Annotated in this window: 229 protein-coding genes, 5 tRNA genes, 1 other RNA gene and 5 pseudogenes (1 of these 240 running past the window's edge); 132 read left to right on the top strand and 108 right to left on the bottom strand. The window is 72.4% G+C overall.

Annotation, left to right across the window (positions count from 1 at the left end; genetic code table 11):
* The first annotated feature begins 371 nt into the window (after positions 1-371).
* A complete protein-coding gene (locus ABIH81_RS02820) occupies positions 372-1451 on the top strand; it encodes an IS110 family transposase (RefSeq protein WP_349878880.1) in 1080 nt (359 codons plus the stop codon).
* Between the two features lie 335 nt (positions 1452-1786).
* Here the strand turns inward: ABIH81_RS02820 and ABIH81_RS02815 are convergent, their stop codons facing one another.
* Positions 1787-2365 carry an Rv3235 family protein gene (locus ABIH81_RS02815; RefSeq protein ID WP_349878879.1) on the bottom strand — a complete coding sequence of 193 codons (579 nt, stop codon included), beginning with the start codon at positions 2363-2365 and terminating at the stop codon, positions 1787-1789.
* A 95-nt stretch (positions 2366-2460) separates the two neighbouring features.
* Positions 2461-2688: a helix-turn-helix domain-containing protein gene (locus ABIH81_RS02810; RefSeq protein ID WP_013474124.1), complete on the bottom strand. Its 228-nt coding sequence runs from the start codon at positions 2686-2688 to the stop codon at positions 2461-2463.
* Between the two features lie 197 nt (positions 2689-2885).
* On the opposite strand from ABIH81_RS02810, the gene ABIH81_RS02805 reads away from it, so the two are divergent.
* Positions 2886-3395, top strand: coding sequence for a hypothetical protein (locus ABIH81_RS02805; RefSeq protein WP_349878878.1), 510 nt, complete (start codon positions 2886-2888; stop codon positions 3393-3395).
* Between the two features lie 8 nt (positions 3396-3403).
* On the opposite strand, the gene ABIH81_RS02800 is transcribed toward ABIH81_RS02805, so the two are convergent.
* A complete protein-coding gene (locus ABIH81_RS02800) occupies positions 3404-4411 on the bottom strand; it encodes a hypothetical protein (RefSeq protein WP_349880986.1) in 1008 nt (335 codons plus the stop codon).
* 374 nt (positions 4412-4785) lie between these two features.
* On the opposite strand from ABIH81_RS02800, the gene pruA reads away from it, so the two are divergent.
* The 9 genes from pruA (at position 4786) to ABIH81_RS02755 (ending at position 12781) form a co-directional block, all read left to right on the top strand.
* A complete protein-coding gene (gene pruA, locus ABIH81_RS02795) occupies positions 4786-6414 on the top strand; it encodes an L-glutamate gamma-semialdehyde dehydrogenase (RefSeq protein ID WP_349878877.1) in 1629 nt (542 codons plus the stop codon).
* A 135-nt stretch (positions 6415-6549) separates the two neighbouring features.
* A complete protein-coding gene (locus ABIH81_RS02790; RefSeq protein WP_349878876.1) occupies positions 6550-7065 on the top strand; it encodes a helix-turn-helix transcriptional regulator in 516 nt (171 codons plus the stop codon).
* A 147-nt stretch (positions 7066-7212) separates the two neighbouring features.
* On the top strand, positions 7213-8334 hold the full coding sequence (prfB, locus tag ABIH81_RS02785) for a peptide chain release factor 2 (RefSeq protein ID WP_349878875.1): 1122 nt from the start codon (positions 7213-7215) through the stop codon (positions 8332-8334).
* A 118-nt stretch (positions 8335-8452) separates the two neighbouring features.
* Positions 8453-9133 (top strand): cell division ATP-binding protein FtsE, encoded by a 681-nt coding sequence (gene ftsE, locus ABIH81_RS02780; RefSeq protein WP_013284225.1) that lies wholly within the window; start codon positions 8453-8455, stop codon positions 9131-9133.
* Positions 9134-9198: 65 nt separating this feature from the next.
* Positions 9199-10074: a permease-like cell division protein FtsX gene (ftsX, locus tag ABIH81_RS02775; protein WP_349878874.1), complete on the top strand. Its 876-nt coding sequence runs from the start codon at positions 9199-9201 to the stop codon at positions 10072-10074.
* 133 nt (positions 10075-10207) lie between these two features.
* On the top strand, positions 10208-10687 hold the full coding sequence (gene smpB / locus ABIH81_RS02770) for an SsrA-binding protein SmpB (protein ID WP_030271124.1): 480 nt from the start codon (positions 10208-10210) through the stop codon (positions 10685-10687).
* Positions 10688-10790: 103 nt separating this feature from the next.
* Positions 10791-11166, top strand: a transfer-messenger RNA (tmRNA) gene (gene ssrA / locus ABIH81_RS02765).
* 204 nt (positions 11167-11370) lie between these two features.
* Positions 11371-11796: a hypothetical protein gene (locus ABIH81_RS02760; protein WP_349878873.1), complete on the top strand. Its 426-nt coding sequence runs from the start codon at positions 11371-11373 to the stop codon at positions 11794-11796.
* 40 nt (positions 11797-11836) lie between these two features.
* Complete coding sequence (locus ABIH81_RS02755) at positions 11837-12781, top strand: hypothetical protein (RefSeq protein WP_349878872.1); 945 nt, start codon at positions 11837-11839, stop codon at positions 12779-12781.
* Between the two features lie 3 nt (positions 12782-12784).
* On the opposite strand, the gene mdlC is transcribed toward ABIH81_RS02755, so the two are convergent.
* Positions 12785-14377, bottom strand: coding sequence for a benzoylformate decarboxylase (mdlC, locus tag ABIH81_RS02750; RefSeq protein WP_349878871.1), 1593 nt, complete (start codon positions 14375-14377; stop codon positions 12785-12787).
* Positions 14378-14486: 109 nt separating this feature from the next.
* Positions 14487-15287, bottom strand: coding sequence for an S-methyl-5'-thioadenosine phosphorylase (locus ABIH81_RS02745; RefSeq protein WP_349878870.1), 801 nt, complete (start codon positions 15285-15287; stop codon positions 14487-14489).
* Between the two features lie 149 nt (positions 15288-15436).
* Here ABIH81_RS02745 and ABIH81_RS02740 point away from each other — a divergent pair, with 149 nt between their 5' ends.
* The 5 genes from ABIH81_RS02740 (at position 15437) to ABIH81_RS02720 (ending at position 17649) form a co-directional block, all read left to right on the top strand.
* Positions 15437-16027, top strand: a complete 591-nt coding sequence (locus ABIH81_RS02740; protein ID WP_349881278.1) for a YqgE/AlgH family protein — start codon at positions 15437-15439, stop codon at positions 16025-16027.
* An 89-nt stretch (positions 16028-16116) separates the two neighbouring features.
* Positions 16117-16189 (top strand) — tRNA-Ala (locus tag ABIH81_RS02735).
* A 185-nt stretch (positions 16190-16374) separates the two neighbouring features.
* Positions 16375-16830, top strand: a complete 456-nt coding sequence (locus ABIH81_RS02730; RefSeq protein WP_349878869.1) for a DUF3592 domain-containing protein — start codon at positions 16375-16377, stop codon at positions 16828-16830.
* Positions 16831-16898: 68 nt separating this feature from the next.
* On the top strand, positions 16899-17078 hold the full coding sequence (locus ABIH81_RS02725; RefSeq protein WP_349878868.1) for a hypothetical protein: 180 nt from the start codon (positions 16899-16901) through the stop codon (positions 17076-17078).
* 91 nt (positions 17079-17169) lie between these two features.
* On the top strand, positions 17170-17649 hold the full coding sequence (locus tag ABIH81_RS02720; protein WP_349878867.1) for a GNAT family N-acetyltransferase: 480 nt from the start codon (positions 17170-17172) through the stop codon (positions 17647-17649).
* 51 nt (positions 17650-17700) lie between these two features.
* Here ABIH81_RS02720 and ABIH81_RS02715 read toward each other — a convergent pair whose 3' ends face one another.
* Positions 17701-18180 carry an anthrone oxygenase family protein gene (locus tag ABIH81_RS02715; protein ID WP_349878866.1) on the bottom strand — a complete coding sequence of 160 codons (480 nt, stop codon included), beginning with the start codon at positions 18178-18180 and terminating at the stop codon, positions 17701-17703.
* Positions 18181-18251: 71 nt separating this feature from the next.
* Between ABIH81_RS02715 and ABIH81_RS02710 the strand changes: the two genes are divergently transcribed.
* Positions 18252-19196 carry an AraC family transcriptional regulator gene (locus ABIH81_RS02710; protein ID WP_349878865.1) on the top strand — a complete coding sequence of 315 codons (945 nt, stop codon included), beginning with the start codon at positions 18252-18254 and terminating at the stop codon, positions 19194-19196.
* Positions 19193-19534, top strand: a complete 342-nt coding sequence (locus ABIH81_RS02705; protein WP_349878864.1) for a VOC family protein — start codon at positions 19193-19195, stop codon at positions 19532-19534. The genes ABIH81_RS02710 and ABIH81_RS02705 overlap by 4 nt, the downstream gene beginning before the upstream one ends.
* A 43-nt stretch (positions 19535-19577) precedes the next feature.
* Here ABIH81_RS02705 and ABIH81_RS02700 read toward each other — a convergent pair whose 3' ends face one another.
* Entirely contained in the window at positions 19578-21968 is a 2391-nt protein-coding gene (locus ABIH81_RS02700) for a DUF4153 domain-containing protein (RefSeq protein ID WP_349878863.1), read from the bottom strand.
* Between the two features lie 155 nt (positions 21969-22123).
* On the opposite strand from ABIH81_RS02700, the gene ABIH81_RS02695 reads away from it, so the two are divergent.
* Positions 22124-23020 (top strand): lytic polysaccharide monooxygenase, encoded by an 897-nt coding sequence (locus tag ABIH81_RS02695; RefSeq protein WP_349878862.1) that lies wholly within the window; start codon positions 22124-22126, stop codon positions 23018-23020.
* 1 nt (position 23021) lies between these two features.
* On the opposite strand, the gene mgrA is transcribed toward ABIH81_RS02695, so the two are convergent.
* The gene (gene mgrA / locus ABIH81_RS02690) at positions 23022-24011 is read right to left on the bottom strand and encodes an L-glyceraldehyde 3-phosphate reductase (protein WP_349878861.1); all 990 of its coding nucleotides are present in this window, start codon (positions 24009-24011) and stop codon (positions 23022-23024) included.
* Positions 24012-24068: 57 nt separating this feature from the next.
* Here mgrA and ABIH81_RS02685 point away from each other — a divergent pair, with 57 nt between their 5' ends.
* The 5 genes from ABIH81_RS02685 to ABIH81_RS02665 all read left to right on the top strand — a co-directional run bounded on the left by ABIH81_RS02685 (position 24069) and on the right by ABIH81_RS02665 (position 30630).
* Positions 24069-25037 (top strand): aldo/keto reductase, encoded by a 969-nt coding sequence (locus tag ABIH81_RS02685; protein ID WP_349878860.1) that lies wholly within the window; start codon positions 24069-24071, stop codon positions 25035-25037.
* A gap of 70 nt (positions 25038-25107) precedes the next feature.
* Complete coding sequence (locus tag ABIH81_RS02680; RefSeq protein WP_349878859.1) at positions 25108-26598, top strand: magnesium chelatase; 1491 nt, start codon at positions 25108-25110, stop codon at positions 26596-26598.
* A gap of 2 nt (positions 26599-26600) precedes the next feature.
* Positions 26601-28556, top strand: a complete 1956-nt coding sequence (locus ABIH81_RS02675) for a VWA domain-containing protein (protein WP_349878858.1) — start codon at positions 26601-26603, stop codon at positions 28554-28556.
* Positions 28557-29457: 901 nt separating this feature from the next.
* Complete coding sequence (locus tag ABIH81_RS02670; protein WP_349878857.1) at positions 29458-30033, top strand: hypothetical protein; 576 nt, start codon at positions 29458-29460, stop codon at positions 30031-30033.
* A 120-nt stretch (positions 30034-30153) separates the two neighbouring features.
* Complete coding sequence (locus ABIH81_RS02665; RefSeq protein ID WP_349881277.1) at positions 30154-30630, top strand: hypothetical protein; 477 nt, start codon at positions 30154-30156, stop codon at positions 30628-30630.
* 19 nt (positions 30631-30649) lie between these two features.
* Here the strand turns inward: ABIH81_RS02665 and ABIH81_RS02660 are convergent, their stop codons facing one another.
* The gene (locus ABIH81_RS02660; protein ID WP_349878856.1) at positions 30650-31735 is read right to left on the bottom strand and encodes a helix-turn-helix domain-containing protein; all 1086 of its coding nucleotides are present in this window, start codon (positions 31733-31735) and stop codon (positions 30650-30652) included.
* Positions 31736-31805: 70 nt separating this feature from the next.
* Between ABIH81_RS02660 and ABIH81_RS02655 the strand changes: the two genes are divergently transcribed.
* Positions 31806-33104, top strand: a complete 1299-nt coding sequence (locus ABIH81_RS02655; protein WP_349878855.1) for an MFS transporter — start codon at positions 31806-31808, stop codon at positions 33102-33104.
* Between the two features lie 27 nt (positions 33105-33131).
* On the opposite strand, the gene ABIH81_RS02650 is transcribed toward ABIH81_RS02655, so the two are convergent.
* The 3 genes from ABIH81_RS02650 to ABIH81_RS02640 are packed head-to-tail and all read right to left on the bottom strand — an operon-like array spanning position 33132 to position 34708.
* Positions 33132-33854 carry an RICIN domain-containing protein gene (locus tag ABIH81_RS02650; RefSeq protein ID WP_349878854.1) on the bottom strand — a complete coding sequence of 241 codons (723 nt, stop codon included), beginning with the start codon at positions 33852-33854 and terminating at the stop codon, positions 33132-33134.
* Positions 33855-33912: 58 nt separating this feature from the next.
* Positions 33913-34197 carry a DUF427 domain-containing protein gene (locus ABIH81_RS02645; protein WP_120573956.1) on the bottom strand — a complete coding sequence of 95 codons (285 nt, stop codon included), beginning with the start codon at positions 34195-34197 and terminating at the stop codon, positions 33913-33915.
* Positions 34198-34207: 10 nt separating this feature from the next.
* Complete coding sequence (locus ABIH81_RS02640) at positions 34208-34708, bottom strand: YbaK/EbsC family protein (RefSeq protein ID WP_349878853.1); 501 nt, start codon at positions 34706-34708, stop codon at positions 34208-34210.
* A gap of 94 nt (positions 34709-34802) precedes the next feature.
* On the opposite strand from ABIH81_RS02640, the gene ABIH81_RS02635 reads away from it, so the two are divergent.
* From ABIH81_RS02635 to ABIH81_RS02585, 11 genes are all read left to right on the top strand, one after another.
* Positions 34803-36188: an FAD-binding oxidoreductase gene (locus ABIH81_RS02635; RefSeq protein WP_349878852.1), complete on the top strand. Its 1386-nt coding sequence runs from the start codon at positions 34803-34805 to the stop codon at positions 36186-36188.
* A complete protein-coding gene (locus ABIH81_RS02630) occupies positions 36185-37528 on the top strand; it encodes a class I SAM-dependent methyltransferase (protein WP_349878851.1) in 1344 nt (447 codons plus the stop codon). The genes ABIH81_RS02635 and ABIH81_RS02630 overlap by 4 nt, the downstream gene beginning before the upstream one ends.
* Before the next feature lie 91 nt (positions 37529-37619).
* Entirely contained in the window at positions 37620-38180 is a 561-nt protein-coding gene (locus tag ABIH81_RS02625; RefSeq protein ID WP_349878850.1) for a helix-turn-helix domain-containing protein, read from the top strand.
* Positions 38173-39000: an SRPBCC family protein gene (locus ABIH81_RS02620; protein ID WP_349878849.1), complete on the top strand. Its 828-nt coding sequence runs from the start codon at positions 38173-38175 to the stop codon at positions 38998-39000. Before ABIH81_RS02625 ends, ABIH81_RS02620 begins: the two co-directional genes overlap by 8 nt.
* A gap of 78 nt (positions 39001-39078) precedes the next feature.
* Positions 39079-39312: a zinc-ribbon domain-containing protein gene (locus ABIH81_RS02615; protein ID WP_349878848.1), complete on the top strand. Its 234-nt coding sequence runs from the start codon at positions 39079-39081 to the stop codon at positions 39310-39312.
* Between the two features lie 252 nt (positions 39313-39564).
* On the top strand, positions 39565-40635 hold the full coding sequence (locus ABIH81_RS02610) for a hypothetical protein (protein WP_349878847.1): 1071 nt from the start codon (positions 39565-39567) through the stop codon (positions 40633-40635).
* The gene (locus tag ABIH81_RS02605; RefSeq protein WP_349878846.1) at positions 40632-42137 is read left to right on the top strand and encodes a hypothetical protein; all 1506 of its coding nucleotides are present in this window, start codon (positions 40632-40634) and stop codon (positions 42135-42137) included. Before ABIH81_RS02610 ends, ABIH81_RS02605 begins: the two co-directional genes overlap by 4 nt.
* Positions 42138-42394: 257 nt before the next feature.
* Positions 42395-44587 (top strand): bifunctional diguanylate cyclase/phosphodiesterase, encoded by a 2193-nt coding sequence (locus ABIH81_RS02600; protein WP_349881276.1) that lies wholly within the window; start codon positions 42395-42397, stop codon positions 44585-44587.
* 133 nt (positions 44588-44720) lie between these two features.
* Positions 44721-45353, top strand: coding sequence for a hypothetical protein (locus ABIH81_RS02595; RefSeq protein ID WP_349878845.1), 633 nt, complete (start codon positions 44721-44723; stop codon positions 45351-45353).
* Between the two features lie 108 nt (positions 45354-45461).
* Positions 45462-46220 carry a MerR family transcriptional regulator gene (locus tag ABIH81_RS02590; protein WP_349878844.1) on the top strand — a complete coding sequence of 253 codons (759 nt, stop codon included), beginning with the start codon at positions 45462-45464 and terminating at the stop codon, positions 46218-46220.
* Positions 46221-46247: 27 nt separating this feature from the next.
* A complete protein-coding gene (locus tag ABIH81_RS02585; protein WP_334466205.1) occupies positions 46248-46532 on the top strand; it encodes an antibiotic biosynthesis monooxygenase family protein in 285 nt (94 codons plus the stop codon).
* Positions 46533-46538: 6 nt separating this feature from the next.
* On the opposite strand, the gene ABIH81_RS02580 is transcribed toward ABIH81_RS02585, so the two are convergent.
* Both ABIH81_RS02580 and ABIH81_RS02575 read right to left on the bottom strand, forming a co-directional pair.
* Positions 46539-48050 carry an SLC13 family permease gene (locus ABIH81_RS02580; RefSeq protein WP_349878843.1) on the bottom strand — a complete coding sequence of 504 codons (1512 nt, stop codon included), beginning with the start codon at positions 48048-48050 and terminating at the stop codon, positions 46539-46541.
* A gap of 21 nt (positions 48051-48071) precedes the next feature.
* Entirely contained in the window at positions 48072-49613 is a 1542-nt protein-coding gene (locus ABIH81_RS02575) for a gluconokinase (RefSeq protein ID WP_349878842.1), read from the bottom strand.
* Between the two features lie 266 nt (positions 49614-49879).
* Between ABIH81_RS02575 and ABIH81_RS02570 the strand changes: the two genes are divergently transcribed.
* Positions 49880-51034 carry a hypothetical protein gene (locus tag ABIH81_RS02570; protein WP_349878841.1) on the top strand — a complete coding sequence of 385 codons (1155 nt, stop codon included), beginning with the start codon at positions 49880-49882 and terminating at the stop codon, positions 51032-51034.
* Between the two features lie 6 nt (positions 51035-51040).
* On the opposite strand, the gene ABIH81_RS02565 is transcribed toward ABIH81_RS02570, so the two are convergent.
* Positions 51041-51613: a hypothetical protein gene (locus tag ABIH81_RS02565; protein ID WP_349878840.1), complete on the bottom strand. Its 573-nt coding sequence runs from the start codon at positions 51611-51613 to the stop codon at positions 51041-51043.
* A gap of 107 nt (positions 51614-51720) precedes the next feature.
* Here ABIH81_RS02565 and ABIH81_RS02560 point away from each other — a divergent pair, with 107 nt between their 5' ends.
* Positions 51721-52929 (top strand): phosphotransferase, encoded by a 1209-nt coding sequence (locus ABIH81_RS02560; protein WP_349878839.1) that lies wholly within the window; start codon positions 51721-51723, stop codon positions 52927-52929.
* On the opposite strand, the gene ABIH81_RS02555 is transcribed toward ABIH81_RS02560, so the two are convergent.
* Entirely contained in the window at positions 52926-53786 is an 861-nt protein-coding gene (locus ABIH81_RS02555) for an AraC family transcriptional regulator (protein ID WP_349878838.1), read from the bottom strand. The two genes, ABIH81_RS02560 and ABIH81_RS02555, sit on opposite strands and share 4 nt — an antisense overlap.
* A 120-nt stretch (positions 53787-53906) precedes the next feature.
* On the opposite strand from ABIH81_RS02555, the gene yidD reads away from it, so the two are divergent.
* Positions 53907-54278 carry a membrane protein insertion efficiency factor YidD gene (gene yidD, locus ABIH81_RS02550; protein ID WP_349878837.1) on the top strand — a complete coding sequence of 124 codons (372 nt, stop codon included), beginning with the start codon at positions 53907-53909 and terminating at the stop codon, positions 54276-54278.
* Between the two features lie 91 nt (positions 54279-54369).
* Here yidD and ABIH81_RS02545 read toward each other — a convergent pair whose 3' ends face one another.
* Both ABIH81_RS02545 and ABIH81_RS02540 read right to left on the bottom strand, forming a co-directional pair.
* Positions 54370-55104: a DUF2071 domain-containing protein gene (locus tag ABIH81_RS02545; RefSeq protein WP_349878836.1), complete on the bottom strand. Its 735-nt coding sequence runs from the start codon at positions 55102-55104 to the stop codon at positions 54370-54372.
* A 5-nt stretch (positions 55105-55109) separates the two neighbouring features.
* Positions 55110-55475, bottom strand: coding sequence for a VOC family protein (locus ABIH81_RS02540; protein ID WP_349878835.1), 366 nt, complete (start codon positions 55473-55475; stop codon positions 55110-55112).
* A gap of 237 nt (positions 55476-55712) precedes the next feature.
* Between ABIH81_RS02540 and ABIH81_RS02535 the strand changes: the two genes are divergently transcribed.
* Positions 55713-56801, top strand: a complete 1089-nt coding sequence (locus ABIH81_RS02535; RefSeq protein ID WP_349878834.1) for a hypothetical protein — start codon at positions 55713-55715, stop codon at positions 56799-56801.
* 8 nt (positions 56802-56809) lie between these two features.
* On the opposite strand, the gene ABIH81_RS02530 is transcribed toward ABIH81_RS02535, so the two are convergent.
* Entirely contained in the window at positions 56810-57751 is a 942-nt protein-coding gene (locus tag ABIH81_RS02530; RefSeq protein ID WP_349878833.1) for a hypothetical protein, read from the bottom strand.
* A gap of 112 nt (positions 57752-57863) precedes the next feature.
* Here ABIH81_RS02530 and ABIH81_RS02525 point away from each other — a divergent pair, with 112 nt between their 5' ends.
* Complete coding sequence (locus ABIH81_RS02525; RefSeq protein ID WP_349878832.1) at positions 57864-60023, top strand: MMPL family transporter; 2160 nt, start codon at positions 57864-57866, stop codon at positions 60021-60023.
* Positions 60024-60287: 264 nt separating this feature from the next.
* On the opposite strand, the gene ABIH81_RS02520 is transcribed toward ABIH81_RS02525, so the two are convergent.
* Positions 60288-61070 (bottom strand): transposase family protein, encoded by a 783-nt coding sequence (locus ABIH81_RS02520; protein WP_349878831.1) that lies wholly within the window; start codon positions 61068-61070, stop codon positions 60288-60290.
* A gap of 633 nt (positions 61071-61703) precedes the next feature.
* A complete protein-coding gene (locus ABIH81_RS02515; protein ID WP_349878830.1) occupies positions 61704-62039 on the bottom strand; it encodes a hypothetical protein in 336 nt (111 codons plus the stop codon).
* Between the two features lie 114 nt (positions 62040-62153).
* Here ABIH81_RS02515 and ABIH81_RS02510 point away from each other — a divergent pair.
* Positions 62154-63068: pseudogene (locus ABIH81_RS02510) on the top strand (IS5 family transposase).
* A 147-nt stretch (positions 63069-63215) separates the two neighbouring features.
* Here the strand turns inward: ABIH81_RS02510 and ABIH81_RS02505 are convergent.
* Complete coding sequence (locus tag ABIH81_RS02505) at positions 63216-64613, bottom strand: IS1380 family transposase (RefSeq protein ID WP_047894859.1); 1398 nt, start codon at positions 64611-64613, stop codon at positions 63216-63218.
* A gap of 246 nt (positions 64614-64859) precedes the next feature.
* Between ABIH81_RS02505 and ABIH81_RS02500 the strand changes: the two genes are divergently transcribed.
* Positions 64860-65684 carry a transposase family protein gene (locus tag ABIH81_RS02500; RefSeq protein WP_349881014.1) on the top strand — a complete coding sequence of 275 codons (825 nt, stop codon included), beginning with the start codon at positions 64860-64862 and terminating at the stop codon, positions 65682-65684.
* Between the two features lie 43 nt (positions 65685-65727).
* Here the strand turns inward: ABIH81_RS02500 and ABIH81_RS02495 are convergent, their stop codons facing one another.
* Positions 65728-66585 carry a YDG/SRA domain-containing protein gene (locus ABIH81_RS02495; protein WP_349878829.1) on the bottom strand — a complete coding sequence of 286 codons (858 nt, stop codon included), beginning with the start codon at positions 66583-66585 and terminating at the stop codon, positions 65728-65730.
* 680 nt (positions 66586-67265) lie between these two features.
* On the opposite strand from ABIH81_RS02495, the gene ABIH81_RS02490 reads away from it, so the two are divergent.
* The 8 genes and pseudogenes from ABIH81_RS02490 (at position 67266) to ABIH81_RS02455 (ending at position 77167) form a co-directional block, all read left to right on the top strand.
* The gene (locus ABIH81_RS02490; protein ID WP_349878828.1) at positions 67266-69302 is read left to right on the top strand and encodes a DEAD/DEAH box helicase family protein; all 2037 of its coding nucleotides are present in this window, start codon (positions 67266-67268) and stop codon (positions 69300-69302) included.
* Positions 69295-69552 carry a hypothetical protein gene (locus ABIH81_RS02485; protein ID WP_349878827.1) on the top strand — a complete coding sequence of 86 codons (258 nt, stop codon included), beginning with the start codon at positions 69295-69297 and terminating at the stop codon, positions 69550-69552. The genes ABIH81_RS02490 and ABIH81_RS02485 overlap by 8 nt, the downstream gene beginning before the upstream one ends.
* The gene (locus tag ABIH81_RS02480; RefSeq protein WP_349878826.1) at positions 69549-71519 is read left to right on the top strand and encodes an AAA family ATPase; all 1971 of its coding nucleotides are present in this window, start codon (positions 69549-69551) and stop codon (positions 71517-71519) included. Before ABIH81_RS02485 ends, ABIH81_RS02480 begins: the two co-directional genes overlap by 4 nt.
* A 4-nt stretch (positions 71520-71523) precedes the next feature.
* The gene (locus tag ABIH81_RS02475) at positions 71524-71895 is read left to right on the top strand and encodes a hypothetical protein (protein WP_349878825.1); all 372 of its coding nucleotides are present in this window, start codon (positions 71524-71526) and stop codon (positions 71893-71895) included.
* 451 nt (positions 71896-72346) lie between these two features.
* Entirely contained in the window at positions 72347-73198 is an 852-nt protein-coding gene (locus tag ABIH81_RS02470; protein ID WP_349878824.1) for a ParB/RepB/Spo0J family partition protein, read from the top strand.
* Positions 73195-74118 (top strand): ParB/RepB/Spo0J family partition protein, encoded by a 924-nt coding sequence (locus ABIH81_RS02465; protein ID WP_349878823.1) that lies wholly within the window; start codon positions 73195-73197, stop codon positions 74116-74118. Before ABIH81_RS02470 ends, ABIH81_RS02465 begins: the two co-directional genes overlap by 4 nt.
* A complete protein-coding gene (locus tag ABIH81_RS02460; protein WP_349878822.1) occupies positions 74115-75497 on the top strand; it encodes a DNA methyltransferase in 1383 nt (460 codons plus the stop codon). The genes ABIH81_RS02465 and ABIH81_RS02460 overlap by 4 nt, the downstream gene beginning before the upstream one ends.
* Positions 75498-75961: 464 nt before the next feature.
* Positions 75962-77167: pseudogene (locus ABIH81_RS02455) on the top strand (IS256 family transposase).
* A 108-nt stretch (positions 77168-77275) separates the two neighbouring features.
* Here ABIH81_RS02455 and ABIH81_RS02450 read toward each other — a convergent pair.
* Together ABIH81_RS02450 and ABIH81_RS02445 are read right to left on the bottom strand one after the other, a co-directional pair.
* Positions 77276-77842, bottom strand: coding sequence for a GNAT family N-acetyltransferase (locus tag ABIH81_RS02450; RefSeq protein ID WP_349878821.1), 567 nt, complete (start codon positions 77840-77842; stop codon positions 77276-77278).
* Positions 77842-79155 carry a helix-turn-helix transcriptional regulator gene (locus tag ABIH81_RS02445; RefSeq protein ID WP_349878820.1) on the bottom strand — a complete coding sequence of 438 codons (1314 nt, stop codon included), beginning with the start codon at positions 79153-79155 and terminating at the stop codon, positions 77842-77844. The genes ABIH81_RS02450 and ABIH81_RS02445 overlap by 1 nt, the downstream gene beginning before the upstream one ends.
* Positions 79156-79581: 426 nt before the next feature.
* On the opposite strand from ABIH81_RS02445, the gene ABIH81_RS02440 reads away from it, so the two are divergent.
* Genes ABIH81_RS02440 through ABIH81_RS02425 form a run of 4 tightly spaced genes read left to right on the top strand, consistent with a single transcriptional unit; the run spans position 79582 to position 80680 of the window.
* On the top strand, positions 79582-79794 hold the full coding sequence (locus tag ABIH81_RS02440) for a hypothetical protein (protein WP_349878819.1): 213 nt from the start codon (positions 79582-79584) through the stop codon (positions 79792-79794).
* A complete protein-coding gene (locus ABIH81_RS02435) occupies positions 79791-80033 on the top strand; it encodes a DivIVA domain-containing protein (protein WP_349878818.1) in 243 nt (80 codons plus the stop codon). The genes ABIH81_RS02440 and ABIH81_RS02435 overlap by 4 nt, the downstream gene beginning before the upstream one ends.
* Positions 80026-80289 carry a hypothetical protein gene (locus tag ABIH81_RS02430; protein WP_349878817.1) on the top strand — a complete coding sequence of 88 codons (264 nt, stop codon included), beginning with the start codon at positions 80026-80028 and terminating at the stop codon, positions 80287-80289. Before ABIH81_RS02435 ends, ABIH81_RS02430 begins: the two co-directional genes overlap by 8 nt.
* 10 nt (positions 80290-80299) lie before the next feature.
* Complete coding sequence (locus tag ABIH81_RS02425; RefSeq protein WP_349878816.1) at positions 80300-80680, top strand: hypothetical protein; 381 nt, start codon at positions 80300-80302, stop codon at positions 80678-80680.
* Between the two features lie 15 nt (positions 80681-80695).
* Here ABIH81_RS02425 and ABIH81_RS02420 read toward each other — a convergent pair whose 3' ends face one another.
* A complete protein-coding gene (locus ABIH81_RS02420) occupies positions 80696-82273 on the bottom strand; it encodes a DEAD/DEAH box helicase (protein ID WP_349878815.1) in 1578 nt (525 codons plus the stop codon).
* A 244-nt stretch (positions 82274-82517) separates the two neighbouring features.
* Here ABIH81_RS02420 and ABIH81_RS02415 point away from each other — a divergent pair, with 244 nt between their 5' ends.
* Complete coding sequence (locus ABIH81_RS02415; RefSeq protein WP_349878814.1) at positions 82518-82934, top strand: hypothetical protein; 417 nt, start codon at positions 82518-82520, stop codon at positions 82932-82934.
* Here the strand turns inward: ABIH81_RS02415 and ABIH81_RS02410 are convergent.
* Together ABIH81_RS02410 and ABIH81_RS02405 are read right to left on the bottom strand one after the other, a co-directional pair.
* On the bottom strand, positions 82909-83097 hold the full coding sequence (locus ABIH81_RS02410; RefSeq protein WP_349881283.1) for a hypothetical protein: 189 nt from the start codon (positions 83095-83097) through the stop codon (positions 82909-82911). The genes ABIH81_RS02415 and ABIH81_RS02410 overlap by 26 nt on opposite strands.
* A 136-nt stretch (positions 83098-83233) precedes the next feature.
* Positions 83234-83374, bottom strand: a pseudogene (locus ABIH81_RS02405) (flavoprotein); the annotation flags it as partial.
* A 327-nt stretch (positions 83375-83701) separates the two neighbouring features.
* Here ABIH81_RS02405 and ABIH81_RS02400 point away from each other — a divergent pair.
* Positions 83702-84529: an SAM-dependent methyltransferase gene (locus ABIH81_RS02400; RefSeq protein WP_349878813.1), complete on the top strand. Its 828-nt coding sequence runs from the start codon at positions 83702-83704 to the stop codon at positions 84527-84529.
* A gap of 32 nt (positions 84530-84561) precedes the next feature.
* Here ABIH81_RS02400 and ABIH81_RS02395 read toward each other — a convergent pair whose 3' ends face one another.
* A complete protein-coding gene (locus ABIH81_RS02395; RefSeq protein ID WP_349878812.1) occupies positions 84562-85266 on the bottom strand; it encodes a hypothetical protein in 705 nt (234 codons plus the stop codon).
* Between the two features lie 233 nt (positions 85267-85499).
* On the opposite strand from ABIH81_RS02395, the gene ABIH81_RS02390 reads away from it, so the two are divergent.
* The 5 genes from ABIH81_RS02390 to ABIH81_RS02370 all read left to right on the top strand — a co-directional run bounded on the left by ABIH81_RS02390 (position 85500) and on the right by ABIH81_RS02370 (position 89837).
* On the top strand, positions 85500-86792 hold the full coding sequence (locus tag ABIH81_RS02390; RefSeq protein ID WP_349878811.1) for an AAA family ATPase: 1293 nt from the start codon (positions 85500-85502) through the stop codon (positions 86790-86792).
* 75 nt (positions 86793-86867) lie between these two features.
* Positions 86868-87137, top strand: coding sequence for a hypothetical protein (locus ABIH81_RS02385; RefSeq protein WP_349878810.1), 270 nt, complete (start codon positions 86868-86870; stop codon positions 87135-87137).
* Positions 87138-87205: 68 nt separating this feature from the next.
* Positions 87206-87511, top strand: a complete 306-nt coding sequence (locus ABIH81_RS02380) for a DUF6403 family protein (RefSeq protein ID WP_349878809.1) — start codon at positions 87206-87208, stop codon at positions 87509-87511.
* Positions 87508-88857: a hypothetical protein gene (locus ABIH81_RS02375; RefSeq protein ID WP_349878808.1), complete on the top strand. Its 1350-nt coding sequence runs from the start codon at positions 87508-87510 to the stop codon at positions 88855-88857. The genes ABIH81_RS02380 and ABIH81_RS02375 overlap by 4 nt, the downstream gene beginning before the upstream one ends.
* Positions 88854-89837 carry a hypothetical protein gene (locus tag ABIH81_RS02370; RefSeq protein WP_349878807.1) on the top strand — a complete coding sequence of 328 codons (984 nt, stop codon included), beginning with the start codon at positions 88854-88856 and terminating at the stop codon, positions 89835-89837. Before ABIH81_RS02375 ends, ABIH81_RS02370 begins: the two co-directional genes overlap by 4 nt.
* Before the next feature lie 27 nt (positions 89838-89864).
* Here ABIH81_RS02370 and ABIH81_RS02365 read toward each other — a convergent pair whose 3' ends face one another.
* Positions 89865-90431: a snapalysin family zinc-dependent metalloprotease gene (locus ABIH81_RS02365; RefSeq protein ID WP_349878806.1), complete on the bottom strand. Its 567-nt coding sequence runs from the start codon at positions 90429-90431 to the stop codon at positions 89865-89867.
* Between the two features lie 118 nt (positions 90432-90549).
* On the opposite strand from ABIH81_RS02365, the gene ABIH81_RS02360 reads away from it, so the two are divergent.
* The 5 genes from ABIH81_RS02360 to ABIH81_RS02340 all read left to right on the top strand — a co-directional run bounded on the left by ABIH81_RS02360 (position 90550) and on the right by ABIH81_RS02340 (position 95908).
* Positions 90550-90939, top strand: coding sequence for a globin (locus ABIH81_RS02360; RefSeq protein WP_349878805.1), 390 nt, complete (start codon positions 90550-90552; stop codon positions 90937-90939).
* Positions 90940-91091: 152 nt separating this feature from the next.
* The gene (locus ABIH81_RS02355) at positions 91092-91805 is read left to right on the top strand and encodes a hypothetical protein (protein ID WP_349878804.1); all 714 of its coding nucleotides are present in this window, start codon (positions 91092-91094) and stop codon (positions 91803-91805) included.
* A gap of 13 nt (positions 91806-91818) precedes the next feature.
* Positions 91819-92079, top strand: coding sequence for a hypothetical protein (locus ABIH81_RS02350; RefSeq protein WP_013284305.1), 261 nt, complete (start codon positions 91819-91821; stop codon positions 92077-92079).
* Entirely contained in the window at positions 92076-92483 is a 408-nt protein-coding gene (locus ABIH81_RS02345) for a hypothetical protein (RefSeq protein ID WP_091418959.1), read from the top strand. The genes ABIH81_RS02350 and ABIH81_RS02345 overlap by 4 nt, the downstream gene beginning before the upstream one ends.
* Before the next feature lie 44 nt (positions 92484-92527).
* The gene (locus tag ABIH81_RS02340; protein WP_349878803.1) at positions 92528-95908 is read left to right on the top strand and encodes an AAA family ATPase; all 3381 of its coding nucleotides are present in this window, start codon (positions 92528-92530) and stop codon (positions 95906-95908) included.
* 45 nt (positions 95909-95953) lie between these two features.
* Here the strand turns inward: ABIH81_RS02340 and ABIH81_RS02335 are convergent, their stop codons facing one another.
* The 10 genes from ABIH81_RS02335 to ABIH81_RS02290 all read right to left on the bottom strand — a co-directional run bounded on the left by ABIH81_RS02335 (position 95954) and on the right by ABIH81_RS02290 (position 106050).
* Positions 95954-96808: an ABC transporter permease gene (locus ABIH81_RS02335; RefSeq protein WP_349878802.1), complete on the bottom strand. Its 855-nt coding sequence runs from the start codon at positions 96806-96808 to the stop codon at positions 95954-95956.
* Positions 96805-97818, bottom strand: a complete 1014-nt coding sequence (locus ABIH81_RS02330; RefSeq protein WP_349878801.1) for an ATP-binding cassette domain-containing protein — start codon at positions 97816-97818, stop codon at positions 96805-96807. Before ABIH81_RS02330 ends, ABIH81_RS02335 begins: the two co-directional genes overlap by 4 nt.
* A gap of 274 nt (positions 97819-98092) precedes the next feature.
* Positions 98093-99076 (bottom strand): aldo/keto reductase, encoded by a 984-nt coding sequence (locus tag ABIH81_RS02325; protein ID WP_349878800.1) that lies wholly within the window; start codon positions 99074-99076, stop codon positions 98093-98095.
* Positions 99077-99185: 109 nt separating this feature from the next.
* Complete coding sequence (locus ABIH81_RS02320; protein WP_349878799.1) at positions 99186-100040, bottom strand: aldo/keto reductase; 855 nt, start codon at positions 100038-100040, stop codon at positions 99186-99188.
* A gap of 116 nt (positions 100041-100156) precedes the next feature.
* Positions 100157-100912, bottom strand: coding sequence for an FkbM family methyltransferase (locus ABIH81_RS02315; protein ID WP_349881275.1), 756 nt, complete (start codon positions 100910-100912; stop codon positions 100157-100159).
* A gap of 13 nt (positions 100913-100925) precedes the next feature.
* Positions 100926-102728, bottom strand: coding sequence for a sulfatase (locus ABIH81_RS02310; protein ID WP_349878798.1), 1803 nt, complete (start codon positions 102726-102728; stop codon positions 100926-100928).
* Positions 102725-103540, bottom strand: coding sequence for a CDP-alcohol phosphatidyltransferase family protein (locus tag ABIH81_RS02305; protein WP_349878797.1), 816 nt, complete (start codon positions 103538-103540; stop codon positions 102725-102727). Before ABIH81_RS02305 ends, ABIH81_RS02310 begins: the two co-directional genes overlap by 4 nt.
* Positions 103541-103664: 124 nt before the next feature.
* A complete protein-coding gene (locus tag ABIH81_RS02300; RefSeq protein WP_349878796.1) occupies positions 103665-104366 on the bottom strand; it encodes a hypothetical protein in 702 nt (233 codons plus the stop codon).
* Between the two features lie 2 nt (positions 104367-104368).
* Complete coding sequence (locus tag ABIH81_RS02295) at positions 104369-105154, bottom strand: ABC transporter permease (RefSeq protein WP_349878795.1); 786 nt, start codon at positions 105152-105154, stop codon at positions 104369-104371.
* Entirely contained in the window at positions 105151-106050 is a 900-nt protein-coding gene (locus ABIH81_RS02290) for an ATP-binding cassette domain-containing protein (protein ID WP_091419001.1), read from the bottom strand. The genes ABIH81_RS02295 and ABIH81_RS02290 overlap by 4 nt, the downstream gene beginning before the upstream one ends.
* Positions 106051-106182: 132 nt before the next feature.
* Here ABIH81_RS02290 and ABIH81_RS02285 point away from each other — a divergent pair, with 132 nt between their 5' ends.
* The 3 genes from ABIH81_RS02285 to ABIH81_RS02275 all read left to right on the top strand — a co-directional run bounded on the left by ABIH81_RS02285 (position 106183) and on the right by ABIH81_RS02275 (position 108775).
* Positions 106183-107418: a histidine kinase gene (locus ABIH81_RS02285; RefSeq protein WP_349878794.1), complete on the top strand. Its 1236-nt coding sequence runs from the start codon at positions 106183-106185 to the stop codon at positions 107416-107418.
* Positions 107415-108086 (top strand): response regulator transcription factor, encoded by a 672-nt coding sequence (locus ABIH81_RS02280; protein WP_349878793.1) that lies wholly within the window; start codon positions 107415-107417, stop codon positions 108084-108086. The genes ABIH81_RS02285 and ABIH81_RS02280 overlap by 4 nt, the downstream gene beginning before the upstream one ends.
* Before the next feature lie 170 nt (positions 108087-108256).
* On the top strand, positions 108257-108775 hold the full coding sequence (locus tag ABIH81_RS02275) for a hypothetical protein (RefSeq protein ID WP_349878792.1): 519 nt from the start codon (positions 108257-108259) through the stop codon (positions 108773-108775).
* Between the two features lie 182 nt (positions 108776-108957).
* Here the strand turns inward: ABIH81_RS02275 and ABIH81_RS02270 are convergent, their stop codons facing one another.
* Positions 108958-109737 carry a D-Ala-D-Ala carboxypeptidase family metallohydrolase gene (locus ABIH81_RS02270; RefSeq protein WP_349878791.1) on the bottom strand — a complete coding sequence of 260 codons (780 nt, stop codon included), beginning with the start codon at positions 109735-109737 and terminating at the stop codon, positions 108958-108960.
* A gap of 256 nt (positions 109738-109993) precedes the next feature.
* Here ABIH81_RS02270 and ABIH81_RS02265 point away from each other — a divergent pair, with 256 nt between their 5' ends.
* The gene (locus tag ABIH81_RS02265; RefSeq protein ID WP_091419014.1) at positions 109994-110635 is read left to right on the top strand and encodes a hypothetical protein; all 642 of its coding nucleotides are present in this window, start codon (positions 109994-109996) and stop codon (positions 110633-110635) included.
* 32 nt (positions 110636-110667) lie between these two features.
* Positions 110668-111132: a PPOX class F420-dependent oxidoreductase gene (locus tag ABIH81_RS02260; RefSeq protein ID WP_349878790.1), complete on the top strand. Its 465-nt coding sequence runs from the start codon at positions 110668-110670 to the stop codon at positions 111130-111132.
* A gap of 16 nt (positions 111133-111148) precedes the next feature.
* Here the strand turns inward: ABIH81_RS02260 and ABIH81_RS02255 are convergent, their stop codons facing one another.
* Together ABIH81_RS02255 and ABIH81_RS02250 are read right to left on the bottom strand one after the other, a co-directional pair.
* Entirely contained in the window at positions 111149-111790 is a 642-nt protein-coding gene (locus ABIH81_RS02255) for an NAD(P)H-binding protein (protein ID WP_349878789.1), read from the bottom strand.
* Positions 111791-111844: 54 nt separating this feature from the next.
* Positions 111845-113077, bottom strand: a complete 1233-nt coding sequence (locus ABIH81_RS02250; RefSeq protein ID WP_349878788.1) for a serine hydrolase domain-containing protein — start codon at positions 113075-113077, stop codon at positions 111845-111847.
* 65 nt (positions 113078-113142) lie between these two features.
* On the opposite strand from ABIH81_RS02250, the gene ABIH81_RS02245 reads away from it, so the two are divergent.
* The 4 genes from ABIH81_RS02245 to ABIH81_RS02230 all read left to right on the top strand — a co-directional run bounded on the left by ABIH81_RS02245 (position 113143) and on the right by ABIH81_RS02230 (position 117024).
* Positions 113143-113736 (top strand): pentapeptide repeat-containing protein, encoded by a 594-nt coding sequence (locus ABIH81_RS02245; protein ID WP_349878787.1) that lies wholly within the window; start codon positions 113143-113145, stop codon positions 113734-113736.
* Between the two features lie 1009 nt (positions 113737-114745).
* The gene (locus ABIH81_RS02240; protein WP_349878786.1) at positions 114746-115591 is read left to right on the top strand and encodes a hypothetical protein; all 846 of its coding nucleotides are present in this window, start codon (positions 114746-114748) and stop codon (positions 115589-115591) included.
* Positions 115592-115725: 134 nt separating this feature from the next.
* Positions 115726-116625: a hypothetical protein gene (locus ABIH81_RS02235; RefSeq protein WP_349878785.1), complete on the top strand. Its 900-nt coding sequence runs from the start codon at positions 115726-115728 to the stop codon at positions 116623-116625.
* A gap of 87 nt (positions 116626-116712) precedes the next feature.
* A complete protein-coding gene (locus ABIH81_RS02230; protein ID WP_349878784.1) occupies positions 116713-117024 on the top strand; it encodes a hypothetical protein in 312 nt (103 codons plus the stop codon).
* 21 nt (positions 117025-117045) lie between these two features.
* Here the strand turns inward: ABIH81_RS02230 and dacB are convergent, their stop codons facing one another.
* Entirely contained in the window at positions 117046-118629 is a 1584-nt protein-coding gene (gene dacB, locus ABIH81_RS02225; protein WP_349878783.1) for a D-alanyl-D-alanine carboxypeptidase/D-alanyl-D-alanine-endopeptidase, read from the bottom strand.
* A 316-nt stretch (positions 118630-118945) separates the two neighbouring features.
* Here dacB and ABIH81_RS02220 point away from each other — a divergent pair, with 316 nt between their 5' ends.
* The gene (locus tag ABIH81_RS02220) at positions 118946-119227 is read left to right on the top strand and encodes an iron-sulfur cluster biosynthesis family protein (protein ID WP_047894073.1); all 282 of its coding nucleotides are present in this window, start codon (positions 118946-118948) and stop codon (positions 119225-119227) included.
* Positions 119228-119229: 2 nt separating this feature from the next.
* On the opposite strand, the gene ABIH81_RS02215 is transcribed toward ABIH81_RS02220, so the two are convergent.
* Positions 119230-120243: a hypothetical protein gene (locus tag ABIH81_RS02215; RefSeq protein ID WP_349878782.1), complete on the bottom strand. Its 1014-nt coding sequence runs from the start codon at positions 120241-120243 to the stop codon at positions 119230-119232.
* Between the two features lie 281 nt (positions 120244-120524).
* Between ABIH81_RS02215 and ABIH81_RS02210 the strand changes: the two genes are divergently transcribed.
* Entirely contained in the window at positions 120525-120929 is a 405-nt protein-coding gene (locus tag ABIH81_RS02210) for a hypothetical protein (RefSeq protein WP_349878781.1), read from the top strand.
* Positions 120930-121178: 249 nt separating this feature from the next.
* The gene (locus ABIH81_RS02205; protein ID WP_174535537.1) at positions 121179-121571 is read left to right on the top strand and encodes a cupin domain-containing protein; all 393 of its coding nucleotides are present in this window, start codon (positions 121179-121181) and stop codon (positions 121569-121571) included.
* 36 nt (positions 121572-121607) lie between these two features.
* Here the strand turns inward: ABIH81_RS02205 and ABIH81_RS02200 are convergent, their stop codons facing one another.
* Positions 121608-122789, bottom strand: coding sequence for a threonine synthase (locus tag ABIH81_RS02200; RefSeq protein ID WP_349878780.1), 1182 nt, complete (start codon positions 122787-122789; stop codon positions 121608-121610).
* Between the two features lie 8 nt (positions 122790-122797).
* A pseudogene (locus ABIH81_RS02195) lies at positions 122798-123379 on the bottom strand (ATP-dependent DNA ligase); the annotation flags it as partial.
* A 47-nt stretch (positions 123380-123426) separates the two neighbouring features.
* Between ABIH81_RS02195 and ABIH81_RS02190 the strand changes: the two are divergent.
* The 4 genes from ABIH81_RS02190 to ABIH81_RS02175 are packed head-to-tail and all read left to right on the top strand — an operon-like array spanning position 123427 to position 124584.
* Positions 123427-123636 carry a hypothetical protein gene (locus ABIH81_RS02190; RefSeq protein WP_349878779.1) on the top strand — a complete coding sequence of 70 codons (210 nt, stop codon included), beginning with the start codon at positions 123427-123429 and terminating at the stop codon, positions 123634-123636.
* Entirely contained in the window at positions 123633-123935 is a 303-nt protein-coding gene (locus ABIH81_RS02185) for a hypothetical protein (protein ID WP_349878778.1), read from the top strand. Before ABIH81_RS02190 ends, ABIH81_RS02185 begins: the two co-directional genes overlap by 4 nt.
* A 41-nt stretch (positions 123936-123976) precedes the next feature.
* Positions 123977-124384, top strand: coding sequence for a hypothetical protein (locus ABIH81_RS02180; RefSeq protein ID WP_349878777.1), 408 nt, complete (start codon positions 123977-123979; stop codon positions 124382-124384).
* On the top strand, positions 124381-124584 hold the full coding sequence (locus tag ABIH81_RS02175; RefSeq protein ID WP_349878776.1) for a hypothetical protein: 204 nt from the start codon (positions 124381-124383) through the stop codon (positions 124582-124584). The genes ABIH81_RS02180 and ABIH81_RS02175 overlap by 4 nt, the downstream gene beginning before the upstream one ends.
* A gap of 25 nt (positions 124585-124609) precedes the next feature.
* Here the strand turns inward: ABIH81_RS02175 and ABIH81_RS02170 are convergent, their stop codons facing one another.
* The 4 genes and pseudogenes from ABIH81_RS02170 to ABIH81_RS02155 form a co-directional block, all read right to left on the bottom strand.
* Positions 124610-124807, bottom strand: coding sequence for a hypothetical protein (locus tag ABIH81_RS02170; RefSeq protein ID WP_349878775.1), 198 nt, complete (start codon positions 124805-124807; stop codon positions 124610-124612).
* Positions 124808-124990: 183 nt separating this feature from the next.
* Entirely contained in the window at positions 124991-126052 is a 1062-nt protein-coding gene (locus ABIH81_RS02165; RefSeq protein WP_349878774.1) for an AAA family ATPase, read from the bottom strand.
* A gap of 434 nt (positions 126053-126486) precedes the next feature.
* Positions 126487-127923, bottom strand: a complete 1437-nt coding sequence (locus ABIH81_RS02160; protein WP_349878773.1) for a recombinase family protein — start codon at positions 127921-127923, stop codon at positions 126487-126489.
* 19 nt (positions 127924-127942) lie between these two features.
* Positions 127943-128202 (bottom strand): annotated as a pseudogene (locus ABIH81_RS02155) (DNA polymerase ligase N-terminal domain-containing protein); the annotation flags it as partial.
* A gap of 78 nt (positions 128203-128280) precedes the next feature.
* Between ABIH81_RS02155 and ABIH81_RS02150 the strand changes: the two are divergent.
* Entirely contained in the window at positions 128281-129063 is a 783-nt protein-coding gene (locus tag ABIH81_RS02150) for an aldo/keto reductase (RefSeq protein ID WP_349878772.1), read from the top strand.
* 60 nt (positions 129064-129123) lie between these two features.
* On the opposite strand, the gene ABIH81_RS02145 is transcribed toward ABIH81_RS02150, so the two are convergent.
* Positions 129124-130272, bottom strand: a complete 1149-nt coding sequence (locus tag ABIH81_RS02145) for a cellulose binding domain-containing protein (RefSeq protein ID WP_349878771.1) — start codon at positions 130270-130272, stop codon at positions 129124-129126.
* A gap of 328 nt (positions 130273-130600) precedes the next feature.
* On the opposite strand from ABIH81_RS02145, the gene ABIH81_RS02140 reads away from it, so the two are divergent.
* A complete protein-coding gene (locus ABIH81_RS02140; RefSeq protein WP_349878770.1) occupies positions 130601-131707 on the top strand; it encodes an FAD-dependent monooxygenase in 1107 nt (368 codons plus the stop codon).
* A gap of 127 nt (positions 131708-131834) precedes the next feature.
* Positions 131835-133592, top strand: a complete 1758-nt coding sequence (gene ctaD / locus ABIH81_RS02135; protein ID WP_349878769.1) for a cytochrome c oxidase subunit I — start codon at positions 131835-131837, stop codon at positions 133590-133592.
* A 443-nt stretch (positions 133593-134035) separates the two neighbouring features.
* Here ctaD and ABIH81_RS02130 read toward each other — a convergent pair whose 3' ends face one another.
* From ABIH81_RS02130 to ABIH81_RS02115, 4 genes are read right to left on the bottom strand one after another with little or no spacing between them, the layout of a single operon-like run.
* Positions 134036-135277: an MFS transporter gene (locus tag ABIH81_RS02130; RefSeq protein ID WP_349878768.1), complete on the bottom strand. Its 1242-nt coding sequence runs from the start codon at positions 135275-135277 to the stop codon at positions 134036-134038.
* 39 nt (positions 135278-135316) lie between these two features.
* Positions 135317-135898 (bottom strand): isochorismatase family protein, encoded by a 582-nt coding sequence (locus ABIH81_RS02125; protein WP_349878767.1) that lies wholly within the window; start codon positions 135896-135898, stop codon positions 135317-135319.
* Between the two features lie 15 nt (positions 135899-135913).
* On the bottom strand, positions 135914-137200 hold the full coding sequence (locus ABIH81_RS02120) for a nicotinate phosphoribosyltransferase (protein WP_013284352.1): 1287 nt from the start codon (positions 137198-137200) through the stop codon (positions 135914-135916).
* A 16-nt stretch (positions 137201-137216) separates the two neighbouring features.
* The gene (locus tag ABIH81_RS02115) at positions 137217-139889 is read right to left on the bottom strand and encodes a LuxR C-terminal-related transcriptional regulator (protein WP_349878766.1); all 2673 of its coding nucleotides are present in this window, start codon (positions 139887-139889) and stop codon (positions 137217-137219) included.
* A gap of 223 nt (positions 139890-140112) precedes the next feature.
* Here ABIH81_RS02115 and ABIH81_RS02110 point away from each other — a divergent pair, with 223 nt between their 5' ends.
* From ABIH81_RS02110 to rdgB, 9 genes are all read left to right on the top strand, one after another.
* Positions 140113-141624 (top strand): hypothetical protein, encoded by a 1512-nt coding sequence (locus ABIH81_RS02110; protein ID WP_349878765.1) that lies wholly within the window; start codon positions 140113-140115, stop codon positions 141622-141624.
* Positions 141625-141739: 115 nt separating this feature from the next.
* On the top strand, positions 141740-142030 hold the full coding sequence (gene clpS / locus ABIH81_RS02105; protein WP_018786685.1) for an ATP-dependent Clp protease adapter ClpS: 291 nt from the start codon (positions 141740-141742) through the stop codon (positions 142028-142030).
* Entirely contained in the window at positions 142027-142530 is a 504-nt protein-coding gene (locus ABIH81_RS02100; protein ID WP_349878764.1) for a DUF2017 domain-containing protein, read from the top strand. Before clpS ends, ABIH81_RS02100 begins: the two co-directional genes overlap by 4 nt.
* A 55-nt stretch (positions 142531-142585) precedes the next feature.
* Positions 142586-143074: a M67 family metallopeptidase gene (locus ABIH81_RS02095; RefSeq protein WP_018786683.1), complete on the top strand. Its 489-nt coding sequence runs from the start codon at positions 142586-142588 to the stop codon at positions 143072-143074.
* Positions 143075-143141: 67 nt separating this feature from the next.
* Positions 143142-143480 carry a MoaD family protein gene (locus ABIH81_RS02090; RefSeq protein ID WP_349878763.1) on the top strand — a complete coding sequence of 113 codons (339 nt, stop codon included), beginning with the start codon at positions 143142-143144 and terminating at the stop codon, positions 143478-143480.
* 11 nt (positions 143481-143491) lie between these two features.
* Positions 143492-144457, top strand: a complete 966-nt coding sequence (locus ABIH81_RS02085; protein ID WP_349878762.1) for a cysteine synthase — start codon at positions 143492-143494, stop codon at positions 144455-144457.
* Positions 144458-144682: 225 nt separating this feature from the next.
* Positions 144683-145429: an MBL fold metallo-hydrolase gene (locus ABIH81_RS02080; protein WP_349878761.1), complete on the top strand. Its 747-nt coding sequence runs from the start codon at positions 144683-144685 to the stop codon at positions 145427-145429.
* Positions 145430-145502: 73 nt separating this feature from the next.
* Positions 145503-146228 carry a ribonuclease PH gene (gene rph, locus ABIH81_RS02075; protein ID WP_349878760.1) on the top strand — a complete coding sequence of 242 codons (726 nt, stop codon included), beginning with the start codon at positions 145503-145505 and terminating at the stop codon, positions 146226-146228.
* Positions 146225-146842 (top strand): RdgB/HAM1 family non-canonical purine NTP pyrophosphatase, encoded by a 618-nt coding sequence (gene rdgB / locus ABIH81_RS02070; protein ID WP_349878759.1) that lies wholly within the window; start codon positions 146225-146227, stop codon positions 146840-146842. Before rph ends, rdgB begins: the two co-directional genes overlap by 4 nt.
* 2 nt (positions 146843-146844) lie before the next feature.
* On the opposite strand, the gene hutH is transcribed toward rdgB, so the two are convergent.
* The 6 genes from hutH to ABIH81_RS02040 are packed head-to-tail and all read right to left on the bottom strand — an operon-like array spanning position 146845 to position 154646.
* Positions 146845-148383 carry a histidine ammonia-lyase gene (gene hutH / locus ABIH81_RS02065; RefSeq protein WP_349878758.1) on the bottom strand — a complete coding sequence of 513 codons (1539 nt, stop codon included), beginning with the start codon at positions 148381-148383 and terminating at the stop codon, positions 146845-146847.
* Positions 148380-149549: an imidazolonepropionase gene (hutI, locus tag ABIH81_RS02060; RefSeq protein WP_349878757.1), complete on the bottom strand. Its 1170-nt coding sequence runs from the start codon at positions 149547-149549 to the stop codon at positions 148380-148382. The genes hutH and hutI overlap by 4 nt, the downstream gene beginning before the upstream one ends.
* Positions 149546-150910, bottom strand: a complete 1365-nt coding sequence (locus tag ABIH81_RS02055) for a formimidoylglutamate deiminase (RefSeq protein ID WP_349881274.1) — start codon at positions 150908-150910, stop codon at positions 149546-149548. Before ABIH81_RS02055 ends, hutI begins: the two co-directional genes overlap by 4 nt.
* The gene (locus ABIH81_RS02050; protein ID WP_349878756.1) at positions 150907-152127 is read right to left on the bottom strand and encodes an allantoate amidohydrolase; all 1221 of its coding nucleotides are present in this window, start codon (positions 152125-152127) and stop codon (positions 150907-150909) included. Before ABIH81_RS02050 ends, ABIH81_RS02055 begins: the two co-directional genes overlap by 4 nt.
* Positions 152128-152138: 11 nt before the next feature.
* A complete protein-coding gene (hutU, locus tag ABIH81_RS02045) occupies positions 152139-153788 on the bottom strand; it encodes a urocanate hydratase (protein WP_349878755.1) in 1650 nt (549 codons plus the stop codon).
* A 12-nt stretch (positions 153789-153800) separates the two neighbouring features.
* A complete protein-coding gene (locus tag ABIH81_RS02040) occupies positions 153801-154646 on the bottom strand; it encodes a MurR/RpiR family transcriptional regulator (RefSeq protein ID WP_349878754.1) in 846 nt (281 codons plus the stop codon).
* A 95-nt stretch (positions 154647-154741) separates the two neighbouring features.
* On the opposite strand from ABIH81_RS02040, the gene ABIH81_RS02035 reads away from it, so the two are divergent.
* Positions 154742-156373, top strand: a complete 1632-nt coding sequence (locus tag ABIH81_RS02035; RefSeq protein WP_349878753.1) for a hypothetical protein — start codon at positions 154742-154744, stop codon at positions 156371-156373.
* A gap of 261 nt (positions 156374-156634) precedes the next feature.
* Positions 156635-157837 (top strand): hypothetical protein, encoded by a 1203-nt coding sequence (locus ABIH81_RS02030; protein WP_349878752.1) that lies wholly within the window; start codon positions 156635-156637, stop codon positions 157835-157837.
* Here ABIH81_RS02030 and ABIH81_RS02025 read toward each other — a convergent pair.
* From ABIH81_RS02025 to ABIH81_RS01995, 7 genes are read right to left on the bottom strand one after another with little or no spacing between them, the layout of a single operon-like run.
* Positions 157834-159519: a glycosyltransferase family 39 protein gene (locus ABIH81_RS02025; RefSeq protein WP_349878751.1), complete on the bottom strand. Its 1686-nt coding sequence runs from the start codon at positions 159517-159519 to the stop codon at positions 157834-157836. The two genes, ABIH81_RS02030 and ABIH81_RS02025, sit on opposite strands and share 4 nt — an antisense overlap.
* 54 nt (positions 159520-159573) lie before the next feature.
* On the bottom strand, positions 159574-160413 hold the full coding sequence (locus tag ABIH81_RS02020) for a glycosyltransferase (RefSeq protein WP_349878750.1): 840 nt from the start codon (positions 160411-160413) through the stop codon (positions 159574-159576).
* Positions 160413-161330: a glycosyltransferase gene (locus ABIH81_RS02015; RefSeq protein WP_349878749.1), complete on the bottom strand. Its 918-nt coding sequence runs from the start codon at positions 161328-161330 to the stop codon at positions 160413-160415. The genes ABIH81_RS02020 and ABIH81_RS02015 overlap by 1 nt, the downstream gene beginning before the upstream one ends.
* Positions 161327-162658 (bottom strand): hypothetical protein, encoded by a 1332-nt coding sequence (locus ABIH81_RS02010; RefSeq protein WP_349878748.1) that lies wholly within the window; start codon positions 162656-162658, stop codon positions 161327-161329. The genes ABIH81_RS02015 and ABIH81_RS02010 overlap by 4 nt, the downstream gene beginning before the upstream one ends.
* Positions 162645-163739 carry a glycosyltransferase family 4 protein gene (locus ABIH81_RS02005; protein ID WP_349878747.1) on the bottom strand — a complete coding sequence of 365 codons (1095 nt, stop codon included), beginning with the start codon at positions 163737-163739 and terminating at the stop codon, positions 162645-162647. Before ABIH81_RS02005 ends, ABIH81_RS02010 begins: the two co-directional genes overlap by 14 nt.
* Positions 163736-164569 carry a glycosyltransferase family 2 protein gene (locus ABIH81_RS02000; protein WP_236619431.1) on the bottom strand — a complete coding sequence of 278 codons (834 nt, stop codon included), beginning with the start codon at positions 164567-164569 and terminating at the stop codon, positions 163736-163738. The genes ABIH81_RS02005 and ABIH81_RS02000 overlap by 4 nt, the downstream gene beginning before the upstream one ends.
* 20 nt (positions 164570-164589) lie before the next feature.
* A complete protein-coding gene (locus tag ABIH81_RS01995; protein WP_349878746.1) occupies positions 164590-165786 on the bottom strand; it encodes a hypothetical protein in 1197 nt (398 codons plus the stop codon).
* Positions 165787-165959: 173 nt separating this feature from the next.
* Here ABIH81_RS01995 and ABIH81_RS01990 point away from each other — a divergent pair, with 173 nt between their 5' ends.
* Positions 165960-166829 (top strand): lipopolysaccharide biosynthesis protein, encoded by an 870-nt coding sequence (locus tag ABIH81_RS01990; RefSeq protein WP_349878745.1) that lies wholly within the window; start codon positions 165960-165962, stop codon positions 166827-166829.
* Here the strand turns inward: ABIH81_RS01990 and rfbC are convergent.
* Positions 166775-167383 (bottom strand): dTDP-4-dehydrorhamnose 3,5-epimerase, encoded by a 609-nt coding sequence (rfbC, locus tag ABIH81_RS01985; RefSeq protein ID WP_349878744.1) that lies wholly within the window; start codon positions 167381-167383, stop codon positions 166775-166777. The two genes, ABIH81_RS01990 and rfbC, sit on opposite strands and share 55 nt — an antisense overlap.
* Positions 167380-168267, bottom strand: a complete 888-nt coding sequence (gene rfbA / locus ABIH81_RS01980) for a glucose-1-phosphate thymidylyltransferase RfbA (protein WP_128138170.1) — start codon at positions 168265-168267, stop codon at positions 167380-167382. The genes rfbC and rfbA overlap by 4 nt, the downstream gene beginning before the upstream one ends.
* Positions 168268-168353: 86 nt before the next feature.
* On the opposite strand from rfbA, the gene rfbB reads away from it, so the two are divergent.
* Positions 168354-169355 carry a dTDP-glucose 4,6-dehydratase gene (rfbB, locus tag ABIH81_RS01975; RefSeq protein ID WP_349878743.1) on the top strand — a complete coding sequence of 334 codons (1002 nt, stop codon included), beginning with the start codon at positions 168354-168356 and terminating at the stop codon, positions 169353-169355.
* Complete coding sequence (rfbD, locus tag ABIH81_RS01970; protein ID WP_349881273.1) at positions 169352-170218, top strand: dTDP-4-dehydrorhamnose reductase; 867 nt, start codon at positions 169352-169354, stop codon at positions 170216-170218. The genes rfbB and rfbD overlap by 4 nt, the downstream gene beginning before the upstream one ends.
* Here the strand turns inward: rfbD and ABIH81_RS01965 are convergent.
* Both ABIH81_RS01965 and ABIH81_RS01960 read right to left on the bottom strand, forming a co-directional pair.
* Positions 170215-171669 (bottom strand): sugar transferase, encoded by a 1455-nt coding sequence (locus ABIH81_RS01965; RefSeq protein ID WP_349878742.1) that lies wholly within the window; start codon positions 171667-171669, stop codon positions 170215-170217. The two genes, rfbD and ABIH81_RS01965, sit on opposite strands and share 4 nt — an antisense overlap.
* Before the next feature lie 109 nt (positions 171670-171778).
* Positions 171779-172846, bottom strand: coding sequence for an LCP family protein (locus tag ABIH81_RS01960; protein WP_349878741.1), 1068 nt, complete (start codon positions 172844-172846; stop codon positions 171779-171781).
* A gap of 164 nt (positions 172847-173010) precedes the next feature.
* Here ABIH81_RS01960 and ABIH81_RS01955 point away from each other — a divergent pair, with 164 nt between their 5' ends.
* Together ABIH81_RS01955 and ABIH81_RS01950 are read left to right on the top strand one after the other, a co-directional pair.
* Positions 173011-173310, top strand: coding sequence for a hypothetical protein (locus ABIH81_RS01955; RefSeq protein ID WP_349878740.1), 300 nt, complete (start codon positions 173011-173013; stop codon positions 173308-173310).
* A gap of 53 nt (positions 173311-173363) precedes the next feature.
* Positions 173364-174407 carry an expansin EXLX1 family cellulose-binding protein gene (locus tag ABIH81_RS01950; RefSeq protein ID WP_349878739.1) on the top strand — a complete coding sequence of 348 codons (1044 nt, stop codon included), beginning with the start codon at positions 173364-173366 and terminating at the stop codon, positions 174405-174407.
* Between the two features lie 265 nt (positions 174408-174672).
* On the opposite strand, the gene ABIH81_RS01945 is transcribed toward ABIH81_RS01950, so the two are convergent.
* The 3 genes from ABIH81_RS01945 to bcp form a co-directional block, all read right to left on the bottom strand.
* Positions 174673-175194, bottom strand: coding sequence for a GNAT family N-acetyltransferase (locus ABIH81_RS01945; protein WP_349878738.1), 522 nt, complete (start codon positions 175192-175194; stop codon positions 174673-174675).
* Between the two features lie 64 nt (positions 175195-175258).
* Positions 175259-175344: transfer RNA gene (locus ABIH81_RS01940), tRNA-Leu, on the bottom strand.
* Positions 175345-175422: 78 nt separating this feature from the next.
* Positions 175423-175893 (bottom strand): thioredoxin-dependent thiol peroxidase, encoded by a 471-nt coding sequence (bcp, locus tag ABIH81_RS01935; protein WP_349878737.1) that lies wholly within the window; start codon positions 175891-175893, stop codon positions 175423-175425.
* A 123-nt stretch (positions 175894-176016) separates the two neighbouring features.
* Here bcp and ABIH81_RS01930 point away from each other — a divergent pair, with 123 nt between their 5' ends.
* From ABIH81_RS01930 to ABIH81_RS01915, 4 genes are read left to right on the top strand one after another with little or no spacing between them, the layout of a single operon-like run.
* Entirely contained in the window at positions 176017-176736 is a 720-nt protein-coding gene (locus ABIH81_RS01930; RefSeq protein ID WP_091419138.1) for an energy-coupling factor ABC transporter permease, read from the top strand.
* Complete coding sequence (locus ABIH81_RS01925; RefSeq protein ID WP_349878736.1) at positions 176733-177170, top strand: PDGLE domain-containing protein; 438 nt, start codon at positions 176733-176735, stop codon at positions 177168-177170. Before ABIH81_RS01930 ends, ABIH81_RS01925 begins: the two co-directional genes overlap by 4 nt.
* Positions 177171-177172: 2 nt before the next feature.
* On the top strand, positions 177173-177943 hold the full coding sequence (gene cbiQ / locus ABIH81_RS01920) for a cobalt ECF transporter T component CbiQ (RefSeq protein ID WP_349878735.1): 771 nt from the start codon (positions 177173-177175) through the stop codon (positions 177941-177943).
* On the top strand, positions 177940-178701 hold the full coding sequence (locus ABIH81_RS01915) for an ABC transporter ATP-binding protein (RefSeq protein WP_349878734.1): 762 nt from the start codon (positions 177940-177942) through the stop codon (positions 178699-178701). Before cbiQ ends, ABIH81_RS01915 begins: the two co-directional genes overlap by 4 nt.
* Before the next feature lie 543 nt (positions 178702-179244).
* Here the strand turns inward: ABIH81_RS01915 and ABIH81_RS01910 are convergent.
* From ABIH81_RS01910 to ABIH81_RS01895, 4 genes are read right to left on the bottom strand one after another with little or no spacing between them, the layout of a single operon-like run.
* Positions 179245-180333 carry a hypothetical protein gene (locus tag ABIH81_RS01910; RefSeq protein WP_349878733.1) on the bottom strand — a complete coding sequence of 363 codons (1089 nt, stop codon included), beginning with the start codon at positions 180331-180333 and terminating at the stop codon, positions 179245-179247.
* A complete protein-coding gene (locus ABIH81_RS01905) occupies positions 180330-181046 on the bottom strand; it encodes a thioredoxin domain-containing protein (RefSeq protein ID WP_349878732.1) in 717 nt (238 codons plus the stop codon). The genes ABIH81_RS01910 and ABIH81_RS01905 overlap by 4 nt, the downstream gene beginning before the upstream one ends.
* A complete protein-coding gene (locus ABIH81_RS01900) occupies positions 181039-181563 on the bottom strand; it encodes a MauE/DoxX family redox-associated membrane protein (RefSeq protein WP_349878731.1) in 525 nt (174 codons plus the stop codon). The genes ABIH81_RS01905 and ABIH81_RS01900 overlap by 8 nt, the downstream gene beginning before the upstream one ends.
* A gap of 30 nt (positions 181564-181593) precedes the next feature.
* Positions 181594-182181, bottom strand: a complete 588-nt coding sequence (locus ABIH81_RS01895) for a sigma-70 family RNA polymerase sigma factor (protein ID WP_349878730.1) — start codon at positions 182179-182181, stop codon at positions 181594-181596.
* Positions 182182-182394: 213 nt separating this feature from the next.
* Between ABIH81_RS01895 and ABIH81_RS01890 the strand changes: the two genes are divergently transcribed.
* The 3 genes from ABIH81_RS01890 to ABIH81_RS01880 all read left to right on the top strand — a co-directional run bounded on the left by ABIH81_RS01890 (position 182395) and on the right by ABIH81_RS01880 (position 185804).
* Positions 182395-184071, top strand: a complete 1677-nt coding sequence (locus ABIH81_RS01890; RefSeq protein WP_349878729.1) for a copper resistance protein CopC — start codon at positions 182395-182397, stop codon at positions 184069-184071.
* A gap of 15 nt (positions 184072-184086) precedes the next feature.
* Complete coding sequence (locus ABIH81_RS01885) at positions 184087-184812, top strand: YcnI family protein (RefSeq protein ID WP_151500923.1); 726 nt, start codon at positions 184087-184089, stop codon at positions 184810-184812.
* Between the two features lie 140 nt (positions 184813-184952).
* Positions 184953-185804, top strand: coding sequence for a hypothetical protein (locus tag ABIH81_RS01880; RefSeq protein WP_349878728.1), 852 nt, complete (start codon positions 184953-184955; stop codon positions 185802-185804).
* A gap of 103 nt (positions 185805-185907) precedes the next feature.
* Here ABIH81_RS01880 and ABIH81_RS01875 read toward each other — a convergent pair whose 3' ends face one another.
* Positions 185908-187203, bottom strand: coding sequence for a glycosyltransferase family 87 protein (locus tag ABIH81_RS01875; RefSeq protein ID WP_349878727.1), 1296 nt, complete (start codon positions 187201-187203; stop codon positions 185908-185910).
* 107 nt (positions 187204-187310) lie between these two features.
* Between ABIH81_RS01875 and orn the strand changes: the two genes are divergently transcribed.
* Complete coding sequence (gene orn / locus ABIH81_RS01870; protein ID WP_349881272.1) at positions 187311-187868, top strand: oligoribonuclease; 558 nt, start codon at positions 187311-187313, stop codon at positions 187866-187868.
* Positions 187869-187958: 90 nt separating this feature from the next.
* Positions 187959-188031, top strand: a tRNA-His gene (locus ABIH81_RS01865).
* A 270-nt stretch (positions 188032-188301) separates the two neighbouring features.
* Here ABIH81_RS01865 and ABIH81_RS01860 read toward each other — a convergent pair.
* The 3 genes from ABIH81_RS01860 to ABIH81_RS01850 form a co-directional block, all read right to left on the bottom strand.
* Positions 188302-188892, bottom strand: a complete 591-nt coding sequence (locus tag ABIH81_RS01860; protein WP_349878726.1) for a hypothetical protein — start codon at positions 188890-188892, stop codon at positions 188302-188304.
* Positions 188893-189168: 276 nt separating this feature from the next.
* Positions 189169-190464 (bottom strand): Ig-like domain-containing protein, encoded by a 1296-nt coding sequence (locus tag ABIH81_RS01855; protein WP_349878725.1) that lies wholly within the window; start codon positions 190462-190464, stop codon positions 189169-189171.
* 162 nt (positions 190465-190626) lie between these two features.
* Complete coding sequence (locus ABIH81_RS01850; protein WP_349878724.1) at positions 190627-191901, bottom strand: Ig-like domain-containing protein; 1275 nt, start codon at positions 191899-191901, stop codon at positions 190627-190629.
* A gap of 187 nt (positions 191902-192088) precedes the next feature.
* Here ABIH81_RS01850 and ABIH81_RS01845 point away from each other — a divergent pair.
* The 3 genes from ABIH81_RS01845 (at position 192089) to ABIH81_RS01835 (ending at position 193613) form a co-directional block, all read left to right on the top strand.
* Positions 192089-192164, top strand: a tRNA-Lys gene (locus tag ABIH81_RS01845).
* Positions 192165-192302: 138 nt separating this feature from the next.
* Entirely contained in the window at positions 192303-193049 is a 747-nt protein-coding gene (locus tag ABIH81_RS01840; protein WP_349878723.1) for a phosphotransferase, read from the top strand.
* Positions 193050-193061: 12 nt separating this feature from the next.
* Positions 193062-193613, top strand: coding sequence for a kinase (locus tag ABIH81_RS01835; RefSeq protein WP_349878722.1), 552 nt, complete (start codon positions 193062-193064; stop codon positions 193611-193613).
* Positions 193614-193625: 12 nt separating this feature from the next.
* Here ABIH81_RS01835 and ABIH81_RS01830 read toward each other — a convergent pair whose 3' ends face one another.
* The 3 genes from ABIH81_RS01830 to ABIH81_RS01820 form a co-directional block, all read right to left on the bottom strand.
* Positions 193626-194567: a helix-turn-helix domain-containing protein gene (locus ABIH81_RS01830; protein ID WP_349878721.1), complete on the bottom strand. Its 942-nt coding sequence runs from the start codon at positions 194565-194567 to the stop codon at positions 193626-193628.
* An 8-nt stretch (positions 194568-194575) separates the two neighbouring features.
* Entirely contained in the window at positions 194576-195007 is a 432-nt protein-coding gene (locus tag ABIH81_RS01825; protein WP_349878720.1) for a DUF6010 family protein, read from the bottom strand.
* A gap of 124 nt (positions 195008-195131) precedes the next feature.
* Positions 195132-195860, bottom strand: coding sequence for a methyltransferase domain-containing protein (locus ABIH81_RS01820; RefSeq protein WP_349878719.1), 729 nt, complete (start codon positions 195858-195860; stop codon positions 195132-195134).
* Positions 195861-196085: 225 nt separating this feature from the next.
* Here ABIH81_RS01820 and ABIH81_RS01815 point away from each other — a divergent pair, with 225 nt between their 5' ends.
* The 3 genes from ABIH81_RS01815 (at position 196086) to ABIH81_RS01805 (ending at position 196837) form a co-directional block, all read left to right on the top strand.
* Positions 196086-196265, top strand: coding sequence for a hypothetical protein (locus ABIH81_RS01815; protein ID WP_349878718.1), 180 nt, complete (start codon positions 196086-196088; stop codon positions 196263-196265).
* On the top strand, positions 196262-196585 hold the full coding sequence (locus tag ABIH81_RS01810; RefSeq protein WP_349878717.1) for a hypothetical protein: 324 nt from the start codon (positions 196262-196264) through the stop codon (positions 196583-196585). Before ABIH81_RS01815 ends, ABIH81_RS01810 begins: the two co-directional genes overlap by 4 nt.
* Before the next feature lie 176 nt (positions 196586-196761).
* Positions 196762-196837, top strand: a tRNA-Lys gene (locus ABIH81_RS01805).
* A 260-nt stretch (positions 196838-197097) separates the two neighbouring features.
* Here the strand turns inward: ABIH81_RS01805 and ABIH81_RS01800 are convergent.
* The gene (locus ABIH81_RS01800) at positions 197098-197673 is read right to left on the bottom strand and encodes a flavoprotein (RefSeq protein WP_349878716.1); all 576 of its coding nucleotides are present in this window, start codon (positions 197671-197673) and stop codon (positions 197098-197100) included.
* Positions 197670-199016, bottom strand: coding sequence for a hypothetical protein (locus ABIH81_RS01795; protein ID WP_349878715.1), 1347 nt, complete (start codon positions 199014-199016; stop codon positions 197670-197672). The genes ABIH81_RS01800 and ABIH81_RS01795 overlap by 4 nt, the downstream gene beginning before the upstream one ends.
* A gap of 416 nt (positions 199017-199432) precedes the next feature.
* On the opposite strand from ABIH81_RS01795, the gene amcA reads away from it, so the two are divergent.
* The 3 genes from amcA (at position 199433) to ABIH81_RS01780 (ending at position 200755) form a co-directional block, all read left to right on the top strand.
* Complete coding sequence (amcA, locus tag ABIH81_RS01790; RefSeq protein WP_349878714.1) at positions 199433-199597, top strand: multiple cyclophane-containing RiPP AmcA; 165 nt, start codon at positions 199433-199435, stop codon at positions 199595-199597.
* On the top strand, positions 199594-199926 hold the full coding sequence (locus tag ABIH81_RS01785) for a hypothetical protein (protein ID WP_349878713.1): 333 nt from the start codon (positions 199594-199596) through the stop codon (positions 199924-199926). Before amcA ends, ABIH81_RS01785 begins: the two co-directional genes overlap by 4 nt.
* 166 nt (positions 199927-200092) lie before the next feature.
* Complete coding sequence (locus ABIH81_RS01780; RefSeq protein ID WP_349878712.1) at positions 200093-200755, top strand: pentapeptide repeat-containing protein; 663 nt, start codon at positions 200093-200095, stop codon at positions 200753-200755.
* Positions 200756-200786: 31 nt separating this feature from the next.
* Here ABIH81_RS01780 and ABIH81_RS01775 read toward each other — a convergent pair whose 3' ends face one another.
* Entirely contained in the window at positions 200787-201002 is a 216-nt protein-coding gene (locus tag ABIH81_RS01775) for a CAP domain-containing protein (protein WP_349878711.1), read from the bottom strand.
* A gap of 140 nt (positions 201003-201142) precedes the next feature.
* Here ABIH81_RS01775 and ABIH81_RS01770 point away from each other — a divergent pair, with 140 nt between their 5' ends.
* Positions 201143-201880 (top strand): Clp protease N-terminal domain-containing protein, encoded by a 738-nt coding sequence (locus tag ABIH81_RS01770; protein ID WP_349878710.1) that lies wholly within the window; start codon positions 201143-201145, stop codon positions 201878-201880.
* 49 nt (positions 201881-201929) lie between these two features.
* On the opposite strand, the gene ABIH81_RS01765 is transcribed toward ABIH81_RS01770, so the two are convergent.
* The 4 genes from ABIH81_RS01765 to ABIH81_RS01750 form a co-directional block, all read right to left on the bottom strand.
* Positions 201930-202448 (bottom strand): hypothetical protein, encoded by a 519-nt coding sequence (locus ABIH81_RS01765; protein WP_349878709.1) that lies wholly within the window; start codon positions 202446-202448, stop codon positions 201930-201932.
* 108 nt (positions 202449-202556) lie between these two features.
* Entirely contained in the window at positions 202557-202976 is a 420-nt protein-coding gene (locus ABIH81_RS01760; RefSeq protein ID WP_349878708.1) for a PIN domain nuclease, read from the bottom strand.
* Complete coding sequence (locus ABIH81_RS01755) at positions 202976-203233, bottom strand: type II toxin-antitoxin system VapB family antitoxin (RefSeq protein WP_349878707.1); 258 nt, start codon at positions 203231-203233, stop codon at positions 202976-202978. Before ABIH81_RS01755 ends, ABIH81_RS01760 begins: the two co-directional genes overlap by 1 nt.
* Positions 203234-203296: 63 nt before the next feature.
* Positions 203297-203479, bottom strand: coding sequence for a DNA repair protein (locus tag ABIH81_RS01750; protein ID WP_349878706.1), 183 nt, complete (start codon positions 203477-203479; stop codon positions 203297-203299).
* Between the two features lie 229 nt (positions 203480-203708).
* On the opposite strand from ABIH81_RS01750, the gene ABIH81_RS01745 reads away from it, so the two are divergent.
* Positions 203709-204374: a GNAT family N-acetyltransferase gene (locus ABIH81_RS01745; RefSeq protein ID WP_349878705.1), complete on the top strand. Its 666-nt coding sequence runs from the start codon at positions 203709-203711 to the stop codon at positions 204372-204374.
* Positions 204375-204568: 194 nt separating this feature from the next.
* On the opposite strand, the gene ABIH81_RS01740 is transcribed toward ABIH81_RS01745, so the two are convergent.
* From ABIH81_RS01740 to ABIH81_RS01725, 4 genes are all read right to left on the bottom strand, one after another.
* Positions 204569-205270 (bottom strand): TetR family transcriptional regulator, encoded by a 702-nt coding sequence (locus ABIH81_RS01740; protein WP_349878704.1) that lies wholly within the window; start codon positions 205268-205270, stop codon positions 204569-204571.
* Positions 205209-205691 carry a DCC1-like thiol-disulfide oxidoreductase family protein gene (locus tag ABIH81_RS01735; protein ID WP_349878703.1) on the bottom strand — a complete coding sequence of 161 codons (483 nt, stop codon included), beginning with the start codon at positions 205689-205691 and terminating at the stop codon, positions 205209-205211. Before ABIH81_RS01735 ends, ABIH81_RS01740 begins: the two co-directional genes overlap by 62 nt.
* Entirely contained in the window at positions 205688-206125 is a 438-nt protein-coding gene (locus ABIH81_RS01730; protein WP_349878702.1) for a hypothetical protein, read from the bottom strand. The genes ABIH81_RS01735 and ABIH81_RS01730 overlap by 4 nt, the downstream gene beginning before the upstream one ends.
* A gap of 118 nt (positions 206126-206243) precedes the next feature.
* Complete coding sequence (locus ABIH81_RS01725; RefSeq protein WP_349878701.1) at positions 206244-207698, bottom strand: glycoside hydrolase family 3 N-terminal domain-containing protein; 1455 nt, start codon at positions 207696-207698, stop codon at positions 206244-206246.
* A gap of 124 nt (positions 207699-207822) precedes the next feature.
* Here ABIH81_RS01725 and ABIH81_RS01720 point away from each other — a divergent pair, with 124 nt between their 5' ends.
* Positions 207823-209028 carry an ROK family transcriptional regulator gene (locus ABIH81_RS01720; protein ID WP_349878700.1) on the top strand — a complete coding sequence of 402 codons (1206 nt, stop codon included), beginning with the start codon at positions 207823-207825 and terminating at the stop codon, positions 209026-209028.
* A gap of 85 nt (positions 209029-209113) precedes the next feature.
* On the opposite strand, the gene ABIH81_RS01715 is transcribed toward ABIH81_RS01720, so the two are convergent.
* Positions 209114-210124, bottom strand: coding sequence for an ABC transporter permease subunit (locus ABIH81_RS01715; protein WP_349878699.1), 1011 nt, complete (start codon positions 210122-210124; stop codon positions 209114-209116).
* Entirely contained in the window at positions 210121-211125 is a 1005-nt protein-coding gene (locus ABIH81_RS01710) for an ATP-binding cassette domain-containing protein (protein WP_349878698.1), read from the bottom strand. Before ABIH81_RS01710 ends, ABIH81_RS01715 begins: the two co-directional genes overlap by 4 nt.
* A 120-nt stretch (positions 211126-211245) precedes the next feature.
* On the opposite strand from ABIH81_RS01710, the gene ABIH81_RS01705 reads away from it, so the two are divergent.
* The gene (locus ABIH81_RS01705) at positions 211246-212097 is read left to right on the top strand and encodes an ABC transporter ATP-binding protein (protein ID WP_349878697.1); all 852 of its coding nucleotides are present in this window, start codon (positions 211246-211248) and stop codon (positions 212095-212097) included.
* A gap of 17 nt (positions 212098-212114) precedes the next feature.
* A complete protein-coding gene (locus ABIH81_RS01700; protein WP_349878696.1) occupies positions 212115-213008 on the top strand; it encodes a ribokinase in 894 nt (297 codons plus the stop codon).
* A gap of 45 nt (positions 213009-213053) precedes the next feature.
* On the opposite strand, the gene ABIH81_RS01695 is transcribed toward ABIH81_RS01700, so the two are convergent.
* The 3 genes from ABIH81_RS01695 to ABIH81_RS01685 all read right to left on the bottom strand — a co-directional run bounded on the left by ABIH81_RS01695 (position 213054) and on the right by ABIH81_RS01685 (position 214989).
* Entirely contained in the window at positions 213054-213818 is a 765-nt protein-coding gene (locus ABIH81_RS01695) for a hypothetical protein (RefSeq protein ID WP_349878695.1), read from the bottom strand.
* A 66-nt stretch (positions 213819-213884) separates the two neighbouring features.
* Positions 213885-214364 (bottom strand): DUF6232 family protein, encoded by a 480-nt coding sequence (locus ABIH81_RS01690; RefSeq protein ID WP_349878694.1) that lies wholly within the window; start codon positions 214362-214364, stop codon positions 213885-213887.
* Positions 214365-214470: 106 nt separating this feature from the next.
* Positions 214471-214989 (bottom strand): DUF6232 family protein, encoded by a 519-nt coding sequence (locus ABIH81_RS01685; protein ID WP_349878693.1) that lies wholly within the window; start codon positions 214987-214989, stop codon positions 214471-214473.
* Between the two features lie 132 nt (positions 214990-215121).
* Here ABIH81_RS01685 and ABIH81_RS01680 point away from each other — a divergent pair, with 132 nt between their 5' ends.
* Both ABIH81_RS01680 and ABIH81_RS01675 read left to right on the top strand, forming a co-directional pair.
* Positions 215122-215895: an enoyl-CoA hydratase-related protein gene (locus ABIH81_RS01680; protein WP_349878692.1), complete on the top strand. Its 774-nt coding sequence runs from the start codon at positions 215122-215124 to the stop codon at positions 215893-215895.
* Between the two features lie 70 nt (positions 215896-215965).
* Positions 215966-217588, top strand: coding sequence for an acetolactate synthase (locus ABIH81_RS01675; RefSeq protein WP_349878691.1), 1623 nt, complete (start codon positions 215966-215968; stop codon positions 217586-217588).
* Between the two features lie 55 nt (positions 217589-217643).
* Here the strand turns inward: ABIH81_RS01675 and ABIH81_RS01670 are convergent, their stop codons facing one another.
* From ABIH81_RS01670 to ABIH81_RS01660, 3 genes are read right to left on the bottom strand one after another with little or no spacing between them, the layout of a single operon-like run.
* Entirely contained in the window at positions 217644-218042 is a 399-nt protein-coding gene (locus ABIH81_RS01670) for a PLD nuclease N-terminal domain-containing protein (protein ID WP_349878690.1), read from the bottom strand.
* A gap of 26 nt (positions 218043-218068) precedes the next feature.
* The gene (locus ABIH81_RS01665) at positions 218069-218368 is read right to left on the bottom strand and encodes a DUF202 domain-containing protein (protein ID WP_349878689.1); all 300 of its coding nucleotides are present in this window, start codon (positions 218366-218368) and stop codon (positions 218069-218071) included.
* Positions 218365-218751 (bottom strand): DUF202 domain-containing protein, encoded by a 387-nt coding sequence (locus ABIH81_RS01660; RefSeq protein ID WP_349878688.1) that lies wholly within the window; start codon positions 218749-218751, stop codon positions 218365-218367. The genes ABIH81_RS01665 and ABIH81_RS01660 overlap by 4 nt, the downstream gene beginning before the upstream one ends.
* A gap of 41 nt (positions 218752-218792) precedes the next feature.
* Between ABIH81_RS01660 and ABIH81_RS01655 the strand changes: the two genes are divergently transcribed.
* The 4 genes from ABIH81_RS01655 to ABIH81_RS01640 all read left to right on the top strand — a co-directional run bounded on the left by ABIH81_RS01655 (position 218793) and on the right by ABIH81_RS01640 (position 221926).
* Complete coding sequence (locus ABIH81_RS01655; RefSeq protein ID WP_349878687.1) at positions 218793-219590, top strand: GNAT family N-acetyltransferase; 798 nt, start codon at positions 218793-218795, stop codon at positions 219588-219590.
* 2 nt (positions 219591-219592) lie between these two features.
* Positions 219593-219997, top strand: coding sequence for a hypothetical protein (locus tag ABIH81_RS01650; protein ID WP_349878686.1), 405 nt, complete (start codon positions 219593-219595; stop codon positions 219995-219997).
* Between the two features lie 177 nt (positions 219998-220174).
* A complete protein-coding gene (locus tag ABIH81_RS01645; protein WP_349878685.1) occupies positions 220175-220954 on the top strand; it encodes an electron transfer flavoprotein subunit beta/FixA family protein in 780 nt (259 codons plus the stop codon).
* A gap of 12 nt (positions 220955-220966) precedes the next feature.
* Positions 220967-221926, top strand: coding sequence for an electron transfer flavoprotein subunit alpha/FixB family protein (locus ABIH81_RS01640; protein ID WP_349878684.1), 960 nt, complete (start codon positions 220967-220969; stop codon positions 221924-221926).
* Between the two features lie 100 nt (positions 221927-222026).
* Here the strand turns inward: ABIH81_RS01640 and ABIH81_RS01635 are convergent, their stop codons facing one another.
* Entirely contained in the window at positions 222027-222800 is a 774-nt protein-coding gene (locus ABIH81_RS01635; protein ID WP_349881271.1) for an anti-sigma factor, read from the bottom strand.
* Positions 222754-223362, bottom strand: coding sequence for a sigma-70 family RNA polymerase sigma factor (locus ABIH81_RS01630; protein WP_349878683.1), 609 nt, complete (start codon positions 223360-223362; stop codon positions 222754-222756). Before ABIH81_RS01630 ends, ABIH81_RS01635 begins: the two co-directional genes overlap by 47 nt.
* A gap of 240 nt (positions 223363-223602) precedes the next feature.
* Here ABIH81_RS01630 and ABIH81_RS01625 point away from each other — a divergent pair, with 240 nt between their 5' ends.
* A protein-coding gene (locus ABIH81_RS01625) for a DUF4397 domain-containing protein (protein WP_349878682.1) crosses the window boundary here: on the top strand, positions 223603-224014 show its start. It continues 422 nt past the right edge of the window; 412 of the gene's 834 nt are visible here — the first part of the coding sequence; the start codon lies at positions 223603-223605; the stop codon falls past the right edge of the window.

Raw genomic sequence — 224014 nt, 5'->3', positions numbered from 1 at the left:
TCCCTCGCTCCCTCGCCGATCTTGCAGTTGCGGCCCCTGTTGTGACCGATTCATGCCGGAATCGGGGGTCCGAAAGTGCAAGACGCTTCTATGTGTGTGGTGATCGGTTCGGCTGGTTGCCGTTAGGGTTCGGCGTTGATGATCACTTGGGTGACTCTCTGGCGATCCGGCCGCTCGGGTTGCGGGTGTGCCTTGTGCAAGACCTGTCCCCGGGTGGTCGTCGGCGCCGGCCCGGCCCACCCTGCTGGCCTGATCAGAAGCCTGCCCGTGCGAGCACACGTGGCCCATCACAGATCTGCCGCCGTGGTGACTGCTTCCCGAGCCGACGCCGACTGTCCCGGTCGTCGCTGGTTAAGGAGCAACAATCCGAGATGGCAAGGATCGTAGAGCGGGTCGCGGATCGCTATGACGTGGTGGTGGGGGTGGATACCCACACCGATACGCATACCGCGGTCGTGGTGGACCGGCTCGGTGGGGTGTTGGCGCAGGTCACCGTGTCCACCGACCCGGACGGGTTGGCCCGGTTGCTGGACTTCGCCGTCGCGCAGACCCCGCCGCAGGGGCGGCGGTTGTGGGCGGTGGAGGGCACCCGGGCGCACGGTCAGGGGCTGTGCCGGCTGCTGACCGCTGCCGGTGAACCGGTCTGTGAGGCACCCAAACCCGCCGCCGCGTCCCGCCGTCGGGGCGGCAAGTCCGACCAGCTGGACGCGGTCGCTGCCGCCCACGCTGTGCTCGCCGCGCCCGCCGGACGCGTCACCGTGCCCCGCAGCGACGGGCCACGCGAGGCACTACGCCTGCTGCTGATCTGCCGCCGCCATCACACCGACGCCCGCACCGCCACGATCAACCTGGTCAAAGCGTTGATCCTGACCGCCGACGACACCCTGCGCCACACACTGCGCGGGCTGTCCACCACCACCCAGATCGCCCGCCTGGCCGCCCTCGACCTGCCCGAAACCACCGACCTGCCCCTCGAAGAGCACACCCGCCGCCGTGAACTGGCCACCCTCGCCCGGCAGATCCACATCCTCGACGCCGCGCTGGCCGACAACCACCGGCGCCTACGCACCCTCGTCAGCGAACTCTGCCCACCCCTGCTCGACCAACCCGGAGTCGGACCCGTCACCGCCGCGATCGCCCTGACCGCCTGGTCCCACCCCGGCCGCGTCCGCTCAGAAGCCGCCTACGCCACCCTCGCCGGCGCGGCCCCCATCCCCGTGGCCAGCGGCCGCACCGACCGACACCGCCTCAACCGCGGCGGCGACAGAACCCTCAACAGCGCCCTGCACACCATCGCCCTGACCCGCCGCCGCATCCACCCCGAAACCCGCGACTACATCACCCGACGCCGCGCCGAAGGCCGCACCACCAGAGAAATCACCCGCTGCCTCAAGCGCTACATCGCCCGACAGCTCTACCGCACCATCACCACCCACCACCGAACCCCTTGACAACTCCCACTCACAGATCGCGGGGTTTAGTGGGGTGGCGTTGGCGGAGATCCTCGTTCGGCTGGTTGCTGCGCGAGCCTCCCGTTAGGCGAGATTGGCGTTCTGCCTGGTGGGAGCGGTGGAGATCTTGGTAGGGAAGTGCCCCTATGGGGGCCGTTTGGTACCAAGATCTCGCCCGGCGCCCGGCGCCCGGCGTCCGGCGCCCGGCGTCCGGCGCCCGGCGTCCGGCGCCCGGCGTCCGGCGCCCGGCGCCCGGCGCCGGGTGACTACGCCGCTCACAGATCGGCGCGGGTGGCGGCGGCGCGTCGAGCCACGTCGGGGGGCGATGGCCGGGCTCAGAGGACGTCGAGGACGAGGCACAGCCAGGTGCCTCGGCGGCGTTCCAGGCGTACCGCGACCGCCCAGCTCGCGCCTCCGGCGCCGGCGAACACGGCGGTGGCCTCGACCGCGCCCGCCCGGGGCTCGCACACCCGCAGGCGCCGCAGCAGCAGCGCAGGCCGGGCGGTACGGCGGCGGACCGGGGTCACCCGGCGGGCCGCGCGGGTCAGCTCGGCCGTCACCGGGCCGGCCGACTCGGGCAGGCAGAGCGGCCGGAGCTGCCCCGGTGGCCGGAAGCCGTTGACGATCTCCAGGAAGGTGCGCACGAACCGGTGCGCCGCCCGCGCTCCCTCGGGTGTGGCGGAGGCGAGGGCTGATGCCTGCGCGCCGGACCAGCGGGGCCAGGCGGGTGCCGGGTCCGGGGCGCGGCCGGCGGGGCGTGCGGCGGCGCGGTGACGCGGGCCGGCCAGGTCGAGCGTGAGCTGACCGGCGGGACTCCAGAGCGGTTCCTCGTCGGTGCACGGCGGGTCGAGCGGCGGGGCGGGCCGGAGACGGACCGGCGGGCGGGGTGCTCGGGGACGGCGGGTGTCGACCATCTCGAATCCTTGCGTTTGCCTTCGTTTGCCTCCGACAGGCTCTCATCTTCCCGGACGCGCGTGACCGCCGTCAATGGCAGACGGTCCGCGGGTGGTCACTCCTCGTCGCGCTCGCCGAGCGGGTTGCCGCGTACCCACTCGGCGGTCTCGGCGTACTTGCGCTCGATGTATTCCTCCAGCCGGGCGCGCTCGACCCGCCACTGGCCCCGGCCGCCGATCTTGATCGCGGGCAGTTCGCCGCTGCGGACCATGTGGTAGACCTGCGAGTCCGAGACGTTCAGCTCGGCGGCGACGTCGGACAGCAGCAGGAACCTCGACTCCACGGTGCGACTCCCGGGGTTGGTTGCGTTTGCTTCAGTTTGCCATCACCTGGTGACATCGCCGCGCGCCCGTTCGGGAGACACACCGGCGGGACGCTTCACCCGCGCGGGTGCCGGGTGTATGACGGTCTCGGCGTACGGCATGATCGGCGCCCGGAGTCGGCGTCCGCCGACGATCGGCCTGAGTGTGGGAGTGACCCGTGACCGACGAGCTTGTCCGGGTGTACCTGCCGGCGACCGTCCCCATGCTCGCCCGGCTGCGCGAGGAGGGGCTGAGCGCCGAGGCGGCGCACGCCGTGACCCCGGAGCTGCGCGAGTGGTACGCCGAGGGCGACGAGGAGGAACTGGAGTACGTGGCCTTCACCCGGGCCGCCCAGGACGCGTTGCTCCTGCTCCGGCACGACCCCACCGCGCCCCGGCGACGGGTGGTGGTCTCGGCCGACCTGCCGGCCCGTGCGGTCGGCCGGGTCGACGGCGAGCTGGGTTCGAGCGTGGTCCGGCCGGCCGGGCCGGTGCCGGTGAAGTCGGTCGCCGCGCTGCACGTGGACGGCGCGGACGCGGTCGAGGACGTGGCCGCCGCCGTCGACGTGGTGGTGGAGGCCCAGGCCGGCGACCCGGACGCCCAGTTCACAGTCGACGGCGCCGAGGACCACGAACTGGAGTGGTACGACGTGACCGAGCTGGACCTGCTGCTGCGCGAAGCGGGCTGACGGCCGGTTCAGGCCGCCGGCTCGTCCTCGTCGTCGTCCACCGGGCGCGGGCCGAGCGTGCGCCCGAAGACGATGAGCGTGGTCAGCGCGCCCACGAAGAGAACCCAGATCCCGTTGTCCACCCGTGAGGTGCCCAGCGCGGTCTGCGCCACCTCGTCGGCCTCGCTGAGCGCGGCGGCCAGGTCGAGCAGCCCGCGCCCACCGATCCGGATGATCACCTCGGTGAGCAGCAGGAGCAGGCCCGCGCCCGCCCCGGCGACCAGGTACGTCGGCCAGCGCAGCGGCGACGCCACGCCGTCGCGGCGCTCCGCCCGGCGGCGGGACCAGGTGAGATAGAGGTACGCGGCCAGGCCGGCGAGCAGCCCCGCGAGCAACGACTCGGTACGCGAGACCCATTTCGCGGCGTCGAGCACCGACTGCTGGGTCTCCCCGGCGCCGAACAGGTCGGAGAGCGGGTCGCGGGCGCGGCTGAACAGCACCACGAAGATCTGCGCGGTGAGCGTGGCGAGGGTGATCGCCCCCACCACCCGGGCCTGGCGCGCGCCCGCCATCGCCCCGCCGATGATCGCTGCCGCCGCCGCGGTGCCGGCGATGGTGTTCGTGGTGGCGTTGTCCGCGTACGTCAGGTTGATCGCCACCGCGGCGACGAGCCCGACCAGCAGGCCGGTGCCGACGGCGGCCAGGAAGCGCAGCGTGGCGCGGCCCAGCCGGTTGGTCGCGAGCAGGGCGACAGTGGCGCCGGTGACCAGCGCCGCGGTGATGACGCCGGGCAGCGCGTACGCGGAGAGGCTGATCGCGGTGACGCCCGCCGCCGTCGAGTGGATCGCCTCGCGGGTGGACCAGAGCATGGCGGCCAGCCACCCGATCGAGAGCAGGGCGAGCACGAGCGCGCCCGGGGCGAACTCCGGGCGACCGGTCGCGACGGTCTCGTCCGTGCTCGCCTCGCCGGCCGACGGCTCGACGGCCTCGGGCTCGTCCGTCTCCGCGGCCGTGGAGCTGCCGGGCTGGTTGCTCATCGTCTCCCCTTCGACGGTCGCCGGATCGCCCCGCGCCGGGCCGGGCAGGTCACCGGTCATCCAGCGTACGCGGCGTGCCGCCGCCGCTCGGGTGGGCCGGGCACGGCAGGCGCCGGAACCGGGAGCGCCGAAGGATCGACGACGCGTCATCCCGTACCCCGATGTTTCGTCGGTTGTGGGTGGGCTGCGGCCGAAGGTCCGGAGACGGCCGGGCTGTCCGGTGTACCGGGGAGGCGAGGCCCGCGGGGGCGTCTCGTGACAGAATCGGGCCAGGTCCCGCCGCCGCTGACCCCGCGGTGTCCGGCGTCCGGCCGCCGGCCGGCGCCCGCGGGTCCGGTTTCGCCGTCGCCGTCGAGATCGCCAGGAGCCTTGTGATGGACGCCGTGTTCTCCGTACCCGAGCCGATCAACGAGCCGGTACACACCTACGAGCCCGGCAGCGCCGACCGGGAACGGCTCCAGCGGCGGCTGGCCGAACTGGCCGCCGAGCGGATCGAGCTGCCGATGACGATCGCCGGCGAGCGCCGGATGGCCGGCGGCGCGTCGATCGACGTGGTGCAGCCGCACAAGCACGCGCACGTCCTCGGCGTGACCGGGCACGCCACCCACGACGACGCCCGCGCCGCCGTCCGGGCCGCCAAGGACGCCGCGCCGATGTGGCGCGCGCTGCCGTTCGAGGAGCGGGCCGCGATCTTCCTGCGCGCCGCCGACCTGCTCGCCGGCCCCTGGCGGGACACGCTCAACGCGGCCACCATGCTCGGCCAGTCCAAGACCGCCGTCCAGGCCGAGATCGACTCGGCGTGCGAGCTGATCGACTTCCTCCGGTTCAACGTGCACTTCGCCCGGCGGCTCCTCGCCGAGCAGCCGCTGTCCTCGCCCGGGGTCTGGAACCGCCTCGACCACCGGCCGCTGGAGGGGTTCGTCTACGCGATCACCCCGTTCAACTTCACCGCGATCGCCGGCAACCTGCCGTCCGCGCCGGCCATGCTCGGCAACACGGTGGTCTGGAAGCCGTCCCCGACGCAGCAGTTCGCGGCGCACTTCACCATGCGCCTGTTCGAGGCCGCCGGCCTGCCGCCCGGTGTGATCAACATGGTCACCGGGCGCGGTGAGGAGGTCTCCGAGGTGGTGCTGGCCGACCCGGACCTGGCCGGCATCCACTTCACCGGCTCGACCAAGGTGTTCCAGTACCTGTGGAAGACCGTCGGCGACAACATCGCCCGCTACCGGGGCTACCCCCGGCTGGTCGGCGAGACCGGCGGCAAGGACTTCGTGGTCGCGCACACCAGCGCCGACGTGGACGCGCTGCACACCGCGCTGATCCGGGGCGCCTACGAGTACCAGGGCCAGAAGTGCTCGGCTGCCTCGCGGGCGTACGTCCCGCGGTCGATCTGGGAGGGTGGGCTGCGCGACCGGCTCGCCGCCACCGCCGACTCGCTGACCTACGGCGACGTGACCGACTTCAGTAACTTCGGCGGCGCGGTGATCGACGACAAGGCGTTCGGCCGGCACACCGCCGCGCTGGAACTGATCAAGGGTGACGACTCCTGCCGGATCCTGGCCGGGGGCACCGCCGACGACTCGGTCGGCTACTTCGTCCGGCCGACGCTGTTCGAGTGCTCCGACGCCGCGCACGAGACGTTCACCACCGAGTACTTCGGGCCGATCCTCGGCGTGCACGTCTTCGACGACGCCCGCTTCGACGAGGTGGTCGCGCAGGCCGAGGCGATCGCGCCGTACGCGCTGACCGGGTCGATCTTCGCGACCGACCGCCGGGTGGTCGACCAGGTGGCGGAGAAGATGCGGTACGCGGCGGGCAACTTCTACATCAACGACAAGCCGACCGGCGCGGTGGTCGGGCAGCAGCCGTTCGGCGGCGCCCGGGCCAGCGGCACCAACGACAAGGCGGGTTCCTGGCACAACCTGGTCCGCTGGATGTCGCCCCGGACGATCAAGGAGACGTTCGTCCCGCCGACCGATCACACCTACCCGCACATGGGCTGAGGCGCTCGCGCGAGGGCCCGTCCCGGCCGGGGCGGGCCCTCTTCCTCATCCGACAGTGCACATCGGACCGGTCATCGGGTGCCGAAATGAGCAAATCCTGGACGCCAGAGCCGACAAAGTGGCAGCTTAGAGGGCATGGCGGAATCCGGAGTCAACCCGACGGCAGCAGCTCTGCTCGGTCTGCTGCACGACGGCCCGATGACTGGCGGCCAGTTGATGGCCGCCGCTGAGCGCCGGCTGGCGCCGTACTGGTCGATGACCCGCAGTCAGGTCTACCGGGAGCTGCCGGTCCTGGCCGAGAAGGGTCTGGTGCGGCTCGGCAAGCCCGGGCCGCGGATGAGCCAGCCGTACGCGCTGACGGCGGCCGGTAAACGGACATTCTCCCGCTGGCTGGCGGAGAATCCCGGCAAGGACACCATCCGTAACCCGGTAGCGCTACGGATCGCGTTCGGCGACCTGCACTCGTCGAGCCAGCTCAAGAACCTGTACGCCACGGCGAACGAGTACCACACCGAGGCGCTGGCGGCGGTGCGGGAGCAGGTCAAGAACGCCAAGAAGGAAGGCGACAGCTACGACGCCAGCGCGCTGGAGTTCGCCGTCGCCTACCACAAGGCGGCGCTGTCCTGGCTGAAGAGCGCGCCCGTCGGCTGACCACCTGTGTCGACCAGGCAGTGCTGACTTTTCGCGCGTGACTGCGGGGCTCGCAAGCTCACTCCTCGCACGCGCCGGGCTGACTTTTCGCGGTGACTGCGGGGCTCGCAAGCTCACTCCTCGCACGCGCCGGTAGTCTTGTCTGTCGTGACCGCTGCCGATTACGCCGAACAGCTCAAGGAACTCGACGCCACGCTGCGCAACATCGAGGCTGTGCTCGACCTCGACAAGCTGCGCGAGCAGAAGGCCCGGCTGGAGCAGGAGGCCTCCGCGCCCGACCTCTGGGACGACCAGGCCAAGGCGCAGCAGGTGACGTCGCAGCTGTCGTACGTCAACGGCGAGATCACCAAGCTCGGTGAGCTGCGTTCCCGGCTCGACGACGCCGGCGTGCTGCTGGAGCTGGCCCAGGCCGAGTCCGACCCGGGCGCGCTGACCGAGGTCGAGACGGAGATCGCCGGGCTTACCAAGGCCATCCAGGAGATGGAGGTCCGCACGCTGCTCTCCGGCGAGTACGACTCGCGGGAGGCGCTCGTCGCGATCCGGGCCGGCGCCGGTGGCGTGGACGCCGCCGACTTCGCCGAGATGCTGCTGCGGATGTACCTGCGCTGGGCCGAGCGGCACGGCTACCCGACCGAGGTCTACGAGACCTCGTACGCCGAGGAGGCGGGCCTGAAGTCGGCCACCTTCACGGTGAAGGTGCCCTACGCCTACGGCACGCTGAGCGTGGAGTCCGGCACGCACCGGCTGGTGCGGATCAGCCCGTTCGACAACCAGGGCCGCAGGCAGACCAGCTTCGCCGGCGTCGAGGTGCTGCCGGTCACCGAGCAGACCGACCACATCGACATCCCGGAGAACGAGGTCCGGGTGGACGTCTACCGGTCGTCCGGGCCGGGTGGGCAGAGCGTCAACACCACCGACTCGGCGGTGCGGCTGACCCATATCCCCACCGGCATCGTGGTCACCTGCCAGAACGAGAAGTCCCAGCTGCAGAACAAGGCCTCCGCGATGCGGGTGCTCCAGGCCCGCCTGCTGGAGCGCAAGCGGCAGGAGGAGGAGGAGAAGCTCGCCGGCCTCAAGACCGGCGGCACCAGCTCCTGGGGCGACCAGATGCGCTCGTACGTCCTGCACCCGTATCAGATGGTGAAGGATCTGCGTACCGAACAGGAGACGGGCAATCCGTCCTCGGTCTTCGACGGTGACCTGGACAGCTTCATCGAGGCGGGAATCCGCTGGCGGAAGCAGCAGCAGCTCACCGCTGACGGTGCGTGATCACGGTCGGACGCAGCGCGTCATCGATCTCGGTCTGACCGGGTAAATCGATGACGCGCACCGCTTTGGCGGGGCGTGGGGCTTGGCTCTGCGGTTACACCGCGTAGACTACCGACCCGTGATTCAGCTTGAGCAAGTGACGAAGACGTACCCGAAGGCGTCCCGGCCTTCGCTCGACAACGTGTCCGTCTCGATCGAGAAGGGCGAGTTCGTCTTCTTCATCGGTCCATCCGGCTCCGGCAAGTCCACCATCATCAAGTTGCTGCTGCACGAGGTCACGCCCAACAAGGGCCGGGTCGTCGTCAACGGCAAGGACGTCACGTCGATGCGTTCCTGGAAGCGACCCCACTTCCGGCGTTCCATCGGCTGCGTCTTCCAGGACTTCCGGTTGCTGCCGAACCGCACCGCGTACGAGAACGTGGCGTTCGCGCTGGAGGTGATCGGCAAGACGAAGGCGGTCGCCCGCCGGGTCGTGCCGGAGGTGCTGGAGCTGGTCGGTCTCGGTGGCAAGGAGCACCGCTACCCGCACGAGCTCTCCGGTGGTGAGCAGCAGCGTGTCGCGGTGGCCCGGGCGTTCGTCAACCGGCCGCTGATCCTGCTGGCCGACGAGCCGACCGGAAACCTGGACCCGGACACCTCGATCGAGATCATGCGCCTGCTGGACCGGATCAACCGCACCGGTACGACCGTCGTGATGGTCACGCACGACTCCAACATCGTGAACCAGATGCGGCGCCGGGTCATCGAGATCGAGAGCGGCCGCATCGTGCGCGACCAGGCCCGCGGCGTCTACGGCTGAGCCGGACGACGTTCCGTAGACCCTGACGACGAAACCTCACGCCGGAGAGCCGGAGGAATATCCCGATGCGGATGAAGTACGTCCTGTCCGAAGTACTGGTCGGGCTGTGGCGCAACGTCACCATGACCATCGCCATGATCATCACAATGGCGGTGTCGCTGTTCATGCTCGGCGGCAGCGGCCTTCTCTACCAGAAGGTCGGCGACATGAAGGACCTCTACTACGAGAACGTCGAGGTCTCGATCTTCCTGAAGACCGACGCCACCAAGGAACAGGTCGACGCGCTGGGCCAGCAGCTCGGCCAGGATCCGCTGGTCAAGGACTCGACGTACGTCAACAAGGAGCAGGCGTACGAGCGCTTCCAGCAGATGTACGCCGACGCCCCGGACCTGGTCAGCGCCGTCAAGCCGGATCAGCTTCCCGAGTCGTACCGGGTCAAGCTGAACGATCCGGAGCAGTACAAGGCGATCTACGACAAGTACAAGGCCACCGAGGGCATCGACACGATCGTCGACCAGAGCAAGCTGCTCGACAAGGTCTTCGGCGTGCTCAGCGGCTTCCAGAACGGCGCGCTCGCGATCGCCATCGTGATGGCCGTCGCCGCCCTGCTGCTCGTCGCGAACACCATCCAGGTCGCCGCGTACAGCAAGCGGCGTGAGGTCGCGGTCATGAAGCTCGTCGGCGCGTCGAACTGGTTCATCCAGGCGCCGTTCGTGCTGGAGGCGGTGGTGGCCGGTCTGTTCGGTTCCCTCCTGGGCCTGCTCGCGTTGATCGCGGTGAAGCTGCTGGCGGCGGGCAGCTCGATGGCGGCCCTGGAGGGCCTCATCACCCCGATCTCCTGGTCCGAGATCTTCCTGACCTTCCCGCTGATGGCCGCCGTCGGTGGCGTGGTCAGCGCGGTCACCGCCTGGGTCACGCTCCGCTTCTACCTGCGGGTCTAGTCACCCGTACGGCTCTCCCAAGGGCCCTTCCGCGCCGGAATAAACGGCGCGGGAGGGCCCTTGTGGTTCCGGTAGCATGATCTCCGCTCGCCGGCCGGTGGCCGGTGAGTCGATCAGGAAGGGGGTGGCGCCGATGCCACGGGAAAAGGGTCGCAAGGTGGTCGCCTCCAACAAGAAGGCGCGCCACGACTACGCCATCCTCGACACGTACGAGGCGGGCATGGCGCTGACCGGCACCGAGGTCAAGTCGCTGCGGGCCGGGCGGGCGTCGCTCGTCGACGCGTTCGCCCAGGAGCGCGACGGCGAGATCTACCTGCACGCCATGCACATCCCGGAGTACGCCCAGGGCACCTGGACCAACCACGAGCCCCGGCGGACCCGCAAGCTGCTGCTCAACCGGCTGGAGATCGACCGGCTGCTGGGCAAGCTCAAGGAGAGCGGCCTGACGCTGGTGCCGTTGCAGGTCTACTTCTCCGACGGCTGGGCCAAGGTGGAGATCGGCCTGGCCCGGGGTAAGAAGTCGTACGACAAGCGCCAGGACCTCGCCAAGCGGGACGCCGACCGGGAGATCGCCCGGGCGGTGGGCCGGCGCGGCAAGGGCATGGGTGAGTGATACGTCCGGTTCGTCCGGTAGCCCGCGTCGAACGGGCCTCGGGATGAATCCGGTTGCGCCAGGCGTTAGGCTTGGTGTGCTGCCGACAGGGGCAGCGCCACGAGGGGGTGACTGGTTTCGACTTCGTACGCAGCGACAGGGGAAGCGAGCCGAGGAAGCCGACGTCGTCTCGAGAATCGGTCGTCGGAAACCAATAAGCGCCAAGAACAATCGCGCTGACTTCGCTCTCGCCGCCTGAGGCGAGTAGCAAGTCTGTCGGCCTGGGAGCGCCTTCGACCCAGTCTGCCGGCATCAGCTAGAAGGCTGGCCAACCGGACCCGGTCGCGGGGTCCGTGCGGCGAGATCAATCAGCGACTGGGCCCGTCACACCAACTTGCTCGCGTGAGCGGTGGGGCCGAGTAGAGGCATAGCGAGCTGCGCTCGGAGAAGCCCTGACAAACCGGCGAAGGACCCGGGTTCGATTCCCGGCACCTCCACCACACGACCTGTGCGCCCCGGTCCACCCGGACCGGGGCGCACAGTCGTCTCTGGGGCCGTGAGAACTCGCGTCTCTGGGGCCCGTGAGAACTCGCCGGGCCGCTGATACGGACGGGGCAGATGAGGCGACGCCGGCGGCTGGACAGCGCCGGGAACCAGGTCCACCATCGCCATACGGGTTCGCACCCAGCAGCGGGAGGTGTCCCATGGTCACCAGTCCGATCCAGCAGCCGACCGCCGTGCTCCCGAGCACCGCCGGTGACCTTCGCGCCCTCCGGCGGGCGCCGGCCACCGGGCCGCGCTGGCGGGAGCGACTCCTCATCGATCTCGACCCCGTCCGGCGGGGCTTCACCGAACACGTCCGCGTCACCGAGGGAGCGGGCGGCCACTACGCCGACCTGGTGCGCGTCGCGCCCCGGCTGGACCGGGGCGTACGCCTGCTCGTCGGCGAGCACGCCGCGATCAGCGCGGCGCTCGCGGCGCTCCAGCAGGCCGTACACCTGCCCGGGGTGTCCGCCGCGGAGGTGCGGGCCCGCACCCGCGACCTGCTGCGCGCGCTCGACCGGCACCGGCGCCACGGCGCCGACCTGCTCTGGGAGGCGTACCAGGCCGACCTCGGCGGCGAGGACTGAGCCGGGGGAACCGGCCGGGACGGGCAGGCGTCCAACCCGTATGCGTCGCGTGCTCGCCCTGCTCGGGATCCCGTTGCTGGCCCTCTCCGCCTGCGCCACGCCCGCCGCCGAACCGGGGGTGGCGCCGCCCACCGGCCCGGACCAGCGGCCCGCGTTCAGCGAACGGGCCGAGGAGGTGGCCGCGGGCTGGCGTCCCGGGCCGGGCTGGCGCGACGGGTACGTGCCGCTCCAGGACGCCACTGTGCTCACCGGCGACCCGGGCTTCACCGAGGAGACGAAGACGGCGTTCGGCGCCGGCTGGTACCGGGACCAGATCCCGATCCCGGCAGACGTGCCGAAGGACGGCACGATCCGGTTCCCCGACGGCACGCTGCGGGTGCCGCTGGTGAGCGCCGCCGACGCGTACGCCCAGCTCCATCAGGGCGACCCGCCGCCCTGCGACGGGCGACCGGCCGCACCGGACCCGGCACCGACCGGCCGGCCCGGCCCGGACGACCCGGTGTCGACCTCGGCGCCGACCCCGTGCGTCGCGCTGACCGTGACCGAGGTACGGCTGGGCAGCGCGCCGGTGTGGACCAGCCGGGGCCGTGCCGAGGTGCCCGCCTGGCTGTTCACCGCGGAGGAGCTGGCCGTACCCGTGGCGCGGATCGCCGTCGCACCGCGCGTGACCGGCCGGGCCCCCGGCGGCACGGTGCCCGGCAAGCCGCTGCCCAACGGTCTGGTGTCCGCGCAGCAGCTGCGGGCGGTCGAGGGCAACCGCATCGACTACCTGCTCGGCGTCGGCGCCTGCGACGGCCCGCCCACACCGCTGGTGCTGGAACGGCCGGACGTGGTGGTGATCGGCGGCGCCGTGGTCTCGCCGACAGGCCCCTGCACCTTGCAGCTCGTGCTGAAGCCGGTGAGCGTCACGCTCAGCGCGCCGGTGGGCGGCCGGGCCGTGCTGGACGCCGCCAGCGGTGCCCCGCTGACCGTACGGCCCGGCTGAGGCTCACAGGATCCGTGGCACCTCGGTGCTGATCGCCACCGGCAGCACGGTCGGCCGGTCCGCGGCGAGCGCGGCCGCCAGCGCCGCACCGAGCCCGTCCAGCGTGATCACCTCACCGGCGCAGCCGTAGCCGTGCGCCACCGCTGTCACGTCCAACCCGGGCAGGTCCAGCGCCGGCACGCCCGGGGTGTGTTTCAGCTCGGCGAACGCCTTGAGGATCGCGTACTGCTGATTCACCGGGACCACGACGGCGAGCGGCAGCCGCAGCCGCGCCGCCGTCCACAACGCCTGGACCGAGTAGTGGAACGAGCCGTCGCCGACCACCGCGACCACCGGGCGGCCACGCCCGGTGTCGCGTTCGGCGAGCGCCATGCCGACCGCCGCCGGCAGCCCGAAGCCGAGACCGCCGCTGGCCATCGTCAGGTACGAGCGCGGCCGCTCGATCGGCAGCCGGCGGCGCAGCGCGGCCAGGTTGGACGGCGACTCCTGCACCAGCACCCCGTCCGCCGGCCACGCGTCGGCCAGCGCGGCGAACAGCGCGTCGGCGCTCGGCGGGTCGGCCGGCTCGGGCGGGGCCGGCTGCGGGCGCGGTGACGGCGCCGGCCGGTCGGTCGCCGGCAGCAGCTCCCGCAGCGCGGCCATGGTCAGCCCGGCGTCGCCGAGCAGGCTCTCCCCGACCGGAGCACGCGCCGCCTCGTCCGGGTCGTCGGTGACGTGCAGCAGCCGCGTGTCGCCGGGCAGGTAGTCGCCCGGCACGTGCGGGTAGTAGCGGAACACCGGCGCGCCCACCACCAGCACCACGTCGTGCCCGCGCAGCGCCTCCGACAGCGGCCCGATCGCGTACGGCAGCACACCCCGGAAGTGCGGGTGCCGCTCCGGGAACACGGCCCGCTCCGGCGCCGGGGCGGCCCAGACCGGGGCGGCCAGGCGCTCGGCCAGCGCGACCGCGTCCGGCCAGGCGTCCGACCGGTCCACCGCCGCGCCGAGCACCAGCGCCGGGGCGCGGGCGGCGGCCAGCGCCTCGGCGAAACTCCCCAGCCGGTCCGGGTCCGGCGCGATCCGGGTGGCGACGGTACGCACCTGCGGCGGCGGGTCGGCCGGGCGGTCCCAGTCGTCCATCGGCAGGGAGAGGAAGACCGGGCCGGCCGGTGGCTGCACCGCCGAGGCGTACGCCCGCATGAAGGCCGCCGGGATGTCCTGCGCGCGGGCCGGCTCGTGGGCCCACTTGACGTACGGCTGGGCCAGCTCGACCGCCCGGGGGCTGGCCAGGCGCGGCTCGATCAGCAGCATCTCGCGGGTCTGCTGACCGGCGCTGACGATGAGCGGGGTCCGGTTGTGCCAGGCGGTGACCAGGTTGCCCATGCCGTTGCCGGTGCCCGGCGCGGTGTGCAGGTTGACGTGCGCGGGCCGGCCGGTGCCCTGGGCGTAGCCGTCCGCCATGGCGACCGCCGACGCCTCCTGGAGCGCGTGCACGTAGTGGAAGTCGGCCGGGAACTCCTTGAGGAACGGCTCCTCGGTCGAGCCGGGGTTGCCGAAGACGGTGGTCAGGCCGAGCGCGCGCAGCAGCTCGTAGGTCGCCTCCCGCACCGTCGCCATCGCCGGCTGCCTCCGTTCCGTACGCGGATGCCGGAGCTGGCCCGGTGCCCAGTCTCCCGACCAGCCGAATCTATCGGGCCGAAGGTGAATTTTCGGGCGCTTCCCGCGCTCAGGGCAGCGGGAACGGCAGCTTGATCCCGTCCAGCGCGCTCCCGCACCCGCACTCCCGCTCGGCAGGCAGCGCCGCGACGGCGTCCAGCAGCAGCCCGCGCAGCCGGTCGGTGTTCTCCGCGAAGACCCGGAACACCTCCTCGTGGGTGACCGACTCGCCCGCCTCGACGCCCGCGTCCAGGTCCGTGACCAGCGCGATGGACGTGTAGCAGAGCGCCAGCTCGCGGGCCAGCACCGCCTCCGGGTGGCCGGTCATGTTGACGATCGTGCCGCCGATCGAGGCGAACCAGCGCGACTCCGCCCGGGTCGAGAAGCGCGGACCCTCGACCACGACGACGGTCCCGCCGTCCACCGCCGGCACGCCGCGCCCGGCCGCCGTGTCCAGCAGCGTGCGCCGCCCGGCAGGGCAGTACGGGTCGGCGAACGACACGTGCACCGCGCCCCGGTCGTAGTAGGTCTGCGCCCGCCCGCTGGTGCGGTCGATCAACTGATCCGGCACCACGAACGTCCCCGGCCCCAGCTCCGGCCGCAGGCCGCCCACCGCGCAGGGCGCCAGCACCTGGCGTACGCCCAGCGACCGCAGCGCCCACAGGTTCGCCCGGTAGGGGATCAGGTGCGGCGGGTACCGGTGATCGCGCCCGTGCCGGGGCAGGAACGCCACCCGGCGACCGCCCACCTCCGCGACGGTGATCGGGCCCGACGGCTCGCCGTACGGGGTGTCCACCACGTGCTCCACCCCGTCGAGCAGGGCGTAGAGCCCCGACCCGCCGATCACCGCCAGTTCGGCCTGCACCGCCATCCGGCCCTCCCTCGATCCGTCGTGATCACCCGCCCGTCAGACCTTAACCAGCGGGCCGGGCGCAGGCTATGGTGCGTGACATGGCGTTGACAGGGTGGACGGTCGACGGCCTCGGGCCCGTACGGGCGCACGGCTGACGGGTGTCGGACATGCAGGGTGAGGGGCAGGCGATCGGTGGCCGAGCCATGGAGTCGATGACCGGACGACTGCTGGTCGCGACACCGGGGCTCAAGGATCCGAACTTCGACCGCACGGTCGTGCTGCTCGTCGCCCACGAACCCGGCGGCGCCCTCGGGGTGGTGCTGAACCGGGCCACCGAGGTCTCCGTGGCCGACGTGCTCGGCGACTGGAGCGACCTGGCCCGCGATCCGGCCGTGCTGTTCGAGGGCGGCCCGGTGCAGCCCGACTCGGCCATCTGCCTGGCCCGGATGCGGCACCCGGTCCGGCCGGTCAAGGGCTTCCACCGCGTCGCCGGGGCGGTCGGCACCATCGACCTCTCGGTCGACCCCGCGAAGCTGCGCGAGGCAGTCGGCGGGATCCGCGTCTTCGCCGGCTACTCCGGCTGGGGCGCCGGGCAGGTGGAGCGCGAGATCGAGGAGGGCTCCTGGTTCGTGTTCGACGCGCTGCCCGGTGACGCCTTCGTCGACCGGCCGGATGATTTCTGGCCGATGGTGCTGCGCCGGCAGGGCGGCATGATGGCCGCGGTGGCTCACTTCCCGCCGGACGTGGCACTGAACTGAGCCGGGTGCGGGGGACCCCCGCGAGATGACCATGCCGGGCGGCGTGTGTATAGTTCTCTCCGTGCCCGGGCGACCGGGGACGACCGCAAGGGGCCGTGGCGCAGCTGGTAGCGCACCACACTGGCAGTGTGGGGGTCAGGGGTTCGAGTCCCCTCGGCTCCACCTTGTTTTTGTGCAGGTCAAGCGGCATTTCTCGTCGAGAGATGCCGCTTTTTGCCATTTGGTCACAGCTGCGCCCTACCCGCCAACCCGGGCGACAAGATCGGCAATCAGGTCCGGACCCCGTCCTGCTCGCGAGAGAGCCCGCCGGGCGACTGACCGATGCGAACCGAGCACGAGGAGGGCCGGTGGAGAGCCCGTTCGGCCGGCGAGAGTTGAAGCTGGTCCTCGCGGTCGTGCTGGGCACCCTTCTGGTCGGCGGAGGGATGCTGCTCACCGTTCGGCTGGACGAGGCGATCGACGAGCGGGTTCGCGTCGGCGCCGAGACGACAGGCGAGGTGGTCCACGTCGAACGGTTCAGGATCAGCCGGTCGTTCGCCGCCACGAGGTTGACCGTGGACTACACGTTCGACGGTGTGCGGTACCGGGAGCGGTTCTCCAGCGAACTCGACGAGAGCGAGTTCCGCGTCGGGGAGTTACTCGACGTACGCGTCGACAGGGCGGATCCGACCCGGGCTGCCACGCCCGACGGGTACGCGACGGAGGATCTGCTCCTGCAGGCGCCGACCGTCCTGGCTGGCGTCGGCATCGTCGTGATCGTGATCTCGCTCGCGCTGATCAGAACGGGCCCTCGGCGCGATTAGGCAGGCTGGCGAGATCTTCAGGAGGGTGTGTTCTCCTCCGGCCTCCTCGATGCAGGCATAGTGAATGCGTGCAGATGCAGGTTCGGCGGCGGCGCAACACAGTCGCCCTTGCCCGCTTCGCCGGCCGATCGGACGGCACGCGCTCCCTACCCGGCGAGAGTGCCGCCGAGCTGGACGACCAGCGGGAACAGCACGGATCGAACGGGAGCGCGTATTCCGTGGATGCGCCGTACCGGCCGACGCCCTGATCGAGGACGGCCCGAAAATCGGTTCATGGGGTGACGCCTTCCGGGGATGATCCTGAGCGTCCGCCGAGATCCGACCGTGAGGGAGAGCACCGTGAACGACGCCATCCGCATCCGACAGGCCGGTCCGGACGACGCGACCGCGGTGGACGCCCTGGTCCGGGAGATCGCGGCCCACGAGGGGGAGAGCGAGCACGTCGGCGCGACCCCCGACCGGTGGCGTGAGGTGCTCGGCCGCGCCGATGTGACGGTCCTGCTCGCCGAGCGGGACGGTGAGACGCTCGGCTACGTCTCCGCGCAGCGGCGGCTGCACATGTGGAGCGGTGAGGACATCCTCGCGCTCGACGACCTGTTCGTCCGTGCCGAGGCTCGGAACGGTGGCGTGGGCCTGCGGTTGATGACCGCCTTGGCCGAGCGGGCCGCCGCCGACCGGCTCGTCATCCGGTGGGAGGTGAAGCCGGAGAACGAGGCGGCGCAACGCTTCTACCGGCGGATCGGCGGCACGCTCTTCCCGAAGGTGGTCGTCCGCTGGCTGCCGGAGAGCTACCTGCCGCTGATCGAAGACCGGTCATAGGGGCGTCAAGCCCGACCCGTCGGCCGAGCCGCGGTCGCAGGGCGGAACAACTCAACCGGTCGCCCGGCCCGCAAGCACCAGCGCCCAGCACAGCGCGCCGAACCCGGCAGTGCTCGCCAGCGTCCGGACCACGTTCCAGGTGACCCAGGCGGACTCGAAGCGCTCCCGTGCCGCAGCGAGATCGGCCGTGCCGGCCGCGGCGAGCGCGTCGTTGAGCGGCACGTTCACCGCCACGGTGACGGCGAACATCACCAGGTACAGGGCGAGCCCGGCGACGATCCACGGCAGGGCCGTCCCGCGCCACGCCAGCACCGCCGCGAGCGCCGCCAGCACCGGCGTACCAAGGAAGGCCAGCAGGAACCAGCCGTTGACGATGGTGACGTTGATCCGCTGCATCGCGTCCACGAACGTGCGGTCGTCCGCGCCGCGCAGCGCCGGCATCACGGCGTACGCGAACGCGGCGAACAGGCCCGCCATGAGCCCGGCCCCGACGGTGGCGCCGAGCAGCGTCAGTTGTTGAACGAGTCGCATGTCCTCATCGAACCGCCGCGTGGTGAGACGGCACATGGTCAGGACGCGCGATCCTGTGTTCAATCGTCTCCGTGGACGCCGTTTCCGGTCTGCTCGACAGTCCCCGGGCGCGGGGCGCCTTCCTGCTGCGCTCGATCCTCACCCCGCCCTGGTCGATGCTGATCCGGGACGAGGCGCCGCTCACGCTGGTCGCCGTGGTGCGCGGGGACGCCTGGATCGTGCCCGAGGAGGGCGAGGCCGCGCGGCTGACCGACGGTGACGTGGTGATCGTGCGCGGCCCGGCCCCGTACACGGTCGCGGACGACCCGACCACGGCACCGCAGGTGGTGGTGCACCCGGGCCAGACCTGCACCACACCGGACGGGCGCGAGCTGTTCGCGATGACGCGGTGGGGCGTACGCACCTGGGGCAACGGACCGGGCGGCCGGACCGTGCTGCTCACCGGCACGTACCCGGTGCGGGGCACTGTCGGGCGGCGGCTGCTGGACGCACTGCCGCCGCTCGCGGTGGTGCGGCGCGAGTCGTGGGACACGCCGCTGGTGCCGCTGCTGGCCGCCGAGATCGTCAAGGACGACCCCGGCCAGGAGGCGGTGCTCGACCGCCTGCTCGACCTGCTGCTCATCGCCGCGCTGCGCGAGTGGTTCGCCCGGCCGGGCGCCGCCGCACCCGCCTGGTACCTGGCGTACGCCGATCCGGTGGTCGGCCGCGCACTGCGCATGCTGCACCACGATCCGGCCCGGCCGTGGACCGTGGCGTCGCTCGCCGCCGAGGTGGGGATGTCCCGGGCGGCGCTGGCCCGGCGCTTCACCGCGCTGGTCGGCGAGCCGCCCATGTCGTACCTGACGGGCTGGCGGCTGGCGCTCGCGGCCGACCTGCTCCGCGAGCCCGGCGCCACCGTCGGCGCGGTGGCCCGGCGGGTCGGCTACGGCAGCTCGTTCGCCCTGAGTACGGCGTTCAAACGCCGGTACGGCGTGAGCCCGCGCCGGCCCGCCGACCCGGCTAGATTGGCCGGGTGACTGTCGATCTGTTCGCCGGCGTCCCGGTGCGCGATCTCGCGGTGGCGACGGCCTGGTACGAGCGGCTGTTCGGCGGCCCGCCGCAGTTCCGGCCCGACGACAGCGAGGCGGTGTGGGAGCTGGCCGAGCACCGTTACCTCTACGTCGACGTGCGGCCCGAGCACGCCGGTCACGCCATGCACACGGTCTTCGTCGACGACCTCGACTCCCGCGTCGCCGCGATCGCCGCCCGTGGTCTGACACCGGCCGGGCGGGAGACCTACGACAACGGCGTCCGTAAGGTGATCTTCCACGACCCGGACGGCAACGAGATCGGCTTCGGCGGCGGCCCGGCCTGACGGTCCGGCCGGGCCGCGTGGATTCGCGGCCCGGCCTGCGACGTCAGCGGGGGCGCCGGGTCTTCGGCAGGTCGAACTGGTCCGCCCGGCGGCAGTCCTTCGGGCCGCCGACCGCCTTCGGGCCGACCTCCTCCAAGGCCTTACGGGCGCGCTGGCGGCCCAGGTTCCAGGCGTACCAGGGGTCGGGTTCGGCGAGGTCGTCGGCGATCCAGCTCAGCGTGCACCGGCGCACCGGGTCGGGGAGCTTGGCGAGCGCCGGGGTGGCGTCGGCGGACAGCGCCCGCAGATACCAGGCGTCGATCTTGCCGGTCTGCTCGTACCGCAGCGTGTTGCGGCGGGCGACGTAGTCCTCCGGGTTGAGCACGGCCAGGCCGAGCAGCATCGCCACCGCCAGCGCGACCGTGGTGCCGGGAATCCACCGGCCCTTCCACTTGACGCCGGCCGCGATGATCATCAGGAAGACCGTGCCGAGCAGCATCTCGAACGCCATCACGAAGATCCGCTCGCCGGTGAAGCTGTAGACCTTCTGGTACGTCCACATCCGGGACAGCGCCGACGCCACGATCACCACGCTCAGTGCGCTGATCAGCCCGAGCAGCACACGGAGCAGGATGCGCTCGACCGGCTGCTCCCGGCGTGCCCAGCGGCTCACCCCGGCGAGCACCGCCACCGTCAGCAGCGTGACGAAGAGGAGCTGCCAGAAGCCGCTGCGCGCGTACTCGGCGTAGCTGAGCCCGGCGACCCGCTGCACGTGCCGCTGGCCGCCGAACAGCGTGGTGAACTGCACCACCACGAACCCGGCGAACAGCAGCGTGAGCGCGCCGATGGCCGGGGCCCACTCCAGCAGGCCGAGACGACGCTCACCGGCCCGATCCACCGTGGACAGGTCCGGCGGCGCGGCCAGCGTGTAGAGCGCGGCGACGGCGATCAGACCGCCCACCACGGCCAGGAACAGCCAGCCGAACACCGTACCGATGTTGATCTCGGGGACGAGCGAGCCGAGCGCCTCGGAGAACGCCGCGTCGGCCGACGCGAGCAGGCTGCCGAAGACGACGAGCACCACGACCGTGGCGACGACCGAGACGGTCACCTTGCGCACCGTCGCCTCCTGCGGTGAGGCGGTGATGTGCCGGCGCACCCAGGGCAGGCCCCGCAACGCCGCGAACGGCGTGGCCACCAGGCCGAACAGGATCGAGCGCACCAGCCGCCCGCCGATGATCGCGAGGGTGGCGCAGCCGAGCGCGCCGAGCACGCAGAACGTCACCAGCCACCAGGCGTTGCGGAACGCCGGAACGGCGATCAGGGCCAGGGCGGCCACCGCCCACCCGGCCCGGATGAGCTTGTCGGCGGGCGGCAGATCCGCGGTCCTGGACCGGACCGCCAGCACCACCGCGAGCGTGAGCGTGAGCCACCCCAGGAACCAGCCCACGCCGACGCGACCGAGCGGCACGAAGGCCGCGCTGCCGACCGCGGCGGCCAGCACCGCGAGCGGCGCCGCCCGCCCGGTCGCCGCCTTCGGGCCGGGCCACCGCGCGCCGAGGAACGAGGTCCGCGGCACCGGAGGTCGCGGTGTCCAGCCCGGCGCCTGCGGGTGGCCACCCCAACCCATGCCGGGGTACGGCGGCGCGGCCACCGGGCCACCGCCGTGCGGAGGCGGCGTGCCGGGAGCGCGCTGAGTACCCGGCGCAGCCCACGGCCCGGAGGCCGGTGGCGTGCCCGGGGAGGTGACAGGCGTCTGCGGGCCGGAGGTCGGTGGCGTGCCCGGGGAGGTGACAGGCGTCTGCGAAGCCGGCGACGGGCCGGAAGCCGCGGAAGCGGCCGTCTGCGGAGCGCCGTCGCCGGTGCGCGCGCCGGTCCCGGCTCCACCGGAGTCGGCCGTGGCCCCTCCCGGGGCGGTCGGCTCCGAGCCGACCGCCTCGGCCGTGGCCGCGTCCGCCGGGGCGGCATCCGGGGTGGAGGCTGCGGCGTCGCCGGTGGCCGAGGACGTTCCGCCCGCCTGCTCTCGGCGAGCCGCCGGAACGGCGTCCGGCGGGGCGGCGACAGGCTCTCCGCCCGCCGGGCGGTCGGAGACGGGCTTCCCACCCTCGGCCGGCGTGGACCCGGCCGCGGCGGTCGGGCCGCCCGCGGCGCTCTCCACCGGGGAGCGCTCGGCGGCGGGCGCCGTCGCCTGGGCGGGCACCGTCGCCGCCGGCTGGCCGGGCGCGGGGACCAGTGGGAGGAACAGCGCGTACCCCTGGGTGCCGGGCGGCACGGTGACCGGAATCGCCCAGCCGGGCTGCCCCTCGGCGCCCGGCCAGGGCACCGGCGTGGGAGCGCCCTCCATGGTGGGCAGCACCAGCAGGTACGGCTGCGCGGGGGCGGGGACGTCGCCCGGTGCGGGCCCGGCCGCCGGGGCGGCGCGGGACGGCTCGGGGGACGGGGCCGGCTCGGACAAGGCACGCTCCTCGATCACAGGGTTTGGTCACTGTAGGGCCCCTCCGGCGTCCGTCGCCGCCCCGGTTGTCCGTTCGGTCATGTCGGCTCGGCCGATCGGCGCGGATCGAACCTTTGGCGGCTCGCGGCCGTACCACTGCGCGGGAGGTCGATCACATGGCCGCACGTCGCGCGCTCGCCGCGCTCGCTGCCGTCGCCGCGACGGTGCCGCTGGGCGCCGCGCCCGCCGCGGCGCACGGTGCGCCGACCAGCCCGCTGAGCCGGGCCGCCGCGTGCGGACCCGAGGGTGGCCGGGCGCAGACACCCGCCTGCCGGGCCGCGATCGCCGCCGGAGCGGCGGTACGCGAGTGGGACAACATCCGGGTGGCCCGGATCGACGGGCGGGACCGGGAACGCATCCCGGACGGGGAGCTGTGCAGCGGCGGGCTGTCCGCGTACCGGGGACTGGACCTGCCGCGCGCCGACTGGCCCGCCACCACGCTCACAGCCGGTGCCCGGCACACGTTCCGCTACCGCACCACCATCCCGCACCGGGGCACGTTCCGGTACTACGTCACCACCGGCTCGTACTCGCCGAAGCGCGTGCTGACCTGGGCGGATCTGGAGGAGAAGCCGTTCCTGGAGGTCACCGACCCGCCGATCCGCGCGGGCGCGTACGAGATGCGGGGGAAGCTGCCCGCCGGGCGTACCGGCCGGCACATCGTCTACGTCATCTGGCAGAACTCGGACACCCAGGACACGTACTACTCCTGCTCGGACGTGATCTTCCGGGCGGCGCGCGGTGAGCCGGATCCGCCGCCGGCAGCGCCGAAGGCGAGCGCGTCGCCTCCGCGTACCCTCGCCGGGGCGGCGACCGACGAGGAGCCGGCGGTGCCGGTCGCGACGGTGACCGACGGCGGACCCTTCTCCCGGCCGCTCGTCGTCGGCGCGGCGGCGCTCGTCACCGCGCTGCTCGCGGCGGCGGTGGTCGGACTGCGGCGGGCCGGCGGGCCGCCGCCCGGGCGGCCGTGCGGTGTCCGCAACCACCGCGCCGGGCGGCGCCGCGTCTGGTGAGTCAGCCGAGCAGATCCTCGATCTCGGCCAGGTCCTCCCCGGCGAGGTCGAGGTTGTCCAGCGCGGCCACGTTGCCCTCCAGTTGCGCCACGCTGCTCGCGCCGATGATGAGGCTGGTCATGCGCGGGTCGCGCAGCGCCCAGGCCAGGGCGAGCTGAGCCAGCGTCTGCCCGCGCCGCTCGGCCACCGCGGCGAGCCCCCGGACCGTCGTCATCGTCTGGTCGTCGAGGTCGCTCTCGTTGAGGAAGACGCTCGTGCGCACCCGGGAGTCGGCCGGGATGCCCTTGAGGTAACGGTCGGTGAGCAGGCCCTGGGCGAGCGGGCTGTACGCGATGCAGCCGGCGCCGACGCGCTCCAGCGTGTCCAGCAGCCCGTCGCGCTCCGTCCAGCGGTTCACCATCGAGTACGACGGCTGGTTGATCACTAGCGGCGTACCCAGGTCGCGGAGGATCTCGGCGGCCCGCTCGGTCTGCTCCGAGTCGTAGTTGGAGACGCCCACGTAGAGCGCCTTGCCGGAGCGGACGATCGCGTCGAGCGCGCCCATCGTCTCCTCCAGCGGGGTCTCCGGGTCGAACCGGTGCGAGTAGAAGATGTCGACGTAGTCCAGCCCGAGGCGGCGCAGCGACTGGTCCAGCGACGAGATCAGGTACTTGCGCGAGCCCCACTCGCCGTACGGGCCGGGCCACATCAGGTACCCGGCCTTGCTGGAGATCACCAGCTCGTCCCGGTACGGCTTCAGGTCGCCGGCGAGCAGCCGGCCGAAGTTCTCCTCCGCCGAACCGGGCGGCGGGCCGTAGTTGTTGGCCAGGTCGAAGTGGGTGATGCCGAGGTCGAAGGCGCGGCGGACGATGTCGCGCTGCCGCTCGAACGGGCGGTCCGGTCCGAAGTTGTGCCACAGGCCGAGGGAGATGACAGGCAGCTTCAGCCCGCTCCGGCCACTGCGCCGGTAGATCATCTCGTGGTAACGGTCGTCGCTGGCGAGGTATGTCACCAGGCCATTCTGTCCGCACCGGAGTGCGCACGCAGCGGCGCGGGTACGTTCGGCCTCATGCGTTACGTGCGGCTCGACACCCCCAAGCCCATCTCCAAGATCGGCCTCGGCACCTGGCAGTTCGGCTCGCGGGAGTGGGGCTACGGCCCCGAGTACGAGCGCCGGGCCGCCGAGATCGTCCGGCGGGCGCTCGACCTGGGCGTCACCCTGTTCGACACCGCCGAGCTGTACGGCTTCGGCCGCAGCGAGCGCATCCTCGGCGCGGCGCTGGGCGACGACCGCGCCAAGGTCGTGGTCGCCAGCAAGATCTTCCCGCTGCTGCCGGTCGCGCCGGTGGTGCAGCAGCGCGCGGTCGCCTCCGCCGCCCGGCTCGGCGTCGACGGCATCGACCTCTACCAGGTGCACCAGGCCAACCCGGTGGTCGCCGACACCACCACCATGCGCGGCATGCGCTCGTTGCAGGACGTCGGGCTGGTCGGCGAGGTCGGCGTCAGCAACTACGGCCTGCGCCGGTGGCGGTTCGCCGAGGTCGCGCTGGGCCGACGGGTGCTGAGCAACCAGGTCCGCTACAGCATGATCGACCGCGGCCCCGAGGAAGACCTCATCCCGTACGCGGAGCAGGCCGGCCGCATCGTCATCGCGTACTCGCCGCTGGCACAGGGTTTCCTCTCCGGCCGATACGACGCCACGAACCCGCCCGCCGGGGCGGTACGCCGGGCCAACCCGTACTTCCTGCCGGAGAACCTGGAACGCGGCACCCAGCTCATCGCCACGCTGCGCGAGGTCGCCGACGCGCACGACGCCACGCCGAGCCAGATCGCGCTCGCGTACGTGCTGCGGCACCCGAACGTGGTGGCCATCCCGGGCGCCTCCGGGGTCGAGCAGATGGAACGCAACGCCGCAGCCGCCGAGATCGACCTGGCCGACGACGAGTACGCCGCACTGGTGGCCGCCGCGCACGCGTTCCGCCCGGTCACCGGGCTGGCCGCCGTACCCCGGATGGTCCGCGCCCGGCTCGGGAAGTGAGCGGCGCTCCGGTGGCGTCAGCGGCCGGCAGAGTGACGACCGGCGCCGCCGGTCACCGGACCGCGCTAGCGTGGGTCGGGTGACCGCTCCCAACCAGGTTTCCCCGGTCCCGCCCGCCGACCTGCCGAGCACGCTCGGCGAGCTGCGCGCGACCGGCCACCGTTACCGCACGGTCAAACAGGAACTCCGAGACAACCTCCTCGCCCGGATGGGCTCCGGCGAGGACCGCTTCCCCGGCATCGTGGGCTACGAGGACACGGTGCTGCCCGAGGTCGAGCGCGCGCTGCTCGCCGGGCACGACATGGTGCTGCTCGGCGAGCGCGGGCAGGGCAAGACCCGGCTGATCCGCTCGCTCGGCGCGCTGCTGGACGAGTGGACCCCGGTGATCCCCGGCTCGGTGCTCAACGAGCACCCGATGCACCCGCTCACCCCGGCCTCCCGCGCGCTGGCAGACTCGGCCGGCGACGACCTGCCGATCGGCTGGCTGCACCGCTCGATGCGGTACGGCGAGAAGCTCGCCACGCCGGACACCAGCGTCGGCGACCTGATCGGCGACGTCGACCCGGTCCGCCTCGCCCAGGGGCGCACGCTCGGCGACCCGGAGACCATCCACTTCGGGCTCGTACCGCGTACCAACCGGGGCGTCTTCGCCGTCAACGAGCTGCCCGACCTGGCCGAACGCATCCAGGTGGCGTTGCTCAACGTGCTCGAGGAACGCGACATCCAGGTCCGCGGCTACCAGCTGCGGCTGCCGCTGGACCTGCTGCTGGTGGCGAGCGCCAACCCGGAGGACTACACCAACCGGGGCCGGATCATCACGCCGCTGAAGGACCGGTTCGGCGCGGAGATCCGTACCCACTACCCGCTCGACCTCGACCTTGAGCTGGCGCTGATCCGGCAGGAGGCCGACCTGGTCGCCGTCGTGCCGGAGCACGTGCTGGAGGTGCTCGCCCGGTTCGCCCGCGACGTGCGGGAGTCGCCGTCGGTGGACCCGCGCTCCGGTGTGTCCGCCCGGTTCGCCATCGCCGCCGCGGAGACGGTCGCCGCCGCCGCGTTGCGCCGTTCGGGCCTGCTGGCGGGTGCCTCTGCGGGTGCCGCGGGTTCCGGCGGCGGTGCCGGGTCGGCGTCCCGTCCGGAGGCGCCGGTGGCCCGGATCGGGGACACCGTGTCGGTGACCTCCACGCTGCGCGGCAAGGTCGAGTTCGAGAGCGGCGAGGAGGGACGCGAGATCGAGGTGCTCGCGCACCTGCTGCGTACCGCCACCGCCGAGACGTTCCGCGCCCGGCTCGCCGGGCTCGACCTGTCCGGCTTCACCGCGCTCGTCGCCGAGGGCGGCGCCGTCGAGACCGGGGAACTGGTCTCCTCGTCCGAGCTGCTGCGTCAGGTCGGCACCGTACCGGGGCTGGCCAAGGTGCTCGAGAGGCTCGGGCTCGGCGACGCGCCCAGCCCGGAGGAGGCGGCCGCCGGCATCGAGTTCGTGCTGGAAGGGCTGCACCTGACCCGCCGGCTCGGCAAGGACGTCACCGACTCCGGGCGCACCGTCTACGGGGACCGGGACTGACAATGGCCGGCGGCAACCGCTTCCGGTACGGGCAGTGGCGCGGCGGACCCGACCCGCTCGCCCCGCCGTACGACGTGCGCGCCGCGGTGGACGCGGTCGGCGCGGACGTGCTGGCCGGCGGCAGCCTGCGCGAGTCACTGCGTGAGCTGCTGCGACGTGGACCGCAGGGGCGGGGCGGGCTGGACGACCTGGCCGCCCGCGCGCGTCGCCTGCGCCGGGAGGCGCTGCGCCGGGGCGACCTGGACGGCGCGGTCACCCGGGCCCGGGCACTGCTCGACCAGGCGCTCGCCGCCGAACGCGACGAGCTGCGAGGCCGCGACGGCGACGACGCCCGGTTCGCCGAGGCCGTGCTCGACAACCTGCCCCGCTCCACCGCGCGTGCGGTGTCGGAGCTTTCCGGGTACGACTGGGCCAGCGCCGAGGCGCGGCAGACGTACCAGCGGATCCTCGACGGGCTGCGCGGCGACGTGCTGGAGCAGCGCTTCGCCGGGCTGCGCGACGCGGCCCGGGCCACCGCCGACCCGGCCGTCCAGCGGCAGCTCGCCGAGATGATGCGCGACCTCAACGATCTGCTCGCCCGGCACGCCCGCTCCGAGGACACCACCGACGCGTTCGCCGAGTTCATGCGCCGGCACGGGGAGTTCTTCCCGGAACGGCCCAAGGACGTCGACGAGCTGATCGACGTGCTGGCCCGGCGGGCGGCCGCCGGTGAGCGTCTCATGCGGTCGATGTCGGACCGGCAGCGCGAGGAACTGGCCGGGCTGATGCGCCAGTCGCTCGGCGACCGGCTGGCCGGTGAGCTGTCCCAGCTCGACTCCCACCTGCGGTCGCTGCGGCCGGACCTGAACTGGCAGCGCGGCGAGCGGGTCCGCGGTGACCAGCCGCTCGGCTACGGCGAGGCCACCGGCGCGCTCGACGAGATCGCCGAACTCGACGAGCTGCTGGACTCCCTCGACCAGGACCAGCCCGGCGCCACGCTCGACGACGTCGACGTGGAGGCGGTCGCCCGGACGCTGGGCCGGGACGCCGCCGACGACGTACGCCGGTTGCAGGAACTGGAACGCGAACTGCGCCGCCAGGGCTGGGTCAGCCGGGACGCGGAGGGGCTGACGCTCAGCCCGAAGGCGCTGCGCCGGCTCGCCGGGACCGCGCTGCGCCGCGTCTTCGCCGACCTGACGGCCGGCCCGCGCGGCCAGCACGACCTCCGCTCGGCCGGCGCGGCCGGCGAGGTGAGCGGGGCGTCCCGCCCCTGGGAGTACGGAGACGAGCAGCCGCTGGACGTGGTGCGCACGCTCACCCGGGCGGTCCGCCGGGCCGGTCCCGGAGTGCCGGTGCCGCTCGCGGTCGAGGACTTCGAAGTGATGGAGACCGAACGGCGGGCGTCGGCGGCTGTGGTGCTCTGCGTCGACCTGTCGTACTCGATGATCTCGCAGGGGCGCTGGGGCCCGATGAAGCAGACCGCGCTGGCCCTGTCGCACCTGATGGCGACCCGGTTCCCGCAGGACGCGTTGCAGATCGTCGGCTTCGGCCGGGAGGCGATGCCGCTGACCCAGCAGGAGCTGGCGGCGGTGGAGCCGGACATGCAGCAGGGCACCAACCTCCAGCACGCGCTGCGGATCGCCGGCCGCCACCTGCGCCGCCACCCGGGTGCCGAGCCGGTGGTGCTGGTGGTCACCGACGGCGAGCCGACCGCGCACCTGGACCCGGAGGACGGTGAGGCGTACTTCCACTGGCCGCCGCTGCCGGAGACCATCTCGGCGACAATCCGGGAGGTGGACCGCCTGACCCGGTACGGTGCCACGCTCAACCTGTTCATGCTCGGCGACGACCCGGGGCTGCGCCGGTTCGTGGACGCGGTGGCGCGACGCTCGGGTGGCCGCATGTTCACCCCGGACCTGGACGACCTGGGCGAGTACGTGGTCTCCGACTACTTACGCTCCCGCCACGGCCGCCGCTGAGGTCGCTCCCGTCCTCCTTGCCGATCGTGGAGTTGTGGCGCCCAGGATGCCCGGTTCGCGGCGTTCGCGAGGTGCCACCACTCCAAGATCAACGGGGCCCTGCCGCAAGGCCGGCCGAGGCGCGGGGGCGGGGCGAGGGCGGGGGCGGGGCCACCCCGCCCGATCTTGCAGGTCGAGCCCTCCGGGTGTCCCATTCGCGAGGTTTGCGGGGTACCGAAGTGCAAGATCGCGGGGCACCTAGGGAGATCCGGGGCAGCTCTTGTTCGAGGGCTGACGAGAACTCACCAAGACCTCCCCGGGTCGGGTCGATCATGAGGTTGACGGCGTGTGGTGTCTGTTTTGTCGCCGCTAACCTCATGATCGACGCTCTGGGTGGGTGCCGGGGGAGGGCTTCGTCGGCAGTGATCAAGGAGTTTGTGTCCTCGCCCGCGCCGGACGTTGAACGCAAACTCCTTGATCAGCGGGGTGTAGAGCGTGTTGGCCCTGGCTGGGCCGGGTTGGGGGGGTCTGGGTGCGTGGGGTCGGGGTGTCGGGTTCGGGGGTGGTGGGCGGCACCCTGGCGGCGGAATGGCTGGGGGGTGGGTGGCGTTGTAACCGGGTGAACGACCGAGCATCAGCCGAGCCCCTGGAACGGGGGTCGCGCTGCCTGTGGGAATCAGCCCGGGCCGCCGGTCGTTGAACATGGTTCCGGCGACGTGAAACCCCGCGCGCCGCTCTCTGGTGGCGTGCACCGCCTCGGGAATGGTGGCGGGTGGCGGGTCGTTGGACATGCTTCCGGCGCCGCGAAGCGGCACCCCCCGGGTGCCCCGCGAGCAGCCGGACCCCCCAAGACTTTGAGCGCCTGACGGTGCCCGCGCATCCCGTCCCCCGGGTGCGTCGACCCCCGAATGGAGCATTTCTGATGAACACGATTCTGCGTAAGAGCATCCTGGGTATCGCTGGTCTGGCTTTCACCGGTGGTGTGTTCGCCGGTCCGGTCGCCGCCCACGCCGCGGAGACCACCCACGCGGCTAAGCCGGTGAGTGTGAGCGTGCAGGGTGACAAGCTGATCCCGCACGGCGTGCAGGGCGCGCAGTCGCGTATCGATCTGAACGACGAGCAGATCGCGAATGTGAAGGCGATCATCGCCGCGACGAAGAAGGCCGGCATGGACGAGCGTGCCGCGGTCGTGGCGATCGCCACCGCGTTGCAGGAGTCGAAGCTGGAGAACCTCGGCCACCTCGGTGACCGTAACGACCACGACTCGCAGGGCCTGTTCCAGCAGCGCCCGTCCAGCGGGTGGGGCACGGTGGAGCAGATCACCGACCCCGAGTACTCCACCATGGCGTTCCTGAAGGGTCTGAAGCAGGTTGACGGCTGGCAGGACATGCCGCTGACCAAGGCCGCCCAGACCGTCCAGGTGTCCGCCTACCCGGACCACTACGCCCAGTGGGAACAGCAGGCCGCCGACCTGGTAGCCGAACACTGGAACAAGTAACACCCGCAGTGAAGGCCGGCACCCCGTAGAGGGTGCCGGCCTTCACGCGTCCGGGTGAACCGGGCGCGGTAGCAGGGGTGGCCCCAGCCGCGCCGAGGGTTGGATGCGGGCATGGACGAGGTGGACGCACCTGCACTGCGGCAGGCGTACGAGGAGTTGTTCGCGGAGATCGACGCGGGCGGGTTCGGGCCGCCGCCGGAAGGACAGTTGAGCGCCGAGCAGATCGTCGCGCACCTCGCCGCCAACGACGAGCTGATGAGCGAGGCGACCGAGGCGGTGCTGGCCGGCTCGCCGTTCGCGTACTACGACCTGGACACCATTCACCGCCCGCAACTCGATGCGCTGGTCTCCGAGTGCGGCGGGCTGGACGGTCTGGCCGCGTTGTTCCGAGCCACCAGCCAGAAGCTGTGCGCGTTGGCCGAGCGGCTCGGCCCGGCGGCGGAGACACCTGTGGACACGGTGCTACGCGAGGGCTTCGACCTGGACGTGGACGACTCGCTGCCCTGGGGCCGAGCCCTGGACCTGCACATCCGCGTGCACCTGCCGCTGCACCTCGCGCAGCTCCGCGCCATGCGCCGCCAGCCCCACCTCGCGTGACAGACCGTCGGATCGTCGATCACGCAGTTGTGGCAGTGGACAACTCCGACACGTCCGGCCTTCCGGGAGCCACACCTCCAAGATCGACGGAAGCGGAGCGCGCGGAAGCGGAGCGCGGGGCGGCGGAGCGCGGGGCAGGAGACCGGCGGAACGTGCGGCGGTAGGCGGTAGGAGCTACGCCCACCCGGGTGTGGAAGTGCTGGCGCAGCGCGGCAGTGGTGCCGAAACCCGCGTCCCGGGCGATCCGGTCGACGCTCAGATCCGTCGTCTCCAGCAGCACCCGGGCGTGCTCGGTGCGCTGCTGGAGCAGCCACTGCGCCGGGCTGAGCCCGGTCTCGGAGCGGAAGTGCCGGGTGAACGTACGGACACTCATCCGCGCGTGCGCCGCCATCTCGCGTAGCGCCACCGGCTCGTGCAGCCGCCGCCGCGCCCACTCGCGGGTGGCCGCGGTGCCGTTCTCAGCGCCGCGGGGCACCGGCCGTTCGATGTACTGGGCCTGCCCGCCGTCGCGCCACGGCGGCACCACACAGCGCCGGGCCGCCCGGTTGGCCACCGCGCTGCCGTGGTCGGTACGGATCACGTGCAGGCACAGGTCGATGCCGGCGGCCACCCCGGCCGAGGTGAGCACGCGACCGTCGTCGACGAAGAGCACGTCGGGGTCGAGCCGTACGCCGGGGTGCAGGCGGCGGAAGCGCGACGCGTACGCCCAGTGGGTGGTGGCCCGGCGGCCGTCGAGCAGGCCGGCGGCGGCGAGCACGAACGCGCCGGTGCAGATGGACATGATGCGCGCGCCCCTGTCGTACGCCGCCCGCAAAGCGTCGGCCACCTCGGCGGCAACCGTGCCGTCGGAAAGCGGCGAGCCGGAGTGGATGCCGGGAACGATCACCGTGTCGGCGCTGTCCAGCAGCTCCAAGCCGTGGTCGGGGAGGATCTGGAAGCCGGCGCTGCTGCGTATCGGCAGGCCACCGGGAGTGCAGGCCGCCACCGCGTACAGCGGGGTGCGGTCGTCGGCGCGGGCGGCACCGAGAACCTGAGCCGGGGTGCCGAGGTCGAGCGCGACCACGCCGTCGAGGGCGAGGACGGCGACCCGGTGCGGTACGGACATGGCCCGATTATTGCGCACGATGGCTTTCCGGCCACTCGTCGGAGGAACCGCCCGGCCCGAGACTCGGTTGGTGACCCGATCCCGCCTGCACCCGGCCTGGCTCGTCGCCGCCGTCGCCTTCGTCGCGCTCGTCGGCGCGGCCGGTTTCCGGGCCACGCCCGGCGTGCTGCTGCACCCGCTGCACGCCGAGTTCGGCTGGCCGCTGGCGACCATCTCCGCCGCCGTCTCGGTCAACCTGCTGCTGTACGGCCTCACCGCGCCGTTCGCCGCCGCGCTGATGGACCGGTTCGGCATCCGCCGCGTGGTGGCCGGCGCGCTGGTGCTGGTGGCCGCCGGCAGCGGCCTGACCGTGGGGATGACGGAGAGCTGGCAGCTCATCCTGTGCTGGGGCGTCCTCGTCGGGCTGGGCACCGGCTCGATGGCGCTGGCGTTCGTGGCGACTGTGACCGGGCGCTGGTTCGTCAAGCGCCGCGGCCTGGTGACCGGCGTCCTCACCGCGGGCGGCGCGGCCGGGCAGCTCGTCTTCCTTCCGCTGCTCGCGGTGCTGGTGCGCGACCACGGCTGGCGCACGGCGGCACTCGTCGTCGCCGGGGCCGCGCTGGCGGTCGTACCCCTTGTGGTGTGGTTGTTGCGGGAGCACCCGGCGGACCTGGGGCGGCCCGCTTACGGCGCGACCGAGGTCGTGCCGCCGGCCCGGCCGGAGGGCGGCGCGGCGGCGCGGGCGGTCGGCGCGCTCGCCGCCGCCGCGCGGACGCGGCCGTTCTGGCTGCTCGCCGGCGGGTTCGCGATCTGCGGCGCGACCACGAACGGCCTGGTGGGTACGCACTTCGTGCCCGCCGCGCACGACCACGGCATGCCGGAGACCACTGCGGCCGGGCTGCTCGCCGTGGTCGGGCTCTTCGACATCGCCGGCTCGATCGCCTCCGGCTGGCTCACCGACCGGGTCGACGCCCGGCTGCTGCTCGGCGCCTACTACGCGTTGCGCGGGGCGTCGCTGCTGGTGCTGCCGAGCCTGTTCGCCGGTACGGCCGAGCCGAGCATGCTCGTCTTCATCGTCTTCTACGGGCTGGACTGGGTGGCGACGGTCCCGCCGACCGTGGCGCTGTGCCGGGAGTGGTTCGGCGCGTCCGGTGCCGTGGTGTTCGGCTGGGTGTTCGCCGCGCACCAGTTCGGCGCCGCGCTGGCGGCCACCGGCGCCGGTCTGGTCCGGGACCGGCTCGGTGACTACGCGCTGGCCTGGTACGTGGCCGGCGCGCTGTCGATCGGCGCGGCCGGGCTGTCGCTGCTGATGCGGCGCCGTGCCGCCGACGAGCCCGCGTTCGCGTTGCCCGTGGCGGCGGGCCGGCGGGCCTGGAGCTACCGGGGCTGAGCGGTCAGGGCTACCGGGGCGGACCGGTCAGCCGGCCGCCCACTGCTGCTCGGCGGCGCCAGTGCACGGCGCCTGTTCCAGCTCGCGCCCGGCCTCGGTGCCCGCGTCGTCGACCTGCGCGCACTTGCCGCTGTGCACGGCGACCAGCAGCGCCGCGCCGTTCCCGGCCGACTGGAACCGCCACTGCTGGTTGGCCTGCCCGTTGCAGGACCACTGCTGCACGTCCGCGCCGTCGTCGGTCTTCGCCTCGTTGACGTCCAGGCACTTGCCGCTCGCCGCGTTGACGAGCAGATAGGTGTTGTCGGCGACCGGCGTGACCACCCACTGCTGCTCCGGGCCGCCGGTGCAGTCGGCGAGCGCGGCCTGCGCGCCCTCGGCCTCGTCGCCCGTGACGCCGAGGCAGCGCCCGGACGGCACGCCCCGGATCACCTTCGGCGTGGCCACCGGCGCGGCGGGTGTGCTCGGCGCCGCGCTCGGCTTGGGCGACGCCGACGGTGTGGGCTCCGCTGTCGGTTCCGCGCTCGGCTCGCTCGGCTCCGCCCTGGGCGCTGCCGCCGCCGGCACCACCGGCCGGTCGTCACCGCCGCCGAGCACGCCGGTGGCGAAGAAGGCCCCGAGGAGTACGCCCGCCACGCCGACGCCCAGCGCGACCCGCATCAGCGGATCCTGGGGCAGCCGGACGCCACGGGCGCGGCGCGTGCCACGGGCGCCGTAGACGGTGCCGGACGGGTCGGAGTGCGGGTCGGCCATGTGGGCATCCTGACCCACCGGGGCCGCCGGGTGCCAGTCGCCCCGGCGGCACGGTGACTCAGTCGACGACCCGGACGTCCTTCCAGAACGCCACCCGGTCGCGGACCATCTCCGCCTCCGGCTTGGGGTCGGGGTAGTACCAGACGGCGTCCGGGCTGGTGGCGCCGCCGTGTTCGAGCGTGTAGTAGGAGGCCGTGCCCTTCCACGGGCAGACCGTGTGGGTGTCGGACTCCCGGATCAGGTCGTCGCGCAGCGCGGTACGGGGGAAGTAGTGGTTGCCCTCGACCACCACGGTGTCGTCGCTCTCGGCGACGACGAGGTCGTTCCAGACGGCTTTCGGCATGTCCTCCACGCTATGCCGGTGGTCGCGTACCGGCCACCGCTGCGCGTGTCGGCTCCTCGTCGGTCACGTCGGCGACCGTCGCGCCGAGCGCGGCCAGCACGGTGTCCGCGTCGACCGCGACGGCCAGGCCGTGCTCGCCCGCACCGAGCGTGATCTCCCGGCCGCGCAGCCGCTCGTCGGCGACCACCGGCCAGGCGGTGGTGGAGCCGAACGGCGTGATGGTGCCGCGCGCGTACCCGGTGGCGGCCTTCGCCGCCTCGGCGTCGGGCATCGACAGCCGGCTCACCCCGAGCAGGGCGCGCAGCTTCGGCCAGGAGATCACCCGGCCGCCGGGCGTCAGCACGAACAGCAGGTCGCCCTCGCCCCGGCGGACCACGATCGTCTTGACCACGTCCGGCACCTCGACGCCGCGCGCGGCGGCCGCCTCGGCGAGGCTCGCGACCGGGCCGTGGCGGATCACCCGGTACGGCAGGCCGGCGTCGTCGAGTGCGGTGAGCGCGGGATTCGGCATGGCGGTCACGGTAACGCGCGCGTCGTCGGCGAGTCGCCGAAAGGCCACCGTGGACATCCCACGAACTTGTCGTACCCGAGCGTAAGGTGATCTCATGCACGCTGTCCGTGATCATGAACGGGCGGTGGACACGCTGCGGCGCTCCTACGCCGCGGTGCCCGCCGGGGAACCCGTACGGCTGGCCAAACAGACCTCGAACCTCTTCCGGCCCCGCTCCGCGCCGCGTACGCCCGGCCTGGACGTGAGCGGCCTGACCGGGGTGCTCGCCGTGGACCCGGCGGCCCGCACCGCCGACGTGCAGGGCATGTGCACCTACGAGGATCTGGTCGACGCGACGCTGCCGCACGGACTGATGCCACTGGTCGTGCCGCAGTTGCGCACCATCACGCTGGGCGGCGCGGTGACCGGGCTGGGCATCGAGTCCACCTCCTTCCGCAACGGTCTGCCGCACGAGTCGGTGCTGGAGATGGACGTGCTCACCGGCGCGGGGGAGATCGTCACGACCCGGCCCCGGGGCGAGCACGCCGACCTGCACCGGGCCTTCCCCAACTCGCTCGGCAGCCTCGGCTACGCGACCCGGCTGCGCATCGAGCTGCAACCGATCCGCCGCCACGTGGCGCTGCGCAACATCCGGTTCGCCCGGCTGGAGGAGCTGGTCGACGCGATCGGCGAGGTGGTCGCCAAGGGCGCCTGGGGCGGTGAGCCGGTCGACGCCATGGACGGGGTGGTGTTCAGCCCCGGCGAGGCGTACCTGGTGCTCGGCACGTTCACCGACGAGGCCGACGAGCGTCCGTCCGACTACACCGGCCAGGAGATCTACTACCGCTCGCTGCGCCGGCGCACCCGGGACACGCTCACCGCGTACGACTATCTCTGGCGCTGGGACACCGACTGGTTCTGGTGTTCGGCGGCGTTCGGGGTGCAGCACCCGGTGGTGCGGCGGCTGTGGCCGCGGCGCTACCGGCGCAGCGACGTCTACCACCGCATCGTCCGGCTGGAGCACCGGCACCAGGTGGCCGCCCGGGTCGACAGGTGGCGGGGCCGCCCGGCCCGCGAGCGGGTGGTGCAGGACGTCGAGATCCCGCTCGACCGCACGCCCGAGTTCCTGCGCTGGTTCGCCCCGAACGTGGGCATGACGCCGGTGTGGCTGTGCCCGCTGCGGCTGCGGGAGCCGTCCGGTCCCGGGTCGGCGAAGGCGTGGCCGCTATATCCGCTCCGACCGGGCGAAACGTATGTGAACATCGGCTTCTGGGGAAGCGTGCCCGTCGCGGCGGGCGCCGCCGACGGCGACGTCAACCGCCAGATCGAGCGCATGGTGTCGGAGGTGGGCGGTCACAAGTCGCTCTACTCCGACGCGTACTACGACCGGGGCGAGTTCGACCGGCTCTACGGCGGGGACACCTGGCGTGCCGTGAAGGACCGCTACGACCCGGACCACCGACTCACCGGACTGTACGAGAAGGCGGTATCCCGAGCATGAGTCTGACCGACCGAACACCGGGGGCGGCGAGCACCCCGGCCGGCCCGCCGGCGGGCGGGCGGCGTACCGGGCCCACAGTCGCGGACGTGGTCCGCGCGGTGACCACCGGTGACCTGCCCGTCCGGGTCACCGGCTACGACGGCAGCGCGCTGGGCCCGGCCGACGCCGGGATCACCCTGGCGATCCGCACCGAGCGAGGGCTGTCCTACCTGCTCACCGCGCCGGGTGACCTGGGCATGGCCCGGGCCTACGTCAGCGGCGACCTGGGGCTGGAGGGGGTGCACCCGGGCGACCCGTACGAGGCGCTACGGGTGATCAAGGACGAGGTGCCGCTGCGGATCCCGGCGATGAGCGAGGCGCTCGCGTTGGTCCGGGGCCTGGGCTGGGAACGGCTGCGTCCGCCGCCGCCCCCGCCGCAGGAGGCGGCGCCGCGCTGGCGGCGGCTGATGACCGGCCTGCGTCACTCGCGTACCCGGGACAGCAGCGCGATCTCGCACCACTACGACGTTTCGAACGCCTTCTACGAGAAGGTGCTCGGGCCGTCCATGACGTACACCTGCGCGGTCTTCCGCAGCCCCGGCGACACCCTCGAAGAGGCGCAGCGGGCCAAGTACGACCTGGTCGCCGGCAAGCTGGCGCTCAAGCCGGGGATGCGGCTGCTGGACGTCGGCTGCGGCTGGGGCGGCATGGTCCGGCACGCGGCCCGGGAGTACGGCGTCAAGGCGCTCGGTGTGACGCTGTCGAAGGCGCAGGCCGACTGGGCGCGGGCCGCGATCGAGCGGGAGGGGCTGAGCGAACTGGCCGAGGTGCGCCACCTGGACTACCGGGACGCGCCGCGCGAGCAGTTCGACGCGATCTCCTCGATCGGGCTGACCGAGCACATCGGGGTGCGCAACTACCCGGCCTACTTCGGCGCGCTGCGCTCCCGGCTCAAGCCGGGCGGGCGGCTGCTCAACCACTGCATCACCCGGGCCGACAACCGCGCGCCGCACCGCTCCGGCGCGTTCATCGACAGGTACGTCTTCCCCGACGGCGAGCTGGCCGGGCCGGGCCGGTTGATCAGCGAGATCCACGACGCCGGGTTCGAGGTGCACCACGAGGAGAACCTGCGCCGGCACTACGCGCTGACGCTCGCCGGCTGGTGCCGCAACCTGGTCGAGCACTGGGACTTCTGCGTGGGCGAGGTCGGGCCGGGCACCGCGAAGGTGTGGGGGCTCTACATGGCCGGCTCCCGGCTGGCGTTCGAGCGAAACGGCATCCAGTTGCACCACGTGCTCGCCACGCACAACGGCCCGGAAGGGGTGAACGGGTACCCGCTGCGTCCGGACTGGACGCCCTGACGCGACGTACCGACGAAAGGCCGCGCGGACCGCGCGGCCTTTCGTCAAAGCCATTGACAAAGAAGTTTTGTACGTACAAACTGATTTTGCCATGAGAGACGTCCTGTATCTGGAACAGCGCGAGCAGGCCGAAGCCCTGCTCAAGCCGCAGCGCATCGAGGTGCTGCGGCAACTGGCCGAGCCCCGCACCTGCACCGAGGTCGCGGCCCGGCTGGAGCAGACGCCGCAGCGCGTCTACTACCACGTCAAGCAGCTCGTCGCGGCCGGGCTGGCCGAGCAGGTGGCGCAGCGGCAGGTGCGCGGCATCACCGAGGGCATCTACCAGGCCGTCGCCCGGTCGTACTGGCTGTCGCCCCGTCTGGTCGGCCGCATCGGCGGCACCCGCCGGGCCCGCGACGAGCTGAGCCTGGGCTACCTGCTCGACCTCATGGAGGAGGTCCAGGCCGACATCGCCGCGCTGGACCGCACCGCCCCCGAACTGCCGTCCGTCGGCGTCTCCGGCGAGATCCGGGTGCCGGCCGAGCGGCGGCAGGAGTTCCTGCGCGACCTGCAGACGACGTTGCAGGACCTGTTCACGCGCTACGGCGGCGCCGAAGGAGACGCCTTCAAACTCGCCGTGGCCTGCTACCCGAAAGGCGACAAGCATGACTGAGCCGATGACCATCCGCGCCCGCCTCGCCGCGCCGGTGGCGACCGTCCGCCGGGCGCTGACCGATCCCGCCGAGCTGCGCGTCTGGCTGGCCGAGCACGCCGAGGTCGAGCTTCCCCGGCGGTACGAGTTCTGGGGCCGCTACACGCCCGAGGGTGACTCGCCACACCAGCGGCTGCTGCACGCCGACGACCGGACGCTGCGCTTCGCGTGGACGCTCGACGGGGTGGAGACCACCACCGAGTTCGAGCTGGAGCCCGACGGTGACGGCACCGTACTCACGCTGCGGCAGAGCCACTTCAGCTTCGAGGAGGCGATGAGCGGCAGCAGCATCCGCGGCGTGCTCCAGACGTACTGGTACCTGGCGCTGGCCAACCTCAACGACCACCTGGACGGCCGGCCGCTGCTGCCGCGTACCGACTTCACCTCTGCCGACCTGCGCGGCGAGCTGCTGATCGACGCGCCGATGGACAAGGTGTGGACGTCGCTCACCGACTCGGAGCAGGCCGCCGCCTGGTTCGGCTACCCGATCGGCATCGAGCCCTGGGAGGGCGGCCGGTACGCGATGGGCGGCTTCGACGCCGGTCAGGCCGCGAAGGTGTTCGACGTGACGCCGGGACGGGGGCTCTCCATCGACTGGGGACCGACCGGCGTGACCTCCTGGGAGCTGGACGACTCCGAGGGCCGGACGAAGCTGACGTTCGTGCAGTCCGGCTTCGACGAGGGCAACCCACCGTACGGCGCCTGGACCGGCATCGTCTCCGGGTTCGCCGAGCTGCGGCGCTTCCACGAGGTGCCGGACTGGAAGCCCATCTGGCTGTAAGGAAGGGCCCCCTCTTAACGCCTCCGGTAGAGGAGGGGGCCCCTTTTAACACGGGCCCCGGATGGGTAATGCCGGGCGATGTTCTTCATCTTCGGGCTGCGCACCAAGGTCGACCGGTCCGGCGTCGTCACCCAGGTCTGCCGCAACTGCGGCAACCCGGCCGCCCAGGTGATCACCCGCCGGGTCACCAGGTTCAGCCTCTTCTTCATCCCGCTGATCCCGCTGCGCACCCGGTACGCGCAGCAGTGCACGTTCTGTGGCGCCCAGTACGACATCTCGCGCGCCGAGGCGCAGCGCCTCCCGGTCGGCTGACCGGTGACCCGCTTCCTCTGCTGGCTGATCGGCCGGCAGCCGGTCACGCCACCCGCCGTACCGGTGCACACCGCCGCCCGCCCGCCCTGCACGCCCGGTCGCCGGCACCGTCGCCGGCGTCGTCGCGTCGCGGGCGCGCAGTCCCCGCGCTCGCCCTGGAACCGTTCCGCCGACCGCTGACGCGCCGTGTTAACAAGGGGCCCTTCCGCTACCGGAGGCGTTAACAAGGGGCCCTTCCTTACACTTCATCGGGTGGAAGATCGGCTGGCACGGATCAGGGGTGGTGGGCCGCCCCGGCGGCACAACGCCCGCACCATCGCCGCGCTGACCGGCAACCCCGGCTGCACCCGGCGCGCCGTGCTGGACAGCGCGGGCGCGGACAAGCCGGCGCTCGCCGAGCAACTCGGCTTCCCGGCCCGCTTCGGCCAGTCCCGCTTCGCGATCACCCGGGGCAACGCGTTCGAGGCCCAGGTCAAGGCCGACGGCGGGGCGGAACTGCTGCGTCTGGTCGCGGAGCGGCTCGGCGTACCGGTCCCGGCTGATGCCACCTGGACCGACCTCGGCGCCGACGACGACCGGCCGGAGCGGTCCCGGGCGGCACTCACCGCGAGCGGCGACGGCCCGGCGCTGTTCGACCACCCGCTGCTCGGCCTGGACGTGGCGGGCACCCGGGTGCACCTGGAACCGGACCTGGTCGCCGCCCGGCTGGCCGGCCGGTTCCACGTCGTGGAGATCAAATCGTTCCCGGTGATCGACGGGCAGGCCGACCCGGGCAAGGTAGCCGCCGCCGCGATCCAGTCCGCCGTCTACGTGCTGGCGCTGCGCGAGCTGCTCGCCGCCGAGGGACGCGACCCGGAGCTGGTGTCGCACGAGGTGGTGCTGGTCTGCCCGCGCGACTTCGCCAACCAGCCGGTGGCCAGCCTGCTCGACGTGCGCCGGCAACTGCTGGTGCTGCGCCGCCAGCTGGCCCGGATGGCCCGGGTCGAGGAGCTGCTCGCCGCCGTACCGGCCGGGTTCACAGTCGACCCGGCGGCCGATCCGGCCACGCTCGCCGCCGCGCTGCACCAGGTGCCCGCACGCTACGCGCCGGACTGCCTGGCCGCCTGCGAGCTGGCGTACTTCTGCCGGCACGAGGCGCGCGGGCAGACCGGCGCGCTGGGCCGGCCGGTCCGCGAGGCGCTGGGCGGGGTCGAGGACGTCGCGGACGTGCTGGCGCTCGCCGAGGGCGTGGCCGCGCCCGAGCCGGAGCAGGCGGAGGCCGCCGCGCTGCTGCGGGCCGCCGCGCGCCTGCGCGCCGACGCCCTCGCCGGACACCCCGCGTGAGTACGCTTCGCGCGCTCGCCCGGGCGCAGGCGGCCGCCACCGGGCGGGCCCAGCCGTTGGCCACCGTCCGCCACCTGCACCTGTCCGACCGGCCGCTGGTGCTGGTGCCGCTCGCGCTGGCCGGTGAGGCGAACGCCCCGCTGGCCGCGATGGTCGGCGCCGCGCCCGACGAGGTCCGGCTGCTGGTGGTGCCGCAGCCGCGCAACCGGGACCAGCGGTTCGCGTTCGCCGCCGAGCTGGCCGCGATCGTGCTGCCGTACCTGGACGAGTTCCGTGACCTGACCGAGGCGGTGCCGGTGGACCGGGGCCGCGACGTCCGCCACCGGTACGCCGACGCGCCGCAACTGCTGGTGCCGAACCCGGCCGGGATCACGTTCCTGCGGCTGTTCGGCCGTTCCACCCGGTTCCGCCGGACCGACGGCGACTATCCGGTGCACCCGTCGGTGCCGCTGCTCGGCCGCTGGCTGACGTTCTTCGCCGAGCGCGCCGAGCAGCCCGGCTCGTCGGCGCTGCTGGCGCTCACCGACGCGCTGACGCTGCACTGGGCGACCGGGCAGAGCGTGGTGGAGGATCTGCACCTGCCGGCGGTGCTGGGCTGGCTCGACCCGCCGGCCGGGCTGACCGGCGCCGAGGCGGCGGCCCGCGCCGAGGATCCGGCCCGCTGCCCGCCGGCCGGGCCGGCCACCGACCCGGACTTCGACAACCGCCGGCTCGCCCCGGCGATCGAGGCGTACACCCGGGCCGGGGACGACCCGGCCGCCCGCGCGGCCGCGTACGACGAGCTCGCCGGCCTGTTGCGCGACCAGCTCGCGCCCACGTGGGAGCTGATGTGGCGCGGCGTCGGGATGCTGCGGACGCTGCCGGCCGGCGCGCGGGTGACCGGCCGGTGGGCCGGTGACCGGGACGCGTTCACCGCGCACGCCGAGCACGTCGACGCCGGGGGCGGCCCGCAGCCGCGCCGCGACGGCGCGGTGGCGGCGGCGCTGCGGTTGCAGCGGCTGGAACGGGCGTCGACCGCGTGGGCGGTGCAGCGCGCCTACGACGATCCGCTGGTGATGGCCGAGCACCGGCTGTCCGGGGAGGCGTTCGTCGGCGAGGTGACGCTCGCCGACCCGGCGCGGGTGGACGACTCCGGTAAACGGCCGGTGCTGCGCCCGCGCATCCAGGTGGTCACCACCGAGCCGGTGCCGATGCCGGTGGGCGCGACGCTGTACTCCCCGGCCCGCCCGGCGCAGAAGGCGAAGGTCGTGTTCGTGACGCCCGGTGGCGACGGCAAGACCGAGGTGGTGCTGGAACTGTCCGGCGGGATGGGCCGGGGGCTGACCGCGCCGCCCGGCAGCGTGCCCGAGGTGGGCGAGCGGATCTGCCTGACCAGCCTGTCCGACGGTTTCCTGCCGGGCGGCGCGTTCCCCGCGCCGGAGGAGACACCGTGGACGCACGGCGGGCCGCCCGGCACGGCCGCCGCACCGCCTGACCCGGCCCCGGCGGAGGACTGGTCCTGACCCTGGTCTCCCTCTACCGGCACCTCTCTGCGGTCCGCTGACCGACAGTCTTCGACTCTGGCGGCCGTCCCCGGCGCTGACTAGGCTTGCGCCGTCCGTCGTCCGGTCCTCGTCGTCGAGGGTGCACGTGTGGAAGAGAGCCGGAGCGCATCGTTGTATCCCAGCACGACGTGAGCCTCGCCGCCGCGGCGCCGGCCCGTCATCCGCTCGTCGGCCGTGTCGGACTCGTCGCGGCCGCTGTCGTCGTACTCGGGGAGATGGCCTGGCTGGCCGCCCGGCTGCCCGGCGCGGCGCTGGTGAGCGACCTCGGCGCGATGGCGGTGTCGAGCTGGGCGGCGGTGCTCTGCGCCGGTGCGGCGCGACGTCAGCCGGCCGTGTTGCGCCGGTTCTGGGAACTGCTCGCCGCCACCATGGCCCTCGCCGCGCTCGGCCGTGCGGTGTGGACGACGGAACGCCTCGGTGGGCTCGGCCTGCCCCACACGCCGCTGGTGGCGGGCCTGTTCGCCGCCGGCATCGTCACCGGTACCGCCGCGCTGCTCTGCTCCCGCACCGGCCCGCGCAGCCTGATCGGCCGGGCCCGCACCCTGCTCGACGGGGTGATCGTCGGGCTGGCCCTCATCCCGATCGGGTGGGTGGTGGTGTTCCACCGGATCACCGACGCCGAGCTGGCCGACCCCGTGCGGACGTTCGGGCTGCTCTACCCGATGTTCGACCTGATGCAACTCACCATCCTGGTGGCGGTCGCCGGTCCGGGCCGGCCGATGTGGCGGGCGCTCACCGTGATCGGGGCGGGCCTGGCGATCCGGTCCGGCGCGGACGCCGTCTACGTCTCGCTGGTCGCGCGCGGCGACTACGCGCCCGGTCATCCGGTCGACGTGTGCTGGCCGCTGAGCTACCTGCTGGTCGGCCTGGCCACCCGCTACCCGCCCCCGACCGACGGTGACGGCGAGGACGACCTGGTCGACTCGCCGCTGCCGCCGTGGTGGCGGGTCGCGCTGCCGTACCTGCCGGTGGGCGGCGCGATCGTCGCGGTCCTGCTGTCGCGGCAGCCCAGCGGACAGACCCCGCAGGTGGTCTTCGTCGGCATGATGGGCCTGCTCGGGGTGCTGGCGCTGCGCCAGGGGCTGGCCGCGAACGAGAACCTGCGGCTGGTCGGCCGGCTGCGCCGGCTCGCGTACTCCGACCAGCTCACCGGCCTGCCCAACCGGCTGACGTTCGTACGGCGGCTGCGGCGCGCGTTGCGCGCGGGCGGCCCGGTCGCCGTGGTGCTGCTCGACCTCGACGGCTTCAAGCAGGTGAACGACAGGTTCGGGCACGCCGCGGGGGACCGGCTGCTGACCGCCACCGCGGAGCGCATGCGGGACGCGGTCGGCGCGGACGGGATGATCGCCCGGCTCGGCGGCGACGAGTTCGCCGTGCTGGTCGCCGGGGACCGTCCGGTGTCACCGGAAGGGCTCGCGGTCCGGCTGCTGGCCGCCCTGGAACCACTACCGGGCGAGGAGGATCTCGGCGTCCACCCGTCGGCGAGCATCGGCATCGCCGAGTACGGGCCGCAGCACACCTCGCACACCGACCTGCTCCGCGACGCCGACATCGCCATGTACGCGGCGAAGGCGGCCGGCAAGGCCGCGTACCGCACGTGCACGCCGGAGCTGCGCGAGTCGGCGGTCAGCCGGGCCGAACTGATCGCCGACCTGCGCCGCGCGGTGGACGAGGGTCAGCTGCTGATGGAGTTCCAGCCCATCGTCGACCTGGACACCGGCACGGTACGCAGCGCCGAGGCGCTGGTGCGCTGGCGGCATCCCCGGCTGGGTGTGCTGACCCCGGCGCGGTTCCTGCCGCTGGCCGAGGAGACCGGGCTGATCGTCGCCATCGACAGGTGGGTCATCCACGAGGCGTGCCGGGCCGCGGCCACCTGGCGGGAGCACGCGCCGGACGTGACTGTCGCGGTGAACATCGCCGCCGCCCACCTGTGCCGGCCGGACCTGATCGCCACTGTCACCGGCGCGGTCGGCGCGGCCGGTCTACCGCCCCGCGCGCTCACCCTGGAACTGACCGAGTCGGCGCTGATCGAGGGCAGCGAGTCGGTGCTCGACCGGCTGTCCCAGCTACGTGACCTCGGCATCCGCATCGCCATCGACGATTTCGGCACCGGGTACTCCTCGCTGAGTTACCTGCACCGCATCCCGGCCACTGAGCTGAAGATCGACAGGTCGTTCGTGTCCCGGCTGGACGCCGGTGACGCACGCGCGTACGCCACGGTCGAGATGGTGAACCGGCTGGCCGGCGCGTTCGACCTGGCGGTGGTCGCCGAGGGCGTGGAGACGGTCGCGCAGCACGCGGCGGTCACCGCGATCGGCTGCCGGCAGGGCCAGGGCTGGCGGTACGGCCGTCCGGCCGCCCTGCCGGACCTGCTCCCCGCGTTGTCCGGGGCCGGCGCCGAGCGCTGACCGGCCCGGGTCCACGGGGGCCGAAGGTCCCGGACGGGACAGGGGATTCGACCCTGCTCACCGGCGGTCCGCCACCGCAGGATGGTTCTCGTCAACACGTCACGGAAACACATCCTCCACACGGGAGCCTGATATGAAGCGACGGACGCTCGATCTGCTGTTCAGCATCGGTGGGCTGGGGCTGGCGGTCCTGCTGCTCGTCGTCGGCGTCGTCCTGACGACGAACGCCAACTTCGCCAACGACTACGTACGCGACCAGCTCGGCGCGCAGCACATCACCTTCACCCCGGCCGACGAGCTCTCCGACGAGGAGAAGAAGTCGGACTGCCTGCGCGAGTACGCCGGCCAGAAGATGACCACCGGCAAGCAGGCCGAGTGCTACGCCAACGAGTACATCGGCCTGCACCTGAAGAACATGGCCGGTGGCAAGACCTACGCCGACCTGGGCGAGCCGCAGAGCGCGCTGCGTGAGCAGGTGGCCCAGGCCGAGCAGAGCAACGCCGCCAACCTGGCCGACCTGCAGAAGCAGCTCGCCGAGGTGACCGCCCAGCGGGAGACCGTGTTCAAGGGCGAGACGCTGCGCGGCCTGCTGCTCACCTCGTACGGCTTCAGCGAGTTCGGCCGCAAGGCCGAGCAGGGCGCCCTGGCCATGTACCTCGGCGCGGGCCTGCTCCTGCTGCTCTCGATCGCCGGCCTGGTGCACGCCTTCCGCACCCCGGCCAACGCGACCTTCGCCGCCCCGGAGAAGGAGAAGGTCACCAACTGACCGCTCCGGCGACGCCCCCGGCCGATCCTGGTCGGGGGCGTCGTGCTTTTCCGGCTTGACCCTCACGCAGCGGGAGGCGGGAGTCTTGGTCGCGGAAGGGAGGGAACCATGGCGTACACGGTGGGGCAGGTGGCGCGGGCGGCCCGGGTGACGGTCCGGACGCTGCACCACTACGACGAGATCGGGCTGCTGCGGCCCAGCGGGCGCACGCCGGCGGGCTACCGCCGCTACGACGAGGCCGACCTGGACCGGTTGCAGCTCATCCGGTACTACCGCGAGCTGGGGTTCCCGCTGGAGGAGATCGCCGAGATCCTGGACGACCCGGACGCCGACCCGGTGGCGCACCTGCGCCGGCAGCATGAGCTGCTGTCCGGGCGGATCGGGAAGCTCCAGGAGATGGTCGCGGCGATCGAACACGCGATGGAGGCGAGAAAGTTGGGGATCCAGTTGACACCGGAGGAGCGGTTCGAGGTGTTCGGGGACTTCGACCCGGACGAGCACGCCGACGAGGTCGAGCGGCGCTGGGGCGGCACCGAGGCGTACCGGCAGTCGCAGGAGCGCGCGGGCCGCTACTCGAAGGAGGACTGGCTGCGCAACAAGGAGGTGAACGAGGACTGGGGCCGGCGGTTCGCCGCGCTCATGGACTCGGGCGCGCCGGCCGACGGCCCGGAGGCGATGGCGCTGGCCGAGGAGCACCGCCAGCTCATCACCGAGTGGTGGTACGACTGCCCGCTGGAGCTCCACACCGGGCTGGCCGACATGTACGTGGCCGACCCGCGGTTCACCGCGTACTTCGAGACGATCCGGCCCGGGATGGCCGCGTACCTGAACGAGGCCATCCACGCCAACGCGATCGCCCGCGCCTGACGCGGAGCCGGTGGCAGGATGGCCGGCATGCTCATCGTCGCCGGCACCCTCTACGTCGATCCGGCCCGGCGGGACGCCTACCTGGCGTCCTGCGAGGCCGCCGTCCGGGCGGCCCGCGCCGCGCCCGGCTGCGTCGACTTCGCGGTCAGCGCGGACCTGGTCGAGCCGGGCCGGATCAACGTCTACGAGCGGTGGGAGTCCGACGAGCAGTTGCTGGCGTTCCGGGGCTCCGGCCCGGAGGCCGAGCAGGTGACGGAGATCCTCGGCGCCGAGGTGCACAGGTTCCGCATCTCCGGCGTCGAGGCTCCCTGACCGCGGCTAGAGGAAGACGTCGAGCAGCAGGACGCCGAGGAAGCCGACCACCGAGATGATGGTCTCCATCACCGACCAGCTCTTGATGGTCTGCCCGACGGTCAACCCGAAGTACTCCTTCACCAGCCAGAAGCCGGCGTCGTTGACGTGGGAGAAGAACAGCGACCCACAGCCGATGGCCAGCGCCAGCAGCGCCACCTCGGGGCCCTGGAGCGTGGCGGCCAGCGGCGCGACGATGCCGGCGGCGGTGATGGTGGCGACAGTGGCCGAGCCGGTGGCGACCCGGATGCCGACCGCGACCAGCCAGCCGAGCAGCAGCGGGGAGATGTTCGCGCCCTCGGCGGCGTCCGCGACCAGGTTGCCCACACCGGCGTCCACGAGCACCTGCTTGAAGCCGCCGCCGGCGGCGACGATCAGCAGGATGCCGGCGATCGGCGGCAGTGAGCCGCCGAGGAAACCGGAGACCTGGGTACGGCTGAAGCCGGACCGGTAGCCCAGGAAGATCATGGCGAAGACGACGCCGGCGAGCAGGGCGATGATCGGGGTGCCGACGATGTCCAGCGCCTTGCGGCCGGCGGTGTCCTCGCCCAGCGTCAGCTCGCCGATGGCCCGCAGCAGCATCAGCACCACCGGCAGCAGCACCGTGACCACTGCCGCCCAGAGCGCCGGGGGCCGGCGGGAGCGCCGCCCGGCCGGCTCGTCGATCGCGCCACCGGGCCGTCCGGTGCCCGGGTTGACCAGGTCGTCCTCGGTGACCAGGTCGCCGTCGGCGTCGAGCCGGCCGTCACCGGGCCGGGTCGGGCTGCGGTCGTCGGCGGCGTCGCGCCGGGTCGGCAGCAGCGCGGCGGGGGCGGTGGCCGGCACGTACCGGGCGATGAAGTTGCCGAAGACCGGGCCGGCGATGATCACCGTGGGGATCGCCACCAGCAGGCCCAGGGCGAGCGTCTGACCGAGGTTGGCGCCGAGCGCGTCGATCGCCACCAGCGGGCCGGGGTGCGGCGGCACCAGGCCGTGCAGCACCGACAGGCCGGCGAGCGCGGGAATGCCGATCTTCATCAGCGGTACGTTCACCCGCAGCGAGACCAGCAGCACGATCGGCACCAGCAGCACCACGCCGACCTCGAAGAACAGCGGCAGGCCGATGAGCGCGGCCACACCGGCCATCGCCCAGGGCAGTGCGGTTCCGGAGACCCGGCCGACCACCCGTTCCACGATGCCGTCCGCCCCGCCGGACTCGGCCAGCAGGCCGCCGATCATCGCGCCGAGCGCGATCAGCAGGCCCACGCCGCCGACTGTGGAGCCGACGCCGCCGCTGAACGACGTGACGATCTTGTCGACGGGTACGGCGGCGACCACGCCGAGCACCGCGGCGCCGAGGATCAGCGCCAGGAACGGGTGCACCTTGCCCCACGCGATGAGCAGCACCACCGCGGCGATGCCCAGCAGGGCCGCGAGGACGAGCTGGGTGTCACCGGCGTTCGTCAGCGGTTCCGCGGGTGCGGCGAGCAGTGTGACCACGGCTATCACGCCCTTCGGTCGTCAGCGGGGTGGTGCGGTGGGTGGTCGTTCCGGCGGCAGGCTCGGGGCCATCCGCCGCAGGGACGCGAACGTGGGTACGAGCGCGTCGTACAGCTCGGAGAAGAGAGGGAGCAGCGCGGCGTACGTGGCGGCGGAGGCGGGATCCGGGCGGACCGTCTCCTCGATCCGGACCAGGTCGGCGGCGACCTCGATCGAGGAGATCAGGCCGAGCGCCTGCATGCCGAGCAGCGCGGCGCCGAAGCCGGACCCCTCGTGCCCGGCGGGAAACCGCACCGGCATGCCGAGCGCGTCGGCGAGGATCTGCCGCCACAGCGCACTACGGGCGAAACCACCGCTGGCGCGGATCTCGTGTACCTCGTTCCCGGCCGCCCGGACCGAGGCGAGGACCAGGGCGAGCTGCTGACAGACGCCCTCCAGCGCGGCCCGGACCAGGTGCGGCCGGCCGTGGCCGTGGGTCAGCCCGACGTACGCGCCGCGGGGCAGCGCGCTCCAGTGCGGCGCCCGCTCGCTCAGCAGGTACGGCAGCATGATCAGCCCGCCGGAGCCGACCGGCGCCGTGGCGGCCAGGTCGAGCAGCTCCTCCTCGGCGTGCTCGCCCAACTCCGGGGCGAGCGCGTCGCCTGCCCACTGGAGGACGATTCCGCCGTTGTTGATCGCGCCGCCGACCACCCAGCGGTCCTCGGTGAGCGCGTAGCAGAACACGCCGCCGAGCGGGTCCACGCCGGGGCGTTCCACCATCACCCGCATCGCGCCGCTGGTGCCGATCGAGCAGGCCACCATGCCGGGCCGTACCGCGCCGAGCCCCAGGTTCGCCAGCGGTCCGTCACCGGCGCCCACCACGAGCGGGGTGTCCGCCGGCAGCCCGGTGGCCCGCGCCGCCTCGGCGGTGAGCCCTGGGAGCACGTGGGTGGTGGGTACGAGCTGGGGAAGCTGCTCCTCGGTGATGCCGGCGACGCGGAGCGCCCCGGTGTCCCAGGCCAGCCGGTGGATGTCCATCAGGCCGGTGGCGGAGGCGACCGAGTGGTCGGTGACGAGCGCCTCGGCGAGCCGCCGCAGCACGAGATCCTTGATGCCGACCCAGTGCGCGACCCGCTCGTGCAGTTTCGGTTCCTGCTCGGCGAACCAGACCAGCTTGGGCAGCGGCGCCATCGGGTGGACCGGGGTGCCGGTGCGCCGGTGCAGGGCGAGCCCGGACGGCGCGGCGCGCAGGCGTTCGGCCTGCGCGCTGGCCCGCGAGTCGGCCCAGGTGATCGACGGGGTCAGCGGGGTGCCGTCGGCGTCCAGGCCGATCAGGCTGTGCATGGCGGTGCTGAACGACAGGCCCGCCACCGGTACGCGCAGCTCGTCCACCACCGCGCGGATCACGCCGATCACCGCTTCGTAGATGAGGTCCGGGTCCTGCTCGGCCCAGCCCGGGTTCGGCTCCTCCAGGGGGTAGCCGATCGAGTGGCTGGCCAGTTGCCGGCCGGTGGTGTCGAACGCGACGGCCTTGGAGCTGGTGGTGCCGATGTCCACTCCCACCACCACGGCCGGGTCGCCCACCGGTGCACCTCCTCGCCGCCCGGGGGCCGCGTTCCGCCCCGCCGTTGCGGCTGACGTTACCGATGTGTCCACCCGCGCGCAGGACGAAGCGGGACCGCCGGGAGCCGGTGGCACGGAAGGTGAATCGACGCAGGAGTTTCCGCCGATTGTGTCAGTCAATCAGCCGATCGGTCTAATTGGCGAATTTCGCGTGTCTTCGTACCCCTGCCGCACCGTTGACATGAATGACACCCCGATTGGTGGGCTCGCGCGGCGGAGGAGTCGGCGTGGCGAAGACTGATTCGACGGGTTCCACATGGCGGTACCGGTGGGCGCACCGGCAGAACGAACGGCGGCAGCGGGCCTTCCGTGCGGCCGACGAGGCGTGGCGACGCCGCGACGACGAGCTGCGCCGCCTGCGTACGCTCGCGGTGTCCTTCCACGGTTCGGCCCAGGCGGGCGTCGGCCTGCCGATGGAGCTGGCCCCCGGCGAGGTGGTCTTCTGGACGCTCCCGGCCGCGCAACTGGTGGAGGTGCGGCACACCGCCGTGCTGCCCGCCCCCGAACTGACAGTCGACCCCGACCCGCCCGTGTTGCGCCCGCGCCGCCCCGAGGGGGTCAAGGTGGTCGACGCCGGGCTGGCCGTGCTCACCAACCGGCGTCTGGTGCTGCTCGGCGGACGCGGCCGGCGTGACTGGGCGTACGGCCGGATGACCGGCCTGTCCCACGACCCCGGCGCCCCGGTCACCCTGATCCAGGTGCTGGACCGGCGGCGTACCTCCGGGTTGCTGCTGCCCACCGGCGCGGCGGCCGACTTCCGGTTCACGCTCACGCTGGCGTTCGCCGACGCGATCGAGCAGCGCGCCGCGGTCGTGGCCGAGCTGGACGAGCTGATCGCGGAGCACACCGCCGCGCGACCCGAACGACCGGCCGTGCTCACCCCCGCCCAGGCCCGCGTCACCGCGCTGGTGCCCGGCGGCCGGCGGACGGTGGCGGTCGGCGCGGCGCTCGCGCTGATCGTGCCGGCGATGCTCATCGAGTCCAACCCGCCCACCCGGGCCGGCTCGGAGCGCGCCGCCGCCGCGACCCCGGGAGCCAGCGGCACCCCCGCGCCGCCGCACGTCGCGCCGGCCGTCCAGGTCCGGCCCAGCACGAGCCCGGAGCCGTCCCGCGCCCGTCCCGCCCCGCCGCGCGGCACGCCGCAGCCGCCGCCCGAGCGCCGCTGCGGCGCCCCGGCGAACCCCTTCGGGTACGACTTCTGCGGCGGCCAGCGGATCCGCAGGCCGGCCGCCGGTGTCTGCGACTGGTTCGAGTGCGTGCCCGGGTTCTGGTCCGACCGCGGCTGGCTGGTGCAGTGCCGCGACGGCTCGGTCAGCCGCACCGGCGGCCAGCGCGACGTGTGCGCCGGTCACAAGGGGTTCCGCCGTACCGTCTGGCGGTGACGGTGGTCAGGCCACCGGGCGGGGTGTGACGCGCAGCGGCAGCAGCCCGGCCAGCACCAGCGCGGCGCCCACCGGCAGCAGGTTCAGGTTCACCGCGATCGCCAGGAACCCGGCGAGCACCAGCACCGGCGCCCACACCGGCAGCAGCCGTGCCGCCGCCGCCCGGTACAGCAGCACCAGCAGGCCCACCTCGAACAGCAGCGGCCCGCCGTACAGCACCAGGCCGGGCGTGCGCACCGCTTCGGCGAAGCTCGGGAACAGGTCACCGAGGATCACCCAGACGAAGGCGGCGGCGCCGACCAGGCCGGCCGGCGCGGCCACGTCGTCGAGCGTCCGCAACCGCGACGACCGGGTACGCAGCAGGCCGTGCAGCCCGACGATCAGCGCGGCGAAGCCGAGGACGCCGAGCAGGAACAGGGTGTGGCCGGTGTTCCACGCCCAGGCGCCCTTGTCGCTGTGCCCGTCCAGGCGGTCGAGCAGGCGCAGCAGACCGTAGCCGAGCAGCAGCGCCGCCGACGTCACGGCGACCGGGCGTAACCACTGGTACGCGGGACGAGCGCGGGAATCGAGAAGGCTCATCGCCTCAGCGTTCCGGGCGACCGCGCGGGGGACATCGGGGAGCGGTCCCGAACCGGACCCGATCAATCCGCTCGCCTCCCGTAGGGGTGCCCGGATACCGTCCCGCCGTGTCCCGCACCGTCACGCTCGTCCTGCTCGACTCCGCCGGCCGCCCGCTCGGCGCGCTGCCGCCGTTCGGCGTACCGGAGCCGTGGTGGCAGGAGGTCCACTCGATCGTCGCCGCCGTCCGGCAGCGCCACGGTCTGGAGGTCGCCGTGCTGCGGCTGCTCGACGCCGACCGTCCCGCGCCGCCCGGCGGGCACGTCCGCTACCTGGCGCAGGCTGCCGACACGCCCGCCGTACCCCTGGAATCGGTGACAGTGGACCTTACGCCGCATCCGCTGCGTCAGCAGTGGGCGGAGGCGGGCGGACCGGCCCGCAGCATCGCGTGGGCGACCGGCGAGCTGAGCCGGCTCGGCCACCGGGTGACGGCGGTGGCGCAGCAGCGCACCTGGAACCTCTCCGCCATCTGGCGCCTGGACACCGACCAGGGCCCGGTGTGGCTGAAACAGCTCCCCCCGTTCGCCCACCACGAGCCCACGGTCCTGACCTTCCCCGATGATCAAGGAGTTGGTGCCGGTGTCGATCTCCCTGGTGACCCGAACTCCTTGATCAACGGGCCAGTGGTGCTCGCCTCCGACGGGGAGGGGCGGATGCTGCTGGCGGACGTGCCGGGGGAGGACCGGTACGGGGCCGGGGAAGGGGAACGGGGCGCGATCGCGGCCGGGCACCATCTGGTGCAACTGCGGGCGTGCGGGGTCGTCGGTGAGCTGGTCGCGGCGGGGGTGCCCGATCTGCGCGGGGCCGGGCCGGCGGGCTGGATCCGCGAGCGGCTCGCCGGGCACGACGTGTCGGCCGCCGCCGGTCTGCTCGACGGGCTCGACCACCGGTTGCGGCAGGTCGTCGACTGCGGCCTGCCCGACACGCTCGTGCACGGCGACCTGCACCCCGGCAACGTGCGCGGCGACGGCGGGCGGCGGACGGTGATCGACTGGGCGGACTCGTTCGTCGGCCACCCCGCCTTCGACATCCTGCGCCTCACCGAGGACGTCGACGCGGACGCCGCCGCCCGGCTGATCGACGCGTGGGCGCGGCGGTGGCGGACCGACGTGCCGGGCAGCGACCCGCACCGGGCCGTCGACCTGCTCCGGCCGGTCGCGCCGCTGCGGCAGGCCGCCGTGTACGCGATGTTCCTCGCCGCGATCGAGCCGAGCGAGCACCCGTACCACGTGCACGACGTCCCGGCCGCGCTGGCGCGAGCGGCGGCTACGTCCTAGACCCGGCGCACCGGGATCCACAGCTCCGCGTCGGCGGTGCCGCCGTCCTCGGCGACCCGCACCTGCGAGATCTCCGGCCCCGGCCGGGCCTCGTACGGGTTGGACGGGAACCAGGACGTGAACACGGCCCGCCACAGATGCTGCACCGCCACCGGGAACGCGCCCGAGCTGCGGAACACCGCCCAGTCACCGGCCTCGACCGGGAGACTGCGCAGGCCGTCCGGCACGTCCGCGCCGGTCACCGCCGCGTACCAGTAGTCCAGCTCGGCGCCCTCGTCGCGGGAACCGGCCAGCTCGGCGCTGACGTTGACGATCCCGTGCGGCTCCTGGTCGGACAGCGCCTCGATCCGGCGTACGGTGGCCGGGTCGAGGCCCCTGACGAACGCCACGATGTGCGGGTTCATCCCCTCGTGCACGAGCGGCACCCGGGCCGTCAACCCGGCGAGCCGGAAGGCGTCCTTGGCCACGATCCGGTAGTCCATGCTGGTGTTCCCTTCGACGACGAGCCGGAAGGACATCCGGGGCTGGGACCGCAGCACCGCGCCGGCCTGCCGGGCCTGCGTCGGCCCGACGCCGTGCACGGCCCGGAACGCGCGGGCGAACGCCTCGTTCGAGCCGTACCCCCAGCGGACCGCCACGTCGAGCAGCGACTCCCGGCCGGCGAGCACGTCGGCGCCGGCCAGCGTCATCCGGCGGCGGCGCACGTACTCCGACAGCGGCAGCCCGGCCAGCGCCGAGAACAGCCGGCCGAAGTGGTGTTCCGACACACCGGCGATCCGGGCCAGCGCGGCCACGTCGAGCGGCCGGTCGAGCCGCTGTTCGAGGTGGTCAAGCGCGGCGTTGAGCCGATCCAGCACCCGATCTTCCTTCCTGGTGACGCCGTCGACGCTAGGTTCCCGGCCGTCCGCCGACCCGATCACACCGGGCCTGATCCGGTCGCCTCGTCGACAGTGGCGGGCGTGTCGCATCATGGCGTCGTGATCTTCCGGAAGCGGCACCACAAGAAAAAGAAGAGCCGGGACTGGTGCAACTGCGACGTGCCCACCTGTGACGGTCCGGGCTGCTGCGACCTGGGCCTCTTCTCGATGCTGCTCACCCTCGGCTCGGTGACCGCGGGCGTCGTCCGGCGACCCGCCGTGGACCGGGCCGGCCGGGCCGCCATCCTCGGTTACCGGCGCTGGCTGTCGCACCGCTGGCCGGCGACCTGTCGCTACACGCCCACGTGCAGCGCGTACGGGCTCGCCGCGGTCGAGCGGTACGGGCTGGCGGTGGGCGGCCGGATGGCCGCCGACCGGGTACGCCGCTGCCGCCCCGACGTGCCGCACGGCACCCACGACCCGGTGCGCTGACGCCGGCTCGCCCTGCCGGTGCGCCTCGCGTGCCGGCGGGGTCATCCGACCGGCATGCCTCCGCCGGTCCGCCTCGCGTGCCGGCCGGCGCTCACCCGACCGGCGTGGGGCCGCCGAAGACGACCGGTACGCCGGGGGAGTAGAGCACGCTCACCGGTGGCCCGTCCGGTGCGGGCAGTCCGGCGGCGGTGACCAACTCGTCGTCCAGGTGCAGCAGCTCGGCGCGGTGCAGCGGCCACCGCGGATGCCAGTTCGGCAGGTGCCGGGTACGGCCGTACGCGCGGGTGTGCAGACCCCAGCGCGCGGTGAGGAAGTGTTCGAGCGGCGTCGGATCGGGGATCGGCGCGCCGACGCGTACCGTCATCCGGCTGGTCGCGCCCGCCGGACCGGGCCAGCGACGGCGGCAGCGGTAGGTGAGCGTGTCACCGGACCGCTCCAGCCGCATCGCCGACCACTTGTACGGCAGGCGCAGGCTCACCTGCGCCACCAGCACCGGCACCAGCCGGGACGCGTCCAGCGAGCGGAACACGACAGCGCGCCGCCCCGAACCGTCGACCGAGTAGAGCCGGACGTTCGTCTCCCAGAACGTGCCGAAGTAGGGCACGCCCGGCCCCCGGCCGAGCCCCAGCCCGACCATCCGGAAACCGATCAGCCCGACGTAGGTGAGCCCGCCGAGCGTGTCGGGCCGGGTGCCGGCGGGCAGCAGCGGCGCGACCCGCTCCGGCGGGACCGCCCAGTGCAGGAAGGTGAGATCGTGCCAGCGCTGGGCCAGCCAGGCCCGGCGGATGGCGCGTGCGGGCGAGTGCGCGACCGGCTCGACCTCCACCGCCCTCACTCCGGCCGGTGGCAGACCGCCTCGACGTTGTTGCCGTCCGGGTCGCGGACGAACGCGCCGTAGTAGGCCGCGTGGTATTCCGGCCACTCCTTCGGCGCGTGCAGCACCTCGGCGCCGGCGGCCACCGCCGCGTCGTGGAACGCCCGCACGGCGGCCCGGTCGGACGCGGTGAACGCGATGTGCACCGGCACCGGCGTGGCCTCGGACGGCGCGGGCTCGACCCAGAAGTCGGGCGCGTCGACGCCGTAGCCGATCGGGCCGGGCTCCATCAGCCGCCGCCCGCCCAGCGGGGCGAGCACCGCGTCGTAGAAGGCGCCGGCCGCCCCCAGGTCGCGCACCGCTACGGAGAAGTGGTCGAGCACGTCGCCTCCCTGCGATCGTCGATGACCGCCCCAGGCTACGAGCCGCCTACGACACTTCTCTCCGCCTCCGCCTCCGCACCCGCCGGTGCGGAGGCGGAGGCGCGAGCGCCGAAGGGTCGATTCCGGTCGTCCGCGCCGCGCAGAACTGCTACGTTCGGAGCATCCTAATTATGGCACTTTGTCCATTTGACCCCGGGGGGATCGATGCTTGGAGGGCAGTATTCCAGCCAGTACCACATGTCCTTCGACCTCGATACGCCGGAAGCCGATCGACGCGCTGCGGAGGAAGCCGCCGAGGACTACGACCGGCGCCGGCGCAGCGCGGCAGAGGTCCGCGACGTGCGGCTGGCGGACGTCGTCGAACGCGGCAACCACCGCATTCGGGAACTTCTCGGCGCGGAGAACTGGCTGTCGCTGCGGAAGCGGATGCACGGTGAACGGACGAGGTTCCGTGACCTCCTCCAGCCCCCGGCCGGTCTGGAAGCCGACTACGACTCCCTCGACGCCCAGCGCAGGGCGAACGTCCAGGCGTACTTCGACAGTCTGGGCGGCGACCGCGCGCAGGTGCGGCGCATCGTCGAGGAGACGAGGTCGGCCACGCAGGAGTTGCTGCCGCGCACGGAGGCGACCGCCGGATACGCCTCGTGGCTGCACGACGACGAGCGACCGGCACCGCCGGATCAGGGCGCGGGCCGGGACGACCCACACGCCTGGACGCCGTTCCGTCCGCCGTTCCCGGGAACCCAGCGGGGCTTCGATCCGCACAACCTCGGCGGCTTCCGGATCTCGCGGACGCGCTTCCTCGACCAGTTCACCGGACTGACCGGCAACGAGCTGAGGCTCGACAACAACGACGCGGACGACTTCGACAACGGCTGGGCCGTCGTGGACACCCAGATCGGGTTCAACTTCCGCGCGCCCGCGACGGGCGCGGTGGAGATCTTCATCGAGGCGCGCTGCGGCAGTGCCCTGCACGAACTGCGGGTGGTGGACGAGTTCGGTGTCTCGGATTCCTCCACCTCGCAGGAGAACTTCCTGATGATGCACGTGCTGCACAACAACGTCACCGCACCGTCGTTCGCCTCGATGTCCCGCTTCAAGTGGGTCACCGACCGCACGGGTGTGATCGTCCGGGAATTCCTGACCCCGGGCGGCCTGTTCACGGCACGCCTGTTCAGCAACGGCCCGATCCAAAGGGGCCAGACCGTCCACATCCGAGCCGGCACCCGCACCAGCGACGGCTCGATCACCAATGACATGGAGATCAACAGCAAGTCGACCATGAGGTGGAGCCTCGGCACGGTGTGGGCACGGATCGCGCCCTGACGGTGCGGTCATCCGGTGGTCCCCGGCGTGCCCCTCGACCTGGCCCGCCGCCGCGCGGTGTCTGCGACCGTCAGCAGGCCGGGAACCGCGCCCGCCAGCCAGATCACGCCCACCGGCCAGTGGATCAGCGAGCCCACCGCGCCGCGGATCGCCGGCACGTCACCCACCACGTAGGACGCCTCCGGGTCGGCCGTGCGGCAGTCGAGCGTCCACGTACCGGGCGACGGCACCCGCACGGTCGCCACCCAGGCATAGGTGGCGGCGTCGCCGCCGTAGTCGCCCGGCTGCACGGAGACCGGCTCGGCCGTCCGGATCTCCGAGCCGCCGCCGGTGACCCGGCAGTCCGGGTCCGCCGGGGAGAAGCCCACCGAGAAGATCGCGTACGCCCCGGCGACCGGCGCCGTGAACCGGCCCGCCGACGTCGCGTAGGGACCGGCTCCGCCGTACTCCCGAGGGGGTTGCCCGATCGTGCTGTCCTCGGCGCCGAGCCGTACCGCGGACTGCGCCAGCAGGGCGCCGAACACCACGGTGAGCCCGCCGACGAGATAGCCACGACGCGACGCCGGGCGGGCCCGGCGGGGCAGGCGCCCGCCCACGGCGTAACCGATCAGCGCGCCGGCCACCGCGAGCGCCGCGCCACCGAGCAGAGCCCGCCCCCAGCGGGCCTCGCCGGTCAGCGGCACGATCCACCGGAAGAACGCCAGCGACACCGCGAGAAGCGCCGTGGCGACCAGCGTGGACACGCCGACGGCCGCCGCGGCGCGCCGGGGTTGCCGGGCCGCCAGCACGGCGGCGAGCAGCGGCGACGCGAGTACGGGCCACCACAGCGCGGTGGAGAGCGGCTGATCCTCCTCCCACCTGTGCGTCCACTCGTAGACGACGAGCGGCGCCGGCACGGTCGCGGCCAACCAGGCCGTCAGCACTCCGGGACCGGGCAGCCGCACGCTCATCAACCGATCCTCGACCACCCGGTTCATCGACGGAAGTCCGCGAGGCGTCCGAAAGGGATTGCTCACACAGCGTAGGATCGCGTGCGACACAGCCGAACACACGGGGGAAACGATGTTCGAGCGCCTGGGCAGATTCGTCGTCGGCAAGGCCTGGTGGGTGATCGGCGGCTGGGTCGTCGCCGCTATCGCGATCATCGCCGCCAGCCCGTCGCTGAGCGACATCACCTCCGCCGACCAGGAGAGCTTCCTGCCGCGCTCCTACGAGTCGGTGCAGGCCACCGAGCTGGCCACCAAGTCGTTCCCGCAGGCGGCGACCGCCACCGCCACGATCGTGGTCAAGCGGAGCGACGGCAAGCCCCTCACCCCGGCCGACGAGGCGCGCGTCGGGCAGCTCGCCCAGACGCTCAAGGGGCGGAACATCCCGCAGACCACCGGCTACCTGACCGGCCCGCAGGCCGTCGCGCCGGACAAGTCGGTGCAGATCATCTCCGTCGGCCTCGACGCCGACACCCCCGACGACCCGAAGCTGCTCGACGCCGTCCGCGACCTGCGCGCCGGCCTCGGCGCGGACCTGGCCGGCAGCGGCCTGACCGCCGGGGTGGCAGGCGACGTGGCGAGCTTCGTCGACAACGAGGACACGTTCAACGACGCGTTCGCCGTCGTCGGTGTCGCCACCATCGTCCTCATCATCGGGCTGATCCTGATCATCTTCCGCAGCCCGATCGCCGCGCTGCTGCCGGTGGTGGTCATCAGCGTGGTCATGTCCGTCACCACCGGGCTGGTCGCCGCCGCCGGCAAGGCGTTCGACCTCAACGTCAGCCAGGATTTGCAGACCATCCTGCTGATCGTGCTGTTCGGCATCGGCACCGACTACATCCTGTTCCTGCTGTTCCGCTACCGGGAGCGGCTGCGCGCCGGCGACGACAAGCGCACCGCGATGATCGTCTCGGTGCAGCGGGTCGGCGAGGTCATCACCTCGGCCGCCGGCGCGGTCATCGTGGCGTTCCTGGTGCTGCTGCTCGCCTCACTCGGATTCTTCGGCTCGCTCGGCCCGGCGCTCGCCATCGCCGTCGGCGTCATGCTCGTCACCTCGCTGACCCTGATCCCGGCGCTCGTCTCGCTGCTCGGCCGGTGGGTGTTCTGGCCGTCGAAGGCGTGGCAGCGCCCACCCAAGGCGACCCTGTCCCGGCGGCTCGGCGACGTCGTCGGCCGCCGCCCGGCCGTCGTGGCCGCGGCCTCCGGCGCGCTGCTCGTCGCGCTCGCCGCCGGGGTGCTCGGCTACAAGGCCGACTACGACTTCAGCGCCGGCTTCCCGCAGGACACCGAGTCGGCGCGGGCCGCCCAGGACCTCCAGCGCGGGTTCGCCGCCGGGGCGCTCGCGCCCACCGAGGTCTACCTGACCACCGGCAACGGCACCCCGCTCACCGAGCAGCAGGTGAACGACTTCGCCGCCGCGGCGGCCCGGGCGCCCGGCGTGGGGCAGGCGCAACCGCCGGAGCGCAGCGCCACCGACCCGAGCGTCGTCCGGATCAACCTGCTGCTGAACGAGAACCCGATGTCCAACGAGGCGATCACGCTCGTACGCGACGACCTGCGGAAGTCCCTGCACGAGGCGGCTCCGCCGGGCACCAAGGCGCTGGTCGGCGGTGCCACGGCGATCTTCGCGGACATCAACTCGGCGAACAACCGGGACCTGTCGGTGATCCTCCCGGTCGCCGCCCTTCTGATCGCGATCATCCTCGCGCTGCTGCTGCGCAGCCTCGTCGCGCCGATCTACCTGGTGATCGCGGTGCTGCTCAACTTCGCCGCCACGCTCGGCGCGACGGTCTACGTGTTCCAGGGGCTCCAGGGCAACCCGGGCGTGACGTTCCAGTTGCCGATCATCCTCTACCTGTTCGTGGTGGCGATCGGCACCGACTACAACATCCTGATGATCGCCCGGCTACGCGAGGAGGCGCGCGAGGGCCACGAGCCGCACCAGGCCGCCGCGATCGGCGTCGAACACGCCGGCCCGACAGTCGCCGCCGCCGGGCTGATCCTGGCCGGCACGTTCGGGGTGCTGATGCTCGCGCCGATCTCGTTCCTCCAGCAGATGGGCTTCGCGGTGGCGATCGGGATCGTGCTGTCCGCGTTCGTCATGTCGATGTTCTTCGTACCGGCGCTGACCGGGCTGATCGGCCACAAGGCGTGGTGGCCGGGGCACGGCGACGAACGGCGCAACGGCGGCGGCCGGCACACGGCGCCGGAGCCGGTGAGCGCGTCCGAGGTCTGAGGGCGGTCCGTGCGGGTCTCAGTTCCGCAATGAGGGGCTTCCTGTCGCCAGCGGCGCTACGAGAACGCGCACGGTGACGGCATCGGGCTCGAATCCCGCGAGTGTGCGCGCCGTGTGCGACGGCAGGTGCAGGAGGGTTATGGCTGCCTGTAGTTGGCCGGTGGGGGAGATTGCGTTGCCGTATGACATGACGAGGGCTTCATCGACCGAGTCACGGATTTCATCGAGATGCGCGTTGTCCCATTTGCTCTCAATGAGCCATTTTCATCTTGGGTAGCGGTCGGCTTCGAGGTGGTACAGGACGAGGATGGCCTGCACGATGGCGGTCGCTCGGTGTGGGCAGCAGCGCAGCTTGGTCAGGATTTTCCAGGTCTTGAGGGTGGCGATCGCGCGTTCGCCGCGGGCGCGGATCTTCGCGTGGGCCCGGTTGACGGCCTTTTGCCGGCGTGACAGCTTCGGCCGGAAGCGGCGCCGCTTGAACGGGGTGCGCACGCTGCCGCTGGCGCCTTGGTAGCCCTTGTCCGTGAAGGTCATCACGTCGGCGCTGGTCAGGGCGTCGATGATGGCGTGGGTGCGGGCGGCGGTCAGGTCGTGCGTCGAGCCGGGCAGCGCGGCCGAGGCCCAGACGAGACGCCCGGCCGCGTCGGCGATGACCTGCACGTTCACTCCGTGACGCTTGTGCTTCCCGGAGTAGTACGGCTTCTGGTTGGCGACCCGGTCGATCGGGATCAGGGTGCCGTCGAGGATTGCGTAGGCGAGCAGCCGGATCCTGGTCATGGCCGTGGCCAGGTCGTCGGTGGTCGCGGCGAGGAGGTCGATGGCCTCGCGGACATAACGCCAGGCCGTCGTGACGCCGATCTCGAATCCGGCGGCCAGGCGGGTCAGGGTGTCGCCATTGCGCAGGTGGGCCAGGGCGAGCAGGGCTTGCCGGCCGGGGTCGAGGCGTCGCCACCGGGACCGTCGCTGCTGGCGGCGGGTTCGGATGAGGGCAGCGAGGTGGTTCAGGCTGCGGGTGGACAACGGAATCGCGGCAGGGTAAGACAGCACAGCGAGGCTCCCGGTTGGGGCATCTGATCTTGGTCGATTGCTGTCTTACCGGGAGCCTCGTCCTACATGGACACCGGCCTCCCGCGCCGCCCGTGACCTGCACCGTCACGATGAAAATGGCTCAATGATGGTGTAGGCCTGCGCGTAGTGGCGCTCGAGCAGTGGACACCGCAGTGACATCCACGGCAAGAGCGATTCGCCGACCGGCCCGGGGATCTTCCCAAGCGTCGAGTAGAGCGCCCTGCTCCATGAGCTTGGCCTCGACCTTCGATCGCAGTTCACGCCGGCTTGAGTCGCGCCGTTCGGAAAGGTCGGGTGTTTCCTCATGCGGTCGAGCAGCGAGGGACTCCAGATTCAGTTGGTGCCCCTGCAAGGTGCCGGTGGCTACCACTTGGCGTCCCTCGTATTCAACAGGGTCGTCAGCCGTGGATGCGTCGACGTGCAGGGGGATGGCCATCGTCATGCCATGTTGGTGCCGCCGGAGTTCACCAACGATCCGCTGTCGCCGATGATGAACGGTCGGCCGTGAACAACGACGAGGAGGCCCTCAATTCGCGCGGGTTGCCCCTCATTCAGGACGAGGGACAACCATGGCGCGTCAGGCATGTCGGGAGAGTGGTCATTCGACACGGTTCAGCATAGCGCCAGAGCGGGCCGGTCAGCCGGGTGGACAGCTGCGGTTGTCCGAGCTGCGAAGGAATCGGCGTTGACCGTGAGGATCCACCGATAGACCGGGCACGGCGGCAGTCCGACGTCTTTGCGGTCGCAGCGAAGGTTGCTGAGCTTGATGTTGTAAGTCTTCGCGATGTACTGGCGACGGCTCTCGCACTTCGCAAGAGCCGAGATCTCATTGCCGTCCCACGGCACCCAGGTGGCGAACGTCGTTACCGACGTGCTCGGGCGCGAAACGGCGGCATTGTTCGCTGCGACAGCTTGTGGAGCTGGGCCGAAAATGACGGTAGCGGCCACGCCCGCGGCTAGGCAGTGTCTCGAAGTCGGGTGCGGCGTGTCGGTGATCGATGGATAGCGAGGTCTCCGGTAGAGGGTTCATCGACCAAGAAGAACCTGAATACCGGAGACCTCGTGGACACCATAGCGGTGACGAGGCGGCACGACCTGACCGACGCCCAGTGGAGGGTGTTGGAGTCGCTGCTGCCTGCGGGTAAGCGGCCGGGCCGACCGTCGCAGTGGAGTAAACGGCAGCTCATTGACGGCATCCGGTGGCGGGTGCGCGTCGGTGCGCCGTGGCGGGATGTGCCGGCGTGTTACGGGTCCTGGTAGGCGATCTACGCGCTGTTCCGGCGCTGGCAGCGGGCCGGGGTCTGGCAGCAGATCGTGACCGGCTTGCAGGCCCGCGCGGACGCGGCCGGGTTGATCACCTGGGATGTCAGCGTCGATTCCACCATCGCTCGGGCTCACCAGCATGCCGCGGGCGCGCGTCGGCACCCGCAGCAGCAGATCGAGCCGCCCGGCGGATTCCGTGCCGAGCCGGGCGACCACGCTCTCGGCCGGTCCCGTGGCGGGTGGACCACCAAGCTGCACCTGGCCTGTGAGCAGGGCGGCAAACCGCTGTCGATGCTGCTGACCGCCGGGCACCGCGGTGACAGCCCGCAATTCGCCGGCGTGCTGGCCGGCATCAGAGTGCCCCGCCTCGGTGTCGGTCGTCCCCGGGTGCGACCCGACCGGGTCATCGCCGACCGGGCCTACACCTCCCGCGCCAACCGGACCTACCTACGCCGCCGAGGGATCAAGGCCTGCATCCCCAGCAAGGTCGACCAGGACGCCCACCGGCGGGCCAAGGGCTCCGCCGGCGGCCGGCCACCTGCGTTCGACGCCGAGGTCTACCGGCAGCGCCACGCCGTCGAGTGCGGCATCAACCGCCTCAATCGTCACCGAGGGCTGGCCACCCGATACGAAAAGCTGGCCGTCCGCTACGAAGCCACCGTCCACGTCACCGTGATCAACGAGTGGCTACACGCACTTCGAGACACTGCCTAGCCTCGGTCTTTCACTAACTGTTGATCAAGGCCGCGTGGCGGGTTGTTGATCTTGATCAGTCGGTCGATCGACGTCAGGGCGTGGTGGTAGCCCGACGCGGGGTCGGGTTCCTCCAGAAGCTGTCCGTCGGGATCGGGATCGTGGTGTTCAGGTGACCGGCTGTGGCAGTGCCGCGAGGCGGGTGAACGCGGTGACCAGTTGCTCGGCCCAGGGCCAGCCTTCGGCGACGCGTAGCTTCGTGCGTCGTGCCGAGCGGGTGATCCGCGCCGGGACGTGCAGCAGTCGGTACCGCAGCTTCTTGGGTTCGGCTGTGGCGAGGTCGCCGTCGAGTAGCAGATGCTGGGTCCAGGCGAGCAGGTCGATACCGGTGAGGGCGAGTTCCAGCCAGGCGGCGTTGATCGCGAAGACCCGTGAGGGGAAGCGGCCGAAGCCGGTGTCCTTGCCGGTGCGGATGCGGTCTTCCACGCGGGCGTGGGCGCGGTGTCGGGCCTCCAGGAACTGGATGCTGCCGCGGCCTGGCGGGGTGTCGGTGGCCGTGACCTGGTGGCGGAACCCTTCGATGGTGTCGAACAGCGACAGTTGCGCGCCGGGGTGGGGGCGTTCGCGGCGCACGATGAACCGGGTGCCTTCGGGGTAGCCGTCGTCGGGTACCAGACCCGTGATCTCGCAGACTTGCGCCCCGTCACGCGGCTCGCCGTCGGCGTCGATGGCGGGGATCCAGCCGGTAGCGGCTCGGATCGCGTCGCGGATCGGTTCGGTGATGGCCACACCCACGGAGAAGAAGGTGTTGATGCCGTGCTCGCGCAGGCTGCGAATGTGGGCCAGGAATCCTTGGGTGCAGCCGGCCGAGTCGCAGCGGATGAGGATCTCGGTGCCGTAGCGGTGGGCGTCCGGGATCTGTTCCAACGCCGAGTTCAGGACGGTGATGTGGTCGGCGGTGGTGTTCGACCCGGCCCGACCCTCGCGCAGCAGCCCCGACAGCGCCTCACGGGTGTTGTCCAGGAAGCAGAACAGCGGGTGATAGCCGAAGGTCTTCTTCCAGGTACGGGTGGCCGATTCCTTCTCCGAGTGGCAGATCACGATCGAGGCGTCCAGGTCCAGGACGAGACCGGGGACCGGCTGGCCAGCGGCGGTCGCGGCCGGTATGCCGTCGCGGGTCTCGCCCATCTGCGCCCAGGCGACCTCCCGTGCCCGTGCGCGAGCCATCCGCAGCGACACCAACGCTTCGCTGTCCAACCCGGACAACACCCGCCACGCGGTGGCATCCGAGGCCACCGCGCCGAACAGACCGCTCTGGTCCCGCAGCACCGCCAGGTCACCGATCGCCTCACCGCCATCGGCGATCGTCACCGCCAGATCCACCGCGACCCGCCCCGGATCGTGACCGCCCCGCCGCTGCCGTAACCCCGACAGGGCTTCGCTGAACGCCCCGGTCAACCCCGCCGCGTCAGCGACGTCAGTCAACAGACGAGCACCAGCGTGGCCGACCACGCCACGTCCGTCGCCGCTGACGATGATCTTCGGGCGTGTTCCGGTAGCCTTCACCTGACAGGTGCCTTCCGTCCGGGATAGATGAGACCCTCAGCAAGTCCTATCTTCCCAGGCCGGAAGGCATCTTCCTTTCAAGATCCACTGAGCTGATCTCAGCAACGCGAATGTGTTGATTGGTGCGACACGGATGAAGGCGCTCAGACCGGACAGCGCTGGAAGTGGACGTGAGGTCCTCGGTAGGTAGTTCTCACCACAAGATCACCCACACGGTGAGGACCCCACGTGATCGCATATCGTGCCATGGTCGACGTCCCGAGGGAACTCGTGCAGTACCTCGGCCGGCTGCTCGCCGCGGAACGCCGAGCCAAGGGGACACGGCGCGGCACCCGCGCGTTGACCTGCTTCTACCAGGCACTGCTGGTGCTGGTCTGGTTCCGCAAGGCCGAGGACATCACCCTGCTCGGTGCCGGGTTCGGCATCTCCCGGGCGACCGCGTACCGCTACCGCGACGAGGGCATCGCCGTGCTCGCCGCGCAGGCGCAGGACCTGCACACCGCGCTGCGCCGAGTCGCCGACGACGGCTGGTCCCATGTGATCCTCGACGGCAAGCTGTTCGACTGCGACCGGCTCACCGAGACCACCCTGTCGGTCAAGGGCGAGACCATCGACGCCTGGTACTCCGGAAAGCACCGAGACTTCGGCGCGAACATCCAAGCGATCATCCGTCCGGACGGACTGCCGATCTGGACATCGACGGCGATGCCCGGGCACCTGCACGACACCAGCTGTGCCCGCGAACTTGGGGTGACCGCTGCGCTGAACTGGTCCGCCGCCGAACTGGACCTGCCCGCCCTGGCCGACTCCGGCTACGAAAGCGCAGGTCATGGCATCAAGACTCCGGTCAAGCAGCCTGCTGACGGCAGCCGTCTCGCACCCGACAACCGCGCCTACAACCGGCTGCTGCGCGGGCTGCGCTGGCAAGGCGAACGCGGCTTCGCCATCCTGATCGGACGCTGGAAAACGCTACGCCACACCACCGCCAGCCCACGCCGGATCGGCGACATCGTCGCAGCCGCGCTGCACCTGACTCATTTCGAATACAAATACCTACCGCAAAGTCGCTGAGATTACTTCACTATATGGACCCGCCCTTAATGAAGGGCTGAGGCTAGGCGTGCAGCGAGGCGCGGTAGGCGAGATGGCCCCAGGCGATCCCATGGTCCGCAGCCATTCGCACCGTGCCAATTTGCCGTCCTGCCGCTGTATCAAACACTTCCAGATGCTCACCGATCCAGATGCCCCCTGCGTCGAAGAGGACGTAGTGGTTGGGGCAGAGACAAAGGATGTTATTGATCGAATCGGGACCGTTGTGAGGGCGACCTAGGGGGCGGACGTATGCAGCCTCCGCGTAGGGGCCGGCAGGGGTTTCTAGCCTGGTGTCGCAGATCTGACACCGGTATTCGTAGATCTGCTTGACCTTCACTGCGAGTGCGGTGCTGTGCACGAGACGCTGGATCACCGCCGGGACATGGGGTGCTGTCCCGGTCTCTTCCCGGGCCGGTGCCCGGTCGACGTTGTCGAGGCTGACAAGTCGAAATCTCCAGATGCGGAAGCCGTCTTTGCCGTCCGCGCGCCAGTGATCGACTACTCGAAAGAGCCCGTCATAGCGGAAGCCCGTGGATGGCGAGAAGGATAGGTCGCCACCGGCGCCGCGGATGACACGTACGGGGTTGCCCTCAACCTGGTTACGGGCTAGGCCGGCGTTGCCGAGGGTGAGATCCTGGTGAGCGACCTGTCGTTTGCTGGAGGGATCGTTGCCTCCTTGACCGGTGTAAATAATCTCGTCGCCGTAGTCGTCATCGTCAACGTAGCCCCCTGACACGACGATGGACTCGGCGCCGTCCTTGCCGCCGCAGATCCCGCCCTGAAGCGGCCGGTGGACCTTCGAGGCGGCCAGCTTTGCTCGATTTGGAAACGTCGACCCAACAGGAAACCCCGAGATCTCCCCGTACGTCCGCCCACTCATGTCGGCACCGTAAACCATACGGCCAACAACCTCTCGCCGCCTACCGGGAGACGTGGTCCGCTGGCGGGACAGGCCCGCCCGAACGTGGCGCGGATTCCGGCTATGTTGGTCGTACACCCGTGCGCCCGACTTCCTCCGCGCCGTGAACCGGCTCGAGGCGGGGATTCGTAGATGCCCATGAAGGGGTTCACGTCGCAGAAGTGGAGCGTTGTGCCGAGCGAGGGCGGAGAGTCGCCGAAACCTAGGTGGGAGTGTCGGATTCCGGACAAAATGCGCCAGCCGGAGTGAGAGCAAACCCCTGCACCGGTTGCGCAGCGACACTCGGGTGACAGGGCGGGTCGCGGCTCGCCAAGGCTCCCCTTTCGGGATCGTCTCGCGAGAGCGCGGGCCGGCTGACCTGCCAGAAGCGGCAGTGCCGAGGCCGCAGTTGCCCTACGGCAATATCAACTTCGTAGGTTATTGACACCGCAGAGAGGTGATCCGGGACCGGCTGAAGGGTTGAGGCATCGGGGTCCCGTCGACCCGAGCCGTACGGGTAGTGTCCCCGGCACACCTTGTGGGGAGGTGGGGGCGGGCTTGCTGGGTTGTAGGTGCCGCCAGGACTGGCAACGCCATGAATCGCTTAGCAGCACAGCGAGCCTCGCCGTCCCTGCGCTCGGCGGACTGGAGGATCAAGGCTGGTGCTGCGCGATCTCGACCTGCGGCCCGACTACCGCTCCGGCCGCGACGCACTGCTCGACGAGTTCTATGTGCCGTGCCTCCAGGAGTCGGTGCTTTACGACCGGGCTGTCGGATTCTTTAGTAGCACATTGTTTCACGTTGTTGCCCTGGCCTACTCGGACTTCGTACGGCGCGGTGGCCGAATGCGGCTGATCTGCTCACCAGCCCTTAAGCCCGAGGACTTCGAGGCGATGAAGCAGGCAGATGCAATCAGCCGGTGGGCCCAAGAGACAATTCGCGCCGAGCTGCAGGAGTTGCTTGACCGGCCGGAGACTATGCCTGCCACAAGGTTGTTGGGTACGTTGGTCGCCAACGACATCGTAGAAGTTCGAATCGCCTTTGCGGATAATCCAGGTGGGATCTTTCATGACAAGCTGGGCGTCTTCGAAGACGCTGAGGGGCGACGCGTATCATTCGTCGGTAGCGCCAACGAGACGTGGGCGGCGTGGGGGCTAAACCACGAATCATTTGAGGTGTTCCGCAGTTGGCATGGAGAGTCGGAGCTGCTGAGAACGCGTAACCACGCGGACACCTTTCTGCGTCTTTGGCATGGTCAAGAGACCGGAGTTCGAGTCGAACCCCTCGAGAACGTAACACGCGCGCAGCTACTGGCGGTCGCAGACGAAGATCTTGAACGGGCGCTCGATACCGCACGAGTGCGCCCACGACGTCAAGCCACTGGCCGAACCCTCATGGATCACCAGATTCAGGTGATACAAGATTGGGTAACGAACAATTATCGAGGAATTGTCAACTTCGCGACCGGAGCAGGCAAGACTCTCGCTGCGCTCGAAGCCATCCGTTTGTGGACTCGGCGCGGCAATCCAGCCATTGTGATCGTGCCTGGGCGTGATCTTCACGTGCAATGGACGAGGGAGATCGAAGAAGAACTCCCAGATTGCCAGCTTCTTCTTGCCGGCGCTGGATCGGACAAGGCCGATTGGCACCGCTTGCTGTCAATCTTCACCTCTCCTGGAGCGCCGGGGTCGGTGCCTAGGGTCGTCCTGGCCACCAACGCAACATTCGCGTCCGAGGACTTTCGGCGACGCGTTCGCATGGGAGACCATCTTCTACTCGTCGCCGATGAGATGCATCGGACTGGCAGTGCTCGTGTGTCGGCCGCCCTGGAGTCGTTTCGCTGCGGCGGTACGCTTGGGCTGAGCGCCACATACCGACGCCAGTTTGATGAACCAGGGACGGCTCGGCTTCTAGCGTTCTACGGCCCGATCTTGCAGCCGGTGATCGGGCTAGGAGAAGCCCTCATCCTCGGTCAGCTTGTGCCATATGACTACCGGCTGCACACCTTGTGCCCAGACGATGACGAGATGGAGCAGTACGCTCAACTCACGGAACAGATCAGTCGGGCGGTCGCGCAAAGCGGTGTAGGCAACGAGATTACTGACTACCTTAAGATGCTGCTCATCAAGCGTGGACGTATCTTGAAGCAGGCGCGCGGCAAGGTGCCAATGGCCGCCAGGATCCTCCGCGAGAAGTACCGCGACGGCGATCGGTGGTTGGCGTACTGCGACGATACCGCACAGCTCAATGCGCTCGTCCGCGAGTGTCTCGATGCCGGTCTGCCGACGTTAGAGTTCCATTCAACGATGAGCAGCGAACGCAACACAGTACTGCAGAGTCTCGGCGACTACGGCGGCATTGTCGTCGCCATCCGCTGCCTCGATGAAGGCGTCGACATCCCGGTCACGGACCATGCCCTGATTCTCGCAAGTTCGACAGTCGAGCGCGAATACATCCAACGCCGCGGAAGGGTGTTGAGGCGGGCGCCCGAAAAGCTTAGCGCCGAGATTCACGATTTATTGTTAGTCGATGCTGGTGGAGGGGCGCTTACCCGAGGCGAAGCACTACGAGCCCTCGAGTTCGCGCGCCTGGCTCGCAACTCGTCGGCCCGAGAGCATCTCAAATTACTGTTAGCCCTGAGCCCTGACATCGAGGATTTGCCGAGCTTGGAGAACGACGAGGAGACGGAAGATGACTGACGACGCCGACCCCGCCGGTCAGGGCCGGAATGGCGCCCTTGCGGCTATGCTTGAGGTATGCAGTGAGTCCGATGTTATCGAGCACTATCGCACCATCGCGAGCGGCTTCGATCCCGACGACTACCGGACTTTGATCGACGTCGCCTGGAGACATCAGTTTGACGACGACCGGCTGCATTTCAAGCGCGATATTCGCGATCTACAACAGCATGTCAGCCGACGCGCATTGGAGCGGGTGGAGCGGCCGTGAGCTTGAAGTTTGAAAGCCTATCGCTCAAGAACTTCGGTCCCTACCGTCGGATCGACAACCTTGACCTGGCGACGGATCCAGACGCACCTGTTGTCGTGATCCACGGCGAGAATACGCTTGGCAAGACACAACTCTTCTCCGCGTTGCGCTGGTGCCTCTATGGTGGTTTGCTGCCGCAGCAAGACTCCGCCCAAGCCATGCCCTATCTCGAGCGCCGCTTCAATAATCCGGCTCGCCGGGACGGTGAATCCGCGATGGAGGTCGTCCTCAAGTTTCGAGTGGACGACGAGCTGTATGTACTGACGCGGACCGCTAGGTTCGCGGATGGCCCTCCTCGTGTCTCCGCCGACCTCCGCATTGGTCCGACCGTCATTCCCCGCCTCGGGATCGATGCGGAGATCGGCAAGCTGCTGCACCCACAAATCTCGGAGTTCTTCCTCTTCGACGCAGAGCTAATGCAGCGGTTCTACGACCGATTGAATACCGAACGTGAGCGCGGTTTCATCCGCGATAGCATTGAAACGGTCCTCGGTATACCTGCACTACAGCGCGCCGAGGGCGATGTCACGGATCTCGCCCAAGATGCTTTGAAGCGGCAGGCCAAGGCTGTGCAGGGTGCGGCTGACGCTGAGAGGATCAACAAGCGGCTGGCCAAAATTGCTAACGAGCAGGCGAGCGCTGAAGCCGAGCGCAAGGAGCTTCAGGAGGTATTCCAGAGAACCGAGAACGAACTGCGTCAGGTCCGGGACCAGCTACGGGTCGTTGAAGGACTACAGGCTGATATTCGTGAGCAGGAAACCCTCGAGGCGCTGATTACTTCGGGCCAGCAAACCGAAGCCAAGCTGCGTGAAGATATGAGGCAGTTGCTTGTCGACGGATGGCGTGCGCCGCTGCTTCGCAAGCTGCAAGCTGCGCTTGAGCGAGTCCAAGAGCGAAACACCGCTGCGATTGAACAGCAACGTGCGGTGTCGGATGCTCGTACTCAGGTCGAGGTTTTGCGCGAGCGTCTGAGGGGCGGCATCTGCGTTGCCTGCGGGCAGAGGCTTCCTGCGCCCGATGAGGCGACCCAAGAAGAGTTCGAAAGGGCCAAGGCTCGCTTAGCACGGTTAGAAAGCGAAACCGGAGGCCGCCCGGACCTGGAGCTGGAGCGCAAAATTACGTCGCTGGTCGACCGAAACACCGCTGAGCGGTACGGCGAGAAGCACGCGCAGCTTAGCGATTTGCTCGGGCTCCAGTACCAACGCAAGCGCCAAATTGATCAGATCAAGGATCGGCTCCAAGGAAACGATGCAGCGGCAATACGCGCCCTCGGCGTACGCCAGTCGCGGTTGGACGACCTTGCTGAGTCGACCAGCCGTAAGCTGACACTCGTCGGTCTTAAGATCAACGCCAACAACGTCGAGTCGCAAAAGCTCGCAAAGCAGCTTGACAGGCTTCCAGGCGCGAATCCGAGTGTCGTTCTGGAAGCGAACTTCTTCGGGTACGTCCAGACCCTGCTAAATAGAACTATAGACCGCTATCGAGAGCGAACTCGCGCTGAGGTTGAACGGGCCGCTAGCTCGATGTTCGTTCGCCTTGTCCGCGACCCGTCGGGCTACGGAGGCCTGAGGATCGCCCGCGATTACCGGGTAGAGTTACTTGATACCCACAACATGTCGAGGGAGACAAGTGAGGGCGGCAAACAACTTGTAGCCCTTTCCCTGATCGGGGCGCTGAAAGCGGCGGCGGTGCGAGGCGGACCAGTGGTACTTGACAGTCCTTTGGCTCGTCTTGACCTGGGTCACCGAGCTAACGTACTCCAGACGTGGATTCCGTCCCTCGGTAGCCAGGCGCTTCTCCTCGTGCAGTCCGGCGAGTTGACTGTCGAATCGGCGCGGCGGATCCTAGGCAGCAAACTTGGTCAGGAGTACCGGATCGTAAGACCAAATAATGATCCGGAAGAGGCTGTCATTGAAAGGACGCGTTAACGCTATGCCGCCCCTACGGGAAGACAAGAAGCAGATCGGTCTGACCAAAGTCGGAAAAGAGGCGCTGGCGGCCTTGACGGCCGAAGACCGGTTCGCGAGCGAGAGCGACGCGTACAAGTTCGCTATTGCATATGCAATAGCGAAGGACATGTCGCCAGACGATGCTCCGGACGGCGGCTACGAAACGAAGTTCAACGCGGCTGGTGGGCTAGATCTGGACGGGGTGCTGCGCAATCTCTTGCTTGTGCTGGAAGTTGGGGACCCAGCTAAGCCCTACACCACGGCCGAGCGTTTGGCAGAGGTTGGCATCTGTGCACTTGCGAGACGTATCGAGGACCACGAAAGCTTGGCTGAAATTATGGCGGAGCTAGCGTGATTGCGAATCGGCTCCAACTATGGAATGTGGCCGGTGGATCGTAGACATCTTGGGATGGGCCTCGGTGAGAGTGGAGCGTTTGGCAGCAGCGGCGTGACCTGTCGGTGGCAGTTGCCTGGATACGTTCGCGAGGACGGACGGCCGTAGCAGATGCCTGTCGCCCGTGTGCAGCGGGAGTAGGCCGCCTGACAACTGGGTGGGGGCAAGCAGAAGTCGCCGAAGGGCTCGGCTACTCTCGGCTCATGGTCCCTGTATGTGGGCTAGGCGGTGCTCTCGCCCGCACGGGAGTAGCACAGGGGCAGGCGGTCGCAGCGAGGGCCTCGCACGGACCGACGTCTTCGTTCTGCTTGGCCTCGCGTGTCGGTCACGCGGTCCTGTCGTACTGGTCCGCAAGAATGACAGCGCTGCGAATTTGGGGGAGGTTGTGGACGTGTCGAGAGATGCTCCCGTCATGAACGGCCAGGGTAACGAACGACGGGAGCGGACGGGCGAGGAACATGCTGCGCCCGGGGGCCTTGCGATGCGCGTCCAGAAGGTTCCTGTCGCACGGATCCGTCCCGAGGACGGCCTCGGCCGAAAGCGTGAGCCTGACGGCCACCGGGAGTTGCGCCGGTCGATCGAACAGTTCGGGGTGTTGACGCCCGTGACGGTCCGTGTTGCGCCCGACGGTTCAGGCGACTACCTCCTCATCAAGGGCCAGGGGCGTACCCTCGCTTGCCGGCTGCTGGGGATTGATCAGATTCCGGCCATTGTCGTCGACGACGATTTCGCAGAGGATGCGAAGGTACAGCAGTTTCTGGTTGAGAACGTAGCGCGACTTCGGATGCGCTCGATAGACCGTGCCCTTCTTATCGCGCGCGCCCGACGGACTGGCGAGGAGACCGCGGCCGTAGCGAAGCGGTTCGGCGTATCGGCTGCGACGGTGAGACGGCTGGAGGCCCAACTGGATGGCGTGAGCAACCGAGAGGTCACGGCGCTTAAACAGGGAAACGTCAACCTAACGTTGCACGCGATCATCACGCGATACGTGGAGCCCGCTGAGCGGGGGGACGTTGTCGCGGCACTTGCGCCGTACTCGCTACGAGCTAAGGAGGTCGAGGCGCTCTTTCAAGCGTTGGGGTGGCGAGATTTAATCGAATTGGGCGCCGCTCATCGCATCCAAAGGTTGAAGCTATTGGTCTGGGCGTGCGACACTCTCAGTCACTTGCCGTCCGGTTCGATCAATGACCGGCTTAGTCAGCTCGCGACATTGCTACCAGTCGACTTTGGTGACGAGCCACGTCCAAGGGTGGCGACGCAATGAAGGTTGTTCGGCTCGACCCAGATCAGATGGTCGTAAGCCAGGAATTGAGCCGGTCCGGCAGCGCTAAGCAATTTGAGGATCGACTCCGCTCGTCGATTGAGGAGATTGGTCTGGCCGAGCCGATCAAGGTCGCGCCACTCCCAGGCGGTCAATATTTGGTGGTAGATGGTGCGATGCGGCTTCGGGCCATCAGGGCGATCCGGGACAAAGACCCAGACGTCTTCAAGACTATCCCTGCCTATGTCACCGACTATGAATGTCGTTTTGAGATCCGCTATCAGACGGACATTTATCAAGACCTTCTGCCGAGTCAGCTCGCTGCGCTTGTGGAGCACCTTCACAAGGCGGAGCGGGTCAAGAAGTCGGACATCGCCCGTTACATTGGCGTCTCGCCTGCGACTCTCCGTAACTACACAGGCCTCTGGCGGCTTCTGCAGAGGGGCGGGTTGTTCGCCAAGATTGTTGAGCTGATGGATGTAGGCGTCATTCCTTCATCAAATCCCTACGCCTGGTTGCGGCTAACAGGTGAAGGCCTAAAGTGCGTACTCAAGGACAGCTTCTGCGAGGGCGAGCCCATCGATGCATGGGTGGAGGGACGTATCGCGGCTGCCCGACAGGGTAATACTCTCCGGTTTACCACGAACTTTGTCGAGTCCGCTACGGGCTGCCTGGATCCGCGGTTCTATCGACAAGATGAAGATTCGCGCTCGGTGAAACGAGATCTGGGGCTGCGACGTGCCCCAGATCCTCAACTTTTCGACGTGCCGGCCACGCCTTCGCCACGGGTGAAGGCTGAGCCCCACCCTAGGGTGAAAGGCAATGTAAAGTCGGCCGTCCGGCACTTGTCTAATGTCAGCCGAGAGTCTCGCGAGCCTGTGTTGCAGACCGCCGCTCGATCGTTGAGGAAGTACCTACAGTGAGTACCGCATCTGTGGATTGGCTTGAGGACGCCTTCTTCGAGGCTCCCGAGCGCGGATCGATCGATGGAGGAACGACCACCGCGGGCGACCTCTGGCATGTTGCAAATCCGCGCTGGGGCCATTCGATGCACACAATGTGCTCATATCACGGTATGTTCCCCGCCAAGCTCGCCCACTATTTCATCCAGCGTTACTCTCGGCCCGGCGATGCCGTTCTCGATCCGTTCGGCGGTCGGGGCACCGTGCCGCTGCAGGCCCGCGTGGAAGGCCGGCGGACGCTCGGCAACGACCTGAGCCCGCTTGGCTATGTCTTGTCACGCGCGAAGGCCAATCCACCCTCGTGGGCGGCTGTGAATGAGTTCCTGGACAATCTTGAGAAGCGCTATAAGCGAGCTACTCAAGGTGAGCCGGATGTGTCCCCGGACATCAGGATGCTCTATCATCCCAATACCCTGCGCCAAATTTGTTACTTGCGGGGCGTGCTGCTTAAGCAAGATCTAACTCAGTGGACGTCGGAAGCTGCGATGCTTGCTGGTTCCCTGGCTGGAATCATGCATGGTTCCTTTAGGCGAGACGGAACTTCTCAATACTTGAGCATCAGCATGCCCAACACCTTCAGCATGTCGCCCACATACGTAGAAAAATTTATTCGCGAGAAGGGCCTTGTCGCCCCAGATCAGGACGTATTTGAGCGCCTGCGCGACAAGCTGGCGCGCCTTTACCTTGATTCCATAGACGGGCCAGATGGGACGGTGTTTTTCTCCGACGCACCAGACCTAATGCTGAGCAACAGCGTTCAGCCCGGCAGTGTCGATCTTATCGTAACGTCTCCTCCATATCTGCAAGTCGTCAACTATGGCACCGCAAACTGGATTCGCCTGTGGCTCTTAGGGATCGACGATGTAGGACGCGAGCGAGGCCGCGGCAGGAAAAAGCTTGACGCCGATCTCGACCACCGGCACAACTATGACTCATACCGCAACTTTCTCTTGCGCACGCTCCTCGGAATTCAGCGTGTGCTCAAGCGGGATGGCGTAGCGGCAGTAGTTATTGGCGATGTCGCTGATCCTGGCAAGGAGGCTCTGCCACTCGCAAAGAAGATTTGGGATGACGTCGGAGTGAAAACTGAACTCCGACTTGTCGAATTGATCGGCGACCGGCTCCCCGTCGAGAGCAAAGTTAGCCGCATCTGGGGTGACACCAAAGGCCAGGCTACTGAGAGGGATTGCATCCTCGTTCTAACGCAGCAGGACGGGGAACCATGGGATGGTCCGGGCGTCATTGACTGGGACGAGCCGTATAAGGACGCGGGCCCGGACGCAGCGCATGTTCGCCTAAAGTCTAGGTTCGGCACCAGCGAGGATCCGACAGCAGTGTGAGCCAAGCCAAACGGGAGTATCCCCAGGTGCTCACCGATCGGTAGGAGGAAGGCGCGTGGCGGCCCGGATCCGAGACACGGTCGTCGGCCAGGCCATTTCGACCGGGAATGGCGCCGCAATTACGCCTGCTTCCCGAAAAAGGTGTAGGTGGCGCTTGTAACTTGGGTGGGCGGCAAGCTGCGCCTTGACGTTTGCGAATGCATGCAATGTAATGCCGCTGCAGAGCGCTTCGTTGAGAACGCCGAGCGCGAGAGTATCGCTGATTCCCTGAGCCCACTTGCTTATTGCGTTGAAGGTGGCGAGGGTGTCAGATCTGCTTTGTAAGGGCGTGACCTCTGTTCCGAGTCGTTGAGTGACTCGAGGGAGGACACGCTGTGAGTGATGTGCAGGACACTGTTGAGGTGGGGCGGCGGCGTAGGGATGCCGATGAGCCGCGTCTGGTGGATCAGCAGTAGGCGGAGGCGTTGGTTGCGCAGGCCCGTGAGCAGGGCGTGGATTTGCTCGGGGATGGTGGTCTGTTGCGGCAGATGACCAGGGCGGTGCTGGAGCGGGCGTTGGCGGAGGAGCTGACTGACCATCTCGGTTATGAGGTGGGTGATCCGGCGGGGCAGGGGTCGGGCAACAGTCGCAACGGCTACTCGGGCAAGACGGTCTTGACCGAGGCCGGCGCCATCGACATCGACGTGCCGCGGGACCGTAACGGTACCCACGAGCCGAAGATTGTGCGTAAGGGTCAGCGGCGTCTAATCGGCATCGACAAGATCGTGATCGGGTTGTATGCGCGGGGAATGACCGTGCGCGACATCCAGGCCCACCTGGCGGAGATCTAGGACATCGACGTCTCTCCGGACCTGATCTCCAGGATCACCGACGCGGTTCTCGACGAGGTCAAGGAGTGGCAGTCGCGGCCGCTGGACGCGGTGTGGCGGGTGGTGTTCCTCGACGCCATCGTCTGCAAGGTCCGCGACGGTGGCACGGTCAGGAACAAGGCGGCGCACCTGGCCGTCGGGGTCGACGTCGACGGCAGGAAGGAAGTCCTGGGCATCTGGGTCGAGCAGACCGAAGGCGCGAAGTTCTGGCTGCGGATGATGAACGACCTGCGCGCCCGGGGTCTGCATGACGTCCTCATCGTCGTCTGCGATGGCCTGGTCGGCCTGCCCGCTGCGATCGAGGCCGTCTGGCCCGACGCGATGGTGCAGACCTGCATCGTGCACCTGACCCGGGCGTCGCTGCGGTGGGTGAACTACGCCGATCGGAAGAAGGTCGCCGCGCAGCTGCGCCTGATCTACGGCGCACCGACCGAACAAGCCGCCCGCGACGCCGTTGACGCCTGGACCGACTCGGACGTCGGCCGGCAGTACCCGGCGATCCGCCGGCAGTGGGACGCCGCGTGGGAGCAGGTGATTCCGTTCTTCGCGTTCCCACCGCGGGTCCGCAAGGTCATCTACACCACGAACATGATCGAGTCGATCAACTACCAACTCAGGAAGATCACCAAGACACGCGGACACTCTCCGACCGACGACGCCCTGATCAAACTGCTCTACCTGGGCTGCCGCCAGATCGGACGCACCGCCCGCGCCAGCCGCAGCGGCCGGTCAACCTACAACTGGAAGATCGCCATGAACCAGTTCGACATCATGTTCCCCGGACGCCTGGACAAGGCATAACAACACCAACCAGGTCAGGCCCTTACACAAACGAACTGACAGGCCCGAACTCTCCGCGGCGGCGAGGGCCCGCAGGGTGGTGCGGCTGGTTGCCAGGTCGGCCAGGGCCTAAGCGCGATTGTTCTCCATCAATCTCGGCATGATCGGCTTCGTTCGCACCTCGAACAGGGGCGCACCGTCCCAGGACGGCCGGAGCCGCCCGACCGGCTGCCACCCCCAAGCGTCATACGCATGCTGGGCAGCGGCGTTGTCCGGCCGCACGAGCAACGCCGCCCGTTCCTCAGCCCGACTGCCCATCAACTCGTCGTGCAGTGCCCGAGCGATACCTCGGCGTTGCCAAGAACGCCGCACCACCAACTCGCTGACCCCAAAGGTCCGTCGGCCGTTCTCATCCGTGAAGCCGGACGACATCGACCCCTGAATGCCGTCCCACCAGCGGGTGTCCGCGCCGAGCGGAAACCCGTAGATGTAGCCGACCAACTCGTCACCGGCCCAAGCCGTCACCGCTGCCCAGCCCGGGCGGGGCACGTGCGCCGCGAGCTGCCGCTCGTACCGTTCGGCGGTGTAGAGCGGCCCGTCGTCGGCGTGCGCGTCCAGATACACGTCCACGAGTTGTGTCAGCACCTTCTCGGCCTCAGCGGCGGAGTAGTGGCGCAAGCGCACGTTTTGCACCATCAGGCCAGCGACCCGTCGTACACGTCGAAGAACTGTCGGGCCTCGGACACCGCGCGGTGAGCATCGAGTCCCGACCGCACCTCGGCGAGCACGCGCAGGGTCCGTCCGGAGCGCACCTGGCGAAGCTCAGGTAGGACAGCCAACGCGGCCTGGGCTGCGCCCGGCACATCGCCTTGGCGGATCGAAGCCCTGGCGAGTTGGACCGTAGAGTAGACCCGGTTACGTCGATGCGCGTCAGGAGGGCTGGCCGTGATCGCCCGGAAGCAGGCTGCGGCTCGGTCCGGCCGGTCGAGCGCAAGGTACGAGAGCCCGTTGATGGCCGTGACCTCCTGCTCGGTCACGAACGAGATGAAGGGCAGGTCATCTTCGTGGCTGCCTACTTCGAATGCACTGCGGGCCTTGGTCATCTCCCGCTCGAAGCCGAACGTGTCCCGAAGGATGGCGTGGGCATGCGCTGAGCGAAGGTGGAGCAGCGTAGTCAAGCGCGGTGTAGTCCAGCCGGCAGCGGCACGCAACGCTGCGTCGGCGCAGTGCATCGCTTCGGCTGGCCGCTCCTCGCGAAGTAGCAGCGACATGCAGGCGAGAGCACGTACCTCGACGCGAGCGTCGTCGGCGATGCGCGCTCGGGCGATGGCCTCGTTCAGGTAGGGCCTTGCCTCGGGGCGGCGGTCCGCGTCGATAGCGAGCCAGGCTGCCTGAATCGCCAGGTGTGAAAGTGCGCTTTGAAGCGCTTCGCCCACTGACCGGCTGTACGCGGTCTGTTCAGCCCAGGCGGACAGGCGCTTATGCACCTGCATGGCGATGTCACAGAGTGCGTCCGCGCCTACAGCCGCATCCGCCGAGCGGAACTGGTCGACCAGTGAGGCCGCGTACCGCACCTGCTCCATGCCGAGGTTCGGCGGCGGCTCCGCCCCCGCCGTCAGCAGGTCTAACCCGCTGCCGGCCTGGACGCCAGCCAGCGCGGCTAGAGCGTGAAATTGACGGCGATTCGTACTACCACCTTCTTCAACCCGTGCGCCTGACAACAGTGTAGGTGCCGGTTCGCCCGGTAGGGCGAACCAGAGGCGCGCCGGGGGGATCTTGAGCAACGTGGCCCAATGGGCCAGCCGGTCTAGGTGCACCAGCGCCGGCCCGTTCTCGATCCGGCTCAACTGGGCCTGCGTGATGCCCAGCCACCCCGCCACCACGCTCTGCGGCAGCGGGTTCCGTCCGTGGTACGGGTGGTAGCGGTACGCGCGGATCACCCGTCCCAGGTGCCGTGACACGAGCGCCAGCCGCACCGGCTCGTGTTCCCAGAACGACTCCGGCACCACCGGGGGCGCGCTCAGCCGGTCGCGCTCGGCGGCCTGGCAGGGCGCGCACCGGCCACTGTCGTTGTCGCGGGCCAGGCGTCCGCCACAGCGGGGGCAGTTCGCGTGTATCACCGGCAACCTCGCTCCGCGCGGGTGGCTGTGTCCGATATCGAGCCTAACCATTCAATCCGCTTTGGGGCGGGACGGTATGCATGGCACGCATATCGAGGATGGCGACGGAGGGGTGCCCTTTGCATACGCAGCGTGCATGTCGGCGACGATCACCAGGACATATGAACAGAGACGGCCAAGGTCGACAGTCGGCGTATGGCCCGGGGCGGGTGCTGGGCTCCGGCGGCGCCGCGTCCCCCGATCGCGGCTGTCCACCGACCCCGCCCGCCCCGGCGCCACCTCACGACACACACCCGACCCCGGAGGCGCCCACCGATGTCCGCCGACTTCCCCGTCCCCACCCCGGTCACCGACGAGGACCTGCTCGTCGCCGCGCACGCTGTGCGCGTACACGTGCCGGAGCGCTGGCCGCAGGGGCCGCTGTGCCGCAGCGAGCGCGTCCCGTACCCCTGCCGGCTGGCCCGGTGGGGGAGGGCGACGCTCGCCGCGGCCGGCGTGCCTGACGAGGCGGTGGGGGTGGTCTGGTGATCTACGTGACCGGGGAGCGGGTGCGGGCCTGGCAGGTGCGCGCGGCCGTCTTCGACACGCGCTGGCGGGGGCTCGACCGGGCGCAGGTGCACGACTACCTGTGCCGGGTGGCCGACGAGATGGACCGGCTCGACCGGGAGCTGACCACCGCGCGCACCGAGTCGGAGCGGATCCGGCAGGCGTTGCGCCAGTGGCAGTCCCGCCACAACGGATGCCGGCGACGTGGCCACGATGACTGAGCCGCGCTGGATCATCCACCTGCCCACCACGCTGACCAGCCGGGCCGCCGCCGCCGAGCTGGCCGCCGCGCTCGCCCGGTCGCTCGGGCACCTGGACGCGGTCGACTTCGGCGAGACCACGCTCAGCGAGGAGGACGCCCAGCACCTGCGCCACCGGGTCTGGTGCGACGTGCGGCTGCCCGACGGTGGGCGCTGCCCGCAACCGGGCGGTCACGCCGGGTCGTGCGGGGCGGCGGAGCTGCGCGGACACCGGTAGCGTCGCCCGGGTGCTGGACACCGAAGACCTGCTGGCCGGGTTCACGCCGGCCCGGCCGTACACGATGGAGGTCGTCGCCGGCGCGCCGGCCGCGCCCGGCGTGCACCTGGTGCTCGACGGCGGCGTGGTCGCCTACGTCGGCTACACCGGCGACCTGCGCGCCCGCCTGCGGCAGCACCTCATCGGCAACCGCGACTCGTCGGTGCTGCACGACCAGGTCGGCCAGCTCCTCGACACGCCGGGCCGCGCCGCGACCCGCGACGACATCGCCGGGTGGCTCGGGCGGTGCGAGGTCCGCTGGCAGGAGACCGACAACCCCGAGGGTACGAAGGAAGCGCTGGTCTTGGCGCTGCGTCCCCGCTTCAACCGCCAAGTGCCCCGCCCCCGCTGACGCAACGGCGCCTCGTCAACGCAGCCTGCCCTCGCGGTACCACCAGAGCAACTTCGCTTCGGGCGCTCCCGGGCGGAAGGTCTTGTAGTCGGCAACGACGTCGACCAGCTGATCGATGAATCCCTCGTGCGCGCCGTTCTTCGGATCCTCCGACGTGCCCCTGATGTAGAGGACGACGAACGTCGCCGGTCGCCGATCGTGCTTGGGACGGATGACGCGTCCCATCCGCTGGATCATCTGACGCTTGCTCTGGGTGCCCGCCACGACCACCCCGACCTCCGCCTGGGGTAGATCGATCCCCTCATCGAGGACTCGAGGCGCGGTCAGCACCTTGATCCTTCCATGCTTGAACTCGGTCAAGCGGTGCTTGCGCGCGGTCCGGTGGAGTTCGCTCGTGAACTCCGAGGCCGATACGCCCCGCCCACGCAAAATGCCCGCCGCCTGCTCCGCGCTGGCCGTGGTCTCGCTGAAGACCAGTCCGGCGTCCGCCTCGGCGAGGATCGGTGCCAGGGATGCCAACGCCTCGCGCTTGCGCCGGCAACCGGCAAGCAACTGCCGGCGTTTGCTGAACGCGTTGAGGTATCGGCTGGCGTCCATCGTCGCGCGAGGGCTGCCATGGCCACCCCGGCTGAGCTCGTTGACGTGCGTGATGAACTCGCCGAAGGGCTCCGCAGGGCAGTCGTGGTCGAGGACCAGCCGGCGTCGAAGTGTCCTGACCTGCTCGTCATACTGGTCGTACAGCTCACGTTCGTTGCCGGCGAAGTCTGCTCCCAGAAAGGCGACGCGGAACGGGGCCAGAATGTCGTCGGCCAAGCCGCGTTCGTAGGTGCACCCTGCCACCACCTCGCCGAAGTAGGGCTGCAGATGATCAATCAGGCCGTTGTCCGTGCGCTCGTACGTCGCGGTCAGGCCCAGTCGTGCTTCGAAACCTTGATTGAGGGCACGAGCGAAGGACTTCGCGCCATAGCGGTGCACCTCGTCGGCGATCAGCAGTCCGGGGGCACCGCCCGGAATGATCCATCCCTTGGCGGCGGATTGAACGGTAGCCACGAGGACCGAATGGTCGGACAGCGAATCTCGATGGCCGTCCCCAAGGCGTCCCACTCGACCGATCCGAAGATCACGTCGCAGAGCGGCGTGCCACTGGTCGAGCAGCTCACGTCCCGGCACGAGGAGGAGCACCTTCTCGCCGGCATCCACCGCGGCTGCGGCCGCCAACACCCCGACCGTGGTCTTGCCGGTGCCGGTAACCGCCTCCACCACGCCTCGACGACCGTTGGCGTGCCACTCGCCCAGCGCCTCGCGCTGCCAGGCGCGCGGTTCCCTACCGACATAGCATCGGGGCCGCGTGGGCACCGGCGCGATGCTCGCACCATCTCCTTGCTCCGCCCCGGCAGCCAGCCGCCAGCGCGGCGGGGTGGCACCGTCATGGGCGAAGGTTCCACGTCCGGCATACAGCACGCGGTTGACGTCCGTCGTCGTCAGCCCGTCCAGTCCCAGGCTCCGCAACCCGGTCAGGAGATCCCGCTTGTTCTGGCCCGGCCACTCCGTCAGCAGCTGCCGCAGTGCCGTCCCCGTCTGGATCTGCCGCACGCCGATTCCCCTCGTCACCTGCTCGGAGCTGAGCAACCCACTCGGCCGCCTACGGTGGCGGTGGACCGCTCATGGGCGTACGACTCGTACGCATCGCGCGATCGTATGGGGTCGCGCATGAGGTGCTGATCACCCAGCCAGGCCGAGCCTTTGGCCGGGAACGCCCCGCAGAGCGCGCGGTCGGCCCCTGACCGCGGCCGTTCGTGCGACGTCAACCCACGCAAAGCCCCTCTACAGTGCACGGATGACCGAGACGGACAGCCGCGAGGCTGTGATGCGTGCTGACCCGGAGAAGCAGGCTAGGTTCGCGGCCCTCGCGGACGGCCCCTACCTCGACCAGACCGTCGCGGCGAACCGGGCCTACCTGACGGCGGCGGTCCCCGATCCGGTCGCAACTGAATCCGTGGCTTGGGCGCTGTCCTGCCTACCGAAGACCGGGGTGGGGCGGCTCTCCACCCTCAACATGAAGCGGATGGAGGCCTTCGTTCTCTTCCAGCCGGAGGATGCCGACAGCGAGGACGTGGGTGGCTTCATGGTCGTCCGTGAGTCGGTGCTGCGTCGGTACGTCGGCTCGGGGCGGAGCGTTGAGGAGCAGCATCCGCATCTTGAGTTCGGCCGTTACTTGGCGCGGCGGCTCACCACTCGTCGGGATCCCTCGTAGGGCGACGGGCCACGCGCAACGCGTCGACCACCGCCGCCCAGCGGCTCGACGTCATCTCGTCCGGAGCCCGCAGCACACCTCCGTCGTGCACCACCACTCCCGCCTCGCGCAACCGCCGCAGGTTCGGCCCGTAGGCGGGGTGCGCGGCGAGCGTTGCCTTCACCCGGGGAAAGACATGTATCGGCACGCCGGTGCCGAGCAGCTCGTTGATGATTCCCAGCGCCAGCGTGTCGCTCGCCCCCGGTCGCCCACTTGTTCAGCGTGTTGAACGTGGCGGGCACGACTGCGGCGCCGTCGGCCGGCGGGTGCGGCTCGGGATCGCCGGGCCGACGCCACTGCGCGCGTACCGGATATCCGGTCTGTTCGGCGAGCGCGTCGCAGTCGAGCCAGCTCGCGGCGATCGGGGTGGCGATCACGCAGATCCGCCAGCCGTCGGCCATCAGCAGGTCGGCGAGTTCGCCGATCCGCTGGGCCGGTGGTGCGGCGCAGACGACGAGGTAGAGCACCGGCGCTTCACTCATGCCCCGCAGTCTTACCCGGCGCGTTGTTCAGAAGGGCCTGCGCCACTGACGAATCCGTCAGGAAGCGCCGCTGCCTTGAATCTCGCCTGGCGCGGCGGTCAGCGCGTTTCGGCGTGTCGGTCGATGAACGTCCTGGTGGCGGGCTGGTCCGCTGGGAGCGGTCCCAGGCGGGGTGACGATCCACCCTGTACGGTCGCTACACTCCCCGAAAACGTCCGGAACCGCCCACGGAGCCTGGAGAAGCCTGTGACCCGCGACAAGGCCGCACCGCCCGGAATCGACGTCACCGTTCCCAGCGTGGCCCGGGTCTACGACTACTTCCTGGGCGGCAAGGACAACTTCGAGGTCGACCGGAAGGTCGCCGAGCACGCCTTGCGGATCACGCCGGATGGGCCGGCCGCCGGTCAGGCGAACCGAGCCTTCCTGCGCCGGGTGATCCGCTTCCTCGTGACCGAGGCGGGCATCGACCAGTTCCTCGACATCGGGTCGGGGCTGCCCACCCAGGGCAACGTGCACGAGGTCGCCGTCGAGCACAACCCGGCCGCCCGGGTGGTGTACGTGGACAACGACCCGATCGTCCTGGCGCACGGGCGGGCGCTGCTCGCCGCGGAGGGCACCGCGACGGTGATCCAGGCCGACATCCGGGAACCGGAGGAGATCCTCAACGATCCGGACGTCCGCCGGTTCCTCGACTTCGACCGCCCGATCGGGCTGCTGCTGTTCGCGATCCTGCACCACATCGGCGATGACGAGGATCCGCGATCGGTCGCGGCGGCGTTGATCGACGCGTTGCCGTCCGGCAGTTACGTCGCGATCTCGCACTTCCGTGACCCGGGTGAGCGGGATCCGGAGGGTTCCCGCAAGGCCCGCGAGGTCGAGCGGGTGTTCAACGAGTCGCTCGGCACCGGCCGCTGGCGTACCGACGAGGAGATCCTCTCCTTCGCCGACGGGCTGACGGTGCTGGACCCGGGCCTGGTGCCGCTGGCCGAGTGGCGTCCGGACCCGGACGCGCCGGCCCCGCAGCAGACCGACACCTACCACACGTTCGTCGGACTGCTCGCCCGCAAGCCGTAGGCACCACGAGGCCGTAAGTGCGTGCGGACACGTCAGCCTGGCTTCTCTTCGCCCTCCTCGAACCGTGCCAACGCGGCGGACAGGTCCCGCAGGAACGCGTCGACCCGGGCGCGGTCGTAACCGTGCGCGACGAGCGGCAACTCGACCAGGGCCTGCTCGACCTGTGCCTTCGTCGCGACGCGCAGCAGGAAGTCCTCCGATCGCAGCGCCTCTCGGCCCTTCTGCACGAGGGCGTCGACGGCAGCCGGGTCGTATCCGCGCGCTTCGATCGGGAAGGTGGCTGAGCCGAAGCGCTGCCGGACGAGCTGGCGGTGGTCGGTGAAACGGCTGCCGCCGTACCGGGCGAGGGCGTCGGCCACCTGGTCCGTCTTCTCCCGCACGTCGTGCACTTCGAGCAGGACCAGGCAGGGCCGGTCGTCCAACGGGCTGTGGTGGGTCAGCGGGCGGTCGAGGGTCGACGTGGCGGCGGGTACGAGCAGCAGCAACGGCGATGGCATTTTTTTCTCGGACACAACCGGAGGTGGCTGGTACAGGACCAGGTGTTCGATCTCCGCCCAGGGCAGCAGCCGGTTCAGCTCGGCTGTCCGGACGGTCAAGCCTTCGAAGCTGATGTGGAACCGGAACGGCCGGACCGCCTGGACGATGCCCACGACGCCGGCGAGCATGACGAGCCCGCCGAAGATCAGCCCGCCGATCAGTCGAAGGGTGCTGCCAGCAGACAACCCGGACAGCACCATGCAGAGACCGAACGGCAGCATGACGAGACCGATGACACAACCGACGCGACTGCGGTGAAGGTCCATCGTCTCACCCGCGTTTCCCCGTCTTCCCTGACTGAGAGCGTGACAGTCGGGTGCAAGTTGATCGATGAGGCAGACGGCGGTCCCCCTGGCGGCGGCGCGCGGTCCTGGCCGGGGCATGTTAAGAAGGGGCCCCGCCTCTACCGGAGACGTTAAAAGGGGGCCCTTCCTTGCACGAAGCCGAGCAGGTGATCCAGCGTGTGCTGCGGGATCTGCGCGACGGGGAGCACCGCGGCGTCGTCGTGGACTCGCCACCCGGCGCCGGGAAGTCCACCCTCGTCGTCCGCGCCGCGATCGAGACCGCCGCCACCGGCGACCCGCTGATGATCGTGGCGCAGACCAACGAGCAGGTGGACGACCTCATCGACCGGCTCGGCCGCAGGGCGCCGGAGCTGCGCGTCGGGCGGCTCTCCGCGACCGACTACCGGCCCACCGAGCGGGTCACCGCCCATCCGGCGGTCCGGGTCGCGGCGAAGGTCGCCGACCTGGGCGGCCCGGCGGTCACCATCGGTACAGCCGCGAAGTGGGCCACTGTCACCGAGGGGAGCTGGCCGTGGGCGATCGTGGACGAGGCGTACCAGATGCGCGCGGACGCGCTGCTGCGCGTGGCGGGACGGTTCGAGCGGGCGCTGTTCGTCGGCGATCCCGGTCAGCTCGACCCGTTCTCCACCGTCGAGACCTTCCGCTGGACCGGCCTGACCTGGGATCCGATGCAGTCGGCGGTGGCCACCCTCCTGCGGCACAACCCGGAGCTGCCGGTGCACCGGCTGCCGGTGTCGTGGCGGCTGCCCGACTCGGCCGCCCCGGTGGTGTCCGCCGCATTCTACCCGTTCACCGGGTTCCGCGCCGGGACCGGGCCGGCCGACCGGGCGCTGACGTTCACCGAGCCCGGTGCGGGTGACGCCTACGACGCCTCGGTCGAGGTAGCCGCCGCCACCGGCTGGGCGTTGCACGAGCTGCCGGCCCGGCACACCGTGCGTACCGATGGGGAGGCCGCCGCGGCCTGCGCGGAGCTGGCGCTGCGGGTGCTGCGGCGCGGCGCGGTCGCGGTCAGCGAGGCCGCGCCCGGCGGCGCGCCGGTCACCGCGGACCGGATCGCCGTCGGGGCTGCGCACCGCGACCAGGTCGCGGCCATCCGGTCCCGGCTGGGCGCGGCCGGGGCGGGCATCACCGTGGACACCGCCAACCGGCTCCAGGGCCGGGAGTACGACGTGACGATCGTGCTGCACCCGCTCTCCGGCCGGCGCGACGCCACCGCGTTCCACCTGGAGTCGGGGCGGCTGTGCGTGCTGGCGTCGCGGCACCGGCACGCCTGCGTGGTGGTGGCGCGGGCCGGGATCGGTGAGCTGCTCGACGCGTATCCGTCGACCGAGCGGGTGCACCTGGACGTGCCGGTGAAGTTCCCCGACGGGTGGGAGGCCAACCAGACGGTGCTGACCCACCTCGATGCCCACCGGGCGTGACGAGGGACCGTCGCGGCAGGATCGGCGGACCGTTCGGATCTTCCGGCGTTCGCGGCCGGTGGGCACGATGGCCGGATGCATCCTCACGATCCCTACCAGCAGGATCCGTACCAGCACCAGCCGTACCCGCAACAGCCGTACCAACAGCAGCCGTACCCGCAACAGCCGTACCAACAGCAGCCGGCGTTCGTGGAGCAGCCGAGCCAGGGGATGGGCAGGTGGGCGATCGTCCTGTGGGTCACGGTGCCGGCGCTGCTGGTGATCCTGTGCTGTGCCGGATGTGTCGTCTCCGGGTTCGCGGGCGGGTTCATGGAGGGCTTCAACGAGGGCTATTCGTCGCCGTAGGCGGCGGGCCGGTGGTGCGCCGCCGCCCTCGGCGCGCGGCGCTGGCGGCGGTGCGTTAGACAGGGATCATGACCGCGAGCGTGCTGCCCTGGCTGGGCGGGGGTGTGGTGGCGGTGGTCGCCGGTTTCCTCGCCGCGTCGCTGCCCGGGCGGCGGGCCCGGGCCGAGGGCCGGCGGGTCGCCTGGTCGTCGGCGCGGGCGGCGATCCACGACGCCACCGTCAGCCGGGACGCGTCCCCGGCGGCGGTGCCGGAGGCCGAGCGGCTGCTGGCCCGCGCCGAGCTGCTCGCCGCCGGACGCGGCGGCGCCGCCGCGGCCCGCGCGGCGGCCGAGCACGCCCGCCGCGCCGACGAGCTGTGGCGGGCCGGGCGGTGACGAGGGTACGACGCGAGCTGCTGCGCTGGTCGCTGCTGGCCGCCGCGGCGGCCGTGCTCGTGGTGTTCCTGGTGGCGCAGCGGCAGAGCGTGGAGGTCAGCTACGGGCGCTCCCCGTCGACCGCCGCGCTGCCCGAGGGCTCGGCCGGGGAACTGAGCGACGCGAGCGTGCCCTCGGTCGAGGAGATGACCGCGCTGGTCGCCGCCGATCCGGTGGTCCGGCTGCCGGGCGCTGTCGCCCGCTGGGACGAGCAGCGGGTCCGGGCCGCCGTCGGTGACCGGGGCACCCGCATCCTGGTCGCCCCGCCCGGCCTGGACGAGGCCGAACGCCGGCGGGTGAAGGACGTGGAGAACGCCGAGATCCGGATCGTCGGCACCGAGGTCAGCGGGGGCATCTACGTGGCCTCGCCGGACGACCTGCCGGGCTGGCGGGCCCGGTTCGCCACCCGCGACGTGACCGGCCCGCTGCTCACGCTGCTGGCCACGCTGCACGACCAGCCGACCCCGCCGGACGGCGACGACCTGCGCTGGCGCGAACCGACCGGCCCGGAGCTGGCCCCGGTGGTGGCCGCGCTGCGCGCCGGCGGCCGGTACGTGGGCACCGGCGCCACGCTGCCCCGGCTGCCGGAGAAGGCGGCGAGCGCCGCGTTCCCGGACGGCGCCTGGTTCGTCGTGCTGCCCGCCCAGCCGTACGGGGAGCCGCTGCCCGCGTACGGGCCGGCGCTGCACCGGCTCGCCCCGGACCAGCCGCTGGTGGTGATGTACGGCGACTGGATCGAGTACCACGGTCCGGGCGCGGCGTCGTTCGCCGAGGTCGCGGGCGCGAGCTTCTACGCCCAGTTCGGCGGGCGGCTCGGCCGTTACACCTATCCCCAGCAGAACGTGCTCGGTGCGTACCTGGCCCAGGTCACCGACGTGCGGTACGCGGGGCTGTTCGACCGTCCGCTGCCGTACCGGCCGTTCGACCCGCTGCGGGTGGCGCTGCCGGCGCTGCCCTGGATCTTCGCCGGTTGCGTGGCGGGTTTCGTGGTGCTGTCCATCCGTACCGTGCGGGGGTCCGGCCGCCGCCCGGCCGACGTCGGTCCCGGTGGCACGCCGGCCCGGCTGGCCGGGCTCTCCGCGCTGGCGGTGGAGTTGTCGCTGCTCACCGACGCGCGTAGTGACCCGGCGCTGGTCCGGGGCGTGGGCCGGTTGCGGGCGGCCCGGGACGCGTTCGACGAGGGGTTGCCCGACCGGCACGTACGCGAACTGCTCGCCGACGCGGCGGCCGAGCTGGACGACGTGGCCCGGGACGTGCGGATGCCCGGCTACCGGCCGGACGTCTACCTGCGGGCGAGGCTGTCGTGAGCCGCGTCGCGACCCGTCCCGAGCGGCCGGCGGCCCGTCGTGGGGTGGCGACGGCCGGCCCGCGCCGGCTGCTCGGCCGCCTGGTCGGTACCGCGTTCGGCCGGGCGGTGCTCGCCTGCCTGGCGCTGGCCGGCTGGGCGCTGTGGACCGGAGGGATCCTGGACGGACCGGCCGCCCGGCAGGTACGCGGCTCCTCGGTCTACGCGGCGCCCGGTGTGGACCTGGACCGGGCCGCCGCCGAACGGGTCGTCGGCAACCGGCGGCTGGTGGTGCTGATCATGGAGCCGGGCGCCGACCTGCGGGAGGCGTGCGACGACACCGAGCGCGCCACGCAGGGCACGCTGGTGCTGGCGATGAGCCGCGACGGCGAGGACTGGGACACGTACGGCTGCTCCCGCCTCGGCGGCGACGGCCCGCGTGACCTCGGGCGGGCCATGGTCGCCGAGACCACGATCAGCCGGGGCGCCGACGCGTTCGTGGACCGGCCGGTCGAGGCGCTGAAGGTGATCGTGCTCAACTACGACCGGCTGGTCCGGGCCGGTCTGGTGCCGGACGGCGCTCGTACCATCAGCCCGTCGTCGCCCCGGTATCTGCTGGCCGGCGGCGCGGTGGCCGGGGTCTTCGCCGGTGCGGCGGTGCTCTGGTCCGGCGGCCGGCGGGCCGGTCGGCTGGCCGACGCCCGGCAGGCCGGGCGGGACGCGCGCGCCGACGAACGGGCCGCGCTGGGCGCCGCCACCGCCGTCCTGGCCCAGCAGATCATCGACCTGGACGGGTACGTCGGGCCGGTCGCCCCGGCGCACCGGCGGCTGGCCGCCGACTACGTCGGCCTGCTCGACGAGGTGTCCGGCGTGGACGGGGACGCCGGGGCGCTGCGCCGGCTCCGGGAGCGGGTCGAGGAGTTGAGCCGCCGCGCGGCGGATCTCGCCGACGACGCCGCGTCCGGCCGGCGCCGGACGACGCGCGGACGGGGCCGGCGCTGACCCGCCGACCCCGTCGTCAGTGCGTCGTCAGCGCTGGGCGCCCACCGTCGAGGCGGCCGGCCAGCTGCCGGTGAAGACCTGGGCGGGCGTCGCGCTGCGGGCCGCGAAGCCGAACAGCGAGTCGACCCGGGCGGCCTCGGCGGAGCTGGGGTACGGGTTGGTGCAGGTCGTACCGGCGCTGCCACCGGACATCAGGATGGCGCAGTTGCCGTTGTAGTTGTCCGGCAGGCCGAGGATGTGGCCGATCTCGTGCGTCATGATGCGCAGCGGCGAGTACTGCTGGGCCTGGTAGTAGTCGATCACCACGCGGCCGTTGCCGAGGCTGGTGCGCTGGGCGTACGAGCCGCCGCCGTAGGTGTAGGTGATCCGCAGGTTGGACCCGCACTGGGCCATGTTGATGTTGTTCGTGTAGTTGTTCCAGATCGCCGCCGCCTGCACCGCCGTGTTGGCGAACGGTCCGGCCTGGCTGATGTTGTAGCAGACGTTGCGGACGGCGGCGGAGGCCGGAGCCGGGTTGACGGCTACCGCACCGAGCGCTGCCAGCGTCGCGGCCGCGAGGGTGGCGAGGATCCGGGACAGCTTGGGCTTACGCATGGTTCACACTCCTTGGGATGGGGGGGGTGAGCGGAACGCCGCCAGCCTATAGATAGGCATTCATCGATATCAAGGGTAGCGGTGAACTGACCGGGCTCGATCATCCGTACCCCTGGTCGTGCGGACCACGGAGGTGGCGACCTGTTCCCGCGAGCCCCGCGACCGGCTCGGCCCGGTCGCCGTGCGCGCGGCGGTGCACCGCTGGCTGCGGCTGATCGCGGCCGACGCGGAGTTGGCGCCGTACCTGATCGGGGTGGACCGCCAGCGGCTCGCCGCGCTGTTCACCGCCCGGCTGGGCGCGGCGCTCGGCGGGGCGCGGCGGGGTTCGGACGGCGACCCCGCGGACGCCGGCGGACCGGCCCTCGGTGGATCGCGGCGGCCGCCGCTGACCGGGGAGCAGCGCTGGCGCGTCCTGGACTACCTGGCCGCCGCGCTCTGGACGCTCGACCTGCCGGCGGCGACTGTCGTCGACGCGCAGCGGGCCGTGGCCGGGTTGCTCCGCGCCTGAGCGACGGCGGGTCGCGTGAATGCGGCACAGGAACAGTCGTTCACGCCGCCGGGTATCCCCGGCTTTCCTGTCGACCTCCCGTCACGCAGGGTGTTTTTCTGATCGCTTGCGGTCGATAGCGTCGGTCCACTGCCGTCGACGAAGGGCCGACGATGAACGACAACGGACAACCGCTCGACCGTCGGCGACTGCTCGCCGGCGCGGCGGCGGCCTCGGCGGTCACAGTGACCGGCCTGGCCGTCGCCTCCACCACCGGCGCCGCGGCGGCCGCTCCGAGCCGCCCCGCGACGCCGCTCATCTCCCGGGACCGCATCGCCACCGCCGCGCTGCGCGCGCCCGACGGGTCCGCGCTTCCGGTCGCCGTCCAGGCCGACTTCCACGCCCGGCTCGCCGCCTGGCTGGCGTTCTGGTCGGCTAACTCGCCGTCGGCCTGGAGCGTGCCGGTGCAGGTGGTCGCCCGGATCGAGGCGGCCGGCGACGCGCTGGTCCTGCACGCCATCCGGCACCGCCGCGACGACGAGCTGCGCGCCGGCTTCGCCGCCGCCCGGCGGGACGCCGGCCACCTGGCCACGCTGGCCAGCCTGCACCACCACTTCCCGAGCGTGCGGGTCCGCCCGGACGGCACGATCCGGGTCGCCGACGGACCGGCCGGGTTCACCGGCGCGCCGGAACAGGTCGCCTTCGCGGTCGCCGCGTGCCGCCAACTGTGGGGCGACGCGGCGGCCACCGCCGACCGCTGGGCGGAGCACGCCGCCCGGGTGCTCGCCCGCGCCGGGCACCACGCCGACGCCGCCTCGCACGCCGGCTGGGCGGCCTTCACCCGCACCAGCCTGCGTCGCGGGCTGGGCACCGAATCGTACGAGTGACCGGAGGTAGCACATGGCCCGCAACGAGTTCCGCTTCGTGGTCGACGGCGTCGACCTGAGCCCCGAGCAGCAGACCCTGATCGCCGCGGAGATCCAGAAGGCCGGCCTGGCCGCGCTGCGTACCGCCGACGCCAAGCTGACCAACCCGCTGACCGTCGGCCACGGCAACATCAAGCTGCGTCCCGAGTGGTACGGGCTCTGGGTCATCGACGGCCCGTTCGCCCAGGACCTCGGGCAGAAGATCAACGACATCGGGTTCTGGATCCAGCGGTGACCGACGCCGCCCGGCCGGCCGGCACGCCGGAGCGGATGTGCCCGAGCACCCCGGCGTCCAACGCCACGGTGTTCCTCGGCATGATCACTCCGGCGGGCCGGGTGGCCTACGTGACTCCGGCCGTACCGGCCGAGGTGGCGCTCGCCGGGCTCGGTGACTCCGACGAGCCGATCGAGTCGCGGGCGCGGCTCGCCGGCCCGTGCGTCACCTCGTCCTGTGGCTTCTGGACCGGCTCGCACTGCGGGCTGGGCGCCCGGATGGCCGCCTCGTACGCCGAGACCGCCCCGCCCGCCGAGGAGACGCTGCCGAAGTGCGCGATCCGGCGCACCTGCCGGTGGTTCGCCGAACAGGGACCGGCCGCCTGCCCGGCGTGCGCGCACGTCGTCACCGACGCGCGGCTCTGAACGCGCTCCTGTTTGTCGGACCCTTCGACTAGCGTCGTGAGGTCATGGAGCCGAGGTTCGGCGAACACATCATCGGGCGGGAGCATCCCGCCGCGCTGCTGCGCGCCGAGGTGGCCCGGCTGGTCGACAGCCACGGCGGTCTCGTCCTGGTCACCGGCGAGCCGGGCATCGGCAAGACCACACTGGTCTCGGCCGCCGCCGACGAGGCCCGCCGCAGCGGGGCGCTGGTGCTCGGCGCCGCCTGCTGGGACTCCGACACCGCCCCCGACTACTGGCCCTGGGTGCAGGTGTTGCGCCGGCTGGCCCGGTCCGCCGACGAACCGCGCGGGGTGCGGGAAGCAGCCGACGCGGGCCTGGCGGCACTGCTGGGCGAGCACGCGGCGGGCGACGCTCGTCGCGGCGGGCCCGCGCCGGGAGGTGACGTGGCAGCCGAGCCGGGCGAGGCGGCCCAGCCGGGTGACGCCGGCCGGGCCGAGTTCGACAGGCACGACGCGGTGACCGCCGCCCTGGTCGCCGTCGCCCAGCACCGGCCGGTCACCGTGGTCCTCGACGACCTGCACTGGGCCGACCCGGCGTCGCTGCGGCTGCTCCAGTTCGTCACCCAGCACGCCTGGTTCGAGCGGCTGCTGCTGATCGGCACCTACCGGGACGCCGAAGTCGAATCCGTCGAGCACCCGCTGCGGCCGTGGCTGCTGCCACTGACCGCCAAGGCCACCAACGTCACGCTCGCCGGGCTGGGCCGCGCCGAGGTGGCCGCGCTGATGGCCCGCACGGCCGGCCGGGAGCCCGCCGCGAGCCTGGTCGACGAGGTGCACCGGCGCACCGGCGGTAACCCGTTCTTCGTGGAGCAGACCGCCCGGCTCTGGCACACCCACGGCCTCACCGACACCGTCGCCCCCGGCGTACGGGAGGTGGTGCGCCGCCGGCTCGACCAACTGCCCGCCGCAGTGGTCGAGGCGCTCACAGTGGCCGCGGTGCTCGGCCGCGAGTTCGACACAGGGACGCTCGCCGCCTGCGTACCCGCTCCGGTCGCGCAGGTCGACCGGCTGCTCGGCCGCGCAGCCGCGGCCCGGCTGGTGCTGCCCCGGAGTGACGGGCGGTTCGTCTTCGTGCACGACCTGGTCCGCGAGACCCTCTACGACGGACTGGCCGACGGTGAACGGCGGGCCCGGCACGCGGCTGTGGTCCGGGCCGTCGACCGGTCGGACGCGCTGGCCGGCGCGCTCAGCCCGGCCCACCTGGCCCGGCACGCCTGGCTGGCCGGCGGCGAGCTGGAGCCGGAACGCGCCGCTGACCTGCTGCTGGCCGCCGCCCGCGACGCCGGGGGCCGGATCGCCGTGGACGAGTCGGTACGCCACTACCGGCGCGCGCTGGAACTGACCGGCGAGCCCGGCCGGCGGGTCCGGGTGCTGCTGGAACTGGCCGGGCTGCTGGACCACACAGGCCCGCCGGCCGAGGGCGAGCGGCTGCTGGCCGAGGCCGCCGCGCTGGCCCGGGAACTGCCCGACCCCGGTGAGCTGACCCGGGTGGCGCTGGTCGCGCACCGGCAGCACTTCGCCGCCCGTCGCCGGCTCGACGCCGCCGAGCTGGTCCGGGAGGCGTACCGGCGGTTGATCGCGGAACCGGAGCCGGAGCGGCCGGTACGCGCGCTGGTCACCGACCTGATCACGGCCACCGAGACGCTCGCCCGGCACGGCCGCGACGACGAGGCGCTCACCTTCAGCCTGTGGGCCCGCCACGACACCACCTGGGGGCTCGGCACCGCGCAGGAGCGGGCCGTGGTCACCGCCGAGATCCGCGAGGTGGCCCGCCGCAGCGGCGACCGGGAGACCGAACTGTGGGCCACGGCGCTGCGCTGGGTCGCACTACTGGAGCTGGGTGACCCGGACTACCGGCACGAGCTGGCCGCGTTCGTGACCGGCGCGCAACACGGCGACGTGGACCGGCAGCGGGTGGCGGCGGCCGCGGACAGCGCGATCATCGCCGCGTTCCGGGGTGACCTCGCCACCGCCCAGGCGTGCTTCGCCGAGGCGGAGAGCTTCCGCGAGGCGACACACTCCGACCACGCGTTCATGACCGACCACATGCGCTGGTCGGTGCTGCTGCTGTACGGCCGCGTCACCGAGGCCGAGGCGGTGCTCGACCGCATGGGCGCCGCGCACCCGCAGGCCGAGCTGCTCCGGGCGATCACCGCCGCCGAGCGCGACGACGCGGCCACGGTGCTGCGGCTCACCGCCGCCATCGAGGCCGTCGGCACCGCGTACCCCCGGTCGGTGTCACCGCTGTGGCTGCGCCTGCGGGCGCAGGCGGCGGCCGTGGACGGCGACCCGGTCCGGTGCGCGCAGGTGCGGGTCGCCCTGGCCCCGCACCGCGGGCAGTGGACGGCGGCGTTGTTCGGGTGTGACATCGGCGGCCCGGTCGACCTGTGGCTGGCAGTGGTGGACGCGGCCGAGGGCCGGTGGGACGACGCGATCGACTGTTACACGGCGGCCCGGGAGGCCGCGGACCGCCTGGGCGCACGGCCCTGGTCGGTGCTGGCCCGGGCCGGGCTGGTGGGCGCGCTCGCCGGGCGCGACGGGCCGGGCGACGCGGCCGAGGCGCGGCGGCTGCGTGCCGAGACGGTGGCCGAGGCGCGGGCGCTGGGCATGGTCCAGGTGGTGGATCGCCTGGGCACGGCCGGTCCGGTCCCGGCGGTGGCCGGTGCCCAGCAGGCGGCGTCCGCCGTGGTCGCGCCGGTGGCGGCCCGGCTCGGCGCGGGCGCTCCGGCTCTGGTCGCCGCGTCGTCGCCGGCCGGCCGCCGGACCGCGTCGGGTCTGTCCCGGGCGGGTGTCGTCCACGGGCGGTCGCCCGAGCCCGGCGCGGGCGGTGCGGACGTGATCCGGCCCGAGTTCCGGCCGGACGGGCCGGTGTGGCGCCTCGCGTACGACGGCGTCGTGGTGCACCTGCCCGACGCCAAAGGTCTGCACGATCTGCGTCTGCTGCTGAGCCGCCCCGGCGCGGACGTGCCCGCCGTCGAACTGCTCGACCCGGCGGCCGGTCCGGAACTCGTCGCCGCGCGCCGCCTCGGGGCCGATCCGGTGCTCGACGACGAGGCGAAGGCCCGCTACCGCCGGCACCTGCGCCGGCTCGACGACGAGATCGACCGCGCGGCGGCCCGTGACGACGGACGACGGCTGGCCGAGCTGGACGCCGAGCGCGCGGCGCTGCTCGACCAGTTGCGTGCCGCCGCCGGTCTGGCCGGGCGCAGCCGGCGTCTCGGCGACCAGGCGGAACGGGCGCGCAAGGCGGTGACCGGGCGGATCCGCGACACCCTGCGCCGCATCGACGAGCGCCATCCGGCGCTCGCCGCCCACCTGCGCGAGTCGGTCACCACCGGCGGCGCCTGCCGGTACCGGCCCGCCGAGCCGGTGCCCTGGCGGCTCTGACCGACGAGGTGGCGGGGCCGCGTGGACCCCGCCACCGTCGTCACGTCAGCGGCGGTTGTAGCGGTACATCGTCAGCGTGCCGAAGACGACCACGAAGAAGGCGCTCCAGAGCAGCATCCACATGGTGCTCGGGCCGTCCATCGAGCCGGCCATCGCCCCGCGGACCGAGGTCACGAGCTGGGTGATCGGGTTGACCTTGACGAACGCCTGCAGCCAGCCGGGCATGGTGGACGGGTCGACGAACACGTTGCTCAGGAACGTCAGCGGGAACAGCACCATCATGCTGGTACCCATCACCGACTTCTCGCTGCGCAGCACCAGGCCGAAGAACGTCCACACCCAGGAGAACGCGAACGAGAAGATAACCAGCAGCCCGATTCCGGCCAGCACCCCGAGCAGCCCGCCGTCGGGACGGAAGCCGAGCACCACACCCACGGTGAGGATGACCACGGCGGCCAGGACGTAGCGCAGCACATCGCCGAAGATCATCCCGACGAGCGCAGCCGGCCGCCAGACCGGCAGCGTACGGATCCGGTCGAAGACGCCCTTCTCGATGTCGCTGTTCAGCCCGATCCCGGTGTACATGGTGATCATCACGACGCTCGTGACCATGATGCCGGGCAGGAAGAACTGGAGGTACGCACGCGGGCTGTCGGCGAGCGCGCCACCGAACAGGTACGTGAACATCAGCACCATGATGATCGGGAACGCCGTCACGTCGAACAGCTGCTCCGGCACGTGCTTGATCCTCAGCAGCGCGCGCCAGCCGAACGTCAGCGACGCCGACAGCGCGCTGGGCCGGGCCGGCCGCTCGGCCGGGGCGAGCACTGTGGCCAGCGCCTCGGTGGACGGCATGTAGACGGACGGCGCCCGCCCGGTGGTGATCGCGGTGTCGCTCATCGCGCCGCCTCCAGTTCGTCGTCCCGCTCGTCCGCCGGGACGGCCGGGTGGTCGGTCAGGGCCAGGAAGACCTCGTCCAGGCTGGGCTGGCCGAGGGAGAAGTCGTCCACCACGATGCCGGCGGCGGCCAGCTCGCCGAGCGCCCGCGCCGCCTGCGTACCGGCCTCCAGGTCGGTGCCGTGCTCGCCGACACGGGCGGTCAGCGCCGCCGGGTCCGCGGCGAGCTGCACCGGTACGCCGAGCGACGCCCGCAGCACCTGCTCGGCCTGCGGCCGCTGCTCCGGATCACGCAGCCGGATGTGGACGCTGCCCGCGCCGATCGACGCCTTCAGCTCGCCCGGGGTGCCCTCCGCGATCACCCGGCCGTGGTCGACCACAGCGATCCGGCCGGCGAGCTGGTCCGCCTCGTCCAGGTACTGCGTGGTCAGCAGCACCGTCGTGCCGTACGCCACCACCGCCCGCACGATCGCCCACACCTGGTTGCGGCTGCGCGGGTCCAGCCCGGTGGTCGGCTCGTCGAGGAACAGCAGATCCGGGGTGTTGAGGATGCTCGCGGCGATGTCGATGCGCCGCCGCATCCCGCCGGAGTACTTCTTCACCTGCCGTCCCGCCGCCTCGGTCAGCCCGAACGCGGCGAGCAGCTGCTCGGCCCGGTCCCGGGCGCCCGCCCGGCCCAGCCCGAGCAGCCGGCCCAGCAGGACCAGGTTCTCCGCGCCGGTCAGGTCCTCGTCCAGCGAGGCGTACTGGCCGGTCAGGCTCACCCGGGCGCGCACCGCGTCGGCGTCACGCACCACGTCGTGCCCGAAGACCCGGGCCGTGCCGCCGTCCGGGCGCAACAGCGTCGCCAGCACCCGTACGGCGGTGGTCTTCCCGGCGCCGTTCGGGCCGAGCACGCCGTAGACGGTGCCGGCGGGAACCCGCAGGTCCAGCCCGTCGAGTGCCCGGGTCGAACCGAAGGACCGGACCAGGCCCTCGGCCTCGACGGCCAGGCCGGTGTTCCGGTTGCTCATGAATCGCTACCTCTCCTCGTCGGTGTCCTCGACAGGCGGCGTGCCGCCAGACCGATCGCCTGTTCAACGAGGCCGGAAAGCCGTAGTCGTGCCGGCCTCACCCGGAAGGCGCCAGACGGCCCGCCAGATCCGATCTGGCGGCGCCGATCCCCGGCCGACGGTGGCCGGTACGGGAGGTAGGCGGGGTCATGACCGTTCCCGCGGCAGCCCGCCAGGTGACCGATCGCGGACAGCACGGGCCGGGTGGCGCACAGGCTACCCGGCCCGGCGCCGGTCAGCGTGCCGAGTCCAGCCGGGTCCGCTGCTCGGCGGTCAGCTCCAGATCGACAGCGGCCAGGCTCTCCTCCAGCTGCGCCACCGAGGAGAAACCGACGAGCGGGACGGACGGGATGTCCCCGCCCATCAGCCAGGCCAGCACCACCTGGTTCACGGTGGCGCCGGTCTCGGCGGCCACCGACCGCAGCGCCGCCAGCCGGGCCGGGGTGGCGGGCAGCACGTACTCCTCGCCGAGCCGCTCCGGCCGGACGTACGCGCCCTTCAGCAGTGGCGAGTACGCGACCAGCGTGAGCTGCGGCTCCGTACGCAGGTAGCTGAGCAGGTCGGGGCCGGCCCAGCCGACGTCGCCGTCCGGGTCCAGCTCGCTCGGCACGTCCAGACGCCGGGGCAGGTAGCTGCGGTGGTACTGGAGCACCTCGTACCCGGGCAGGCCGGCCGCGGCGGCGAGCGCGCGGGCCCGCTCGACCCGCCAGGCGCGGTGGTTGCTGGCGCCCAGCAGCCCGACCGTGCCCTCGGCGACCAGCTCGGCGAAGCCCTCCACGGTCTCCCGCACCGGGATCGTCCGGTCCTCGATGTGGGCGTAGAGCAGGTCGATCCGCTCGACGCCGAGGCGCTCCCGGCTGCGCTCGGCGGACTCGCGGATCACCTTGGCCGACAGCCCTTCCGGGTTGTCCACGTAACTGGTGCCCGGCGCGAGCGGCCGGGCGCCGAGCTTCGTGGCGATGACCACCTCGCCGCCGATCCCGCGGCTGCGCCGCCAGCGGCCGAGCAGTTCCTCGCTCTCGCCACCCTGGCCCCCGTTGTGCCAGAAGGCGTAGTTGTCCGAGGTGTCGATGAAGGTGCCGCCCGCCTCGACGTACCGGTCGAGGATGGCGAACGAGGTGGCCTCGTCGGTGGCGGTGCCGAACAGCATCGCGCCGAGACTGAGCACACTGACCTCGCGGCGGGTGGCCGGGTCGGTGCCGATGGTGCGGTAGCGCATGTCTTCCTCCCCGTCGGAGCTTTGCCGGTCACCCTGCCCCTTCGAGTGCGCGCGAAGTCAACGAGCGGAGGGGCCCCGGTCTTCCGGGGCCCCTCCGACGCGTGGCTGCTCAGCTCGGGATGTAGTCGAACTCGTCCGGGTTCGGGCCCGTCCGTCCGGCCTCGCCCCGGTCCAGCGAGGTGAGCCGCTCCATCGCGGTGTCGTCGAGCGTGAAGTCGAAGATCGCGAAGTTCTCCTCGATCCGCTTCGGCGTGGTCGACTTCGGGATGACGATGTCGCCGCGCTGCACGTGCCAGCGCAGCACCACCTGGGCCGGGGTCCGGCCGACCTGCTCGGCGATGTCGACGACTGTCGGGTCGCCGAGCACCTTGCCCTGCGCGATCGGCGACCACGCCTCGGTGGCGACGCCGTGCGCCTTGTCGTACGCCCGCACCTCCTCGTTGCCGAAGTAGGGGTGCGCCTCGACCTGGTTGACCGCCGGCACCACGTCCGCCTCGGCGGACAGCCGCTCCAGGTGCGCGACCTGGAAGTTGGACACGCCGATCGACCGCACGGTGCCCTCGCGCTGCAGATCCTCCAGCACCTTCCAGGTGGAGACGAAGTCGCCGTCGTAGCGGGTGGGCAGCGGCCAGTGGATCAGGAACAGGTCGAGGTAGTCGAACTTCAGCTCCCGCAGCGACTGCTCGAACGCCTTGCGGGCGTCGTCCGGGCGGTGGAAGCCGTTGTTCAGCTTGCTGGTGACGAAGACCTCGCCGCGGTCCAGCCCGGAGGCGCGCAGCGCCTGACCCACCTCGGCCTCGTTGCCGTACATCTGGGCGGTGTCGACGTGCCGGTAGCCGACCTCGAGCGCGGTGCCGACCGCCCGGGCGGTGTCCTTCGGCTCGATCTGGAAGACGCCGAAGCCGAGCTGCGGGATGGTGTTGCCGTCGTTGAGTGCGATGTCCGGAATGCCGTTCTGGGCCATGAGAGCCTCATCTCCGATCGTGTGCTGCCCGGGGGCGCGTCCGTGCCGGCCGCCCCCGGCCGTGCCAACCGGATGTCTCTACCCGCTCGCCACGCTTCCTCACGCGTCCCGCTACGTCAGGAGGCCGCCAGCCGCGCGTAGACGTCGCCGGAGCGACCGGCCGGGCGGTACGTCTCCAGCAGGCGCACCAGCTCGGCCGCGTCCAGCCATCGATCGCTCGCGAACCGCATGGTCTCCACCGGCGAGTAGTTGTAGCGGTAGCCGCCCGCCGTCGCGCCCAGCCGTTCCACCAGCTCCAACGCGGCCAGCGCGGCGTCGTGCGCGGGCGGCAGGTACTCGAAGGACAACCCGCGCACCGGATGGCTGAGCCCGGTCAGCACGTCGACCTCGAAGCCCTCGACGTCGACCTTGCAGAACGCCGGTACGCCGTGCCGCGCGATCAGGTCGTCCAGCGTCACCACGGGCACCTCGACCGACCGGTCCCAGCGGACCCCGGCGAAGCTCGGGTCGGCGGTGACCGACTCGATCCACGACGACGACATGGTGGACACCGTCGGCGTCGCGCTGGACAGCTCCAGCCGCGCACTCCCGGACCGCGCCCCGACCGCTGTCGGTTCGATGATCACGTCGGCGTCCCGCCCGAAGCCCAGGCGCAGCACCCGCAGGCAGTCCGGCTGCGGCTCGACCGCGACCACCCGGGCGCCCAGCCGCCGCCAGGTACGCACCCGGCCGCCGACGTGGGCGCCGATGTCGAAGCCGAGGTCGCCGGGGGAGAGGAACTGCCCGTAGAGCTGCCGGGCACGCCGGTGCTTGGCCGGCTGACCGTGGTAGACGGCCAGGGAACGGGTGATCCCCCAGGCCCGCGCGAGCATCGTCACGACATCCCTAACTGTGAGTGGTGGACTGCGGTCCGAACGCCCGCAGGAACCGGTCGCGGAACGACTCCATCGGCCAGACCGGGGCCTGCGGGTCGGGGTTGAGGCCGTCCTGCCAGCCCCACCCGGCGATCCGGTCGAGCACGGCCGGGTCCTTCGCGACGACTGTGATCGGCACGTCCTTGCCGGCGCCCTCACCGGTGACCGCGCGGGCCGGCTGGTGGTCGCCGAGGAACACGAGCACCAGGTTCTCGTCGCCGTACCGCTGCACATAGGAGATGAGCGTGCGCAGCGAGTAGACCACGGCACGCCGGTACGCCTCCCGGGTGCCCTCCGCCGAGCGGTCGGCGCGCGCGGTCCCCTTGTACACCGAGCCGTCGCCGACGTCGTCCCAGTCGACCAGCGGCGGTACCGGCGTCCACGGGATGTGGCTGGACAGCAGCGGGATCTCGGCCATCACCGGGGCGTGCCCGGGTCCGCGTTCGCGGCGCTGGAACGTCGACAGCGTGTACTGGTCCGGCGGCGAGGAGAAGCTGAACAGCGGCCCCCGGTAGCCGAGTTCCTTCACGCCGTACACCTGGTCGGGGGAGAAGAAGTCGGCCTCCGGCCAGGCCCGGGTGAGCGCCGGCATGACCAGCGTGGTCCGCCATCCGGCGCGCTTGAACGCGCCGTTGAGGGTCAGGTGGTCGCTGCGGACCAGGTTGGTGTAGCGCAACTGGTTGTCCGCCCGGATGCCGCTCATCAGCGTGGCGTGCGCGAGCCAGCTCCCGCCGCCGGTGGTGGACGAGGTGAGGAACGCGCTGCGGCTGCCGTATCCGGCCGCGCGCAACTGCCGGGTTCCCTCGTCCAGGACGGCGTCCACCTCCGGCGCGAGGTCCGGATCCTCCAGCGCGACCCGGCCGTAGCTCTCCACGAACGTGAACAGCACGTCCTTGCCGCGCAACGCGGTCAGCAGCTGCTCGCCCGGCACGTTCTGGAAGGGGTCGCCGGAGAGCTGCGTGTTGAGCGTCTCCTGGTCGTTGAGGCCCGCCCGTACCTGTCGGGCCCGGTCGTAGAGACCGGCCGCCACCGTGTCGGCGGCGACCGGGACGCCCGGCACGATCTGCGCGCCGAGCACGGCGCAGACCACCCAGGCGGCGGCGAACGCGGTGGTCGTCCGCGCGGTCACCACCCGGTGGCCGGCCACGACCCGGGTCAGCCGCCGCACCGACAGCGTCACCAGCACCGGTACGGCGAGGACGGCGACCACCGCGAGCGCCACCGTGCCCACCTCGGCGGTGCGACCGTACGACTCGGACAGGAACTCCGCGCCCGCGCCGAGGAACGTCCAGTCGGCGATCAGGTCGAAGGGGCGGTCCAGGACCAGCGAGAACCCGAGGTCGGTGACCTTGAGGACGAGGACCAGGCCGAGCAGCGCGCCGAGAATCGTGGCCACCACCCGGCGCGGACGTGCCGGCAGGACCAGCAGCAGGGCGACGGCGATCAGCCCTTCCACCGGGATGCGCAGGAACGCGCCGGGGCTGAACCGGTTGACGTCGCTCGGCGCGACCAGCGCCACCAGCACGAGCGCGGCGGCGAGCGCGGTGACGGTCGCGGCGAGCACCCGCCGGAACCGCCGTCCGCCGGACGCCGAGATGCCGTCGTCCCCGGCCACGGTGTCGTCGGGGGCGCGGTCGACCGGGCCGGCGTCGGACGTGGCACGGTCGCTCGTGGCGCGGTCGCTCTCGGCCGTCGTGCCGTCGGTCGTCGTGCCTTCGCTCGCGGTGGCGTCCGGGGCGTCGTCGCCGTCCGCCCGGCGGGACTTGTCGGTCACCGGTGCCGCCCGCCGACCTCGGCGGGCCGGCGCGCGATCCGCACGCCCGGCGTCCACTCGGGCCGGTGACCCGCCGGCGCGGGGGAGACCGGCGCGGCCGGGAGTGCGCGCGGCGCCGGCCGGACGCGGTGCCGCCACAGCCAGCCGACGTCTCGGCCGAACGACTCGACGAGCAGCGCGAGCGCGCCGAGAAGCACCGCGACGGCCGGCAGCCGGGGCAGGACGCCCGCCGCCACCACCGCCAGCGCGATGCCCTGCGTGGCGGCGACGACCTTGCGCCAGTAGCGCGGCGGCAGCGAGCCGCGCATCCACGGCAGCACCCAGCCGGCGGCGACGAAGACGTACCGCATCGCGCCGATCATCAGCACCCAGGCGCCCACCTGGTCGGCGACGTACCCGCAGAGGACCAGGACGAGGAAGGAGTCGACCTCCATGTCGAACCGGGCGCCCAGCGCGCTCACCGTGCCGGTACGGCGGGCCACCTGCCCGTCGACCCAGTCGAGGGAGAGCGCCACGGCGCTCAGCACGACCAGGACCGGCACCACGATCGGCTCGCGGAACGAGTCGACAGTCAACGCGGCCACCCCGCCGGCCAGCGTCGCCCGGGTGAGCGTCACCCAGTCGGCCGGCCCGAGCCGGTCCGCACCCGAGCGGCGCAGCCCGTATCCGAGCGCCGCGACCATCACCACCCCGAAGAGCAGACCGGCCAGCCAGCCGTACGCGCTCAGGCCGACCGTGCCGGCCAGGGCCGCGAGTACGCCGACCTGGAGAATCGCCCCCGCGAATGGATCAGTACGAAGTGCGGACACCATGCCTCCGAGGTAGACGTCACGAACCACACCTGTGTACGGAGAACATGCCCGAACAGTTCGTTCTGATGCCGGAAACGCGCCAGCGGATGTGGCATGTCACGTCGGCCGGCGGGGTGGCGGGCGGTCAGCGGGCCGGGCCGGTGACCAGCCGCCAGTACTGCCGTTTGCCCTCGTCGCGGACCACGACGCCGAGCCGGGCCAGCTCCCCGTGCAGTTCCCGGGTCTCGGCGTCGTGGCCGCCGTCGAGCGCCCGCTGCCGGGCGCGCAGCAGGGCGTCCGCGCCGGGCGGCAGGCCGGGCAGCCCCTCCACCCAGCGCCGGTACGCGTCCCGGTGCGGATCCTGGCCGGTCCACGGCCAGCCCTGCCGGGTGAACGCCGCGCGCAACCGCTCGGCGTCCAGGTCGGACTTCTCCCGGGCCAGCTCGCCACCGGCGGTGTCCAGCAGCACCAGCGCCTTGCCGTCGACGAACACCCCCGCCACGTCGGCGCGGGCCAGGTCCCGGCCGTGCCCGTCGCGGTGCAGCCGTACCGATCGGTGGCCGACCGTGACGGTCAGCCGCTCACGGACCGCCACCACCGCCAGGAACAGGCCGCAGAGCAGGCCCACCCCGGCCCCGACCGGGTACGCCCGCTCGTCCGGCCACCGGTCGAGCAGCTCGAACAGGCCCTGGAACGGGAACCACGCCAGCCCGGCGATCCAGCCGGACAGCGCGGTCAGCCCGGCACCCAGCCCCGCCCCGATCAGCGGGAACCCCGCCCAGAACAGCACCAGCTCGCCGCGTCCGCCGTCGACCACGACGTCGTCGCCGGGTTGCCGGGCGGCCACGGTCAGGACACCTCGCGGCGCATGGTGCGGACCAGGCCGGCGGCCAGCGGCAGGAGCATCCAGACGACCAGCGAGACGCCGAGCCGGCCCCACTGCCCGCCGGTCATCTCGGCGCCGAGCAGCGGCTCCATGGTGAGCGAGGTGTCCAGCCAGCGGGCCGGCTCACGCAGCGCGGAGATCATCGCGGACAGCAGGCTCCACACGGTGGGCAGCAGCAGGTAGGCGACGATCGCCAGCGGCGTGTTCAGCAACAGCAGACCGAAACCGGCGCCCATCAGCACGTTCACCACCTGGAACACGGCCGCGTGCGGCAGCAGTTGCCAGTCGAACGTCCAGGCCCCCGCCCCGCCGGTGGCGCCGGCGGCGAGCGTGCCGACGGCGGCGACCGCCAGGCTCACGAGCACCGAGGCGAGCGCGGCGAGCACCACCGCGGCGAGTTTGGCGACGATCACCCGCTCCCGGCGGGGCACCAGCGCGAACGTGGTGAGCGCGCTGCGCTGCGACCACTCGCCGGTGATGGAGAGGATGCCAAGGACCGGCAGCAGCAGCCCGACCGGCAGCAGCGACGGCGTGAAGAACGCGGTGAACGTCTGGTCCGGCGCGTCGAGGACGAACAGCTGCACCACCACGATCACGGCCGCGATCAGGCCGATCGTGATCAGCAACCAGCGTCCGGCCCGGGTGTCGGCGAGCTTGCGCAGCTCCACCGAGGTCAGCCGGGCCAGCGTCGGTCCGGCGACGGCGGCCTCGGGACGCGGCGGCGCGGGGGTGCGGGTGGCGGTGGTCATCGGACGGCCTCCTTGGTCGACGCGCCGGCGGTGAGGGTGAGGAAGAGTTGTTCCAGGCCGCCGCTGCCGGCCGGGCGCAGCTCGGTGAGGACCAGTCCGGCGTCCGCCGCGGCCTGACCGACCTCGCCCGGCTCGGCCCGGACGACGAAGCCGCCGTCGGTGCCGGCGGTGGCCGGCAGCGCGGCCCGCTCCAGCGTCAGGCGCAGGGCGTGCGCGTCGCGGGCGCGGACGAGCGTGCCGGCACCGGCGAGCAGCTCGTCCTTGCCGCCCTGGGCGACCACCCGGCCGCCGCCGATCACCACCAGCCGGTCGGCCACCGCCTCCACCTCGCGCAGCAGGTGCGAGGAGAGCAGCACCGTGCCGCCCCGGTCGGCGAAGTCGCGCAGCAGGCCGCGCATCCAGAAGATCCCCTCCGGGTCGAGGCCGTTGGCCGGCTCGTCCAGGATCAGGACCCGGGGGTCGCCCAGCAGCGCCAGCGCCAGGCCGAGCCGCTGCCGCATGCCCAGGGAGTACGCGCCGACGCGGCGCCGGGCGGCGGTGTCGTTCAGCCCGACCTGGTCGAGTGCCGCCGCCACCCGCCCCCGGTCGACGCCCATCGTGCGGGCGGCGAGCGTGAGCGTCTCCCGCCCGGTCCGCCCGGCGTGCTGCGCCGAGGCGTCGAGCAGCACGCCGATCTCCCGCCCGGGATTGGGCAGCTGCCGGTAGGGGCGGCCGCCGACGGTGGCGCCGCCCGAGGTGGGCGGCGTCATCCCGCAGATCATCCGCATCGTGGTGGACTTCCCGGCCCCGTTCGGCCCGAGGAAACCGGTCACCGAGCCCGGTTCGCACCGGAACGTGACGTCCTCGACGGCGGTGTGCGGGCCGTACCGCTTGGTGAGCTGGTCGACTTCGATCATGCCGTCGAGCCTGCCGGGGCCACCCGGCCACGCGCTGCGGCCGGCGGTCGGCCCCGCCGTCGACCTCGGTTCACCGCAGGCGTCGACTTTGGTAGCTGGTAGCCGGTCCGGACGGCTTCCTAGCATGGACTGGTGACCAGCGCCGCCGTACCCGATCATCCCTGGCTCCTGCCGGGTTCCCTCGTGCCCACCCGCGCCCCGCGGCGGACCCCACGGGACTGGTTCGTGGACAGCGTGCTGTTCGTGGCCTCGCTGCTCTGGGTGCTCCTCGCCCACGGCGACGTCACCAGCGCCACCCCGGAGTTCGGGCTCAACGCCGGTCCGGCCTGGCTGGAGGAGGTCGACCTGCTGATCGGCCTGCTGGTCAGCTGTGCGCTCTGGCTGCGCCGGCGCTGGCCGGTCGGGCTGGCGGTGGCCACCGCGCCGCTCGTGTTCTTCTCGGTCACCGCAGGCGTCGCGTTGCTGGTCATCACGTTCACCGTCCTGGTCCACCGGCCGCTGCCGCTGGGCCTGGCCCTGGTGGGCTGGAACCTGCTGAGCCTGCCGGTCTACCTCGCCGTCCGGCCCGACCCGGCGATGCCGTTCTGGGCGTCACTGGTGTGGACCGGGCTGTTCATCGGCGTGGTGATGGCGTGGGCGCTGTTCGTCCGGGCCCGCCGCCAGCTGGTGCTGTCCCTGCGTGATCGGGCCGAGCGGGCCGAGGCCGAGCAGCAGCTCCGGCTCGACCAGGCCCGGCAACTCGAACGCGGCCGGATCGCCCGGGAGATGCACGACGTGCTCGCCCACCGGATCTCCCTGCTCAGCCTGCACGCGGGCGCGCTGGAGTTCCGGCCGGACGCGCCGCCGGAGGAGGTTGCGAGGGCGGCCGGGGTGATCCGGGCCAGCGCGCACGCCGCGCTCCAGGACCTGCGCGAGGTGATCGGCGTGCTGCGGGCCGAGGCCGGCTCCGAGGCCACGCCGGAACGGCCGCAGCCCACGCTCGGCGACGTGCCCGCGCTCGTCGCCGAGAGCCGCGACGCCGGGGTACGGGTCACGGTGGTGGACGAGGTGGCCGAGCCGGAGGCGGTGCCCGCGGCGATCGGGCGCAGCGCGTACCGGATCGTGCAGGAGGGGCTGACCAACGCCCGCAAGCACGCACCAGGCGCGGTGGTGACGGTCCGGCTCGCCGGCGACCCGGGGGACGGGCTGGCGGTGGAGATCCACAACCCGTGGCCGGTGGGCGCGTCGCCCACCGCGATTCCCGGCACCGGCACCGGGCTGGTCGGGATCGCGGAGCGGGTCACGCTCGCCGGTGGCCGCCTCGAACACGGGCGGGACGCCGACGGTGGGTTCCGGCTGACCGCCTGGCTGCCCTGGGCGGCGCAGTGAGCGCACCGGTGCGGGTGCTGATCGTCGACGACGACCCGCTGGTCCGCGGCGCGCTGTCGATGATCCTCGGCGGCGTACCCGACCTGGCGGTGGTCGGCGAGGCCACCGACGGCGCCGAGGTGCCGGCGGCAGTGGCCGCGTACGCCCCGGACGTGGTGCTGATGGACATCCGGATGCCCCGGGTCGACGGGCTGGCCGCCACCGAGGCGCTGCGTGCCACTGCGGACGCGCCCGAGGTGCTGGTGCTGACCACCTTCGACGCCGACGAGCAGGTGCTGCGGGCGCTGCGCGCCGGGGCGAGCGGTTTCCTGCTCAAGGACACCCCGCCGGCCGAGATCGTGGCCGCGGTACGCCGGGTCGCGGCGGGGGAGGCGACTCTGTCCCCGGCGGTGACCCGCAAGCTCATCGCGCACGTCACCGGCACCGCGCCGGTGCCCGGCCCGGACCCGAAGCGGGAGCGGGCGGTACGGCTGCTCGACGGGCTCTCCGAGCGGGAACGGGAGGTCGCGGTGCTGCTCGGCCGGGGCCGGACCAACGCGGAGATCTCCGCCGAGCTGTTCATGAGCGTGGCGACGGTGAAGGCGTACGTGTCGCGGCTGCTGACGAAGCTCGACCTGAACAACCGGGTGCAGGTGGCCCTGCTGGTCCAGGACGCCGGCCTGGTCTGACTGAGTCTCCTGCCGGCCGACAAGGCGGGGACGGTGTCACGGTGCTCGGGCCCGCCGAACTGCTCGCCGCGTGGCGGGATTGAACTGCTGCCGTTTCCGGGCCGTACCAGTGGTCGAGGATGTGGTGCGGCCGTTCCGCCGTACCGCTGCCGAGCTGCGGGAGGCCTGCCGTGCGAGTTGGTGAGCAGTCGACGGATCCCATCGACCAGATCCTGGGCGAGGTGCCGGTACCGGCGCCGTTGACCCCCGAGGACGTCCGCCTCGCGGTCCGGGCGGTGGTGGTGCACGCCGCCGAGGAGTGGCCCGCGGGGCCGAAGTGCCGCAACGACGGGTCGTCGTTCCCCTGCCGGTTGCATCGCTGGGGCCGACGGGTGCTGGAGACACACGGTCTCAACGACCGTCAGATCGACGCGCTGATCCGGCACGGCAACCCGTTCGTGCACGTGCCCTTCCCGTTCGTGCTGACCGGGCCGTCCGGCGCCCGTCCGGCGCCCGGGCAGGTCGGCCGCCCGGCCGGTCAGGCGGGTCGGCCGGGCGTACCCGGTCAGGTCGCGCGCCCCGCCGCCGCGGCCCAGGCGGCGCGCGGTCCGGTCCCGCGGGTCGCCGCGCCGCCGGTGCGGCCCGGCCTGCGGCCCGTCGCCGGACGGTCGGCTCCCACCGCCCGGCCCCGTTGGCCCCGGGCGAGCTGACTCCCGCCGCCCGGTTCCGGGCCGACCGCCCCCGGGCCCGCCGGCCCGGGTGAGCTGACGCCCGGCACCCGGTTCCGGTCGCGCCGACGCCCCGTCGCGGAGCGGTGTCGGTCGCGCCGGAGCATGCCGGCGGCGGCCCGGCCGGGGAGCCCCCACCCCCGTGCCGGGCCGCCGTCACCGCGTCACTCGACCCCGCAGTCCGGGGCGGACCAGTCCCTGGTGTTCGACGTCTTGTCCCGGTTGTTCTCCCGCCGCGAGTCCACGTGCGTGTGGTCGTCGTGGTCCGGGTAGCCGGGCCCGTAGATGCCGCTGAAGCCCTGGTCACGGGCGGATCGGGCGATGTCGCAGAGGCTGCGGTGCTTGGCGATCAGGTCGGCCGCGTTCCCGTAGAGGTGCTGGCTGTCCGCGGCGCCGCCGACCTGCCGGTTGCAGGCGATGTTGCGGAACCCGCTGGTCACGTAGAGCGGCTTGTCGCCGAGGCTGCGCCGCAGCGCCTCCAGCTTCCACATGGTGCGCAGCGCGTTCTGCCGGGTGGCCGACGACGAGAGCGGACCCCCGGCCCACCCGCCCTTGCCGCAGCCGTTGTCCATCTCGGCGTAGCTGAAGTGCTTCGGCGTGCAGTCGCTGTCCTTCTGCAGGTCGTAGATCTTGGCGAACGTCTGCGGTCCGGCCACGCCGTCGGCGCGCAGCCCGTACGCGGCCTGGAAGCGCTTGACCGCGGCGGCCGTCTCCGGGCCGTACACGCCGTCGATCCGGACGATGCCGCCGTACGCGGCCCAGCCGGCCACCCGGATCTGGAGCTGACGGACCTCGGCGCCGGAGCTTCCCTGGGACAGCGTCCGGTTCCAGGTGTAGCAGCCGTCGGCGTGCGCCGGTGGCGCGGCCACGACGGTCGCCACGGCGGCCCCGGGCAGGGCCAGCGCGAACGCGACCGCCGCCCGCTTCAGGGTGTTGACGCGCACAGAGTCCTCCCGATGTCAGAGCGGAACTGGGGTTGGACGGGCACATCGACCGGTACGTCCCGTCTCTCTCACCGTGACAGGTGCGAGCATTCTTCGTGGTGATTAGCGAGAATTGTTCTCACTTCGGGCGGTTGCTGAATATCGGCTGTGAATAGTGCCTGTTTGCGAACGCCCGCCGAGTGTCGCCCGTCGGAGGTGAGCGGTAACGTCTGCTCCCGGACCCGGGCGGCGACCTCGACGGGCGGGGAGGTGGGCGTTGGCGCGTGGCGGCGTGTTCTGCGTCGAGGGGCAGTGGCATCGCGACCTCAACGAACGAGGATCCGTCCTGCCCACGCTCGACCTGCTCGAACGGCTCGGCCGGATCCGCTACATCCACAAGGACGCGGCGACCCGCGACGAGCTGTTCTACTTCGTCGACCGGTGGCTGCTCAAGCAGTACGCGGATCACCGGGTGGGCTTCTTCGCGATGCACGGCGAGCCGAGCCGGCTCTGCCTCACCGACTGGGACTCGGTCGAGCTGTCGGACGTGGCCGAGCGGATGGCCGGCCGCTGCGAGGGCCGCCGTCTCTACTTCGGCAGCTGCTCGGTGCTGCGCGCCTCCGACGCCACGCTGCGTGAGTTCCTCGACGTCACCGGCGCGGCGCTGATCTGCGGCTTCACCCGCGAGGTGGACTGGGTCGAGTCGGCCGCCTTCGAGACCGTGCTGCTCGACGTGCTCGCGAACGGTCAGCGGCACAACGCCGCCGAGGTGCGGATGCGCTCGGCGCACTGGGCGCCGCTCGCCGCGTACCTCGGTTTCCGGGTGATCTACGCCAACGGCCGTGCCTGGCGGCCCTCGGCCCGCCCGCGCGTGCCGGAACAGGTCACCGCGCAGCGGGCCGCCGGGCGTCCGCGCTGAGATCGACCGGCCGGCCTGGTAGAACCGACGGCATGGCACGCAGCATCGCGAAGAACACCCGGGTCGACCGGGACGCCCTGATCGAGTTCCTCCGCCCCCGCCACCACGTCGTGCTGATGACCACACGCTCCGACGGGCGCCCGCAGTCCTCCCCGGTGGCCTGCGGCGTGGACGCCGAGGGCCGCCTGGTCATCTCCACCTATCCCGAGCGCGCCAAGGTCGCCAACATCCGCCGCGACCCGCGCGTCTCCGCGTGCGTGCTCTCCGACGACTGGAACGGCCCGTGGGTGCAGGTCGACGGCGTGGCCGAGGTGCTCGACCTGCCCGAGGCGCTGGAGCCGCTCGTCGAGTACTTCCGCAGCATCTCCGGCGAGCACCCCGACTGGGACGAGTACCGGTCGGCGATGGTCGCGCAGGGCAAGTCGCTGATCCGCGTCACGATCGAGTCCTGGGGTCCGATCGCCACCGGCGGCTTCCCGGCCCGGCTGGCCGGCTGAATCGGTACGCGCCGGATCAGTACGCGACGGTGAAGCGGGTGTTGCCGAACCGGGGATTCTCGATCTCGTCGACGATCGCCACCGCCAGGTCCTCGTAGGTGAGCACCGACCGGCCCTGCGCGTCGGTCACCGGGTGGTCGGTGCCGGTGCGGTAGTGGCCGGTCCGCTCGCCCGGGTGGAACTCCAGCGGCGGCGGGGACACGTACGTCCAGGTCACCCCGTCGGCGCTGGTGCGGTAGAACTCCAGCGCGTCGGCCTGCCCGTGCGCCGCGTCCCGGTACTCCTCCGGGAAGTCCGGCTCGTCCAGGTAGCGGGTGCCCTTCGGGGTGAGCAGCGTCGAGCCGCCGCCGACGTGAATCACCCGGGGCGGGTCCGGCAACTCACGCAGCGTGTCGACCAGCGTCCGCGCGGCGTCGCGCCACAGATCCCGCTCGCCACCGCCGATGGCCACCACCAGCACGTCCGCGTCCTCGGCCAGTTCGCGTACGCTCCGCGCCGAGGTGGCATCGCCGGTAACCGTGCGTACGCCGGTTGGGAGGTAGCCGACCGCCTCCGGACGCCGCACCGCCGCTGTCACCCGGTGCCCCCGCTCGACCGCCTCGGCCGCGATCCGCGAGCCCGCCGTCCCGCCGGCGCCGAACACGACGATGTCGCTCATGCCTCACAGGCTAGGCAGCCCACCGGCGGGCGGCGGGAGTTCCGCCGAACCGGCTCAGTCGACGAGCGCCGAGTAGACGAGCTGGCGCAACTGGCTGCGCAGCGGGTACGTGCTCGACGGCATCAACTGGGTGAACAGCAGCGCGGTGACCTCCTCCACCGGGTCCACCCAGAACGCGGTGCTGGCCAGGCCGCCCCAGTAGAACTCGCCGACGCTGCTGGGCACGCGCGACGGCGCCGGGTCGAGCACCACCGCGAAGCCCAGCCCGAAGCCGATCCCGTCGAGGATCGTCTCGGCGAAGCCCTCCGGCGAGAACGAGGCCAGGTCCCGGTCGCCGGGCAGGTGGTTGCGGGTCATGAAGCGCACCGTGCGAGGGCCGAGCAGGCGCACCCCGTCCAGTTCGCCGCCGCGCAGCAGGAACTGGGTGAACCGGTGGTAGTCGGCCGCCGTGGACACCAGCCCGCCGCCGCCGGAGTGCCAGGTCGGCTCCGCCAGCGCGGCCCGGCCGACCCCGTCGGCGCGTACCGCCTGGCCGGTGGCGGGGTGCGGGGCGTAGAGGGCGGCCAGGCGCTTCGCGTCCGCCGCGTCCACCCACCAGCGGGTGTCGGTCATCCCCAGCGGGCCCAGGATCCGCTCGGCGAAGAACGCGTCCAGCGACTGCCCGGAGACCACCTCGACCAGGCGGCCCAGCACGTCGGTGGAAACGCCGTAGTTCCAGCTCGTGCCGGGCTGGAACAGCAGCGGCAGCCGGGCCAGCCCGGCCGAGGCCGCGGCCAGGTCCGCACCCGCCGGCACGCCGAGGTCGAAGCCGGCCGCCCGGTACAGGCCGTCGACCACCGAGACCTGGGCGAAGCCGTACGTCAGGCCGGCGGTGTGGGTGAGCAGGTGCCAGATCCGGATCGGCTCGACCGCCGGCACGGTGTACGGCTTGAGCACCGAACCCCGGTCGTAGACGCGTACGTCGGCGAACTCCGGCAGCCAGCGGCTGACCGGGTCGTTCAGCTCGATCCGGCCCTCCTCCCAGAGCATCATCGCCGCGACCGACGTGATCGGCTTGGTCATCGAGTAGATGCGCCAGAGCGTGTCCGGCTCGACCGGCGTACCGGCCTCCCGGTCGCGCAGCCCGTACGTCGAGGAGTGGGCGACCTCGCCCCGGCGGGTGACGACGATCTGCCAGCCGGCGAGCCGGCCGTCGTCGACGTACCGCGCGAAGTGCTCGTCGATCCGCGCCAGCCGGGCGGGATCGAAGCCGACACGGCCTGGGTCGGTGCTCACTGCGACACTCACGACGCGAACCTACCCGCCGGTACCGCAGCCGGGAAGTGTCTGCCGGCCACACTAGGGTCGGTGACATGCCGGAGCCGGTCGAGGACGTCACCTACCGCCAGCAGGACTGGTACGCCGAGGAGCTGGCCGACCGGCACTTCGTGCGGTGCGAGTTCTTCCACGTCGACCTGACCGAGGCGGTCAGCCGCGGCGCGGTCTTCACCGACTGCGTGTTCGGCAATGTGGCGTTCAACGCCTCCCGGCACACCGACTCGGCGTTCACCAGGTGCTCGTTCAGCAAGTGCAACCTCTTCGAGGCCGAGTTCACCGGCTGCAAGCTGGTCGGCAGCACGTTCGACCGCTGCGACCTGCGCCCGCTGCGGGTCGACCGGGGCGACTGGTCGTTCGTCACGCTCGCCGGGTCCGACCTGCGCGGGGCGCGGATCACCGACGTACGCATGCGGGAGGTCGACCTGACCGGCGCCGATCTCACCGGCGCGACGCTGACCGGCGTGGACCTCTCCGGCGCCCAGTTGCACGCGGCCAAGCTGATCCGGGCCGACCTGCGCGGCAGCGACCTGTCCGCGCTCGACCCGACGGCGGTGCAGCGCGCCGGCGCGCGGATCGACGCCGAGCAGGCGGTGATGCTGGCCCAGGCGCTCGGTTTCCAGGTCGGCTGAGCCGGTCAGGAAAGATGCCGCCGGTTGTCAGGTTTCGCGGACAGAATCGGGCGCATGACACTGACCCACCGCCCTAACCGCCCCACCCCGCCCACCGGCCCGCCCGGCCCGCCCGCCGACCCCGCCGACCCGGGATTGATCATGAAGTTGGCGGCAATTGGTGTCCGGTTTGTCGCCGCTAACCTCATGATCGACGGGGCTGGCGGGGGTGGGCCGGGGCGGGTGCGTCCGCCGCCCCGGGCTGCGGGAGATCTTGGTACGAAACGGCCCCTATGGGGGCGCAATTCTTCCAAGATCTCTCCCGTGGGGTGCTTGGAGCCCTTAGGGGCGTGGGAATTGCGGGGACTGATGCCTTCTCCATGATCGCGTTCTGTGTCATCCTCCCTACGGCGAGCCACGGGGCGGGCCGCTCGCCGCCGGTGGCCGAGGGAGGGTCGGTGGCTGAGGACGACATCGCGGGGACCGGGATCCGGGTCGGGGGCTGGCTGCCCACGCCGGACCAACCGGCCGACGCCCCGGAGCGGCCCGTCGGTCCACGCCGCCTGCCCGGGGACACGCAGCCCTCCGTACCCGGTCGGCGATCCCGCCGGACGGGGAACGCCCGCCGGCCGACCCGGACGAGCCGGCGCCCGCGGGGGATCTGGAAGCGCCCGGTCCACTTGCGTCGACTCCGCTCGCGCCGGGCCAGATCGCGCCGGGCCGGCTCGCGCCGGGCCGGCTCCTTGGCGGCGCCTCGGCGCCAGTCGGTCCCGAGCCCTGTCCGAGCCCGCCCGGCGGCCGGGTTCCGCTGGTCGGGCCGGCCCCGATCGGACTGCACCTGTCCGCTCCGTCGCCGGTCCGGCCGGGCCCCGCCCACAAGCCGGCCGACCCGGCCGGCCTCGGACCGCTGCACGGGACAGACGCGGAGGCGAGACCGGGCCGGCACTCCGCCCAGGAGAGCATCCCGGCGCGCCTGTCCGGCGGTCTGGCCGACCTGATCGGCGGGATCGGCGTCCGGCTGCGCGCCGCGGTGCGGGCGGCGAAGACCCGGCTGAGCCGGACGCTCGCCCCGATCGCCGGCCCGCTGCGGCCCCCGCCCGAGGCCCCGGCCACCCGGGTCGCCACCGCCCGGGCCCGCCGTCGGCGCCGTCGCGCCGTGCTGGCGGCGGTTGCGGTGACCGGGCTGGTGGCGGCGCTGGCGTACGCGGCCCGGTCACCCACGTCGCCCCCACTGACCCGGGAAACCGCGCCGGTGGCAGCACCCAACGAGCAGGCACCGAGCGAGCAGGCGCCGGGCGATCAGACGCCGGCCACCGGCGACCCGGTCTCGCCCGGCGGGCCGCTGCTCGACGTGGACCTGGTGCCGCTGCCGGGAACGTTGTCGCTCACCGCGCTCGGTACGCGGGACTGGCGGCACTGGGGCGGCGACGGCGCGGACAGCTTCCATCGCAAGGCGAGCGGTACCGGCGAGATCCAGGACCCGGGCGGCGAGCGGCTGGAGCACAACGCCGGCGCCACCGATCTACAGTGGACCGACGGCACGCCGACGGCGCGCCAGGACGGCACCCGGGCCGGGGTCTTCCAGCGCGGCGCCGGGAAGAGCTTCACGCTCGGCGTGACCGGGAGCGGGGATCTGCGTACGGTCCGGCTGTTCGTCGGCACGTTCTCGGCCGGCGCGCGGCTCGACCTGTCGCTGTCCAGCGGCGGCGATCCCGTCGTCCGCGAGGTCGCCCTCGTCGCGGGCGACCACTTCTACCAGTACGTCATCCGTTTCCGGGCGGCACCGGGGGAGCGGCTGCTGATCAGGTGGCACGCCCTGACCGTGACCGGCGGGCAGAACGACGGAGTGGCGTTGCAGGCGATCACGGTAAGCTGAGCGGCCCGGCGGCCGGTCCGGGCTCGCGGCCGTCAGGTAACGAACTGGAAACGCCCGTCACTCGACATATGGCGCAAAGAGCCGTCCGGTGACACCGTGAAGCCCGTCACGCACCGGTCGTATCCGTCGGTGTCGTGACCGAAGTGGAGGGTGTGGTGGGCCAGGAGGACCGTCCGCGTACCGGCCCCGGCTCGCACCGGCACGGCCTTCCGCGTACCCGGTCCGCGTTGCGCCGACTGCGCCGCCGGCGTCGGCTCATGCTGGAAGGGCTGGCCGCGTTCCTCTGCCTGGCGGCGCTGGCGGTCTACCTCGGCGTCGAACGGCACGACACGCCGCGCGAGGAGCACGCCGGAGTGCCGGTGGCGCCACCCGGCCGGGTCGGGCTGCCGAACGAGGCCGACGACAGGGTGGTCAACCCGGGGCTGCGTCCCCGGCAGCGGCCGCCGTCGCCGAGCCCGACGCCGTCCACGCCGTCGCCGACGCCCGCGCTGCCGCCGACAGTCACCGTGACCCGCGCGGAGGTGCCCGCCACCGTCGACCTCACCGCCGCCGGCCCCACCGACTGGGTCCACTGGGGCCTCGCGGGTGCCGACCGGACGGTCCGCAAGCGGGGTGGCTCTGGCGAGATCCGCGACGAGGGCGGCCGGGGGCGGCGGGAGAGCTTCAGCAACAACCCCGAGGCGTACGCCTGGCGCGACGGCAACCCGGTCGCGTCGTCGAGCGGCACCATGTCCGGCGTCTACACCTGCAACCGGGGCAGCGGGTTCAACCTGGCGGTGGCCGCCGACGGGCACCAGCGCACGGTGCGTCTGTACGCCGGGCTCTGGATGGCCCGTGGCCGCCTCGACGTGCGCGTCTCCGGCGGCGGCCCGGTGACCACGCTCCGGATGGAGGATCCGCACACCGCGCTCACCACCGAGTTCACTGTCAGGTTCCGCGCCCCGCGCGGCGCGAAGCTGCTGCTGAGCTGGACGGTGGAGGAATCACTGGGCGACTGCGGCAACGTCAGCCTCCAGGCGGTGGCGCTGCGCTGAGTGGGGACAGTTTGTCCGTCGGGTACCGGGCCGGGCGTCGTACGTTTCGGTTGTCCCGCCCGACCATCCTCTGTGGAGGCCCGACCGATGACCGGCCCTGCCCCCGTCGCCCCCGCCCGCCCGCGCGCCGGCTGTGACGTGCTGCGCGAGATCCCGATGCCGCCGTACGTGACGGTCGAGGACGTCCAGTTCGCGGTGCGGGCGGTGGTGGTGCACGCGCCGCGGGCCTGGTCGGGCGGGACCATCTGCCGCAACGACGCCAGCCCGCACCCGTGTCGGCTGCACGTGTGGGGCCGCCGGGTGCTCACCCTGCGCGGACTGCCGTCGGCCGAGATCGACGCGCTCGTCGAGCGCGGCGACCCCGCCGCCGACCCGCCTCCGTACCGCCCCGGTGCCTGAGCGCCGGGGCGGTACGGCCGGTCAGCAGAGCGCGGGCTTCACCCAGGAGCACTCCCGCCCCTCCGGTACGCGCGGCGACTCCGGCGCGGCCGGCACGGTCCGCCGGGCCGTCGCCGTCTCCTTCTCGGTGTACGAGGCGAGCGCGATCGCGATCTGGTCCTCCAGCCCCTTCACCGACGAGGTGAGGTAGTTGTTCAGCACGATCGAGAAGGCCAGCAGCCGTCCGTCGGCGTCGGTGACGTAGCCGGAGAGCGCCGACGCGCCGGTCAGGCTGCCGGTCTTGGCGTGCACGTTGTTCGCGGCGGCGGTCCCGCCCATCCGGCTGCGCAGCGTCCCGCCCACGAACCGGTCCGGGTTGCCGGCCACCGGCAGCGCGGCGTACCAGGCGTCGAACCACGGTTCGGCGCGGACCGCCGAGAGCAGCGTGACGAACTGGGCCGGCGGGACGAGGTTGCGCCGGGACAGGCCGGACCCGTCGCGCTGGCGCAGCGTGCCGGTGTCCACTCCGGCGTCGCCCACGTAGCCGCTGATCGCGGACAGCCCGGCGGCCCAGGTGCCGGATCCGGACAACTGCCGGCCCAGTTCCTTGGTCAGCACCTCGGCGTGGCCGTTGTTGGAGAGTTTGAGGAACGGCACCATCAGGTCGGCCAGCGGCATCGAGTCGTGCCGGGCGAGCGGCTCGGCGGTGTCCGGGGTGGCGGTGCCGAGCACGGTCCGGCCGAGCACCCGTACGCCGTGCCGCCGCAGCGCGGAGCGGAACACGTCGGCGGCGTACCCGGTCGGCTCCCACACCGTCACCCAGTCGCTCTCGGCGGCCTGGCCGACCGCGATCTGGCCGGTCACCACCACCGTGTTGCCGCCGTGCTCACGCTCGAAGGAGATGGTGGTCTCGCCGTCGGCGACCGTCTCGGCCCGGTTGTCGATGCGCAACCAGCCGTTGTCAGGAGTCATGGTGATCTTCGGCCGGGCGCCGGCCCGGGTGCCCGGGGTGGCGTGCACGATCACGGTGCCGGCGTCGTAGTCGGTGTCCGGGGCCACTGTCAGCGCCGACACCTGGGCGGCGTAGTAGTAGGGCTCGTCGTCCCAGGTCCAGTCCGGACCGAGCCGGCCGCTGTCGTACCGGGTGTCGTCGGCGACCAGATCGCCCGCGACCACGCGTACGCCCGCCGCGGCGACCTGCTCGGCGAGCCGGTCGTAGTCGGCGGCGAGCATGGTGGGGTCGCCCCCGCCGCGCAGGTAGAGGTCGCCGCGGAGCATCCCGGCGCGGCGCGGCCCGTCGGCGCTCACCTCGGTGGTGAAGCGGTGGCCCGGTCCGAGCAGTTCCATCGCCGCGGCCGAGGTGAGCAGCTTGGTGTTGGAGGCGGGGATGAGCCGCCGGGTGCCGTTGCGGTCGTACAGCGTGCGACCGGTGGCGGTGTCGACGACGACCACGCCCGCCTGCGCCCCGTCGAGCCGGCTGTCGGCGAGGACCGCGTCGATTGTGGCGTTCAGCCGGGTCTGCGCCGGGGTGGGCGCTTCGGCCGTGGCGGTGGTGGTGCCGGCGGCGGCCGCGGTGGCGACCAGCGCCAGCACCGCGAGCGCCCGGGGAAATAGGCGACGATGCATGTAAGGATGCTGCCACGGAGATTTCCTGCGGAAAAGACCCCGGCGCGAAAGGTTATTTGCGGCATCCGGCGCGGGCGCCGCAAACCCCAGGTGTTCCCGGTCCGGATCGGGGAAAACACCTGTTCACCGGGGAGCGGCCGATCATCGGGTTCCGTTTGACGGATGGCCGGGCAGCGGGCACGGTGGGGATGAGGGCCGAGGAACCGCCCTGCTTCCAGCGCGGCGTGATCGTGTCTCGCCCGCTTCCGGGTCGCGAGCCGACCGCGTGGGCCGTGTCGCCCGCGAAACCCGACACCGAGCCATGAGGAGTTCAACCATGCTGACCATGACCGACAACGCCGTCCTGGTGATCCGTGACCTCGCCGCCCAGCAGGACGTCGCCGACGCGGGTGGGCTGCGCATCGCCGCCGACACCGACGCCGGTTCGCTCTCGATCGAGCTGGTGCCGCAACCGGTGCAGGGTGACCAGGTGGTGGACACCGAGGGTGCGCGCATCTTCCTCGACTCGGACGCGGCCGAGCTGCTCAACGACACGTCGGTGGACGCGGTGGTCGACGAGGAGGGCGTGGTCCAGTTCGGCTTCACCGAGAAGGAGTGAGTTCAGCCGGCGCGCTGGTCCGGTTCCGGCCGGACCAGCGCGGCCAGCACGTGCGCCAGATGGTGCGAGGTGCTCCACGCGATCCAGTTGGCCGGTGAGCCCGCGCCCGCGCCCCGCCGGGCCCGCCGGACGATCTCGTGGTCGCCCCAGGAGAACCCGGCCCCGGCCGGCGACCAGTGCGGCGCGGCCGTCAACGTGCGGCAGAGGTCGGCGAAGCGCTCGTCGCCCCGCCCGCCCCGCCGCGACCAGCGGTAGACCCACCACGCGTCGTCGGCGGCCCAGCGCAGCGTCGGTGTCCGGTCGCCCGGCTCCTCCGCGTCCCGCACCGCGCAGCCCACGCCGTAGTCGCCGTACCCGAGGCCCAGGTCGGCCAGGCGCCGCCAGAGCGACCAGTCGTAGCGGTCCACGCGGACCGGTTCGTCCACCGACAGCCGGGACAGGGCCGGCGGCATCCCACCGGCCGCCATCGTCACCGAACGCCAGGCGTGCCGCCGGGCCCACTGCGCCGCACGCCGGATCCGTGGCTCGGCCAGCCGGACGTCGGCCCGGCAGCACACGTCCCCGGCGTCCAGCAGCAGGTCGCACTGTTCGGGCAGCAGACCCGTCACCCGCCACACCCGTTCCGCCGCCGCCGTGGCCGCGTCCGGCCCGGCCCGGTCCGGGCCGAGGTGCAACCGGACGACCGCGTGGTGCGCCCAGGCCCGGGCCGCCGCGCCGTGCGCGGCCAGCCGCCGGTCGCTGTCCGCGAGACCGATCACCGGCACCAGCGGTACGCCCCAGCGGACCGGATCGTGTTCGGTGTCATCCGGCAGGGCCGACACGTCGACGGCGGGCAGCAGCCCGGGCAGGCGTCCGAGGGTGTCCACGATGGACTGCGTGCCGGCCGGGACGTCGAGGACCGGTGCGAGCATCGCGGCCGAGGCGTCGTCGAGGCGGGTCAGCGCCTCCAGTTCCCCGCGCCGCGCGGCCAGCACCGGGCGGTAGACCGTCGGCCGGCCTCGGAGCGGCTGCACCATACTTCAATGTAGCCAGATGATTGCGCTGCGTCATGGTTTTCCGGTCGGCTCCGGTGTGACGAGCGGGTGCCGCAGCGGTCCGTGGAGCCGGCGGCGAATCGACGATCCAGTCGATGTTTCCGCAGCTCAGAGCCGCCCCCTGTCAGTGATCGGACAGTTCTGCGGCTGGTTGCCGGGCGGTTCGCCGACATAGCGTCGGAATCATCGAGGGTGATCGCCGACGATCGCCCGGACGCGTACGAACGCCTCCTGTCGGCGTACCGGCGGGAGAGAGGATCACCATGCCCAGCCGTAGGCCAAGGAGGGAAACCACCGGCCAGCCGATCCCGAGCATGCGGGAGGCCGGGCGCGCCGACACCGAGATCAACTCGTGTTCGGCGGTCGGGCTGCCGGCCACCGCGCGAATGCTGTTCGCCGTGGTCGACGCCAACGGAAGGCTCGTCCGCGGCCTCGGCGCCACCTCGGCCACCCGGCTCGCCGCCGGTATGTACCAGGTCGCGTTCGACCAGGACGTGGCCGCAGCGGCGTACGTCGGGACGGTCGGCCCCGGGACGGCCGACGGGCTGGTCCCGCAGGGTGTCATCACTGTGGCGCCGCGCTCCGGGATCGCCAACGCGGTGTTCGTCGAGACGCACGGCACGAGCGGGCACGTGGACCGTCCCTTTCACCTGGCCGTGCTCGCCTGACCGGACGCGCAGACGAGCGCACGGCGCCGCACGACCCCCGGTCGTAACGTCGCCGCGCTCCGGCCGTCTCCCACCACCGCAGCCGTACGGCGGTACGCCGGCGGGGACCTGGCTCGACCGGCCCAGCCCGCACCGGTCTTGTGGGCAGCACATGCCCCTTCCGAGGGGATCCAAACCGGATCGGCGTGGGGAATTCCACCATCTGCGACTCCCGGCGTGGCGGGCGCTTGATCGGGGTATGAGCGGACCATGGAGCATTTCACGATCGCGACAGTCGCCGAGAAGAGTCCCGACTTCCGCCGCGTGCTCTGGACCGGGGAGCACACCCAGCTGGTCATCATGACCATCCCGCCGGGCGGCGAGATCGGCGAGGAGGTCCACGAGGGCATCGACCAGATCCTCACGTTCGTCAGCGGCACCGGCGAGGCGCGGGTGGCCGGGGAGAAGAAGGAGGTCGTCTCCGGCGACCTGGTGGTCGTGCCGGCCGGCACGAAGCACAACTTCGTCAACACCGGGCCGAACCCGCTGGTGCTCTACACGGTCTACGGCCCGCCGGAGCACGCCGACGGCGCGGTGCACAAGACGAAGGAGGAGGCGGACGCCGCCGAGGCGGCGGGCGAGGACGAGCCGCCCACCTCCTGACCGCAGGTCTCGAGCGGGGCGCCGCGACCTACCAGGTCACACGGGCGCCCCGCTGTGCACCAGCCCCGGATACTTGACGCCCGCGCCGGTGTTGAGCACCACCACGCGCTCACCGGGCCGGATCCACCCGCCCGCGCGCAGGTGCCGGGCGGCGGTCAGGCAGGCCGCGCCCTCCGGGCAGAGCAGCAGCCCCTCCCGGGCGGCGAAGTCGCGCAGGTCGGTGAGGATCTCCGTGTCGTCCACCGCGATCGCGGTGCCGGCGCTGTCCCGCAGCGCGGACAGGATCAGCTCGTCGCCGAGCGGGGCGGGCACCGTGATGCCGAACGCGACGGTACGCGCGTCCTCCCACGGGGTGACGCGCTCCTCGCCGGCCGCGAACGCCCGCACGATCGGCGCGCATCCGGTGGACTGCACCGCGACCAGCCGGGGCAGCCGGTCCTCCACCCAGCCCAGCTCACGTAGCTCGTGCAGCGCCTTGTGGATGCCGATCAACCCGACGCCCCCGCCGGTGGGATAGACGATCACGTCGGGCACCTGCCAGCCGAGCTGCTCGACGATCTCGTACCCCATGGTCTTCTTGCCCTCCAGGCGGTACGGCTCGCGCAGCGTGCCGGCATCGAAGATCCCTCCGCCCGACCCGGCGATCAGCTCGGCGATGTCCCGGCCCGCGTCGTTGATCAGGCCGTCGATCAGCCGCAGTTCGGCGCCGGCGGCGAGGCACTCCTCGCGGCAGATGCTCGGCGCGGCCAGCGGCATGGCGATGGTCGCGCCCATCCCGGCCCGCGCCGCGTACGTGGCCCAGGCCGCGCCGGCGTTGCCGTTCGTGGGCATGGCGATCCGCTTCACGCCCAGCTCCCGGGCCCGGCTCACGCCCACCGACGCGCCGCGCGCCTTGAACGACCCGGTCGGGGTCAGCCCCTCGTCCTTGACGATCAGGTCCGCGATGCTGATCTCGTGCCCGTACGCCGGCGCGCGCCACATCGGCGTCCAGCCCTCGCCGAGCGTGGTGACGAACCGGGGATCGGCCACCGGCAGCAGCTCCCGGTAGCGCCACAGGTCGGCCGGGCGCAGCCCGAACTGTTCCGGGGCGACGGTGGCGGCCACCGCGGCGAGGTCGTAGCGGGCCAGCAGCGGCGAGCCGCAGCCGCACAGGTTCTGCAACACGTCGGCCGGGTGTTCACGGCCGCAGCGCGGGCACTCCAGGTGCGTCAGGTGCACGGTGGTCCTCAGCTCGCGTCGATGCTCAGCCAGTGCCGGCTGCGCCGGCCCGGCTCGTACGGGGAGTCGAGGCGTTTCGCCACCACCCCCGGGAGCCCCTGCTCACGGGCGGCCCGTAGGGCGTCCGCGCCGACTCCCGGGAACCACGGCGGAGTCTGCCAGTGCGGACCGGTGAGCGCCAGACCGTCGAGCAGGTCACGGCGTTGCGCGTACGGCACGTCGAGGCTGGACACGCCCTCCAGCCAGAGCAGGTCGACGGCGAGGAACTGCCCGTCGCGCCGGGTCGGCGGCCGGACCCGCCCGGCCGGGTCGATCCGTACCAGCACGCCGTCGAGCACCGCCTCGGCCGGGGCCAGCGCCTCGGCCATCGCCCGCGCCCAGGGGTACGCCCCGGTGACCTCCGCGTCGTCGCCGTCGAGCAGCCGCAGCCGGCCGCCCGAGACGTACGCCATCGCGCGCACGCCCGCCCAGCGCAGCTCGTACCCCCAGGCGGCGGCGTCGCGCGGCAGCCGCCCGCCCTCGGCGGGCCGCATCGGGCGGACCAGCTCGGGCATCGGCGTCCAGCCCTCCGGCGCCGGGTCGGTGCGCCTGGGACCGGAAGGCGTGCGGCGACCGCGGCGAGCACCAGTCCGTCCCGATGGGCGTCAGGCCCGGCCCGGACGACGTCTGCGGCCTCACCGCCCACCTGGTCCAGCTGGTCGACTCCCCGACGGTGCTGGTGGCGTTGACGTTCGTCGGCGTCGACCCGGCCGACACCATGGTGCAGCTGGTCACCCTGGACCAGGCGGTCATCCTGACGTACCGGATCCGCACCCTGGCCGAGCGGGCGAAGGGCGGCCAGCGGTGACCCGGGCGGTCGTGGTGATGGTCGACGCCGACCGGGCCCGCTGGCTCGGCGCCTGCGCCACCCACGTGGCAGAGCAGGGCTACGAGCTGGCGGCGATCGCCGACGCGGCCACCGCGCTGGCGATGATCGCTGACGGGCGCGCCGACGTGATCGTGGCCGGTACCGGGTCGCATCTGCCGGCGGTGGAGTTCGCGGCCGGTCCGCAGCGCCCGCACCGGGTCGCCCGGGACACGACGCCGGACACTGGACCGGTCGCCCTCGGCGGGGCGGGGCGGCGACCTCAGCGGGTGGCGCGGTGAGCCGCCGGACGCCACGGTGGTGGCGGCCGGGATACCGGAACGTGCGGCCGGCGGGGCGGTCCCTGTCGTCGCGGCCCCGGCGGGAACGGTTCACCGGCGACGACCTGGCCGGCGAGTACCTGCGCGGCTGGGATCAGGCGCAACTGGACGCGCGGACGCTGATCGAGCGCACCAGCGGGTACGAGCTGGGATACGAGGCTGGCCGCGCTGATGAGGCGCGCGAGCACCGGGAGCGGGAGGAGCAGCTGCGCCGCCTGGTCGACGCGGCCGACGCCGCCGAGGCCGGGGACACGTCGCTACTGGACGCGTTCCTCGGCGACGCTCCGGCCGGTGACGACTTCCTGGACGTGGCCGACGCCGCCGGCGTGACCCCGCTCCCGGACGGCGACGGCGGGCAGCTGGCCGCCGACGTCGAGCAGTGGCTGCGCGACCGGGACGGCCGCCGGTGACCGCCCGCGCCGAGCAGCTGCGCCGCGCCGTGCTGGACATGGCGGCCCGGTACGGCGAGGCCACCCAGGAGTACGCCTTCGCCACCAACGCCCACGCCGACGAGCGGGCGCGGCACCTGCGCGCCATCCGCCGCCGCTACACCGCCCTGTGCCTCCTCACCCGCGCCCTCGCTGACCTGACCGGAGGTACCGACCGGTGACCGCCCCCACGATCAACGGCACCCGCTACCCGCAGCCCGTCGACCAGCTGGTGCCGGCCGCGCGCGCCCTGGCCGACGAGCTGGGCGCGGTGCCGTCCCGCAACGAGCTGATGCGGCAGTTCCGGATCGGCGCGCCGAAGGCCGGGGAGCTGCTGGCGCTGCTGCGCGCCACCGCCGACCGGAACGCCGCCGCGGTACCGGCGCCCACCACGGTGCCGGCCACCGCCGTGCCGCTGACCCTGCCGGCCGTCGACGAGCCGACGCCGCCCGTACCCGGGCCTGCCGTCCCGGCCCGCCCGGACCTGCGACCGGTATTCGTCGCACCCGGCCCGCACCCGGGGCCGGACCCAGCAGACCCGGTGAGCCCGGCCCCGCCTGCCCCGGACACACCGCCGCAGGCCACCCGCTACGGACACCCGGGCACGCCCGCAGACCGGGAGCACCTGCTCCGGGTCTCACCGTTGCGGCCGATGTGGTGCACGATCACCACGCACGCCGCCGACGCTGCGCGCAGCTTCTCGGCCTGGTCGACGAAGTGCCCCATCTCGGTGTTGGAGTTCTCCTCCACCCCGACCGTCACCCGGGCCTGCGTGTCGATGACGACCATGACCGCGCCGATCTCCCGGCACAGCTCGACCAGGGCGTCCCACTCGGCCCGGTTCGTTGACTGCACGGGCAGCGGCAGGAAGTAGACGTTCTCCATCCGCCGGCCCATCGCCGTCTCCCACGCCCGGACGCGCTTCTTCGTGCCCCGGGCACCCTCGGCGACCAGGAACACCACCGGGCCCTGCTGGACCGGGTACGTCTGCCACGGCTCGCCGGTGCCCACCGCGGCGGCCATGTCGAGCACCACGAACGACTTGCCGTGGCCGGGCTTGCCGACGACCCAGACCAGCGAGTCGCGGAAGAGGACGTCCTCCCCGATCAGCGGCTCGGGGTCGGGGATCGTGTCGAGGCCGGCGGAGTCGAGCAGCGCGGCGCGTAGCCGGTCGAGGTGGCTCGGCTGCTGTCCGGGGCTGCGGGCTTCGAGCGCGTCCAGCGCGGCGCGGGCCTGGTCGAGCAGCGCCCGCCGGGCGATCGGGTCGGCGGTCTCACCGGCCCGCCGGGTGACCTCGGCGGCCAGCTGCGTGCCGCGCTGGTGCGCCGCCTCGGTCACGAGCCCGGCGTAGTGCGGGCCCTGCGCGGTCACCGGCACGGCTTCCATGCAGGTGTGCAGGTACGCGGCGCCGCCTGCCTTGTGCAGCTCCTCGGCGGCGAGCAGCGCGGCTGCCACCGCGGCCGGGTCGGTCGGCTCGCCACGCTGGCGGAGACCTGCGACCGCGCGCCAGATCGCGCGGTGCGCGGGCGTGCCCAGCTGGTCGACGGCGACCAGGCCGAGCATCTCGTCAGCGTGCGCGGGGGTGGTCATGGCGGTGCCGATGACGATCTGTTCGGCCTGCCGGGTGACGTCCTGGACGGCGGCGGTCACCGTGCGACCTCGTGGCGTCCGTGTTGGTCGGTGATCGGCGGTAGGCTGTTGCGGGACAGCTCGTCCGGCCGTCGTGAGGGCCGCCCCACCGTTGCGGGGGCGGCCTTCTTCGTGCCTCACGCCGCCTCACCCGCCTGGCCGGCGGCCGGCATCAGGAGACCGGCCAGCCGGGCGCGCTGCTCGTCGGTCAACGGCGGGGCCTGATCGACCAGACGGGTGATGTGCCGGGCAAGCGTAGCTTCCCGGAGTTCACGGGATGCGGCTTGCGTGGCGGGGGTGGTCCGTGCCGTGGTGGCGCTTCTGCGCGGCGTAGGTGGCACGCTTTGAAAGGAAGGCGTCGTTAAGACGGCCTCGGGTCATTGGGACCAGAGCTCCATCGTCGACGTCCTACGCAGCTTAGCAAGGAAGATCGATTGGGTGCCAGTTGGGCAACCTCAACTCTGGTCGTCCGCAGCCCAGATGTCCGCCCACGTCCGGTCGTCGTTCCGCCACCGCGACGCGCCCAGGAACTTCGTGGCATCCCACGCCGCACGGCCCCGGATCGGCTCACCCAGCCGCACGACCATGATCGAGCGCCACACCGACTGCTTCAGGCTCACGTCCGTGATCGCCCGGTACGCCGCCACCGGGTCAGCCGCGGCCAGCAGCGCCGACGTGGCATCCACCCGGCCGGCGGCAGTGATCTCGGCCTGAATCTGGTCGAGGCGTTCCTGTCCCCGGTCCATGCCGGCCTTCAGCGCCGCCTTCACCGCGCCGCCCCGGGACAGCGCGAACTCCGCGGCCAGCTCGGTCAGGTTGCTCTGGATGGCCGCCGCCTCGGCCCACAGCCCTTGCAGGTCAACGCCTTCCGCCGGTCGGGGTAGCAGCCGCTGCCGGGCGTCCTCCTTGGCTAGCAGCGCCTCAACGGTGTCGTCGAGCCACCGGTGCAGCGGGTCCGCGCGCCACTGCCGGAAGCAGGTCATGCACCGGTACTTCAGGTCGCCGGTCGGCCCGTAGGTGACGTTCACGGTGACGTCGCAGCGGTCGCACAGGAACAGGCCGGTGCCGACGTGCCGCCGGGCCGGGCCGCTCTGATGGATCCGCCGGCCCGGGTCCTCCAGGAGCTGCTTCGCGGCCCGCCACGTCGCCTCGGGGACGATCGGCGGGTTCGGCGCCGCGTACTCGATGCCGTTGAGGATCCGCAGCCCGGCGTTGCGGGGCTTGAGCAGGATCTTCCGGATCACCGGGGCGCGCCACTTGCCGCGCCCGGTGGCGGTCGGCACGCCGCGGCGGTTGAGGTCGGCTTGCAGACCGGCGAGGGAGCCGCCGGCGAGCACGTGCGCGTACCAGCGGCGGATTTCCTCGGCCTCGGCCTCGATCAGGTCCTGGCCGTTCGCGGCGAGGCCGTAGCTGCGCGGGCCGCCGTGGTACTCGCCCCGCTCGGCGCGGTCGAGCACCTCCGCGGCAACCCGCTCGGCGATCTCCTCGGCCTCGCCCGCGTCCCGGGCGGCCATGGTGCGGGCGATCTCTCGGCCCTGCGCAGTGTTCAGGTCGAAGCTCGGCGACCGCACGTAGCGGTAGGTGATGCCGTACCCGGTGGCGAGGTCGATCAGGTCTTCGTGCTCGCGGGGTCGGCGGGTGAGCCGGCCGCTGGTGTAGGCCACGATCACGGAGAACTTCCCGGCCTTCGCGTCGGCGATGAGTCGGTCGTACTCCGGGCGGGGCTTGCGGGACTTGGTGCTGGCCGAGATGTCGTTGTCGCGGTAGACGTCGACGACGGTCAGGCCCTCCCGCTGGGCCAGCGCCTGGCAGTCCTTGCCCTGCCGGTCGACGCCCAGCTCTCGGCCTTCCCGGTCGTCACTGATGCGTTCGTAGATTGCAGCGAGCCTCATAAGGGGATAGCGTACTCACCATCGGGTGGTCCTCGGTGTGCACGGCCAGGTGGTTGCGGCCCGGGTCGCGGGGCAGGCCGCGCGGCACCGCCCACGAGGCCAGCACGCCGTCGTGCTCCAGCCGCAGATCCCAGTGCAGGCTCCGGGCGTGGTGCTGCTGGATGACGAAGCGGGCCGCGTGCCGCGCCGACGCTTCCGCCCGGGAGCCCGCTCGGGCACCGGTTCCGGGGTACGCGCGGCGTCCCGTTTCCGCCGGTACTCCTCCAGCCGGTCCGCCATCCCCGCATCCTCCCCCAGACGTGCCGTGCGCGCCGGGATGCCGGTGTGTGCACGGCGAACCGGGGTAGAACGGGGGACATGGACAGCGACCAGCCCACCCTCCCGCTCGCCGGCGACGTCCGGATCCCGTTGCTCGGCTTCGGCACCTGGAAGGCCACCGGCGAGGCCGGGTTCCAGGCGGTGCTCGCCGCGCTGGACGCCGGCTACCGGCACATCGACACAGCCACCATGTACGGCAACGAGAAGGAGGTCGGGCGGGCGGTCAAGGAGAGCGGGCTGCGCCGCGAGGACCTCTTCATCACCACCAAGCTGCCGCCGGACCGGGTGGGCCGGGAGCGGGAGACCATCGAGGCCAGCCTGGCCGCCCTGGAGACCGACTACGTCGACCTGTGGCTGGTGCACTGGCCGCCGTCCGCGCCGGGTGACAGCATCCCGGTGTGGCGGGAGATGCTCGCCGCGCGGGACGAGAACATGGCTCGCACGGTCGGGGTGAGCAACTACTCGATCGACCAGATCGACGAGCTGATCCAGGCCACCGAGGAGACGCCCGCGGTCAACCAGATCCGCTGGAGCCCGTCGCTGTACGACAGGCAGACGTACGCCGCCCACCGGGACCGGGGCGTGGCGCTGGAGGGGTACAGCCCGTTCAAGAACAGCGACCTGTCCGACCCGGTGCTGGTCCGGATCGCCCAGGCGCACGACGTGTCGCCGGCCCAGGTGGTGCTGCGCTGGCACATCGACCACGAGATCGTGGTCATCCCGAAGTCGGTCACGCCGGAGCGCATCCGCGCCAACGTCGACGTGTTCGGGTTCTCGCTCACCGCGGAGGAGATGCGCGACATCGATGCCCTCGCCGGCTGAGGCGTACCCGTGCAGGGGGCGCGGTCCGCTGCGGACCGCGCCCCCTGCCGCGTGCGGTGGTCAGCCCCGGGCGCAGGTGGAGCCGTTGAGCGTGAAGCTGCTCGGCGCGGAGTAGCTGCCGTTCAGCGTCGCCTGGTAGCCGAAGCTGGTCGACGCCCCGGGTGCCAGCGTGCCGTTGTAGCCGGCGTTGCGGGCGGTCACCGCCGAGCCGCTCTGGCTGACCGTGGCGTTCCACGCGTTGGTGACGGTCTGCCCGGAGGGCAGGTTGTAGTTCAGCGTCCAGCCGTTGATCGTGCCGGAGCCGGTGTTCTTGACCGTCACGTCGGCGGTGAAGCCGTTGTTCCACACGTTCGCGGCCTTGTAGGTGACGGTGCACGACGCGCCGCCCGACGGCGGGGGCGTGGTCGGCGGCGCGGTGGTCGGCGGGGCCGACGTGGGCGGCGGGTTGGAACCGGTGTTCACCGACTGCGAGAACGAGTTCACCGCCAGCCCGACGCCGCCCTGCCACGGCTCGAAGCCGGCCTGGATGCTGGTCAGGTACCAGTCGCCTGTGATCGCGCCCCGGTTACGGGTGTCGTTGATGAACGCCATCGCGTCGAAGCTGAAGCTGGGGATGGCCGACGGCGACAGGTACGAGATGACGTTGTTGGAGCCGTTGCTGCCGCGCCAGACCTCCCAGGTACGGCCGGCGATGCTGGCGGTGCCGACCGGCGAGCCGATGGGCTGGATCGAGCCCTGCCGGTTGAGCCAGATCATGATCTCCATCTGGTTCACGCCGTCGCGCTTGGGCGAGGGGTCGAGCCAGATGTCGTACGACGCGTTGAAGATCGCGCCGCTGACGTAGTTGTAGCTGATGCTGGACGGCGCGCTGCTGATGTTCTTCACCTGCACCGGCAGGTTCGTGCCGGGCGAGCAGTTGGTGTAGTGGCAGCCCACGAAGATCGACGGGTACGCGACCGGCGCCCCGTTGGTCGGCGCGGAGCCGTCCGCCCGGGTGATGGAGAAGCCGGTCGAGGTGACGTTGATGCACTGCTGGGCACTGGTGCCCCAGCGGTTGTTCTGCACCACGTACTTGCCGCCGATCGTGGTCGATCCGTACTGCTCGCAGATCTGGGTGTCGGCGGAGGCGGTGCCGCCGAGCGCGACGGCGACGAGGGTGCCGGCGGCCAGCAGTCCGGCTGCCGCGAGGGCCCTGAGTGGACGCTTCATGATGCTCCTTGGCTCGGCGCGGGACGGCGCCGGTTCGGTCGGTGATACGGGCGGGAGCGCTCCCACGGTGCAGGGAATACATTTACATGTCTCAAATCATTGCGCAAATGCGCCGGGCTCGTTAACGCTCCGCGTCCGGCCGGTGGCGCGAGCGCGGGTCGCGTCCGCCCCTTCCCCCAGATGGAGGCGGGATTCCTGCCGGTGGGACGGGGTGTGCCGCCGACCGGCGGCCCGCGCCAGGGCGCACGGGCACTTCCGCCGCCTGGTCGCGGCGAGTAATGTCTTGCCTCCAACGCGTTCCGATCCCCCTCCGGAGGCGTACCCCGTGATGGGTGGTTCCCCCCTGCGCATCCTCGTCGTCGGCGCGGGCATCGCCGGCCTCGCCGTGGCCCGGGCGCTGCGCCTGGCGGGGTTCCGGCCCGACGTCACCGAGCGGCTGCCACCCACCGAGTCGATCGACTCCGGGCTCTACCTACCGGGCAACGCCGCCCGCGCGATGCGCCGGCTCGACCTCGACGGGCCGCTGCGCCCGCTCGGCCAGGTGATCCACCGGCAGCGTTTCCTCGACGCCGCCGGAGCGCCGTTGTGCGAGGTCGATCTCGACGCGCTCTGGGCCGGCGTGGGGGAGTGCCGGGCGCTGCCCCGGGCCGAACTGCACCGGGTGCTGCTCACCGGCGCCGGCGGCGCGGTGCGCCACGGCGCCGAGGTGAGCACCGTCGACCCGATGCCCGGCCGGGTCGCCGTCGGCTTCACCGACGGCACCGGCGGCGAGTACGACCTGGTCGTCGGCGCCGACGGGCCCCGCTCGGCGGTACGGACGCTCGCCGCGCTCGGCGGACCACCACGCCCCGCCGGGCAGGTGGTCTACCGCGCCCTGGTGCGCGGCGGCCCCCGGATCGCGGACTGGACCGCCCTGCTCGGCCAGCGGGCCGGGTTCCTGGTGGTGCCACTCGGCGCCGGACGGCTCTACTGCTATGCCGACGAGGCCGGCACCGACCTGCCCGCCGACCCGCTCGCCCGCCTGCACGAACTGTTCGGCGCCTACGGTGGCCCGGTGCCCGAGGTGCTGGCCGCGCTGGAGACCGTTTCCGTGGAGCGCACCGAGGAGGTCGAGCTGGGGCGCTGGTTCCACGGCCGGGTGCTGCTCGTCGGTGATGCCGCTCACGCCACCGCTCCGACGCTGTCCCAGGGCGCGGCCATGGCGCTGGAGGACGCCGTCGTCCTCGCGGAGTCGCTGCGGGCCGCCGGCAGCGTCGACGCCGCCCTGATCGCGTACGAGAGTCGTCGGCGGCCGCGTACCCGCTGGGTGCGGGACCGGACCCGGGACCGCAACCGCACCCGCGACGTGCCGCCGGCGCTGCGCGACCCGTTGCTGCGCGGACGCGGCGGGCGGATCTTCCGGGAGCACTACCGGCTCCTGACCGGTCCGCTCTGAAGGGTGGGAGATCGTAGCCGCCCACCCCACGCGGCGGGGCCACCTACCGGGGACTATCCTCCTTGCGGATGACGGCTGCGCCGATGACCAGCGCGCCGAGCGGGACAACCAGAACCGGAGGCCACTCGTGACCACCGTCGCACCCAAGCCGGTCGTGACCCGGCCCTGGCCGGTCCGCGAGCCGGTCAAGGGGTCGGCCATCGCGCGGCTGCTGCGCACCACGGACGCGAAGCAGATCGGGATCATGTACATGGTCACCGCGTTCGTGTTCTTCATGATCGGTGGCCTGATGGCCCTGATCATGCGCGCCGAACTCGCGCGACCGGGCCTGCAGTTCCTTTCGCCCGAGCAGTACAACCAGCTCTTCACGATGCACGGCACGATCATGCTGCTGTTCTTCGCGACGCCGATCGTGTTCGCCTTCGCGAACTACGTGGTGCCGCTGCAGATCGGCGCGCCGGACGTGTCGTTCCCCCGCCTCAACGCGTTCGCCTACTGGCTGTACCTGTTCGGCGGCACGCTCGCCACCGCGGGCTTCATCGCCCCGGGCGGCGCGGCCGACTTCGGCTGGACCGCGTACACCCCGCTGAGCACCGCCGAGCACGCCCCGGGCGTCGGCGCGAACATGTGGGTCGTCGGCCTGGCCATCTCCGGTCTGGGCACGATCCTCGGCGCGGTCAACCTGATCACCACGATCCTGACCCTGCGCGCGCCCGGCATGACGATGTTCCGGATGCCGATCTTCACCTGGAACATGCTGGTCACCAGCCTGCTGGCGATCCTGGTCTTCCCGCTGCTGGCCGCCGCGCTGTTCGCGCTCGCCGCGGACCGCCTGATGGGCGCCCACGTGTACGACCCGGCGACCGGCGGGCCGATGCTGTGGCAGCACCTGTTCTGGTTCTTCGGTCACCCCGAGGTGTACATCATCGCGCTGCCGTTCTTCGGCATCATCAGCGAGATCATCCCGGTGTTCTCCCGGAAGCCGATCTTCGGCTACAAGGGCCTGGTGGCCGCCACCATCGCCATCGCGGCCCTGTCGATGAGCGTCTGGGCGCACCACATGTTCGCCACCGGCCAGGTGCTGCTGCCGTTCTTCAGCTTCCTGAGCTACCTGATCGCGGTGCCCACCGGTATGAAGTTCTTCAACTGGATCGGCACCATGTGGCGGGGCCAGATCACCTTCGAGACGCCGATGCTGTTCTCGATCGGCTTCCTGGTGACCTTCCTCTTCGGTGGTCTCACCGGTGTGCTGCTGGCCAGCCCGCCGCTCGACTTCCACCTGCACGACTCGTACTTCGTGGTGGCGCACTTCCACTACGTGCTCTTCGGCACCATCGTGTTCGCCGTGTTCGCCGGCATCTACTTCTGGTTCCCCAAGATGTTCGGCCGGATGCTCGACGAGCGGCTCGGCAAGATCCACTTCTGGCTGACCATGATCGGTTTCCACACCACGTTCCTGGTGCAGCACTGGCTGGGCAACGAGGGCATGCCGCGCCGGTACGCCGACTACCAGGCCGCCGACGGCTTCACCACGCTGAACACGATCTCCACGATCGGCGCGTTCATCACCGGTATCTCGACGCTGCCGTTCATCTGGAACTGCTGGAAGTCGTACAAGACCGGCCCGGTCGTCGAGGTCGACGACCCGTGGGGCCACGGCAACTCGCTCGAGTGGGCCACCAGCTCCCCGCCGCCGCTGCGCAACTTCGACCGGATGCCGCGCATCCGCTCCGAGCGGCCGGCGTTCGACGCGAAGTTCCCCGAGCTGGCCGCCGGGCAGAGCCTGGCCGGTCCGCCCGAGGGTGGTGCCAAGCCGCTGACCAGCGAGGTCAACGGTGGCGCCAGCTACCAGGAGGACACCGCAGGCAACCTCGACCAGCGCTAGTTACCGCGCCGCTACGTCGAGACGGGCGCCGCACCCCTTGCCGGGGCGCGGCGCCCGCCCCTTTCCCGCTCCTTTCCCGCTCCCGCACTCCGGCGCTCCCTGCGCTCCTTCTGCGTCGATCATGAAGTTAGCGGCGATCGGCGTCCGATTCATCCCCGCTAACTTCATGATCGCCGGACCAGTCCGGTCGGGCGGGGTGGGGCCGGGCCGGGTGAGTCCGGCGCCGGACGCTGCAGCCCGTGATCAAGGAGTTTGTGGCGGTTCACCGGCCCAGCCTGGACACAAACTCCTTGATCACGCCCGAGGGGCGGCCCGCGTGCCGCGCCAGGTCGGGTGATCAAGGGGTTTGGGGCGGTTTGCGCCGCTGGTGAGGACGTGAACTCCTTGGTCAACTGGCGGGAGAGCGGGAGAGCGGAGGCCAGGGCGGAGGCGGGGGCGGAGGGCTACAGGGGCGCGGGGGCCAGCTCTGGTTCCGGAGTCGGGGTGGGGACCGGGGTGCGGCGGCGGCGCAGCTCGATCGGGAGCACCGCCAGCGCCACCAGCGCGCCGATCGCGCCCGTGACCACGAAGCCCCACACGGGCGCGCTGGCGTCGATCACCGCGCCGGCCAGCGGCGCGCCGAGCGCGATGCCCACCGTCACCGCGGAGCCGTGCAGGCCCATGGCCAGGCCCCGGACGGAGGGCGGGGCCAACCGGCTGACCGCGTCGGAGGTGGACGCGATGGTGGGCGCGCAGAGCGCACCGGCCGGGATCAGCGCGAGACAGAGCAGCCACCAGTGCGACCCGCCCAGCCCGACCGGGATGGTGGTGAGGCTCAGCGCGGCCATCAGTGCCAGCGGGGAGAACGAGCGGCGTACGGCGCCGTAGGCGAATCCGCCTACCAGCGAGGCGACCGCCCAGGCGGCCAGCACGGCGCCGGTCCAGCCGACCTCGCCACCGGAGCGGAGCACGGCTACCACCGCGACGTCGGTGCCGCCGAGCACCAGCGTGGCGGCGAGGCTGACCGCCAGTACGGCGAGCAGGCGCGGGGTGAGCCACTCGCGGCGGTGCACCGGGCGCGGCGGACCGGCCGGCTCGTCGGCGGCCCGGATCGGCGGGTTGAGCAGCCAGAAGCAGATGCCGGCGGCGACGATCCCGGCGCCGACCGCCCAGAGCGTCAGGCGCGGCGTGACGGCGGTGGCCAGGGCCACGGCGAGCGCCGGGCCGACCATGAACGACAACTCCACCGCCATCGAGTCCAGCGCGTACGCGGGGCGGCGCTTCTCGACCGGCACGAGCGCGGCGATCGACTGCCGGACCATCGAGAAGATCGGCAGGGCGAGCAGCCCGGCGAGGAACGCGGCCGGGAGCAGCACCGGGTACGGCAGTGTGGGCGCGGCGGACCAGAACAGCGCCTCGGCGACGGTGGTGAGCACCAGCACCGGCCGCAGCCCCCGGCGGTCGATGAGCCGCCCGAGCAGCGGGGCGCCGACCGCCGCGCCGATCGTGGACGCGGCGCCGACCAGGCCGGCGGCGCCGTAGCCGCGGCCCAGGTCGAGCACCACGTAGAAGGTGAGCGTCACCCCGGTGGCGGTCAGCGGCACACGGGCCAGCACCGACACCAGCAGCAACGATCGGAGACCGGGCAGCGCGAGCGCTTCCCGGTAAGGCTTCAGATTCACGACGGACCGTACCTCCGGCGCCATCCTGGGGCCGGGGTACGACACCCGCAAGCGATTACCCGGTCAAGCGGTCCTGATCACAGGCTCGCCCACCGTTGTCACCCCGGCGCCGTCGAGCGCCCGCAGCGCCACGTCGAGCGTGTCCGGCGCGACAGCGGCGGTCAGGTCGAGCAGCACGGTGGTCCGGAAGCCCTCCCGGGCGGCGTCCAGGGCGGTCGCGCGCACGCAGTGGTCGGTGGCGATGCCGACCACGTCGACCCGGTCCACGTCGTGCCGGCGCAGCCAGTCGGCCAGGCACTCGCCGTCGGGGGCGTGCCCCTCGAAACCGGAGTACGCGGCCGCGTGCTCGCCCTTGTGGAAGATCACCTCCACCCGGCCGGTCGCCAGCTCGGGGTGGAACTCGGAACCGGAGGTGCCGACCACGCAGTGCCGGGGCCAGGAGTCGACGTAGTCCGGCGGGTCGCCGAAGTGCGCGCCCGGGTCGACGTGGTAGTCCTTCGTCGCGACCACGTGGTCCCACCGGTCCGGTTCGGCGGCGAGCAGCCGGGAGATGCCGGCGGCCACGCCGGCTCCGCCACCGACCGCGAGGGAGCCGCCCTCGCAGAAGTCGTTCTGCACGTCCACGATGATCAGGGCGTTCGCCATCTGACGGGTTCCTCTTCAGCTCGCGGGTACGACGGTCACCGGTACGGCCGGATCCCCGGCGGAGAGCTTGAGCCCCTCCCACGGGATGGAGATCAGGCACTGGCGCAGGTGGTCCCGGGACTCCTCCAGCGTGGGCAGCGTCTCCGGCTCGCCCGACACCACGTACGAGTGCTGGAGCAACCGGTCGTTGGGCTGCCGGTCCGGCACGCCCTGCGGCACGATGACCTCCTCGGTGGCGGTGCCGGTCGGCTTGTGCCGGCGGACCGCGACCTTCCGGCCGCCGATGGTGGCCTTGTGCTCGGAGCGCTTGACCACGGGTCGCCCCTCCACCTCGACCAGCTTGTAGACGAGGCCGGCGGTGGGCGCCCCGGAGCCGGTCACCACGGCGGTGCCGGCGCCGTACATGTCCACCGGCTCGGCGGCGAGGGCGGCGATGGCGTACTCGTCGAGGTCGCCGGAGACGATGATCTTCGTCTCGGTGGCGCCGAGCGAGTCGAGCAGCTCGCGGGACTGCTGGGCGATCACCGCGAGGTCGCCGGAGTCGATCCGGACCGCCCGCAGTTCCGGCCCGGCCACCGCGATGGCGTTGCGGATGCCCTGGGCGATGTCGTACGTGTCGACGAGCAGCGTGGTGTCCTTGCCCAGCGTGGCGACCTGGGAGGCGAACGCGGCCCGCTCGTCGTCGTGCAGCAGCGTGAAGGCGTGCGCGGCGGTGCCCGCGGTGGGGATGCCGTAGCGCTGCCCGGCGGCCAGGTTGGAGGTGAACCGGAACCCGGCCAGGTACGCGGCCCGCGCCGCCGCGACGGCGGCCTCCTCGTGCGCGCGGCGGGAGCCCATCTCGATCAGTGCCCGGCCCCGGGCCGCGGTGACCATCCGGGCGGCCGCGGCGGCGATCGCGCAGTCGTGGTTGAGCACTGACAGCACCAGCGTCTCCAGCACCACGCACTCGGCGAACGTGCCCGACACGGTGAGGATCGGGGAGCCGGGGAAGAACAGCTCACCCTCGGCGTAGCCGTCGATGTCGCCGGTGAACCGGTAGTCGGCCAGCCACTGCGCGGCCCGGTCGTCCACCACTCCGGTACGGCGCAGGAAGTCGATCTCCGCCGGGTCGAACCGGAAGTCGCGGATCATCTCGATCAGCCGGCCGGTCCCGGCGACCACGCCGTACCGGCGCCCGGCGGGCAGCCGCCGGCTGAACACCTCGAAGACGCAGCGTCGGTCGGCCGTGCCGTCACGCAGGGCCGCGCTGACCATGGTCAGCTCGTAGTGGTCGGTCAGCAGCGCGGGGCGAAGGGTGCTCACCGCCCCAGCCTAGAGTTCAGCCCGGGTTCGTGCCGTCGTGCCCCGGCATCGACCGCAGTGCGGCCCGCAACTCGCCGCGCCCGGCGACGCCGAGCTTGCTGTAGACGCGCTGGAGGTGGTTCTCCACCGTGCGCGTGGACAGGAACAGCCGCTCGGCGATGGCACGGCTGGTCACGCCGTCGGCGGCGAGGCGGGCGATCTCCCACTCCCGCTCGCTGAGCGTCGGGCGCAGCAGGCGCAGCGCCGGGGTGGAGATCTCGTCGCAGCGGCGCAGCAGATCGGCGAGGCGTTCCCGGATCGGCCCGGTGGCGCCGCCCCGGACGTGTCGCGTCCGGTGCAGGGCCAGGGCGGTCGCCTCGGCCGCGTACACGGTCAGCTCCCGGTCGGCGAAGCCGTCGGCGACGGCGAGCAGCGCGTCCGGGGAGCCGTCGACGGCGGCCCGGGCGAACCGGGCGACCAGCGGCGGCAGCACGCCGTCGACCTGCTCGGAGAGTTCGGCCAGGCGTTGCGCCACCGTGCGCCGGCCACCGTCGGTGCAGGTCGGGCCGACCGGCGCGGCGGCCTGGTCCAGCCGGACCAGGTCGAGCAGGACGAGCAGTTCGTGCCCGGCCAGGCCGTCCTCGCGCAGCCGGTCGGCGAGCGCGCACAGGTGCTTGGTGGCCGCCGGCAGGTCACCCGTCGCGGCCTGGACCGCGCCCCGGGCCTGCTCCAGCCACGGGTAGAGCACGGCCATGCCGGGCGCGTGCGTCCGGTCCGCCTCGGCCATCGCCTCGGCCGCGTGCGTCGCGTCTCCGCGCAGCGCGGCGGCCTGGGCGCGCTCGGCGTGCGCGAGGCCCGCGTACACCCGGCTGGTGGCGAGCACCGCGCACGCCTCCAGGCTGGTCCGCAGCGCGTCGTCGCCGCGCCCGCGCAGCCGTGCCGCGTACGCCTGGAGGATGGCCAGGTAGCCGGTGCCGAGCCGGAAGTCGCCGGCCCCGGCCAGGTCGGCGAACTCGTCGGCGACGATCGCGTCGATGCCGGGCAGGTCGCCGGAGAGCGTCAGCCGGGTGCCCCGGGCCAGTTCCATGGCGAGCTGGAGGTAGGGCATGTCGGCCCGCCAGCACGCCGCCTCGGCCTGCACCCGGGCGATCGCGTTGGCACTGAGCTGGTATTGCCCCTGCGCGGCTTGCAGGTGGGCGAGCGTGCAGCGGGCCAGCTCCCGGGCGGCCATCGGGGCGGCGGGCCGGTCCAGCACCTCCTGGGCCAGCCGTACCGCGACGTCGACGTCGAGCCGGTGCAGCCGCATGATGGCCTCGAACGCGCGTACCCGGGCCCGGTGGGCGGGGTCGCGCAGCTCCTCGCCGCGCGCGGCGATCTCCTCCACCGTGGACTCGCGGTTGAGCCCCCAGTAGCTGACCATGCCCCGGACGGTCAGCCACCGGCTGCGCCGCCGGTCGTCGTGGATCTCACCGGCGACCTGGTCGAGCACGCCGAGCGCCTCGTCCGGCCGGTCGCCGAACATCAGGATGGTGGCGAGCAGCTCCGCCGCGTCCGTGCCGCCGCCGGCCTCCAGCGCGGCCCGGGCCAGCCGGGTGGCCAGTGGCACGTCGTACCGGCCGAACGCCTGCACCGCCGCTTCGAGCAGCAGGGCCACGTCCTGCGCCGTACCCGAGTCGAGCCGCCACACCGCGACGCGCAGCAGGTCCTCCCGGCGGCGCTTGCCGACCTGTTCCAGCAGGCCGGCCAGGGTGGCCTGGAGCCGGCGGGTGCGGCTGACCGGGCAGTGCCGGCGCATCACCTCGCCGTAGAGCGGGTGCGCCAGGCGGACGTTGAGCCGCCGGTCGTCGTGGACCAGCGTGATGAGCCCGCGTTCCTCGGCCGTCTCCACGTCGGCCGGGTCGACCGCGCGTTCCAGCAGTTGCAGGCCCAGCGGTTCGCCGAAGGCGACCAGCTCGACGACCGCCCGGACGCCGGGGGTGAGCTGGCCGATCCGGGTGTCGATCAGTTCGGTGAGGCTGGGCGCAAGCTCCAGCCGGCCGGTCCAGGTCCAGATCCCGTACCTGCGGTTCAGCTCGTCGTCGGCGGCCAGCACCAGCTCCCGCAGCAGCAGCGGGTTGCCGGCGGAGAGCTGGAACAGCCGGTCCGAGGAGCCGGCGTCGACCGGGCCGCCCAGGATGGCGGCGAGCAGTCCGGTGGTCTCACTGCGGCACAGCGGGCCCAGCTCGACCAGGTCGGCCAGGTCGTCGGTCCAGAGTGCGCGGATCGGCAGCGGGATCTGCTCGCCGTTGCGCAGCGTCCCGATGACGTACGCGTTCTCGGAGCGGGCGACCAGGTGCACGAGCGCCGCCGAGGGCGGGTCGAGCAGATGCGCGTCGTCGATGGCCAGCACGATGGGCCGGCCGGCGGCCTGTTCCTGGAGCACGTCCACGGCCCAGCGCAGGATCCCGGCGGGGGACAGGCCCTGCGGCTGCGAGGCGGGCAGCACCTGGACCAGCCCGCCGAACGGCAACGCGGCAGTGGTGGCGCTGGCCGCGATGGACCAGATCGCGTACCGCTCGGGGGAGAGCGCGGCCACCCCCTCGCGCAGCAGCCGGCTCTTGCCGACCCCGGCGTCGCCGCTGAAGAGCAGCCCGCGCCCCTCCGGGCCGCCGACCGCCGACTTCAGACGGTTGAGTTCATCAGTACGGCCGACGAACTCCCACCTGCTCATCGATGCAGCATATCGACCGTTTTCCGTCCGCGTGCGCACCGTCACGCAGTGAAGTTGAGTAATCTGTTCATTACCGGTGAGTACCGGATGTGTTGGTTGTCGGATGGCCGACACCCGTACTCTTCCGGCAGTCCCTGCAAGCAGGGAAAATCCGCGACCGGTACCCCGGTCGCCCGACCGGGAGGCCCACCTGATGACGCCAGGTCCGCTCCCTTCGGTCGACGTGCCCGACCCAGGCCGGCAGGCCGAGCCACCCGGATGCGCCCCGCTGCCGACCCGGCTCGGGGTGACCACGCCCGGGCCGGACGAGCCGATGGCTGTGGTCGTCGCCGGTCCGGCCGGCGCGAACCGGCGCGAGCTGATCGCCGGCCTGCTCGGGATCGAGGCCGCGACGCTCGCCGTGCCGCCGGGAAGCAACCTGCTGGTCCAGCACGCCGCCACCGCGACCCGCGCCGCGTACGTCCCGGGCTACCGCCAGCCGCACGCCTACGGCGCCGACCCGCTCGCCGCCGGCCCGGCGCTGGCCCGGCCGCCGCGCCGGGTCGAACTGAGCCTGCCCGATCCGCTGCTGCGGCACTTCGCGGTGGTCGACACGCCGGACACCGGCACGCTCGGCGTGGCCGGCGGCCGGGTGCTGCGCGACGCCGTCGGCCGGGCCGGCGCGCTGCTCTTCGTGATCTCCGCCGACCAGGCGTTCAGCGCGGCCGAGCTGCACCTGCTCGCCGAGGTGGCGCGTACCCGGGTCGAGGTCTTCTTCGCCGTCACGCCCGGCGTGACCGGCCCGGCCGCGCCGGGCGACGGCGTGCGGGCCCAGGACCCGGCGGCGTCCGGCCGGACCGGGCCCGCCCGCCGGCTCGACCCGGTGTCGGTCTCCATCGAGGCGCACCGCGCGGCGCTGCTGGCCGCGGTTCCCGCGCTCACCCCGGCCCGATGGTTCCCGGCCCGCCGCGCCGAGCTGCCACAGCTGCGCCGCGCGCTCGTCGGCTGGGCCGCCGACGAGGTGCTGCGTCGCGGCAGCGCCCACCCGCCGGTGCCGGCCGGCGCGCACGGCCGGGTGCCGGTGCTCGCCGGCGTCGAGCCGGGTGAGCTGGCCGACCGGATCGACCGTCAGGCCCGCGCCTGCGCCCGCCGGATCCGCCAACACCTCGCCCTGGAGCTGGCCAACATCCATCTGCGGGTGGTGCAGGAGATCGTCTTCGGGGTCGGCTGTGCCGGCCTGCCGCAGATGCTCGACCGCGAGCTGGAGGCGCTGTCGCTGCTCGCCACCGCCCAGTGCGACGAGGCGGTGCGGGGTCTGGTCGACGAGGCCGCCGCCCGGGTCTTCGGCGCGCCGCTGACCGAGGGCGTACGCCGGCGGATCACCCACGCGGTGCGCTGGGGCCTGGCCGACCACCCGGACGCCCCCGAGCTGGACCGGGTGCTCCTGGTGACCAGCACGGCCGGGGTCGCCGGGCTGACCGGCGCCGGCGCCCTGGACGCGCTGGCCGGGCTGCCCGGCGCGCAGCGCGACGAGGTGCTCCCGCCGGTCGGCGTCGCCCTCAACGGCGGCTGCTGGCAGCACTGGCGGGCACCCGGCAACGACGACCCGAACGCCGCACGCTCGTGGGCCCAGCGCGCACTGCGCGAGGTCGAACTCGAACTGTCCCGCGAGGTGTCCCGCCGCTTCGAGGTGATCCGTCTCTCGCTGGGCGCGGTGCTCGCCGATGCGGTCGACCACGGCATCCTGCTTGCCTGACCACGCCGCCGGCACACGGCGACCCGGGCTCGCGTACGCGGCCCGGGCGGATGACGACGACCCGCACACCGTTCCGGTTCATCGGTTCCCCGGATCCGGTGGCACGATGGGGGGCATGGCGGCTCCACAGGTTGCGCCGGTCGAGACGCCGGACACCGAAGAGGTGCCGGTCTCCGACCGGCCATGGGTGACCATCGTCTGGGACGATCCGGTCAACCTGATGACGTATGTGACCTGGGTTTTCCAGAAGCTCTTCGGGTACAGCCGGGAGAAGGCGGAGCGGCTCATGCTGGACGTGCACCACAAGGGCAAGGCCGTGGTCTCCAGCGGCGCCCGGGAGCGGATGGAGCACGACGCGGCGCAACTGCACGCGTACGGCCTCTGGGCGACGGTGGACCGCTCATGAGCATGTTCCGCCGCCGGGGCGACCACTACGTGGCCACGTTCGCGGTCGACGAGGTCCGGGTGCTGCGCAAGGTCGCCAACGAGGTGGTCGGCCTGCTGACCGACGGTTTCGACCACGGCGACCCGGTGGTCGGGCGGCTCTTCCCCGACGTCTACCCGGACGACGAGGCCGGCACCGCCGAGTTCCGCCGCTACACCGAGGGCGACCTGAAGACCGGCAAGATCGACCAGGCGGGCGCCGTCCTCGCCGCGCTGCCGGACGGGGACGCCGGCGGCGAGGTGCGGCTGGACGCGGAGGCGGCCGAGGCGTGGCTGCGGGCGCTGAACGACGCCCGGCTGGCGATGGGCGTACGCCTGGAGATCAAGGACGGCACCGACCTGGGCGAGGAGCTCGACGACGCGGTGGCCGCGGACCCGGGTTCGTCCCGGGTGTTCCAACTGTCGGTCTACGCCTATCTCGGATATCTCCAGGAGTCCCTGCTCAACGCCCTGATCGACTGAGTGGTGACGGTTGCCACCTCGCCGCCCGGGAGGGCCAGGCGCTAGGCTTGGCGGCGTGCTGAGCATCGACCGGTCGATCATCGACGCGATCGTCGCCCACGCGCGTCGGGACCACCCGGACGAGGCGTGCGGCGTGGTCGCCGGTCCCGTCGGCAGCGACACCCCGGCCCGGCACATCCCGATGGACAACGCCGCCCGCTCCATGACGTTCTACGAGTTCGACTCGATGGAGCAGTTGCGGGTGTGGCGCGAGATGGACGACCGCGACGAAGAGCCGGTCGTCATCTACCACTCGCACACCGCGACGGAGGCCTACCCGTCGCGTACGGACGTCTCCTTCGCCGGCGAGCCGGGCGCGCACTACCTGCTCGTCTCGACCCGCGAGCCCGACACCGAGGAGATCCGCTCCTTCCGGATCGTCGACGGCGTGGTCACCGAGGAACCGGTGGAGATCGTGGATGCCGCCGTGGACCCGAACGCCGTCCAGTCCTACATGTTCGGGCAGAGCCCGGCGACGGTCGACTACGAGTGTTCCGGCCGCTGACCTTCAGCGCCGGCACCTTCCTTTTCCCGTCACCTGGCACGATCCCGAACGAGGAGCACGAGACACCATGGCCATCGAGGTTCGCATCCCCACCATCCTGCGCAGCTACACCGGCGGCGCGAAGGTCGTCGAGGGCAGCGGCGACACGCTCGCCGACCTGATCGCCGACCTGGACTCCCGGCACGGCGGCCTGAAGGCCCGCCTGCTCACCGACGCGGGCGCGCTGCACCGGTTCGTCAACGTCTACGTCAACGACGAGGACGTCCGCTTCCTCGGCGCGCTCGACGCCAAGCTCAACGACGGCGACAGCGTGACCATCCTGCCGGCCGTCGCCGGTGGCGCGTTCGGCTTCGCGGCCGCCGCGGCGATCGCCTCGCACGCGGTCTCCACGCGCGCCGCCCGCTGAGGGGGCCCGCGATGGCGCGGTACGACAGTCTCCTCGACGCCTGCGGCGGCACGCCGCTGGTCGGGTTGCCCCGGCTCTCGCCGACGGTCCCGGCCGGGGCGCCGCCGGTGCGGCTCTGGGCCAAGCTGGAGGACCGGAACCCGACCGGCAGCATCAAGGACCGCGCGGCCCTGTTCATGGTCCGCGCGGCCGAGGAGTCCGGCCGGCTGCGTCCGGGCGACACCATCCTGGAGCCGACGAGCGGCAACACCGGCATCTCGCTGGCCATGGTGGCGAAGCTGCGCGGCTACCGGCTGGTCTGCGTGATGCCGGAGAACGTCTCCACCGAGCGGGTGCAACTGCTCCGCATGTACGGCGCGGAGATCATCTTCTCGCCGGCCGCGGGCGGCTCGAACCAGGCCGTCGCGACCGCGAAGCAGATCTCCGCGGAGCACCCGGACTGGGTGATGCTCTACCAGTACGGCAACGAGGCGAACGCCCGGGCGCACTACGAGACGACCGGGCCGGAGCTGCTCCAGGACCTGCCGGGCATCACCCACTTCGTGGCCGGGCTGGGCACCACCGGCACGCTCATGGGCACCGGGCGCTACCTGCGGGAGAAGGTCGAGGGCATCCAGATCGTGGCGGCCGAGCCGCGCTACGGCGAGCTGGTCTACGGTCTGCGCAACATCGACGAGGGTTACGTGCCCGAGCTGTACGACGCCGGGGTGCTGTCCCGCCGCTTCTCCGTGGGCACCCGGGACGCGGTGCTGCGTACCCGGCAGCTCGTCGAGGTGGAGGGCATCTTCGCCGGGTTCTCCACCGGCGCCATCCTGCACGCCGCGCTCGCGGTGGCGCACGAGGCGGTCCGCGACGGCCGCCGCGCGGACGTGGCGTTCGTGGTCTGCGACGGCGGCTGGAAGTACCTGTCGACCGGCGCGTACGGCGGCACCCTCGCCGACGCGGAGGAGTCCCTGGAGGGTCAGCTCTGGGCCTGACGGACCGATGGCCGGTCCGGTCGGTGGCGTGCCCGCCGGCCGGACCGCCGGTCTCGTCCGGAGCGGACGTGTATGGGTGTCACGTTGATGACAACTTCCGGCAGATGATTCTTGCCCGACCGGGGCGACGCGTAGGCTGCGCAGCGTGGCGAGCGCGTCGGTAGAGATCATCGGCGGTGCCGCCGCCGGCGCATCGACTACTCATCGTGAGATCGAGGCCACCGGATGAGACTGACCGTCCTCGGCTGCGCGGGCAGCTTCCCGGGGCCCGAATCCCCCTGTTCGGCCTATCTCATGGAAGCCGAGGGCTTCCGGCTTCTGATCGACTTCGGCGTGGGCTCGCTCTCCACGCTCCAGCGCTACGTCGGGCTGCACGCCCCTGACGCCATCCTCCTCACCCACCTGCACTGTGACCACATGTTCGACGCCGTTTCCTACGTGGTGGTACGGCGGTACGCGCCGGACGGCCCATACCCGCCCCTGCCGATGTACGCCCCCTCCGGCGCGCCCGACCGGCTGGCCACCGCGTACGGGCAGGAGGAGGGCTCGGTGGAGGACGTCTACCAGTTCTACGGCCTCCAGCCGGGCACGTTCCCGATCGGCCCGTTCACCGTCACCGTCGACCGGATGAACCACCCGGTCGAGACGTACGGGGTGCGGCTGGAGCACGGCGGCCGGGTGTTCTGCTACTCCGCCGACACCGCGCCCTGCGAGGCGCTGCTGCGCCTGGCCCAGGGCGCCGACGTGTTCCTCTGCGAGGCGAGCTACATGGACGGCGTGGAGAACCCGCCGGATCTGCACCTGACCGGCCGGGAGGCCGGCGAGGCGGCCACCAAGGCGGGTGTGGGACGGCTCCTGCTCACCCACCTCGTACCGGCCTGGGGCAGCGAGTCGCAGACCGTGGAGGCGGCGGCCGGGGCGTACGCCGGACCGCTGGACGTGGTCCGGCCCGGCGCCTGCTACGAGGTCTGAGCCCGGCGGCGGCCGGGTCGTGTCGGCGGGCACCCGCGGGCGGTGCGATCACCGCACCGCATAGGGTGCAGGCATGGCGCGACCTGACGGGCGGCGGCCCGACCAACTCCGACCGGTGACCCTGACCCGGGGCTGGAGCACCCACCCGGAGGGCGCGGTGCTCGTCGAGTTCGGTGCGACCCGGGTCCTCTGCACGGCGAGCGTCACCGAGGGCGTGCCCCGCTGGCGCAAGGGTTCCGGGCTGGGCTGGGTGACCGCCGAGTACGCGATGCTGCCCCGGGCCACGAACACCCGCTCGGACCGGGAGAGCGTCCGCGGCAAGGTCGGCGGCCGGACCCACGAGATCTCCCGGCTGATCGGCCGCAGCCTGCGCGCCTGCGTCGATCTCAAGGCGCTCGGCGAGAACTCGATCGTGCTGGACTGCGACGTGCTCCAGGCCGACGGCGGTACCCGTACCGCCGCGATCACCGGCGCGTACGTCGCGCTGCACGACGCGGTGACCTGGCTGGCCGAGCGCAAGGCGCTGGCCGGCAAGGTGGAGAAGGTGATGCACCGCTCGGTGGCCGCGGTGAGCGTCGGGGTGATCGGCGGCGAGCCGATGCTCGACCTCTGCTACGCCGAGGACGTCACCGCCGAGGTGGACATGAACGTGGTCTGCACCGGCACCGGCGACTTCGTCGAGGTGCAGGGCACCGGTGAGGCGGGCGTCTTCGCCCGCGACCAGCTCGACGCGCTGCTCGACCTGGGCGTGGCGGGCTGTCTGGAACTGGCCGACGCGCAGCGGAAGGCGCTCTCGTGAACAAGGTCCTGCTCGCCACCCGGAACCGCAAGAAGCTGATCGAACTCCAGCGGATCCTGGACGGCGCGCTCGGCGCGCACCGGATCGCGCTGCTCGGGCTCGACGACGTCGAGGAGTACCCGGAGCTGCCGGAGACCGGCCTCACGTTCGGCGAGAATGCGCTGATCAAGGCGCGGGAGGGCTGCCGGCGCACCGGCCTGCCGACCATCGCCGACGACTCCGGGCTGGCGGTGGACGCCCTCAACGGCATGCCGGGTGTGTTCAGTGCCCGCTGGTCCGGCCGGCACGGCGACGACCGGGCCAACCTCCAGCTCGTGCTGGACCAGGTCGCCGACGTGCCGGACGAGCACCGGGGCGCTGCGTTCGTCTGCACCGTCGCGCTGGTGCTGCCGGGTGGCAAGGAGCACCTGGTCGACGGCCGTCAGTCCGGCCGGCTGCTGCGCGCCCCGCGCGGCGACGGCGGCTTCGGCTACGACCCGATCTTCCTGGGCGACGGGCAGGAGCGCACCAACGCGGAGCTGACTCCCCAGGAGAAGGACGCGGTCAGCCACCGCGGCAAGGCGCTGCGGGAGCTGGCCAAGCTGGTCGCGAAGGTGCTCCCGCCCGCCGCCTGAGATCAGCCGAGCGGGCCGATCTCCCGCTCGATCGCCGCGCGCAGCTCCGGGCCGCGTACCACCTCGCTCGCGGCCTCCATCAGCGGCGCGAGGAACACGTCCGGTCCCGGCTCGCCGATGGTGCCGCCGAGCGCGTCGAGCGCCGCCCGCCCGGCCGGTGACGGCGTCAGCGGCGCGCGGAGCTGGAGCCCGCGTACGGCCGCCAGCAGCTCCACCGCGAGCAGGCTGGTCAGGTTGTCCAGCACCGTGCGCAGCTTCTTGGTGGCCGCCCAGCCCATCGAGACGTGGTCCTCCTGCATGCCGCTGGTCGGCAACGAGTCGACCGAGGCGGGCGCGGCGAGCCGGCGGTTCTCCGCCACGATCCCGGCGGCGGTGTACTGGGCGATCATCAGGCCGGAGTTCACCCCGGCGTCGGGGGACAGGAACGCGGGCAGTTCCCGGGACCGGGTGACGTCCAGCAGCCGGTCCACCCGCCGCTCGGCGATCGCGCCCACCTCGGCGGCGGCGATGGCCAGGTAGTCGGCGGCGAAGCCGAGCGGCGCGCCGTGGAAGTTGCCGGTCGACTCGACCCGCCCGTCCGGCAGCACCACCGGGTTGTCCACCACCGACAGCAGCTCCCGGCCGGCCACCACCTCGACGAAGTCGAGCGTGTCCCGGGCCGCGCCGGCCACCTGCGGCGCGCAGCGCATCGAGTACGCGTCCTGCACCGCGTGCGCCAGGTCGTCGCGGTGCGAGTCCATCACCGCCGAGCCCTGCAACAGCCGGTGGATGTTCGCCGCCGACGCGGCCTGACCGGGATGCGGCCGGATCGCGTGCAGCTCGGGCAGGAACGGCCGCTCCGAGCCGAGCATCGCCTCGATGGCCAGCGCCGCCGTCACGTCCGCCATGGCGAACAGGTGCCGGGCGTCGGAGACGGCGAGCAGCAGCATGCCGAGCATGCCGTCGGTGCCGTTGATCAGCGCCAGCCCCTCCTTGGCGGCGAGCGACACCGGCTTCAACCCGGCCTGGTGCAGCGCGTCGGCGGCCGGGATGCGCTCCCCGGCCGGGCCGAGCACCCAGCCCTCACCGAGCAGCACCAGCGCGCAGTGCGCCAGCGGCGCCAGGTCACCGGACGCGCCGAGCGAGCCGTGCTCGGGCACCCACGGGGTCACCTCGTGGTTGAGCAGGTCCACGAGCGCCTCGGCGACCAGCGGGCGGACCCCGGAGCGGCCGAGCGCCAGCGAGCGGACCCGCAGCAGCATCATGGCGCGTACCACCTCGCGTGGCATCGGCGCGCCCACCCCGGCGGCGTGCGAGCGGATCAGCGCGTGCTGAAGCTCGGCCCGGCGCTCCGGGGCGACGAACGTGTTCGCCAGCGCGCCGAAGCCGGTGGAGACGCCGTACACCGGCCGGCCGGCCGCCTCGATGCCGTCCACGATGGACCGGGAGGTCGCCATCGCCTCGGTGGCGGCCGGATCGAGCACGACCTTGGCGGTGCCGCGGGCCACCGCGAGCACGTCGGCGGCGGTGACGCCGGTGGACAGGATGGTCACTGTGGTCATCGCGGTACTCCGTTGTGCAGGACCCGGCGGATCAGTGGCACCCCCGGCCGGTAGGCCAGGTGCAGGTGGGACGGGGCGTCGAGGATGATCAGGTCGGCCCGCGACCCGGGGGTCAGCCGGCCCACGTCGGTGCGGCGCAGCGCCGCCGCCCCACCGGCGGTCGCGGCCCACACCGCCTCCGCCGGGGTCATCCGCATCTCGCGTACGGCGAGCGCGACGCAGAACGGCATCGACGACGTGTACGACGAGCCGGGGTTGCAGTCGGTGGCCAGCGCGACCGTGACGCCCGCGTCGAGCAGCCGGCGGGCGTCCGGGTACGGCGACCGGGTGGAGAACTCGGCGCCGGGCAGCAGCGTGGCGACCGTCTCCGAACCGGCCAGCGCGTCGATGTCGGCGTCGGCCAGGTGGGTGCAGTGGTCGACGCTGGCCGCGCCCAGCTCCACGCCGAGCCGCACGCCCGGCCCGGGGCCGAGCTGGTTGGCGTGCAGCCGCAGGCCCAGACCGGCGGCCTGGCCGCAGGCGAGGATCGCCCGCGCGTGGTCGGCGTCGAACGCCCCGCGCTCGCAGAACACGTCGATCCAGCGGGCGTACGGCGCGGCGGCCGCCAGCATCGGCCCGCAGATCAGGCCCACGTAGTCGTCCGGGCGGTCGGCGTACTCGGCCGGGACCACGTGCGCGCCGAGGAACGTGGTGTCGTCGGTGAACTCGGCGGCGATCCGCAGCGAGCGGGCCTCGTCGGCGACGGTGAGGCCGTACCCGCTCTTGATCTCGACGGTGGTGGTGCCCTGCCGCAGCATCTCCGCGCGCAGCCGGCCCACTGTGGCGCGCAACGCGTCGTCGGAGGCGGCGCGGGTGGCGCCCACTGTGGTGCGGATGCCGCCGCCGGTGTACCGCTCGCCGGCCATCCGGGCGGCGAACTCGGCCGCCCGGTCCCCGGCGAAGACCAGGTGGGCGTGGCTGTCCACGAAGCCGGGCAGCACCGCGGCGCCGCCGGCGTCGATCCGCCGGTCGGCGGCCGGCGCGTGCCGGGCCGGACCGGTCCAGGCCACCTCGCCGTCGGAGACGAGCAGGGCGGCGTCGCGGCGGACACCCAGCGGGTCACCGTCGCGGCCGTCGTTGGTGACCAGCTCGCCGATGTGGTCGACGAGCAGGCTGCCGCGCGTCACGAGTCCTCCTTCGCCGTCACCGCCGCGATCGCGTCCCGCAGCTCGGTGGGGACGTCCACGGTCAGGTGCCGGCCGCCGTCCACCACGGGCCGGCCGTCCACCACGACGCTCGTCACGTCCGCGGCGGTGGCGGCGAAGAACGCGCCGACCGGCGGCACCCCGGCGGTGCGTGCGCTGTCGAGCCGTACCGTGACCAGGTCGGCCCGCTGCCCGACGGCGAGCCGGCCGGCGTCACCCCAGCCCAGCGCGGCGTGCCCGCCGACGGTGGCGGCGGTGAGCAGCTCGGCCGGCTTGAAGTGCCCCCGCCTGCGGGTACGCAGTCGCTCGTCCATCTCCAGCGCGCGGGCCTCCTCGAACAGGTCCACCACGGCGTGACTGTCGCTGCCCAGGCTCAGCGGGCTGCCCGCGTCGGCCATCCGGCGTACCGGGCCGACCCCGTCGGCCAGGTCGCGTTCGGTGGTGGGGCAGACGCAGACCCGGGTACGGCTGTCGCCGAGCAGCGCCACGTCGGCGGCGGTCGGGTGGGTGGCGTGCACGGCTGTGGTGTGCGGGCCGAGCACGCCGTGGTCGGCCAGCAGGCGCGTCGGGGTGCACCCGTGCACGGCCCGGCAGGCGTCGTTCTCGGCCGGCTGCTCGGACAGGTGCACATGCAGCGGCAGTCCGTTGCGGTCGGCCCAGCCGGCCACCGTGGCGAGCTGCCCGGCCGGGACCGCGCGCACCGAGTGGATGGCCGCGCCGAGCCGGACGTGGTCGTCGGACGGGCGGAACGCGTCCACCCGCTCCGCCCAGCGGAGCGCGTCGCCGTCGCCGAACCGGCGCTGCGGCCCGGCCAGCGGCGCGCCGTCCACGCCCCCGGCCAGGTACGCGGTGTCCAGCAGCGTGAGCCGGATCCCGGCGTGCGCGGCGGCCTCCACGAGCGCGGCGGACATGGCGTTCGGGTCGTCGTACGGTGTGCCGCCCGGACCGTGGTGCAGGTAGTGGAACTCGCCCACGCAGGTGATCCCGGCCAGCGCCATCTCCGCGTACACGGCGCGGGCCAGCGCCAGGTAGGAGTCCGGGTCGAGCCGGATCGCGACGGCGTACATCAGGCTGCGCCAGGACCAGAAGTCGCCGCGCCCGTCGTGGGTGCGCCCGCGCAGCGCCCGGTGGAACGCGTGCGAGTGGGCGTTGGCCAGGCCGGGCAGCGTCAGCCCGGGCAGCCGGACCGCGTCGGCGAGCACCTCGACCCCGGCGGTCGGCGGACCGTCCACGGTCAGCGGGGTGACCGCGGTGAGCCGCCCGTCGGTCGCCTCGATCAGCACGTCCCGGGTGGGCTCGGCGCGATCGGGCAGCCAGGCGTACTCGGCCAGCCAGCGGGTCAGCGGCATGCCAGCTCCTCCAGCACCCGGGCCAGGGCGGCCACCCCGGCGGCGCAGTCGGCGTCGGTGGCCGCCTCGGCGGGGGAGTGCGACACCCCGGTCGGGTTGCGCACGAACAGCATCGCGGTGGGCAGGTGCGCCGCCAGCACGCCCGCGTCGTGCCCGGCACCCGTGGGCAGCACCGGCGCGCCGAGCAGCGCGGCCAGCCGGCCGGCCAGCCCGCTGTCGAACGCGACGAGCGGGGTCGCCGACTCCTGCGTGCAGGTCAGCACGGTCCCGTCGCGGCCGGCCCGGTCGGCGGCCTTGGTGCGTACCGCCTCGACCAGACCGTACAGCGTCTCCGCCTCGGCCGCCCGCGCGTCCAGCCAGCCGGTGACCCGGGACGGGATCGCGTTCGTCGCGTTCGGCTCGACCGACACCCGGCCCACTGTGGCGTGCGCGTCGCGCAGCCGGGCCTCCTTGTTCGCCGCCAGCACCGTGAACGCGTAGGTGAGCATCGGGTCGCGGCGGTCGGCCATCCGGGTCGTACCCGCGTGGTTGCCCTCGCCGGTGAAGTCGAACCGCCACCGGCCGTGCGGCCAGATCGCTGAGGCCACCGCGACCGGCGCGTCCCGGTCGACGAGCGCGCGGCCCTGCTCGACGTGCAGCTCGACGAAGGCCGCGAAGCGGCCGAGCAGCGCCGGGTCGGGGCCCGCCGGCCGCTCGCCCAGCGCCTGCGCGAAGGTCGTCCCGGCCTGGTCGCGCAGCCCGGCCGCGCGGTCGATGTCGATCTCGCCGGTGAGCAGCCTCGACCCCAGGCACGGTACGCCGAACCGCGCGCCCTCCTCCTCCACGAACGCGGCCACCACCACCGGGCGGTCCGGGGTGACGCCCGCGGCCCGCAGCTCGTCTACGGCGAGGAACGCGCTGACGATGCCGAGCGGACCGTCGTACGCGCCGCCATGCGGCACCGAGTCGAAGTGGCTGCCGGTCAGCACCGCGTCGCCGGCCGCCGGGTCGCCCCACCAGGCGAACAGGTTGCCGTTGCCGTCCTCGGACACCGGCATGCCCCGCCGGTCGGCCTGCTCCCGGAACCAGGCGCGCAGCGTGCGCTCCGGCTCGGTGAGCGCGTAGCGCAGGTAGCCGCCGCTGCCGGCGTCGCGCCCGATCGGCGCGATCTCGTCCCACAGCTCCCGGAACCTGTTAGGAAGGGGCCCTTCCTCTACCGAATGCGTTAACAAGGGGACCTTCCTTAACCTTCGGTCATCGGGACGCGGACGCCGGTGCGGGCGGCGACCTCGCGGGCGTCGTCGTAGCCGGCGTCGACGTGCCGGATCACGCCCATCGCCGGGTCGTTGGTGAGCACCCGCTCGATCTTCTGCCCGGCCAGCTCGCTGCCGTCGGCCACGCAGACCTGGCCGGCGTGGATGGACCGGCCGATCCCGACGCCGCCGCCGTGGTGGATGGACACCCAGGACGCGCCGCTCGCGGTGTTGACGAGTGCGTTCAGCAGCGGCCAGTCCGCGATCGCGTCGGAGCCGTCGGCCATCGCCTCGGTCTCCCGGTAGGGGCTGGCCACGCTGCCGCAGTCCAGGTGGTCCCGGCCGATCACCACCGGGGCGCTCAGCTCGCCGGAGGCCACCATCTCGTTGAACCGCACCCCGGCGCGGTCGCGCTCGCCGTAGCCGAGCCAGCAGATCCGCGCCGGCAGACCCTGGAACGCCACCCGCTCGCCCGCCATCCGGATCCACCGGGCGAGGGACTCGTTCTCCGGGAACAGGTCGAGGATGGCCCGGTCGGTGGCGGCGATGTCCTTCGGGTCGCCGGAGAGCGCGGCCCAGCGGAACGGGCCCTTGCCCTCACAGAACAGCGGCCGGATGTACGCGGGCACGAACCCGGGGAAGTCGAACGCCCGCTCGTACCCGCCGAGCCTGGCCTCGCCCCGGATCGAGTTGCCGTAGTCGAAGACCTCCGCGCCCGCGTCCAGGAAGCCGACCATCGCCTCCACGTGCTTCGCCATCGACGCTCGCGCCCGGTCGGTGAACTCGGCCGGCTTCGCCGCCGCGTAGTCCCGCGCGTCGGCCGGGTCCACGCCCTCCGGCAGGTACGACAGCGGGTCGTGCGCGCTGGTCTGGTCGGTCACGATGTCGATGGCCACGCCCCGGCGCAGCAGCTCGGGGAAGACGGTGGCGGCGTTGCCCACCACCCCGACGCTGAGCGCCCGCCGGTCCCGCTTCGCGGCGAGCGCCCGCTCGACCGCGTCGTCCAGCGAGTCGGCGATCTCGTCGAGGTAGCGGTCGTGGGCCCGCCGCTGGAGCCGGGACCGGTCCACGTCCACGATCAGGCAGGCGCCACCGTTCATGGTGACCGCGAGCGGCTGCGCCCCACCCATCCCGCCGCACCCGGCGGTGAGCGTCAACGTGCCGGCGAGCGTGCCCTCGAAGCGCTTGGCGGCGACCGCGGCGAACGTCTCGTACGTGCCCTGGAGGATGCCCTGGGTGCCGATGTAGATCCAGGAACCGGCGGTCATCTGCCCGTACATGGTCAGGCCCAGTGACTCCAGCCGGCGGAACTCCGGCCAGGTGGCCCAGTCGCCGACCAGGTTGGAGTTGGCCAGCAGCACGCGCGGCGCCCACTCGTGGGTGCGCATCACCCCGACCGGGCGGCCCGACTGCACCAGCATCGTCTCGTCGTCGCGCAGGTCGGTCAGCGTGCGCACCAGCGCGTGGTACGACGGCCAGTCCCGGGCCGCCTTGCCGGTGCCGCCGTAGACCACCAGGTCCTCGGGGCGCTCGGCCACCTCGGGGTCGAGATTGTTCATCAGCATCCGCAGGGCGGCCTCCTGCGGCCACCCCTTCGCGGTGCGTGCGGTGCCGCGGGCGGCGCGGACGGGCTGGTGCATCTCGTACTCCTCTCAGCCGAGGAACAGCTGGCGGCGGGCGGCGGACGACTCGAACGCCTCGAGCCGGTTCTGGGTCTCGGCCGGTGCGGCGTCGCAGATCGCCTGGAGCACCACCATGGCCAACGTCATCGGGGCGGTGTGCAGGTCGAAGACCAGATCGGCGCCGACGGCGGCGGGCAGCACCACCTCGGCGTGCTCGGTGGCCGGGCTCACCGGCGAGTCGGTGATCGCCACGACCCTCAGCCCGGCGTCCCGGGCCTCGCGCAGCGCCTCCAGGGTCTCCCGGGGGTAGCGGGGCAGCACGAACGCGAGCATCGCCGTCGCGCCGGCCGCGACCGCCTGGTCCAGGCGGTCGGCCAGCATGCTGCCGCCGTCGTCGAGCACCCGCACGTCCGGGTGCACCTTCGCGGCGAAGTACGCGAAGTACGCGGCGAGCGGCGCGGCGGCGCGCAGCCCGAGCACCGGCAGCGGGCGGCTCGCCGCGAGCAGCTTCCCCACCTCGGCGACCCGGCCGGCGTCGGCGAGCTGCGCGGCGAGCCGGTCGAGATTGTCCCGCTCGGCGTGCACCGCCCGTTGCAGGGCGTTCCCGGCGGCCGGTCCGGCCGACCCGGTGCCTGTGAGTTCCCGCAGGCGGCGGCGCAGGGCGGGGTAGCCGTCGTGCCCGAGCGCCATGGCGAACCGGGTCACCGACGGCTGGCTGACGCCGGCCAGCTCGGCCACCTCGGCGGCGGACAGGTACGCCGCCGCGCCCGCGTGCCGCACCAGGCAGTGGGCGATGCGGCGCTGGGTCGGGGTGAGCCGTACGCCGTGGAACAGGTCGAGCAGGCGGTCAGGGGAGGCCGCACCGCCTTCATTCACCCCGCGACTCTATGCATGAAAACTTTCAGAGCGCAAGCGTCGATCAGCCGTTCCGGGGCTGCGCGGGCGTCACGGGCGCCCTTACGGTGCCACCCGTGACGCCCGAAGCCTCGGCAGATACCTACGACAGCCATATCCGTGCCCGAGTCATCGACTTCTTCACCCTGGAGGGATTGCCCTGGCCGCGTCGGCTGTGGGATGTCGGCTCGTTGCTCGCTCTGGAGGAGTTACTGGAAGCAAGCTCGTGGGCACGGCACCGCGTTCTGTCCGCGGCCGCGGTCGACTGGCAGCGTCACGAACTTCTGAAAGCCATCGGGCCGGACGTCGGTCTCGGGGACAGAGAACTGCGGGCCCAGTTGACGTCGTTGCTGAAGCAACCGCTTCCGGATCCCAGCCCCGCTCACCGCCGACTGCGGGAAGTTGTCGAACATGCCCGGGGTGGCTACCTGGATCGCTGGGCCTCGGCAGCCGCCCTGCCCGCGGGGCGCCGGCCCCAGCCGGAACGGCTTGCCCGTGTCATCGCGGCGCATCTGCTCGACCTCGGCTACGACGCGAGCTACCTGGCCACCTGGATCGGGCAACTCGCGCACCGGCGGGCGAGCGCCGAGGAAGTCCTACAGGGTGCTGTCGCTCTCGACAGGGCCGCGCCGCATGAATTCACCGTTCTCGTGGTCCTGGAAAGTGCTCCCGAGCGCGAGCAGGCACAAAAGCACGAGATGTGGCTCTCCGGCCGGGAGGTCGTGGATTGGCTGAAGCAACGTGGCCATCCGACCAGTGGTATCCGGGCCGGCGGCGGATTCCTCTACCGGATGACCGCGCGGGATCCGTTCAGTGCGGCGAGCCAGGCCCGTGAACTCGTAGAGCGGATGGTGGCTCGATCGTCGTTCATGCGCGGCAACCGAGGTGGTATCCGCCCGGCCGCACAGATGTGGGTCGACCAGCATCCGGACCCGATCCCTTTCGTCACCCCGGCCAGAGGTGCGGATGTCCTGTCCCTGGTCAACGAAGGGCATCTCTACCAGGTAGACGGGCAACGAACTCTGATCGACGACGCCCTGGAGCTTGCGGCGCCGGTCAACCGGGGTGTACTCGGGCCGGCTGTCGCCGGAGCGTGGGCGGCAGTGGAATCGTTGCTCTCGCACCCGGACGACCCGGCCGAAGAGCAGCGGTCAGGCAAGGCGGTCGCCGCAGATCGATTGGCAGCCATCATCGCCTGCTCGTGGCCCCGCGCCGAGTTGACCGCCCTCGCGCACAGACACCAACCCTCGACCCCTGATGCCCTCACCGAGCAGTTGACAGGTTGCACGACCAACCGTGATCGGGCCTCAGCGGTGGCCGAAGCCCTGGCGGCCGGGAAGTCACTCCACCTGGCCGACCGGTTCCGCCGCGACGCGGACATCGCGGCGGTGCATCGGATGCGCCGGGTTGTCGCCAGCCCGAGGGGAGAACTGGCAACCGCAGTAACGATCTTCCGCATCGGCATACGTCGTCTGTACCGGACCCGCAACATCGTGCTGCACGGTGGCTCCACCCAGGGGGTGGCGTTGAAGGCCGCCCTGCGCATTGCTGCTCCGCTGGTAGGCGCCGGGCTGGATCGGATCACGTACGCAGCGCTTGCGGAAGGCCTTACTCCGCTTGACCTGGCCGCGCGAGCTGAGGTCGGCCTCAAGTTGGTAGGGGGCGAAACCGGCCTGAGCGTGGTCGATCTCCTTGAGCCCCGCCGGTGACCTGAGAATCAACCTGACCAAGCAAGAGGGCCCCGGCCAATTGGCGGGGGCCCCTGCAATGCTGAGACGAGTATACACGGGCGTGGAGATTGGCGGGCTCAAGAGATGAGGCTCTGCCCGTGCCACCTCGTCGTCGTCGCTGTGGAATTCAGGCACGAACGACGTTGAACAGCCGATGTCGGCGCTGACGAACGCGGGTGGCAAGCTCGCGAGCGTGCTCTCTGTATGATCCCGCACGGCGGGTGAGCAGAGGAGTGGGGCATGCAGCCGGAAGGTCCGTACAGGTTCACCGAGGTGCTGGGCGAGTGCCAGGTCGGCAGGGCCTGGGCCGCGCTCGACGGGCAGGACCGCGCGCTGACCGTGGCGGTCCTGGACGGTGCCGCCGCCGGTGACCAGCGCTGGCGCGAGGCGTTCACCAACGCGGCGAACGTGCTGGCCCAGACGCCCGGCGGTCACCGGTACGTGAACTCCGACTTCGCCGCGGGCCAGCCCTGGGTGGCGTATGCGTCCGAAGAGGACGGCGCGGCCGAGCGGCTGTTCCGCAGCCTGGGCATGGACTACCAGCGCACCGCCACCGCCGAGATCCTCCCGCCGCCCCCGCCGGTGTCCGCGCCGCCGCAGCAGGTCTCGTCGCCGCCGCAGTTGCCGTGGAGCCCGCAGCCGTGGGCGATGACGCCGCAGCAGCCGGTCTCCGGCGCGCCCGTCTCGTCCGGCGCGCCCGTGTCCCCCGGCATGCCGGTGTCGCCGGGCATGCCGGTGCCGGCGATCCCGGCCCAGGCCACCGCTCCGGACCCGCTCGTGCCGACCGGCGGCCCTCGCATCGCACCGGTCGCGCGCCCGCCCAAGAGCCGTAGCGGGCTGTGGATCGGCGGCCTGGTCATGGCGGCGGTGCTGGCCGGCGGCGCCGGGCTGCTGGCCGGACGGTCGCTCGCCGACGGCGGCGAACCGTCCACTCCGGCGGCCAGCGCCTCCCCGGCGCTCTACGAGGCCACCCAGCAGTCGCTGAACAAGGCGAAGTTCGACGCCGCGCTCATGCCGATCGCCGAGCCGTGGCTCGACGGGGTGGGCGGCTGCGCGATCAACACCGAGAAGAGCGGCCCCGGGCTCGCCGCGGGCGAGAAGCAGCACGTCTTCTGCCGCTACCTGGGCGTGTCCCTGCACTTCGCCGAGTACGAGTCGGCCGAGAAGAAGGAGGCGGCGCGCGCCTTCCGCCAGCAGATGGGCATCATCGGCCGTGCGCTCGCGCCGGGCATGCGGGAGGCCGGGCCGGCCACCGGGGGCGTCAGCGGTGCGCAGGGCGGCTACGTCGAGTACGCCGGCAACGGCCAGGACGGCCGCCCGGTGTGCGGCATCTGGTGGGGCCGCGACGACAACACCAGCGCGATCTACATGGAGACGCCGTGCGGGGCCGGGCTCGGCGGCAACTGGGACGCCCTGCGCGACCTCTGGCAGCGGCACAGCTAACGGACGCGGGCGCCGTTCGGCGGCGGCACCAGGCACACGTCGCTGCCCTTGGCGACGCCCGCCGCCAGGTCGAAGCGGACCACGCGTGCCCCGCTGAACTGCCGCTCGGTGACCGCCACGCCGCTGCCGCCGAGCCGGACGATGACGTCCCGATTCGCCCCGTCGGCCCAGTCGGTGGCCTGGAACAGCCAGACCCGGGACCGTCCGGGCAGGAGCGTCGAGACGGTCTGCTTCGGACACCCGCCGGGGCCGGCCGCGACCACGTAGGCGTCCGCCGCCGGGCCGTACCACGCCTGGGCGTTCCACGAGACGGTGGTGGCCAGCACCAGGTCGCCCGGGCGGCGCTTGTCCTCCAGGTAGCGCAGCGCGCCCCGGTAGTCGACCGCGTTGGCGCCGCCGCCCTGGGCGAAGGCCCGCGCCGGATGCACAGTCGCCACCACGGCGGTGGCCAGCTGCGGTACGGCGAGCGCCAGCAGGAGCACCACCCCGACCGCCCACCTGATCCGCGCGGGCAGGCCGGCCCGCAGCGGTGGTGGCGCGACGGCGAGCGCGGCGAGCAGCAGGCACGCCGGTACCGCGTAGAGCGCCAGCCGGCCGTTGAACGGGTAGACCGACACCGCCGCGCCGGCCAGCCCGGCCGCCAGCGGGGTGAGCAGGACCAGCACCGCCACAGTGGAGAGCCGGCGCAGCCCGGCGGCCGTGCCCAGCACCAGCAGCGGTACGACGACCCACGCCGACCAGGCCACGAACGGCACTGTGGCGAGACTCCGGTACGTCGCCACGAGCCATTCCACAGTCGCCGGCAGGTCGGTGAGCGGGTGCGCCGGGTAGATCGACTTCGCCCGCCAGTACGCGGCGAGCTGCGGATCGGCCAGTCCCGGCGCCAGGAACAGCACGTACACCACGAGCGCGACCACGCCCCAGGCCGGCGCGGGGGCGAGGAACCGCCCCAGATCACGCCACCTGCTCGCCCGTGCGTGGTCCGGGCGGCACAGCGCGTACCCGGCCAGCAGCACGCCGAGCGCGCCGGTGACCGGAATGGACAGGGTGCTGACGAACGCCATCACCGCCGCGGCCGACCAGAACACCGCCGACCCGGCCCAGGTCGGGCCGGTCCGGACGAGCAGCAGCGCCAGCCCGATCACGAGCGTGACGCCGAACGCCTCGGCGCTGTACTGCTTCAGCTCGTTGGAGTAGCCGATCAGGAACGGCGCGACGGCGACGAGCAGCAGCGCCGCCAGCGCGGTCAGCGGCGGCAGGAGTGCCCGGCCGAGCCATGCCACGAGCGGCAGCAGCGCCAGCCCGAACAGCAGCGGCACCAGCCGTAGCGCCCGCTCGCCGTCGCCGAACTGCTCGAACGCGAACCGTTCCAGCCACAGCCAGCCGGGCGGCGCCGACTGGCTGAACGCCAGCGGCTGCAACAGGTCCAGGTAGCCGCGTTCCCGGATGTTGTGCGCGACGTACAGCTCGTCGCTCCAGAAGCTGCGCGCGTACGCCCACTGCCGGATCCGCAGCACGGCGCCCAGCGCGACCAACAGGCCCGCGACGGACCAGTACGGGGACCGGCTCAACCGCTCCCACGCGACCGCGACGAACGCGGCCGGCGTGCCCGGCCGCGACGGCACCGGCGTCGCCGACGCGGGCGCCATCGAGGGGGAGAAGGCCGGGCGTGTCACGGACACGGCGAGACCGTACCAAAGCGCCATTCACGTCAGCGGCCCCGCGACCGCCCTCGATCACTCCCCGTGGGAATCCGGCGTGGACACGGTGGACGGAAGCGCCGTGCCGACCAGCCCGGCGGCCCGGCGGTGCCGGCGCGCCGGTCGCGGCAGGCCGACCAGGAACTCCGGGAACATGCCGAAGAACGTCCGGGCGCTGCGCAGCTCCAGCGTGTGCGCGCGGGACCAGCGCACCGAGTTGGTCGCGCGCGCCCAGTGGTGGGTCCACCGCACGTCACCCAGCACCGCCACCGGCATCGAGTGCCGCCAGGCGCGCAGTCCCAGCTCGTGGTCCTCGTAGTAGAGGAAGAACCGCTCGTTCCACCCGCCCAGCGCGGCGACGTCGGCGGTCCGGCCGGCCACCGCCGCGCCCATCACCCAGGCGACGTGCCGCGTCTCGCCGGGCGCGGCCACCAGCCGGTACGAGGCGTGCAGCCGGGACAGCGGCCACACGTTCCGGTTGCCGAGTTTCGCCGTCGCGTACGGGAAGCCGCGCCCGTTCGCCTGCGGCGTGCCGTCGGTGCCCAGTAGCTGCGGCGCGACCAGTCCGCCGTGCGTGTCCAGGTGCCGGGCCAGCGCGTCCAGGCCGTCCGGGCGTACCTCCAGGTCCGGGTTGGCGAACAGCACGTACCGGCCGGTCGCCTGGCGCAACGCGACGTTGTTGGCGCGGGCGAAGCCGACGTTCTCCGGCAGCCGGATCACCCGCGCGCCCAGCTCCTCGGCGACCGTCGCCGAGTCGTCGGCGGAGGCGTTGTCGACCACCAGCCACTCGTACGGCTTCGGGCCGCGCCAGCAGCGGCGCAGCGTGTCCGCCGAGTGGTAGGTGACTGTCACCACGGTCCACGGCTGTGCCGTCATCACGCCCTCCGAGCGGTCAGGTAGCCGAGCAGGGACGCGAACCCGAACCGCGGCCCGGTCCAGCGGCGGCGGGCCGCCGGACCCTCGGCCAGCCCGCGTCCGATGCCGCGCAGGAACGGGCGCAGCAGGCCCTGCCGGGCGCGCCGGGCGGCGAGCGCGAGGTGCGCCAGCGCCAGCACCGGCACCGCGACGAGCAGCAGCGGCCAGGTGAACGTGCGGGACGCGACCAGCAGCCGGTTGCGGGCCAGCAGGAACGCCCGGAACCCCTGCAACCGGTCGTCGCCGTCCACGCTGTGCCCGCCCGCGTGCGGCAGCACCACGTCCAGCCCGCGCGTGCGCAGCCCGGAGGCGTAGAGCCGGAACGCCAGGTCGGCGTCCTCACCCCAGGCGAACAGGTGCTCGTCGAAGCCGCCGAAGCGCCGGTACAGCGCACTCGGGAAGACCGCCGCGCCGCCGGACGGGCCGAGCGGGGCACGGCCCGCAGTGGCCCGCCTGTCGATGAACAGCGACACCGGGTTCAGGTCGATGCCCACGTACTCGCCGCCGTGCATGGCCAGGCCGACAGCGACCGGGGCGTCCGGGCCGGCGGCGACGGCGGCGCAGATCCGGGCCAGCGCGTCGCCGGGCAGCCACACGTCCGGGTTCAGCAGCAGCAGGTGGCTCGTGGTGACCGTCGCCACCGCCCGGTTGCAGCCGGCCGCGAAACCCGGGTTCGTGGCGTCGGGCAGGTACGCGTACCGGTCGGCGGGCAGGTGCCCGGCGATCACCTCGGCGCACCCGTCGGCCGGCCAGTTGTCCGCGAAGACGAACCGGACCGGCAGGTCACCGGCGCTGCGTACCCAGGTCGGCAGCGTCTCGGCGAGCATGCCGGCGGACCGGTAGAGGACGGTGACCACGGTGAGGCCGTCGAACGTCATGCCGCGCCCCTGCCCAGCCGGTGCAGCACCCAGAGGCCGGGCACCAGGCTCAGCCAGGTCGGATAGATCAGCGGATACAGCTCGTAGACGCCGAACAGCGCGAAGTAGACGACGAACGCCCGCGCCAGCTGGCCGGCCGGCGCACGGGAGAACTCGAACCACCGTTCGGTCGCGCCCACCGCCAGCCCCAGCGCGGCCAGGAAGAACACCGCGCCCAGCGGGCCGTAGTCGAGCAGCGGGATGGCCACGAACGTGGCCGTGTTCATCAGGTACGGCTGGCTGAGCTGGGACGTCAGCCCGTACAGGTCCGCCTTGCCGACGATCGGCTCGACGCGGGAGCCGAGGAACGTCAGCGAGTACGTGCCGTACCGGGGCTCCAGGTGCTCCCGCTGCGACCACACCCGTCCGAACGTCTCGGTGGACGAACTGAGCGACAGGTCCAGCGACCCGGCGCTGCTGGTCAGCGCGTTGCTGCCGTAGCGGGCCCGGAACTCGGTCTCGAACGCGCCGGTGCCGGCCATGGTGCGCTGCCCACCGAGGAACACCGCCGCGCCGAGCGCCACCGCGCCGATCAGCAGCACCACCGGCGTACGCGCGGCCAGGAACGACGCGGCCCGTCCCCGGGTACGCCGCACCGACAGCGCCGCGATCAGCGCGGGCGCGATGCCCACCAGCACCGAGTTCTTGCTCGCGCCGAGCGCCGCCCCGACGGTGAAGACAGCGGTCAGCGCGTAGTAGACCGGCAGCGCCCGGCCACGCGCGGACAACGCGCGCAGCAGCGAGACCGCCATGCCGAGCGTCCACGCCTCGGACAGCAGCCCGATGACCAGGTTCGACTGCTCGCGCAGCACCTGCCGGGCGGCGTCCGGGTTGTCGGCGAGCAGCGGCGGCACGGTTCCCCGGAACCGGATCGCCGCGGTCACCACCGCGACACCGAGCAGCACGGACAGGTACGTCAGCAGGCGGCGTTCGGACGGCCAGGACAACGCCGGACGGGACCGGTCGCCGTCGTCCCGCCTGTCGATCAGCCGCCGGCCGGCCGCCCAGGCCAGCAGGAATACCGTCACGTAACCGGCGAGCACCGGCAGCACCCCGCGACCGGCCCAGGAGTCGTACGGGCCGGGCAGCACCCGCACGGCGAGCAGCGCGGCGGTCCAGACGGCGGCGCAGGCGGCGAGCGCCCACATCCGCAGGCGCGCGGCGAGCAGCGTGCCGACCGCCAGCGCGAGCGCGACGGCGGTCCCGGCGTCGAGCGTGGCCAGCAGCAGGGCCGCGCCCAGCGCGAACGGGATCCCGACCGACCAGAGGCGTCGCTCAGCGGGGGTCACGGGCGACCGTCCGGTACAGGTCGTGCCAGTCGTCCACGCACCCGTCGAACGAGTGCCGGTCCGCGTACTGCCGGGCCAGGTCGCGCCGCCGCTCGTCCCACGCGGCCGGATCGGTGGCCGTACGCACGGCGGCGGCCAGCGCCTGCGGCGTCAGTTCCGCCCGGTACGCGAGCACACCGTCACCGGCGGCGGTGACCTCGGTCAGCCCGCCCGCGCCGGAGTGCACCACCGGCACACCGAGCGACATCGCCTCCAGCGCGCTGCGCCCGAACGCCTCCACCCGGGACGGCACCAGCAGGCAGTGCAGCCGTTGCAGGAACGGCGCGGCGTCGACGCGGCCGACCAGATGCAGGTTCGGCCGTTCCCCGACGTCGACGGTGCCCGCCCCGGCGACCAGGAACTCCACGTCCGGCAGCGCGGCGGCGACGTCGGCCAGCAGGTCGGCGCCCTTCTCCCGTTCCAGCCGGCCGAGGAAGCCGGCCCGCACCGGGCCGTCCGGCGCGGGGCCGCCGGTGCCGGTCACCTGCGGCCAGATGGCGGGCAGCGGGTTCGGGATCACCCGCACGTCGCGGATCCGCCCGCGTACCCGAAGCTCGTGGGCCTCGAAGCCGGAGACCGCGACCGTCGCGTGCGGCCGCAGCCGCCGGAACATCAGGTCGGTGCTGATGTTGGCCTGCACCGCGGCCTTGGCGCGCAGCGTCTCCGCCGTGTCGCGGTACTGCCAGAGGCTGTTGTGCAGCGTCACCACGAGCGGCGTGCGGCGGCCCCGCACGCCCAGGCCGGCGCGGGCGTGCATCGCGGCGGAGAGCAGGTGCGCGCTCACCACGTCCGGCCGCAGCTCCTCGACGAGCGCGCGGATGCCGCGCGCGTACCCGAGGTCCACCCGCCTGGCCGCGCCCAGCGGACGCCACGGCACGCCCGCGTCCCGCAACGCCGCCGCCACCTCGTCCTCGGGTGTGGCGGCGACCACGTCGACGCCGCGGGCCGCGAGCGCCGGCAGCATCTCGATCAGGAAGCGCTCGGCGCCGCCGAGCTGCCGCCGCCCCGACCCGCCGGTGGTGCAGACGAACAGCACCCTCATCGGACGCCCATGCCTTCCAGGGCGCCGCGGGCGATCGCCCGCCGCGCCGCCCCGCCGCCCACCGCCGCCCGGGCGAGCACCCCCAGCGTGTACGCGGAGCAGGCCACGGTGCCCCGCCACCCGGCCAGCTCACGGCTGGCCCGGATGAACTCGCGGGTCTGCCGGCGGGAGATCTCCTCGGCCGCCCACCGGCGCTTCGCGCTCGCGTCGTCCTCGTGCGTGACCACCGCGTCCGGCAGGTACGCCAGGCGCAGCCCCAGCCGGCGCACCGCCCAGCACAGCCGCAGGTCCTCGGAGTAGAAGAACGACGACTCGTCCACGCCGCCGATCCGGTCCAGCGTCTCCCGCCGGATCGCCACGAACGGCCCGGAGAGCCAGTCGCCGCGCTCCGGCGGGGCCACGATCCGCAGCCTCGGGAACACCAGGCTGAGCCCGGTGGCGTGCGCGAATCCGGTGCCCACCGTGAGGAACCGGCCGGCGGCGGTCTGGTCCCGGCCGGTTGCGTCGAGCACCTTGGGGAACGCCGCGCCGACCGCCGGGTCGTCCAGTTCGGCCACCAGCCGCTCGATCGCGCCCGGCCGCACCAGGATGTCGTTGTTGGACAGCACCACCCGGGACCGGGTGCTGTGCCGGACACCGAGGTTCATGCCCTTGGCGTAGCCGAGGTTCGTCTCCGAGCGCACGTACCGGGCGCCGGTCTCGGCGCACATGGCCCGCAGCCGGTCGCTGATCTCGGCGGCGCTGCCGTTGTCCACCACGACGGCCTCCACGCCGTCTGGCAGCGAGCGGACGCAGCCGTCGGTGCGCTCGAAGTCTTCCCAGGTCAACACGACGATTGAGACGTCCACCGCTAGGCCATCCGATTGACGAGGAGGTGCGTGGACCGCTGGAGTCGCTGCCGGGTGCGCAACGCGTAGACGCCGTAGGCGACCGACGACGCGACCGCGGCGCCGAGCGCGCCGGCCCACGGGATGAGCAGAACGTACAGCACCACCGACACCGACATGGTGACCAGGGCCACGGCGGTGGTGGCCTGCTCGCCCGCGCGCTTGAGCAGCGCCGCGCTCCACGTCTTGCCGGCCGACAACGCCAGCGTCCCGGGCAGCAGGAGCAGCCCGAAGATCCAGGCGTCGCGGTAGTCGGGCGCCAGCACGCCGAGCACCGCCAGGCCGATCACGGCGAGCGCGGCGATCGGCAGCGCCGACTTGACGACGTCGCGGCCGTGGTCGCCGATCGCGTCCGGGTCACGCTCGGCCAGGATCCGCTGCGCCCGTACCACCGCGCCGGACTGCGCGAACTCCAGCGCCGCCACCGCCAGCGCGAACACACCGAGCGCGCCCGCGCCGGCGAAGCGGGCCACCAGGACCTGGCTCAGCCGGTACGTCAGCATCTGCGCGCACACCCCGACGTGCAGCCGGCCCACGGCGAGCAGGTCGGCGCGGTACTCGGTGCGTCCCGCCGTCGTCGCCGGCACCGGCCCGGACCGCCGCGCCCAGCCCAGCACCGCCACCCCGAGCACAGTGGCGGTGGCGACCTGAACGCACAGCCAGAGCACGCTCCACAGGCCACCGTCGAGCCGGTGGCCCAGCCAGAGCAGCCCGTACCCGGCCAACAGCACCGCGCCGCCGAGCGCCCGCATGGTGTAGACGAACCAGAACCGCTTCAGGCGCAGGCCGAGCGATGCCGCCGTGTTGAACACGGTGAGCGCGCAGCCCGCGCCGATGCCCACCGGGTGGCTGCCCAGCCCGGCCAGCGTGGTCAGCAGCGCCGCGGCCAGCGCGGTGAGGCCGAGCGACACGATCAGGATGCCGGCGATCCACAGGCGACCGCGCGACATGATCCAGCCGGCCGGGCGGGACAGCAGGAACGTGTCCACGGACAGGCCGCCGAGCGCCGCGCCCACTGTGGCGCTCACCATGTTCGCCGCGAGTTCACCGCGTTCGGCGGCCGGCAGCGTCACCGACACCAGCGCGGCGAGCCCGGTCAGGCCCAGGGCGACCAGATAGAGACGCTCGGGGGAGACGATCCGCCGGACCCGGCCTAACACCCGGCGCCCAGGCGCCGGCGCCGGCCGCGAGCCGGCCACGCGGAATCCACTCGTCTTCCCCCAAGATGCGCGGATGTGTGCGGGCCTGTTCTACCCGACATGAGCTTCGTTGCGCAATGGACCCGGCGGGCGGGTACGCCCGCGGCGGGCCGCCGCCGGTAGTGTGACGCGTCGTGGACCTCGCCCACTTCCGCGACACGATCGGCAGGCGGTGGCCGATCGTGCTGGCGCTGACGCTGCTGTGCGGTGCGCTCACCGGGGTCCTCGCCGAACGACGGCCCCCGGTCTACCGCGCCGAGACCCAGATGCTCGTCACGTTCGCCGCCGAGAAGTCGGCCGCGCCCCAGCCCCGCCCGCCGGCCGACGAGGCGGGCCGCCTGATGCAGCGGCGGGTGAAGACGTACGCCACCATGATGAACACGCCCCGGCTGACCCGCCCGGTGATCGACTCGCTCGGACTGCCGTACACCACCGACGACCTGGCCGGCCGTGTCGTCGCCTCGTCCACTGTCGACTCCCTGGCGATCGACGTGGCGGTCACCGACCGGTCCGCCGGCACCGCCGCGGCGATCGCCGCCGCGCTCGCCGCCGAACTGCAACGGATCGCCGCACGAGACCTGCCGCCCGCCGGGCTCGGGCTCAAGGCCCACGTCGCGGTGGTCCGGGCCGCCGCACCGCCGCAGCGTCCCGAGCCGGTGCGGTGGCAGTGGTACGCGGCCGGCGGCGCGCTCGGCGGCCTCGCCGTCGGGGTCGGGATCGCGCTGGTGCTCGGCTACCGCCGGGCGGGTACGCCGGTGAGCGCGGACGTGCGGACGCTCTGGGCGAGCATGACGCGTCGCCGTCCGCCGGCTCCGGCAGCCTCGGACGCGGTGACTTCGGACGCGGCGGCCTCGGACACGGCGGCCTCGGATGCGGCGGCCTCAGAGGCGACAGCCTCCGACACGGCGGCCTCGGATGCGGCGGCCGGTGGCTCGGCCGGGGTGCCGGGTCAGGCCGACGGCCGGGTGTCGAGCCCGGCCGTGAAGGAGCGGCAGGCGTCGTAATCGGGCAGCAGGCCCGCATCGCGCGCCTGCGCCAGGCGCGGTGCCGCCGCGTCCCGCTCGGACAGCAGCGGCGTCGCCGCCGGCCAGTCGATCCCGAGATCCGGATCCAGCGGGTGCACCGTGTGCTCGGCCGCCGGGTTGTACGTGGCGGAGCAGAGGTAACTGAGCGTCGCGTCGTCGGTGAGCGCGCAGAACCCGTGCCCCAGCCCTTCGGCCAGGTAGACGGCCCGCCGGTCGGTGTCGTCGAGGCGTACCGCCTCCCACCGGCCGTACGTCGGCGAGCCGACGCGTACGTCCACCACCACGTCCAGCACCGCCCCGCGTACGCAGGTGACGTACTTGGCCTGGCCCGGCGGTACGTCGGCGAAGTGGATGCCGCGCACCACGTCCCGCGCGGAGACGGAGAGGTTGGCCTGCGCGACCCGCAGCGGATGACCGACCGCCTCGGCGAGCCGGTCGAAGCGGTACCACTCCAGGAACAGGCCCCGCGGGTCGCCGTGCCGGCGCGGGGTCACCTCCCAGGCGCCCTCGATGCTCAGCGGACGGATCTTCACGACACGCTCCCCGAACCGGACCGCTCGGCCAGCAGACCCAGCAGGTATTCACCGTAACCGCTGCGTGTCAGCGGGTGGGCCAGCATCCGCAGCCGCTCGTCGTCGATCAGCCCGGACCGCCAGGCGACCTCCTCGACGCAGCCGATCTTCATGCCCTGGCGTTCCTCGATCACCCGGACGAACTCGGCGGCCTGCATCATCGACGTGAACGTGCCGGTGTCCAGCCACGCGGTGCCCCGGTCGAGCACCGTCACCGTCAGCTCGCCCCACGCCCGGTACGTCTCGTTGATCGCGGTGATCTCCAGCTCGCCACGGGCGCTCGGGGTCAGCTTGCGGGCGATGTCGACCACCCGGTTGTCGTAGAAGTAGAGGCCCGGCACCGCGTACCGGGACCGGGGGCGCTCCGGCTTCTCCTCGATCGACAGCACCCGGCCGGCGTCGTCGAACTCCACCACGCCGTAGTCCTGCGGGTTGGCGACCGGGTACGCGAAGACCCGCCCACCGGCCGGTTCGCCGTGCTGGGCGAGCTGCCGGCCGAGCCCGACGCCGTGGAAGATGTTGTCGCCGAGGACCAGCGCCACCGACTCGTCGCCGATGAAGTCGGCGCCGAGCAGGAACGCCTGCGCGATGCCCTCCGGGCGGGGCTGCTCGGCGTACGCCAGGCGCAACCCCCACTGGCTGCCGTCGCCGAGCAGCCGCTCGAACTGGGCGCGGTCGTCCGGCGTGGTCACCACCAGGATCTCCCGTACCCCGGCCATCACCAGAGTGGAGAGCGGGTAGTAGACCATCGGCTTGTCGAAGACCGGCATCAGCTGCTTGGAGACGGCCCGGGTGATCGGCCAGAGCCGGGATCCGGTGCCGCCGGCGAGAAGGATTCCACGCACCCGCGGAGACTACCCGCGGGGCCGCCGCCCCCGTGGCCCGTCGACGTCCCGCCCGGGCTGCCGGTACGGCGTAGACTCCACGACCCGTGAGGATCCTCGTCACCGGCGGCGCCGGCTTCATCGGGTCGGAGTACGTGCGGATGCTGCTGGGTGTGCCCGGCGGCGACGCGGCGGGGGTGCCGGTCGAGGGCCCGGCCGCGCTCACGGTGCTGGACAAGCTGACCTACTCCGGCAACCCGGCGAACCTGGCCCCGGTGCGCGACGACCCCCGGCTGCGCTTCGTCCGCGGCGACATCTGCGACCCGGCGCTGGTCGACGAGGTGGTGCCCGGTCACGACGTGATCGTCCACTTCGCCGCCGAGTCGCACGTGGACCGGTCGATCACCGGCGCCGCCCCGTTCGTCACCACGAACGTGCTCGGCACGCAGACGCTGCTGGACGCCGCGCTGCGGCACGGCGTCAGCCGGTTCGTGCACGTCTCCACCGACGAGGTGTACGGCTCGATCGACTCCGGCTCGTGGACGGAGAGCTGGCCGCTGGCGCCGAACTCGCCGTACTCCGCCTCGAAGGCCGGGTCGGACCTGCTGGCGCTCTCCTACCACCGCACCCACGGCCTGGACGTCGTGGTGACCCGCTGCGCCAACAACTACGGGCCGTACCAGTTCCCGGAGAAGGTCGTCCCGCTGTTCGTGACCAATCTGCTCGACGGCGGCACCGTGCCGCTGTACGGCGACGGCGGCAACGTCCGCGACTGGCTGCACGTGCACGACCACTGCCGGGGCGTGGCGATGGTGCAGGAGAAGGGGCGGGCCGGCGAGGTCTACCACATCGGCGGCGGCACCGAGCTGACCAACCGCCAGCTCACCGAGCGGCTCCTGGCGGCGTGCGGGGCCGGCTGGGACCGGGTCGTGCCGGTCACCGACCGCAAGGGCCACGACCGCCGCTACTCGCTGGACATCACCAAGATCAGCAGCGAGCTGGGGTACGCCCCGAGCATCGACCTCGACCGGGGCCTGGCCGAGACGGTCCGCTGGTACCGGGACAACCGGGCCTGGTGGGAGCCGCTGAAGACGGCCGGCCACCGATGACCCGGGTGCTCGTCACCGGCGCGGGCGGGATGCTCGGGCGGGATCTGCTCGCCGTGCTGCGGACCCGGCCGGACCTGTCGGTCACCGCCGCCGCCCGCGCCGACCTCGACGTCACCGACGCCCACGCGGTGCGGGACGCGGTCGGCGGGCACGACGTGGTGCTCAACGCCGCCGCGTGGACCGACGTGGACGGCGCCGAGACACGCGAGCGGGACGCCACAGCCGTCAACGGCGACGCGGTCGCCGCCCTGGCCCACGCCTGTGCCGTGTCCGGCGCGCGCCTGGTGCACGTCTCCACCGACTACGTGTTCGCGGGCGACGCCACCGAGCCGTACCCGGAGGACGCGCCGACCGGCCCGGTCAACGCGTACGGGCGCGGCAAGCTCGCCGGGGAACGGGCGGTGGCCCGGCTGCTGCCCGAGACCGGGTACGTCGTGCGTACCGCCTGGCTCTACGCCACCCACGGGCGCAACTTCGTCACCACGATGCTGCGGCTGGCGGCCGAACGCGACCGGCTCGACGTGGTGGACGACCAGCACGGGCAGCCCACCTGGTCGTACCGGCTCGCGGAGCGTCTCGTGGCGCTCGCCGACGCGGCGCTCGCCGGCGACGCGGCGCCCGGGACGTACCACGGCACCGCCGCCGGCGAGACGACCTGGTACGGCCTGGCCCGAGCCGTCTTCGCCCTGCGTGGTCTCGACCCGGACCGGGTCCGGCCGACCACGAGCGACCGCTTCCCGCGCCCGGCGCCGCGCCCCCGCTACAGCGTGCTGGCGCACGGCCGGTGGGCGGCGGCGAAGCTGCCGCCGCCGGGCCACTGGCGGGCGGACCTGGCGCAGGCGCTGGCCGGCGACGGCGGCTAGCGGCCCCCGCCCCGGAAGACCTCGGTGACGGTACGCAGCACGATCTTGATGTCGAGCCAGAGCGACCAGTTCTCGACGTAGTAGTTGTCGAACCGCGCCCGGTCCGAGATCGGCGTGTCCCCGCGCAGGCCGCTGACCTGCGCCAGCCCGGTGAGGCCGACCGGTACGCGGTGACGCATCGCGTACCTCGGGTACTCGATGGAGAACTTCTCCACGAAGTACGGCCGCTCCGGCCGGGGCCCCACCACGCTCATCTCACCGCGCAGGATGTTCCACAGCTGCGGCAGCTCGTCCAGCGAGGTGCGCCGCATGAACCGCCCGATCGGCCCGACCCGCTCGTCGTGCGCGATGGACCAGGTGGTCTGCGACTCGTACTCGTCGGCCGGGCGCATGGACCGGAACTTGATCACGTGGAACGGCTTGCCGTACCGGCCGATGCGCTCCTGGCGGAAGAACACGCCCCGGCCGCCGTCGAGGAACGTGGCGACGGCGCAGAGCAGCAGCAGCGGGCTCAGCAGCACCAGGGCGGTCACCGCGAACACCACGTCGGAGGCGCGCTTGAGCCGCCACCGGGGACCGGTGAGCGTGGTGTCGCCGATCTTGATGATCGGGATGGCTCCGATGTGGTCGGGGTAGCCGCCCTGCGACCGCGACCCCCACAGGCGCGGCACCGCCCACAGGTCACAGCGGGAACTGGCCGGACGCAGCAGCGCCTCCATCAGGTCGGCCTCGGAGCAGTCCGGGTCCGCGATGACCAGGACCTCGCACTCCAGCATGTCGGCGAGCTTCTCCAGGTCGTCGATCGTGCCGATGAGCGGCAACGCGCCGATCCGCGGCCGGGACGGGGCGTCGACAGTGCCGACGAACCGCAGCCCGTACTGCGGGTAGCGGCGCAACAGCCGGGCCAGCTCGCCGCCGATCGGCCCGCCGCCGATCACTATCGCGTTGTGCTCCACCCACCGGCGCTTGCGGGCCAGCAGGATGAGCCGGCTGTTCAGCGCCCGCCCGACGATCACCAGGCCGGCGGAGAGCGCGACGCCGCGCATGAACCCGCTGACGTACGGCACCGAGTCGTGCCGCAGCGCCGCGATGATCGCACCCACCGCGCCGGAGGCCAGCAGCCGGCCGCCCAGGCTCGGCAGCTCGTCCAGGATGCTGATGTGCCGGCGCGGCCGGTAGAGCCCGCCCGCCGCGAACAGGCCCACCGTGAGCGCGGCGTTGAACAGCGTGCCGCGCCAGTAGTTCTGGGTCAGCAGCAGCGGCGCGAGCAGCGCCGCGACGTCGATGGGAGCGGTCACCATCCAGGCCCGCAACCAGCGGGTACGCGTCGACGCCCGCGAACCCGCGTACGGCAGCACTGTCGTCGTGTCCAGGCCGCCGTCCATCGGCGTGCTCATGGCCACACCGGACGGTGGCGCGGACGGATGCTCGAACGCCGGCAGGCGTGGCATGGTCGATCCTTCCCCGTGACGCCTCCGGCCCGGATGCAGAGACCGACGGCGATCGCAGGATACGAGCGGCCCCGCCCCGCCGCCAGCACCGGCATGACAGATCGACGTCCTACTTTCCGCTTATCGCGAGGATCTCGGGGACCGAGTCGCGGCGGACCGCGTCGAACAGCGTCTTGGACCGTGCCGGATCGGGGAACACGACGCTCTCGCTGCCGACCCGGCCGGTGCCCTTCACCGGGCAGGTGAAGAACGTCAGGTTGCCGCCGCGCAGGCCACGCATCTCCATCGCCAGATCCACGAGCGACAGTGACTTGTCGACGGCCACCGAGTCCGACGTGGCACGGACGAACGAGTTCAGCTTGGCCGGGTTGGTCAGCACACCGCCCGAGGCGGCCTTGTCCAGAATGGCCTTGATCACCTGCTGCTGGTGCCGGATCCGCGCGAAGTCGCCGTCGGGGAAGGCGTGCCGCTCCCGCGCGTAGTCCAGCGCGGCCGCCCCGTCCATGGTCTGCCGGCCCTTCTCGAAGGTGCGCGTGCCGATCAGCGAGTACTTCGTGGTGAAGCCCTTCTCCACGTCGATCTCGACCCCGCCGAGCGCGTCGATGATCTCCTTGAAGCCGGCGAAGTCGACCATCGCCACGTTGTCCACCCGTACGCCGCTGAACTTCTCCACCGTCTGCACCATCAGCGGCACGCCGCCCCAGGCGTACGCGGCATTGATCTTCGCGTCGCGACCGCCGCGGCCCTCCTTCGACTTCGGGATGGCCGTCCAGGTGTCCCGGGGGATCGAGATGAGCTGGGCGCTCGACCGGTCCTTCGGCAGGTGGGCCAGGATGATCGTGTCACTGCGCGAGCCGCCGGTGCTCTGCGGATCGCGGGAGTCGCTGCCCAGGATCATGATGTTCATGGCGCCCTTGGCCTCGACCTGTGGGCGCGACTCCTCCGGTACGCCCTCGAAGGCGTCGACCCGCTCGATGGACCTGTCGACCGAGCGGTAGTAGAGGCCGCCGGCCAGCGCGCCGCCGCCGGTGAGCAGCACCACCACCAGCAGCACGATCAGCGCGATCCGCCGGCCCCGGCGGCGCCGGGGCGCCTTCTCCTCCACGGGCCCGCCCGGCTCCACATCGGAGCCCTGCGCGCGCGGGTCGGAATCGGTGAGCTGGTGGCGATCTGACATGCCGCGATGCTACTGATTCGCGTCGTACCGTGTGGACCCGCGCCCGGACGGTGACGCCCGGCGGCGCGGGACCGCCGCGGCGAGGTTCCCGGTTCCGGGCCTTGCCGCCGCCCGGCCGCCGGATCGATGATGGTGACGAATGCCACATCGACCGAGGAGTCGAGATGCAGGTCATCCACCAACCGCGGGTGGCGTGGGACGCCGCCCGGGTCATCGGCGGCGCGATCCACGACGAGCACCTGTTCGGCTGGCTGCGCGGCGAACTCGGCGCCCTGATGGGCCCCGCCACGGTGGCGGCCCTCGACGAGACCCGGGACCGGGTCCGCTGGGCCGGCGACGCCCGGCTGCCGGTCGAGACCGGCGTCTGGCGCGTCCGCCTGGAGGACTCGCTCCGGCAGCAACCCGACCTCGCCGGCGGGCTGGCCGGTGTCGTCTCCACCGCCCGCGCGCTGCGCCCGGTTTAGCTTTCGCTTAGCTCGCTTGTCCGGCGGCACGCCGTCCGGCAGCATCGACCGGCGTGACCGACGGCACCGCACCCCACCCGCCGACCGCCGGCGCCGCGTCCGGACCCGCCACCCCGGACGGTCGACGCCGCGCCGCCTCACGCCGTCGCCGCCTGGCCACCGCCGGTCTGGTCACCGTGGCCGCCGCGGTCGCGGTGACCCTCGCGGTACGCGGCGGCGCCGCCCCCGCCTGCGCCGCCACGCCGCCGCGCGCTGCCGTGGCCGCTCTCCCGCCCGTGGCCGCCGCCCTGCCGCCCGGTGCCGCCCGGCCGGTGGCTGCCGCCCCGCCCGTCGGCGGCGCGACGCGCAGCGGCAAGGCGACCTTCTACGACTCCGAGGGTGCCGGCGGCAACTGCTCCCGGCCGGCCGCGCCGGCCGACCGGATGTACGTCGCGCTCGGCCCGGACGAGTACGCCTCCGGCGCCTCCTGCGGCGGCTTCCTCGACGTCACCGGCCCACGGGGCACCGTCCGGGTGCTGGTGATGGACCAGTGCCCGGAGTGCGCGCCGGGTCACCTCGACCTCTCCGCCGAGGCGTTCGCCCGGATCGCGGATCCGGTGCAGGGGGTGGTGAAGGTCAGCTACCGCGCGGTGGTGAACCCGAGGTTGCCCGGTCCGCTCACCTTCCGGATGAAGGAGGGCTCGTCGCAGTGGTGGTTCGCCGTCCTGGTCGGTGACCACGGCAACCCGCTGCGCTCGGTCGAGGTACGGCAGAGCGGCTCGTGGCGTGCGGCGCAGCGGCAGGACTACAACTACTGGCTGATCGAGTCAGGGGCCGGTCCCGGCCCGTACGAGATCCGGGTCACCGACGTGTACGGCCACCGCGCGACCGCCACCGGCATCCGGATGCTCCCCGGCCAGGTGCAGCGCGGCAAGACCCGCATGTACGGCACCAACCCCGCCACCCCGAAGCCCACCCCGAAGAAGCCGAGCCCCACCCCCACCCCCAGCCCTTCCGCCCCCACCCCGTCTCCCACCCCGGCCGCCCCCACCCCAGCCCTGACGGAACCCGTGGTGCAGGCAGCCGCCGCCCCACCCACCCCGGCCCCCTGCTCCTGACCCCCCACGGCTCCCGCCGTCGCTGCCCCTCCCACCCCCGCCGATCTTGCGCTCGCGGCCCCTCTGTTGCCGCATAAGCACCTTTCGCCCGGGCCCCAACCGCAAGATCGCGGGGAGCGGGCGGGAAGGGGAGCGGGTGACCGCCTCGAGGCCGGCCCACGTCGATCTTGCGCTTGCGGCCGTCCGGGTGTCCTGGATGTGGTTTTTGCCGGGGCTGAAAGCGCAAGATCGACGAGCCGGGGCGGGGCGGGGCGGGGCGGGAGGGTCAGGTTGTGAGGTCGAGCCACATGAGGATCTCGTCTCGGGCGTCGGTGGGGGACAGGCGCAGCGCGGCGGGGAGGCGGCCGATCTCGCGGTACCCGAGGCGCTTGTAGAAGCGATCCAGGCCCAGACCGTCGCGGACCGTCACGTGCAGCGCCGCCAGGCCGAGCTCCCGGCTGATCCGCTCGGCCTCGCGCATCAGCGCCGCGCCGTGGCCGCGTCCCTGCGTGTCGGGGTGCACCATGACGCGCTTGAGCACCCGCCAGTGCGTCTTGAGGTGGAACCGGTTGTCGGCGATGACCAGGACGGCGACCAGCCGTTCGCCCTCGTAGCCGACGAGCAGCCGGTCCGGCCCGTCCGCGACCTCGTCGAGCGTCGAGGCGGCGACCGGGCGTACCTCGTCCGCGGTCACGGGGGCGACGAAGCCGACGGCGCCGCCGGCGTTCGTCACGTCCACCCAGAGCGCGACGATCTGGTCGCGCAGTTCGGGGGTCAGGTCGGGGTCGAGTACGAAACGCAGATCCACGACGCCATCCTGCGCGTGGCGACGTGGCCCGGGCCCACATTCGTGATGCGGGTGACACCGCTGATGGTGCGGGAGGGGGGTTTCGAACCCCCACGTCCTCTCGGACACAGGCTCCTAAGGCCTGCGCGTCTGCCGTTCCGCCACTCCCGCCCGACCCGCTGAGTTTAGAGTGTCGCGCCGGAGCCGTGTGTACTCCGGGCCCGCGACGAGGCACGCCGGCCGGCGACCTCAGTCGAGGCCGAGGTCCCGGCGCAGCTTGGCGACGTGGCCGGTGGCCCGCACGTTGTAGAGCGCCTGCTCGATCTTGCCGTCCTCGTCCACCACGAACGTCGAGCGGATCACGCCGGTGACAGTGCGGCCGTACATCTGCTTCTCGCCGAACGCGCCGTACGCGGTCAGCACCGCCTTGTCCTCGTCGGAGACCAGCGGGAACGTGATGGCGTCCCGGTCGCGGAACTTGGCGAGCTTCGCCGGCTTGTCCGGCGAGATGCCCACCACCTCGTAGCCGGCGGCCTGGAGGGAGGCGAGCGAGTCCCGGAAGTCACACGCCTGCTTCGTGCAGCCGGGCGTCATGGCGGCCGGGTACGCGTACAGGATGACCTTGCGGCCGCGCAGGCCGGCCAGGGACAGCGTGCCGCCGTCGTCGGTGGGGAGGGTGAACTCGGGGGCGGGGTCGCCGGGCTTGAGGCGGTCGGTCATGGCGGTGACGATACCGCCGGGCCGGTGCGGTCGGCGGACGGCGACGCGCGGACGCGGTGACGGCCATCATGAGGTTGTTGCCAGATATTGGCAACAGTGCCTTCCTGGAAATACGCTGAGCCCGTGGACACCCTGGCGATGCACATCTCCAACGGGATCATCAACGGTCCGGTCGCCGCGATCTTCGCGGCCCTCGCCCTCGCCGCGCTCGCCTTCTGCGTGCTGCGGGGCCGCGCCGACCTCGACGACCGGCTGGCCCCGATGGCCGGCCTGGTGGCGGCGTTCATCTTCGCCGTGCAGATGCTCAACTTCCCGATCTTCACCGCCGGGGTCAGCGGTCACCTCCTCGGCGGCGCGCTGGCCGCGCTGCTCGTCGGCCCCTGGGTCGGCGCGCTCTGCGTCGCCGTGGTGCTGATCGTGCAGGCGCTGGTCTTCGGTGACGGCGGGGTGGCGATGCTCGGCCTCAACATCACCAACATGGCGCTCCTCGGCACCGCCGCCGCGTACCTGCTGATCGCGCTCCTGCTGCGCGTGCTGCCGCGTACGCCGGCCGGGCTGGCGGTCACCGCGTTCGTCTCCGCGCTGGTCAGTGTGGTGGTCGCGTCCCAGGGCTTCGTCCTCCAGTACTGGCTGGGCGGCACCACCGACCTCGGCGGCAACCTCACCGGGCTGGCCGGCACCATGGCCGTCGCCCACCTGCTCATCGGCATCGGCGAGGGCCTGATCACCGCCACCACGGTGGTCACCGTCGCGAAGGTCCGGCCCGACCTGGTGTACGCGCTGCGCGCCCTCAAGCCGGCCACTCCGGCTCCCGCCGTCCCGGTCGCCGGAGGTGCCCGATGAACAAGCGTCACTGGCCGTTCCTGCTCGGTGGCCTGCTGGTGGCCCTGCTGCTGGCCGGCGTCGTCAGCAACTACGCGTCCTCGCACCCGGACGGGCTCGACTCGTCGCTGCTCAAGGGCTGCACCGTCAACGCCGACGACGAGATCACCGGCGGTAGCTGCCCGGCCCAGCAGGCCAAGGACCACGAGCTGGCGGACAGCCCGCTCGCCGACTACGGCGTACGCGGAATCGGCAACGACTTCGTCTCCACCGGCCTGTCCGGCGTACTCGGTGTGCTGCTCACCTTCGCGCTCGGCGGCGGCCTGTTCTGGCTGGCCCGCCGTCGCGGCCCGGCGACGCCCACCGCATCCGCCACTCCCACCGCATCCGCCACGCCCACCACCAGCGCCGACTCGGCGGACGAGGCCGCGACCCCGTCCACCGGCACCCGCTGAGCATGGGCGCCGGGCACGCGCACGTGCTCTACCGCGAGTCCGGCTCGCCGGTGCACCGCCTCCCGCCGGAGGTGAAGATCGCCGCGATGGTGCTGTTCACCATCGCGGTGGTGGCCACGCCCCGGGAGGCGTACTGGGCCTTCGGCGGGTACGCGCTCCTGGTCGCCGTGGTGGCCGCGCTGGCCCGGGTCGGCCCGCGCTGGCTGCTCAGCCGGGCCCTGATCGAGCTGCCGTTCGTGTTGTTCGCGTTCGCGCTGCCGTTCCTCGGCGCGGGGGAGCGCGTCGAGGTTGCCGGGCTCGCCCTGTCCGTCGACGGGCTGCACGGCGCGTTCAACATCCTGGCCAAGGGCACGCTCGGCGTACTCGCGTCGCTTCTGCTGGCGGCGACCACGACGACGCGTGACCTGCTGCTCGGCCTGGACCGGCTGCGGTGCCCGCAGATCCTCACCCAGATCGCCACGTTCATGCTGCGCTACCTGGAGGTGCTCGTCGGCGAGGCCCGGCGGATGCGGGTGGCGCGGGTGTCGCGGGGCGACGACCCGCGTTTCCTGTGGCAACTGCGCGGCTTCGCGGCCGGGGTCGGCGCGCTGTTCCTGCGCGCCTTCGAGCGCGGCGAGCGGGTCTACCTGGCGATGCTCTCCCGCGGCTACACCGGCCGGATGCCGGCGGTGTGGCAGGGGGCCGGCGCGGCCACCGCCGGCCAGTGGGCGGCCGCCGCGACGGTGCCGGCGATCGCGGCCACCATCGCCGCCGTCGCGCTCGTCCTGCAATGATCGGGTACGTGCAGCAGCCGCCCTCCCTCGACATCAGTGGCGTCCGGTACGCGTACCCGGACGGTCACGTCGCCCTGCACGGCGTGGACCTGACCGTGCCGCGCGGCGAGCGGGTGGCGCTGCTCGGGCCCAACGGGGCCGGCAAGACCACGCTCGTGCTGCACCTCAACGGCATCCTGACCCCGGCCGAGGGCACGGTGAGCGTCGGCGGCCTGACGGTCAGCCGCGACCGGGGGACGCTGGCCGAGGTACGCCGCCGCGTCGGCATCGTCTTCCAGGATCCGGACGACCAGCTGTTCCTGCCCACCGTCGCCGAGGACGTCGCGTTCGGCCCGGCCAACCTGGGCCTGCGCGGGGCCGAGCTGGCCGCCCGGGTCGACGAGGCACTGGCGGCGGTCGGGATGAGCGAGCACCGGGACCGGGCGCCGCACCACCTGTCGTTCGGGCAGCGGCGCCGGGTGGCGGTGGCGACGGTGCTGGCCATGCGCCCGGAGATCCTGGTGCTGGACGAGCCGTCGTCGAACCTCGACCCGGCCGCCCGGCGGGAGCTGGCGGAGATCCTGCGCGCCCTGCCGGTGACGCTGCTCATGGTCACCCACGACCTGCCGTACGCGGCCGAGCTGTGCCCCCGCTCGGTCATCCTGGACGGCGGCCGCATCGTCGCCGACGCCCCCACCGCAGACCTCCTGTCCGACGAGGCGCTGCTGACCGCCCACCGCCTGGAGCTCCCCTACGGCTTCGCCCCCCACCCAACCTGACCCGGCCCTCGCCCCTCCCGCCCTCTCCGCCGCGATCTTGCACTTTCGGTCCGGTCATTTCGGGGCGAAAGCCGCAAGCTCGGGGCGGTAACTGCAAGATCACGCCGCCCAGGGGTGAGTGCGGCGGGAGTGGAACGTGATGGGTGTGTCGGGGGCGGTTTGACACCCGTGGTGTTCCACTCGGGCGTGCCCGGCGCTCGCAGCGCTCGGTGATCTTGCCGTTGCGGCCCCGGAGATGTCGTGAACGCCTTGGATGCCGGGGCGGAATATGCGAGATCGCGGGGTTTAGGTTCAGGTGGGCAGTAGTTCCTCGTTCGGGCCGGTTGTTGTGGCGAGCGCCCTCCCGTTATGCGAGACTGGCGTCTCGTGTGGTGGGAGCAGTGGAGATCTTGGTAGGAAAGGCCCCCTATGGGGGCCGTTTGGTACCAAGATCTCGCCGGGGGCCGGGGGCCGGGGGCCGGGGGCCGGGGGCCGGGGGCCGGGGGCCGGGGGCCGGGGGACGCTTGACAACCTCCACTCACAGATCGCCGGGGCGGGGCGGGGTCAGGGCGTGGGGGTCGGGTGGGGGGTGGGGCGGGCTGCTCTTGCGGCGGTGCGCAGGCGCAGCAGGCCTGCCGCCACCGCGCCGGCGCCCGTCGCCAGGCCGACCACCACGAGCACCCGGACCAGCACGGCCGGGCCGGCGGCCGGGGGGATCGAGCGGGACAGCGCGGCGAGGTTCGTCACCCCGGCGAACAGCGTGAGACAGGCACCGGCGAGCGCCAGCACGAAGTCGGCGGCCGGGCGGCGGGCCAGCGCGTACCCGCCGGCGGCGAGCGCGCCGAGCCCGGTGAGCAACGTCCACACCTGACCGGTGACCAGCTCGGCGAGCGTTCCGCCGACGCCCGGGGCGCCGGTGTCCAGCGCGCGGGCGACCGTCAGCGCCACTGTCGCCGCGCCGCCCAGGGCGAGCAGCGCACCCACCGCGCGCAGCGCCCGTACCCCGGCGGCGGTGCCGCCCGGCGCCAGCCCCGCCGCGCCGATCAGCAGGAAGCCCAGCGTGGCGGCCACCCACCAGGGGTACGGGTCGGGCGGCGGCACCCAGTCCAGCTTGCCCCGTACGCCTCCGGTGGTGTCACCGGCGCGCAGCGGCACCGTCCAGTCGCGTACCCGGTGTTCCCGGTCCGGGGCGGCGGCGACGGCGGCCGGCGGAGCGTCCTCCCGCCACAGCGTGCGCTGGTCGTGCCAGCGGGCGGTGGGTCCGTCGTCGATCCGCCGCCAGTCGGGCGCGGCGGCCGGGTTCGCCTCGGCGGGCAGCCGGGTCTCCCCGGCCAGCGTCCGGTTCAGGTACGTGGCGGGGGAGTGGGTGTTCTCGTACACGCCGCCCGGGCCGATGCGCAGGTACGGCTCACCGGAGTAGCCGAGCACCGTGACCTCGGCGCCGGTGTCGTTCGTCAGCTCCAGCCGCGCGCCGGCCTCCACCATCCGCGCGGTGAGCCCGGGGCGGTCCGGGTCGACGCCGCTGATCGTGGCGCGGTAGTCGGTCCCGTCGGGCGCGTCCGCGCCGTGTGCGGCGGCCGGCGCGGCGAACGTGAGCAGTGCGGTGGCCGCGACGGCGAGCACCAGCGCGGCCCGGCGCAGGGGTGCGATCACTTGCCGGCCGCCTCCACCGCCGACTTGATCCCCTCGGGGCTGCGGTCCTGGAGCTCACTGCCGTCGACCTTGATGGTCGGGGTGCCGGTCACGCCGGACTTGCTCGCCTCGTCGGTGACGTGCTCGGTCCACGACCGGTACGTGCCGTCGGACACGCAGGAGGCGAACTCGTCGCGGTTCAGCCCGACGCCCGCGCCGATGTCGACGAGTTCGTCGTTGCTGAGCCCGGCGCCGCCCTCCGGCGGCTGCCTGTCGAAGAGCTGATCGGTGAACTCGCGGAACTTGCCGCCCTGCGCGGCGCAGCCGGAGGCGGCCGAGGAGCGGGTGGAGTACTCCGTGGTGGAGAAGCGGTTCAGGAACGCGACCGGGTGGAACACCAGCTTCGCCTTGCCCTCGCTGACGAGCTGGTTGAGCGTCTCGCCGTTGACCTGCTGGAACTGCTTGCAGGCCGGGCAGAGGTAGTCCTCGTACAGGTCGATGGTAACCGGTCCGGTGCCGAGCACGATGCCGGTGCCGGCGTCGTTGGCCCCGGGCGGGGCGGTGAACTCGTCGGACTTCTGGCTGGAGTAGACGGCCCAGCCGATGCCACCGGCGATGACGAGCACCAGCACCGCGGCGATCGAGGTCCAGAGCGTCCGCTTGCGCCGCTTCTCCCGGGCGATCTGCTCGCGTACCACCCGGGCCGCGTCCTTGCGCCCCTTGCGACTACTCATCGGTGTCCTCCACGGTGTCGTCGCCCGCCAGCCACCCGTCCACGGAGAACGGGGTGCGGGGCCAGATCAGCAGGAACCCGGCGAGTACCAGGAACCCGAGGTCCCGGAGGATCTCCGGGAGGTAGCTGGGCGTCTGGCCGGCGGCGAGCTGCCCGCCGCTGCCGAAACACCCGCAGTCGATGGCCAGGCCCCGGGCCCAGGCCGAGGCGATGCCGGCGATGAAGACCACGAGCAGCGCCGCCGACACACCGGCGCTGATCCGGGTGGCGAGCCCGGCGAGCAGCAGTACGCCCAGGGCCAGCTCGACGAACGGCAGCGCCGCGCCGATCACGGTGGCCAGGTCGTACGGCAGCACCTGGTACGCGTTCACGGCCCGCCCGGAGGCGGCCAGGTCGCCGACCTTGGTGCCGCCGGCGATCAGCCACACGGCTGCGAGTCCGAAGCGGGCCGCGACGCCGAGCCAGGGCCGCAGGACCGGCCAGCGGCCGGCCCGGGAGGGGGAGGGGGTCACAGTCATTCGTCGTCCGAGCGCCACGAAAGGTTCCCGCTATCCGGCCAGCGTGTCGCCGACGGCGTCGACCAGTTCGTCGCGGGCGCGGGCCACCCGGGAGCGGATCGTGCCCACCGGCACCCCCTCCACGTCGGCGGCCTCGGCGTACGACAGGCCGAGCAGCTGGGTGAGCACGAACGCGGAGCGCCGCTCGGCGGGCAGCCGGCGCACCAGGTCGGTGGCGCCGAGCTGGCCGGACGGGTCCGGGTACGGGCGGTCGGTGGCGGCCTGGGCGGCGAGCCGCGCGTCGAGCCGGCGGCGGCGTACCACTGTGCGCAGGTGGTCGGCGCACGCCCGCCGGGCGATCCCGAGCAGCCAGGTACGGACGCTGGAACGCCCCTCGAAGCCGGACAGCGCCCGGAACGCCCGCAGGTACGTCTCCTGGGTCAGGTCGTCCGCGCTGTCCCGGTCGACGAGCGCGGCGGCGAAGCGCCACACCTCGGCCTGGGTGGCCCGGACGAAGGCGGCCTGCGCGTCGCGGTTCCCGTCGCGGGCGGCCAGCGCCCAGCCGGTGGCCGCGTCCCGGGCAGCGTCGGGCGCCGCCTCGGGGCGGTCGGCGGCGGTGTCGCGCGGGCCGGGGATCACGTCACCCGAGGTTACGCGGCGTACCTGGAGGGGACAGGGTCCTTCGACCCATTCCGTGGTCCCGCACACGCCGGGAACTTTTTCCGCCCGCCGTCCGACTACCCTCCCATGACCTCCGAGCAGGCCCGGCGTGGCGCGCGCCGCCGCGCCGGGTGGGCGCTCGGTCACGCCCGCCGGAGACCGGCTCGCCGGACCCGCCCCGGGTCGGGAACCATGGCGGTCATGACTGCTGCCGTACGCCGCCCGTCCCGGGTCGTCGCCGCCCGCTCCGGGGCCGTCGCCGGGCTGCTGCTCCTGCTGGTCGCCCTGCTGCTCGCCCCGGCCTCCCCGGCCGCCGCCCACGCGGTGCTGGTGAGCAGCAGCCCGGCCGCCTCCGCCGTGGTGCCCGAGGCGCCCGCGCAGGTGGTGATCACGTTCAGTGAGGGCGTCCGCAAGGTGCCCGGGAAGGTACGGGTGATCGCCCCCGACGGCTCGCGGGCCGACCGGGGTGAGCCGACGTTCCAGGGCGCCGAGGTCACCATCCCGGTGGACCCGTCCGGCGGGCGCGGCACCTACCTGGTGAGCTACCGGGTGATCTCGGCCGACAGCCACCCGGTCTCCGGCGCCTTCACCTACTCCGTCGGCGCGCCGTCGGAGCCGCCCACCGACAGTGGCTCGGACAACCGGGCGAACCCGGTCACCGAGAACGCGGTGAAGGTGGCGAAGTACGCCGGCTACGTCGGTCTGCTGCTGCTCGTCGGCCCGGCGCTGGTGCTCGCCGCGCTCTGGCCGCGCCGGCTGTCCCGCCGGGGCCCGGCGCGGCTGGCCTGGACCGGGCTCGGCGTGCTGGCGGCGGCGACGCTCGCCGAGGTGTGGCTCCAGGTGCCGTACGTCAACGGCGGCGGCCTGTTCGACGTGACCGGTTCCGGCCTGAGCGACGTGCTGGGCAGCGCCTACGGCACCACCCACCTGGTCCGGCTGGGCCTGCTCGCCGCGGCGGCGTTCCTGCTCCGGCCGCTGTTCGCCGGTCCGATCGGCCGTACCGACGGGATCATCCTGGCCGTCCTCGGCGGCGCGGCGCTGTTCACCTGGCCGCTGGCCGGGCACGCGGCGGCCTCGCCCGCGCCCGCGGTGTCGGTGGTGGTGGACGCGGTGCACCTGGGCGGCATGGCGGTCTGGCTGGGCGGCCTGGTGATGCTCGCGGTGTTCCTGCTGCGCCGGGCCGACGAGCGCGAGCTGGACGCGATCCTGCCGATCTGGTCCCGCTGGGCCGCGCTCGCGGTGGCCGCGCTGCTGCTGGCCGGCACCGTGCAGGGCCTGATCGAGGTGGCCGGCCTGCGGGCGCTGTTCGACACCACGTACGGCCGGCTCCTGCTCGCCAAGATCGTGCTGTTCGCGCTGGTGATCGGCGTGGCCGCGTACTCCCGGGCGCTGGTGCGGCGGCGGGTCGCCGCCGGGCGGCCGGGCGCGATGCGGCGGGCCGTGGTGGCCGAGCTGGTGATCACGGCGGTGGTGCTGGGCGTGTCGGCGACGCTCGTGCAGACCACCCCCGCGCGCACCGCCGCCGCGGACGTCGCGGGCGCCGAGCAGGGCTACTTCTCCACCACGCTGAGCAGCCCGATCTACTCGCTGGAGGTCCAGCTGGACCCGGCCGAGACCGGCAACAACTCGATGCACCTGTACGCCTACACCAAGGACAGCCGCCCCCAGCCGGTGCAGGAGTGGAAGGTGACCGCCGCGTTGCCGTCGGCCGGCATCGAGCCGATCACCGTCCCGCTGCTCCCGCTCAGCGACAACCACGCCACCGGCGAGGTCAACCTGCCGGCCCGAGGCGACTGGCAGTTGCGCATCACCGTCCGCACGACCGACATCGACCAGGCCACGGTGACCGCCACCGTGCCGATCAAGTAACGGAAGGTCCATCTGATGATCCGTCTCCGGCGCCCCGCGACAGTCGCCGCGCTGACCCTCACCGCCGTCGCCACGGCCGTGCTCGGCCTGGCCGGGCCGGCCTCGGCGCACGTCACGATCAACCCGGCCGAGGGTACGCAGGGCGGCTACGGCCGGTTCGCGTTCCGGGTGCCGAACGAGAGCGACACGGCGTCGACCGTCAAGGTCGAGGTGAACCTGCCGGAGAACGCCCCGGTCGGTTCGGTCTCCACCATGCCGGTGGCGGGCTGGACGGTCGCCGTGGAGAAGCGCAAGGTCGACCCGCCGATCGAGGTGCACGGCAGCCAGCTCACCGAGGCGGTCTCCAAGCTGACCTTCACCGCCGCGCCGAACGGCGGCGTGAAGCCGGGCGAGTTCCAGGAGTTCCCGGTGTCGATGGGCCCGCTGCCGCAGGCCGACACGATGGTGTTCAAGGTGCTCCAGACGTACTCCGACGGCAACGTCTCCCGGTGGATCGAGGAGCCCACTCCGGGCGCGGAGGAGCCGGAGAACCCGGCGCCGGTGCTCAAGCTGGCCGCCGCGGCACCCGCCTCGCCGGGCGCGAGCGCGCCGGCCGCCGCCGCGGACGACGACGATGACGACGACGGCTCCGGTGCCGCCACCGCCCTCGGCGTGGCCGGCCTGGTCGCCGGACTGGGCGGCCTGGCCCTCGGCGGCCTGGCGTTCGCGCGTACCCGGCGGGAGCCCGCCGCGAAGTCCTGAACGCGAGCGATTCACCGGCCCGGCGGAACGATCCGCCGGGCCGGTCGCCGTCCCGGCCGGGTGCCGCCGATATCCGGCGGCCGGACGACGCGCGTCGGTAAGGTCGGCCGGGTAGTTGGCTACCGAGAGGGACGACGCGAATGCGTTTCGTACGCACGATCGCCGGCATGGTGCTGCTGGCGTTGGGGATCCCGGCGCTGCTCGCGGGTGGAGGTCTCTGGCTCGCCGCCCGGCACGCCGGCCCGGACGGCGGCTTCGACGCCCGGTTCGAGCCGGTCCGCACGCCCGCCCGCGCGGTACTGGTGAGCGACGTGGACGCGTTGCTGCGCGCCGACCTGCCGGTGGCGCGCACCGGGCAGGCCCGGCTGCACCTGACCGCGCGGGACGACGACGGCCCGGTCTTCCTCGGCCTCGCCCCGGCCGACCAGGTGCGGCGGTGGCTGGCCGACGTCCCGCACAGCACCGTGCGCCGCGTCGCGGTCACCCGCGGCCCGCTGCCGGTCGATCTCGACGCGGCCACCGCCGGCGCCGGCACCGCCGCGCCGATGACGCAGCCCTTCTGGGTACGCGAGGGCGTCGGCTCCCTGGAGTGGAGCCCGGCGGAGCTGTCCGGCCGGTCGTTGAGCCTGGTCGTGATGCGCGTGGACGGCGCGGACGGGCTCGACCTGCGGATGCGTGCCGAGTTGCGGGCCGGGTGGTTCCCCGGGCTGGCGTGGGCGCTGCTGGCCGGCGGGACGCTGCTGGCGGTCGTCGCCGTGGTGGTGCTGCTGCGCCCGCTGCGGCCGCGTGAGGTGGTCTTCGTGGTCGAGCCGGACCAGGTGCCGGTGCTGGCCGGGCGTCTCGGCGTCACGTCGCTGAGCGGGCTGGGCCGCCAGCCGGGCCCGGCGTCGCGACCCGAACGGCACCTGGTGGCAGTGGGCTCCGGCTCCGGCGGGCGGACCCGCGCGGCGATCGCCCCGCCGCCCAGCCGGTGCCCCGACGACCAGGACTGAGGACGAGAACCCGAACGGCCCTCCGCGCTGCCGACGCGGAGGGCCGTCCTTCACCGGGGGATCGGTGCTACCTGGGGAGAAAACTGAGGTAGTTGGTACCAGATTAGCGCTGATCGCCGTTTGATGCGAGGTGTGTCCGTTCAGTCCGAGTCATCTGTTCCCCGTCCGCATACCGGCGGATCGGCAGCACCGCGAGCAGGAGCAGGCTCAGCAGCACGTACACGTTGCGGACGACGAAGTCGACCGGGTCGTCCGTGTGCACGATGGCGGTGCCCCAGTCCTGGAACGTCACCAACCCGTACACGATCGGCAGGCCGACGACGGCGGCCAGCGCGAAGAGGCCGCCGCGGCGGCGGGCCCCGGCGGGCGTCGCCGGATCGGCGTCCAAGGCCGCGTCGACGAGCACCACCACCGCGGGGATGAACCAGTACAGGTGGTGGATCCAGGTGATCGGGCTGACCAGCCCGCCCACCAGCCCGGTCAGTGTGAGACCCACCAGCGCGTCTCCCGCCCGGGCCGCCCGCGCCGCCCGCCACAGGCCGAACGCGGCCACCGCCAGCGCGAGCAGCAGCCACAGCAGCCGGTCCGGTTCGGCCGGCGCGGTCAGGCGGCTGAGCAGCCCGAACAGCGACTGGTTGCCGGTGTAGTCGGGGCGGCCCACCCGGTCGGTCACCCACAGCTCGTGAGTCCAGAACCGCCACGAGTCGCCCGGCGCGACCGCCGCCGCCAGCAGCGTGGCCACCGCCGCGGTCGCCGCCGCCACCACCGCCGCCCGCCACTTCCGGGCGGCCAGCAGGTAGAGCACGAAGATGCCGGGAAAGAGCTTGAGCGCCGTGGCCAGGCCCACGCCGACGCCGGCCCAGCGCCGCCCCTGCGGTACGGCGAACAGCAGGTCGGCCAGGATCAGCACCACCAGCAGCATGTTGATCTGCCCGAGCGTGAGCGTCTCCCGCGTGCTCTCCACCGCCAGCACCAGCAGCACGGCGACGGTCAGGCCGAACCCGCGCGGCAGGTCGTGGCGCCGCAGCACCGGCAGCACCAGCCAGCGGGTGGTCACCACCACGGCGGCCACTGTCAGCACCGCGAAGGCGGCGATGGCCACGCCGAGCTGCAGATACCCGAACGGCGCCAGGAGCAGCGCCGCGAACGGCGGATAGGTGAAGTAGAGCGCGCCCTGCACCCGGTCCGGCTGGACGTAGTCGTAGAGCGGGTGCCCGGCCGCCCACCAGTCCATCGCCGACATGTAGATCTTCTGGTCGTAGTAGTCGTGGCGCAGGTTGGGCAGGTAGAGCGCCGGCAGGACCGCGACCAGCGCCAGCACCGCGACCACCCGCCGGGCCGTACGCCCGCCCGCGTCGTCACGGGGGACGGCGGGTGGGGCGACGGGTTCGGCTGGCACGCAGGAAACCCTAGCGGTCCACCTCGGCCACAGTGCCGAGGCGCGTGCGGGTCGGCGGCGCGTAGTCTGTTCCGGTGGCTGATCTTCTCGTCTGGATCGACTGTGAGATGACCGGGCTCGACCTGCGGCGGGACGCCCTGATCGAGGTCGCCGCGCTCGTCACCGATCCCGACCTCAACGTGCTCGGTGACGGCGTCGACGTGGTGATCCACGCCGACGACGAGGCGCTCGACGGCATGCCGGAGATCGTGCGCACCATGCACGCCAAGTCCGGCCTCACCGAGGAGGTACGCCGCTCCACGGTGACGCTGGCCGAGGCCGAGGACATGGTGCTCGACTACGTCACCAGCTACGTGAAGGAGCCGCGTACGGCCCCGCTGTGCGGCAACTCGATCGCCACCGACCGGGGTTTCCTGGCCCGCGACATGACCCGGCTCGACGCGCACCTGCACTACCGGATGATCGACGTCTCCTCGATCAAGGAACTGTGCCGGCGCTGGTACCCGCGCGTGTACTTCGGGCAGCCGCAGAAGGGCCTGGCCCACCGGGCGCTGGCCGACATCCGGGAGAGCATCCGCGAGCTGGAGTACTACCGGCGGACCGTGTTCGTGCCGCTGCCGGGGCCGGACGTCGAGGCCGCGAAGGCGATCGCCGCCCAGCTCTGACGTCCCGGCCGAACCCGGTGGACGGGGCCGGCCGGAGTGTGGCTATGATTAGTCCGCGCACCGCCCCGGGCGACCGGAGCGGCGAGCATGGTGGCTGTAGCTCAGTTGGCAGAGCACCGGGTTGTGGTCCCGGTTGTCGTGGGTTCAATTCCCATCAGTCACCCCGATAGTGGATCTGTTCCACGCCTGACCACGCCCCCTCCGTCGAGGGGGCGTGAGTCGTTCAGGGGCATGGCAGGGGAATCGCCTCGCCACAGAATGCGCGCTTCCCTCAGCCGAATCCGGCGGAAATCGACGCCAGGTACTTCCTGTCCGGAGAAGCGCGCCTAGACTGGGGTGGTACATCGAGCCGATCAGTCCGCGGATGTGGTCGGAAGTGGGGCCGAGGATTCCCGGGGCAGACCGGGACCTCGGCCCGGCGTCTGTTCGGGCGTCAGCGCAGGCCGATTTCGTACGTGCGCAGCGTCGGCTTCAACGGCGCGAGCAACTGCTCTCCGTATGGAGAACCATGTGCGCTGCTTACAGCGCCGGCGACGATGTCCGGAAGCCAGAGCAGTGGATCGCCCTGCGGGCCGTGAGGCCGTACGAAGTCGACCTTGATCCGCCCCGAGATGATCCGCCGACGCTTGAACTGAGCGATGGCGGCGATGTCCTTCGCGTTGAGGGACGCCGTGCGCGTTTCGATGCTCGCATGTTCGACCCCTGCCTGGTCGAGTTGCCACAGCATCTGCTCCAGGCACAGCCGCCGGGCGCGCTCCTGCCGGGAGTTGTCCATGCCGCTTCCCATGACCACCACATGTACCGCTGCGGTCATGGATGCCACGGCCTGGATCATCTTGCGTCGCTCGTCGTCGGTCGCGTCCCGATAGTGGACCCGGGCCCGGGGCGTTGGAGCCAGCCTGGCGGCGTCGAACCGGACCGTCTCGACCGCGGCGGCCTGGATCACCGCCGCTGCGAGCACGTAAATCCCGTTGTGGTCGGGCCGCTGCCGCATCGACTCGTCAAGCCAGGCAGCGCTGCTCATCCCCACCACCTCAACGACCTGCCGACGGGAGATCTGGCGCGCCCGGCCATGAGGTCGAACACCCGTACGGGACCTTCTCACGTCGCCGGATTTGATGCAACACGGGGGTATTAGGCCGAATGTGCATCTTCCCCTTGCCGGGGTAGGGGTTCACCTCAAGGGAGGAGAACCGCCTCGAGGAGTGGAACGAGCACCGTCCGGAGAAGACATGGGCTGAGTGATTTCAAAAATGAAGCCCTCTCCTTTCGGAGAGGGCGTCATCGTCGGCGTGTCCGGTCAGGGGGTCGGCTCGACGCTCGGCGTACCGGCGTCCGGCGTGGTGTCGGCGGCCGGCGGCTCGTACGGCAGGGCGCTGCCCTTGACGTACTCGTCCCAGCTCATGTTCCAGTCGGTCCAGCCGTTGCCGTTCTGGAGCTTGCGCTCGGTGCCCTTGACGGTGATCGGGTCACCGATGCGGGTGTTGGCGAACAGCCAGTTGCCTTCCTTCATCGAGACGTTGACGCACCCGTGCGAGACGTTCGTGCGGCCCTGTACGCCCTCGGACCAGGGCGCGGCGTGGATGAACTCGCCGCCCCAGGTGAGCCGCTGGGCGTAGTCGATCTCGGTGCGGTAGCCCTCCTCCGGGCCCAGCTCCTCCATGGTGTCGAAGACCGTGTGCCGGAGCTTCTCGATCACCACCATGGTGCCGCTGGAGGACGGGGTGCTCTTCTTGCCCAGGCTCACCGGGATGGTCTTGACCACCTTGCCGTCGCGGGTGACGGTCATCCGCTTGGTGCGGTTGTCGACGGTCATCACGAACGCCGGGCCGATCTTGATGTCGACGCTGAGGTCGGCGCGGCCGTACCAGCCGCCGCCCAGCGGCAGCCCGCCCGCCTGCACCCGGTAGCTGACGGTGCTGTTGGCCTTCCAGAACGTCTTGGGCCGGTAGCGCACCTCGGTCGGGCTCACCCAGTGCCAGATGCCCTCCTGGGCCGGCTTCGAGGTGACAGTCATCCGGCGCTGGATGTCGTCGCGGTAGTCCTCCGGGATGGCCCGGCCGAACTTCACGATCAGCGGCATGGCCACGCCCACGACCTGGTTGTCGCCGAGGAAGCTGGTGACCCGGATCTGCTTGGCCGGCTTCGCCATCGTGGTGAACGTGCTGGTGGCGGTGGCGGGCTTGCCGTCGTCGCCGGTCGCGGTCACGGTCGCCGTGTACGTCTGCCCGTACTCCAGGGCCGAGGACGGCAGCCAGCTCCCGCCGTCCGCCGCGAGCGTGCCGTCGACGACCTTGCCGGCGGCGTCCTTCAGCTCGACTGTGGTGTCCTGCGCCTCCTTCGTGGTGAAGGTGATGGCGGTGGACGCGGGCACGTCCTTGGCGTCGGCGGCGGGCTCGCTGATGGTGGCCGTCGCCTTCGGTGCCTTCTCGCCGCCGTCGCCGCCGCCCTGCCAGCTCGACGGCTTGTCGCCGCCGCCGCTGGTGCAGGAGGTCAGGGCCATCGCGGCGGCGAGCAGCCCGGCCGCCAGCGCACGGCGGCGGCCGACGCGTCGGGCGCTCGCGCCCCGGATCGGTTCGTCCTGGCCAGCTCGCATGACTCCCTCACAAGGTGATGCCGTTCCCCGTCGTCTCAGGTCAGACGCGCCGGAGCGGGTACGCGTTGCCGGACGTGAAACGGAACACCCCGCGCGGGTGTAACGATTCCACTGTCGTCCGGCGCTTCGTCGGAGGTGGCGTGTCCGACCACGTTACGCCGGTCAGAACGGCGCCGGCTGCCCGCCCTGCGGAACCGGCAGCGCGCTGCCGGCGGCGAATTGCGACCAGCTCATGCTCCACGCGGTCCAGCCGTTGCCCGGGGCCAGGCGGCGTTCGGTGCCCTTGACCGTGATCGGGTCGCCCACCATCGTCTTGCCGAACAGCCACCGGCCGTTGGCCATCGACACGTTGACGCAGCCGTGCGAGACGTTGCGGCGCCCCTGCACACCCTCGGACCAGGGCGCGGCGTGGATGTACTCGCCGCCCCAGGTGATCCGCTGAGCGAAGTCGATCTCGGTGACGTAGCGGTTGGCCGGGTCCGGCTCGCTGCGGGTGTCGAAGACTGTGGACTCCTTCTTCTCCATCACCACCATCGTGCCGCTGGAGGAGGGGGTGCTCTTTTTGCCCAGGCTGACCGGCAGCGTACGGATGACCGTGCCGTTCTCGGAGACCGTCATCTGCTTGGTCGCGTTGTCGACGGTCATCTCGAACGCGCGGCCGATCTTGGCGGTGGCGCTGCGGTCGATGTTGCCGTAGCGGCCGTTGCTCAGCGGGATCCCGGCGAGCGCCAGCCGGACCGTGATCGTGGTGCCGGTCTTCCAGTACTCCGGCGCGCGGTAGTACGCCTGGGTGCCGTTGTCGACCCAGTGCCAGGCGCCGGGCTGCGGCGGGTCGGTCTGCACGAACATCCGCTTCTGCACCGCGGCCCGGTCCTTCTTCGGGATGCCCGGGGAGAACTCGGCGACCACGGGCATGGCCACCCCGTACGTCTTGCCGCTGAACATGTAGAGGCCGGAGCCGATCATCGACTTGGGCTTGGCCATCGTGGTGAACGTGCTGGTGCCCTGGTAGGTCTGGCCGTCCTTGCCGGCGCCGGTGACCGTGGCGGTGTACTTGGTGCCGTACTTCAGCGCGGCCGACGGCACCCAGCTGGAGCCGTCGCGCCGCATCCGTCCGGCGACGTCGGCCCCGTCGGCGGTGGCGAGCACCACCTTCGACACTGTGCCGCCGCCGGGGATGCGGGCGCTGATCTCGGTGCTGACCGGCCGGCCGTTCGCGCCGTCGGCCGGGCTCACCGTCAGCGGCGGCGCGGCGGCGCTGTCGCTGGGTGCGACGCTCGGGTCGGGCGCGGAGGACGAGACGCCGCCGACCTGCTGCTGGCCGGGCACGAACTCCGGCTTCTTCCCCTCGTCGCCGCCGCCGCACCCGGTCAGTGCCAGCGACGCCGTCAGGACCAGGGCGCCCACCGTCGCCCCGGCCCGCGCGAACCTGCCCATGCCCACCCCTGTCCTCGCGTGCCTGGCGGACATCGTGCCGTATCGACGCCGTCGGACCCGTCCCCGCGCCGGATCAGGTGACCGTTTTGACTGCTTTCGCCGGTTAAGCTCGTCCGAAGGGTGGACCCCGGTATCGGATTGGAACCCGCCTCGGCGGGCGTGCTAATCTTCTTCCCGTTGTCAGCGAGCGCCGCTAGCTCAACTGGCAGAGCAGCGGACTCTTAATCCGCGGGTTCGGGGTTCGAGTCCCTGGCGGCGCACCAACGAGCAAGGCCCTGACCAGGCGATCACGCCGGTCGGGGCCTTTTCGTGTCCGGGGCGATGGCTTGGTGCCCGTGGGTGGTCGGGAGCCGATTCGCACGCAATAAACCCGGGGCGGCATCGATGACCATCCCGCGACAATGGCCGACGTGGAAGAAGTCGAGGTCGTCGTCGCCCATGACGAGCGGGCGACCCTGCGTGTCGGTGATGTGTTCCTGAAGATCGACGCTGATCAGACGCGCACCGACGTCGAGGTCGAGGCGATGGCGCTGGCGCCGATCCCGACTCCGCGGGTCCTGTGGCGCAAGCCACCCGTGCTGGCGCTCGCCGCCCTGCCCGGGAGGGCACTGGGCCGCCTCGGCGAGCCGTCGCCCGCGTCGTCGTCGGCGTGGGCCGCGGCGGGTGCGGCCGCGCGGACGCTGCACGACGCGCCCCTGCCGCCATGGCCCGGCCGGCGCCTCGACGAGATGGCATCGCGCCTCGACGGCGAATGCGAGTGGCTCGTCACGAATGGTGTCCTTCCCACGGAGGTGGTCACCCGCAACCGCCAGGTTGCTGAGGCTGCGCTGCGGCCGTGGAAACCGGTGTTCATGCACGGCGACCTGCAGATCACCCACGTGTTCGTCGACGATGACGAGATCACCGGTGTGCTCGACTGGTCCGAGGCGGCCCAGGGCGACGCCCAGTACGACCTCGCCGTCCTGACGCTCGGACACGAGGAGCACCTTGACGATGTGGTCGCCGGCTACGGCACCGATGTCGACCTCGACGTGATCCGCGGGTGGTGGTCGTGGCGAAGCCTGGTGGCGGCCCGCTGGCTGATCGAGCACGGCTTCGACCCGTCCCTGCCCGGCTGTGAGTTCGACGTGTTGAGATCCCGGATGTGAGGCTGAGGCACCGTGCCCGCTGAGACCACTGGCAGCCCGGACACGATCCTCGTCTGCATCCGGGGCAACTCCGGCTCGGGCAAGAGCAGCATCGCCCGCGAGCTGCGACGCCGGCACGGCCGGGGCTGCGCCCTCGTCGAACAGGACTACCTGCGCCGCATCGTCCTGCGCGAACGGGACAAGCCCGGCGGCGCGGCGCCCGCCCTGATCGAGCAGACCGCCCGGTTCGCCCTCGATCACGGCTACCACGTGGTCCTGGAAGGCATCCTGTACAGCGTTCACTACCGCGACGTGCTGACGTCGCTGCGGGACGGCCACCGGGGGCGGTCGCTGTTCTGCTATCTCGACGTGTCGCTGGCCGAGACGCTGCGCCGGCACCTCACCCGTCCGCAGGCCGGTGAGTTCACCGCCGAGCAGATGAGCGGCTGGTACGCCGCGCACGACGTCCTGGGCTGGCCCGGCGAACTCGTCCTCCCGGAGACCACCGGCCTGGAACAGTCGGTCGAGGCGATCGCGGCTGCCGCCGGGCTGCCGCAGACCGGGCGCGACGACGACAGGCGTTAGGCGGCGTCCCGGTCAGCCGCCCCGGAAGCTGCGGCGGTACGCCTGCGGACTGGTGCCGGTGATCCGCTTGAACCGATCCCGGAAGGCGGTGGCGGAGCCGAAGCCGACCTGGCTCGCCACCCGGTCGACGGGATGGGTGGTGGTCTCCAGCAGGTGCTGCGCCTGGTGTACGCGTACGCGGTGCAGCCATCGCAGCGGGGTGGTGCCGGTCTGGTCCCGGAACCGGCGGTTCAGCGTGCGGGTGCTCAGCCCGGCGTGCCGGGCGATGTCGGCGAGGGTCAGCTCGCGCCCGGCGTTGTCGCGCATCCAGGCCAGCAGCGGCTCCAGCGTCGCCCCCTCGGGGGTGGGCGGCTCATGCGTGATGAACTGCGCCTGTCCGCCCGCGCGTTCCAGCGGCATGACCGACAGTCGCGCCGTGTCGGCGGCGACGGCGGCGCCGTGGTCGCGCCGGACCAGGTGCAGGCACAGGTCGAGCCCGGCGGCGGCCCCGGCGGAGGTCAGGAACTGGCCGTTGTCCACGTACAGGACGTCGGGGTCGACCCGGATCCGCGGATGCCGGGCGGCGAGCCGGTCGGTGGCGACCCAGTGCGTCGTGGCGTGCCGCCCGTCGAGCAGGCCGGTGGCGGCGAGGGTGAACGCGCCGCCGCAGATCGAGGCGATCCGCGCGCCGTTGGCCGCGGCGGCGCGCAGCGCGTCGAGGACGGCCGCGGGCGCCGCGGCGGCCGGGTCGCAGACACCGGGTACGACGACGGTGTCCGCCTCGGTGAGGACGTCCAGGCCGTACGGCACCGCGATGCTGAACGCGCCGGTGGTGACCGTCGGCGTCGCGGCGCAGACGACGACGCGGTACCCGGGGCGGCCGTCGGGCAGGCGGGTGCGGCCGAAGACCTCCATCGGCGTGGCCAGGTCGAACGGCACGACGCTGTCCAGGGCGAGCACGGCCACTGTGTGCATGGCGGGATTCAACCAGTCGGGGCCGGGCGGCGCGTGCCGGTCGCCGGCCGCCTGAGCCGGTGGTACATGTCCTTGACCGACAGGCCGCCGGTGAGGCACCAGAGCGCGATGACCGGATCGCAGAGGGCGCAGCCGAACGACGAGTCGTGCAGCGACGGGATGATCGGTGTGCCGCGACGGTGGTGCAGGACGTCCCAGGCCGTGTGCAGCAGCCACCCCAGACCGATGAAGGTGTACGAGGTGAGCCCGGCGTAGCCCACCACCACGAGCAGGGCGCAGAAGGCCAGTTCCCACAGCCCGAACCCGCCGCCGCTGATGTAGGCGGCACCGGCTCCGGTGACGACGAGCGCGTTCAGCCGTCGCCGGTGCGGCTCGGGCACGAGGGAGTTGAGCCCGACGTAGACCAGCCCGACCACGACCGGCATGACATAGCGAAGCACGACCCCAGCCCCGTTCCCGTTCGCGGAAAAGCGTGTCGGGACGGAGCCTAGGAAGGCCGGCCGCCGGCGACGAGAGGCGAAAATGCCAGGGTCCGCCGGATTCTCGCCACGCCGGTGCCGACGGTCAGCGGGCCGCGCCCAGCACCAGCGTGGTCCGCAGGTCGAGCACGACGGTGCCGCCGAAGTCGTCGACCAGCCGACCGAGGGCGGTGATCCCGCGTCGCTGCTGCTCCGGCGTGCGGGACAGGTACGGCCCGAACGTGCGCATCAGCGCCAGGTAACGCTCCTTGTCCAGCGGCAGTTCCCGCCGGAACACCTCGCGGCGTACGTCGTCGAACTGCCCGCTGTCGAGGATGTCCCGGTGGAACCAGTCGACGGGCCGCTCCCGGACGGTGGGGTCGACGGATCGCAGTGCGGCCCGGACGGTGGCCTGCTGGCCGGCGTCGGCGTAGTCGTAGCGGTGCCCGAAGACGGCGAGGGTGCCGCCGGGCGCCAGGGCGCGGCGGGCATGTGCGTTGCGGGTGGCCGGGTCCAGCCAGTGCCACGCCATCGCGCAGGCGAGCAGGTCCATGCCGCCGGCGGGCGGCGACCACCGCTCGAACGTCGTCGCCTGGACACGGGCGTCCGGGAACCGCTCGGCCAGCCGGGCCGCCATCCGCGCGTCGGGCTCCACGCAGGTCAGTGGCGCGCCGAGGCGGGCCAGCACCTCGGTGCCCTTCCCGGTGCCCGCGCCGACCTCGACCACCGACGCCGGGGTGCCGCCGTGGTAGGCGAGGATCGCCTCGGCGATCTCGGGCGGATATCCGGGCCGGGCGCGCTCGTACAGGTCGGCCACCGTACCGAAGACATCCATCACCAGCAGGATACGGCTCCGACCGGTCCCCGACAGACCGCGCGGAAACCGGCCCGCCCGCCCCTGCAGTCCGCACCATGAGGTGGCACCTGCGGCTGGCGGCGGCGCTCGGCGTACTCGCGACCGCCCTGGCGACCGGGCGGTGAGCGCCGTCGCGGCGCCCGCCGACGGCGGCCTCGGCCTGGCCCTGCGGCCCGGCCAGGCCGACTACCGCGCCGGGACCAGGTGCGCCTCGACCTCACCGTCACGAACACCACCGGGTCGGCCTGCGCGCTCGCCACCCGCGCCGTCGGCACCGTGCAGGTGACCGGGGTACGCCGGGACGGGCTCGACCTCACGCCGACGCTCGCCCGCAGCTTCACGACGACGGGATCGGCGCCGCCGCGACCGCCACCGTGGCGTTGACCGGGGTACGGCTGCACGACGGCGAGGTGGTGCTCCGCTCGGTGGCCGCCACCCCGGACGGCGGTGGGCTGGACACGCTCTGGCCGGTCGGCGCACCCGGCCGGTACGAGGTGACTGCGGGCTACGTGACGCTGCCGGTGACCGGCGCGACGAACCCGTGCGCGGGCACGACGGCGCTGCGGACCGCCACGTTCACCGTGTCCGGCGACGGCGGGACCGGCCGGCGCTGGCTCTGGCTCGTCGGCGGGGGAGCGTTCGTGCTGCTCGTCGTCGCGCTGGCCGCGCGCACGACGGCAGCACCGTCACCACCGGCTGCGTGATCAACGGGGCCGGTGAACTCGGGCCGGCGGTGCTGCCGGCCTCCGGGGCGTACACCCTGGTGGTAGACCCGACCGGGGCCGCGACCGGGCAGGTCACGCTGGTGTTGCGGTGAGGCCGACCCTGCGTTTCCGGGGTGGCGGGCGGGCGTGCTAACGTCTCGTCCCGTTGTCAGCGAGCGCCGCTAGCTCAACTGGCAGAGCAGCGGACTCTTAATCCGCGGGTTCGGGGTTCGAGTCCCTGGCGGCGCACCAACAGCAAGGCCCTGAACTGGTGGTTCACGCCGGCTCGGGGCCTTTTCGCGTCCATCCGGTGGGCCGGGTGCTCGGGAGCGGTTGGACGGTTCCGGCAAGCCATGGATGCCGTGCCGTGATCGTGGACACAAGCCACCCGAAACCGTGCGGCGAGTGCGCGTCCGGTCGCTGGAGTGCTGGCCGAGGCGTGGCTCCGCCCGCACGCTTTGGCACTTTGTAGTCTGAAGTTGCCTCCTGCCTCCGCGTACACCCAAGCTGGATCAGCGCCGATCGGTGCTCTTGGTGGGCGCGTCGCTACCCATCCGGGTCGCTGCCTTGAACGCCGCCGTCCACGGAAAGGCCCGCTGACGGCTGTTGCCGCTGCCGGGCGGGTGCGGCTCCCATTCATCCTCGGTCCCGAGGATGACCCGTACACGCTCGTCGCGGAGATTCGCCACGGCGCGCTGGAAAGGTGCGCGGTTGGCCAAGGCGGCGTTGACGAACGGGACGACCACGGTAGGCACCTGCCGGCCGATCAGCTCTGCGATCGTCGTCATCGCGTAGTTGTCGGCGATGCCGAGGGCGATCTTGTTTACGGAGTTGTAGGTGGCGGGGGCGATGATGAGTGCGTCCGTGGCAGGGAGGGAGCGGCGGGTGCCGGGAGACGACCGGTAGGTGGATCGGACCGGGTACCCGGTCAACCGCTCTATCGCTGCCGCGTCGATGAAGTCGAGGGCGCTGGGGGTGGCAGTGACCGCCGTTGTCCACGACTGCTGCGTCGCATCGGTGACCAGTTGTGTCACGTCTGCGGCGGGCCCGGCAGCGCAGACGACGATCTGCAGGTGGCCGTTGGTCATACGCGGATCCCGGCATGCTGGGCGAAGTCGAGGACTGCGCTGCGAACGTGGCCCCCGGTAAGGACTGCCAGGTCGCTGGCGATGCGTTGCACCGCTGGCCGGCAACGAATCTCCTCCGGCGCCACCTGATAGGCGCCGCGTAGAGCGTCCAGGCCGTGCTCGTAGCGTCCCCATTGTGTGTAGGCGCGGGCCACGTCGACGAACAGGGATGCCTTGCGTTCGGCGAGGCCGATCTTGTCCAGCGGTACCTGGCGAGCGAGAGTGATGGCGGTGCCGGCGTCGCCCAGGGTCAGCGCGATGTTGACGCGGTGCAGCAGGACGTTGGTGATGCCGAAGCCGGTCCACCGGTCGTTGCCGTCGTAGCCGAGTCGTCCGGCGGCAGCGGCGGCTTCGTCGAGCATGGCTCGCGCGCTGTCCCGGTCCTCGTAGCGGGCGGCGGCGATGGCACCACGCAGCAGCAGGGCGCCGTAGACGGCGACCGCGTCGGTCGAGGCGAGACGGGTGCTGCGCCGGACGGTTCCGGCCGCGTCTTCAGCGAGTTGGCGTGCCTGTGCCATGTGGCCGTTGCTCATCAGGGCGTGGGTCATGATCCGGGCGCTCGCGGCCATCGCCACCGGATCCTGACTGATCGCAGCGGCGCGGGTGCTGCGTTCAGCGGCCACCAAGGCCATGCCCTTGTCACCGACCTTGAGCAAGACGCTGCCGACGACGTGGTAGAGGTCGCCGGCCAAGGCGTCGAACTGCGCCAGCTGCTCGCCTTCGGTGTTCGCGCGAGTCGGTTCCAGGGCGGGCAACAAGGTCGCGAGCCTGGCGAGAACCTGCTCGTACCGGCACGCCTGATAGTCGATCTTTGCGGCGGCGACGTCTCGAGCGAACTGCCGAAACGGTAGAGCGACCGGCTCGGTGCCGCGGGGCGATGGTGCGACCATTGCGTTGAGCAGGGTCGCGACGCTCGGCACGGTGATGACGCTGATCGTCACGTCTGCCAGGAGATCTCTGCGCCGCACGTCGCCGTCCGAGTCAATGTCGTGAGTACCGCCTGCGCCAGTATGGAGGTGCGTGGCGGTGACGGACAGCGGCGCGGGATCCGCAAGTGCACCGCTGGTACCTGCGCTCGCCAGTGCTTCGAAGCGTTCGCGGACCTCTGGGGTGGTTCGTGTCAGCACCGTGTCCAGGGCGGCCTGCATATCGGCGCGCAGGTGAACCTTGTCGCCCTGGCTGCTCCACTTGGCCACCGTCCGCCGGGCCGCACCGAGGTGTTCGGCGAAGCCGGTGACGCTCATCCGCAACGCCTGGCGCAGCGCGTTCGCTTCCCGGCCGGTCCAGGTCGTCACCGCAGCCATCGCACGTCCTCTCGTTGGGACAGTTGTCGGCCGGACGATCGTACCGGCACTCGGCGTGCTGGCAGGTGCACCGTGAGTGCACCGACAGGGCATCCCCGCCGCCGCGCTCACCGGGCGAACCTGATTGTGCTGGGCGCCGCTCCTGACGAGTAGGCGGCCAGCACGCAATCGCAGCCTCACGCCAGGGAGCTCGGCATGAACAACGAAATCCCCGCAAGGCAAGGGTGTCTGCCGGCGCGTCGGAAAACAGCTTGCGACGCCCCCACAGGCGTGGGGAATGGGCCCCGCCTGCGTACCGCCATGAGGGCTGCGCGGGTGGGTGATCGGCGGTCTGCTCCCGGCCGCCGTGGTGCGGCGGCGGGCTCGCCCTTCCCCCGGCGGGCCCGCCGCTCATCGTCCCTGGCGGGGGTGGCGGCATGACGGTGTACGTCTCGCGTAACGCCATGGCCGGCCATTCCCGCCGCCCCGAGCCGAGGTGGACGGCTTCGCCGGGGCAGGTGTGGCCCGCTGACCCGCCGCTGCTCACCTTCGTGTGGCGTCGGCTGTTCGAGCAGCAGGCCCGCGAGGGCGGTCGCCGGTGACCGGGCCGCAGCGCCGACTCGCGCCAGCCGAGGTGGAACATCTGCCGATGCGCCCGCTGTGGTTGTGCCGCCGGTGCGGGCAGCCGTGGCCCTGCGGCGCGGCGAAGCTCGCGCTCCTGGCCGAGTACCGAGAAGTGCCGGTGAGCCTGTTCCTCTACCTGGCCGGCTGCCTGCACGACGCGATCGACGACCTGCACCGGCTCAGCCCGAGCGTGACGGGCAGCGCCACCGACATGTTCGACCGGTTCCTCGGCTGGCCCGCCCGCCACACCCGCGCCTACCGCGTCAGCACCACCGGGGCCGCCGACATCGAAGAGGCCCCCTCGTGAACGGCGTCGGCCTCATCGGCGCCACCCGCAGCGGCCGGTAGCGTCGATCGGCGCGGCGAAGTTCGACAGCCGGTCCGGCTGGGACAACTGGAACAAGAAGAGGTAGCCCGGCCACGGGACGCCCGGGGTGGCGTGCCCACCCGGCCCCCGCACAGGTTGAGGACACATGCGCACCACCACGATCGGCGACGTGAAGGTTCTGCTCCCGGACCTCGAACCGGACGACCTCGACACCACGACGGACCTCGCCGACCGGCTCACCGAGGCGCTCGTCAACGGCGCGGCGTGGCGCGGCTCGCACCTTGAGGAAGTCAGCATTCGCAGCAGCCTGATCATCGGCGTGGACCTGAGTGAGAGCACCTGGGAGGCGGGCAGCCTCTTCGGCTGCGAGATCACCCGCACCGACTTCTCCGGCGCGACCCTGACCGGCATCACCATCGAACGCTGCGCCATCACCGGCTCCCGGTTCACCGGTACCAGACTCACCGACGTACGCCTCAAGGACGTCCTGTTCGACGGCTGCCGCTTCGACTACGCCACCTTCCACCGCGTCACCGCCGCCGGCTCGGTCGCGTTCACCGACTGCACTCTCACCAACGGCGCGTGGTCTTCCTGCCGCCTACCTCGCATCGCACTGCGATCCTGCGACCTCGCCGGCCTGGAACTGGACTCCTGTCACCTCGACAGTGCCGACCTGCGGGGCAGCCGCCTCGACGGGCTCAAGACGCCGCTGGACAACCTGCGCGGCGTCACCCTCGGCGAGGACCAGCTTCCTGACCTCACCCGGCTGACAGTCGCCGCCCTCGACCTCGCCGTCCGCGACGACTGAGGCACAGGAGGCGCGTGGCCCGAGCCCCGCCTCAGTAGTCGATGTTGATGGCGGCGACCTGGCGGCTGCCGTTGAAGACGATCGCCGGGCCGGCGAAGCGGGAACTGGCGTACGTCAGCGCGGTCTTGTGCCCGGGGCTGTTGAACCAGGCCTCGATCATCTGCTCCGGCGAGGAGTTGCCCGAGGACGCGAACAGCACCTCGTGGCCACAGTGCTGCAGGCCGCTCGCGTTCAGGTTCTTCCGCACGCAGGACTCCGCGTCCCGGTGTTGCGCCGTACCCAGCTTGACCTCGGTCAGCCCGAGCGCGCGACGCCGCTGACGTGCGACGCGGTCGGTGTCGTCAACCGAGGGTTGACGGGGAGAGATCGTCAACCTATGGTTGACGCATGGAGGAGACCGAACCGCTCAAGATGACCCATCCGGTACGCCTCGACGACCTCATCGACGGCATCAAGAAGGCACACACGGACGCGCTCGACCAGCTGGCCGGCGCCGTCCTCGTCGCCGACCACCTGGACGACGTCGCGGACCACCTGATCGGGCACTTCGTCGACCAGGCGCGCCGCTCCGGCGCCTCGTGGACGGAGATCGGCCGCAGCATGGGCGTGAGCAAGCAGGCCGCCCAGAAGCGTTCCGCCGCCAAGGCGGAGACCGCCGCCGCGCTCGACCCGAACTCCGGGTTCGGCCGGTTCACCCCGCGCGCCCGCAACGTGGTGCTGGCCTCGCAGGAGGAGGCGCGGGCCGCGGGCAACGCCGAGATCACCCCGGGCCACGTCGCGCTCGGGCTGCTCGCCGAGCCGGAAGGACTCGCGGCCGCGGCGATCGTGGCCCGGGGCGTACCCCTGGAACGGCTGCGGGAGGTCGTCACCGCGACACTGCCGGCGAAGGCCGGCCAGGTGCCGGACCTGATCCCCTACGACGCGCGGGCCAAGAAGGTCCTGGAGCTGACGTTCCGGGAGGCGCTGCGGATGGGGCACAACTACATCGGTACGGAGCACATCCTGCTCGCCCTGCTGGAGGAGGAGGGCGACGACGGCGTGCTGCGCGGGCTCGGTCTGGAGAAGTCCGAACTGGAGTCGGCCTTCGAGGCGGCGCTCGCCGAGATCACCCGGAAAGGCGCCTGACACCGCGCCGGGCACGCGTCACGGGGGCGCGTGCCCGGTGTGCGGGTCGTCAGCCGGCGACGGGGAAGCCGTACCGGGCGGAGTGCTCCGGGTCGGCCGGGTCGACCTGGCGGATGCCGGCGTCGGCCAGGCGCTTGTTCACCTCGTCGAGGTGCTCCCGGACCAGCCGGGCCTCCTCCTCGGTGACCCGGCCGCGGTGCGGGCGGCCGGCGTGCTCGATGGTGCCGTAGTCGATCTTCTCGGTGGCCCGGCGGGCCTTGGGCGGCTTGACCCGCTCGGCGGTACGCAGCAGCTGCGCCATCGGCACGTCGGTCGCCATCGCGTCGAACTCGCTGGCGGTCAGCACCACCCGGCGCGGCTCGCCGTGGCCGTGCCGGTCGTGGATCTCCACCACCGCGACGTCGAGCGCCGCGTCGTCGATGCTCTCCACGTCGACCGGGGTGGCGTCCAGCTGCACGGGCCCGGCGACCAGGTCCGGGTGCTCCAGGACGACGACCTTGACCACCTCGTCGTCGGGGCTGAGCACCTGACCGGTGAAGTCGGAGACGTGGATCGTCTTCTTGCCCATGCGCGGAGCTTCTCCTGTCGTAGGCCGGAAATCGGACCACAAGACGCTACCGCACAGGTGTGCGAAGGCCGGTACGCCCGCCCGGCCGGTGTGTCGCCGCCCGCGTTCCTAGAGACTGCCTTTCGGGGCGACCCACTCGGTGGGCTGCTGGGTGAGCGCAGAGATCCGGTCGTAGTCGGCGTCGTAGTGCAGCACCGTGGCGCCGTGCAGCTCGGCGGTCGCCGCGATGATCAGATCAGGCAGCCGAAAGTTGCGGTGCTGGCTGTCGGCGGCCAGTAGGCGGTGCACCGCCATGGCGCGGTCCATCGCCTCGGCGGTGACATCCAGCCAGCGGTGTCCCCGGAGCGCCTGCCACAGGATCTCGTATCCCTTGGGCGTGGGGGCATTGTTCAGGTATTCCAGCGAGGTCATCTGGCAGGCGGCGAGGCGTCCTTCTGTCAGCAGCGTCTCGAAGCGCTTCCGGACGGCCTGGTGTCGAGCCTGAAGGACATACACCGACGTGTCCGCCAGGTAGACCTGCCCAGCCATCAGGCCGCAGCCTCGCCGTCGCGGGCGTCATCGGCGAGCCGGCTCAGATCGCGTCCACCGCCGTAACGCCAGCTCTCGTTCGACTCGGCGAAGTCCATCTCGACCTGATCGAAGGCGGCGACGATCTCTTTCGCCTGCCGCCTGACCGCGAAGGCGTGCAACGCGGCGTTGATGGTGGCGACCTTGGTGTCGGTGCCCAGCACCTCGCGGGCGGACTCCAGCCATTCGTCATTGACGTCCACCGTGATGCGAGTCATGCGCTTGACGGTACACCAACAAGTGCTGGATCCGGACACCAAATCGCGCCTGAGGTTGGTGCGTCAGCCGGTCGCCGAGCCGCGCCAGGCGGCGGTAGCCGGTTGCGCGTTCAGCTCGGCCCAGGAGAGCCCTCGGTCGCGGGCCTCGCGGTACGCCGGCTGCGCCGGGAATCGTCCGGCGTCTGCGGCGGCCCGCCAGCCGCGCTCCGCGTCCTGCTGGAATCGGTCATTCGGTTCGTGAGGCATGACCACTACCGTCCCAGAGAAACTTGTCCATGTATGGAAATGAATATGACGCAGGGTCGATGCCTTCGGTTCCGCGAAGCGCCGGAATTCCTGCGGCCGGTGGCGGAACCAGGAATCGGCGCCCGTCGCTGGCGTGCCGACCCTCTACCCACCTGTCCCGCGTCTCAACCACGCCGCGATCGGCGAATTCCGCGGGCGCGGGCGCGGCGCCACGGCGTACCATGATCACGTGCTCGACCGGCGGGTCTTCCTCCATCTGGCGACCTGGTTGGGGCAGTGGCCGGCGGGCCCCGGGCTGCACGTGGTCCGGTCGTACCGCCGCGCTCGTCCGGCCTGGGACGGAAGGCTGCGCCCGGCCGTCGCGGTGACCGCGGACGGCAGCACCGTGCTCTCGGTGGCCGCCGACCGGGTGGAGGCGGTACGGGCGCTGGTGCGCGACCGGCCGATCGGCGACTGGCTGCCCGCCCTCCCGGACGCGGTCGGCACGCCCGAGTTCATCGCGCACACCTCGGTCTTCCGCTGGTGCACCGACCCGGCGCCGCTGCCCGAGGTGGGGGAGTGGGTGCCGTCCACGCTGCCCGGGCTGCCGCCGTGGCTGCGGCTGTTCCACCGGGAGGTGCTCGTGGTCCGGGGCGCCGACGGCGCGTACCGGGCCGGCGTGGGGATCAAGCGGCACGACGCGTACGGGCACGAGCTGGCGGTGGGCACGGTGCCGACGGCGCGCGGGCGCGGCCTGGCCCGGCGGCTGGTCGCGCAGGCGGCCCGCCGGGTGCTGGACGAGGGAGCGATCCCCACCTACCTGCACGACCCGGGCAACGCCGCGTCCGCGCGGGTGGCCGAGGCGGCCGGGTTCCCGGATCGGGGCTTCACCGCGTTCGGCGTCTTCCCCCGCTGAGCCGGCCCGGACTCCCCTCGCTGTCCCGGCCTGGCGCGGACCGTGGACCCCGGGCCGGATCCACGGTCCGCAGCTCTCCCCCAGGCCCCGACACCCGTAACGCTATGTGTTAGTCACGGCGGTGAACAAGAGGTGGGTTACTGTCCGGTTACGGACTCTCACCTGCGGAATCGCTGGTCCGTGCGTCTGTGGAGTCAGTGACGCAGTGTGTGGATCAGGGCGAGCGCCTGGCGGGTGACCGGCCGCAGCACGCGCAGCCGGGACAGCCTCACCAGCCGGTCCACGAGCGGCACCACGCCGTCGATGAGCTGCCGGGTCTTGGCCTGCCCCTCCGAGCGGTCGTGCACCCAGTAGAGCACCACACCCATGTAGCCGAGCCAGAGCAGCTCGGGCAGAGCCTCGCGCAGCTCGTCGTCCAGCTTGACGGTCGAGCCGGTCAGCGCCTCGCGGAACAGCGCGATCGACATGTCCCGGGGCGCCGACGACTCGGCGGAGAACGGGCTGAGCGGCGAGGTCGGCTCCGCCGCCGTCTTGAAGAAGGCGCCCGCGAACGCGTGGTACGGGCTCAGCACGTCGACGCCCGCGTGCAGCACCCCGGCCAGTCGCGGGCCGAAGTCCCGCTCCCGGGCGAGCACCGGCGCGGCCGCCTCCCGGTGCTCGCGCTGGGTGCCCGCGTAGAACTCCTGGACCAGGTGCTCCTTGGAGCCGAAGTAGTAGTAGGCGTTGCCCACCGCCACGCCCGCCTCCTGGGCGACCGCGCGCATCGTCGTCCGCGCGTATCCGCGCTCGCGGAACAGCCGCATCGCGGTGTCCAGGATCAGCTGGCGGGTCTGCTCACCCCGGACCGTCGACCCCTGCCCACCCGCAGCGGTCGTCGGCGCACTCTGCTCGGTCATCGTCGTCACCGTATCCCGGTTCCCGGATCCGCTCGCGGACCACGGAGGCCGCCGCCACCACCCGCCGGGCCAGCGGCAGCAGGTGCGGGCGGGCCAGCCGCTCGGCCGTACCGCGATGCTCGGCGAGCGCCCACAGGCAGGCGAACCAGGCGCCGTCGCCGCGGTAGACCGCGCCGGTGTCGGCCACCACGGTCAGGTCGCGCAGGGTGGCGTCGTGGTCGAGCCCGGGGAAGCGCCGCCGGGCCTCGGCGGACCCGGCCGGCACGAACTCCAGCGGTACGAGCTGGGCGCGCGAGGCGAGCCACCGCCGGGCGGGCCGGCACATCGGGCAGTCCGCGTCGAACAGGACGGTGAACCAGCGGATCCCGCCGGCCCCGTGCCCGGTGGGATCCTGCTGGTGCCCGCCCGGGGCGGACGTCACCGGGCCGGCGGGTTCGGACCCGCCGCCGGTACGGGCCCGCCCTGCGGTGGGAGCATTCCGACCGGCGGCAGCGGCGGGTGGGTGGCCTGCTGGCGCAGGCGGCCACGCCGGTATCGGCCGAGCGCGAAGACGTTGAAGAAGTGCAGCGCGCCGAGCACCAGCAGGACGAATCCCACCTTCATGGAGAGCTGTTCCAGCGCCTGGCTGGCGTCGCCGACCGTCCCGGACTCCTTCATCGCCACCGTGACGTAGCCGAGGTTGAGCAGGTAGAAGCCGACCACCAGCAGGCTGTTGACCGCCTCGGCCAGCCGGCTGTCGGCGAACACGTCCTGCAGGAACACCAGCCCGTTGCGGGACAGGGCCCGCGCCACCCAGATGGTGAGGCCGATGCTCACCGTCAGGTAGGCCAGGTACATCCAGACCTTCACGTCCATCCCCGTCGCCTCTCTTGAACGTGTTCAAATCCAGGGCGCCCTGAGCGTACGACAGAACTTGAACGCGTTCAAGAGTGTGGCCCGCCGTCCGGAGACGGCGGGCCGGGTGGGGCGTGGGTCAGGCGATCAGGCCGAGCATTTCGGCGGCGGCCCGGCCGTTGGCGTGGCTGGCCCCGTGGGTGGCGACGAAGGCGCGCGCGCCCGCCGGCCGCCATGCGCCCGGCCAGCCCATCTCGACCACGACGACGCGGTGCGTGGTGGCCAGCGCCTCGACCAGCTCGCGTGCGCCGGGCAGCCGGTGCAGGTGCCGTCCGACCAGCACGACCGTCCGGTCCCCGGCGAGCCGCCGCAACTGCTCCGGGTCGGTCTCGCCCGCCACCGCGCGGGCCTGTTCGACCCCGGCGGCCAGGTGCGGGCCGAGCCCCCAGGGAACCCGCCCCTCCGCGATGGTGGAGGTGGCGTGCACCTGCACCACCAGGGGCGCGGTGTCGCGGGTGAGGTCGCCCTCGACGCGTACCGCCCGCAGCGCGGCGGCGTAGCCGAGGCCGTCGACGGCGGGCGGCGTGGCGTCGGCGGGGCCGGTGGCGGCGGCGAGCGCGGCGGTCCGGCCGGCGGCCTCCTCGACCCGGGCGCGAGCCAGCCGGCCGTCCGCGATCGCCGCGACGATCTCGGCGGCGACCGACTCGACCAGCTCGGCGTCGACCCGGGCGCCGATGCAGAGCAGGTCCGCGCCGGCGGCCAGGGCCCGGACCGCGCCCGGACCGACCCCGCCGGCGGCGAGCACGGCGCCCTTCATCTCCAGCGCGTCGGTGATGATCGCGCCGGTGAAGCCGTACTCGACGCGCAGCAGGTCGTGCAGGACCGCGCGGCTGAACGTGGCCGGGCCGTCGCCGGTCAGCGCCGGCACCCGGATGTGCGCGGTCATCACCGCGCGGACGCCCGCATCGACCACGGCGGCGAACGGCGGCAGGTCGCGGTCCCGCAGGACGGCCGGCGGCACGTCGACGGTGGGCAGCTCGTGGTGGGAGTCGGCGACTGTGGCGCCGTGCCCGGGGAAGTGCTTGGCGCAGGCGGCCACGCCGGTCGACTGGAGACCGGCGACGGCGGCGGCCGAGTGGACAGCGACCCGCTTCGGGTCCGCCCCGAACGAGCGGGTGCCGATCACCGGGTTCTCGTCGGCGGTGTTCACGTCGACGGTGGGCGCGAGGTCGACGGTGACGCCGAGCGCGGCCAGCTCCGCGCCGATCGCCGCGTACACCTGGCGGGTGAGGTCGGGGTCGTCCACCGCGCCGAGCGCGGCGTTTCCGGGGTACGGGCTGCCGACGGCGTGCGCCAGCCGGGTGACGTCGCCGCCCTCCTCGTCGATCGCGACGATCGCGTCGGGGCGGCCGGCGCGCAGCGCCGCGGTGGACGCCGCCACCTGGGCCGGGTCGTGGATGTTGGTGCCGAACAGGGTGTGCCCGGCGAGCCCGTCGGCGAGCAGGTCGACCGCCCAGTCCGGCGGGACCGGTCCCGGGTACGCGGCCAGCAGCGTGCCCAGCGCGAGCCGGCGCAGTCCTGGATCCAGACCCACGAGTATCCCCTTTCCCTGCCGGGTCGTCCGACCTCTGCGGATGGGGGTGGCCGATACGCTAACGGGCACCCCTCGGCAGGCGTTTTATGGTTAGAAAACTTTACTGAAAATTGAGGACGTTGGCATGAGTGCGACCCGGCTGCCCGGCACCCCCCGACTCCTGCGGGCGCTCAACGATCGTGCGGCGCTGGAGCTGCTGCTCGAGCGCGGCCCGCTGACGCGGGCCCGGATCGGTGAACTGACCGGGCTGTCCAAGGTCACCGCGTCCCAGCTCGTCGAGCGGCTGGAGGAGCGCGGCCTGGTCGCCCGGGTCGGCGAGCAGGCCGGCGGGCGGGGCCCGAACGCCCAGCTCTACGCCGTCCGGCCGAGCAGCGCGTACGTGGTGGGCGTGGAGGTGGGCGCGGAGCGGGTGGTGGCGGCCTGCGCCGACATCACCGGCACGGTGGCGGGGCGGGTCGAGCAGTCCACGAAGGACACCGACGACCCGGTCGGCGTGGTGCACAACGCCGTGGTCCAGGCGGCCAGCAGCGCCGGGGCGCAGCTGTCCGCCGTCCGGCGGGTCGTGCTCGGCACCCCGGGCCTGGTCGACCCGCAGACCGGCGACATCACATTCGCGTTCAACCTGCCGCGCTGGCACAGCGGCCTGCTCGCCGCGCTGCGCGAGGACCTGGACACCCCGGTCGTGTTCGAGAACGACGTGAACCTCGCCGCGGTGGCCGAGGCGCAGTCCGGCGCGGCCCGGGGCACCGCCGACTTCGTGCTGGTCTGGGTGGACGCGGGCCTCGGCCTGGCGATCATGCTGGGCGGCCGGCTGCACCACGGCAGCAGCGGCGCGGCGGGGGAGATCGGCTACCTGCCGGTGCCCGGCGCGCCCATCCCGCGCGACGTGTCCAAGCGGGCCAAGCCGGCGTTCCAGCAGCTCGTCGGCGCCGACGCGGTGCGGGCGGTGGCCGCCGAGCACGGCTTCGCCAGCCCGGAGGCGGCCGAGCAGGGCGTCGCGGCGGCCCGGGCGGCCGAGGTGGTACGCGCGGCCATCGCCGCCGGCACCGCCGGTGGGCCGATGCTCGACGAGCTGGCCCGGCGGCTGGCACTCGGTGTGGCGAGCACCTGCGTGGTGCTCGATCCGCCGCTCGTGGTGCTCGCCGGCGCGGTCGGGCAGGCGGGCGGCGCGGCGCTGGCCGAGCGGGTGCAGCACGAGGTCGCCGCGATCACGCTGGTGCGGCCCCGGGTGGTGACCACCGGGCTGACCGAGGAGCCGATCCTGCGCGGCGCGCTGCGTACCGCGCTGGACGCCGTACGCGACGAGGTGTTCGGCTCGACGGTCGGCTGACCGCGTCGTGCACCCTGGCGCCATGTGAAGGAATCCTTCATCATGGCGCCAGGGTCCGCAAGGAGTTGCCGGAGTGTGGCCTCCCTCAGATCAGGTCGCGGCGGCGGAACACCGTGAACGCGGCGGCCACCAGCGCGCCGGTCAGCCCGAGCAGCACCACCAGGCCCGACATCCAGGTCAGCGTGTAGGAGCCGTCGCAGAAGCCGGAGATCCCGGTGCTGCAGGCGTTGTTGTCCCAGAGCCGCACCTCGCCGGCCAGCCAGGCCGCCAGATAGCTGGACAGCATGAACCGGTCCGGCCGGCCGACCTGCAGGATCTGGAACACCAGCCGCGCCCCCAGCTCCCACACCACCAGGTACGCGGCCACCGTGCCGAGCGCCGCCGACGTGTGCCGGCCCAGCGTGGCCACGGCGAACCCGAGCGCCGCGGCGAGCAGCACCAGCACCAGCCCGCGAACCCAGATCGCGGCCAGCGACGGCCAGAAGTCGCCGCCGGTCCGCCCGACCAGACCGGACGCCTGGCCGATCAACCAGAACGCCCCGAGGTACGCCGCCGACGCCAGCACCGACAGGCCGAGCAGCCCGCCCAGCAGCGTGCCGAGCTTCGTGGCGAGCACAGTGGGCCGCCGTGGCCGCCACAGCAGCAGGTTGACCACCCCGCCCGAGTTCAGGTCGGCCCCGATGTACGAGGCGCCGACCAGGAACCCGAACAGCGTCAGGAACGCGATCAGGAAGTAGAGCAGCGGCTCGGCCTCCTTGGCGAAGACGAAGACGCCGCTGAGGTAGTCGGCCGTGCTCGGCAACTCCTCGATCTGGGCCGGGTCGATCTGGGCGCAGTCGCGCGGCACGTAGTCGTTCTCGCCCGGCGAGAGCGTGCCCTCGCGGATCCGCAGGCAGCGGTCGTACGCCATCTCCATCTGGCGCACGTTCTCCGCCGCCTGGGCCTGCGCCCGGCTCAGCTCCGCCGGGGTGGGCCGGTGCGAACCGGCGAGCGTGGTCACCACGGTCACCGCGAAGGCGACAGCCAGCAGCACCACCATGAGCTGCACGAAACGCCGGGCGGCCAGCCGCTCCAGCTCGGCACGGACCAGGTTCACGCGTCCACCTCCCGGCTCTCCCGGACGTCGAGGTCGATCACTCCGTCGTTCGGCGGCACGCCGTCGACCTGCCGCGGCACCGCCACGTGCTCGTGGCCGCCGGTCAGCTCCAGGAAGACGCTCTCCAGGTCCGGCCGGAGCGGGACCAGCTCGCGTACCCACATGCCCTGCTCGCCGAGCGTCCGGCTGATCGTCTCCGGATCCTCCACACCGGTCACCACCAGGTGGTCCGGCGCGACCGTGACCGACAGGCCGGCCCGGCCCAGCAGCTGCCCGGCCTGCTCCGGATCGGCCACCCGGACCCGCCACTGGTGCTGGTCGAAGCCGGCCAGCACCTCCTCCACCGGCCCGTACGCGACCCGCCGCCCCCGGCTCACGATCGTCACGTGGTCGCAGATCAACTGGATCTCGGCGAGGATGTGGCTGGACAGCAGCACCGTCACCCCGGCCTCGGCCAGCGACCGGGTCAGGTCACGCATCTCCCGGATGCCGGCCGGGTCCAGCCCGTTCGCCGGTTCGTCCAGGATCAGCAGCTCCGGGTTCTTCAGCAGCGCCGACGCGACCGCCAGCCGCTGCTTCATGCCCAGCGAGTAGCCCTTGACCCGCTCGTCGCCCCGGTCGCGCAGCCCGACCTGCTCCAGCACCTCGTCCACCCGGGCGGTCGGCACGCCGCCGGCCAGGGCCAGCAGCCGCAGCGTCCGGTGCGCGGTGAAGTTGGCGAAGAACTGCGGGCTCTCCACGATCGCGCCGACCCGCCCGGCCACGTCCGGCAGGTGGTCCGGTGACTCGGCCCCCAGCACGCTCATCCGCCCGGCGTCCGGCCGGACCAGGCCCAGCAGCGCGCGCAGCGTGGTGGTCTTCCCGGAGCCGTTCGGCCCCAGGAAGCCGTGCACCTGGCCGGCCTCGACGAGCATGTCGAAGCCGTCGACGGCGATCCGGCGCCCCTGGCGCAGCGTGTGGAACGTCTTGCGGAGTCCGGCGATCTCGATGACCGCGCTCATCCGCGCGCCTTCCGGCAGCGGTCGGGCATGGGTGTCCTTCCGGAAACGGTGACCAACGACACGGCGCCCCACCCTATGGCGGCGGCGCCGCCCGTGGGGGGCGCCGGGCCGGGTGCGTGATTGGATGGAGCGGTGACTGGTGACCTGATCCCCGGCGCCCCTGGCGCCCCCGCCCCCTCGACCGTGGACGCGGATCTGGTGGTCAGCCTCGACGGAGTCGGCGTCAAGCGTTCCGGCACCGCGCTGGTGCACGACGTCGACTGGCGGGTCGAGCTGGACGAACGGTGGGTGGTGCTCGGGCCGAACGGCGCCGGCAAGACCACGCTGCTCAACCTGGCCGCCGGCCGGCTGCACCCGACCAGCGGCGTCGCGCACGTGCTCGGCGAGCGCATCGGCCGCACCGATGTCAACGAGCTGCGTACCCGCATCGGCCTGTCCACCGCGACGCTCGCCGAGCGGATCCCCGCCGAGGAGCGGGTCGTCGACGTGGTGGTGACCGCCGCCTGGTCGGTGGTCGGCCGCTGGCGGGAGAGCTACGACCGCACCGACGAGGCGCGCGCCGCCGCGCTGCTGCGCCAGCTCGGCGTCGGCCACCTCACCGACCGCGCGTACGGCACGCTGTCCGAGGGCGAGCGCAAGCGCGTCCAGATCGCCCGCGCCCTGATGACCGACCCGGAGCTGCTGCTGCTCGACGAGCCCGCCGCCGGGCTCGACCTGGGCGGGCGCGAGGATCTGGTGGCCCGGCTGGCCGAGCTGGCGTACGACCCGGACGCGCCGGCCATGGTGCTCGTCACCCACCACGTCGAGGAGATCCCGCCGGGCTTCACCCACGCGCTGCTGCTGCGCGAGGGCGGCGTGGTGGCGCAGGGCCTGCTGGCCGGCGTGCTCACCGCCGACAACCTGTCGAAGACGTTCGGCCTGCCGCTGGTGGTCACGCGGTCCGGCGACCGCTGGGCCGCCCGCGCCGCCTGAGCGACGGGACGGTCACCGTGCCGCAGACCCGGATCGCCGTCGTCGGCAGCGCCAACATGGACCTGGTCGGCATCGGCGCCGCACTGCCCCGGCCCGGCGAGACGGTGCTGGGCGACGACTTCGTCATGCTGCCCGGCGGCAAGGGCGCCAACCAGGCGGTCGCCGCGGTACGCGCCGGCGCCTCCTGCGTCTTCCTCGGCGCGATCGGCTCGGACTCGTTCGGCGTGACGCTGCGGGCCCGGATGACAGCGGCCGGCGTGGACACCGGCCACCTGCGGGTGGTCTACGGCCCGTCCGGCGTCGCGCTGGTCATGGTCGGCGGCGCGGGGGAGAACGCCATCCTGGTCACCCCCGGGGCGAATGCCGCGTTCACGTCGCTGACCGCCGGCGAGCTTTCCGCCGTACGCGATGCGGACGTGCTGGTCGCCCAGCTGGAGGTGCCGGTCGAGACGGTGACCGAGGCGGCGCTGGCGGCCCGGGACGCGGGCACCCGGGTGGTGCTCAACGCCGCGCCGGCCCGTCCGGTGCCGGCCGAGCTGCTGGCGGCCACCGACCTGCTCGTGGTGAACGAGCCGGAGGCGCAGGCGCTGACCGGCCGCGGCCGGGACGAGCCGGCGGCGCTGCTGGACCTGGTGCCCCGGGCGGTGCTCACGCTCGGCGGCGACGGCGCCTGGTACGTCGACCGGGACCGGCCGCCGACGCACGTGCCGGCCGTGCCGGTGGAGGTGGTCGACTCGACCGCCGCCGGGGACGCGTTCACCGCCGCGCTCGCCGTGGCCTGGGGCGAGGGGCGCGACCTGGCCGACGCGGTGCGCTGGGCGGCGGCCGCCGGTGCGGCGTGCGTGCGCAAGCTCGGCGCCTCGGTGGCGCTGCCGCACCGGGCGGAGATCGACGAGCTGTTCGAGTGTTAGGAAGGGCCCCTTTTACTACCGGAGGCGTTAAGAAGGGGCCCTTCCTTACACCTCGTCGGTGAGGCGCTCGCCGCGGCGGCGCAGCATGCCGAGCCCGGGGATGCCGGCGACCGCCAGCTTGAGATCGCGTGTGACGTCCAGCAGGTCGTGCAGATCCGGGCCGACCCGGTCCAGCGTGGCCAGGATCGGCAGCACGTCCGAGGTGAGGTGGTCCTTGAGCTTCGGCAACTCGTCCACCAGCCGGATCGCGGCGGTCACCTCCTCCGGGCTGAGCTGCTCCACGAAACGGGCCGCCATCGGCGCGGCCCGGCGCAGCGTCGCCTCGTACGCGGTCAGCAGCTCGGTGGCGATGCCCGTCGCCTTCTCGGCGGTCGCCAGCGTGCCCGCCGCCCGCGCGGTCACCGTCTCCGCCTCGGTCACCACACCGGCCGCCGTCCGGGCCACCCGGTCGGCCTCGCCGACCACCGTGGCGGCCGCCTCGGAGACCCGCTGCGCCTCGCTCACCACCACCGTCGCCGCGGCGGCGACCTCGGTCGCCGTGTCGATCGCCGCGGTGGCGGCGGCGCTGATCACCGCCACCTCGCGGACCGCCGTCTCCGCGTCGGTGAGCACCCGGTCGGTGCGGTCGAGCGTGCCCTCGATCCGGTCCACCACCCCGTTGATCCGCCGGACCAGCGCTTCCACCTCGTCGAGCACGGCGAACGCGCGGGCGGGCACCGCCGCGAACGCGCCGGCCGAGCCGAGCGCCTGGTCCACTGCGGTACGGGTGAGGCCGAGCAGGGCGCCGGGCCGGGGAAGTGGGATCGCCATGGCATCCAGTGTGCGGCGTCGCGGCCAGTGCCGCCGGATGAGGTGGCCGCCGCGGGCCGGGTGGGCTCACCGCAGGTCGCCCTGCTCGACGGCCCGCTGCACGGCCCGGTAGATCTGCCCGAACCGCAGCGCGTCCGGCGTGCGGACCAGCAGCGTCTCCCGGCCGTGGTGCTGCACCCACAGCTCGTGTACCCGGTTGCCGCGTTCGTAGGAGCGGTCCAGCCACCCGAGCGGCACCTCCAGGAACGGGGTGAGCGCCAGCCCGGCCACCACGAACGCGGCCAGGATGATCAGGGCGAGTTTCCACTCGCCCCGGTCCTGCGCGGACCAGGCCAGCGAGAGCACGCAGACCACCGCGACCAGTGGTGGCAGCGACAGCAGCAGGACCAGCACCCCGCGTCCCAGCACCCGTCCCCGGACGGCGAGCGTCGTGGTGCCGCGCGCGTGCCAGACGTACGTGACGTCGGCGAGCGCGACGACCTGCCCGCCCGCGTGGATCGCCTCCGAGGTGACCTGCACGGCGTCGTCCCGGTAATAGAGGACCATGAATCAGCCTAACCGCGCGCGTCGATGCCGGCGCGTCCCGCGCCGGTAGGCTGGCGGGCATGACGGACCGGAGCGGGGCCGGGATGTTCTGGGGCGAGCAGGACACCTACGGCCTGTTGCGCGGGCTAGGCCTGCTGCCGGACGAGCCGATCGCGTTCTGACCAGGCCCGGACGGCAGGCTCTCCATGGCCCGCTGCACCGCCCGGTAGACCTGGCCGAAGCGCATCGCGTCGCGGGTGTGCAGCAGGCGCACCGGCCGGCCCCGCCATTGCGCCCACATCTCCATCTCCCGGCTGCCCCGGGCGTAGGAGCGGTCCAGGTGTTCGAAGAGGAAGTCCGCGAGCGGCCCGACCGCCAGGCCGGCCAGCACCGAGGCCCCGACGATGGCGATGGTGACCACCGCCGAACGCTGGAGCCACACGGCCAGCGCGATGCCCAGCACGGCGGCCACCAACGGCCCGGCGAGCGCGGCCCCGATCGCGCCGCGTCCGGCGAGCACCCGCCAGGAGCGGTCGCCCCGCCGGTGCCACACGCTGGTCAGCTCGGCCAGCGGGTAGCTGCGCCCGTCCACCCGTACCGCGGTGGAGGTGACCTGGACGGAGCGGTCGTCGTAGTAGGTGATCATGGCCTCACTCCCGGTGGCGGGGCGGCGGCGACTCCGGCGCGGCGACCTGCGGGTCGCCGACACCACACTGTCTACCCCAACGAGGCGAGTCGTAAGGTTGGCACGCGACTTCGACGAGGAAGTGAGGGCAGCGTGGGCGAGTTCGTCAGGCTGGAAGTGAAGGACGGCATCGGCACCATCCGGCTGGAGCGGCCGCCGATGAACGCGCTCAACACCCAGGTGCAGGAGGAGCTGCGCGCCGCCGCGTCGGCGGCCACCGCCGACTCCGAGGTCCGCGCCGTGATCGTGTACGGCGGCGAGAAGGTCTTCGCGGCCGGCGCGGACATCAAGGAGATGGCCGACATGTCCTACGTGGACATGGCGGAGCGCGCCGCCGACCTGTCCAGCGCGCTCGGCGCGATCGCCCGCATCCCCAAGCCGGTCGTCGCCGCGATCACCGGATACGCGCTCGGTGGCGGCTGCGAGCTGGCGCTGGCCTGTGACTGGCGGATCGTCGCCGAGGACGCCAAGCTCGGCCAGCCGGAGATCAAGCTCGGCATCATCCCTGGTGCCGGCGGCACCCAGCGGCTGGCCCGCCTGGTCGGCCCGGCCCGCGCCAAGGATCTGATCATGACCGGGCGGATGATCGACGCCGCCGAGGCGCTGCGGATCGGCCTGGCCGACCGGGTGGTGCCGGCCGCCGAGGTCTACGACGCCGCCGTGGCGTACGTGAAGCCGTTCCTGACCGGGCCGGCGCAGGCGCTGCGCGCGGCGAAGGCGGCTGTCGACGGTGGTCTGGACATGGACCTCACCTCCGGTCTGGCCTGGGAGAGCCAGCTGTTCGCGGCGCTGTTCGCCACCGACGACCGGCGCGAGGGCATGGCCGCGTTCGTGGAGAAGCGCAAGCCGGGCTTCACCGGTCGCTGACGCGAGAGCTGTTCACATCCGCTGTACCGGCCAGTAGCGTGACCCCGGTCGGTCGACGAAGGGGAATGGCATGACGGAGCGGATCGAGGGCCACGGGGGCGATCTGGCGCTCGCGGCACTACGCGCACACGGCGTACGGGAGATGTTCACGCTCTCCGGCGGGCACGTCTTCCCGCTCTACGACGCCGCGCACAAGGCGGGTTTCCCCCTCTACGACGTGCGGCACGAGCAGTCCGCCGTGTTCGCCGCCGAGGCGGTGGCCAAGCTCCAGCGCCGCCCCGGCCTGGCCGTGCTCACCGCCGGCCCCGGCGTCACCAACGGGGTCTCCGGCCTGACCAGCGCGTTCTTCAACGCCTCGCCGGTGCTGGTGCTCGGCGGGCGGGCGCCGCAGTTCCGCTGGGGCTCGGGCAGCCTCCAGGAGATGGACCACCTGCCGCTCGTCGCGCCGGTGACCAAGCACGCCGAGACGGTGTTCAGCGCCGACGACATCCCGCGCGCGGTGTCGGCGGCGCTGACCACCGCGCTCACCCCGCACCGCGGCCCGGTCTTCCTGGACTTCCCGCTGGAGGCGGTCTTCTCGGTCGGTGACGCCGACCTGCCGGCGGTCACGCCGCCGGCGCCGATCGAGCCCGACCCGGACGAGGTGGCGAAGGCGGCCCGCCTGATCGCGGGCGCGTCCCGGCCGGTGATCATCGCCGGCTCCGACGTGTACGCGGGCGACGCCGTCGAGGCGCTGCGCGCCGCCGCCGAGTCGCTGCGGGTGCCGGTGTTCACCAACGGCATGGGCCGGGGCGCGCTGCCGCCGGAGCACCCGCTCGCCTTCGCCAAGGCCCGCCGGGTCGCGCTCAAGGGCGCCGACGTGGTCGTGGTGATCGGCACCCCGCTGGACTTCCGGCTCTCCTTCGGCGACTTCGGCGATGCCCAGGTCGTGCACGTCGTGGACGCGCCCAGCCAGCGGGCCGGGCACGTGCAGCCGGCCGCCGCGCCGGCCGGTGACCTGCGTCTGATCCTCGGCGCGTTCGCCGACCACACCGGTGACCGGGCCGACCACGCCGACTGGATCGCCGAGCTGCGGACCGCCGAGGACGCGGCGAAGGCCCGGGACGCGGAGGAGATGGCGGCCGAGACCGACCCGATCCGCCCGGCCCGGATCTACGGCGAGCTGCGCCGGGTGCTCGCACCGGACGCCATCACCATCGGCGACGGCGGCGACTTCGTGTCGTACGCCGGGCGGTACCTGGAGCCGGCCCAGCCCGGCACCTGGCTCGACCCCGGCCCGTACGGGTGCCTCGGCACCGGCATGGGCTACGCGATGGGCGCCCGGGTCAGCCACCCGGACCGGCAGATCTGCGTGCTGATGGGCGACGGCGCGGCCGGCTTCTCGCTGATGGACGTGGAGTCGCTGGTCCGGCAGAAGCTGCCGGTGGTGATCGTGGTCGGCAACAACGGCATCTGGGGGCTGGAGAAGCACCCGATGCGGGCGATGTACGGCTACGACGTGGCCGCCGACCTCCAGCCCGGCCTGCGCTACGACAAGGTGGTCGAGGCGCTCGGCGGTGCGGGCGAGACGGTGGAGAAGGCCACCGACCTCGGGCCCGCGCTGGGGCGCGCGTTCGACTCGGGCGTGCCGTACCTGGTGAACGTGCTGACCGACCCCGCGGACGCGTACCCCCGTTCGTCGAACCTGGCCTGAACACGGCGCGCGCGGGCCGTCCGCCGGGTGAGCGGCGGGCGGCCCGCGGCGCGTGTCAGACCTCGGGGCGGTCCCGGTCGTCCGGGCGGTCGCGCAGCTCCTCCTCGCGGCGGCGCAGGTCCTCCTCCCACAGCCGCAGCCGTTCCTGGTCCTCGCGGCGGGAACGCTCGTCCAGCGAGGCGAGGAACTCCGGGTCGTCGTCCGGTGCGAGCGGGCGGCGGGCCGGGGCGGCGGGCCGGGCCGTGCCGGTGACGCCGGCGGTCCCGGCCGGGCGCTCGCGGCCCACCAGGAACCAGGCGATCGAGCCGACCAGCGGGAAGAAGAGAATGATCAGCACCCAGATCATCCGGGGCAGCGCCTTGACCTTCTCCTCGTCGGCGGAGAGGCAGCTGATCAGCGCGCACACGGCGAGGACGATCTGAACCAGGAAGAGCAGCACGTAGAGGCGGGCCATGCTTCATGATGGCTCACCGCCGCACGTCAGCGCACCCCGCCGAGCACGTGTACCACACCGAGCACTGCGAGTCCGGCCGCACCGAGCGCGGTCAGCGGCACCGACCAGCGGTCCAGCCGGCGCGGCCCCGTGCCGGTGGCCCGGTGCCACGTCACCACCAGGACGGCGAGCCAGAGCAGGACCGCGACCCCGGCCGGCGCCGCGTCCGCGGCCCGGCCGCTGAACGCCGGCCGGAGCTGGAGCAGCAGCACCGCGGTGAGCGTGAGCAGCGTCCGCCGCCAGGCCAGCCGGGTGCGCTCGGGTTGCAGACCGGGGTCTCGGGTCACCGCGCGCCGCCCAGCAGCACGGCGGCCACCAGCAGCAACGCGCCGACCGCGACGACGAGCGCCAGCACGGCCGGGAAGCGGGACGCGGGCAGCTCCTCGTTCAGCCGCATGGCGCGTTCGGTGCGCGCCCAGTGGTCGACCGCCCGGATCGAGACGGCCGCGCCGAGCAGCAGCAGCGCGACCGCGAGCGCCTCGCGCAGGTGGGCCAGGCGCAGCGGCGGGAGGAACTGCGCGGCGGCCAGCCCGCCCGCCACCAGCGCGAGCCCCGTTCGCAGCCAGGCCAGGAACGTCCGTTCGTTCGCCAGCGAGAAGCGGTAGTCCGGCGGGGTGCCGACCGAACGCAGCTCACGCGGGTCGAACCAGCTCTTGATCGACTCCCACACGCCGCCGATTATCCGCTTTGCCCCGCGCCTAGCCTGGGGGGATGACCGATCTTGACGCGCGCGAGCTGCGTGACGCCTACGACAGCCAGATCCGACCGGAGCTGCCGGACCCGCTGCCGGACGGCGTGACGGTGGAGCGCGACGGCCCGCTGTTCCGCGTGCTCGGCCTCGACCAGCGCGGCTTCCTCACCTACCGGACGCTCGACGGGCTGGACGGCGCCGAGCTGGACGCGCTCATCGCCCGGCAGGTCGAGGTCTTCCGGGCCCGGGGCGAGGCGGTCGAGTGGAAGCTCGCCGGTCACGACGAGCCGGCCGACCTGGGCGACCGGCTGCGCGCCGCCGGGTTCGTGCCGGAGGACCAGGAGACAGTGGTGGTCGGCCCGGTCGCGCCGCTCGCCGCCGCCGTCCCGGTGCCCCCCGAGGGGGTACGCCTGCGCGAGGTCACCAGCCGGGCCGACCTGGAACGGATCGCGGCGATGGAGGAGGAGGTCTGGCACGCCGACCGCAGCCACCTGGTGTACGGGCTGGCCCGGGAGATCGAGGCCGACCCGCAGTCGATCACGATCGTGGTGGCGGAGGCGGGGGAGACGGTGGTCAGCGCCGGCTGGATCCGCTACCAGCGCGGCACCGGCTTCGCCAGCCTCTGGGGCGGCTCGACGCTGCCGCAGTGGCGGAGGAAGGGCATCTACCGGGCGCTGGTGGCCTACCGGGCGCGCCTGGCGCAGCAGCGCGGCAAGACGCTGCTGCAGGTGGACTGCTCGCCGGACAGCCGGCCCATCCTGGAGCGGCTCGGGCTCGTTGCCGTCACCACCTCCACGCCCTACGTCTACACTCCGTGATCATGGAACGGTTGACGGCGGACGAGCGGCTCACCCTGAAGACCGGCGCGTTCGGTGCCGTGTTCCTGGTCTCCAACGCCGTGCCGGGGGTGCTGGCCATGGTGCGCGAGAGCTTCGCCGCCTCGGGCGCGCTCGCCGAGGTGGGGGGCGTGGTCAAGGAGGCGCTGACCACCGGGCCGCTGCCGCAGCTCCCCCGGGACTCCGTCCTGGAGGTCGAGTCGGTGGTGCTGCCCGCGCTGCGCCGGTCGGTGGAGATCCTGCGCGCCAAGTCGCCGGGCGACGTCGAGACGTACCGGTCGGTGGTGCTGGCCGCGGCGGAGCGGGTGGCGCAGGCGCACCGGGGGATCGATCCGGCCGAGGCGGCGGCGATCGAGAAGATCCGGCAGGCGCTGGCCGAGCCGGCGTGACGGTGGTGAGTCGCGTCACTCCGGGCCGCCGGGGCGGCCATGCTACTTGCGGGTAACATTGCGCTCGTGGGGAAGTGCACAGCAGCCCGCGGTTGACCCACGTTGCGTCGCGCGGGAGGCTGCGCCCGTGACCGGGCGAGTGATCGCTACACCAAACAGGAGGGTCGTCGAAGCGCGATGAACATCGTCGTACTCGTCAAGCAGGTGCCCGATTCGGGCGCGGACCGCAACCTGCGTTCTGACGACAACACCGTCGACCGCGGTTCGGCGAACAACGTCATCAACGAGATGGACGAGTACGCCATCGAGGAGGCGTTGAAGATCAAGGAGGCGCACGGCGGCGAGGTCACCATCCTGACCATGGGTCCGGACCGGGCGACCGAGTCGATCCGCAAGGCGCTCTCCATGGGCCCGGACAAGGCCGTCCACGTCGTCGACGACGCCCTGCACGGTTCCTGCGCGGTGGCGACCTCGAAGGTGCTCGCCGCCGCCCTCGGTCAGCTCAACGCCGATCTGGTCATCTGTGGCGCCGAGTCGACCGACGGCCGGGTCCAGGTCATGCCGCACATGATCGCCGAGCGGCTGGGCGTGGCCGCCCTGACCGGCGCGCGCAAGCTCACCGTCGACGGTGCGAACCTGACCGTCGAGCGGCAGACCGAGGAGGGCTACGAGGTGGTCACCGCCTCGACCCCGGCCGTGGTCTCCGTCTGGGACACCATCAACGAGCCGCGCTACCCGTCCTTCAAGGGCATCATGGCGGCCAAGAAGAAGCCGGTGCAGACGCTCTCCCTGGGCGACCTGGGCGTGGCCCCGGCCGAGGTCGGCTTCGACGGTGCCACCAGCGCGGTGGTGGAGCACTCCAAGCGCCCGCCGCGCTCCGGCGGCGAGAAGATCACCGACGAGGGCTCCGGCGGCGTGAAGCTGGTCGAGTTCCTCGCCACCGAGAAGTTCGTGTGAGAGGTCACTGACATGGCTGAGGTTCTCGTCGTCGTCGAAGCCACCAAGGAATTCGGCGTCAAGAAGGTCACGTGTGAGATGCTCACCCTCGCCCGCGAGCTGGGCACCCCGAGCGCTGTCGTCCTCGGTGGCGCCGGCGCCGCCGAGGCGCTGAGCGCCAAGCTCGGCGAGTACGGCGCGGAGAAGATCTACGCCGCCGAGGGCGAGGAGATCGACGGTTACCTGGTGGCGCCCAAGGCCACCGTGGTCGCCGAGCTGGTCAAGCGGGTCCAGCCGGCCGCCGTGCTGCTCGCCTCCTCCCAGGAGGGCAAGGAGATCGCCGCCCGCCTGGCGGTCAAGCTGGACAACGGCATCCTGACCGACGTGGTCGGCCTGGCCGCCGACGGCACCGCCACCCAGGTCGCGTTCGCCGGCTCCACCATCGTCACGTCCAAGGTCACCAAGGGCCTGCCGCTGGTCACCGTCCGGCCGAACTCGCTCAACCCGGCTCCGGCCGCGGCCACCCCGGCCGTCGAGCAGCTCACCGTGTCGGTCACCGACGCGGACAAGCTGGCCAAGGTCGTGGAGCGGGTCGCCGAGCAGAAGGGCTCCCGCCCCGAGCTGACCGAGGCGTCGGTGGTCGTGTCCGGTGGTCGTGGTGTCGGTAACGCCGACAACTTCAAGCTGGTCGAGGAGCTGGCCGACCTGCTCGGCGGCGCGGTCGGCGCGTCCCGCGCGGCCGTGGACTCCGGCTTCTACCCGCACCAGTTCCAGGTCGGTCAGACCGGCAAGACGGTCTCCCCGCAGCTCTACGTCGCGCTGGGTATCTCCGGCGCGATCCAGCACCGGGCCGGCATGCAGACCTCGAAGACCATCGTCGCGGTGAACAAGGACGCCGAAGCGCCGATCTTCGAGCTGGCCGACTACGGCGTGGTCGGCGACCTGTTCAAGGTCGTCCCGCAGGCCGCCGAGGAGATCCGCAAGCGCAAGTGAGCGTCGCGTGAAAGAAGGGCCGCCGCCCGGTTCGACCGGGCGGCGGCCCTTCCTCGTAGGGAGCTGATCGGCGGGCCGGGGAGCTGAGCCGGCCCGCCGATCAGCCCGTCAGGGTGCCCCTCAGCAGGCTGTCGCCGGAGTGGCCGGGCTTGTTGTCGTACTGCTCCGCGCTGACGTCGACCACGGTGTAGGTGCGCAGGTCGACGTTCGGGGGGATCGGCAGGAGCGCGTCCCCTGATCCGTTGCTCAGCGTACCCACGGAGAACATCTTCATCGTGTTCGGATCGATCAGCCAGACCTCGTAGTACCCCGGAACGGTCGGGAGATTCGTCACGTGCAGATGCAATCGGTGGTCGCCGAGCACCCGGGCGTCGCCGGAGGCGTCCTTCGGCGTCGTACCGAACGCCGCGAGCGGCGCGCTGGCCAGCACCGGCGGCTGCGGATCGGCCGGCTCGCCGCCGCCGGTGCCAAGCACCGCGGCGGTGCCGGCCACGCCGATCACCGCGGCGGCGGTGGCGGTGACCGCGGTGGTCGCCCACCCCGGCCAGCGCCGGCTCCGCCGCGGCCGACGTGCCACGACGGGTACGGCGGCCGGCTCCACCGGGTCGGCCGGGCGCGGCAGGCGCCGCTCGGTCAGCGCCGGCAGCTCCTCGGCGGCCCGGATCTCGGCCACGATGCCCTGCCAGATGTGCTCCGGCGGGTCGGGCAGGTCGGCCAGGCCCTGGGTGCCCGCGCCGAGCCCGGCGACGTGCTGGAGCGTCTCCATCTCGCCCCGGCAGTGGTCGCAGGTGTCCAGATGGGTGGCCTCGCCGTCAGCCGCCTCGCTCTCACCGAGCGCCAGAAAGACCAGCCGGTCGTGGTCCAGGTGCTGCACCACCGTCCACCTCCCATCTGCGTTTCAGGCTCTGCATGCCGCGTCTGATGTGGCTCTTGACAGTGCCGAGTGGCACTCCGGTCACCGCCGCGATCTGCTGGTGTGTCAGGTCGTCGTAGAACGCCAGCTCGAGCATCCGGCGCTGTTCGTCGGGGAGCCGGGACAGCTCGTCGGCGACCACCAGCCGGTCGACCACGGTGTCCGGGTCGGGGCCGGTGGAGACCGGCTCCGGCAGTTGCTTCACCGTCTCGACGACCCGGGTCTCCCGGGCCGCGGCCCGGATCCGGTCGACCACCTTGCGTCGCCCGATCCCGAGCAGCCAGCCGACCAGTGAGCCTTTCGCCGGGTCGAACGTCTCCCGGCCGAGCCAGGCGGCGACGAACGTCGCCTGGGTCACGTCCTCGGCGTCGCTGCGGTTCACGAGCGTCGTGGTGGCCAGGTGCAGCACCGCTCGCCCGTACCTGTCGTACGCCTCTCGCAGGGCCGCCTCGTCGCCGTCGCGGAACCGGGTGGCGAGGTCGTCCTCGCCCGGCGGTTCGGGGCCCTGCCTCGCCGCCGTCACCGGGCGGCTCGCCTTCCGTGGGGCATGCCCGACTGTAACTCCCACAGCCCTCGCCCCACTCTCCCGGTGTGTCGGTCACGGCCCTCGTCACCTCTCCTTCGTCGCGGGAGGGTCCGGCGGATGCGCCCGGAGACGGGAGAAAGAAATCGGATCCGGGCGCATCCGGGGGCGACGGAGCCGGCGTAACCCGTTCTGCAAGCCAGGCCTGACGAATCAGCATCAACCACCAGGAGGCAGACAATGCAGTACGCGATGTCCCGTCGGGTCGCCGCGGGCGGCGCGGTGGCCGCCCTCACCTTCGCCGGCGTCGGCGCCGCCACCATGAGCCCCGCCTACGCCGCCTCGTCGAAGGTCTCAGTGGTCCACGGCATCCCGGACACCCCGGTCGACGTGTACGTCAACGGCGAGAAGACGCTGAACGACTTCAAGCCCGGCGACGTCGCCGGCCCGCTCACCCTGCCCGAGGGGGAGTACGACATCGCCCTGACCAAGCCGGGCGAGGCGATCGACAAGGCGATCCTGAAGGTGGACGACGCCGAGGTGCCGGGCGGGGCGAACATCAGCCTCGCCGCCCACCTGAGCGCCGCCGGCGAGCCGCAGATCACCCCGTTCGTCAACGACGTGTCCAAGGTGGGCGCCGGCAAGGCGCGGC

Source organism: Micromonospora sp. HUAS YX12, assembly GCF_040215685.1.
GTDB lineage: Bacteria > Actinomycetota > Actinomycetes > Mycobacteriales > Micromonosporaceae > Micromonospora > Micromonospora tulbaghiae.
The sequence above is the reverse complement of the archived record's forward strand: the minus strand, read 5'-3'. Positions and strand labels throughout refer to the sequence as shown.

What these genes read in the sequence shown, in the direction of transcription:
- ABIH81_RS02820 (WP_349878880.1), top strand. Translation starts at nt 372, where the DNA reads ATGGCAAGGATCGTAGAGCGGGTCGCGGATCGCTATGACGTGGTGGTG.
- ABIH81_RS02815 (WP_349878879.1), bottom strand. Translation starts at nt 2,365, where the DNA reads ATGGTCGACACCCGCCGTCCCCGAGCACCCCGCCCGCCGGTCCGTCTC.
- ABIH81_RS02800 (WP_349880986.1), bottom strand. Translation starts at nt 4,411, where the DNA reads ATGAGCAACCAGCCCGGCAGCTCCACGGCCGCGGAGACGGACGAGCCC.
- pruA (WP_349878877.1), top strand. Translation starts at nt 4,786, where the DNA reads ATGGACGCCGTGTTCTCCGTACCCGAGCCGATCAACGAGCCGGTACAC.
- ABIH81_RS02790 (WP_349878876.1), top strand. Translation starts at nt 6,550, where the DNA reads ATGGCGGAATCCGGAGTCAACCCGACGGCAGCAGCTCTGCTCGGTCTG.
- ftsX (WP_349878874.1), top strand. Translation starts at nt 9,199, where the DNA reads ATGCGGATGAAGTACGTCCTGTCCGAAGTACTGGTCGGGCTGTGGCGC.
- smpB (WP_030271124.1), top strand. Translation starts at nt 10,208, where the DNA reads ATGCCACGGGAAAAGGGTCGCAAGGTGGTCGCCTCCAACAAGAAGGCG.
- ABIH81_RS02760 (WP_349878873.1), top strand. Translation starts at nt 11,371, where the DNA reads ATGGTCACCAGTCCGATCCAGCAGCCGACCGCCGTGCTCCCGAGCACC.
- ABIH81_RS02755 (WP_349878872.1), top strand. Translation starts at nt 11,837, where the DNA reads ATGCGTCGCGTGCTCGCCCTGCTCGGGATCCCGTTGCTGGCCCTCTCC.
- mdlC (WP_349878871.1), bottom strand. Translation starts at nt 14,377, where the DNA reads ATGGCGACGGTGCGGGAGGCGACCTACGAGCTGCTGCGCGCGCTCGGC.
- ABIH81_RS02745 (WP_349878870.1), bottom strand. Translation starts at nt 15,287, where the DNA reads ATGGCGGTGCAGGCCGAACTGGCGGTGATCGGCGGGTCGGGGCTCTAC.
- ABIH81_RS02740 (WP_349881278.1), top strand. Translation starts at nt 15,437, where the DNA reads ATGCAGGGTGAGGGGCAGGCGATCGGTGGCCGAGCCATGGAGTCGATG.
- ABIH81_RS02715 (WP_349878866.1), bottom strand. Translation starts at nt 18,180, where the DNA reads ATGCGACTCGTTCAACAACTGACGCTGCTCGGCGCCACCGTCGGGGCC.
- ABIH81_RS02695 (WP_349878862.1), top strand. Translation starts at nt 22,124, where the DNA reads ATGGCCGCACGTCGCGCGCTCGCCGCGCTCGCTGCCGTCGCCGCGACG.
- ABIH81_RS02685 (WP_349878860.1), top strand. Translation starts at nt 24,069, where the DNA reads ATGCGTTACGTGCGGCTCGACACCCCCAAGCCCATCTCCAAGATCGGC.
- ABIH81_RS02675 (WP_349878858.1), top strand. Translation starts at nt 26,601, where the DNA reads ATGGCCGGCGGCAACCGCTTCCGGTACGGGCAGTGGCGCGGCGGACCC.
- ABIH81_RS02670 (WP_349878857.1), top strand. Translation starts at nt 29,458, where the DNA reads ATGAACACGATTCTGCGTAAGAGCATCCTGGGTATCGCTGGTCTGGCT.
- ABIH81_RS02660 (WP_349878856.1), bottom strand. Translation starts at nt 31,735, where the DNA reads ATGTCCGTACCGCACCGGGTCGCCGTCCTCGCCCTCGACGGCGTGGTC.
- ABIH81_RS02650 (WP_349878854.1), bottom strand. Translation starts at nt 33,854, where the DNA reads ATGGCCGACCCGCACTCCGACCCGTCCGGCACCGTCTACGGCGCCCGT.
- ABIH81_RS02645 (WP_120573956.1), bottom strand. Translation starts at nt 34,197, where the DNA reads ATGCCGAAAGCCGTCTGGAACGACCTCGTCGTCGCCGAGAGCGACGAC.
- ABIH81_RS02640 (WP_349878853.1), bottom strand. Translation starts at nt 34,708, where the DNA reads ATGCCGAATCCCGCGCTCACCGCACTCGACGACGCCGGCCTGCCGTAC.
- ABIH81_RS02635 (WP_349878852.1), top strand. Translation starts at nt 34,803, where the DNA reads ATGCACGCTGTCCGTGATCATGAACGGGCGGTGGACACGCTGCGGCGC.
- ABIH81_RS02630 (WP_349878851.1), top strand. Translation starts at nt 36,185, where the DNA reads ATGAGTCTGACCGACCGAACACCGGGGGCGGCGAGCACCCCGGCCGGC.
- ABIH81_RS02625 (WP_349878850.1), top strand. Translation starts at nt 37,620, where the DNA reads ATGAGAGACGTCCTGTATCTGGAACAGCGCGAGCAGGCCGAAGCCCTG.
- ABIH81_RS02620 (WP_349878849.1), top strand. Translation starts at nt 38,173, where the DNA reads ATGACTGAGCCGATGACCATCCGCGCCCGCCTCGCCGCGCCGGTGGCG.
- ABIH81_RS02615 (WP_349878848.1), top strand. Translation starts at nt 39,079, where the DNA reads ATGTTCTTCATCTTCGGGCTGCGCACCAAGGTCGACCGGTCCGGCGTC.
- ABIH81_RS02600 (WP_349881276.1), top strand. Translation starts at nt 42,395, where the DNA reads ATGGCCTGGCTGGCCGCCCGGCTGCCCGGCGCGGCGCTGGTGAGCGAC.
- ABIH81_RS02595 (WP_349878845.1), top strand. Translation starts at nt 44,721, where the DNA reads ATGAAGCGACGGACGCTCGATCTGCTGTTCAGCATCGGTGGGCTGGGG.
- ABIH81_RS02590 (WP_349878844.1), top strand. Translation starts at nt 45,462, where the DNA reads ATGGCGTACACGGTGGGGCAGGTGGCGCGGGCGGCCCGGGTGACGGTC.
- ABIH81_RS02585 (WP_334466205.1), top strand. Translation starts at nt 46,248, where the DNA reads ATGCTCATCGTCGCCGGCACCCTCTACGTCGATCCGGCCCGGCGGGAC.
- ABIH81_RS02565 (WP_349878840.1), bottom strand. Translation starts at nt 51,613, where the DNA reads ATGAGCCTTCTCGATTCCCGCGCTCGTCCCGCGTACCAGTGGTTACGC.
- ABIH81_RS02535 (WP_349878834.1), top strand. Translation starts at nt 55,713, where the DNA reads ATGTCCTTCGACCTCGATACGCCGGAAGCCGATCGACGCGCTGCGGAG.
- ABIH81_RS02530 (WP_349878833.1), bottom strand. Translation starts at nt 57,751, where the DNA reads ATGAGCGTGCGGCTGCCCGGTCCCGGAGTGCTGACGGCCTGGTTGGCC.
- ABIH81_RS02525 (WP_349878832.1), top strand. Translation starts at nt 57,864, where the DNA reads ATGTTCGAGCGCCTGGGCAGATTCGTCGTCGGCAAGGCCTGGTGGGTG.
- ABIH81_RS02500 (WP_349881014.1), top strand. Translation starts at nt 64,860, where the DNA reads ATGGTCGACGTCCCGAGGGAACTCGTGCAGTACCTCGGCCGGCTGCTC.
- ABIH81_RS02495 (WP_349878829.1), bottom strand. Translation starts at nt 66,585, where the DNA reads ATGAGTGGGCGGACGTACGGGGAGATCTCGGGGTTTCCTGTTGGGTCG.
- ABIH81_RS02485 (WP_349878827.1), top strand. Translation starts at nt 69,295, where the DNA reads ATGACTGACGACGCCGACCCCGCCGGTCAGGGCCGGAATGGCGCCCTT.
- ABIH81_RS02475 (WP_349878825.1), top strand. Translation starts at nt 71,524, where the DNA reads ATGCCGCCCCTACGGGAAGACAAGAAGCAGATCGGTCTGACCAAAGTC.
- ABIH81_RS02470 (WP_349878824.1), top strand. Translation starts at nt 72,347, where the DNA reads ATGAACGGCCAGGGTAACGAACGACGGGAGCGGACGGGCGAGGAACAT.
- ABIH81_RS02465 (WP_349878823.1), top strand. Translation starts at nt 73,195, where the DNA reads ATGAAGGTTGTTCGGCTCGACCCAGATCAGATGGTCGTAAGCCAGGAA.
- ABIH81_RS02450 (WP_349878821.1), bottom strand. Translation starts at nt 77,842, where the DNA reads ATGGTGCAAAACGTGCGCTTGCGCCACTACTCCGCCGCTGAGGCCGAG.
- ABIH81_RS02440 (WP_349878819.1), top strand. Translation starts at nt 79,582, where the DNA reads ATGTCCGCCGACTTCCCCGTCCCCACCCCGGTCACCGACGAGGACCTG.
- ABIH81_RS02430 (WP_349878817.1), top strand. Translation starts at nt 80,026, where the DNA reads ATGACTGAGCCGCGCTGGATCATCCACCTGCCCACCACGCTGACCAGC.
- ABIH81_RS02415 (WP_349878814.1), top strand. Translation starts at nt 82,518, where the DNA reads ATGACCGAGACGGACAGCCGCGAGGCTGTGATGCGTGCTGACCCGGAG.
- ABIH81_RS02395 (WP_349878812.1), bottom strand. Translation starts at nt 85,266, where the DNA reads ATGGTGCTGTCCGGGTTGTCTGCTGGCAGCACCCTTCGACTGATCGGC.
- ABIH81_RS02385 (WP_349878810.1), top strand. Translation starts at nt 86,868, where the DNA reads ATGCATCCTCACGATCCCTACCAGCAGGATCCGTACCAGCACCAGCCG.
- ABIH81_RS02380 (WP_349878809.1), top strand. Translation starts at nt 87,206, where the DNA reads ATGACCGCGAGCGTGCTGCCCTGGCTGGGCGGGGGTGTGGTGGCGGTG.
- ABIH81_RS02365 (WP_349878806.1), bottom strand. Translation starts at nt 90,431, where the DNA reads ATGCGTAAGCCCAAGCTGTCCCGGATCCTCGCCACCCTCGCGGCCGCG.
- ABIH81_RS02355 (WP_349878804.1), top strand. Translation starts at nt 91,092, where the DNA reads ATGAACGACAACGGACAACCGCTCGACCGTCGGCGACTGCTCGCCGGC.
- ABIH81_RS02350 (WP_013284305.1), top strand. Translation starts at nt 91,819, where the DNA reads ATGGCCCGCAACGAGTTCCGCTTCGTGGTCGACGGCGTCGACCTGAGC.
- ABIH81_RS02340 (WP_349878803.1), top strand. Translation starts at nt 92,528, where the DNA reads ATGGAGCCGAGGTTCGGCGAACACATCATCGGGCGGGAGCATCCCGCC.
- ABIH81_RS02335 (WP_349878802.1), bottom strand. Translation starts at nt 96,808, where the DNA reads ATGAGCGACACCGCGATCACCACCGGGCGGGCGCCGTCCGTCTACATG.
- ABIH81_RS02330 (WP_349878801.1), bottom strand. Translation starts at nt 97,818, where the DNA reads ATGAGCAACCGGAACACCGGCCTGGCCGTCGAGGCCGAGGGCCTGGTC.
- ABIH81_RS02325 (WP_349878800.1), bottom strand. Translation starts at nt 99,076, where the DNA reads ATGCGCTACCGCACCATCGGCACCGACCCGGCCACCCGCCGCGAGGTC.
- ABIH81_RS02320 (WP_349878799.1), bottom strand. Translation starts at nt 100,040, where the DNA reads ATGGCCCAGAACGGCATTCCGGACATCGCACTCAACGACGGCAACACC.
- ABIH81_RS02315 (WP_349881275.1), bottom strand. Translation starts at nt 100,912, where the DNA reads ATGCTCGCGCGGGCCTGGGGGATCACCCGTTCCCTGGCCGTCTACCAC.
- ABIH81_RS02305 (WP_349878797.1), bottom strand. Translation starts at nt 103,540, where the DNA reads ATGGTGTCCGCACTTCGTACTGATCCATTCGCGGGGGCGATTCTCCAG.
- ABIH81_RS02295 (WP_349878795.1), bottom strand. Translation starts at nt 105,154, where the DNA reads ATGACCACCGCCACCCGCACCCCCGCGCCGCCGCGTCCCGAGGCCGCC.
- ABIH81_RS02290 (WP_091419001.1), bottom strand. Translation starts at nt 106,050, where the DNA reads ATGATCGAAGTCGACCAGCTCACCAAGCGGTACGGCCCGCACACCGCC.
- ABIH81_RS02260 (WP_349878790.1), top strand. Translation starts at nt 110,668, where the DNA reads ATGGCACGCAGCATCGCGAAGAACACCCGGGTCGACCGGGACGCCCTG.
- ABIH81_RS02255 (WP_349878789.1), bottom strand. Translation starts at nt 111,790, where the DNA reads ATGAGCGACATCGTCGTGTTCGGCGCCGGCGGGACGGCGGGCTCGCGG.
- ABIH81_RS02245 (WP_349878787.1), top strand. Translation starts at nt 113,143, where the DNA reads ATGCCGGAGCCGGTCGAGGACGTCACCTACCGCCAGCAGGACTGGTAC.
- ABIH81_RS02230 (WP_349878784.1), top strand. Translation starts at nt 116,713, where the DNA reads ATGACCGGCCCTGCCCCCGTCGCCCCCGCCCGCCCGCGCGCCGGCTGT.
- dacB (WP_349878783.1), bottom strand. Translation starts at nt 118,629, where the DNA reads ATGCATCGTCGCCTATTTCCCCGGGCGCTCGCGGTGCTGGCGCTGGTC.
- ABIH81_RS02220 (WP_047894073.1), top strand. Translation starts at nt 118,946, where the DNA reads ATGCTGACCATGACCGACAACGCCGTCCTGGTGATCCGTGACCTCGCC.
- ABIH81_RS02215 (WP_349878782.1), bottom strand. Translation starts at nt 120,243, where the DNA reads ATGGTGCAGCCGCTCCGAGGCCGGCCGACGGTCTACCGCCCGGTGCTG.
- ABIH81_RS02210 (WP_349878781.1), top strand. Translation starts at nt 120,525, where the DNA reads ATGCCCAGCCGTAGGCCAAGGAGGGAAACCACCGGCCAGCCGATCCCG.
- ABIH81_RS02205 (WP_174535537.1), top strand. Translation starts at nt 121,179, where the DNA reads ATGGAGCATTTCACGATCGCGACAGTCGCCGAGAAGAGTCCCGACTTC.
- ABIH81_RS02190 (WP_349878779.1), top strand. Translation starts at nt 123,427, where the DNA reads ATGGGCGTCAGGCCCGGCCCGGACGACGTCTGCGGCCTCACCGCCCAC.
- ABIH81_RS02160 (WP_349878773.1), bottom strand. Translation starts at nt 127,923, where the DNA reads ATGAGGCTCGCTGCAATCTACGAACGCATCAGTGACGACCGGGAAGGC.
- ABIH81_RS02150 (WP_349878772.1), top strand. Translation starts at nt 128,281, where the DNA reads ATGGACAGCGACCAGCCCACCCTCCCGCTCGCCGGCGACGTCCGGATC.
- ABIH81_RS02145 (WP_349878771.1), bottom strand. Translation starts at nt 130,272, where the DNA reads ATGAAGCGTCCACTCAGGGCCCTCGCGGCAGCCGGACTGCTGGCCGCC.
- ABIH81_RS02140 (WP_349878770.1), top strand. Translation starts at nt 130,601, where the DNA reads ATGGGTGGTTCCCCCCTGCGCATCCTCGTCGTCGGCGCGGGCATCGCC.
- ABIH81_RS02130 (WP_349878768.1), bottom strand. Translation starts at nt 135,277, where the DNA reads ATGGCGCCGGAGGTACGGTCCGTCGTGAATCTGAAGCCTTACCGGGAA.
- ABIH81_RS02125 (WP_349878767.1), bottom strand. Translation starts at nt 135,898, where the DNA reads ATGGCGAACGCCCTGATCATCGTGGACGTGCAGAACGACTTCTGCGAG.
- ABIH81_RS02115 (WP_349878766.1), bottom strand. Translation starts at nt 139,889, where the DNA reads ATGAGCAGGTGGGAGTTCGTCGGCCGTACTGATGAACTCAACCGTCTG.
- clpS (WP_018786685.1), top strand. Translation starts at nt 141,740, where the DNA reads ATGGCGGCTCCACAGGTTGCGCCGGTCGAGACGCCGGACACCGAAGAG.
- ABIH81_RS02100 (WP_349878764.1), top strand. Translation starts at nt 142,027, where the DNA reads ATGAGCATGTTCCGCCGCCGGGGCGACCACTACGTGGCCACGTTCGCG.
- ABIH81_RS02090 (WP_349878763.1), top strand. Translation starts at nt 143,142, where the DNA reads ATGGCCATCGAGGTTCGCATCCCCACCATCCTGCGCAGCTACACCGGC.
- ABIH81_RS02085 (WP_349878762.1), top strand. Translation starts at nt 143,492, where the DNA reads ATGGCGCGGTACGACAGTCTCCTCGACGCCTGCGGCGGCACGCCGCTG.
- ABIH81_RS02080 (WP_349878761.1), top strand. Translation starts at nt 144,683, where the DNA reads ATGAGACTGACCGTCCTCGGCTGCGCGGGCAGCTTCCCGGGGCCCGAA.
- rph (WP_349878760.1), top strand. Translation starts at nt 145,503, where the DNA reads ATGGCGCGACCTGACGGGCGGCGGCCCGACCAACTCCGACCGGTGACC.
- hutH (WP_349878758.1), bottom strand. Translation starts at nt 148,383, where the DNA reads ATGACCACAGTGACCATCCTGTCCACCGGCGTCACCGCCGCCGACGTG.
- hutU (WP_349878755.1), bottom strand. Translation starts at nt 153,788, where the DNA reads ATGCACCAGCCCGTCCGCGCCGCCCGCGGCACCGCACGCACCGCGAAG.
- ABIH81_RS02030 (WP_349878752.1), top strand. Translation starts at nt 156,635, where the DNA reads ATGCAGCCGGAAGGTCCGTACAGGTTCACCGAGGTGCTGGGCGAGTGC.
- ABIH81_RS02020 (WP_349878750.1), bottom strand. Translation starts at nt 160,413, where the DNA reads ATGACGGCACAGCCGTGGACCGTGGTGACAGTCACCTACCACTCGGCG.
- ABIH81_RS02015 (WP_349878749.1), bottom strand. Translation starts at nt 161,330, where the DNA reads ATGACGTTCGACGGCCTCACCGTGGTCACCGTCCTCTACCGGTCCGCC.
- ABIH81_RS02005 (WP_349878747.1), bottom strand. Translation starts at nt 163,739, where the DNA reads ATGAGGGTGCTGTTCGTCTGCACCACCGGCGGGTCGGGGCGGCGGCAG.
- rfbD (WP_349881273.1), top strand. Translation starts at nt 169,352, where the DNA reads ATGACCCGGGTGCTCGTCACCGGCGCGGGCGGGATGCTCGGGCGGGAT.
- ABIH81_RS01965 (WP_349878742.1), bottom strand. Translation starts at nt 171,669, where the DNA reads ATGCCACGCCTGCCGGCGTTCGAGCATCCGTCCGCGCCACCGTCCGGT.
- ABIH81_RS01960 (WP_349878741.1), bottom strand. Translation starts at nt 172,846, where the DNA reads ATGTCAGATCGCCACCAGCTCACCGATTCCGACCCGCGCGCGCAGGGC.
- ABIH81_RS01955 (WP_349878740.1), top strand. Translation starts at nt 173,011, where the DNA reads ATGCAGGTCATCCACCAACCGCGGGTGGCGTGGGACGCCGCCCGGGTC.
- bcp (WP_349878737.1), bottom strand. Translation starts at nt 175,893, where the DNA reads ATGACCGACCGCCTCAAGCCCGGCGACCCCGCCCCCGAGTTCACCCTC.
- ABIH81_RS01925 (WP_349878736.1), top strand. Translation starts at nt 176,733, where the DNA reads ATGAACAAGCGTCACTGGCCGTTCCTGCTCGGTGGCCTGCTGGTGGCC.
- cbiQ (WP_349878735.1), top strand. Translation starts at nt 177,173, where the DNA reads ATGGGCGCCGGGCACGCGCACGTGCTCTACCGCGAGTCCGGCTCGCCG.
- ABIH81_RS01915 (WP_349878734.1), top strand. Translation starts at nt 177,940, where the DNA reads ATGATCGGGTACGTGCAGCAGCCGCCCTCCCTCGACATCAGTGGCGTC.
- ABIH81_RS01905 (WP_349878732.1), bottom strand. Translation starts at nt 181,046, where the DNA reads ATGAGTAGTCGCAAGGGGCGCAAGGACGCGGCCCGGGTGGTACGCGAG.
- ABIH81_RS01900 (WP_349878731.1), bottom strand. Translation starts at nt 181,563, where the DNA reads ATGACTGTGACCCCCTCCCCCTCCCGGGCCGGCCGCTGGCCGGTCCTG.
- ABIH81_RS01890 (WP_349878729.1), top strand. Translation starts at nt 182,395, where the DNA reads ATGGCGGTCATGACTGCTGCCGTACGCCGCCCGTCCCGGGTCGTCGCC.
- ABIH81_RS01885 (WP_151500923.1), top strand. Translation starts at nt 184,087, where the DNA reads ATGATCCGTCTCCGGCGCCCCGCGACAGTCGCCGCGCTGACCCTCACC.
- ABIH81_RS01880 (WP_349878728.1), top strand. Translation starts at nt 184,953, where the DNA reads ATGCGTTTCGTACGCACGATCGCCGGCATGGTGCTGCTGGCGTTGGGG.
- orn (WP_349881272.1), top strand. Translation starts at nt 187,311, where the DNA reads ATGACCGGGCTCGACCTGCGGCGGGACGCCCTGATCGAGGTCGCCGCG.
- ABIH81_RS01860 (WP_349878726.1), bottom strand. Translation starts at nt 188,892, where the DNA reads ATGAGCAGCGCTGCCTGGCTTGACGAGTCGATGCGGCAGCGGCCCGAC.
- ABIH81_RS01855 (WP_349878725.1), bottom strand. Translation starts at nt 190,464, where the DNA reads ATGCGAGCTGGCCAGGACGAACCGATCCGGGGCGCGAGCGCCCGACGC.
- ABIH81_RS01850 (WP_349878724.1), bottom strand. Translation starts at nt 191,901, where the DNA reads ATGGGCAGGTTCGCGCGGGCCGGGGCGACGGTGGGCGCCCTGGTCCTG.
- ABIH81_RS01840 (WP_349878723.1), top strand. Translation starts at nt 192,303, where the DNA reads ATGGCCGACGTGGAAGAAGTCGAGGTCGTCGTCGCCCATGACGAGCGG.
- ABIH81_RS01830 (WP_349878721.1), bottom strand. Translation starts at nt 194,567, where the DNA reads ATGCACACAGTGGCCGTGCTCGCCCTGGACAGCGTCGTGCCGTTCGAC.
- ABIH81_RS01820 (WP_349878719.1), bottom strand. Translation starts at nt 195,860, where the DNA reads ATGGATGTCTTCGGTACGGTGGCCGACCTGTACGAGCGCGCCCGGCCC.
- ABIH81_RS01800 (WP_349878716.1), bottom strand. Translation starts at nt 197,673, where the DNA reads ATGACCAACGGCCACCTGCAGATCGTCGTCTGCGCTGCCGGGCCCGCC.
- ABIH81_RS01795 (WP_349878715.1), bottom strand. Translation starts at nt 199,016, where the DNA reads ATGGCTGCGGTGACGACCTGGACCGGCCGGGAAGCGAACGCGCTGCGC.
- amcA (WP_349878714.1), top strand. Translation starts at nt 199,433, where the DNA reads ATGACGGTGTACGTCTCGCGTAACGCCATGGCCGGCCATTCCCGCCGC.
- ABIH81_RS01780 (WP_349878712.1), top strand. Translation starts at nt 200,093, where the DNA reads ATGCGCACCACCACGATCGGCGACGTGAAGGTTCTGCTCCCGGACCTC.
- ABIH81_RS01770 (WP_349878710.1), top strand. Translation starts at nt 201,143, where the DNA reads ATGGAGGAGACCGAACCGCTCAAGATGACCCATCCGGTACGCCTCGAC.
- ABIH81_RS01765 (WP_349878709.1), bottom strand. Translation starts at nt 202,448, where the DNA reads ATGGGCAAGAAGACGATCCACGTCTCCGACTTCACCGGTCAGGTGCTC.
- ABIH81_RS01760 (WP_349878708.1), bottom strand. Translation starts at nt 202,976, where the DNA reads ATGGCTGGGCAGGTCTACCTGGCGGACACGTCGGTGTATGTCCTTCAG.
- ABIH81_RS01755 (WP_349878707.1), bottom strand. Translation starts at nt 203,233, where the DNA reads ATGACTCGCATCACGGTGGACGTCAATGACGAATGGCTGGAGTCCGCC.
- ABIH81_RS01750 (WP_349878706.1), bottom strand. Translation starts at nt 203,479, where the DNA reads ATGCCTCACGAACCGAATGACCGATTCCAGCAGGACGCGGAGCGCGGC.
- ABIH81_RS01740 (WP_349878704.1), bottom strand. Translation starts at nt 205,270, where the DNA reads ATGACCGAGCAGAGTGCGCCGACGACCGCTGCGGGTGGGCAGGGGTCG.
- ABIH81_RS01730 (WP_349878702.1), bottom strand. Translation starts at nt 206,125, where the DNA reads ATGGACGTGAAGGTCTGGATGTACCTGGCCTACCTGACGGTGAGCATC.
- ABIH81_RS01720 (WP_349878700.1), top strand. Translation starts at nt 207,823, where the DNA reads ATGAGTGCGACCCGGCTGCCCGGCACCCCCCGACTCCTGCGGGCGCTC.
- ABIH81_RS01710 (WP_349878698.1), bottom strand. Translation starts at nt 211,125, where the DNA reads ATGAGCGCGGTCATCGAGATCGCCGGACTCCGCAAGACGTTCCACACG.
- ABIH81_RS01695 (WP_349878695.1), bottom strand. Translation starts at nt 213,818, where the DNA reads ATGGCGATCCCACTTCCCCGGCCCGGCGCCCTGCTCGGCCTCACCCGT.
- ABIH81_RS01690 (WP_349878694.1), bottom strand. Translation starts at nt 214,364, where the DNA reads ATGGTCCTCTATTACCGGGACGACGCCGTGCAGGTCACCTCGGAGGCG.
- ABIH81_RS01685 (WP_349878693.1), bottom strand. Translation starts at nt 214,989, where the DNA reads ATGATCACCTACTACGACGACCGCTCCGTCCAGGTCACCTCCACCGCG.
- ABIH81_RS01675 (WP_349878691.1), top strand. Translation starts at nt 215,966, where the DNA reads ATGACGGAGCGGATCGAGGGCCACGGGGGCGATCTGGCGCTCGCGGCA.
- ABIH81_RS01670 (WP_349878690.1), bottom strand. Translation starts at nt 218,042, where the DNA reads ATGGCCCGCCTCTACGTGCTGCTCTTCCTGGTTCAGATCGTCCTCGCC.
- ABIH81_RS01655 (WP_349878687.1), top strand. Translation starts at nt 218,793, where the DNA reads ATGACCGATCTTGACGCGCGCGAGCTGCGTGACGCCTACGACAGCCAG.
- ABIH81_RS01650 (WP_349878686.1), top strand. Translation starts at nt 219,593, where the DNA reads ATGGAACGGTTGACGGCGGACGAGCGGCTCACCCTGAAGACCGGCGCG.
- ABIH81_RS01645 (WP_349878685.1), top strand. Translation starts at nt 220,175, where the DNA reads ATGAACATCGTCGTACTCGTCAAGCAGGTGCCCGATTCGGGCGCGGAC.
- ABIH81_RS01640 (WP_349878684.1), top strand. Translation starts at nt 220,967, where the DNA reads ATGGCTGAGGTTCTCGTCGTCGTCGAAGCCACCAAGGAATTCGGCGTC.